The 230,686-nt window shown below is 52.6% G+C and carries 208 protein-coding genes, 10 pseudogenes and 1 riboswitch (2 of these 219 running past the window's edge); of the genes and pseudogenes, 138 read left to right on the top strand and 80 right to left on the bottom strand.

All coding sequences use genetic code 11. The features are described 5' to 3' along the window. Both ACS0RQ_RS16670 and ptrB read left to right on the top strand, forming a co-directional pair. Window positions 1-520, top strand: the 3' portion of a protein-coding gene (locus ACS0RQ_RS16670; protein WP_271850974.1) for a tellurite resistance TerB family protein. 140 nt of this gene lie to the left of the window's left edge; 520 of the gene's 660 nt are visible here — the last part of the coding sequence; its start codon lies beyond the left edge, outside the window; it ends in the stop codon at window positions 518-520. Window positions 521-598: 78 nt separating this feature from the next. After that, window positions 599-2,659 carry an oligopeptidase B gene (gene ptrB / locus ACS0RQ_RS16665; RefSeq protein ID WP_271850973.1) on the top strand — a complete coding sequence of 687 codons (2,061 nt, stop codon included), beginning with the start codon at window positions 599-601 and terminating at the stop codon, window positions 2,657-2,659. Here ptrB and exoX read toward each other — a convergent pair. Continuing rightward, window positions 2,656-3,333, bottom strand: a complete 678-nt coding sequence (gene exoX / locus ACS0RQ_RS16660) for an exodeoxyribonuclease X (protein WP_271850972.1) — start codon at window positions 3,331-3,333, stop codon at window positions 2,656-2,658. The two genes, ptrB and exoX, sit on opposite strands and share 4 nt — an antisense overlap. After that, window positions 3,330-3,560: a DNA polymerase III subunit theta gene (locus tag ACS0RQ_RS16655; RefSeq protein WP_271850971.1), complete on the bottom strand. Its 231-nt coding sequence runs from the start codon at window positions 3,558-3,560 to the stop codon at window positions 3,330-3,332. The genes exoX and ACS0RQ_RS16655 overlap by 4 nt, the downstream gene beginning before the upstream one ends. 137 nt (window positions 3,561-3,697) lie before the next feature. On the opposite strand from ACS0RQ_RS16655, the gene yobA reads away from it, so the two are divergent. From yobA to ACS0RQ_RS16635, 4 genes are all read left to right on the top strand, one after another. Next, window positions 3,698-4,072: a CopC domain-containing protein YobA gene (yobA, locus tag ACS0RQ_RS16650; RefSeq protein ID WP_271850970.1), complete on the top strand. Its 375-nt coding sequence runs from the start codon at window positions 3,698-3,700 to the stop codon at window positions 4,070-4,072. A 1-nt stretch (window position 4,073) separates the two neighbouring features. After that, window positions 4,074-4,943, top strand: coding sequence for a copper homeostasis membrane protein CopD (gene copD / locus ACS0RQ_RS16645; protein ID WP_271850969.1), 870 nt, complete (start codon window positions 4,074-4,076; stop codon window positions 4,941-4,943). Between the two features lie 13 nt (window positions 4,944-4,956). After that, window positions 4,957-5,298: a YebY family protein gene (locus ACS0RQ_RS16640; protein WP_271850968.1), complete on the top strand. Its 342-nt coding sequence runs from the start codon at window positions 4,957-4,959 to the stop codon at window positions 5,296-5,298. Window positions 5,299-6,651: 1,353 nt separating this feature from the next. Beyond that, window positions 6,652-6,870, top strand: coding sequence for a hypothetical protein (locus ACS0RQ_RS16635; RefSeq protein ID WP_039078747.1), 219 nt, complete (start codon window positions 6,652-6,654; stop codon window positions 6,868-6,870). A 604-nt stretch (window positions 6,871-7,474) separates the two neighbouring features. On the opposite strand, the gene ACS0RQ_RS16630 is transcribed toward ACS0RQ_RS16635, so the two are convergent. Further along, window positions 7,475-8,419: a VirK/YbjX family protein gene (locus ACS0RQ_RS16630; protein WP_071195201.1), complete on the bottom strand. Its 945-nt coding sequence runs from the start codon at window positions 8,417-8,419 to the stop codon at window positions 7,475-7,477. A gap of 171 nt (window positions 8,420-8,590) precedes the next feature. On the opposite strand from ACS0RQ_RS16630, the gene pphA reads away from it, so the two are divergent. Further along, window positions 8,591-9,235 (top strand): protein-serine/threonine phosphatase, encoded by a 645-nt coding sequence (pphA, locus tag ACS0RQ_RS16625; RefSeq protein ID WP_271850967.1) that lies wholly within the window; start codon window positions 8,591-8,593, stop codon window positions 9,233-9,235. On the opposite strand, the gene ACS0RQ_RS16620 is transcribed toward pphA, so the two are convergent. The 5 genes from ACS0RQ_RS16620 to yebS form a co-directional block, all read right to left on the bottom strand. Continuing rightward, on the bottom strand, window positions 9,236-9,427 hold the full coding sequence (locus tag ACS0RQ_RS16620; protein ID WP_271850966.1) for a YdfD/YebW family protein: 192 nt from the start codon (window positions 9,425-9,427) through the stop codon (window positions 9,236-9,238). Between the two features lie 104 nt (window positions 9,428-9,531). Then, window positions 9,532-9,771 (bottom strand): YebV family protein, encoded by a 240-nt coding sequence (locus tag ACS0RQ_RS16615; protein ID WP_039078750.1) that lies wholly within the window; start codon window positions 9,769-9,771, stop codon window positions 9,532-9,534. A 114-nt stretch (window positions 9,772-9,885) separates the two neighbouring features. Further along, window positions 9,886-11,325: a 16S rRNA (cytosine(1407)-C(5))-methyltransferase RsmF gene (gene rsmF, locus ACS0RQ_RS16610; protein WP_334634196.1), complete on the bottom strand. Its 1,440-nt coding sequence runs from the start codon at window positions 11,323-11,325 to the stop codon at window positions 9,886-9,888. 78 nt (window positions 11,326-11,403) lie between these two features. Next, window positions 11,404-14,037 (bottom strand): PqiB family protein, encoded by a 2,634-nt coding sequence (locus ACS0RQ_RS16605; protein ID WP_271850964.1) that lies wholly within the window; start codon window positions 14,035-14,037, stop codon window positions 11,404-11,406. Further along, window positions 14,006-15,289 carry a membrane integrity lipid transport subunit YebS gene (gene yebS / locus ACS0RQ_RS16600; RefSeq protein WP_271850986.1) on the bottom strand — a complete coding sequence of 428 codons (1,284 nt, stop codon included), beginning with the start codon at window positions 15,287-15,289 and terminating at the stop codon, window positions 14,006-14,008. The genes ACS0RQ_RS16605 and yebS overlap by 32 nt, the downstream gene beginning before the upstream one ends. 133 nt (window positions 15,290-15,422) lie before the next feature. Here yebS and ACS0RQ_RS16595 point away from each other — a divergent pair, with 133 nt between their 5' ends. From ACS0RQ_RS16595 to htpX, 4 genes are all read left to right on the top strand, one after another. Beyond that, complete coding sequence (locus tag ACS0RQ_RS16595; protein ID WP_039078753.1) at window positions 15,423-15,920, top strand: free L-methionine (R)-S-oxide reductase MsrC; 498 nt, start codon at window positions 15,423-15,425, stop codon at window positions 15,918-15,920. 97 nt (window positions 15,921-16,017) lie between these two features. Next, the gene (gene proQ, locus ACS0RQ_RS16590) at window positions 16,018-16,704 is read left to right on the top strand and encodes an RNA chaperone ProQ (RefSeq protein ID WP_039078754.1); all 687 of its coding nucleotides are present in this window, start codon (window positions 16,018-16,020) and stop codon (window positions 16,702-16,704) included. A 19-nt stretch (window positions 16,705-16,723) separates the two neighbouring features. Beyond that, a complete protein-coding gene (gene prc / locus ACS0RQ_RS16585) occupies window positions 16,724-18,772 on the top strand; it encodes a carboxy terminal-processing peptidase (RefSeq protein ID WP_039078755.1) in 2,049 nt (682 codons plus the stop codon). Between the two features lie 193 nt (window positions 18,773-18,965). Continuing rightward, a complete protein-coding gene (gene htpX, locus ACS0RQ_RS16580; protein ID WP_271850963.1) occupies window positions 18,966-19,847 on the top strand; it encodes a protease HtpX in 882 nt (293 codons plus the stop codon). 45 nt (window positions 19,848-19,892) lie between these two features. Here the strand turns inward: htpX and ACS0RQ_RS16575 are convergent, their stop codons facing one another. After that, window positions 19,893-21,263, bottom strand: coding sequence for an MFS transporter (locus ACS0RQ_RS16575; protein ID WP_271850962.1), 1,371 nt, complete (start codon window positions 21,261-21,263; stop codon window positions 19,893-19,895). Window positions 21,264-21,440: 177 nt separating this feature from the next. Here ACS0RQ_RS16575 and kdgR point away from each other — a divergent pair, with 177 nt between their 5' ends. After that, a complete protein-coding gene (gene kdgR, locus ACS0RQ_RS16570) occupies window positions 21,441-22,232 on the top strand; it encodes a DNA-binding transcriptional regulator KdgR (RefSeq protein ID WP_039079539.1) in 792 nt (263 codons plus the stop codon). Window positions 22,233-22,265: 33 nt separating this feature from the next. Here kdgR and ACS0RQ_RS16565 read toward each other — a convergent pair whose 3' ends face one another. Then, entirely contained in the window at window positions 22,266-22,505 is a 240-nt protein-coding gene (locus tag ACS0RQ_RS16565; protein ID WP_039079538.1) for a YobH family protein, read from the bottom strand. Window positions 22,506-22,663: 158 nt separating this feature from the next. Here ACS0RQ_RS16565 and mgrB point away from each other — a divergent pair, with 158 nt between their 5' ends. From mgrB to rlmA, 6 genes and pseudogenes are all read left to right on the top strand, one after another. Beyond that, on the top strand, window positions 22,664-22,807 hold the full coding sequence (gene mgrB / locus ACS0RQ_RS16560; RefSeq protein WP_072039749.1) for a PhoP/PhoQ regulatory lipoprotein MgrB: 144 nt from the start codon (window positions 22,664-22,666) through the stop codon (window positions 22,805-22,807). A gap of 74 nt (window positions 22,808-22,881) precedes the next feature. Continuing rightward, the gene (locus ACS0RQ_RS16555; RefSeq protein ID WP_271850961.1) at window positions 22,882-23,172 is read left to right on the top strand and encodes a YebO family protein; all 291 of its coding nucleotides are present in this window, start codon (window positions 22,882-22,884) and stop codon (window positions 23,170-23,172) included. A gap of 21 nt (window positions 23,173-23,193) precedes the next feature. After that, window positions 23,194-24,195, top strand: a complete 1,002-nt coding sequence (locus ACS0RQ_RS16550) for an MBL fold metallo-hydrolase (protein WP_271850960.1) — start codon at window positions 23,194-23,196, stop codon at window positions 24,193-24,195. 506 nt (window positions 24,196-24,701) lie between these two features. Continuing rightward, window positions 24,702-24,846: pseudogene (locus tag ACS0RQ_RS16545) on the top strand (DUF2627 domain-containing protein). A gap of 12 nt (window positions 24,847-24,858) precedes the next feature. Beyond that, a complete protein-coding gene (cspE, locus tag ACS0RQ_RS16540) occupies window positions 24,859-25,068 on the top strand; it encodes a transcription antiterminator/RNA stability regulator CspE (RefSeq protein ID WP_001062678.1) in 210 nt (69 codons plus the stop codon). A 152-nt stretch (window positions 25,069-25,220) separates the two neighbouring features. Beyond that, window positions 25,221-26,036: a 23S rRNA (guanine(745)-N(1))-methyltransferase gene (gene rlmA / locus ACS0RQ_RS16535; RefSeq protein ID WP_271850959.1), complete on the top strand. Its 816-nt coding sequence runs from the start codon at window positions 25,221-25,223 to the stop codon at window positions 26,034-26,036. Here rlmA and mntP read toward each other — a convergent pair. The 5 genes from mntP to manX form a co-directional block, all read right to left on the bottom strand. Continuing rightward, window positions 26,033-26,599 carry a manganese efflux pump MntP gene (mntP, locus tag ACS0RQ_RS16530; protein WP_193795762.1) on the bottom strand — a complete coding sequence of 189 codons (567 nt, stop codon included), beginning with the start codon at window positions 26,597-26,599 and terminating at the stop codon, window positions 26,033-26,035. The genes rlmA and mntP overlap by 4 nt on opposite strands. 6 nt (window positions 26,600-26,605) lie before the next feature. Beyond that, window positions 26,606-26,781, bottom strand: a riboswitch (yybP-ykoY riboswitch). A gap of 196 nt (window positions 26,782-26,977) precedes the next feature. Next, window positions 26,978-27,436 carry a DUF986 family protein gene (locus tag ACS0RQ_RS16525; protein WP_271850958.1) on the bottom strand — a complete coding sequence of 153 codons (459 nt, stop codon included), beginning with the start codon at window positions 27,434-27,436 and terminating at the stop codon, window positions 26,978-26,980. A 54-nt stretch (window positions 27,437-27,490) separates the two neighbouring features. Then, window positions 27,491-28,345: a PTS mannose transporter subunit IID gene (locus tag ACS0RQ_RS16520; protein WP_039079532.1), complete on the bottom strand. Its 855-nt coding sequence runs from the start codon at window positions 28,343-28,345 to the stop codon at window positions 27,491-27,493. Window positions 28,346-28,357: 12 nt separating this feature from the next. Continuing rightward, window positions 28,358-29,158, bottom strand: a complete 801-nt coding sequence (gene manY, locus ACS0RQ_RS16515) for a PTS mannose transporter subunit IIC (protein ID WP_039079531.1) — start codon at window positions 29,156-29,158, stop codon at window positions 28,358-28,360. Window positions 29,159-29,218: 60 nt separating this feature from the next. Then, a complete protein-coding gene (gene manX, locus ACS0RQ_RS16510) occupies window positions 29,219-30,178 on the bottom strand; it encodes a PTS mannose transporter subunit IIAB (RefSeq protein ID WP_039079530.1) in 960 nt (319 codons plus the stop codon). A gap of 441 nt (window positions 30,179-30,619) precedes the next feature. On the opposite strand from manX, the gene yoaE reads away from it, so the two are divergent. Beyond that, entirely contained in the window at window positions 30,620-32,179 is a 1,560-nt protein-coding gene (gene yoaE, locus ACS0RQ_RS16505; RefSeq protein WP_079496711.1) for a CNNM family cation transport protein YoaE, read from the top strand. Between the two features lie 5 nt (window positions 32,180-32,184). Here yoaE and pdeD read toward each other — a convergent pair whose 3' ends face one another. The 4 genes from pdeD to pabB form a co-directional block, all read right to left on the bottom strand. Beyond that, window positions 32,185-33,777 (bottom strand): cyclic di-3',5'-guanosine monophosphate phosphodiesterase PdeD, encoded by a 1,593-nt coding sequence (gene pdeD, locus ACS0RQ_RS16500; protein ID WP_271850957.1) that lies wholly within the window; start codon window positions 33,775-33,777, stop codon window positions 32,185-32,187. 133 nt (window positions 33,778-33,910) lie between these two features. Then, complete coding sequence (gene sdaA / locus ACS0RQ_RS16495) at window positions 33,911-35,275, bottom strand: L-serine ammonia-lyase (RefSeq protein ID WP_039079527.1); 1,365 nt, start codon at window positions 35,273-35,275, stop codon at window positions 33,911-33,913. 183 nt (window positions 35,276-35,458) lie between these two features. Beyond that, window positions 35,459-36,037, bottom strand: coding sequence for a CoA pyrophosphatase (locus tag ACS0RQ_RS16490; RefSeq protein ID WP_193795768.1), 579 nt, complete (start codon window positions 36,035-36,037; stop codon window positions 35,459-35,461). 3 nt (window positions 36,038-36,040) lie between these two features. After that, window positions 36,041-37,402, bottom strand: coding sequence for an aminodeoxychorismate synthase component 1 (gene pabB / locus ACS0RQ_RS16485; RefSeq protein ID WP_271850956.1), 1,362 nt, complete (start codon window positions 37,400-37,402; stop codon window positions 36,041-36,043). 83 nt (window positions 37,403-37,485) lie between these two features. On the opposite strand from pabB, the gene ACS0RQ_RS16480 reads away from it, so the two are divergent. Then, window positions 37,486-37,671 (top strand): YoaH family protein, encoded by a 186-nt coding sequence (locus ACS0RQ_RS16480; RefSeq protein ID WP_271850955.1) that lies wholly within the window; start codon window positions 37,486-37,488, stop codon window positions 37,669-37,671. A gap of 22 nt (window positions 37,672-37,693) precedes the next feature. After that, window positions 37,694-38,746, top strand: coding sequence for a hypothetical protein (locus tag ACS0RQ_RS16475; RefSeq protein WP_499079219.1), 1,053 nt, complete (start codon window positions 37,694-37,696; stop codon window positions 38,744-38,746). Between the two features lie 35 nt (window positions 38,747-38,781). Here the strand turns inward: ACS0RQ_RS16475 and ACS0RQ_RS16470 are convergent, their stop codons facing one another. Beyond that, entirely contained in the window at window positions 38,782-39,126 is a 345-nt protein-coding gene (locus tag ACS0RQ_RS16470) for a RidA family protein (protein WP_039079523.1), read from the bottom strand. Window positions 39,127-39,236: 110 nt separating this feature from the next. Between ACS0RQ_RS16470 and yoaA the strand changes: the two genes are divergently transcribed. The 5 genes from yoaA to rnd all read left to right on the top strand — a co-directional run bounded on the left by yoaA (window position 39,237) and on the right by rnd (window position 45,613). Then, on the top strand, window positions 39,237-41,147 hold the full coding sequence (yoaA, locus tag ACS0RQ_RS16465) for a DNA repair helicase YoaA (RefSeq protein WP_271850953.1): 1,911 nt from the start codon (window positions 39,237-39,239) through the stop codon (window positions 41,145-41,147). Window positions 41,148-41,206: 59 nt separating this feature from the next. Beyond that, the gene (gene tsaB / locus ACS0RQ_RS16460) at window positions 41,207-41,902 is read left to right on the top strand and encodes a tRNA (adenosine(37)-N6)-threonylcarbamoyltransferase complex dimerization subunit type 1 TsaB (RefSeq protein WP_071195216.1); all 696 of its coding nucleotides are present in this window, start codon (window positions 41,207-41,209) and stop codon (window positions 41,900-41,902) included. 38 nt (window positions 41,903-41,940) lie between these two features. Beyond that, entirely contained in the window at window positions 41,941-42,522 is a 582-nt protein-coding gene (locus ACS0RQ_RS16455) for a Slp family lipoprotein (RefSeq protein WP_107223342.1), read from the top strand. A 206-nt stretch (window positions 42,523-42,728) separates the two neighbouring features. Beyond that, window positions 42,729-44,414, top strand: a complete 1,686-nt coding sequence (gene fadD, locus ACS0RQ_RS16450) for a long-chain-fatty-acid--CoA ligase FadD (RefSeq protein WP_271850985.1) — start codon at window positions 42,729-42,731, stop codon at window positions 44,412-44,414. Window positions 44,415-44,485: 71 nt separating this feature from the next. Continuing rightward, window positions 44,486-45,613, top strand: coding sequence for a ribonuclease D (rnd, locus tag ACS0RQ_RS16445; RefSeq protein WP_271850952.1), 1,128 nt, complete (start codon window positions 44,486-44,488; stop codon window positions 45,611-45,613). A gap of 99 nt (window positions 45,614-45,712) precedes the next feature. Here rnd and minE read toward each other — a convergent pair whose 3' ends face one another. From minE to minC, 3 genes are read right to left on the bottom strand one after another with little or no spacing between them, the layout of a single operon-like run. Beyond that, window positions 45,713-45,979 (bottom strand): cell division topological specificity factor MinE, encoded by a 267-nt coding sequence (gene minE, locus ACS0RQ_RS16440; RefSeq protein ID WP_039079511.1) that lies wholly within the window; start codon window positions 45,977-45,979, stop codon window positions 45,713-45,715. A 3-nt stretch (window positions 45,980-45,982) separates the two neighbouring features. Then, window positions 45,983-46,795 (bottom strand): septum site-determining protein MinD, encoded by an 813-nt coding sequence (minD, locus tag ACS0RQ_RS16435; protein WP_039079510.1) that lies wholly within the window; start codon window positions 46,793-46,795, stop codon window positions 45,983-45,985. A 22-nt stretch (window positions 46,796-46,817) separates the two neighbouring features. Further along, window positions 46,818-47,513 (bottom strand): septum site-determining protein MinC, encoded by a 696-nt coding sequence (gene minC, locus ACS0RQ_RS16430; RefSeq protein WP_271850951.1) that lies wholly within the window; start codon window positions 47,511-47,513, stop codon window positions 46,818-46,820. Between the two features lie 121 nt (window positions 47,514-47,634). On the opposite strand from minC, the gene ACS0RQ_RS16425 reads away from it, so the two are divergent. From ACS0RQ_RS16425 to ACS0RQ_RS16410, 4 genes are all read left to right on the top strand, one after another. Continuing rightward, a complete protein-coding gene (locus ACS0RQ_RS16425) occupies window positions 47,635-47,904 on the top strand; it encodes a YcgL domain-containing protein (protein WP_039079508.1) in 270 nt (89 codons plus the stop codon). 152 nt (window positions 47,905-48,056) lie between these two features. Continuing rightward, window positions 48,057-48,716, top strand: a complete 660-nt coding sequence (locus tag ACS0RQ_RS16420; protein WP_271850950.1) for a fumarylacetoacetate hydrolase family protein — start codon at window positions 48,057-48,059, stop codon at window positions 48,714-48,716. A gap of 91 nt (window positions 48,717-48,807) precedes the next feature. Further along, window positions 48,808-49,254, top strand: coding sequence for a cysteine cluster protein YcgN (gene ycgN, locus ACS0RQ_RS16415; protein ID WP_039079506.1), 447 nt, complete (start codon window positions 48,808-48,810; stop codon window positions 49,252-49,254). Between the two features lie 109 nt (window positions 49,255-49,363). Then, window positions 49,364-49,753, top strand: coding sequence for an Exc2 family lipoprotein (locus ACS0RQ_RS16410; RefSeq protein WP_271850949.1), 390 nt, complete (start codon window positions 49,364-49,366; stop codon window positions 49,751-49,753). Between the two features lie 104 nt (window positions 49,754-49,857). Here the strand turns inward: ACS0RQ_RS16410 and dsbB are convergent, their stop codons facing one another. Continuing rightward, window positions 49,858-50,388 carry a disulfide bond formation protein DsbB gene (gene dsbB, locus ACS0RQ_RS16405; RefSeq protein ID WP_193795776.1) on the bottom strand — a complete coding sequence of 177 codons (531 nt, stop codon included), beginning with the start codon at window positions 50,386-50,388 and terminating at the stop codon, window positions 49,858-49,860. 353 nt (window positions 50,389-50,741) lie between these two features. Between dsbB and fadR the strand changes: the two genes are divergently transcribed. Continuing rightward, the gene (fadR, locus tag ACS0RQ_RS16400; RefSeq protein WP_071195219.1) at window positions 50,742-51,461 is read left to right on the top strand and encodes a fatty acid metabolism transcriptional regulator FadR; all 720 of its coding nucleotides are present in this window, start codon (window positions 50,742-50,744) and stop codon (window positions 51,459-51,461) included. A gap of 38 nt (window positions 51,462-51,499) precedes the next feature. Here the strand turns inward: fadR and ACS0RQ_RS16395 are convergent, their stop codons facing one another. After that, window positions 51,500-53,032, bottom strand: coding sequence for a SpoVR family protein (locus ACS0RQ_RS16395; protein ID WP_039079502.1), 1,533 nt, complete (start codon window positions 53,030-53,032; stop codon window positions 51,500-51,502). Window positions 53,033-53,350: 318 nt separating this feature from the next. Between ACS0RQ_RS16395 and ACS0RQ_RS16390 the strand changes: the two genes are divergently transcribed. The 3 genes and pseudogenes from ACS0RQ_RS16390 to ACS0RQ_RS16380 form a co-directional block, all read left to right on the top strand. Continuing rightward, on the top strand, window positions 53,351-54,649 hold the full coding sequence (locus ACS0RQ_RS16390; protein WP_193795777.1) for a D-amino acid dehydrogenase: 1,299 nt from the start codon (window positions 53,351-53,353) through the stop codon (window positions 54,647-54,649). Between the two features lie 28 nt (window positions 54,650-54,677). Next, on the top strand, window positions 54,678-55,748 hold the full coding sequence (dadX, locus tag ACS0RQ_RS16385; RefSeq protein ID WP_271851146.1) for a catabolic alanine racemase DadX: 1,071 nt from the start codon (window positions 54,678-54,680) through the stop codon (window positions 55,746-55,748). Next, window positions 55,709-55,825, top strand: a pseudogene (locus tag ACS0RQ_RS16380) (hypothetical protein); the annotation flags it as partial. The gene dadX and the pseudogene ACS0RQ_RS16380, both read left to right, overlap by 40 nt. A gap of 3 nt (window positions 55,826-55,828) precedes the next feature. Here ACS0RQ_RS16380 and ACS0RQ_RS16375 read toward each other — a convergent pair. Together ACS0RQ_RS16375 and ldcA are read right to left on the bottom strand one after the other, a co-directional pair. Beyond that, a pseudogene (locus ACS0RQ_RS16375) lies at window positions 55,829-57,463 on the bottom strand (potassium/proton antiporter); the annotation flags it as partial. Window positions 57,464-57,636: 173 nt separating this feature from the next. Then, window positions 57,637-58,548 (bottom strand): muramoyltetrapeptide carboxypeptidase, encoded by a 912-nt coding sequence (gene ldcA / locus ACS0RQ_RS16370; RefSeq protein ID WP_271851144.1) that lies wholly within the window; start codon window positions 58,546-58,548, stop codon window positions 57,637-57,639. 98 nt (window positions 58,549-58,646) lie between these two features. Between ldcA and emtA the strand changes: the two genes are divergently transcribed. After that, window positions 58,647-59,261 (top strand): membrane-bound lytic murein transglycosylase EmtA, encoded by a 615-nt coding sequence (emtA, locus tag ACS0RQ_RS16365; protein WP_039079519.1) that lies wholly within the window; start codon window positions 58,647-58,649, stop codon window positions 59,259-59,261. Between the two features lie 47 nt (window positions 59,262-59,308). Here emtA and ycgR read toward each other — a convergent pair whose 3' ends face one another. Continuing rightward, window positions 59,309-60,043: a flagellar brake protein YcgR gene (gene ycgR / locus ACS0RQ_RS16360; protein ID WP_250352696.1), complete on the bottom strand. Its 735-nt coding sequence runs from the start codon at window positions 60,041-60,043 to the stop codon at window positions 59,309-59,311. 210 nt (window positions 60,044-60,253) lie between these two features. Between ycgR and ACS0RQ_RS16355 the strand changes: the two genes are divergently transcribed. Continuing rightward, on the top strand, window positions 60,254-60,508 hold the full coding sequence (locus ACS0RQ_RS16355) for a GlsB/YeaQ/YmgE family stress response membrane protein (RefSeq protein ID WP_039079496.1): 255 nt from the start codon (window positions 60,254-60,256) through the stop codon (window positions 60,506-60,508). Window positions 60,509-60,577: 69 nt separating this feature from the next. Here the strand turns inward: ACS0RQ_RS16355 and ACS0RQ_RS16350 are convergent, their stop codons facing one another. Next, a complete protein-coding gene (locus tag ACS0RQ_RS16350; protein ID WP_271851143.1) occupies window positions 60,578-62,272 on the bottom strand; it encodes an alpha,alpha-trehalase in 1,695 nt (564 codons plus the stop codon). Between the two features lie 1,037 nt (window positions 62,273-63,309). Here ACS0RQ_RS16350 and ACS0RQ_RS16345 point away from each other — a divergent pair. From ACS0RQ_RS16345 to ACS0RQ_RS16300, 10 genes are all read left to right on the top strand, one after another. Continuing rightward, window positions 63,310-63,804: a hypothetical protein gene (locus ACS0RQ_RS16345; RefSeq protein ID WP_047370836.1), complete on the top strand. Its 495-nt coding sequence runs from the start codon at window positions 63,310-63,312 to the stop codon at window positions 63,802-63,804. 22 nt (window positions 63,805-63,826) lie between these two features. After that, the gene (gene tssJ, locus ACS0RQ_RS16340; protein WP_039079493.1) at window positions 63,827-64,333 is read left to right on the top strand and encodes a type VI secretion system lipoprotein TssJ; all 507 of its coding nucleotides are present in this window, start codon (window positions 63,827-63,829) and stop codon (window positions 64,331-64,333) included. 25 nt (window positions 64,334-64,358) lie between these two features. Next, window positions 64,359-65,702, top strand: coding sequence for a type VI secretion system baseplate subunit TssK (gene tssK, locus ACS0RQ_RS16335; RefSeq protein WP_132438858.1), 1,344 nt, complete (start codon window positions 64,359-64,361; stop codon window positions 65,700-65,702). A 15-nt stretch (window positions 65,703-65,717) separates the two neighbouring features. Further along, window positions 65,718-66,956: a DotU family type VI secretion system protein gene (locus tag ACS0RQ_RS16330; RefSeq protein ID WP_271851142.1), complete on the top strand. Its 1,239-nt coding sequence runs from the start codon at window positions 65,718-65,720 to the stop codon at window positions 66,954-66,956. A gap of 2 nt (window positions 66,957-66,958) precedes the next feature. Then, a complete protein-coding gene (gene tssM / locus ACS0RQ_RS16325; RefSeq protein WP_271851140.1) occupies window positions 66,959-70,573 on the top strand; it encodes a type VI secretion system membrane subunit TssM in 3,615 nt (1,204 codons plus the stop codon). Between the two features lie 16 nt (window positions 70,574-70,589). Next, complete coding sequence (gene tagF / locus ACS0RQ_RS16320) at window positions 70,590-71,297, top strand: type VI secretion system-associated protein TagF (RefSeq protein WP_271851139.1); 708 nt, start codon at window positions 70,590-70,592, stop codon at window positions 71,295-71,297. A 12-nt stretch (window positions 71,298-71,309) separates the two neighbouring features. Then, entirely contained in the window at window positions 71,310-72,320 is a 1,011-nt protein-coding gene (gene tssA / locus ACS0RQ_RS16315; RefSeq protein ID WP_271851138.1) for a type VI secretion system protein TssA, read from the top strand. 62 nt (window positions 72,321-72,382) lie between these two features. Beyond that, a complete protein-coding gene (gene tssB, locus ACS0RQ_RS16310) occupies window positions 72,383-72,907 on the top strand; it encodes a type VI secretion system contractile sheath small subunit (RefSeq protein ID WP_039079487.1) in 525 nt (174 codons plus the stop codon). 3 nt (window positions 72,908-72,910) lie between these two features. Then, window positions 72,911-74,410, top strand: a complete 1,500-nt coding sequence (tssC, locus tag ACS0RQ_RS16305) for a type VI secretion system contractile sheath large subunit (protein ID WP_271851137.1) — start codon at window positions 72,911-72,913, stop codon at window positions 74,408-74,410. Between the two features lie 94 nt (window positions 74,411-74,504). Beyond that, on the top strand, window positions 74,505-75,167 hold the full coding sequence (locus ACS0RQ_RS16300; protein WP_271851136.1) for an Ssp6 family T6SS pore-forming effector: 663 nt from the start codon (window positions 74,505-74,507) through the stop codon (window positions 75,165-75,167). 65 nt (window positions 75,168-75,232) lie between these two features. Here ACS0RQ_RS16300 and ACS0RQ_RS16295 read toward each other — a convergent pair whose 3' ends face one another. Then, window positions 75,233-75,454: a hypothetical protein gene (locus ACS0RQ_RS16295; RefSeq protein WP_271851135.1), complete on the bottom strand. Its 222-nt coding sequence runs from the start codon at window positions 75,452-75,454 to the stop codon at window positions 75,233-75,235. 296 nt (window positions 75,455-75,750) lie between these two features. Between ACS0RQ_RS16295 and ACS0RQ_RS16290 the strand changes: the two genes are divergently transcribed. The 45 genes and pseudogenes from ACS0RQ_RS16290 to ACS0RQ_RS16070 all read left to right on the top strand — a co-directional run bounded on the left by ACS0RQ_RS16290 (window position 75,751) and on the right by ACS0RQ_RS16070 (window position 122,158). Next, on the top strand, window positions 75,751-76,179 hold the full coding sequence (locus tag ACS0RQ_RS16290) for a Rap1a/Tai family immunity protein (RefSeq protein WP_271851134.1): 429 nt from the start codon (window positions 75,751-75,753) through the stop codon (window positions 76,177-76,179). A gap of 405 nt (window positions 76,180-76,584) precedes the next feature. Then, entirely contained in the window at window positions 76,585-77,067 is a 483-nt protein-coding gene (locus tag ACS0RQ_RS16285) for an Hcp family type VI secretion system effector (RefSeq protein ID WP_271851133.1), read from the top strand. A 52-nt stretch (window positions 77,068-77,119) separates the two neighbouring features. After that, complete coding sequence (locus tag ACS0RQ_RS16280; RefSeq protein ID WP_072039747.1) at window positions 77,120-77,566, top strand: DUF5675 family protein; 447 nt, start codon at window positions 77,120-77,122, stop codon at window positions 77,564-77,566. Window positions 77,567-77,579: 13 nt separating this feature from the next. Next, window positions 77,580-78,260 (top strand): hypothetical protein, encoded by a 681-nt coding sequence (locus tag ACS0RQ_RS16275; protein WP_271851132.1) that lies wholly within the window; start codon window positions 77,580-77,582, stop codon window positions 78,258-78,260. Window positions 78,261-78,355: 95 nt separating this feature from the next. After that, window positions 78,356-80,140: a type VI secretion system-associated FHA domain protein TagH gene (gene tagH, locus ACS0RQ_RS16270; RefSeq protein ID WP_271851131.1), complete on the top strand. Its 1,785-nt coding sequence runs from the start codon at window positions 78,356-78,358 to the stop codon at window positions 80,138-80,140. Beyond that, window positions 80,137-80,931, top strand: a complete 795-nt coding sequence (locus ACS0RQ_RS16265; RefSeq protein WP_039079479.1) for a PP2C family protein-serine/threonine phosphatase — start codon at window positions 80,137-80,139, stop codon at window positions 80,929-80,931. Before tagH ends, ACS0RQ_RS16265 begins: the two co-directional genes overlap by 4 nt. A 21-nt stretch (window positions 80,932-80,952) precedes the next feature. After that, a complete protein-coding gene (locus ACS0RQ_RS16260) occupies window positions 80,953-81,948 on the top strand; it encodes a hypothetical protein (RefSeq protein ID WP_125124900.1) in 996 nt (331 codons plus the stop codon). Window positions 81,949-82,114: 166 nt separating this feature from the next. Beyond that, window positions 82,115-82,927, top strand: a complete 813-nt coding sequence (locus ACS0RQ_RS16255) for a type VI secretion system accessory protein TagJ (RefSeq protein WP_079496699.1) — start codon at window positions 82,115-82,117, stop codon at window positions 82,925-82,927. Then, complete coding sequence (gene tssE / locus ACS0RQ_RS16250; RefSeq protein ID WP_071195232.1) at window positions 82,920-83,486, top strand: type VI secretion system baseplate subunit TssE; 567 nt, start codon at window positions 82,920-82,922, stop codon at window positions 83,484-83,486. Before ACS0RQ_RS16255 ends, tssE begins: the two co-directional genes overlap by 8 nt. Window positions 83,487-83,488: 2 nt before the next feature. Beyond that, window positions 83,489-85,360, top strand: coding sequence for a type VI secretion system baseplate subunit TssF (gene tssF, locus ACS0RQ_RS16245; RefSeq protein WP_271851130.1), 1,872 nt, complete (start codon window positions 83,489-83,491; stop codon window positions 85,358-85,360). After that, entirely contained in the window at window positions 85,357-86,400 is a 1,044-nt protein-coding gene (gene tssG / locus ACS0RQ_RS16240; RefSeq protein ID WP_039079474.1) for a type VI secretion system baseplate subunit TssG, read from the top strand. The genes tssF and tssG overlap by 4 nt, the downstream gene beginning before the upstream one ends. Window positions 86,401-86,448: 48 nt before the next feature. After that, window positions 86,449-89,061 (top strand): type VI secretion system ATPase TssH, encoded by a 2,613-nt coding sequence (gene tssH, locus ACS0RQ_RS16235; RefSeq protein ID WP_039079473.1) that lies wholly within the window; start codon window positions 86,449-86,451, stop codon window positions 89,059-89,061. Between the two features lie 26 nt (window positions 89,062-89,087). Continuing rightward, entirely contained in the window at window positions 89,088-90,599 is a 1,512-nt protein-coding gene (locus ACS0RQ_RS16230; RefSeq protein ID WP_271851128.1) for a serine/threonine protein kinase, read from the top strand. Window positions 90,600-90,692: 93 nt separating this feature from the next. Continuing rightward, entirely contained in the window at window positions 90,693-91,073 is a 381-nt protein-coding gene (locus ACS0RQ_RS16225) for a DcrB-related protein (RefSeq protein WP_039079471.1), read from the top strand. A gap of 95 nt (window positions 91,074-91,168) precedes the next feature. Beyond that, window positions 91,169-91,396, top strand: coding sequence for an Imm74 family immunity protein (locus ACS0RQ_RS16220; protein ID WP_271851127.1), 228 nt, complete (start codon window positions 91,169-91,171; stop codon window positions 91,394-91,396). A gap of 211 nt (window positions 91,397-91,607) precedes the next feature. Then, window positions 91,608-93,866 (top strand): type VI secretion system Vgr family protein, encoded by a 2,259-nt coding sequence (locus tag ACS0RQ_RS16215; RefSeq protein ID WP_271851126.1) that lies wholly within the window; start codon window positions 91,608-91,610, stop codon window positions 93,864-93,866. A gap of 13 nt (window positions 93,867-93,879) precedes the next feature. Further along, window positions 93,880-94,266: a hypothetical protein gene (locus tag ACS0RQ_RS16210; RefSeq protein ID WP_193795796.1), complete on the top strand. Its 387-nt coding sequence runs from the start codon at window positions 93,880-93,882 to the stop codon at window positions 94,264-94,266. Window positions 94,267-94,354: 88 nt separating this feature from the next. After that, window positions 94,355-94,738: a hypothetical protein gene (locus ACS0RQ_RS16205; protein WP_271851125.1), complete on the top strand. Its 384-nt coding sequence runs from the start codon at window positions 94,355-94,357 to the stop codon at window positions 94,736-94,738. A gap of 8 nt (window positions 94,739-94,746) precedes the next feature. Further along, window positions 94,747-95,121 (top strand): DUF3592 domain-containing protein, encoded by a 375-nt coding sequence (locus tag ACS0RQ_RS16200; protein WP_271851124.1) that lies wholly within the window; start codon window positions 94,747-94,749, stop codon window positions 95,119-95,121. 69 nt (window positions 95,122-95,190) lie between these two features. Beyond that, the gene (locus tag ACS0RQ_RS16195) at window positions 95,191-95,580 is read left to right on the top strand and encodes a hypothetical protein (RefSeq protein WP_271851123.1); all 390 of its coding nucleotides are present in this window, start codon (window positions 95,191-95,193) and stop codon (window positions 95,578-95,580) included. A 60-nt stretch (window positions 95,581-95,640) separates the two neighbouring features. Then, window positions 95,641-96,033, top strand: coding sequence for a DUF3592 domain-containing protein (locus ACS0RQ_RS16190; RefSeq protein WP_271851122.1), 393 nt, complete (start codon window positions 95,641-95,643; stop codon window positions 96,031-96,033). Window positions 96,034-96,043: 10 nt separating this feature from the next. Further along, the gene (locus tag ACS0RQ_RS16185) at window positions 96,044-98,575 is read left to right on the top strand and encodes a DUF2169 family type VI secretion system accessory protein (RefSeq protein ID WP_334634158.1); all 2,532 of its coding nucleotides are present in this window, start codon (window positions 96,044-96,046) and stop codon (window positions 98,573-98,575) included. Beyond that, window positions 98,572-99,642, top strand: coding sequence for a pentapeptide repeat-containing protein (locus ACS0RQ_RS16180; RefSeq protein WP_334634160.1), 1,071 nt, complete (start codon window positions 98,572-98,574; stop codon window positions 99,640-99,642). Before ACS0RQ_RS16185 ends, ACS0RQ_RS16180 begins: the two co-directional genes overlap by 4 nt. A 9-nt stretch (window positions 99,643-99,651) precedes the next feature. After that, window positions 99,652-100,257: a DUF3540 domain-containing protein gene (locus tag ACS0RQ_RS16175; protein WP_039079464.1), complete on the top strand. Its 606-nt coding sequence runs from the start codon at window positions 99,652-99,654 to the stop codon at window positions 100,255-100,257. 9 nt (window positions 100,258-100,266) lie between these two features. Next, window positions 100,267-100,659, top strand: coding sequence for a DUF4150 domain-containing protein (locus ACS0RQ_RS16170; protein WP_039079463.1), 393 nt, complete (start codon window positions 100,267-100,269; stop codon window positions 100,657-100,659). Between the two features lie 218 nt (window positions 100,660-100,877). Beyond that, a complete protein-coding gene (gene tri1 / locus ACS0RQ_RS16165; RefSeq protein WP_271851119.1) occupies window positions 100,878-101,984 on the top strand; it encodes an ADP-ribosylarginine hydrolase Tri1 in 1,107 nt (368 codons plus the stop codon). Between the two features lie 237 nt (window positions 101,985-102,221). Continuing rightward, complete coding sequence (locus ACS0RQ_RS16160) at window positions 102,222-104,777, top strand: type VI secretion system Vgr family protein (protein ID WP_334634163.1); 2,556 nt, start codon at window positions 102,222-102,224, stop codon at window positions 104,775-104,777. Then, window positions 104,752-105,264: a hypothetical protein gene (locus tag ACS0RQ_RS16155; protein WP_125124893.1), complete on the top strand. Its 513-nt coding sequence runs from the start codon at window positions 104,752-104,754 to the stop codon at window positions 105,262-105,264. Before ACS0RQ_RS16160 ends, ACS0RQ_RS16155 begins: the two co-directional genes overlap by 26 nt. A 156-nt stretch (window positions 105,265-105,420) precedes the next feature. Beyond that, a complete protein-coding gene (locus tag ACS0RQ_RS16150; RefSeq protein WP_271851149.1) occupies window positions 105,421-105,861 on the top strand; it encodes a DcrB-related protein in 441 nt (146 codons plus the stop codon). 3 nt (window positions 105,862-105,864) lie between these two features. After that, window positions 105,865-110,139 carry an RHS repeat-associated core domain-containing protein gene (locus ACS0RQ_RS16145; RefSeq protein ID WP_334634165.1) on the top strand — a complete coding sequence of 1,425 codons (4,275 nt, stop codon included), beginning with the start codon at window positions 105,865-105,867 and terminating at the stop codon, window positions 110,137-110,139. A 2-nt stretch (window positions 110,140-110,141) separates the two neighbouring features. Beyond that, complete coding sequence (locus tag ACS0RQ_RS16140; protein ID WP_110294805.1) at window positions 110,142-110,474, top strand: hypothetical protein; 333 nt, start codon at window positions 110,142-110,144, stop codon at window positions 110,472-110,474. 241 nt (window positions 110,475-110,715) lie between these two features. Continuing rightward, a pseudogene (locus tag ACS0RQ_RS16135) lies at window positions 110,716-111,273 on the top strand (DNA/RNA non-specific endonuclease); the annotation flags it as partial. Between the two features lie 2 nt (window positions 111,274-111,275). Then, complete coding sequence (locus tag ACS0RQ_RS16130; protein WP_271851117.1) at window positions 111,276-111,806, top strand: SMI1/KNR4 family protein; 531 nt, start codon at window positions 111,276-111,278, stop codon at window positions 111,804-111,806. A 272-nt stretch (window positions 111,807-112,078) separates the two neighbouring features. Beyond that, a pseudogene (locus tag ACS0RQ_RS16125) lies at window positions 112,079-112,189 on the top strand (RHS repeat-associated core domain-containing protein); the annotation flags it as partial. A 24-nt stretch (window positions 112,190-112,213) separates the two neighbouring features. Beyond that, window positions 112,214-112,594 carry a hypothetical protein gene (locus tag ACS0RQ_RS16120; RefSeq protein WP_271851116.1) on the top strand — a complete coding sequence of 127 codons (381 nt, stop codon included), beginning with the start codon at window positions 112,214-112,216 and terminating at the stop codon, window positions 112,592-112,594. Beyond that, window positions 112,594-113,592 carry a hypothetical protein gene (locus ACS0RQ_RS16115; protein WP_271851115.1) on the top strand — a complete coding sequence of 333 codons (999 nt, stop codon included), beginning with the start codon at window positions 112,594-112,596 and terminating at the stop codon, window positions 113,590-113,592. Before ACS0RQ_RS16120 ends, ACS0RQ_RS16115 begins: the two co-directional genes overlap by 1 nt. 272 nt (window positions 113,593-113,864) lie before the next feature. Beyond that, window positions 113,865-114,832, top strand: a pseudogene (locus tag ACS0RQ_RS16110) (RHS repeat-associated core domain-containing protein); the annotation flags it as partial. A 128-nt stretch (window positions 114,833-114,960) separates the two neighbouring features. Then, window positions 114,961-115,251, top strand: coding sequence for an Imm43 family immunity protein (locus tag ACS0RQ_RS16105; protein ID WP_271851114.1), 291 nt, complete (start codon window positions 114,961-114,963; stop codon window positions 115,249-115,251). Further along, window positions 115,238-115,621 (top strand): Imm43 family immunity protein, encoded by a 384-nt coding sequence (locus ACS0RQ_RS16100; protein WP_271851113.1) that lies wholly within the window; start codon window positions 115,238-115,240, stop codon window positions 115,619-115,621. Before ACS0RQ_RS16105 ends, ACS0RQ_RS16100 begins: the two co-directional genes overlap by 14 nt. Window positions 115,622-115,628: 7 nt before the next feature. Next, a pseudogene (locus tag ACS0RQ_RS16095) lies at window positions 115,629-116,579 on the top strand (RHS repeat domain-containing protein); the annotation flags it as partial. A 374-nt stretch (window positions 116,580-116,953) separates the two neighbouring features. Next, the gene (locus ACS0RQ_RS16090; protein ID WP_334634169.1) at window positions 116,954-117,307 is read left to right on the top strand and encodes a hypothetical protein; all 354 of its coding nucleotides are present in this window, start codon (window positions 116,954-116,956) and stop codon (window positions 117,305-117,307) included. Between the two features lie 17 nt (window positions 117,308-117,324). Beyond that, the gene (locus ACS0RQ_RS16085; RefSeq protein WP_023279773.1) at window positions 117,325-118,293 is read left to right on the top strand and encodes an IS5 family transposase; all 969 of its coding nucleotides are present in this window, start codon (window positions 117,325-117,327) and stop codon (window positions 118,291-118,293) included. Between the two features lie 1,077 nt (window positions 118,294-119,370). After that, the gene (locus ACS0RQ_RS16080) at window positions 119,371-119,730 is read left to right on the top strand and encodes a GtrA family protein (protein WP_103245679.1); all 360 of its coding nucleotides are present in this window, start codon (window positions 119,371-119,373) and stop codon (window positions 119,728-119,730) included. Continuing rightward, on the top strand, window positions 119,727-120,647 hold the full coding sequence (locus ACS0RQ_RS16075) for a glycosyltransferase family 2 protein (protein ID WP_271849387.1): 921 nt from the start codon (window positions 119,727-119,729) through the stop codon (window positions 120,645-120,647). The genes ACS0RQ_RS16080 and ACS0RQ_RS16075 overlap by 4 nt, the downstream gene beginning before the upstream one ends. Then, the gene (locus ACS0RQ_RS16070; protein ID WP_271849388.1) at window positions 120,647-122,158 is read left to right on the top strand and encodes a hypothetical protein; all 1,512 of its coding nucleotides are present in this window, start codon (window positions 120,647-120,649) and stop codon (window positions 122,156-122,158) included. Before ACS0RQ_RS16075 ends, ACS0RQ_RS16070 begins: the two co-directional genes overlap by 1 nt. A gap of 122 nt (window positions 122,159-122,280) precedes the next feature. On the opposite strand, the gene ACS0RQ_RS16065 is transcribed toward ACS0RQ_RS16070, so the two are convergent. Next, the gene (locus tag ACS0RQ_RS16065; protein ID WP_271849389.1) at window positions 122,281-124,053 is read right to left on the bottom strand and encodes a sigma-54-dependent Fis family transcriptional regulator; all 1,773 of its coding nucleotides are present in this window, start codon (window positions 124,051-124,053) and stop codon (window positions 122,281-122,283) included. A 274-nt stretch (window positions 124,054-124,327) separates the two neighbouring features. Here ACS0RQ_RS16065 and exaC point away from each other — a divergent pair, with 274 nt between their 5' ends. From exaC to ACS0RQ_RS16045, 4 genes are all read left to right on the top strand, one after another. Next, on the top strand, window positions 124,328-125,848 hold the full coding sequence (exaC, locus tag ACS0RQ_RS16060) for an acetaldehyde dehydrogenase ExaC (protein WP_271849390.1): 1,521 nt from the start codon (window positions 124,328-124,330) through the stop codon (window positions 125,846-125,848). Between the two features lie 377 nt (window positions 125,849-126,225). Further along, window positions 126,226-126,591 (top strand): response regulator, encoded by a 366-nt coding sequence (locus ACS0RQ_RS16055; protein ID WP_223878705.1) that lies wholly within the window; start codon window positions 126,226-126,228, stop codon window positions 126,589-126,591. Beyond that, window positions 126,591-127,229, top strand: coding sequence for a chemotaxis protein CheC (locus tag ACS0RQ_RS16050; RefSeq protein WP_039079419.1), 639 nt, complete (start codon window positions 126,591-126,593; stop codon window positions 127,227-127,229). Before ACS0RQ_RS16055 ends, ACS0RQ_RS16050 begins: the two co-directional genes overlap by 1 nt. 5 nt (window positions 127,230-127,234) lie before the next feature. Next, window positions 127,235-128,179: a diguanylate cyclase gene (locus ACS0RQ_RS16045; protein ID WP_271849391.1), complete on the top strand. Its 945-nt coding sequence runs from the start codon at window positions 127,235-127,237 to the stop codon at window positions 128,177-128,179. Between the two features lie 227 nt (window positions 128,180-128,406). On the opposite strand, the gene ACS0RQ_RS16040 is transcribed toward ACS0RQ_RS16045, so the two are convergent. From ACS0RQ_RS16040 to ACS0RQ_RS16025, 4 genes are all read right to left on the bottom strand, one after another. Continuing rightward, entirely contained in the window at window positions 128,407-129,669 is a 1,263-nt protein-coding gene (locus ACS0RQ_RS16040) for an aromatic amino acid transporter (RefSeq protein WP_271849392.1), read from the bottom strand. A gap of 160 nt (window positions 129,670-129,829) precedes the next feature. After that, window positions 129,830-131,200: a tyrosine phenol-lyase gene (locus ACS0RQ_RS16035; protein WP_107224555.1), complete on the bottom strand. Its 1,371-nt coding sequence runs from the start codon at window positions 131,198-131,200 to the stop codon at window positions 129,830-129,832. Window positions 131,201-131,798: 598 nt separating this feature from the next. Continuing rightward, window positions 131,799-132,482 (bottom strand): helix-turn-helix transcriptional regulator, encoded by a 684-nt coding sequence (locus tag ACS0RQ_RS16030; protein ID WP_271849393.1) that lies wholly within the window; start codon window positions 132,480-132,482, stop codon window positions 131,799-131,801. 298 nt (window positions 132,483-132,780) lie between these two features. Next, window positions 132,781-133,068, bottom strand: a complete 288-nt coding sequence (locus ACS0RQ_RS16025; protein WP_271849394.1) for an Rdx family protein — start codon at window positions 133,066-133,068, stop codon at window positions 132,781-132,783. Window positions 133,069-133,291: 223 nt separating this feature from the next. Here ACS0RQ_RS16025 and ACS0RQ_RS16020 point away from each other — a divergent pair, with 223 nt between their 5' ends. The 5 genes from ACS0RQ_RS16020 (at window position 133,292) to ACS0RQ_RS16000 (ending at window position 139,365) form a co-directional block, all read left to right on the top strand. Continuing rightward, window positions 133,292-135,664 carry a TonB-dependent receptor domain-containing protein gene (locus ACS0RQ_RS16020; protein WP_271849395.1) on the top strand — a complete coding sequence of 791 codons (2,373 nt, stop codon included), beginning with the start codon at window positions 133,292-133,294 and terminating at the stop codon, window positions 135,662-135,664. Window positions 135,665-135,733: 69 nt separating this feature from the next. Next, the gene (locus ACS0RQ_RS16015; protein ID WP_271849396.1) at window positions 135,734-136,786 is read left to right on the top strand and encodes a hemin-degrading factor; all 1,053 of its coding nucleotides are present in this window, start codon (window positions 135,734-135,736) and stop codon (window positions 136,784-136,786) included. Then, window positions 136,783-137,601 (top strand): heme/hemin ABC transporter substrate-binding protein, encoded by an 819-nt coding sequence (locus ACS0RQ_RS16010; RefSeq protein WP_271849397.1) that lies wholly within the window; start codon window positions 136,783-136,785, stop codon window positions 137,599-137,601. The genes ACS0RQ_RS16015 and ACS0RQ_RS16010 overlap by 4 nt, the downstream gene beginning before the upstream one ends. Next, a complete protein-coding gene (locus ACS0RQ_RS16005; RefSeq protein ID WP_271849398.1) occupies window positions 137,601-138,593 on the top strand; it encodes a FecCD family ABC transporter permease in 993 nt (330 codons plus the stop codon). Before ACS0RQ_RS16010 ends, ACS0RQ_RS16005 begins: the two co-directional genes overlap by 1 nt. Next, on the top strand, window positions 138,586-139,365 hold the full coding sequence (locus ACS0RQ_RS16000; protein WP_271849399.1) for a heme ABC transporter ATP-binding protein: 780 nt from the start codon (window positions 138,586-138,588) through the stop codon (window positions 139,363-139,365). Before ACS0RQ_RS16005 ends, ACS0RQ_RS16000 begins: the two co-directional genes overlap by 8 nt. A gap of 32 nt (window positions 139,366-139,397) precedes the next feature. Here the strand turns inward: ACS0RQ_RS16000 and katG are convergent, their stop codons facing one another. Continuing rightward, a complete protein-coding gene (gene katG / locus ACS0RQ_RS15995; RefSeq protein ID WP_271849400.1) occupies window positions 139,398-141,581 on the bottom strand; it encodes a catalase/peroxidase HPI in 2,184 nt (727 codons plus the stop codon). A gap of 319 nt (window positions 141,582-141,900) precedes the next feature. Here katG and ACS0RQ_RS15990 point away from each other — a divergent pair, with 319 nt between their 5' ends. After that, window positions 141,901-142,566, top strand: a complete 666-nt coding sequence (locus ACS0RQ_RS15990) for an HAD family hydrolase (protein WP_271849401.1) — start codon at window positions 141,901-141,903, stop codon at window positions 142,564-142,566. Window positions 142,567-142,570: 4 nt separating this feature from the next. Here ACS0RQ_RS15990 and phnE (ACS0RQ_RS15985) read toward each other — a convergent pair whose 3' ends face one another. The 4 genes from phnE (ACS0RQ_RS15985) to phnC all read right to left on the bottom strand — a co-directional run bounded on the left by phnE (ACS0RQ_RS15985) (window position 142,571) and on the right by phnC (window position 146,227). Beyond that, window positions 142,571-143,452, bottom strand: a complete 882-nt coding sequence (gene phnE / locus ACS0RQ_RS15985; RefSeq protein WP_271849402.1) for a phosphonate ABC transporter, permease protein PhnE — start codon at window positions 143,450-143,452, stop codon at window positions 142,571-142,573. Continuing rightward, the gene (gene phnE / locus ACS0RQ_RS15980; protein ID WP_271849403.1) at window positions 143,449-144,318 is read right to left on the bottom strand and encodes a phosphonate ABC transporter, permease protein PhnE; all 870 of its coding nucleotides are present in this window, start codon (window positions 144,316-144,318) and stop codon (window positions 143,449-143,451) included. Before phnE (ACS0RQ_RS15980) ends, phnE (ACS0RQ_RS15985) begins: the two co-directional genes overlap by 4 nt. An 89-nt stretch (window positions 144,319-144,407) precedes the next feature. Beyond that, window positions 144,408-145,349 carry a phosphonate ABC transporter substrate-binding protein gene (gene phnD, locus ACS0RQ_RS15975; RefSeq protein ID WP_107224548.1) on the bottom strand — a complete coding sequence of 314 codons (942 nt, stop codon included), beginning with the start codon at window positions 145,347-145,349 and terminating at the stop codon, window positions 144,408-144,410. A gap of 35 nt (window positions 145,350-145,384) precedes the next feature. Then, window positions 145,385-146,227: a phosphonate ABC transporter ATP-binding protein gene (gene phnC, locus ACS0RQ_RS15970; protein ID WP_271849404.1), complete on the bottom strand. Its 843-nt coding sequence runs from the start codon at window positions 146,225-146,227 to the stop codon at window positions 145,385-145,387. Window positions 146,228-146,659: 432 nt separating this feature from the next. On the opposite strand from phnC, the gene ACS0RQ_RS15965 reads away from it, so the two are divergent. The 8 genes from ACS0RQ_RS15965 (at window position 146,660) to ACS0RQ_RS15930 (ending at window position 153,486) form a co-directional block, all read left to right on the top strand. Then, window positions 146,660-147,040, top strand: coding sequence for a DUF8812 domain-containing protein (locus ACS0RQ_RS15965; protein WP_271849405.1), 381 nt, complete (start codon window positions 146,660-146,662; stop codon window positions 147,038-147,040). Continuing rightward, window positions 147,037-147,495, top strand: coding sequence for a DUF1311 domain-containing protein (locus ACS0RQ_RS15960; protein ID WP_271849406.1), 459 nt, complete (start codon window positions 147,037-147,039; stop codon window positions 147,493-147,495). The genes ACS0RQ_RS15965 and ACS0RQ_RS15960 overlap by 4 nt, the downstream gene beginning before the upstream one ends. A 95-nt stretch (window positions 147,496-147,590) precedes the next feature. Continuing rightward, window positions 147,591-147,791: a hypothetical protein gene (locus tag ACS0RQ_RS15955; protein ID WP_271849407.1), complete on the top strand. Its 201-nt coding sequence runs from the start codon at window positions 147,591-147,593 to the stop codon at window positions 147,789-147,791. A 121-nt stretch (window positions 147,792-147,912) separates the two neighbouring features. Continuing rightward, a complete protein-coding gene (locus ACS0RQ_RS15950) occupies window positions 147,913-148,368 on the top strand; it encodes a MarR family transcriptional regulator (protein WP_071196112.1) in 456 nt (151 codons plus the stop codon). A 27-nt stretch (window positions 148,369-148,395) separates the two neighbouring features. Then, window positions 148,396-149,586 (top strand): HlyD family secretion protein, encoded by a 1,191-nt coding sequence (locus ACS0RQ_RS15945; protein ID WP_039079400.1) that lies wholly within the window; start codon window positions 148,396-148,398, stop codon window positions 149,584-149,586. A gap of 10 nt (window positions 149,587-149,596) precedes the next feature. Then, the gene (locus ACS0RQ_RS15940; protein WP_039079399.1) at window positions 149,597-151,135 is read left to right on the top strand and encodes a DHA2 family efflux MFS transporter permease subunit; all 1,539 of its coding nucleotides are present in this window, start codon (window positions 149,597-149,599) and stop codon (window positions 151,133-151,135) included. Window positions 151,136-151,460: 325 nt separating this feature from the next. Continuing rightward, complete coding sequence (locus tag ACS0RQ_RS15935) at window positions 151,461-152,693, top strand: MFS transporter (protein WP_271849408.1); 1,233 nt, start codon at window positions 151,461-151,463, stop codon at window positions 152,691-152,693. A gap of 112 nt (window positions 152,694-152,805) precedes the next feature. Next, a complete protein-coding gene (locus ACS0RQ_RS15930; RefSeq protein ID WP_271849409.1) occupies window positions 152,806-153,486 on the top strand; it encodes a transporter substrate-binding domain-containing protein in 681 nt (226 codons plus the stop codon). A 20-nt stretch (window positions 153,487-153,506) separates the two neighbouring features. Here the strand turns inward: ACS0RQ_RS15930 and ACS0RQ_RS15925 are convergent, their stop codons facing one another. Further along, on the bottom strand, window positions 153,507-154,463 hold the full coding sequence (locus ACS0RQ_RS15925) for an AraC family transcriptional regulator (RefSeq protein WP_108701482.1): 957 nt from the start codon (window positions 154,461-154,463) through the stop codon (window positions 153,507-153,509). Window positions 154,464-154,576: 113 nt separating this feature from the next. Here ACS0RQ_RS15925 and ACS0RQ_RS15920 point away from each other — a divergent pair, with 113 nt between their 5' ends. Next, entirely contained in the window at window positions 154,577-155,770 is a 1,194-nt protein-coding gene (locus ACS0RQ_RS15920; RefSeq protein ID WP_271849410.1) for an MFS transporter, read from the top strand. A 97-nt stretch (window positions 155,771-155,867) separates the two neighbouring features. Here ACS0RQ_RS15920 and ACS0RQ_RS15915 read toward each other — a convergent pair whose 3' ends face one another. After that, on the bottom strand, window positions 155,868-156,881 hold the full coding sequence (locus ACS0RQ_RS15915; protein ID WP_271849411.1) for an aldo/keto reductase: 1,014 nt from the start codon (window positions 156,879-156,881) through the stop codon (window positions 155,868-155,870). Window positions 156,882-156,983: 102 nt separating this feature from the next. On the opposite strand from ACS0RQ_RS15915, the gene ACS0RQ_RS15910 reads away from it, so the two are divergent. From ACS0RQ_RS15910 to ACS0RQ_RS15900, 3 genes are read left to right on the top strand one after another with little or no spacing between them, the layout of a single operon-like run. Further along, window positions 156,984-157,865, top strand: a complete 882-nt coding sequence (locus tag ACS0RQ_RS15910; protein WP_271849412.1) for a LysR family transcriptional regulator — start codon at window positions 156,984-156,986, stop codon at window positions 157,863-157,865. Window positions 157,866-157,921: 56 nt separating this feature from the next. Beyond that, complete coding sequence (locus ACS0RQ_RS15905) at window positions 157,922-158,689, top strand: phosphotransferase (protein WP_334634391.1); 768 nt, start codon at window positions 157,922-157,924, stop codon at window positions 158,687-158,689. Between the two features lies 1 nt (window position 158,690). Beyond that, window positions 158,691-159,659 (top strand): IS5 family transposase, encoded by a 969-nt coding sequence (locus ACS0RQ_RS15900; RefSeq protein WP_023279773.1) that lies wholly within the window; start codon window positions 158,691-158,693, stop codon window positions 159,657-159,659. Window positions 159,660-159,826: 167 nt separating this feature from the next. Here the strand turns inward: ACS0RQ_RS15900 and ACS0RQ_RS15895 are convergent, their stop codons facing one another. After that, entirely contained in the window at window positions 159,827-160,333 is a 507-nt protein-coding gene (locus tag ACS0RQ_RS15895) for a P-loop nucleotide/nucleoside kinase family protein (protein WP_110294833.1), read from the bottom strand. Between the two features lie 290 nt (window positions 160,334-160,623). On the opposite strand from ACS0RQ_RS15895, the gene ACS0RQ_RS15890 reads away from it, so the two are divergent. Next, window positions 160,624-161,301, top strand: coding sequence for a DUF1963 domain-containing protein (locus tag ACS0RQ_RS15890; RefSeq protein ID WP_169039521.1), 678 nt, complete (start codon window positions 160,624-160,626; stop codon window positions 161,299-161,301). Between the two features lie 247 nt (window positions 161,302-161,548). Here ACS0RQ_RS15890 and ACS0RQ_RS15885 read toward each other — a convergent pair whose 3' ends face one another. The 6 genes from ACS0RQ_RS15885 to ACS0RQ_RS15860 form a co-directional block, all read right to left on the bottom strand. Further along, window positions 161,549-162,496 carry a PfkB family carbohydrate kinase gene (locus ACS0RQ_RS15885; protein ID WP_132438817.1) on the bottom strand — a complete coding sequence of 316 codons (948 nt, stop codon included), beginning with the start codon at window positions 162,494-162,496 and terminating at the stop codon, window positions 161,549-161,551. A 122-nt stretch (window positions 162,497-162,618) separates the two neighbouring features. Continuing rightward, window positions 162,619-163,632, bottom strand: a complete 1,014-nt coding sequence (locus ACS0RQ_RS15880) for an OmpG porin family protein (protein ID WP_271849414.1) — start codon at window positions 163,630-163,632, stop codon at window positions 162,619-162,621. Window positions 163,633-163,644: 12 nt separating this feature from the next. Then, window positions 163,645-165,138, bottom strand: coding sequence for a glycoside hydrolase family 32 protein (locus ACS0RQ_RS15875; RefSeq protein ID WP_271849415.1), 1,494 nt, complete (start codon window positions 165,136-165,138; stop codon window positions 163,645-163,647). A 15-nt stretch (window positions 165,139-165,153) separates the two neighbouring features. After that, complete coding sequence (locus ACS0RQ_RS15870) at window positions 165,154-166,437, bottom strand: OmpG porin family protein (protein WP_271849416.1); 1,284 nt, start codon at window positions 166,435-166,437, stop codon at window positions 165,154-165,156. 92 nt (window positions 166,438-166,529) lie between these two features. Continuing rightward, a complete protein-coding gene (locus ACS0RQ_RS15865) occupies window positions 166,530-167,966 on the bottom strand; it encodes a glycoside hydrolase family 32 protein (protein ID WP_271849417.1) in 1,437 nt (478 codons plus the stop codon). Window positions 167,967-167,985: 19 nt separating this feature from the next. Next, entirely contained in the window at window positions 167,986-169,224 is a 1,239-nt protein-coding gene (locus ACS0RQ_RS15860; RefSeq protein WP_132438982.1) for an MFS transporter, read from the bottom strand. A gap of 266 nt (window positions 169,225-169,490) precedes the next feature. On the opposite strand from ACS0RQ_RS15860, the gene ACS0RQ_RS15855 reads away from it, so the two are divergent. Together ACS0RQ_RS15855 and ACS0RQ_RS15850 are read left to right on the top strand one after the other, a co-directional pair. Further along, window positions 169,491-170,486 carry a LacI family DNA-binding transcriptional regulator gene (locus ACS0RQ_RS15855; RefSeq protein WP_132438812.1) on the top strand — a complete coding sequence of 332 codons (996 nt, stop codon included), beginning with the start codon at window positions 169,491-169,493 and terminating at the stop codon, window positions 170,484-170,486. 764 nt (window positions 170,487-171,250) lie between these two features. Beyond that, window positions 171,251-171,601: a hypothetical protein gene (locus tag ACS0RQ_RS15850; RefSeq protein ID WP_271849418.1), complete on the top strand. Its 351-nt coding sequence runs from the start codon at window positions 171,251-171,253 to the stop codon at window positions 171,599-171,601. Between the two features lie 137 nt (window positions 171,602-171,738). On the opposite strand, the gene ACS0RQ_RS15845 is transcribed toward ACS0RQ_RS15850, so the two are convergent. After that, window positions 171,739-172,140, bottom strand: a complete 402-nt coding sequence (locus ACS0RQ_RS15845; RefSeq protein WP_079496650.1) for a RidA family protein — start codon at window positions 172,138-172,140, stop codon at window positions 171,739-171,741. A gap of 142 nt (window positions 172,141-172,282) precedes the next feature. Between ACS0RQ_RS15845 and ACS0RQ_RS15840 the strand changes: the two genes are divergently transcribed. Further along, window positions 172,283-172,888, top strand: a complete 606-nt coding sequence (locus ACS0RQ_RS15840) for a TetR/AcrR family transcriptional regulator (protein ID WP_271849419.1) — start codon at window positions 172,283-172,285, stop codon at window positions 172,886-172,888. Here the strand turns inward: ACS0RQ_RS15840 and ACS0RQ_RS15835 are convergent. Then, window positions 172,885-173,175 (bottom strand): annotated as a pseudogene (locus tag ACS0RQ_RS15835) (MFS transporter); the annotation flags it as partial. The gene ACS0RQ_RS15840 and the pseudogene ACS0RQ_RS15835 overlap by 4 nt on opposite strands. Before the next feature lie 3 nt (window positions 173,176-173,178). Here ACS0RQ_RS15835 and ACS0RQ_RS15830 point away from each other — a divergent pair. Further along, window positions 173,179-173,334, top strand: a pseudogene (locus tag ACS0RQ_RS15830) (LysR family transcriptional regulator); the annotation flags it as partial. A 765-nt stretch (window positions 173,335-174,099) separates the two neighbouring features. On the opposite strand, the gene ACS0RQ_RS15825 reads toward ACS0RQ_RS15830, so the two are convergent. Beyond that, complete coding sequence (locus ACS0RQ_RS15825) at window positions 174,100-176,364, bottom strand: nSTAND3 domain-containing NTPase (protein ID WP_271849420.1); 2,265 nt, start codon at window positions 176,362-176,364, stop codon at window positions 174,100-174,102. A 327-nt stretch (window positions 176,365-176,691) separates the two neighbouring features. Here ACS0RQ_RS15825 and ACS0RQ_RS15820 point away from each other — a divergent pair. Together ACS0RQ_RS15820 and ACS0RQ_RS15815 are read left to right on the top strand one after the other, a co-directional pair. Beyond that, window positions 176,692-176,831, top strand: a pseudogene (locus ACS0RQ_RS15820) (arsenate reductase); the annotation flags it as partial. A 481-nt stretch (window positions 176,832-177,312) separates the two neighbouring features. After that, window positions 177,313-177,798, top strand: coding sequence for a GNAT family N-acetyltransferase (locus tag ACS0RQ_RS15815; protein ID WP_271849421.1), 486 nt, complete (start codon window positions 177,313-177,315; stop codon window positions 177,796-177,798). Window positions 177,799-177,861: 63 nt separating this feature from the next. Here ACS0RQ_RS15815 and ACS0RQ_RS15810 read toward each other — a convergent pair whose 3' ends face one another. Together ACS0RQ_RS15810 and catA are read right to left on the bottom strand one after the other, a co-directional pair. Then, on the bottom strand, window positions 177,862-178,068 hold the full coding sequence (locus tag ACS0RQ_RS15810; RefSeq protein ID WP_271849422.1) for a CPCC family cysteine-rich protein: 207 nt from the start codon (window positions 178,066-178,068) through the stop codon (window positions 177,862-177,864). Window positions 178,069-178,148: 80 nt separating this feature from the next. After that, a complete protein-coding gene (gene catA, locus ACS0RQ_RS15805; protein ID WP_271849423.1) occupies window positions 178,149-178,826 on the bottom strand; it encodes a type A chloramphenicol O-acetyltransferase in 678 nt (225 codons plus the stop codon). A gap of 234 nt (window positions 178,827-179,060) precedes the next feature. On the opposite strand from catA, the gene ACS0RQ_RS15800 reads away from it, so the two are divergent. Both ACS0RQ_RS15800 and oqxR read left to right on the top strand, forming a co-directional pair. Further along, the gene (locus tag ACS0RQ_RS15800) at window positions 179,061-179,579 is read left to right on the top strand and encodes a DUF2569 family protein (RefSeq protein WP_271849424.1); all 519 of its coding nucleotides are present in this window, start codon (window positions 179,061-179,063) and stop codon (window positions 179,577-179,579) included. A 316-nt stretch (window positions 179,580-179,895) separates the two neighbouring features. Then, a complete protein-coding gene (oqxR, locus tag ACS0RQ_RS15795; RefSeq protein ID WP_165158796.1) occupies window positions 179,896-180,375 on the top strand; it encodes an efflux pump transcriptional repressor OqxR in 480 nt (159 codons plus the stop codon). Between the two features lie 69 nt (window positions 180,376-180,444). Here the strand turns inward: oqxR and oqxB are convergent, their stop codons facing one another. Beyond that, the gene (gene oqxB, locus ACS0RQ_RS15790; protein WP_039079367.1) at window positions 180,445-183,597 is read right to left on the bottom strand and encodes a multidrug efflux RND transporter permease subunit OqxB; all 3,153 of its coding nucleotides are present in this window, start codon (window positions 183,595-183,597) and stop codon (window positions 180,445-180,447) included. Between the two features lie 23 nt (window positions 183,598-183,620). Next, on the bottom strand, window positions 183,621-184,796 hold the full coding sequence (gene oqxA / locus ACS0RQ_RS15785) for a multidrug efflux RND transporter periplasmic adaptor subunit OqxA (protein WP_271849425.1): 1,176 nt from the start codon (window positions 184,794-184,796) through the stop codon (window positions 183,621-183,623). Window positions 184,797-185,132: 336 nt separating this feature from the next. Between oqxA and ACS0RQ_RS15780 the strand changes: the two genes are divergently transcribed. Next, the gene (locus tag ACS0RQ_RS15780; protein ID WP_039079365.1) at window positions 185,133-185,483 is read left to right on the top strand and encodes a helix-turn-helix domain-containing protein; all 351 of its coding nucleotides are present in this window, start codon (window positions 185,133-185,135) and stop codon (window positions 185,481-185,483) included. A gap of 97 nt (window positions 185,484-185,580) precedes the next feature. Here the strand turns inward: ACS0RQ_RS15780 and pdxR are convergent, their stop codons facing one another. Beyond that, a complete protein-coding gene (gene pdxR, locus ACS0RQ_RS15775; RefSeq protein WP_271849426.1) occupies window positions 185,581-187,059 on the bottom strand; it encodes a MocR-like pyridoxine biosynthesis transcription factor PdxR in 1,479 nt (492 codons plus the stop codon). 301 nt (window positions 187,060-187,360) lie between these two features. Here pdxR and ACS0RQ_RS15770 point away from each other — a divergent pair, with 301 nt between their 5' ends. Next, window positions 187,361-187,816, top strand: a complete 456-nt coding sequence (locus ACS0RQ_RS15770) for a GNAT family N-acetyltransferase (protein ID WP_271849427.1) — start codon at window positions 187,361-187,363, stop codon at window positions 187,814-187,816. 119 nt (window positions 187,817-187,935) lie between these two features. On the opposite strand, the gene ACS0RQ_RS15765 is transcribed toward ACS0RQ_RS15770, so the two are convergent. Continuing rightward, complete coding sequence (locus ACS0RQ_RS15765) at window positions 187,936-188,859, bottom strand: AraC family transcriptional regulator (protein ID WP_271849428.1); 924 nt, start codon at window positions 188,857-188,859, stop codon at window positions 187,936-187,938. A 94-nt stretch (window positions 188,860-188,953) separates the two neighbouring features. Between ACS0RQ_RS15765 and ACS0RQ_RS15760 the strand changes: the two genes are divergently transcribed. The 3 genes from ACS0RQ_RS15760 to ACS0RQ_RS15750 all read left to right on the top strand — a co-directional run bounded on the left by ACS0RQ_RS15760 (window position 188,954) and on the right by ACS0RQ_RS15750 (window position 190,796). Then, window positions 188,954-189,724 (top strand): SDR family oxidoreductase, encoded by a 771-nt coding sequence (locus ACS0RQ_RS15760; protein WP_271849429.1) that lies wholly within the window; start codon window positions 188,954-188,956, stop codon window positions 189,722-189,724. Between the two features lie 140 nt (window positions 189,725-189,864). Then, window positions 189,865-190,311 carry an SMI1/KNR4 family protein gene (locus ACS0RQ_RS15755; RefSeq protein WP_271849430.1) on the top strand — a complete coding sequence of 149 codons (447 nt, stop codon included), beginning with the start codon at window positions 189,865-189,867 and terminating at the stop codon, window positions 190,309-190,311. A 98-nt stretch (window positions 190,312-190,409) separates the two neighbouring features. Continuing rightward, window positions 190,410-190,796, top strand: a complete 387-nt coding sequence (locus ACS0RQ_RS15750; RefSeq protein WP_271849432.1) for a hypothetical protein — start codon at window positions 190,410-190,412, stop codon at window positions 190,794-190,796. Window positions 190,797-191,408: 612 nt separating this feature from the next. Here ACS0RQ_RS15750 and ACS0RQ_RS15745 read toward each other — a convergent pair. The 4 genes from ACS0RQ_RS15745 to ACS0RQ_RS15730 form a co-directional block, all read right to left on the bottom strand. Then, window positions 191,409-192,365, bottom strand: a complete 957-nt coding sequence (locus ACS0RQ_RS15745) for a glutathione S-transferase family protein (protein ID WP_271849433.1) — start codon at window positions 192,363-192,365, stop codon at window positions 191,409-191,411. A gap of 10 nt (window positions 192,366-192,375) precedes the next feature. Then, on the bottom strand, window positions 192,376-192,783 hold the full coding sequence (locus tag ACS0RQ_RS15740) for a DoxX family protein (protein ID WP_039079357.1): 408 nt from the start codon (window positions 192,781-192,783) through the stop codon (window positions 192,376-192,378). A 108-nt stretch (window positions 192,784-192,891) separates the two neighbouring features. Then, window positions 192,892-193,785, bottom strand: coding sequence for a LysR family transcriptional regulator (locus tag ACS0RQ_RS15735; RefSeq protein ID WP_271849434.1), 894 nt, complete (start codon window positions 193,783-193,785; stop codon window positions 192,892-192,894). Between the two features lie 103 nt (window positions 193,786-193,888). Then, window positions 193,889-194,785 (bottom strand): LysR substrate-binding domain-containing protein, encoded by an 897-nt coding sequence (locus ACS0RQ_RS15730; protein WP_271849435.1) that lies wholly within the window; start codon window positions 194,783-194,785, stop codon window positions 193,889-193,891. 128 nt (window positions 194,786-194,913) lie between these two features. On the opposite strand from ACS0RQ_RS15730, the gene ACS0RQ_RS15725 reads away from it, so the two are divergent. Then, on the top strand, window positions 194,914-196,266 hold the full coding sequence (locus ACS0RQ_RS15725; protein ID WP_334632874.1) for an MFS transporter: 1,353 nt from the start codon (window positions 194,914-194,916) through the stop codon (window positions 196,264-196,266). A 50-nt stretch (window positions 196,267-196,316) separates the two neighbouring features. Here ACS0RQ_RS15725 and ACS0RQ_RS15720 read toward each other — a convergent pair whose 3' ends face one another. Further along, complete coding sequence (locus tag ACS0RQ_RS15720) at window positions 196,317-199,070, bottom strand: winged helix-turn-helix domain-containing protein (protein WP_271849437.1); 2,754 nt, start codon at window positions 199,068-199,070, stop codon at window positions 196,317-196,319. A 208-nt stretch (window positions 199,071-199,278) separates the two neighbouring features. On the opposite strand from ACS0RQ_RS15720, the gene ACS0RQ_RS15715 reads away from it, so the two are divergent. Next, window positions 199,279-200,058 (top strand): acetoin reductase, encoded by a 780-nt coding sequence (locus tag ACS0RQ_RS15715; RefSeq protein ID WP_271849438.1) that lies wholly within the window; start codon window positions 199,279-199,281, stop codon window positions 200,056-200,058. Between the two features lie 57 nt (window positions 200,059-200,115). Here ACS0RQ_RS15715 and ACS0RQ_RS15710 read toward each other — a convergent pair whose 3' ends face one another. Together ACS0RQ_RS15710 and ACS0RQ_RS15705 are read right to left on the bottom strand one after the other, a co-directional pair. Beyond that, a complete protein-coding gene (locus ACS0RQ_RS15710; RefSeq protein ID WP_071194842.1) occupies window positions 200,116-200,664 on the bottom strand; it encodes a flavodoxin family protein in 549 nt (182 codons plus the stop codon). Window positions 200,665-200,688: 24 nt separating this feature from the next. Beyond that, on the bottom strand, window positions 200,689-201,117 hold the full coding sequence (locus tag ACS0RQ_RS15705; protein WP_039079350.1) for a DoxX family protein: 429 nt from the start codon (window positions 201,115-201,117) through the stop codon (window positions 200,689-200,691). 249 nt (window positions 201,118-201,366) lie between these two features. On the opposite strand from ACS0RQ_RS15705, the gene ACS0RQ_RS15700 reads away from it, so the two are divergent. Continuing rightward, the gene (locus tag ACS0RQ_RS15700) at window positions 201,367-201,747 is read left to right on the top strand and encodes a winged helix-turn-helix transcriptional regulator (protein WP_125124839.1); all 381 of its coding nucleotides are present in this window, start codon (window positions 201,367-201,369) and stop codon (window positions 201,745-201,747) included. A 107-nt stretch (window positions 201,748-201,854) separates the two neighbouring features. Here the strand turns inward: ACS0RQ_RS15700 and dhaM are convergent, their stop codons facing one another. The 3 genes from dhaM to dhaK are packed head-to-tail and all read right to left on the bottom strand — an operon-like array spanning window position 201,855 to window position 204,999. Further along, complete coding sequence (gene dhaM / locus ACS0RQ_RS15695) at window positions 201,855-203,270, bottom strand: dihydroxyacetone kinase phosphoryl donor subunit DhaM (RefSeq protein ID WP_271849439.1); 1,416 nt, start codon at window positions 203,268-203,270, stop codon at window positions 201,855-201,857. 15 nt (window positions 203,271-203,285) lie between these two features. Next, window positions 203,286-203,918 (bottom strand): dihydroxyacetone kinase subunit DhaL, encoded by a 633-nt coding sequence (gene dhaL / locus ACS0RQ_RS15690; protein ID WP_108701458.1) that lies wholly within the window; start codon window positions 203,916-203,918, stop codon window positions 203,286-203,288. A gap of 10 nt (window positions 203,919-203,928) precedes the next feature. Continuing rightward, on the bottom strand, window positions 203,929-204,999 hold the full coding sequence (gene dhaK, locus ACS0RQ_RS15685; protein WP_039079346.1) for a dihydroxyacetone kinase subunit DhaK: 1,071 nt from the start codon (window positions 204,997-204,999) through the stop codon (window positions 203,929-203,931). A 460-nt stretch (window positions 205,000-205,459) separates the two neighbouring features. Here dhaK and dhaR point away from each other — a divergent pair, with 460 nt between their 5' ends. Continuing rightward, window positions 205,460-207,382, top strand: coding sequence for a dihydroxyacetone kinase operon transcriptional regulator DhaR (gene dhaR, locus ACS0RQ_RS15680; protein ID WP_271849440.1), 1,923 nt, complete (start codon window positions 205,460-205,462; stop codon window positions 207,380-207,382). 3 nt (window positions 207,383-207,385) lie between these two features. Here the strand turns inward: dhaR and ACS0RQ_RS15675 are convergent, their stop codons facing one another. The 5 genes from ACS0RQ_RS15675 to ACS0RQ_RS15655 form a co-directional block, all read right to left on the bottom strand. After that, window positions 207,386-208,138: an alpha/beta fold hydrolase gene (locus ACS0RQ_RS15675; protein ID WP_334632870.1), complete on the bottom strand. Its 753-nt coding sequence runs from the start codon at window positions 208,136-208,138 to the stop codon at window positions 207,386-207,388. Between the two features lie 174 nt (window positions 208,139-208,312). Next, complete coding sequence (locus tag ACS0RQ_RS15670; protein ID WP_169039503.1) at window positions 208,313-209,998, bottom strand: NAD-dependent malic enzyme; 1,686 nt, start codon at window positions 209,996-209,998, stop codon at window positions 208,313-208,315. 184 nt (window positions 209,999-210,182) lie between these two features. Beyond that, window positions 210,183-211,121 carry an AEC family transporter gene (locus ACS0RQ_RS15665; protein ID WP_039079342.1) on the bottom strand — a complete coding sequence of 313 codons (939 nt, stop codon included), beginning with the start codon at window positions 211,119-211,121 and terminating at the stop codon, window positions 210,183-210,185. Window positions 211,122-211,336: 215 nt separating this feature from the next. Further along, on the bottom strand, window positions 211,337-212,986 hold the full coding sequence (gene fumA, locus ACS0RQ_RS15660) for a class I fumarate hydratase FumA (protein WP_271849442.1): 1,650 nt from the start codon (window positions 212,984-212,986) through the stop codon (window positions 211,337-211,339). A 90-nt stretch (window positions 212,987-213,076) separates the two neighbouring features. Then, window positions 213,077-214,588 carry an anion permease gene (locus tag ACS0RQ_RS15655; protein ID WP_271849443.1) on the bottom strand — a complete coding sequence of 504 codons (1,512 nt, stop codon included), beginning with the start codon at window positions 214,586-214,588 and terminating at the stop codon, window positions 213,077-213,079. A 636-nt stretch (window positions 214,589-215,224) separates the two neighbouring features. Between ACS0RQ_RS15655 and ACS0RQ_RS15650 the strand changes: the two genes are divergently transcribed. Then, window positions 215,225-218,008, top strand: a complete 2,784-nt coding sequence (locus tag ACS0RQ_RS15650; RefSeq protein WP_271849444.1) for a flavocytochrome c — start codon at window positions 215,225-215,227, stop codon at window positions 218,006-218,008. A 44-nt stretch (window positions 218,009-218,052) separates the two neighbouring features. Next, entirely contained in the window at window positions 218,053-219,021 is a 969-nt protein-coding gene (locus ACS0RQ_RS15645; RefSeq protein ID WP_271849445.1) for an FAD:protein FMN transferase, read from the top strand. Here the strand turns inward: ACS0RQ_RS15645 and dcuR are convergent. Both dcuR and ACS0RQ_RS15635 read right to left on the bottom strand, forming a co-directional pair. Beyond that, the gene (dcuR, locus tag ACS0RQ_RS15640; RefSeq protein ID WP_039079337.1) at window positions 219,002-219,721 is read right to left on the bottom strand and encodes a two-component system response regulator DcuR; all 720 of its coding nucleotides are present in this window, start codon (window positions 219,719-219,721) and stop codon (window positions 219,002-219,004) included. The two genes, ACS0RQ_RS15645 and dcuR, sit on opposite strands and share 20 nt — an antisense overlap. After that, a complete protein-coding gene (locus ACS0RQ_RS15635) occupies window positions 219,718-221,295 on the bottom strand; it encodes a sensor histidine kinase (protein ID WP_271849446.1) in 1,578 nt (525 codons plus the stop codon). Before ACS0RQ_RS15635 ends, dcuR begins: the two co-directional genes overlap by 4 nt. Window positions 221,296-221,513: 218 nt before the next feature. On the opposite strand from ACS0RQ_RS15635, the gene ACS0RQ_RS15630 reads away from it, so the two are divergent. Continuing rightward, complete coding sequence (locus ACS0RQ_RS15630; RefSeq protein ID WP_271849546.1) at window positions 221,514-222,386, top strand: N-acetylmuramic acid 6-phosphate etherase; 873 nt, start codon at window positions 221,514-221,516, stop codon at window positions 222,384-222,386. Window positions 222,387-222,521: 135 nt separating this feature from the next. On the opposite strand, the gene ACS0RQ_RS15625 is transcribed toward ACS0RQ_RS15630, so the two are convergent. Both ACS0RQ_RS15625 and ACS0RQ_RS15620 read right to left on the bottom strand, forming a co-directional pair. Further along, window positions 222,522-223,004: an RES family NAD+ phosphorylase gene (locus ACS0RQ_RS15625; RefSeq protein WP_271849447.1), complete on the bottom strand. Its 483-nt coding sequence runs from the start codon at window positions 223,002-223,004 to the stop codon at window positions 222,522-222,524. Between the two features lie 127 nt (window positions 223,005-223,131). Beyond that, window positions 223,132-224,025, bottom strand: a complete 894-nt coding sequence (locus ACS0RQ_RS15620; RefSeq protein ID WP_271849448.1) for a LysR family transcriptional regulator — start codon at window positions 224,023-224,025, stop codon at window positions 223,132-223,134. A 251-nt stretch (window positions 224,026-224,276) separates the two neighbouring features. Here ACS0RQ_RS15620 and ACS0RQ_RS15615 point away from each other — a divergent pair, with 251 nt between their 5' ends. Beyond that, window positions 224,277-225,458, top strand: a complete 1,182-nt coding sequence (locus ACS0RQ_RS15615; RefSeq protein WP_271849449.1) for an MFS transporter — start codon at window positions 224,277-224,279, stop codon at window positions 225,456-225,458. Window positions 225,459-225,545: 87 nt separating this feature from the next. Here ACS0RQ_RS15615 and ACS0RQ_RS15610 read toward each other — a convergent pair whose 3' ends face one another. After that, window positions 225,546-226,076: a glyoxalase superfamily protein gene (locus tag ACS0RQ_RS15610; RefSeq protein WP_271849450.1), complete on the bottom strand. Its 531-nt coding sequence runs from the start codon at window positions 226,074-226,076 to the stop codon at window positions 225,546-225,548. A 384-nt stretch (window positions 226,077-226,460) separates the two neighbouring features. On the opposite strand from ACS0RQ_RS15610, the gene ACS0RQ_RS15605 reads away from it, so the two are divergent. Beyond that, window positions 226,461-226,976, top strand: coding sequence for a GNAT family N-acetyltransferase (locus ACS0RQ_RS15605; protein ID WP_271849451.1), 516 nt, complete (start codon window positions 226,461-226,463; stop codon window positions 226,974-226,976). Between the two features lie 99 nt (window positions 226,977-227,075). Here ACS0RQ_RS15605 and ACS0RQ_RS15600 read toward each other — a convergent pair whose 3' ends face one another. Then, window positions 227,076-227,969: a LysR family transcriptional regulator gene (locus ACS0RQ_RS15600; RefSeq protein WP_271849452.1), complete on the bottom strand. Its 894-nt coding sequence runs from the start codon at window positions 227,967-227,969 to the stop codon at window positions 227,076-227,078. A gap of 159 nt (window positions 227,970-228,128) precedes the next feature. Between ACS0RQ_RS15600 and attM the strand changes: the two genes are divergently transcribed. Next, window positions 228,129-228,923: an AttM family quorum-quenching N-acyl homoserine lactonase gene (gene attM / locus ACS0RQ_RS15595; protein ID WP_271849547.1), complete on the top strand. Its 795-nt coding sequence runs from the start codon at window positions 228,129-228,131 to the stop codon at window positions 228,921-228,923. Between the two features lie 282 nt (window positions 228,924-229,205). On the opposite strand, the gene ACS0RQ_RS15590 is transcribed toward attM, so the two are convergent. Further along, on the bottom strand, window positions 229,206-229,652 hold the full coding sequence (locus tag ACS0RQ_RS15590) for a hypothetical protein (protein ID WP_271849453.1): 447 nt from the start codon (window positions 229,650-229,652) through the stop codon (window positions 229,206-229,208). Between the two features lie 561 nt (window positions 229,653-230,213). Here ACS0RQ_RS15590 and ACS0RQ_RS15585 point away from each other — a divergent pair. After that, window positions 230,214-230,686 carry the 5' portion of a dienelactone hydrolase family protein gene (locus ACS0RQ_RS15585; protein ID WP_499079331.1) on the top strand. 478 nt of this gene lie beyond the right edge of the window, so 473 of the gene's 951 nt are visible here — the first part of the coding sequence; its start codon is at window positions 230,214-230,216; the stop codon falls past the right edge of the window.

Below are 230,686 nucleotides of genomic sequence, written 5' to 3'. Positions count from 1 at the left end.
ATCCTCTCGCAAATTACTGACCAAATACGGTACCAGTGCGCTGCTTGTTGGCGGCGGGGCCGTGGCGGGTACCGTGCTGTGGAATAAGTACAAAGATAAAGTGCGTACTGCCCATCAGGGGGAAGCACAGTTTGGTCAACAGAGTTCGTCTATTGATGCGCGCACGGAACGTCTGATTCTGGCCCTGGTGTTTGCCGCGAAGAGCGATGGACATATTGATGACAGAGAACGTGCCGCTATCGAACAACACCTGAGCGAGGCTGGTATTGAGGAACAGGGGAGAGCGCTGATTACGAGAGCGATCGAACAACCGCTGGATCCGCACCGGCTTGCATCAGGCATCAAAAATGAGGAAGAGGCGCTGGAAGTCTACTTCCTGAGCTGTGCTGCGATAGATATCGACCACTTTATGGAGCGCAGCTATCTGGGTGCTTTAGGTGATGCGCTTAAGATCCCCCAGGAGGTTCGGGACGGTATCGAAGAAGACCTTCGACAACAAAAAAAGAGGCTCATCGACTAACGCTACTTTCTCGTTTCGCTTGCATCACGCGCGGCTTTTGCCAACCTTATAGTGTGTTAAACAAATAAGAACAGAGCTATGCCGCCGAAAGCAAAACAAATTCCCCACGCTATGACAGTTCATGGCGATACACGACTGGACAACTATTACTGGCTGCGCGACGACACCCGTTCGCAGCCAGACGTACTTGAGTACCTGCAAGCTGAAAACGAGTACGGCCGCTGTATTATGGCTTCTCAGCAGGCGCTACAGGATAGTCTGCTGCAAGAGATCATTTCGCGTATTCCGCAGCGCGAGGTTTCAGCGCCCTACGTTAAGAATGGCTATCGCTATCGCCACATCTTTGAGCCGGGGTGTGAGTATCCCATTTACCAACGCCAGTCAGCGCTGTCTGCTGAATGGGATGAGTGGCAGGTGCTGCTGGACGCGAATCAGCGCGCTTCGCATAGCGAATTTTATACCCTCGGTGGGATTGCCATCTCGCCGGATAATACGCTTATGGCCATTTCCGAGGATTACCTGTCGCGCCGCCAGTATGGGGTACGCTTTCGTAACCTGGAAACCGGCAACTGGTATCCGGAGATGCTCGACAATGTCTCACCGGGGTGTGTCTGGGTTAACGATTCAGAGACCCTTTATTATGTGCGTAAGCATGCCACGACTTTGTTGCCTTACCAGGTCTGGCGTCACACCGTCGGAACGCCCTCAACGCAAGATGAACTGATTTACGAAGAGGCGGACGACACTTTTTACGTCAGCCTGAGCAAAACCAGCTCCCAACACTACATCATTATTCATCTTGCGAGTGCGACGACCAGTGAGGTATTGCTGCTGGATGCTGAATTGCCGGATGCACAGCCGCTCTGTTTTTTACCGCGTCGTAAGGATCACGATTACAGCCTCGATCATTTTCAGCACTCGTTCTATTTGCGTTCAAACCGCGATGGCAAAAATTTCGGCTTGTATCGCACCAAAGTGCGCGATGAAAGACGCTGGGAGGTACTGATTCCTGCCAGAGATAATGTCATGCTGGAAGGATTCACCCTGTTTACCGACTGGCTGGTGGTTGAGGAAAGACAGCGTGGTCTCACCAGTCTGCGGCAGATCAACCGCAAGACGCGAGAAGTCACCGGAATCGCGTTTGACGATCCGGCATATGTTACCTGGCTTGCTTATAACCCGGAGCCGGAGACCTCGCGGCTGCGCTATGGCTATTCCTCCATGACGACGCCCGATACCTTGTTTGAACTCGACATGGATACCGGCGAGCGCCGGGTGATCAAACAGACGGAAGTGGCCGGGTTTGATGCCAGTGACTACCGTAGCGAGCATTTGTGGATCCGCGCGCGGGATGGCGTGGAAGTGCCGGTATCGCTGGTCTACAACCACAAACACTTCCGCAAAGGGGAAAATCCGTTATTGGTCTATGGCTACGGATCCTACGGCGCCAGCATGGATGCCGATTTCAGCAGTAGCCGGTTAAGTTTGCTCGATCGTGGTTTTGTCTATGCCATTGCCCACATTCGTGGCGGCGGGGAACTGGGGCAGCAGTGGTATGAGGACGGTAAATTCCTGAACAAAAGAAATACTTTCAACGATTTTATCGATGTCACGGATGGGCTGTTAGCACTGGAGTACGGCTCTCCGCTTTTCTGCTACGCCATGGGCGGCAGTGCAGGGGGGTTGTTGATGGGGGCCGTCATCAATGAGCGTCCGTCACTGTTTCACGGCGTCATCGCTCAGGTACCGTTTGTGGATACGCTCACTACGATGCTGGATGAATCCATCCCTCTGACCACCGGTGAGTTTGAAGAGTGGGGGAACCCGCAGGATGAGACCTACTATCACTACATCAAACGCTATAGTCCGTACGATAATGTCGGTGCCCATGAGTATCCCCATATGCTGGTTACCACGGGGCTGCATGACTCTCAGGTGCAATACTGGGAACCTGCCAAATGGGTCGCGAAACTGCGAGAATTTAAAACGGACAATAATCTGCTGCTGCTTTGTACCGATATGGATTCCGGTCACGGCGGCAAATCAGGCCGTTTCAAATCCTACGAGGGCGTGGCGCTGGAGTTCGCTTTCCTGGTCGCGCTGGCGCAAGGCACGCTCCCGGGCAAAAAAGCGGATTAATGATCGTCGAGATAATGCTTTAACGTCAGCCGTAGTTCCGGACTCATTCGGTCCAGATTGTTGAACAACCAGCGCAGGTAACCGGGGTCGCGCTCTGCGACTTCGGCAACGGCTTTACCCCGATATTTACCGAAGGTGAAGGTTGTCAGCAGAGCGGGTCTGCCGGTAACCGTTGCCATTTGGTCCGGGGTCCAGCCTGATGTGTTGATAATGTCAATCAGCAAGGCCGCGGTGATATAGCAATCATAAAGCGCACGGTGATGATGCAATCCGGCAGGCGTCTGCACGCTAAGTTTGCGTGATTTATACAAAGCCATATTGCTGTATTTAATGCCGGGCCAGAGCCGACGCGCCAGCTTCATCGTACAAATCCATTCACCGGGCATTTCGGGTAAGACGCGCCTGTCGAAGCTGGCATTATGGGCGACATACCAGTGACTGCCGTAGTAGTGGGGAATAATCTCTTCTATCCACGGTTGATTTGCCACCATGGATTCCGTTATCCGATGGATAGCCATCGCCTGCGGACTGATAGGGCGATCCGGGCGCACGAGATGGCTCATTGGATTAATAATCTGCCCGTTCACCACATCCACGGACGCAATCTCGACAATCCCGCCCTGCAAATCGCAGGTTTCAGTATCGATGACGCGAAGTACGGTTTCGGCGGTCATTTGCTTTTCGGCTCGTAAGGCAGACGAGACAGATTGACGGACGCCAGGCGGTGAGCAATAAGCCGTTCACGAAACCAGTTGCGCAGGTGTTCTGGCTGATCGCGCTCTACCACCTCAGCGACAACTGGCATGTTATAGCGCTCTTTAAAAGCTACACCGGCCGCCGCCAAATCGACGTTGACTTTGTCCATCTCTTCCTGTGAAAGACGGGCCAGATTGGTATTCATGCGTTTCTCCTGGGTTTATGCCGCAAAAGTTACTAAGCCTGTTGCAGAAAGACAAGTCTGCCGATGATGATACTCGACGAGACCATTATACAGAGTTATTCTCGTCGCTTTAAACATAACAAAAAGGAATGCCAGACATGTTATTCACCGCATCCCACCTGACACGCGCGTTGGTTTTTGCCGCGACTCTCGCCACTACGCCTGCCGTTTTCGCACATGCTCATCTGAAAAACCAGTACCCGGCAGCAAATGCCGAGGTGACGGCCGCCCCGCAGGCGTTAACCCTAAATTTCTCAGAGGGTATTGAACCCAAATTTAGCGGTGTCACCCTGACGGGGGCGCAGCAACAGAGCATTAAGACAGGTGCGGTCAAACGTAACGAACAGGACAAGACACAAATGATCGTTCCGCTGGAGCAGGCGCTGCAACCGGGCAATTATACCGTTGACTGGCACGTCGTCTCGGTCGATGGCCACAAAACCCGCGGTACCTATACTTTTTCAGTGAAATAAGATGCTAACGGCGGGCTATATTGGGTTGCGCGGCATCCATTTTGCCGCCGTGATGCTGCTTTTCGGCTGCGCGCTCTTTATTAGTCGGCTGGCGCCTCGCCATCTGCAACCTGTTATGGTAACGCGTTTTACATTATTAACGCGTATCTGCCTTTGCATGAGCGTGTTGAGTGCCGTCTTCATGTTTACCCTGCAGGGCGGGATCATGGGTGATGGCTGGACAGATGTTTTCAGTCCGCAAACCTGGCTGCTGCTTACCGGCACACAGTTTGGCAGTATCTGGCTATGGCAGATTATCATTGCCGTTATGACGATGCTTGTCGGTTACCTGCATCCACAACAGCAGGGACGGTTGATGTTGCTGGCAGGCGCGCAACTGATCCTGATGGCAGGCGTTGGTCATGCCGCCATGCACGATGGCATGAGGGGCATATTACAACGTACAAACCACGCTTTTCATTTGCTGTGTGCCGCGGCCTGGTTTGGCGGATTATTGCCAGTGATATTTTGTATGCGATTAAGCCAGGCCCGCAGGCGAGAGCATGCCGTTATGGCGATGATGCGTTTTTCACGCTATGGGCATGTCGCTGTCGCAGGTGTGCTTGCCACAGGTATTATCAATACCCTGTTGATTCAGGGCAGCATTTGGTCCACGCAGACAAACTATGGCCGCATGCTCTTGATCAAATGTGCGCTGGTGGCGCTAATGGTGGCAATAGCGTTAGCGAACAGGTATGTTCTGGTGCCACGCTTAGGCCTGAAAAACTCACAGGTACGACATTTCCTGATTTGGATGACATGGACCGAAGTGGTCCTGGGCGCGCTAGTGCTGGCGGCGGTCAGCCTGTTCGCAACCTGGGAACCCTTCTGATTAACCGGGCGAAATGATGAAAAAAACCATACTGACGATGCTTTTACTGGCATGTTCCGCTGGCGCCTTTGCCGCGCCGTCGGTGATTACTGTAAGCCGCTTTGAAGTGGGTAAGGACAAATGGGCATTTAATCGCGAAGAGGTAATGCTCACCTGCCGACCCGACCATGCGCTTTATGCCATCAATCCCAGCACACTGGTGCAATACCCGCTGAATGACGAGGCGCAAAAGCAGGTGGCAAGCGGTAAAACAACCGCGCAGCCTGTCAGCGTTATCCAAATTGACGACCCGGCCAGACCCGGTGAAAAGATGAGTCTTGAGCCCTTTATTGCCCGAGCGGAAAAGCTCTGTTAATAAACGAAAGTATCTGACTGATTCTACATAAAAAACCGCAAGTCTGATTCTTCAGAACTTGCGGTTTTAACATTTTTAAGCGTGACGATAACCGAATTTTTCAGACCGGATTTGCCGCAAACTGGAAAACCTGGCGTCGTCATCTATTCTTAAAGTGCATGGCGACTTAGCCTGCATTAATGCCAACTTTTAGCGCACGGCTCTCTCCCAAGAGCCATTTCCCTGGACCGAATACAGGAATCGTATTCGGTCTTTTTTTGGCTCTTAGTTTCCCAAAGGAGCCAAATCAGGGCTTACAGTAAACAGACAAAATTTCCTGCATACGGTCTAAACCATAACATACTCTGCACCGCGAGCGTCCAGGTATTTTTAGGGGCATTTTTAAATTCTTGTAGCCAGGAGACGTTGCGAGAAATTCCCGTCTCGCTCCCTTACGATTGATCAGCAGCGCCATTCCTGTAGGTTGAGACGTTCTGCTATGGGGCTCGACTTAGCCGTCTGGCATGATAAGCGCGGCTTCAATGATGTGGTGATGATTCGAAATCTGGTAAGTCGTGCCGCAGGTGACCCTAAGGGGTGTGATTTTTTTAGGGAGGGATTTGCAAAAGATCCAAAAAATCAGCAGACGAAGTACTGATGACAGGATTTTGCGATAGTGAAATTGATTTTACAAAACCAGTATCATTCTCTGAGACGTCGAAACATGTATCCGATGGGCATTCTTATGTCTGTGATGTTATCTCAGGATAGACGAACCCTGGATGAAGCATAGACGTAAGATTCATTACTGCAGAAGCCTATCAGCTGGTTATTGGCTTCAAATACTCACGCCTACCCATTGCATATAGCGGTAACGATCCGTTCACGATTGATGAATATCATCGACAGATCGAGACCTTTAATAAGCTCAACAGCGAAATTTGTAAATAAAAATCCCTCAGGAGAGGGAAATCCGCTCTTCTCCTGAGGGAAGCAATTGCTTGAAAGCTAATAAATTCTTCGTTACGACCCTTAGTTTGCTAATTATAAAGAATATATGCTTTGAGAATCGTCCTGGTTTTCATTAAGCAACTATTAGCCAGCTATAGTCATTGCATCCATGCTTCATTATTATTCCCTGGTAAGCTTCATTCACCGCTCTGTCCGAGCGGTTTTTTTTTGCCTGAACAAGCGTTAGACAGCAGGCCTGGCTGGCAAAGTCTCGAAGTGAAATGGGTGAGCGGCGAGCGGGTTACCGTAATGGCGTCGCCGCTTTCTCCTTCAACCTTGTCATGACGCCTGAACATAACAAGAGACGATGACCGAAAGGCTGTGCTAATGTCGTATGCAATTTAAACAACTGAGGATAACGACATGAGCAAAGATGTTGTGGTAATACTCCCCGGTGGAAAGGTCGATCACATCTCGGTGGCGGACGACCTAAAGAAGGTCAGCTACAGAAATGATCAGCGCTCCTTCCTTGATATGCCGATCGAAACGTATGTGCTGGATGGCAAAGAGTTCCTGATAGCCAAGTTTTCTGAATTAGTCACTACGCGTGAAACTGAACAGGCCATTCGTCAGTTTTATTAACCTGCCACCAACAACTGGATTAAACCGTGGTCTGTGCGGGAAATGATTTTCCCGTGGTCTGCAGATGGCGCATAAATGATTTTGCACGTGTTACAAAGGCCTCACGTCGAGGCCTCGCATCAGGAGGCTTTTTTAGGCCATCTCCGTCTGACTGGAATACAGGCTTTTGCCGTGAGACGTGAGCCACACCCTGAACAAATTGCACCGTGAGGGTAATTTTTATCCGGGCAAAATTGCGTGAAAAAAAACGAGTTTCCTTTGCAGACAGGACAAACGAATTTTAAGGTTGGAATAGCCCCTCCGGGCCGTTAAATGGAAAAACCACAGTAGCATGAAAAAAAAGCCTTGAAAGATATATCGTTACGTTTTAGTCGTTTCATCTCTTTTTTTACTATACGGATGCGCTACATCAATTCGTGTGATCACCTGCTGCTCGGCAATATGTGCCAGAAAATAGCACGTTATTTGTTGAATGTTGGTGTGGGGATATTTAGTGAGTAATAGGAATAAAATAATAATTACTGGCAATGGAAATGAGAGTAAATAAGATATTGATACCAACAGTAATTAAAAAGAGCAGTGGTGATGCCACTGCCCTCAATATTTAGCGGAAAAAATCGGCCAGACTGCTATTCATATCGTCGAGTAACTGGAAGCGGCGGCGATATTCGGCACGTTTCTTACTTGGGATACTCTCAAGCGGTTTCCGTTCCAGCATTAATGGCAAACGCCAGCGCCAGGCATTATCTTTCTCACCATCAATAGATGCCCAGAACTCATCATAGCTGGCATGGAAATGGCGACCTTTGCTAAAGCGGTAACGCAACGCGCGAAAGACATGACCATCATCGCTAACGCCATAAACCGCGCTAATGCCGGTGTGCGCGCACATCTGCCACAGCACTTCAATCAGCAAACGTTTAGGGAAAATACCGTAGCAGGCACGTGTTGCCACTTTGATGACTTCATGGGAGATGTTTCTGCGGGGACCCTGCAGACCGCCAATCACTAAGGCACGCTGGCCTTTTTCCTCGATCACGCTGAATGTGGCGCTCGCCAGCAGGACATTGTTGCCGTCATACAGCCACAGGGTGCTTTCGCCTTCACGCTCTGCTTTATGGGCGCAGGAGGCAAAAACGTTAAATTCGGTATCATCTTTACCTTTGCATTGCAAGATGTGCTGATGGTTGACGGCGGTCATTGCATCGGCAGCCCTGGCTGACAGGCAACTGTCAACCCACTGATAGTGGCTAACAATCGCATCGGCACGCTTTGCCGCATTGAGCCCCAGCGTCAGATATTGACGATGCGATTTACTCGGCAGTGTCACCTGGGCATTCAGTAAACGCTCAAATCCCGGACGTTGCGATAATGCGCTCAGCATTTTTACCGTTGAAGACCAGAACAACAGCGAACGGAGCAGGAATTTAAGGCGATAATTTCGTTTAGTCCAGATAGGGCCAGGAACCAGACGTCCGGAGACCAGCTCGCGAATAATATGCTGATGGTGATTTTGCAGGTGTTTTTCTTGCAGACTGATATTAGACACGGTAGGACCCTCTGAATGTTCAATAGCTATTCTAGGGATTACGCCGTGGCAAATTAACCTGAACGCTGTGGTTTATTTCGGGTTCGTTTAACGAGGATTTAAGTTGCACCGAATGTGAACATGATTACGCAGAGTCAAGTCTCCTTTCTATACTAAAAATAAGGGGGAGTTATGTATCAACGTATCGATGGGAATACCTGGCGGCATATCTGGATCGTAGGTGATCTGCACGGCTGCCATCAGCGTCTGTTGTATGAACTGCGCGAGCGCCATTTTGATCCCTATAAGGATTTACTCATATGCGTTGGCGATTTAATTGATCGTGGGCCTGACAGTCTGCAGTGCCTGCAATTGCTTAAGCGGCCATGGTTTAAAACGGTCAGGGGAAACCATGAGCAGATGGCTATCGATGCGCTTAACGCGGGTGATATGACTCTCTGGTCATTCAATGGCGGCGCCTGGTTCAGTAACCTCAGCGAAAAGGAACAGCACAGGGCTTACGATACGCTACGGGAATGCGAGCAATTGCCTTACATTATTGAGCTCCACTGCGCCAGCGGGGTCAATATTATCGCCCATGCCGATTATCCGTCCGATCATTATGCGTGGCAAAAACCCGTAGACAAAGAATCGGTACTCTGGCGTCGTGAGCGTTTGAGTGAACATCTGGCGGGGAAGGGGAGAGCCATTGCCGGGGCAGACCACTTTTGGTTTGGCCATACGCCGCTTAAACATCGCGTAGATGCTACCAATCAGCATTACATTGATACCGGCGCTGTCTTCGGCGGTGAAATGACGTTAGTGCAGGTACAGTAGTTAAAAATCACTGTACTGCTGGGCAGGGCGCCAGAAGCCGTCAATAAAATCTTCTACCGGATAGCATCCGCCATAGCGCAGACGTTGTACTTCCATAGCGACAAGACACTGTTGTTCGGTATTAAAGACATCCACAACGATGTCCTCACACCCACCGTCCAGGTAGCAAACAAACAAGACCAGAGCGAACATTCCATCCTCGGTTCATTACAGCATGATGTAATTGTAGGGGATGATTGGAGGCAGGGGAAATGAGGCAGGTAAATAACCCGTCTCATGGACGGGTTCCCATTGAATCAGGCAAGACGCATGACCCAGGTATCAGATTTCTGATCGTAATGCTCGCGGTATAAAACTGAATGTTCGCCGTCAAGGATCGCCGGAATGCTGGTTTCCGCGTCCCAGGCGTCAAGCTGCATACATAAATCCGGGTCGGATTTACAAGGGATACGCAACGTTCGCTCACCCTGTTTTTCTCCTTGCAGCTCGGCATCATCGATTTCGAATGCGCCAATGCGCACGTTGGCTTTCGTCATAATGCTCTCCGTTGATGGTAGTCATGTGGTACGACCAGTGCAGCCGCCCAACATTCAGCCTGGTACAACACAGAGCAAGATGCCAGTCAGAAAATGCTGTTTTTTTGCTCGCCGTCACGTATTGCTGGCGAACAAACGGCCATCCCTTACCAGTTCGCGTGGATAGCTATTTTTAAGTCTGCTGCCCACTTTTTTCGCCAGACCCAGCGGTTGGCGCTGATAAGTCACGATAACATCGTCTTTTGCCGGAGGGGTTTCCGGATAAACATCGCGCCCGCGATACCACTCTTCCGCCTCCTGATGCGTGAGTTCAAAGGCGAGCGGGTTATCCACTCCCGCCAGGGCGATGACGGCCTCATGCTGCCAGCGATAACCTTTATTATGGCTTTCAGCGAGCTTGATACCAGGCCGTGAGAAGCGCACTTTGCCAATAAGCGGCTCGATGTGTGCCGGGAAGAGCCAAACCTCTTTATCCCGTTGCCACAGTACCAGGTCTTCGTGCCAGTGCAGGCCAACAGAGGCCGCTGCGTTAACCAATTGCGCCTCTTCCTTAGGCTTCATACGGGCAAACGGGAAGTTACCCACTTTGTAACCAGGGGAGGGCAGCGGTGCGATAGCCGCGGTTTTACGCAACCGTGCGACAAAGAACCCTTCGCAGTCATAAATTTGTGGGAAGACATGTAAAAAACCTTCCTCCGTCAGCGCTTGTTGCGCGCCCGCAAACAGCATATCAAGGGGCAAAAACTCCACTGCGTCAGGATATTGCGCTTTTAGCCAGTGACATATGGCTTCGTTCTCATCGCGATTTAGCGTACAGGTTGAATAGACCAGCGTGCCGCCCGGACGCAGAGCATGAAAAGCACTATCGATCAATTCGCGTTGGGTTGCGGCAATCTCAAGATTGCTGGCATGTGACCAGTTCTTTAATGCATCCGGATCCTTACGCACCACACCTTCGCCAGAACAGGGCGCATCAAGCAAAATGGCATCAAACATCTCTGGCAACGCGGGGCCGAAGACGCGGCCATCGAAATGGGTTAACGCGACATTAGATACACCGCAGCGGCTGATATTAGCGTGCAGTACTTTCACGCGGCTGGCGGAATACTCATTGGCGAGGATGGCGCCGCGATTGCCCATACGTGCGGCAATTTGGGTGGTTTTTGAACCTGGAGCCGCCGCAACATCCATGACTCGTTCGGGCATTTCGCCATCGGCAAACAGGGCGCTAACCGGCAGCATGGAACTGGCTTCCTGGATATAAAACAGGCCGCTTAAATGTTCTGCGGTGCTACCGAGCGGCAGCGCTTCTTCATCATCCCGCTCAATCCAGAACCCTTCGGCACACCACGGAATCGGCGTCAGTTGCCAGCCATAAGGTGCAATCAGCGTCAGAAAATCCTCAACGGCAATCTTGAGCGTATTAATTCTTATACTGCGTCGTAAAGGCCGCTGGCAGGCCGCGATAAATGCGTCGAAGGAGAGATGGGCTGGCAGTAAATCACGCATTTGTGCCAGAAATTCGTCAGGAAGATAAACAGCGTTTTGAGCCACAGGTTATACCAAGGAAAGCAGAGAGGGGCGCAGTGTAACATACTCGCTCCGGCGCGGGCACGCCGGAGCGGCAAGGCATTAGCGTGGCAGGGCGGTACCCCATTGACGCCACTCTTTAGGCTCGCTTTCCTGCAACAGGAAATGTTTGCCTGGTTGCGCCTGTGGTGCCAGTGGGATTCCCGGCGGCGTGGCAAAGGCCACTCCACCGCGAATAAACTGGTTAAAGGTACCGGTTTTCACCACGCCGCCGGTCAGGCCAAAGTCCAGCGAATAGCCGGAAGCCAGCCAGAAGACGGAATTATTTCGCACCAGGTGCTGATAACGTTTACTGATCCGCAACCCAACCATTACACGATCTGACAGGGAACCGAGCATCAGGCCTGTGACAGTACCCACTTCGATCCCACGGAACAGCACAGGCGTGCCAATATTCAGCGAACCGGCCTCCGGTGCTTCAACCACCACGTTCAAACCGTCCAGATAACGGGAGTCGGTGATGGTGGTCTCCTGAATTTCAAAATCGCGACGCGCCTCGCCGTGACCGGGTTCAACATTGATATAGGGTTGCAGGATCGTATCAAGATGCTCAACACCCGACGCAGAGATTTGCGGTGTGACAACAGAAAAACGGGTGCCGCCACGGGCAAAAGTCTGCACATATTCAGGGTAGAGTACCCCGGTTGCCTGGACTTCGCTTCTGTCAGCAATGAGCTGGAGATTCGAAATCTGTCCGATATCAATGCCCAGATAGCGAATCGGCATACCCGTAGCCAGTTTTCCGGCATCATAGGCGTGCAGGGTTATCTGACTTCCCACGGCGCGTGCGGCGGTCTCTGAGGCGTACAGAATACGTTTGTCGCCTTTACGGGCGCTGGCACTGGCGCCGCTGAGATTATCGAAACTGATGGCTCCTTTCAGAGCACGGGACAAGGGCGACGCCTGCACCGTCAGGCCGCTACCGTTCAACTGTACTTTCGCCCCGCCTTCGGCCCAAAAAACACTATTGCTGGTCAGCAGCGAACGATATTCCGGCTTGATATGTACCTCGATATCAAACGCATCGGCGCGGGGACGCACGGTAATGATCTCGCCGACTTCAAATTTACGGTAGAGCACCACCGAGCCTGCCTGCACATCCGGCAGAGTATCGGCGGTGAGCGTCAGGGTGGTTGTCGGCAGGTCGCTCAGGCTGTTTTCCAGGGCTTTATCGAGATTAGCGAACAAGGGATAGCTGGACTTCATCTCGCCTTTACTGCCGGGCAGAATGCGAATACCGCCGCTGAGCCATTCGTTGGCGCTGGCGGCGAGGAACTCCACGCCATCCAGCCCCATTTTGACGTCAATACGGCTGTTAACCACAAACTTGCTATCACCGTGCACCAGTTCGCGGTACTGCGGATCGATAGCCAGGGCAAACGAAACGCCTTTATTGGTTAAATTTCGCTCCAGCACCTGGCCGACTTGCACGCCATGTAAAATCAGCGGTTGTCCGGCGTCAATGCCATAGCTTTCCGGGGCGGTGAGCGTCAGGGTGATGACCCCGGGTTGCTGCAACAAATTTTTTGTCGCCGGAAGCACCACAAAGTGATTGCGGGGTTCACCTTCACCAGGTACCAGTTCCAGCGTAGTGCCTGTCAGCAGCGAACTGACATTGGGGTTATCAAGTGAAATTTTGGGGCTGCGCATTTCGATACGCGTATTGTCGCGCAGTAAATTAACGACGCCTGGATCCACCGTCATTTCACCGGTCACTGCGCCACCGGGGTTGAGATTGAGTTTGGTTAACTGACCCACCTGCAACCCCTGATACATCAGGGCAGTCGAGCCTGCTTTCAGCCCATCGCCGCCAGGGAGATCAAGCTTGATCAGAACGCCGCGTTGGCTATGGGCGAGATCTTCGTAAAGACCGTACTCATCATCCTGGGTCGCTGGCTGTGATGAGTCCGGAGAGTCGAATGCAATTGCGCCATTGACCAGCGCGGCGAGGCTTTCAAGCTCGACTTTTGCGCCACTCAGGCTAACATCCGCTTTGACACCGGAAATATTCCAGAAGCGGCTGCCTTTTTTCACCAGATTGGTAAACCGGCGCTCTATCAGCACATCAATAGTGACGCCTTGTTTGTTGTTATTGATGGAGTAATCGTAAACGCGCCCGACCGGAATTTTTCGAAAATAGACCAGCGACCCGCTGTTAAGCGAGCCCAGATCCGGGGCATGAAGATGAATCATCAGTTCGCCATTATTCAGGCGATATTTAGGCTGCGTGTCGAGGGCGGTGAAATGCTCTTGCGGCTCCCCTTTACCGGGCATCATGCCGATATAGTTACCCCCAACCAACGCATCCAGCCCGGAAACGCCCGCCAGCGAGGCTTTTGGCGTGACCAGCCAGAACTGCGTCTCACTGCGTAAGGCATCTTTCATATTGGCTTTGATGCTGGCGCGCACTTCGATTTTTTTCAGGTCTTCGCTCAGGCGTATATCCTGAACGGTGCCCACTTCAACACCCTGATAACGAATCGGCGTTCTGCCTGCGACGATACCGTCGGCAGACATAAAATCGATGGTGATGGTATTACCGCGATCTTTATAGCTTCCCCAAACCAGCCAGCCTGCAATGAGCAGCGCAATGACCGGCAGCAGCCAGAAAGGTGAAATGCGGCGTTTTGTTTTTATACGCGCCTCAGTCGGCGAAGCGGGGGTTTCCTGACTCATGTGCATCCCAAAGTAAGCGGCTGTCCAGCCATTCCACAGCAAGAATAGTCAATATTACGGCTGCGCCGAAATAAAACGCAGCCGGTCCCATGGTAAAAGCAAGTAACTGGTCGCGGTTAATCAGTGACATTGTCAGTGAGATGACAAACAGATCGAGCATGGACCAACGCCCAATCCAGGTCACAAAGCGCAGAAGCAGGATGCGTGTACGTAACCCCTGTTCAAATTTGAAGTGGATGCTAAGAAGCAGTGTAAACAGCACGATTACTTTGGTAAACGGCACCAGAATACTGGCGATAAACACGACGCCTGCAACGGCAACATTACTGTTTGCCAGTGACATAATGCCGGACAAAATCGTGTCTTCCTGTCGTGCCCCATTGACGTAAACCACCGAGATGGGAAGAAGATTAGCCGGAAACAGAAAAATTAACGACGCGATAAGCGCAGCCCAGCATTTTTGTACGCTCTGACGGCGGCGATAGCGCAGGGGGATATGGCAACGCGGGCAGCGACCACGCGCATCCGGAAAGCCGGTGAAGTGACATCCAAGGCAAATACGCAACTTTTCATCAGGACGATTTGCCGGTCGTTGCGGGTAGAAACGCTCCCAGAGCTGCTCCACGTTCAAGTGAATCAACGTCAGAATGCTTAAAATCACCAGAGCAACAAAAGCGATAAGGCCAACACCTGGTTGCAGAAAGGCATAGTCCTGCACTTTGATCGAGGCAACACCGATGCCCACCAGATAAATATCTAGCATGACCCATTCTTTTAGCCTTTCCAGCATTAGCAGAACCGGACGGAGGTTCATCCCCAGTATGTTACCGAACCATAAGTAGGCGATCGCGGCGACCAGCACCAGCGGCGCTCCCACGGTACAAAACAGCACCATCGCGGCCGTGAACGGATCGCCCTGCGCGGTCATCTGCCAGATCCCCTGGAGCAGATTAGCGTCGATGCGTATTCCCAGCAGGTAGAAGTGCAGCAACGGCTCGCTCCATGCGAATGGCATGAGCAGTATCATCGTCACGGCCATTGCGGCCAGGCGGGTTAATGACCAGTCGCGACCATCGCGAATTTTCGCATCACAACAGGGGCAGAATGCACTTTGGTGCGATTTCATGACCGGAAGGGCGAAAAGCGTATCGCATTGCGGACATCGCTGATAATGTGCGCGGGGCAAGGCGTCGCCGATGGCGTGGACGGCCATTTTTTTAGCAGGCGTTATCTGTCGGTTTTTCAGGGCCATTGCATGCATATGAATAAATCAGGAATAAATCTATCTTAACTCATGATGGGAACTTCTTGAGCATCAATGCATTTAATGCTTATTTTAATAGGCTACACTGCATGACCGAAGTAAGACATAAAGTGATTGGATAATGAACAAAATAGAATTTTACGCGGATTTAAACCGTGATTTTCAGGCGTTAATGGCAGGTGAAACCAGTTTCTTAGCGACACTCGCTAACACCAGCGCGCTGCTTTTTGAGCGACTGAGCGACGTGAACTGGGCCGGTTTCTATCTCCTTGAAGGGGATACGCTGGTATTGGGGCCGTTCCAGGGCAAGATTGCCTGCGTGCGTATTCCGGTTGGACGCGGCGTTTGCGGTACTGCTGTGGCACAAAATAGCGTGCAACGCGTGGAAGATGTTCATCAGTTCTCCGGGCATATTGCCTGTGATGCTGCCAGTAATGCCGAAATCGTACTGCCCATTACACTGAATAATCAGATTATTGGCGTACTTGATATCGATAGCGTCGCGTTCTCGCGCTTTACTGCAGAGGATGAACAAGGGTTGCGTGAGCTGGTTTCGCACCTGGAAAACACGCTTGTACAGACCGATTATAAAAAATTCTTTGCGAGCGTCGCAGGATAATCAACGGATAACGTAGCATTTACGGATAGCGTCATTATAATGACGCCTGTTCATGCCTGCGGCTTGTTGGCAACGTCCGTTGTAATCAGGAAATTTCATGGAAAATCAACCTAAGTTGAATAGCAGTAAAGAAGTTATCGCCTTTTTGTCCGAACGTTTTCCTCACTGTTTCAGTGCAGAAGGCGAAGCGCGTCCCCTGAAAATCGGTATTTTTCAGGATTTAGTAGCACGAGTTGAGGGCGAGATGAATCTCAGCAAAACTCAGCTTCGTTCCGCTTTACGTCTTTACACTTCAAGCTGGCGTTACCTGTACGGTATTAAAGCTGGTGCGACCCGTGTCGATCTCGACGGTAACCCGTGTGGCGTTCTGGATGAGCAACACGTTGAGCACGCCCGTAAACAGCTTGAAGAAGCCAAAGCTCGCGTTCAGGCGCAACGCGCTGAACAACAAGCGAAAAAACGCGAAGCCGCCATTGCAGCAGGTGAGACGGAAGAGGCTCCGCGTCGTGAGCGTAAACCTCGTCCGGCACCGCGCCGTAAGGAAAATAGCGAGCGTAAACCTCGTACTGACAAACCTGCCGCAAAACCCCAGCGTGCGCCACGAGAAGAACGTCATACGCCAGTTTCAGATTTATCTGCACTGACCGTAGGTCAAAACCTCAAGGTTAAAGCGGGTAATAATGCGATGGACGCCACCGTCCTGGAAATCACCAAAGATGGCGTTCGCGTACAGCTTACTTCGGGTATGTCGATGATTGTACGCGCAGAACATTTGATGTTCTGAAACGGAGGCCTGGCCTGGCATGAACACTTTGTTTAAGCGCACAGCGTTGGCTGGTCTGTTATTAGTAACAGGCCAGGTTTTCGCAGTGGAAGATATTACCCGTGCCGATCAAATTCCGGTGTTAAAGGAAGAGGCTCAGCACGCGACGGTGAGTGAACGTGTGACCTCGCGGTTTACCCGTTCTCACTACCGTCAATTCGATTTGGATCAAGCCTTTTCGGCAAAGATCTTCGATCGTTACCTCAATTTGCTGGACTACAGCCATAACGTGCTTCTGGCCAGCGATGTTGCACAATTCGCGCAGAAAAAAACGCAGTTAGGTGATGAACTCCGCACCGGCAAACTCGATGTTTTCTACGATCTCTACAATCTCGCGCAAAAACGCCGTTTCGAACGCTACCAGTACGCACTGAAAGTGCTGGAGCGCCCGATGGATTTCTCTGGCAACGACACTTTCAACCTTGACCGCAGCAAAGCGCCATGGCCGAAGGATGAGTCTGAGCTTAATGCTCTGTGGGACGGCAAGGTCAAATATGACGAGTTGAGTCTCAAACTCACTGGTAAAGATGATAAAGAGATCCGCGATACTCTGACGCGTCGTTATAAGTTTGCCATTCGCCGCCTGGTGCAAACCAACAGTGAAGATGTGTTCTCGCTGGCGATGACCTCGTTTGCCCGCGAAATTGATCCGCATACTAACTATCTGTCGCCACGCAATACGGAACAGTTCAACACTGAGATGAGCCTTTCTCTGGAAGGTATCGGTGCCGTTCTGCAAATGGATGACGACTACACGGTTATCAATTCGATGGTAGCGGGCGGTCCGGCGTCGAAGAGCAAAGCCATCAGCGTGGGCGATCGTATCGTTGGTGTTGGTCAGACGGGCCAGAATATGGTCGATGTCATTGGCTGGCGTCTCGATGACGTAGTTGCGCTGATCAAAGGTCCGAAAGGCAGCAAAGTTCGCCTCGAAATTCTGCCTGCGGGTAAAGGAACGAAGACGCGGATTGTAACGCTGACGCGTGAACGTATTCGTCTTGAAGACCGTGCAGTGAAAATGTCGGTGAAAACGGTCGGCAAAGAAAAAGTCGGCGTACTGGATATTCCTGGCTTCTATGTGGGTCTGACGGATGACGTCAAGGTTCAGTTGCAGAAGCTCGAAAAACAGAACGTTAGCAGCGTCGTGATTGATCTGCGCACCAACGGTGGCGGAGCATTAACGGAAGCGGTTTCCCTTTCCGGTCTGTTTATTCCGTCAGGTCCTGTGGTTCAGGTTCGCGACAATAATGGCAAAGTCCGTGAAGACAGCGATACCGATGGCGTGGTCTATTACAAAGGCCCGCTGGTGGTACTGGTCGACCGCTTCAGTGCCTCGGCATCTGAAATATTTGCTGCGGCGATGCAGGATTATGGTCGTGCGTTGATCGTGGGTGAGCCCACCTTCGGTAAAGGTACCGTTCAGCAGTATCGTTCGCTGAACCGTATTTACGACCAGATGTTGCGTCCGGAATGGCCTGCGCTGGGTTCAGTGCAGTACACGATCCAGAAATTCTATCGTGTCAATGGCGGCAGTACACAGCGTAAAGGCGTTACACCGGACATCATCATGCCGACGGGTACGCAAGTGACGGAAACGGGCGAGAAGTTTGAAGATAACGCCCTGCCGTGGGATAGTATCAATGCGGCTAACTTTACGAAGTATGGCGACATGAAGCCGTTTGGTCCGCAGCTGCTGCAGGAACATGATGAGCGTATCGCGAAAGACCCGGAATTCCAGTACATCATGAAGGACATTGCTCGCTTCAATGCCCTGAAAGATAAGAAGAATATCGTGTCACTGAACTATGCGCAGCGTGAAAAAGAGAACACCGAAGACGATGCTATTCGTCTCAGTCGCCTCAACGATCGCTTCAAACGTGAAGGCAAACCGCAGCTGAAGAAACTGGAAGATCTGCCGAAAGATTACCAGGAGCCGGATCCCTATCTTGATGAGACCGTCCATATCGCGCTGGACCTTGCCCATCTTGAAAAAGATTCCCCGGCGGCTGACCCCGCTCCCGCAAAATAACCCTCCAGCAGGCACAAGAAATTGTGCCTGTTTTTTTAACAAGCTCCACATGGCGTAAGCATTGTGCTACAAAATGTAAAGTTGTGTCTTTCTGGTCACTTACGGCTCTCTGATGCTTGAAAATAGCCGGATTAACCATACGATGTGGGTAATCGCATAGTGCGTTTTGTTAATTAGAGGTTAAAAGAAAATTATGATGCGTATCGCGCTCTTCCTGTTGACTAACCTTGCCGTCATGCTTGTCTTCGGCCTGGTGCTTAGCCTGACGGGCATTCAGTCGAGCAGCGTGCAGGGATTATTGATTATGGCGCTGCTGTTTGGTTTTGGCGGCTCTTTTGTTTCACTGCTGATGTCGAAATGGATGGCACTGAAGTCCGTAGGCGGTGAGGTTATTGAACAGCCGCGTAACGACATGGAACGCTGGCTGATGAATACCGTTGCTAATCAGGCTCGCCAGGCGGGTATCGCGATGCCGCAGGTGGCTATCTACCATGCGCCGGATATCAACGCATTTGCGACAGGTGCACGCCGTGACGCATCGCTGGTCGCTGTCAGTACCGGGCTTTTGCAGAATATGAGCCGTGATGAAGCCGAAGCGGTTATTGCCCACGAAATCAGCCATATTGCAAACGGCGACATGGTCACGATGACCCTGATTCAGGGGGTGGTGAACACCTTCGTTATCTTCATCTCGCGTATTCTAGCGCAGGTTGCATCAGGCTTTCTTAGCGGCAACCGCGATGAAGGCGAAGAGAGCAACGGTAACCCGTTGATCTACTTTGCGGTAGCGACTGTGCTGGAACTGGTTTTTGGTATTCTGGCCAGCATCATCACGATGTGGTTCTCGCGTCACCGTGAATTCCATGCCGATGCGGGTTCTGCAAAACTTGTTGGCCGTGAAAAAATGATTGCCGCTCTCCAGCGTCTGAAAACCAGCTACGAGCCGCAGGAAGCCAGCAGCATGATGGCATTTTGCATTAACGGTAAAGGCAAATCGTTAAGCGAGCTGTTTATGACTCACCCGCCGCTGGACAAGCGTATCGAAGCGCTGCGTAGCGGAGCTTATCTCAAATAAGGCGTACGCCTGAAATGAAAAAGCGCGTCATATGACGCGCTTTTTTTATGCCGTGCGCGGCTGCGTGATCCGCAAACCGCTGACAATAGCGGCGATGGTCGCCAGTATGCCTGCCAGCATGAGTGATGTATGCGTCCCGCTCTTATCAAACAGGTTGAAGAGTAACGCCACCAGTGCCGCCCCGGAACTCTGCCCTAACAGACGCGCGGTACCGAGCATGCCGCTGGCGCCACCGCTACGTTGACGCGGCGCGGAGCTGATAATCGTATGGTTATTGGGCGACTGGAACAGGCCAAATCCCGCCCCACAAAGGGCCATTCGCCAGATAATATCCGCATCGGCAGGGGTTGTGGGTAGCATCGCAAGCGCAAACAAGCCGCACGCCATCATGGCCAGCCCAAGCGCGCCCAATAATCCGGCATGGACACGTTCAATGAGATAACCCGCTAACGGTGCCATCACCATGGTCGCTAACGGCCACGGGGTTAACAGCAGACCGGTTTCCACTTCGCTGCGCCCAAGCACCGATTGCATAAAGAAGGGGAGGGAAACGAGGGCCAGCATTTGTGCGCAAAAAGAGCAGATTGACGTACAAATCGATAATGAGAACAGCGGGATACGCAACAGGTCGACGGGTAACAGAGGCACCGGCAAACGCAGTTGCCGACGTACAAAGAAGGTGCCAATCACCAGCATGGCGGCGATTTCAGTGAGCACCAGTGTGGTGGATTGCCCCTGGGCGAATCCACTCATCGCGGTTATCAGTAAACCAAACGTTAGCGCGTTCATCACTGCGCTTGGGAGATCGAATTTCGGCATCGCACTGCGTGAGCCATTGGCGGGCAAATAGCGCAGCGCCAGGACCAGCGAGAGTACTCCCAGTGGCACATTAATCAAAAACAGCCACTTCCAGGAGGCGACAGAGAGAATAGCTGCGGCAATCGTCGGGCCTGCTGCCGAGGAGACAGCAACCACGAATGAGTTGATTCCCATCCCGCGCCCCAGTTGACGCTGGGGGTAAATCAGGCGAATTAATGCAGTATTCACACTCATTAGCGCCGCGCCACCGAAACCTTGCGCGACACGAGCAAGCGTCAGCGTGAGTAACGAATCTGACAGCGCGCATAACAGGGACGTCAATGTAAAAAGCACCAGCCCGCACTGGTAGACGCGACGGTAGCCGAACATGTCGCCGAGGAACGATAACGTCAGCAGGGAGATGACAATCGCTATCTGATAGGCATTAACGACCCATATTGAGCTGGCCGCTGAGGCATGCAGATCCCGTGCAATAGTAGGCAGTGCAACGTTAGCAATAGCGCCGTCGAGTACGGCCATGGTAATGCCAATAACAATCGTTAAAATTGCCCCGTAGCGTTGTGGGACCGGTAAGCCGTCTGGTGTGGATTTATTCATGGGAAAAGCTGGGTTTTGCTTGTTCAATGATTTGTATAATGATTCTATCATCCGCATTTCGGTTTTATATCGCAGATTTGTAACGAAGTGACCAAACTCGGATTGCGACGGGCAGGCGAGAAATTTATAATAAAAAACTATTCTGATTTTTATAAAACACGGGCGATGAGGTGACTAATGGCTATTGCAGATTTGGATAAACAGCCAGACTCTGTGTCTTCTGTACTGAAGGTATTTGGCATTCTGCAGGCGCTTGGCGAAGAACGTGAGATCGGGATCACCGAACTTTCGCAGCGCGTCATGATGTCAAAAAGCACCGTATATCGCTTTTTGCAGACGATGAAATCACTGGGCTATGTTGCTCAGGAAGGGGAATCAGAGAAATACTCTCTCACCCTTAAACTGTTCGAACTCGGTGCACGGGCGCTGCAAAACGTAGACCTGATCCGCAGTGCTGATATTCAGATGCGTGAACTCTCTCGCCTGACCAAAGAGACTATCCACCTGGGCGCGCTGGATGAAGACAGCATTGTCTACATCCATAAAATCGACTCTATGTATAACCTGCGCATGTATTCACGCATTGGTCGCCGCAACCCGCTGTATAGCACCGCGATTGGTAAAGTATTGCTGGCGTGGCGTGACAAGGAAGAGGTTGTGCAGATCCTTGAAGGCGTAGAGTACAAACGCAGTACCGAGCGCACCATTACCAGTACCGAGGATTTATTACCGATGCTCGATATCGTCCGCCAGCAGGGTTATGGCGAAGATAATGAAGAGCAGGAAGAAGGGTTACGTTGCATCGGTGTGCCAGTCTTTGACCGTTTCGGCGTCGTCATTGCCGGGCTGAGTATCTCCTTCCCGACGCTGCGTTTCTCCGAGGAACGCCTGCATGAGTATGTCAGTATGCTTCACCATGCTGCGCGTAAGATTTCTGAACAGATGGGTTATAACGATTACCCGTTCTGAGTGTGAAAACGCCGCCTTGATGGCGGCGTTTGTTTATCCATTATCGACAACGGTTTCGCTTTTGCGCAGTACCGGACACTGTGTGAGTCCGATAATACCGCTGCTTGAGTGAACATATTGTGCCGTGCTGACGCCCCGAGCCGTCAGGTATTTACACTGCAATCCCAGACCTGCAGCATTTTCATGGCTGCCAATCAGCACGCCATATCCACTTAGCAAAATACCAACCCAGACCAGTGCCACGACAATAATTGCCCGAATAAGAGTGCGCATTTTCATTCCTTGCGTTTGGATACTGTTTTCAGGCTACCGTTTTGGCGGTATACCGCACACCCGAGCATTCCTAAAAACTCCGATTAGAGATACAGTTAGTCGCGGTTTAAGGAACTAATGCTAACCTGGTAACATAGAGTGGAGTATCGGAGAGTGGAGTGAAAAAGTTTAGATGGCTAATACTGATCGCCGTACTGGTGGTCTGCCTGTTGCTCTGGACTCAAATGCTAAATGTGATGTGCGACCAGGATGTTCAGTTTTTCAGCGGCATTTGCGTCATCAATAAATATATCCCCTGGTAGGGGCTTTTTTGTCGTTAATGATGTCCTTCCGTCTTGCCAGTGGTAAAATGTACCTCTTTGGTTGAGGTGGTAAAATGAACGAATTAATGAATTCAGGCGCGCTTAATATCGCGTCTTTTGTCGTTTCGGTGGTGGTGTTGCTGGTTGGGCTGGTGCTGTGGTTCTTTATCAATCGTGCAAGTTCGCGGACTAATGAGCAAATCGAATTGCTCGAAGCAGTGTTAGATCAGCAAAAACGTCAGACCGCATTGTTGCGTCGTCTGTGCGAATCGAACGAACCGGAAAAAGAGGTCGCTGCTCCGGCACAGGTTGTTGAGGAAGAAGGCAAAGACGACGAATTTATTCGTCTGGTAGCCGAGCGTTAATTTCGCAAGGTGAGGGGCTGTATGGCGCGTAAAAATCTCTGGTTTAATACCGTACTTCCTCACCATCGTCCCGACGGATTTACTAATCTCACGCCAGGTGGTCATGCGCCTGGCGATGTAAAGCGTTGGCGGCAGGAGCGCAAAGCCGCAGGACTACCCCGTCCACCCGCAGAGGGCTATGACAGTTTTACTGCGCAGTGGTGGCAGCATGCAGAAATTAAGGGCGACGATGACAGGGTCTGGTGGTTAGGCCACTCTTCAATTCTGTTGCGCCTGATGGGGCAGTATATTTTGACCGATCCGGTTTTCTCAGACCGGGCATCGCCACTACGTTTTGCCGGACCGCAGCGACGAACACCGCCTGCACTGACCATTTCCGAACTCCCTTCGCTCGACACTATCGTTATCTCGCACAATCACTACGATCACCTTGATGCCAGAACGATGCGCGCGCTTATCCAACGTTTTCCACACGTGACGATTTTTGTCCCCCTTGGGCTGGGAAACTGGTGCCGTCGTTTGGGGGCGAGCAATGTGACGGAACTGGACTGGTGGCAAAGCGTGGTATTCCAGGGGCTTGTGTATACGGCTGTGCCAGCTCAGCACTGGAGCATGCGCACCCCCTGGGATCGCAATAACGCCTTATGGTGTGGTTGGGTTGTGGAAAATAGTGCACATCGTTTCTGGTTTCCGGGAGACACGGGTTACTGCGAGGCGTTACTGACTATTCCACAACGGTTAGGGCCACTCAGCCTGGCAGCGCTCCCTATTGGTGCATACGCTCCTCGTTGGTTCATGGCCTACAACCATATGGATCCGCAACAGGCGGTAACGTTATGGCAGCAGTTGGGCAAACCGCTAACATTTCCTATTCACTGGGGTGTTTTTGAACTGGCGGATGAATCACTGGATGAGCCGCTGCGCGAGTTGCATAACGCATTAAGCGAAACGGCAGATGACATTACGAACTTCATGACGCTGAAAATTGGTCAGTCTTTTTCTTTGCAAAATACGGACGAGTAGCACTGGTACTAATTTATTATTTAGAAGAAGTTAAATATTTTTTATTTTTATCGAAACGTTTTTATTGCCTTTTAATGAGGCACTGTCATCAGACTTTCATTATTTTGGTGCACACTCCTGCTTAATTGCACAACAAATATTCGATGGTAAACCAACACATTTGATTAGTTACAAGAGGGGCGCATTTCAGACCTTCCTGATTAGCGAAAAATGGCATAGGTATGCGTTAATGCAGTTACTGATATAAGGTATGCCGTAATATTTTTATCCCCCCACGTGGACGAATGGAACTCATTGAGCTATGGTAAAAAAGATGGGTTATCAAACGGAGCCAGAACGCGGGCTGCCTGTCGTTATGAGGTTATCTTGTATGCATAAATGTGCATCGGTTGTATTGATAACCTTAGAATTTGTGCGACGGATCCAGGCCTTTTTAAAAATGGCTTGCCATAATTTACGTTGTGTGTGATAACACGTTTTGGGTCAAACGAGGTACAGTTCTGTTTATGTGTGGCATTTTCAGTAAAGAAGTCCTGAGTAAACACGTTATCGTTGAATACCGCTTCTCTGCCGAACCTTATATTAGTGCCTCAAGCAGTAATGTCTCAGTTTTATCTCAGTTAATGCCTACGGGCGAAGTATATACATTAAGGAATATTGCAAATGGCAAAGATTAAAGGTCAAGTTAAGTGGTTCAACGAGTCCAAAGGTTTTGGTTTCATTACTCCTGCTGATGGCAGCAAAGATGTGTTCGTACACTTCTCTGCAATCCAGGGTAACGGCTTCAAAACTCTGGCCGAAGGCCAGAACGTTGAGTTTGAAATTCAGGACGGCCAGAAAGGCCCGGCAGCTGTTAACGTAACTGCTATCTAATTTCAAAACCACTGGTACTTGAGACGCCACTGGCGTATCAATGTCAGCGAAAAGCCTCGCCATTGTGCGGGGCTTTTTAATTTCTGGCTTCGCATTCCCCGATGCGCCGAATGGCGGTAAACTTGCGTCCTTTAAAGAGTCCCGGAGTTGCCATGCCCTTCAGTTGCCCACTTTGTCACGCCCCCTTGACGCGTTCCGAACATAGCTTTTCCTGTCCACAACGCCATCAGTTCGACATCGCGAAAGAAGGGTACGTCAATTTACTGCCCGTGCAGCATAAGCGTTCGCGGGATCCGGGCGACAGTGCGGAAATGATGCAGGCGCGCCGTGCGTTTCTTGATGCCGGACACTACCAGCCGCTGCGCGATGCGATCGCTTTACAGCTACAGAAGCGCCTCCCTGCGCAGGCAGAGGTGATACTGGATATTGGCTGTGGGGAAGGGTACTACACTCAGTCCTTTGCTGAGGTCGCGCAGCGTAAAGAGGCACGGACGTTTGGCCTCGATGTGTCAAAAGCCGCCATTCGGGCAGCCGCGAAACGTTACCCGGAGGTGATGTTTTGCGTTGCCTCCAGCCATCGCCTGCCTTTCCAGAATGACAGCATTGACGCTGTCGTACGTATTTACGCGCCCTGCAAAGCAGAAGAACTGGTACGTGTGGTAAAACCGGGTGGATGGGTCATTACCGCAGCGCCTGGGCCACGCCACTTGATGGAGCTGAAAGGGTTAATTTACCGCGAAGTGCAGTTACATGCGCCTGATAATGGCGAGATAGAAGGGTTTCGCGTCGTAGAGCAGCAATCACTGAGTTATCAGATGGAATTAACCGGTGCCGAGGCCGTCGCGTTACTGCAAATGACGCCCTTTGCGTGGCGGGCAAAACCGGATGTCCGGGAGACACTGGCAGCGAAAGCGCGCTTTAGCTGTCAGACCGATTTTACCCTGCATTGTCTGCAGCGCGTCGATTAAGGCGCGAAGTGTGACCAGAGGATCTCAATACCGATCCCGATAAGAACGATACCGCCAAGAATTTCTGCCCGCTTGCCCAGCAGCGGGCCAATATACCGACCAATCATCATGCCGAGTGTGGACATCACCAGTGTGGCGCAACCAATCGCCAGCGCGGTCGTCAGAATATTCACCTGCAAGAATGCCAGACCCACCCCTACGGCCATCGCATCAAGACTGGTCGCAATCGCGGTAGTGACCAACAACCAGAAACCGTGGCGATGCGGCGCTTCCCCTGTGTCATCCGTCTCTGCGCGAAAACCTTCCAGCACCATTCTGCCGCCAAGGAACATCAGTAAGATGAAGGCAATCCAGTGATTCCACTCCAGCACAAACTGGCTGGCAAGCATCCCCAGACCCCAGCCAATAAGCGGCGTCAGCGTTTCAATGACGCCAAAAATCAGGCCAGTGCGGAGGGCTTCGGAGAATTTGGGTTTATGCAGGGTCGCCCCTTTACCGATTGATGCAGCGAAGGCATCCATCGACATGCCAAAGGCGAGAAGAATTGTGGCGGATAAATTCATGCGAGCGTCCTGACCGGGAGTTCCATATAACACACCACTGCCCCCAGTAAACAGCAGTTGATGTGTCAATGGTCTCGCCTGACTGGATAACTCTCAGTCCGTACGTGCCACGTTTTGCAACGAGTATGTTGACACGTACATTTCCAGTAAATGGAAATCGGCTACTCCCCAACGACGGGCGCAACATTAACATATTTTGAGAATATAAAACAACAACAGAGAATTATTAATCCATTTACCAGTTGATAACGATTAACATTTAGATTTATAGGTGAATATAACGTTAAAAAGATTAAGCACTTTCCCGATGGAAATATAGCAAAGGCTATAAGTGTGCTTATTTAATATACACTGGGGATGTGAGTGTTATCATTCAAGCTATTGAATTTTAATCATTAATTTATATATCTTTTCCAGGTCATCAATATTTTTCACCCGGATAAGTAAACGCCTTTGTTCTAATTGCATCACCAGCACGCCATCCTCAGATAAGTTCATCTCCTTAATTCGGTTATATTCTATCCATACGCTGGCAAAGAAAAATCCCCGCGATTTGAAGATGATCTTGGGTGTACGAATCCAAAAAAGATAAATGGCTAATAATGCCAGCGCGGATAATAACCATGTGGTTAATGGCGTACCGTTATTTGTGACATTGTTGTAAATAAGGATAACCAACAGGCCAACAAAAATAGCCGCATCAACACGGCTGCGACGCAGCAAGGGGAGGGCAAGCAGGGTATCGCCGTGACGGCGGGGCAGGATAAGTTCATCGTAAATGGCAAATGCCAGCAGGGCGGCGATAAACAACATCAGTATGCTGTCCGTGAGCGTCATGGTTCCTCCTGATGATAAAAAACCGGGGCAAGGCCCCGGTTATAACACAACGGATTACAGACCTAACAGGCCAACCGCATACCCTACGATCCCGATGACGAAGAAGCCAACGATGATCCACAGCGGGTTCACTTTCTTACGTAACAGCCACATACAGGCGAAAGTCAGCAGTAGCGGAACCAGGCCTGGCATCAACTGATCGAGGATGGTTTGCACTGTCGTGACGTTTTGTTTACCGGTCTGGTCGGTAATACGCGAGACCACCAGCGGAATGTTAACGTGTGTCCACTTATTAACCAGGGCCCCCATGACAAAGAGGCCGAGAATGGATGCCCCTTCGGTCAGTTTCTGCAGGAAACCGCCGCCCATATCCTGAACGATATCAATACCCTTACGATAACCATAGGCTACACCGTAATAGCGGGTTGCCAGGCGCACCAGGTTAAACAGGAAGAAGAACAACAGTGGCCCAAGCAGGCTGCCGCTCATGGCAATACCCGCACCGAGCGCTGCGAATACCGGACGTACGGTACCCCAGAAAATGGGGTCACCCACGCCCGCCAGCGGCCCCATCAGACCCACTTTGATACCGTTGATGGCACCATCGTCAATCTCTGCCCCGTTCGCACGCTGTTCTTCCATCGCCAGCGTTACACCCAGTACCGGCGCTGCAACATAAGGATGGGTATTAAAGAATTCCAGGTGACGCTTGATAGCTTGTTTACGCGCGTCGTTGTTCTCCGGATACAGGCGTCTGATAGCCGGTACCATCGAGAAGCAGAAACCCAGCGCCTGCATACGTTCGAAGTTCCATGAACCCTGAAACAGGTTAGAACGGATGAACACGCCACGAATATCACCCGGAGTGAGTTTTTTCTCAGTGGTAGTTTTAGTCGTCATATCAACCATTTCGCTCACCTGTTAGTCCAGTTCGTTATCGAGATCGTTATTACCAGCAGCCTGTGCAGGCCCGCCAGCAGAGCGGTTATATTTCGGGCTCAGTTGGATATAAAGGATGGCCATCACGGCACCAATCACACCCAGCGCAACGAGGTTGAAGTTAGTAAACGCCGCCGTCACGAAACCAAGGTAGAAGAACGGCATCAGGTAGCCTGCGCGCATCATATTGATAACCATCGCATAACCAACCACCACGATCATGCCGCCAGCGATGTTCAGACCACTGGTTACGACTTCCGGAATGGCGTTCAGCATACCCTGAACTTCACTGGTCCCGACGGAGATAGCAACGATAACGGCCGGGATAGCGATACGCATGGCCTGAAGGAACAGGGACGAGACATGGATCCAGGACAATGCCGTGAGGTTGCCGTTGTTTGCCGCCTTATCCGCCGCGTGCTGGAAGGCTACGGTGATGGTACGCACGATAATGGTCAGTACCTGGCCTGCTGCTGCCAGTGGGATAGCCAGCGCGATACCTGCGCCGATACTTTGATGACCCGCGATAACCAGGACGGTTGAGATAATAGAGGCGAGCGCGGCATCGGGCGCGACCGCCGCACCGATGTTCATCCAGCCCAGCGCAATCATCTCCAGGGTACCGCCGATGATAATACCGGTTTTCATATCCCCCAGGACGATACCCACCAGCGTACAGGCCACTAACGGACGGTGAAACTGAAATTCATCGAGTACCGATTCCATACCGGCAATACACGCGACGACGAACACCAGCACAATCTGAAGAGTGGTAATCTCCATTGTACTTCTCCTATGCTAAACAAACGTAAGTGTGAAACTGAGTCAACCAACCCGGCGCGGTTACTTCGCGACCTTATTGATCAAATCCATCATTTTCAGTTTCGGGTCGTTAGAAACTTTGCGAACTTCCAGCTCGATATTGCGTTCGTTGAGCTTTTTGAAGGCCGCAATGTCTTTTTCATCCACCGAAACCGCGTTGTTCACCTGAGTTTTCCCCTGCCGATAGGCCATACCGCCGATATTGACGGTGGTGATTTTCACACCCTCTTCAACAATGCGCAGTACGTCAGTTGGGTTGGTAAACAACAGCATCACCCGCTCACCCGCGTATTTCGGGTTGTTGTAAACACGGATCATCTTGGCTACGTCCACCACGTGCGCCGTCACCCCGGGAGGCGCAACCTGTGTGAGCAGCGTCTTACGTACGTTATCGGCTGCAACTTCATCACTGACGACGATAATGCGCGTCACGTTTGTTTCTTTGGTCCAGCGTGTTGCGACCTGACCATGGATCAAGCGGTCATCAATACGGGCAAGACCAATGACCATATAGTCATTCGGTCCCATCGGTTTTACTGGAGCCGCAGGTTTAGGGGGCGCAACGGGCGTCGGTTTTTCCACAGGTTTGGCTTTCAGCGCTTTCACGCCTTCGCGTCCTGTTTCCACCGCGACCGCCACCAGTTCATCAAAGGTTGGGTTGTCGTCTCGCGCCATCAGTGTTTCCACGAGCATAGGAATATTGACGCCAGCCACCACTTCATAATGCTCTTTATCGACGACAATGCGGCTGGCAGCATTGAACGGGCTACCACCCCATGTATCAACGAGAAATAGCACGCCCTGATGTGTATCGAGCTTTTCCAACTGCGCGTTGTATTTCTCGATTAACGTCTCGGCGTTTTCACCGGGAACGAAATCGATCCAACCGACGTTCTCTTGCTCGCCCAATAGCATTTCGGCGGTTTTGAGTAACTGTTCCGCAGCCCAACCATGTGTGCCTATCACAATAGCAATGGTCACTTGCTACCTCCTTCGTTTTTGTCGTTAACACATCATTAACTGATGCGTTCTGAATCTCTCTGACAGCCCGAATCGATTCAGACAGGGCTTAGAAAGAAAAAACTAAGACTTCCGGGAATTATTTTAGATAGTGAAAAAATAATTTATGTGATGAACATCCGTAATTTAGCTTTAGCGTACGGGAAATTTCGGAGCGAAAAATATCTCTCAAAATGCAAATTCAGGTAAATCTTTGCAAAACCCAAAGTCTCTCTGATATGTTTAACATCCGTTTAATTATCAGGAGTACAGGGCATCAGCCCGCTGTATGGACCGTCACCGACGCCAGTTCCCCCTTTGGCCTGTTTGCGCCAGCCATTCTTTAACCTTGAACCCCCTTGTTGTCATCATGCCTGCGCACACCTACGCGCGGACTTATCATGCCTTTAGCAGGAGCTTGCCATGGAATTCTTAATGGACCCCTCAATATGGGCGGGGTTGTTGACACTTGTCGTTCTGGAAATTGTTCTTGGTATTGATAACCTGGTTTTTATCGCCATCCTCGCCGATAAATTGCCGCCAAAGCAGCGAGATAAAGCGCGCCTGATTGGCCTCTCTCTGGCGCTGGTGATGCGTTTAGGCCTGTTGTCTCTGATCTCCTGGATGGTCACGCTGACAAAACCGCTCTTCTCCGTCATGGATTTCACCTTCTCTGGCCGTGATTTGATCATGCTGCTCGGGGGGATATTCCTGCTCTTTAAAGCGACGACCGAGCTACATGAAAGGCTGGAGAATCGTCAGCACGACGAAGGACAGGGTAAAGGATATGCCAGTTTCTGGGTGGTGGTGGTACAGATTGTTATTCTTGATGCCGTGTTCTCGCTTGATGCGGTGATCACAGCGGTCGGGATGGTGAACCATCTGCCGGTCATGATGGCAGCCGTGGTCATTGCCATGGCGGTGATGCTGCTGGCATCCAAACCGCTGACCCGCTTCGTCAACCAGCATCCCACGGTGGTGGTGCTCTGTCTGAGCTTCCTGCTGATGATTGGTCTGAGCCTGGTCGCGGAAGGTTTTGGTTTCCATATTCCGAAAGGCTACCTGTACGCGGCGATTGGTTTTTCAATCATTATCGAGCTGTTCAACCAGATTGCCCGTCGCAACTTTCTTCGTCATCAGTCAACGCTGCCGCTGCGTGCGCGTACCGCCGATGCGATTTTGCGGCTGATGGGCGGCAAACGTCAGGCCAGTCAGACGCAGGATACAGACAGTCAGTCGCCGGTATCGGTGCCGGAAGGCGCGTTTGCCGAAGAAGAACGTTACATGATCAATGGCGTGTTAACGCTGGCTTCCCGCTCGTTGCGTAGCATCATGACGCCGCGCGGTGAAATCAGTTGGGTCGACGCTAACCTGAGTGTGGAAGAGATCCGCCAGCAGCTTCTTTCCTCGCCGCACAGCCTGTTCCCGGTCTGTCGTGGTGAACTGGATGAGGTGCTGGGTATTGTTCGCGCCAAAGAGATGCTGGTGGCGCTGGAAGAGGGAACGGACGTTGCAGCCATGGCGTCGGCCTCGCCGGCGATCGTCGTGCCGGAAACGCTGGACCCGATAAAACTGCTGGCCGTATTGCGCCGTGCCCGTGGCAGCTTCGTTATCGTCACCAACGAATTTGGGGTGGTACAGGGACTGGTAACACCGCTGGATGTGCTGGAGGCGATTGCCGGTGAGTTCCCGGATGCTGACGAAACGCCGGAAATCGTCGCTGACGGCGATGGCTGGCTGGTTAAAGGCGCCACCGATTTGCATGCTCTGCAACATACTCTGGGCCTGGACACTTTGGTCAACGAAAACGAGGATATCGCCACCGTTGCGGGCCTGGTGATCGCCATTAATGGTCAGATCCCCCGTCCGGGCGACAAGCTGGAGCTTGCGCCGCTGCATATCAGCGTTATCGAAGCCAATGACTATCGTGTCGACCTGGTACGTGTTGTTAAAGAGCGACCGCTTCACGACGAAGAAGAGTAATTTCCCTATGGCATAAGCGGCATCATTAGCCCTTTACGCCGTGCTGGTGGGGAAGTCCAACCTGCCAGCCAACGCGGAAACTCTTTAATTGGCATGGGCTTCGCGTACAAAAATCCTTGCAATATATGCACCCCCCGTTGCCGCAGATGCTGCGCCTGACGGGGGTTTTCTACTCCTTCCGCCACCAGTTCAATATTCAGACGTTGCCCCAGGGCGATAATCATATCCGTCACCGTCGAGTTCACCGCATCCGTACCAATAGCCATGGTGAAGGACTTATCAATTTTTAATACATCCGGGCGCAGTCTCTCCAGCCATGACAGTGAACTGTTGCCCGTACCGAAATCGTCAATGGCGATTTTGGCCCCCCTGCGATGAAGCTCGCGCACCATACGGTAATCTACGTCATGCAGCGCATCACGCTCGGTAAGCTCTATGGTTAATTGTTGCACCGGGTTCGCGTGATACCACAGGCGATTAAGATCCTGGAGCAACATGCCATGGCGCAAGTGGCTCGGCGCGACATTGATACCAATCTGAAACGTACTGTCCGCCGGAAAAAGCCCAAGCTGGCGCTGGGTTTCCGCCATCACATAGCGTGTCAGTGGGGCGATTAAATTGTGCTGTTCGGCGATGGGAATAAAAACATCGGGAGGGATCCAGCCCTGACGAGGGTTGTTCCAGCGCAACAGTATTTCAACGCCGATGCAGGTGTTGTTGTTCGCCTCCAGGAGCGGCTGGCAAAATAGCTCAAATTCTCGTGCGGCAAGGCCCAGATTGATCTCGCCGGAAAAACTCATACGGCTGGCCGTGGCCAGCCAGGCAATATAACCAATCAGTAAACTCAGCAGCAGTCCCAGCGGTAATTGTGACGGCAAATGACGCCATGCCAGTGCGACTGCTCCCGGTCCGGTCACGCTGACGATAAAAGGAAAATGTTCTGATTCCTGTTGATAACGCTCTTCATTATTCAGCTCCGGCAGACGATTACTGACGCCGCTACCATAGGTCAGATGACGGTCATTCATGCTCAGGCTGGCGGAGGTAATCAAGGGCTCATCAGGTTCCAGCATTAAATTGGTCAGCAAATCGATATTAACAACCTCGATAATACCGCTCTGACCGTCGGTGGCGGCGGGATACCACATAATCATCACCGGGCTGTTTTTTAAAAGCGACTGATCGGTGGAAAGCATCATGACTGGTTTTGTCGACGGTAACGCGGGTTGCAGTTGCTTAATGGGCACATCCCGATAACCAAAAATGCTCGAGCAGTACAGAATCCCGTCTTTTATGAGCCCGATGTCACGCACGGTCTGCAAACTGGCGGCCTGAGTGCGCAATTGCAGGTGGGCATTGGCGCAAGATGTCCCAACGAGGGGCAGAATCACGTCACGTTTGTGTTCAAGGGGTAAGAGTAATTTATCGAATGATTCAACAGCATGTGCGGTGAAAGCGACAATTTTCTGCTGATTAACATTGCGCTCCGAAATAAAGAGAATAGCGAGAGTGGAAATGAGCGTCACAATTGCCAGGGCTACGCAAATTGCTAAGCGCTTGCGCAGATAGCTTTTAATAATTCTCTGTGCTGTTTGCATGCCGTGACCGCCTTAAAAGCCACTGGCCTGGAATTTCCGCCAGAACAAAGAAAGTGTAGTTGGGAAAGCGGGAATGCGATGAGAAAAGGCACAGAATTTAGCCCTTCCGTCGTAGAAGGGCTGGAAAAGAGTATTAGTCGCACTGAACCTTAATGGCGAGGCCGCCACGAGAGGTTTCGCGATACTTAGCGTTCATATCTTTGCCGGTCTCGTACATGGTTTCGATAACCTTATCCAGTGAGACTCGGGGGGCGCTGGTACGGCGCATGGCCATACGGGAGGCATTAATGGCTTTGACGGAGGCGATAGCATTACGCTCAATGCAGGGCACCTGTACCTGACCGGCTACCGGATCGCAGGTGAGGCCAAGGTTATGCTCCATGCCGATTTCCGCCGCTACGCACACCTGTTCCGGGCTGGCGCCCAGTAACTCCGCAAGGCCCGCCGCCGCCATTGAGCAGGCGACACCCACTTCACCCTGGCAACCCACTTCGGCACCGGAAATCGATGCGTTCATTTTGTACAGTGCGCCAATTGCGCCTGCGGCAAGGAAATAGCGGATATAAATGTCCGGGCTGACGGATTCGATAAAGTGGTCATAGTAAGCCAGCACTGCCGGGACAATACCACAGGCCCCGTTTGTTGGCGCTGTCACCACACGCCCACCGGCAGCGTTCTCTTCATTCACTGCCAGCGCGAACATATTGACCCAATCGATCACATTCATTGGATCACTGGATAATTTATCGCTGGCAACCAGCATACGGCGCAGCGCCGAGGCGCGACGCGGGACGCGCAATGGGCCAGGCAGCACGCCTTCTGTATTCATCCCGCGGTCGATACAGGCACGCATGGTCGCCCAGACATGACCAAAGTACGCTTCGATCTCCTGTCTGCTATGCAGCGCGAGTTCGTTTTGCATCACCATGCCAGAGAGTGACAGTCCGGTCTCTTTGCAATAATTCAGCATATCGCTGGCGGATTTGAACGGGTAGGGAACGGTCACTTCGTTGAGCACTTCTTTACCAAAATGCTCTTCATCGACAATAAAACCGCCACCGATGGAGTAATAGGTCTTGCTGTAGACTTCGCGCTCACCATTCCACGCGTGGATGCTCATGGCATTTTCGTGCAGCGGCAGGTTGTCGCTGTGAAAACGCATGCCGTTATCCTGCGGGAAATCGACTTCCCGGCGGCCCTGCGCCAGCAACAGGCGGCCCCGGTTTTCCACATCGCGAATAAACGCAGGGATGGAATCAATGTCTACCGTGGCTGGCTCATTGCCAGCCAGACCCATAATAATGGCGATATCGGTATGGTGGCCTTTACCTGTCAGCGACAGTGAGCCATAAACGTCCACCGCGACGCGGGTAACGCTTTCCAGTAATCCTTTTTCGACCAGGTCATCGACGAACTGTTTCCCGGCTTTCATCGGGCCAACAGTGTGGGAGGAAGAGGGACCAATACCCACCTTAAACATGTCGAATATACTAATCACATTAACACTCCTGACAGGGTTACCGGGGGTTCCAGTAACGATGTAATAACTGCGCATAGTGTAAGAGGGAAGCGTGCGGGCAGCTTAATTATTCACATGAATTAAACTAATGCCTAACCTCGATTTTACTAATAGCGCGCGGTCACATTCCGCTGTCTTAAAAATGCTTCATGTTAAGTATAGTCAAGGGCGAAGCCCCACCTGCAGCGCCAGCTCACGAATTATGCCCGCGGTCATGCCCCAGACAAAATAATGCTGATACCAGGAGAGCCAAACCCGGTGCGCATTGCCCTGACGATGAATGTCCAGTGGATGATAGCGCCCCAGGCGTAGCGCTTCGGCAAGCGGCATTTCAAACACCGAAGCCACCTCATCTTCGCTGGCATGGTAGTGCAGGTCAGGGGGAATGATCCCCACAACGGGCGTCACGCGAAATCCGGTGACGCTGTCAACCGGCGGTAGCACACCGATAACCTCGACGGAGTCGGGCGGGATGGCGACCTCTTCTTGCGCTTCGCGCAGGGCGGCGGCAATCAGCGAGGCATCGGTATCATCAACGGCACCACCGGGAAAGGCGACCTGACCGGCGTGTTTTCGTAATCGTGGCGAGCGCTGTGTTAACAGTAACCCTGGCTGCTCGCGCCGCACCACCGGCACCAGCACTGCCGCCTGCCGCGCATTTGCGGCGGTGGGGTGTAGCTGGGGGCGTAAAAGCTGAAAACGCGAGAGAAAATCATCCAGGGTTAAGTTTGGCTGCGCCACGGTTTAGCTCTCCAGTTGCTGCAAGATACGGTTAACTTTATCAAATGTTTCCTGATATTCAGCCTCTTCGTTGCTGTCCGCCACGATGCCGCCCCCCGCTGAGCAGAAGATTTGCCCCGCCCACGCCGTCAGGGTACGAATGGTGATGCTCGTATCCATGGCGCCGCAAAAACTGATGTACCCAATGCTGCCGCACCAGGCATTACGCCGTTGCGGTTCCAGTTCATCGATAATCGCCATGGCGCGAATTTTGGGCGCCCCGGTAATCGATCCACCCGGAAACGCGGCGCGTAGCACATCACTGGCATGCAATGTGGCAGGCAGCTTTGCTGTCACGGTACTGACCAGATGGTGAACCGCCGGAAAAGGCTCTACGGCAAACAGCGTCGGCACGCGCACGGAGCCAGGCACGGCAACCCGACCAATATCATTGCGCATCAGGTCGACAATCATCAGATTCTCGGCCCGGTCCTTCGTTGATGCGGCCAGTTTTTGCGCCTGTTGCGCATCGTCCCGGGCGTCAGGCAGGCGCGGGAGCGTGCCTTTAATGGGACGCGTCTCGATAACATCATCCCGAAGCTGAATAAACCGCTCCGGCGACAGGCTTAAAATCACACCCTCTTCCAGGCGCAAAAAAGCACTGAACGGAGCGCGGTTCGAGCGGTTCAGGTGGCAAAAAGCCTGCCATTCATCACCGACATAATGCGCCTGAAAGCGCTGTGCAAGATTCACCTGATAACAATCGCCGCTGTGCAGCCAGGCCTGTACCTGACGAAATTTCGCACCATATTCAGAGCGCGTCATATTTGCCTGCCAGGGGGAGGTCAGGCTAAACGGGACGACGGACGGCGGCGTTTGGGCGTTAAGCCAGGCCAGACGCATCTGCGGCTCCCGGTAGCTCAGCAGCGTGACATGCTGTTTATGGTGATCCACCACCACGGCCCAGTCATAAATTCCTATCGCCATATCCGGCAGCAAAATGTCTTTTTGCGCGAATGCGGGCAGTTTTTCAAAGCGACGCCCTAAATCGTAACCGAACAGTCCGAGTGCCCCGCCCTGAAACGGCAGAGCGCTGTTAGCCTGTGGGCGGATCCCAGCCTTGTCGATGGCCTGCTTCACCAGGCTAAACGGATCCTCTGTGGACCCGCGCGCGCCATCCGCGTCAGCGATGGTGGTCTGTTCACCCCGGGTGACAAGTGTTGAGAGAGGATCGGCGACCAGAATATCAAAACGGTTGCAGGCATGGTCCGCGTGACCAGAGTGCAGCATCATCGCCCACGGCAGATGATGTATCAGGGAAAAATAGTGCTCTGCGGCATCGGGATGCCACGGTAACGGTATGACAGTGGGGGAAAACGTCTTCATCAGTCCTGGCTCTTTACGCGATCGCTGGCGCATAGCCACGGCGCATGAAATAATTAGCGCGAATAATTTAGCAGGAGTTCACGATGTTTGCAGGTTTACCTTCCCTCAGCCACGAACAGCAGCAAAAAGCCGTCGAGCGTATTCAGGAATTAATGTCACAGGGCATTAGCAGCGGTCAGGCCATCTCGCAGGTGGCGGATGAATTACGCGCCACCCATAAGGGCGAACGTATTGTGGCGCGCTTTGAAGACGAAGATGAAGACGAGTAAACCCTGAGTGTGGAGGCGGTGAATGGAAAACGTGATGCCTGAGACAGTACCGGATGCGATCTTTGCGTTTATCACCGCGGCCGTTATCCCCGGCGACCTCACGCTTCCTTTCCACTACCCACAGCCAGAGCAATGGCACGCGTGGCATTGCGGTTTTCGCTGGCACGGCGTCACCGGGGAAAGCCTGGTGGCTGACACGCCCGGGATGTGGCAACCCGGCTGGTATTTGATAGCCCTTAATGGCCTGGACGATCCGTTCTTTATCGATTTGAACGAAGCGGCAGACGGCTACCCGGTCTATTACGCCGCACACGGCGCGGGCCGCTGGCAGGCAGAACGCATCTCGCCCGCTTTGCACGCCTTCCAGTCCCTTTTACGTCAGCTATGCCATGCCGATGAAGCGACCACGCTGGCGTTACTTGACGCGCATACCGAAGCGGACAGTCCATTCTGGCTTGAGCTTCGGGAAGCGCGCCAGGCAGACGATGGCGACGACGATAACGTCCCTGACGTATATCCGCAGGACTGGCAGGCGGGGCGTCTGCTCATTACCGATATTGGCCCGCAGAAACTCAAAGTGGTTCACGTCCTCAGAAAAGCGCTGAATTTACCGCTGGCTGATGCGCTGAGTTTTGTTGCCAGCCCGCCGATTTGTGTGGGTGAGGATTTTCGCCTGCGCTTGCGCCCACTGGAGCGCGAGTTACAGGCCACTGGCGCACGCGTTACCTTTGTGCCTGCGGGCCCGGTGCTGGAAACTCTGCGGTTAAATATGGCGCTTGGCATCGATGCGCTGATTGCCTGCGTGAAGGCCGGGCAGGGTAAATCGCTCTACTATGATGTGTATTCAACACACGACGGGGCTTTTCAGGCAGGCGATGCGCTTTATGTGGTTGCCAGCGATGACGCCGAAGCCGCGGCAGCGACGGGGCGATACCACCACTTTGCCTGTATGGGCGAGCATTTTCAGTCCGTCGTGGAACTGGCGATCCAGCAAAAGCCTGACGCCTGCGACAGTGAAATTATCCGCGCACTTAACCATTACCTGGAGTACGACGACTTTTTGGATATGGAATAAATTCCGGCGCGGGATGCGCGCCGGATTGCGTCCTGTCAGACGGCGGCAACAATTTTAATTTCGACTTTGTACTTCGGGTTCATCAACCCGGCCTGAACGGTGCAGCGTACAGGCGCATGACCGGCGACAACCCACGCGTCCCAGGCTTTGTTCATCGCCGCGAAATCACTTTTGTCCACCAGAAAGATTGTCGCATCCAGAATGCGCGTCTTATCGCTACCCTGTCTGGCCAGCACGGCGTCAATCTGCGCCAGGGTGTTGGCGGTTTGTTCAAATGCGTCGGCATCAAGGTTTTCCGGCACACCCGTGTAGTAGAGCGTCTGGTTATGGATAACCGCGTCTGACCAACGGGCGTCGGCATCAATGCGGGTAATGGTCATACTTTATTCCTCATGGTTTTCCTTATGATTGCGGGCAAGACTGCCACAGACTGGCGCAAAACCCAATGCCCTGACATAATCGCTGGCGATTTATCCAGTGTGGGGGCAGTGTGACGGACGATTTTGCAACAGACGGTCAATTGGCCAAAGCGATACCGGGTTTTAAACCCCGTGAACCACAACGTCAGATGGCCCATGCCGTCAGTGACGCAATTGCCCGCACACAGCCGCTGGTGGTAGAGGCGGGCACCGGGACCGGGAAAACCTATGCCTATCTGGCTCCGGCCTTGCGCGCTGGCAAAAAAGTGATCATCTCAACGGGATCCAAAGCCCTACAGGATCAGCTTTACAGCCGCGATTTACCCACGGTGGCAAACGCGCTCAAATTCACCGGCCATACCGCGTTGCTTAAAGGACGTTCAAACTACCTCTGTATTGAGCGACTGGAACAGCAGGCGCTGGCGGGGGGCGATCTGCCGGTGCAAACCCTCAGTGACGTCATTTTATTACGCTCCTGGTCAAATCAGACCAAAGATGGTGACATCAGCACCTGTGTCAGCGTGGCGGAAGACTCTGCCGTCTGGCCGCTGGTGACCAGCACCAATGACAACTGTCTGGGCAGCGACTGTCCGATGTACAAAGACTGCTTCGTGGTAAAAGCGCGCAAAAAAGCGATGGATGCCGATGTGGTGGTGGTCAACCATCACCTGTTCCTGGCAGACATGGTGGTGAAAGAGAGCGGTTTTGGCGAGCTTATCCCGCAAGCCGAAGTGATGATCTTCGATGAAGCGCATCAGCTTCCGGATATCGCCAGCCAGTATTTCGGCCAGTCTATCTCCAGCCGCCAGTTACTGGATTTAGCCAAAGATTTCACCATTGCCTACCGCACCGAGTTACGTGATACCCAGCAGTTGCAAAAATGCGCCGACAGGCTGGCGCAGAGCGCACAGGATTTCCGCCTGCAATTGGGTGAACCGGGATATCGCGGCAACCTGCGGGAACTGCTGGCCGATGCCCATATCCAGCGGGCGTTGCTGCTACTCGATGACGCGCTGGAACTCTGTTATGACGTGGCAAAACTGTCGCTTGGACGTTCGGCCCTCCTCGACGCGGCGTTTGAGCGCGCAACGTTGTACCGCGCACGGCTCAAACGGCTGAAAGAGATCAATCAGCCCGGTTTTAGTTACTGGTATGAGTGCACCTCGCGCCATTTTACCCTGGCGCTAACGCCACTCACCGTGGCGGACAAATTCAAAGAGGTGATGGCGCAGAAAAGCGGTAGCTGGATTTTTACCTCGGCGACGCTCTCGGTGAACGATGATTTGCACCACTTTACTGCACGGCTCGGCATCGAAGAAGCGCAAACGCTGCTGTTGCCAAGCCCGTTTGATTACGCCCGCCAGACACTGCTTTGTGTGCCACGAAACCTGCCGCAGGCAAATCAGCCAGGAGCGGCCCGTCAACTGGCGGCAATGCTCAAACCGATCATAGAAGCGAACAATGGTCGCTGCTTTATGCTCTGTACTTCCCACGCCATGATGCGTGATCTCGCTGAGCAGTTCCGCGCCACCATGACGTTGCCCGTTTTGCTCCAGGGAGAGACCAGCAAAGGGCAGTTGTTGCAGCAATTCATCACCGCGGGAAATGCCTTGCTGGTGGCGACCAGCAGTTTCTGGGAAGGGGTGGATGTGCGTGGCGACACGCTGTCGCTGGTCATTATCGACAAACTGCCGTTTACCTCGCCGGACGATCCGCTACTCAAAGCGCGGATGGAAGATTGCCGCCTGCGCGGTGGCGATCCGTTTGATGAAGTCCAGCTTCCGGATGCGGTGATTACCCTCAAACAGGGGGTTGGACGCCTGATTCGTGACGTTGATGACCGGGGCGTGCTGGTCATTTGCGATAACCGTCTGGTGATGCGCCCTTACGGCGCGGTGTTCCTCGCCAGCCTGCCGCCCGCACCGCGTACGCGGGATATTCGCCGCGCGGTTGCGTTTCTTGCGGCCTCGGTGGCGGAGTAATTTGGCGCAGACTGTGTTAATATGCGCGCCATTTTGTTTTACCGGGACTGCGATTACCCATGCGAATTCTGGCCATTGATACCGCCACAGAAGCCTGTTCCGTCGCGCTGAACAACGACGGAACCCTCTTTGCTCATTTCGAACTCTGCCCACGTGAACACACGCAACGTATTCTGCCGCTGGTGAAGGATGTTCTCACCGAGGGCGGCGTTGCGCTGTCTGAACTGGATGCGCTGGCCTTTGGCCGTGGTCCGGGGAGCTTTACCGGCGTGCGCATTGGTATTGGTATTGCGCAAGGGCTGGCGCTGGGCGCGGAGTTGCCGATGATTGGCGTCTCTACGCTTGCGACGATGGCAGAAGGCGCCTGGCGTAAATCGGGGGCCACCCGTGTGCTGGCCGCCATTGATGCCCGTATGGGCGAAGTCTACTGGGCGGAATATCAGCGTGACGCCGACGGCGTCTGGCACGGTGAAGAGACCGAAGCGGTCCTCAAACCGGACGCGGTGACCGCGCGCCTCAGCGCGCTCTCCGGCGAGTGGGCAACCGTCGGCACCGGCTGGCAAGCGTGGCCGGATATGGCAAAAGATACCGGCCTGACGCTGACAGACGGCGGCGTATCGTTGCCGGAAGCACAAGATATGCTGCCTATCGCGCACCATCAGCTTTCGCTGGGGCATACCGTTGCCGTTGAGCATGCCGAGCCGGTTTATTTGCGTAACGAAGTGGCCTGGAAGAAACTTCCGGGCCGGGAATGAATCTCAGTAATTACAAGGCTGAGTGAAGGAGTCGCATCATGGCGAGTCAAAAAAGAGGTATGCGCTGGTTACTGGTGGGTGTGGTCGCCGCAGCGTTAAGTGGGTGTGTTTCCGTGCCTGACGCGATCAAAGGAACCAGTCCGACGCCGCAGGATGATCTGGTGCGCGTGATGAATGCGCCAAATCTCTATATCGGTCAGGAAGCCCGTTTCGGCGGCAAAGTGGTGAAAATTGAGAATCAGCAAGGGAAAACCCGCCTTGAGATAGCCACCGTGCCGTTAGATGACGGGGCGAGACCGATCCTGGGCGCAACCTCTGTCGGGCGTATTATGGCCGACGTGAATGGCTTCCTCGACCCGGTAGACTTCCAGAACCAACTGGTGACCGTCGTCGGGCCGATTACCGGCATTTATGACGGTCAGGTGGGCGGCGCTGCCTATAAATTCGCGGTGATCCGTGCTGATGGCTATAAACGCTGGCATATCACAAAGCAGGTCGTACTGCCGCCGCAACCGATGGATCCGTGGATGATGGGGCCACACCCGTGGCATCGCGGGTACGGCGGTTGGGGCTGGTATAATCCCGGCCCCGCCTATGAACAGAGTGTTGTAACAGAGTAACGCTCTGTTCTGCATGAAAAACGAAACAGCGGCTGGTCCGCTGTTTCTTTATTTTGAAAAACCATAACAAAAATAATTAGTGATGCGCTTCGCAACCTTCAATTCGAACAATTAATAAACTGGTACGCTGAGTTAATATAATGTTAACGACTTGTTTATTAACAGGGGTTGTGATGACGAAAAATACACAGTTTAGAGGTGATGCATTGAAGAAGGTTTGGCTAAACCGTTATCCCGCCGATGTGCCTGCGGATATTAATCCCGATCGTTATCAATCCCTGGTTGAACTCTTTGAACACGCGACGGCGCGATATGCCGACCAACCTGCGTTCGTCAACATGGGGGAGGTTATGACCTTCCGTAAGCTGGAAGAGCGTAGCCGCGCTTTTGCCGCATACCTGCAACAGGGCTTAGGGTTGCAAAAGGGCGATCGTGTGGCACTGATGATGCCGAATCTTCTGCAATATCCGGTGGCGCTGTTCGGTATTCTGCGCGCGGGCATGATAGTCGTGAACGTCAACCCGCTGTACACGCCGCGCGAACTGGAACATCAGCTTAACGACAGCGGCGCATCCGCCATTGTGATCGTCTCTAACTTCGCCCACACGCTGGAAAAAGTGGTCGACAAGACGCAGGTTCGCCATGTGATCCTGACCCGCATGGGGGATCAGCTCTCTCCGGCGAAGGGCACGCTGGTTAACTTTGTCGTCAAATATGTGAAGCGCCTGGTGCCGAAATACCATCTTCCGGATGCCATCTCGTTTCGCCGTGCGCTGCAGGCGGGTTACCGTTTGCAGTATATCAAGCCGGAAGTCACGACCGACGACCTGGCGTTTCTGCAATATACCGGCGGGACGACGGGAGTAGCCAAAGGGGCGATGCTGACGCACCGCAATATGCTGGCCAACCTGGAACAGGTGAATGCAACCTACGGTCCGTTGCTGCATCGCGGTAAAGAGCTGGTGGTCACCGCGTTGCCGCTCTACCACATTTTCGCCCTGACCATGAACTGCCTGTTGTTTATCGAACTGGGCGGACAGAACCTGCTCATTACCAACCCGCGCGATATTCCGGGGCTGGTGAAAGAGCTGGCGAAATATCCTTTCACCGCCATGACCGGGGTAAACACCCTGTTTAATGCATTGCTCAACAACGACGATTTTCACAAACTCGATTTTTCCTCGCTGCACCTCTCTGCGGGAGGCGGTATGCCCGTACAGCAGGCCGTTGCCGAGCGCTGGGTGAAACTTACCGGCGAATACCTGCTGGAAGGCTACGGTCTGACAGAATGCTCGCCGTTGGTGAGCGTCAACCCGCATGATATTGACTACCACAGTGGCAGTATCGGCTTGCCGGTCCCGTCGACAGAAGTGAAGCTGGTGGACGATGCCGGCAATGAAGTTCCACCGGGTGAACCGGGTGAATTGTGCGTGAAAGGCCCGCAGGTCATGCTGGGTTACTGGCAGCGCCCGGCGGCGACCGATGAAATCATCAAAGATGGCTGGTTATACACCGGCGATATCGCGGTGATGGATGGCGAAGGCTTTATGCGTATTGTCGATCGCAAAAAAGACATGATCCTGGTCTCCGGCTTTAACGTCTATCCGAACGAAATTGAAGATGTCGTAATGCAGCATGAAGGCGTTAAGGAAGTGGCGGCCGTAGGCGTGCCTTCCGATGCCAGCGGCGAAGCGGTTAAAATTTTTGTAGTGAAAAAAGACGACTCGCTGAGCGAAGAAGCGCTTATCGCGTTTTGTCGCCGCCAGTTAACGGGTTACAAAGTGCCGAAACGGGTGGAGTTCCGCGCTGAGCTACCGAAATCCAACGTCGGTAAAATTTTACGACGAGAATTGCGTGACGAAGCGCGCGGCAAAGTAGACAATAAAGACTGAGCTATGCGTTAGTCGCCAGAACGCCGGTTAATCCGGCGTTTTTTGTGGGCGCAAACTAAAGAGAAGACGATTTGAATTACCAGATGATCACGACGAACGAGGCGTTGGCAGCGCTGTGTGAAGCTGCGGCTGGCACCGATGCTATTGCGCTTGATACTGAATTTGTCCGCACCCGTACCTATTATCCCCAGCTTGGTTTAATCCAGCTTTATGACGGGGAGAATGTGGCGTTAATCGACCCGTTAACCATCACTGACTGGGCACCGTTCCGCGATCTGATTACCAATACTCAGGTAACAAAATTCCTCCACGCCGGTAGTGAAGACCTCGAAGTCTTCCTCAACGCTTTCGGCGCCATGCCGCAGCCGATGATCGATACTCAAATTCTCGCGGCCTTCTCCGGGCGTGCGCTCTCCTGGGGCTTTGCGGCAATGGTGGAGCAGTACACCGGTGTGGCGCTGGATAAAAGCGAGTCGCGCACTGACTGGCTGGCGCGTCCGTTAACGACACGTCAGTGCGATTATGCGGCGGCCGATGTCTGGTATCTGCTGCCTATCGCGCGAAAATTGCTGGCTGAAACCGAAGAAGCAGGGTGGCTCAATGCTGCGCTGGACGAATGCCGCCTGATGATGCAACGTCGTGGCGAAATTCTGGCGCCAGAAGAGGCATGGCGTGACATCAGCAACGCCTGGCAGTTACGTACCCGCCAACTGGCATGCCTGCGTTTGCTGGCGGACTGGCGTCTGCGTAAAGCCCGCGAGCGTGACCTGGCGGTCAATTTCGTTGTTCGTGAAGAGAATCTGTGGGCCGTAGCGCGTTATATGCCGGGCAGCATGGGTGAGCTGGACAGCATTGGCCTTTCCGGTAGCGAAATTCGTTTTCACGGTAAAACGCTGCTGTCCCTGGTCGCACAGGCGCAGGCACTGCCGGAAGATGCGCTGCCGGAGCCGCTGTTGAACCTGGTGGATATGCCTGGCTATCGCAAAGCCTTTAAAGCTATCAAGGCACTGGTGCAGGACGTTAGCGAAAACAAAGGGCTGAGCGCAGAATTAATTGCTTCTCGTCGGCAAATTAATCAGTTACTTAACTGGCACTGGCAATTAAAACCGCAGACAAATTTACCGGAATTAATCAGTGGCTGGCGTGCGGAATTGATGGCTGAGCAGCTCAACGCATTATTAACGGAATATCCGCGTTAATCCCTGTATATAAAAACAGGGGTTAAGCGTTAATAAAAGAAAAAAGGCAGAGGGTTTCTGCCTTTTTTATTACTCCTGGCGCAGCGATCAACTGCCGGGTTATTTCGTCTCTTCTGGTTCTGGCAAGGTAACGTTGAGTTCCAGAATGGAAATATCGTCACCACGTTGTTCCAGTTGGACTGAAACCATTTCCGGATCGATTTGAACATATTTACAAATCACCTCCAGAATATCCCGCTTTAGCTGCGGTAAATAATGTGGTTCAGCGTCACTGCGACGGCGTTCCGCAACAATAATTTGCAGACGCTCTTTGGCGATGCTGGCGGTGTTCTTTTTTCTGGAGAGAAAAAAGTCGAGTAATGCCATAACTTATCCTCCGAACAGGCGTTTGAGGAAACCTTTCTTCTCTTCATCAATGAAGCGGAAAGGACGATCTTCTCCCAGTAGACGTTCAACGGTATCTGCGTACGCTTTGCCTGCATCGGCAGTGGTATCCAGAATAACCGGTTCCCCCTGGTTGGATGCGCGAAGGACTGACTGATCTTCGGGGATCACGCCAACCAGCTTAATGCGCAGGATCTCCAGCACGTCTTCCATGCTGAGCATATCACCTTTATTAACGCGCCCCGGGTTGTAGCGGGTCAACAACAGGTGTTCTTTAATCGGTTCCTGGCCGTTTTCGGCGCGGCGCGACTTGGACGCCAGGATGCCGAGGATACGGTCAGAGTCACGGACGGAAGAGACTTCCGGGTTAGTGGTGATGATTGCTTCATCCGCGAAATAGAGGGCCATCAGCGCGCCGGTTTCAATCCCCGCCGGTGAGTCGCAAATAACAAAGTCGAACTCCATTTTCTGCAGCTCATCAAGCACCTTCTCTACGCCTTCACGCGTTAGCGCGTCTTTGTCGCGCGTCTGCGAAGCCGGGAGAATATAAAGATTTTCCGTACGTTTATCTTTAATCAGCGCCTGATTCAGCGTCGCATCGCCCTGAATGACGTTCACGAAGTCGTACACGACGCGACGTTCACAGCCCATGATGAGGTCGAGGTTACGCAGGCCGATATCGAAATCAATAACGACGGTTTTCTTTCCCTTCTGGGCCAAACCGGTTGCGATGGCCGCGCTGGAGGTGGTCTTACCCACGCCCCCTTTACCCGAAGTAACAACAATAATGCGTGCCATAGGAGTTCCTTGTTAAAAGGGCTTAATCTAACGGTTGAATAGTCAAAGCGTTATTCGCTAAACGTAAGCGTGCCGCTTTGCCATAAAAATCGGCCGGGATTCGATCGCTCAGCCAGTATTCCCCTGCGATGGAAACCAGCTCCGCCGTGAGGTGAGTACAAAATATTTGCGCATCCTTGTCGCCGCTTGCGCCAGCCAGCGCGCGGCCACGCATCATGCCATAAACATGGATATTGCCGTCGGCAATCAACTCTGCGCCTGCGCTGACGTGACTGGTGACAATCAGATCACAGTTTGGCGCATAAACACGCTGCCCGGAACGAACAGGAAGATCAATCAAGCGTGTTTTTGTGACCGGAGTAACAATGGGGGCCTCGGGGACAGGAACAGCAACCTGACGTTGCGGCTTTTCTTTGCCTTCGGTCAGAAGCGGCAACCCGGCACGTTCGATGTCGGCTTTCAGCTCGCTGTCTTTACAGCCGCTGATACCGACAACCCGTAACCCCGTCGCCAGAATAGTCTGTTGAATCGGCGACCAGTTGACCGGGCCCACAAGGTCAGAAACATTAATAACAACAGGAGCATGTTTTAAAAAAGCGGGAGCCTGAGCGATTTTGTCTTCTAACGCCTGGCGAATAACCTCGGGTTTTGCATCATGCAAGTGAACCACAGATAAGGTAAAACTACTGCCTTTTAGCTCGATGGGCGTGTTTGACATCCTGACCTTACTCATTTTGCTATTATCACTCATGAGTGAGCGATATTCCGAAGACTATCAAGCATGTTATAGTCACTATTATATTCAGGCAAGTAACCACCCCTTAATTCAGAGCAAAAGTATGTTTTGTGTGATCTACCGAAGTTCCCGACGTGAACAGACTTATCTGTATGTCGAAAAAAAAGACGATTTTTCACGCGTGCCGGAAGAATTAATGAAAAGCTTTGGCCAGCCTCAGTTAGCCATGTTATTGCCCCTCGACGGACGTAAAAAACTGGCCAGTGCAGATCTGGAAAAAGTAAAAGAGGCATTACGTACGCAGGGATATTATTTACAGATTCCACCGCCGCCAGAAAATTTGCTGAAACAACATTTAGACAGCGAAAGATAGCCATCCCCGCCAGTCAAAGTGGCGGATCGATTCCGCCATTTGCTTTCCTCCTGTATACGCATTGAATGACAAAGTTTGCTATTTGACAAACCGCCATGTGGCGCGGATAGTCATTTTTCGCACTTGTTCAATGTGTTACTTAGGGGAAAGACATGTACCAACATCATAACTGGCAGGGCGCACTCCTGGATTACCCGGTGAGTAAAGTCGTGTGCGTTGGCAGTAACTATGCGAAACATATTAAAGAAATGGGCAGCGCCACGCCGGAAGAGCCGGTGCTGTTTATTAAACCGGAAACTGCACTGTGCGATATTCGCCAGCCGCTGGCGCTGCCACAGGATTTCGGTTCCGTGCATCACGAAGTTGAACTGGCCGTGCTCATTGGGGCAACGCTGCGTCAGGCGACCGAAGAGCATGTACGAAAAGCTATTGCCGGTTATGGTGTGGCGCTGGATCTCACGCTTCGTGATCTGCAGGCCAAAATGAAAAAGGCGGGTCAGCCGTGGGAAAAAGCGAAAGGCTTTGATAATTCCTGCCCGATCTCCGGTTTTATTCCGGCGGCAGAGTTTACCAGCGATCCGCAGAACACGACACTTGGGCTCAGCATCAATGGTGAAGTCCGCCAGCAGGGGACCACTGCCGATATGATCCATAAAATTGTGCCGCTGATTGCTTACATGAGCCGCTTCTTCACGCTCAAAGCCGGGGATGTCATTCTGACCGGTACGCCGGAAGGTGTTGGCCCGCTGCACGGCGGGGACGAACTGGAAGTGGGCTTCAACGGCCTCTCGTTGAAGACCCGCGTATTATAAGTCGATTTGCCGCCTGAACGGCGGCAAAACTTGCATCCCCATGCCAGACTGGTTATAAGGTGCTCCCTGGTTTTAAATGGCGAACTGATTTATGAGCGACACACCTTTCTGGCAAAGCAAAACTCTTGAACAAATGACGGACGCGGAGTGGGAATCGCTGTGTGACGGCTGCGGTCAGTGCTGCCTGCATAAGCTAATGGATGAAGATTCCGACGAGATCTATTTCACCAACGTGGCCTGCCGCCAGTTGAACATCAAAACCTGCCAGTGTCGTAACTACGAGCGTCGCTTTGAGTATGAGCCGGACTGCATCAAGCTGACGCGCGATAATTTACCCACCTTTGAATGGTTGCCGCCCACTTGTGCCTATCGTCTGCTGGCCGAAGGGAAGGCGCTGCCGGTGTGGCATCCGCTGCGTACCGGTTCGAAGGAGATGATGCACAAGCAGCGCATCACGGTTCGTCATATTGCGGTAAAAGAGTCCGAAGTCCGCGACTGGCAGGATCATATCCTCAACAAGCCAGATTGGGCGCAATAATCTCTTTTGTTATACCGCGACCTGCCTGAGATGATTAAAAAGTGATTTAAAACAAGACCCTAAAATGTTTGTATGTCTTAAATAAGCTAAAACATCAATGGGGTCTGTCATGAATAAATTCATTGTGCTGGTAGCGGCAGGTGTTCTGCTCGCAGGATGTACGGCGTCTAAACCCTCTCCACAACGGCACGCTATCGCCTTTACGGAAAATCACAGCTCAACGGACGGTGGCGTCCGGTTCTCGGCAAGTGGTACATATCGCAACATCATTCCCGCCTTTGAAGAAGCGTACGATAAAGGAAAATTGGACCGCATTGTGGGTCATGATGTGCATTACGCCATTAAGTATGCCGGGGTACTCAGAGAGCAGGCCAGCCGTCATCTCACCGAAACATATGACAGGTCTGGCGATAGGGTACAGGCGGATTCGAAAGATGCCGACTCGATAGGCAATGAATTATCGGCAACATATCTGGATGGCTATAATGGGGTGTATTAGACCAGTCTTATCAAGAGTGTATCGTGCCGCTCGGTGAAGTAACACCTACGGGAAGCGTATGCCATTTCGCGGCAATAAAAAAACGCTCCCGAAGGAGCGTTCTGTTAACGACCGAAGAGGTCGCGTTTTTTCGGTTTGAAGGGCTGGGCGATGAGCACCAGCGCCGCCACAACAAAGTAAGCGACAAAGATACCTAACAGCCATTGCGGCATTTCCAGCGACAGGAACTGCCACTGTTTTTCAGCACAATCGCCCGAAGCAACAAAGACCTGCGGAAGCCACTTATCCAGTGGCAGCCACGAAGGGAAACGCGCAGCAAAGTCGCAGGTCATAAAAGGAGAAGGGTGAAGCTGGATCATGGTGTGTTCATACGCCAGTTGGATACCGCGCCAGGCGCTGTACAACCAAATTAAGATGGCGACGTAGCGCAGCGGCGTCTTCGGCGCAATCGCACCGACAATACCCGCACCCATCACACCAAAAAGGGCAGAACGCTCATAAATACACAGGACACAGGGTTTCAGCAGCATGACGTGCTGGAACCACAACGCCACTAATTCAAGTGCCAGTGCGGTGAACGCCATTAATAGCCAGGCGCCGCGCCCGCGAGAGCACTTGTTTAAATATCGCAACATAATCATTTCCCTGGGACATGCGTAGACACAGCAGTGTAAACGAAATCACCTGGCAAGCCACTATTGCATAAGAAAATAATACGTAATCGGATGTTTATCATGCGAAAAGTCAAATCTTGCTGTCAGTAATGTAAGCAAAGCGCTAACAGGAAAAGCATTTATGATAAATGTGATAAATGACTTTCAGTAAAGAGGGAATAGTCGTGAATAAAATGGGGAGTAAACCGTACATCGGGTGAATCTTTCAAATTGGATCGGCGATCCCCTTTTTCTTCATTTCGCCTGCTATCTGCCCCCGAAGTGGTCTGGTATGATGAGTGATCTTTGCTTAGTTGTATAATGGAAATCTCACTATGGTTATAAAGGCGCAGAGCCCGGCGGGTTTCGCGGAAGAATACATCATTGAAAGTATCTGGAATAACCGTTTCCCTCCGGGGTCGATACTTCCAGCAGAGCGCGAACTCTCCGAACTGATTGGCGTCACTCGTACTACATTGCGTGAAGTGTTACAGCGTCTGGCCCGCGATGGCTGGCTCACTATTCAGCACGGTAAGCCCACAAAAGTAAACAACTTTTGGGAAACGTCCGGGCTCAATATTCTGGAAACACTGGCGCGTCTGGACCATGAGAGCGTTCCACAACTCATCGATAACCTTCTGTCGGTGCGTACCAATATCGCGACCATCTTCATCCGTACCGCATTCCGCCAGCATCCAGAAGACGCGTTAGCCGTGCTGGCCAGCGCGCGCGAAGTGGAAGATCACGGTGATGCGTTTGCTGAACTGGATTACAACATTTTCCGCGGACTGGCTTTTGCCTCCGGCAACCCGATTTACGGCCTGATCCTCAACGGTATGAAAGGGTTGTATACCCGCATTGGTCGCCATTACTTCGCAAGCCCGGAAGCACGCAGCCTGGCGCTCGGTTTTTATCACCGTCTGGCAGAAATCTGTGAGCAAGGTCTGCATGACCAGGTGTACGAAACCGTGCGTCGTTATGGGCATGACAGTGGTGAGATCTGGCAGCGGATGCATAAAACACTGCCTGGGGATTTGTCCATCAACGGGCGATAAGCAAAGCGAAGCCCCTCCGGCGGAGGGGCTTTTTGCTATCAGAGGGTATTGCTGCGGGCAGGGCAGCGGTCCAGCAGTTCTACACTGCCATCTTCGTTTTGCTGTTCCAGCAGTACATCAAACCCCCACAGCCGATGCACATGTTTGAGCACTTCCCGGCGGCCTTTGTCCAGCGGGGCGCGATTGTGCGGAATATAACGCAGCGTCAGAGAACGATCGCCGCGCAAATCCACATTCCACACCTGGATATTGGGCTCCAGGTTGCTCAGGTTATACTGGGATGACAATTTCGAGCGGATCTCACGATAGCCCTCTTCGTTATGAATCGCGGCAATTTCCAGATAATTATTGCGATCGTCATCCAGCACGGTAAAGAAGCGGAAATCACGCATGATTTTTGGCGACATAAACTGGCTGATAAAGCTTTCATCTTTAAAATCGCGCATGGCGAAGTGCAGTGTTTCCAGCCAGTCGGAACCGGCAATGTCCGGGAACCAGTATTTGTCTTCCTCCGTCGGTGACTGACAAATCCGTTTAATATCCTGGAACATCGCAAACCCAAGGGCATACGGGTTAATGCCGCTATACCACGGGCTGTTGTAAGGCGGCTGGAACACCACGTTAGTGTGGCTGTGCAGGAATTCCAGCATAAAGCGGTCTGTCACTTTCCCTTCGTCGTACAGATGATTGAGAATGGTGTAGTGCCAGAAAGTGGCCCAGCCTTCGTTCATCACCTGGGTCTGCTTCTGCGGATAAAAATACTGGCTGACTTTACGCACGATGCGCAAAATCTCACGCTGCCATGGCTCCAGCAGCGGGGCGTTTTTCTCCATAAAATAGAGCAGGTTTTCCTGCGGCTCAGAAGGGTAGCGGCGCGCTTCGACAACGGCTTTCTCTTCTTCACGTTTTGGCAGGGTGCGCCATAGCGTGTTGACCTGACTTTGCAGGTACTCCTCACGGCTTTTCTGGCGGGCTTTCTCCTCCTGCAGGGAGATCTTTTGCGGACGTTTATAACGGTCAACGCCGTAATTCATCAGCGCGTGGCAGGAATCGAGCAGTTTTTCCACCTCTTCCACACCGTAGCGCTCTTCACAATCGGTGATGTAGTTACGGGCGAAAATCAGGTAATCGACAATCGAGCTGGCATCCGTCCAGCTACGGAACAAATAGTTATTCTTAAAGAAAGAGTTATGCCCATAGCAGGCATGCGCCATGACCAACGCTTGCATGGTGATGGTGTTCTCTTCCATCAGATAGGCGATACAGGGATTGGAGTTAATGACAATCTCGTAGGCCAGACCTTGCTGTCCATGCTTGTAAAGTCGCTCGGTTTCAATAAATTTTTTACCGAATGACCAGTGGGGGTAGTTAATGGGCATCCCGACACTTGAGTAGGCGTCCATCATCTGTTCGGAGGTGATGACTTCGATTTGGTGCGGGTAGGTATCCAGGCGGTAAAGTTTCGCCACCCGGTCGATCTCTGCGAGATACACATCCAGTAGATCGAAGGTCCAGTCAGGTCCATCACTGAGACGTATGGTGTCCTTATTCATGGAATCAATCGTAGCCATTAGCGCGCCCTCGTTGTTAGCAACTCTCTCTGTATGGAGAGTCTCATTTCAAGCATAGAACACACAATAAAAACTGTACGTGACGTCGCTTTTTTTCTTCGCGATAACACCTTGCAAGAGAGGGGTAAAAAGCTTCCTGGGCAGAATTTTATTCTGCGGCGAAATGTCGCGCAGCAGGAGATTCTGAATATCCTGACGCCTTTATTTACGGAAAGGTGTGAGGGGTGTCACCATAAAAAAGCCATATGTTGAATAACATTTTCATCTGAGTTATCAATTTGTAATCAGATGATTGTGCTTTACACATGGGAGCAGGTTATGCGAGTCGTTGTACTGGGAAGTGGCGTGGTGGGGGTTACCAGTGCCTGGTATCTGAGTCAGGCGGGACATGAGGTGACGGTCATTGACAGGGAATCTGGCCCGGCGCTGGAGACCAGTGCGGCGAACGCAGGGCAAATCTCGCCTGGCTACGCAGCGCCCTGGGCGGCACCAGGCGTACCGTTGAAAGCGATTAAATGGATGTTCCAGCGCCATGCGCCGCTGGCAATTAGTCTCGATGGCACCTCCACTCAACTCAAATGGATGTGGCAGATGCTGCGTAACTGCGACACCCGCCATTATATGGAAAACAAAGGCCGCATGGTGCGGCTTGCAGAGTACAGCCGCGACTGTTTAAAGCTGTTGCGTGAAACCACCCAAATTCAGTACGAAGGGCGTCAGGGCGGGACGCTACAACTGTTCCGTACCCCAGAGCAGTACGAAAACGCCACCCGGGATATTGCCGTACTGGAAGACGCCGGGGTGCCTTATCAACTGCTGGAGTCGGCCCGGCTGGCAGAAGTGGAACCGGCACTGGCGCAGGTTGCGCACAAGCTCAGTGGTGGTCTGCGTTTGCCAAACGATGAAACCGGTGACTGTCAGCTCTTTACTCAGCAACTGGCGCAGATGGCGGCGCAGGCGGGCGTCACATTCCGCTTCAACACCCCGGTCGACAGGCTCCTGTACGAGGGCGAGCAAATCTACGGCGTCAAATGTGGCGATGAAGTGGTGAAAGCCGATGCTTACGTCATGGCGTTTGGTTCCTATTCCACGGCGATGCTAAAAGGAATTGTCGATATCCCGGTCTACCCCCTGAAAGGTTATTCGCTGACTATACCCATTGCGGAGGAGGCGGGCGCGCCGGTTTCGACTATCCTCGATGAAACCTACAAGATTGCGATTACCCGTTTTGATAACCGTATTCGTGTCGGTGGAATGGCGGAGATCGTCGGCTTTAATACCGAGCTCCTTAAACCACGCCGCGCCACGCTGGAGATGGTGGTCAAAGATCTCTTTCCTCGCGGCGGACATGTGGAGCAGGCAACCTTCTGGACCGGGCTGCGTCCGATGACGCCAGACGGTACGCCGGTAGTGGGGCGTGCTCCGTTTAAAAACTTATGGCTGAATACCGGGCATGGCACGCTGGGCTGGACGATGGCCTGTGGCTCAGGGCAACTGTTGAGCGATCTGATTTCCGGCCGCACTCCAGCCATTCCCTTTGAGGATTTGAGTGTGGCGCGCTACCAGCCGGGTTTTACCCCATCGCGGCCGCAACATTTGCACGGTGTTCACAACTAAACCGTCCACCTAAAAACAAGGAGAACGTATGTCTCGTCCTGTCCAGGCGACTGTCGACTTACACGCACTTCGGCAGAACCTGCAGGTAGTCAGGCGCGCCGCACCACACTGCCGCGTCTGGTCAGTGGTGAAGGCTAACGCCTACGGTCATGGAATCGATCGTATCTGGCGTGCGCTGGAAGGCACCGACGGTTTCGCGCTGCTTAATCTGGAGGAGGCGATCCTTCTGCGCGAGCGCGGCTGGAAAGGGCCGATTCTGATGCTGGAAGGCTTTTTCCACGCCGACGAACTGCCGCTGTTTGATAAATATCGCCTGACCACCAGCGTGCACAGCAACTGGCAGATTAAAGCCTTGCAGGATGCCCGGCTACACGCGCCGCTGGATGTTTATCTGAAAATGAACAGTGGCATGAACCGGCTGGGCTTTCAGCCTGAGCGTGTGCAAACCCTCTGGCGGCAACTGCGGGAGTTGAGCAATGTGGGTGATATCACTCTGATGGCCCATTTTGCCGATGCGGAAAAACCGGACGGGATTGCCGGGGCGATGATACGCATTAACCATGCGTCGGAGGGGCTTGATTGTCCGCGTTCGCTGTCCAACTCCGCCGCCACGCTTTGGCATCCGGAAGCCCACGGCGACTGGGTGCGCCCCGGCATCGTGCTGTATGGCGCGTCCCCGTCCGGGGAGTGGCAGGATGTGGCTGGCAGTGGCATCAAACCGGTCATGAGTCTGACAAGCCAGATTATTGCCGTGCAAACGTTGCGTGCGGGGGACTGTGTGGGCTATGGCAGCCGCTATCGTGCCTCGCAGGAGCAGCGTATTGGCATCGTAGCCTGCGGTTATGCGGACGGTTACCCGCGTCTCGCCCGAACCGGTACACCCGTGCTGGTGGACGGTATTCGCACCGGGACGGTAGGAGCCATTTCGATGGACATGCTGACGGTTGACCTGACGCCGTGCCCGCAAGCGGGCATCGGTACGCCAGTTGAACTTTGGGGTAACGAGATTAAAATCGATGAAGTGGCTGCTTGCGCAGGGACGGTTGGCTATGAATTAATGTGCGCACTCGCACCGCGCGTCCCCGTTGTGACAGTGTAACTCTGGTGAGGCGGTCACTCCGCCTCGTCATCCGCGACCCGGACACCGACCTTACGCACCGCGTCCTCTTCCTTCTCTGCAACCGTCCAGATCATGCCGGCAAACTCCACCTGATCGCCTACCACGGGTGCTGCCCCGAGCAGTTGCTGAACAATCTCACCGAGAGTTTGTTGTTTATCACGGTACTCCAGGCCATCTTCCAGACCATAAATCAGCGCCACATCGGCAAACTTCGCATCGGCTTCGAGAATAAAATCCCCGAAGAAACGCTGATCCAGCGAGACCGGAGGAGACTGACTAAACAACTTACCCAGCGCGGGCAGGTCGCGTTCACGACCAATCACGCACAGCACGTCACCTTCACGCAGCCGCGTACTGCCGGTAGGATGCAACAGCGAATTATCGCGAAACAGGGCGGCAATACGCGTTTCGGATGGCATGTGCAGGTCGCGAAGGGCGGCGCCCACGCACCATTTATCGGCGCTCAACTGGTAGACAAACTGCTCCCACGGATTTTCCGGGTGGATATCCAGCCCGACGCGGGAAACCGGCCAACCCACGGGCGGTACCACGACCCTGGCTTTTTTCGCCGCCCACGACAGCGATGTCCCCTGGAATAGCAGCGAAATCAGCACCACGAAGAAGGCGACATTAAAAAACAGCCGTGCATTGTCCAGACCGGCCATCATCGGGAAGACGGCAAGAATGATCGGCACCGCACCCCGCAGCCCCACCCAACTGATGAAAATGCGCTCGCGCAGGTTGAAACCGCGAAACGGCAGCAGCCCGGCGAATACTGACAGCGGACGGGCGAAAAAAATCATCCATGCCGAGAGGATCAGCGCCGGAATGGCAATTGGCAGCAAATCAGATGGCGTGACCAGCAGCCCCAGGACAAGGAACATGCCGATTTGCGCCAGCCAGGCCAGGCCATCGAAGTTTTGCTGAATGGCGTAACGATTGCGTATCGGGCGATTGCCCAGCACAAAACCACACAGATAGACCGCCAGTATCCCGCTGCCTTCAATGGCAGTGGTCACCGCGAACACCAGAATGCCGCCGCTCAGCGCCAGCAGAGGATAGAGCCCGGCGGGCAGTGAGATGCGATTGATCATCTGTTGCAGCAAATAGCCGCCCGCGAGACCTAACACGATACCCAGCCCAAACTGCTGAATAATGTGCACGACAAACATCCAGCTCAAGCCCGCATGATGCTGCTGAATCATCTCAATCAGTGTGATGGTCAAAAAGACCGCCATCGGATCGTTGCTGCCGGACTCAATTTCCAGCGTTGAACCGACACGCTCGTTCAGCCCTTTCCCGCCAAGCAGCGAGAACACCGCAGCCGCGTCCGTTGAGCCGACAATCGCGCCGATCAGCAACCCTTCCATAATGTTAAGGTGGAACAACCAGGCCGCCATCATCCCGGTCAGCCCGGAAGTGATAAGTACGCCCACCGTCGACAGGGAGAGGGCAGGCCACAGCGCCACGCGAAAGGAACTTGCCTGGGTTCGCATCCCGCCATCAAGCAAAATCACCGCCAGCGCGAGGTTACTGACCATATAGGCGAACGGATAATTGTCGAACGGAATGCCGCCAATACCGTCAATGCCTGCCAGCATGCCAATGGCGAGAAAGATAACGAGGATCGGGATACCGAGACGGGAGGAGAAAGAACTTAATAAAATACTGCAGGTTACAAGTACTGAACCCAAAATAAACAGACTAATTACCGCCGCTGCATCCAATGTCGTGCGTCTCCTCTTACCTGAAAAATAGTGAAACCCATAACCGCTCAGTGCCTGAATACGCTGAGCAGCTATGGTTTAAAAACCCGATATATATTAACGGCAGAAATACAGATTTAATCAGTCGGTTAAACGTTTTTTTATGCGCCCAATACGGGATGACCGGACATAGTCAGTCGTGAGCGCTCATCATGCTCTAATACCGCATGCGCGCCCAGAGGCAGCGTGACGGTCTCTTGCTCATGACCAAATGCAAGCCCCGTTATCACCGGGATCGAGAGCCTGCTTCGCAGGTATTCCACCATCGTATTAAGATTGTAGCCTGCATCGTATTCATTGGGATCGGCGCTGGTGAAACTGCCCAGTACGAGCGCCTTCTGACGCGCGAGAATGCCGCAATGCAGCAACTGCAGCAGCATACGTTCCACGCGGAAAGGATGCTCATTGATATCCTCAACCACCAGAATGCCATCCTCAATATCCGGCAGCCACGGCGTGCCGATAAGCGAAACCAGCATCGCCAGATTCCCCCCCCATAACGTGCCCTGGGTGTGACAACGTGGGCCTTCGCCGCGCCACTCGACGGTCAGTTCACGCTGGCGCAGCGCCTGCCAGAAATGACGCTCGGTAAATTCATTCAGTGTTGGTGCGCCGAAATTGCCAGCCAACATCGGGCCGCTAAAGGTGATCACGCCGCCACGGGCTAATAAGCCCATCTGCACCACCGTAAAATCGCTGTGTCCACAGATAAGCAACGGCTGGGATTGTTGTCGGCGAATAAGGCCTTGCCAGTCGATATATTCCAGCAGACGGCTGGCGCCATAGCCGCCGCGAACGGGGAGAACGATAATATCCGCACCTTCGAGCGCGACCAGGCTATTGAGATCATGGAGACGTTCGCTCTCCTGACCCGCAAAGCGTTGGTCGCGGCGGGTAATGACACCACGGTTATCCACCTGATGTCCCTGTAACTCCAGCCGTTGAACCCCAAGCGCTGCGGCCTGCTGATTAATGCAGTAACCGGAGGGCGCAATCAAATGAAACCTCGACATGGCAATTCCTTGCTGACATCTAATTGGAAACGGTTATCATGCCGCTAACCCTGTTTGTTGTCATCCATAGTGATGCGTTCACCAAAGAAGGATTGCGTGTGAAATTGAGATGGTTTGCTTTTTTAATTGTGCTTCTGGCGGGTTGTAGCTCGAAACGCACGGACTACCGTAACCCGGACTGGAACCCGGAAGTCCCGGTCAAACGGGCCATGCAGTGGATGCCAGTCAGTGAAAAAGCGGGGGCGGCGTGGGGCGTCAGTCCGCGTCTGATTACCGCGATGATTGCGGTTGAGTCAGGCGGCAACCCCAACCTTGTCAGTAAATCAAATGCCGTTGGGCTGATGCAGTTAAAAGCCTCCACCTCCGGGCGCGAAGTGTATCGCTATATGGGCTGGAGCGGTGAGCCTACAACCAGCGAGCTGAAAAACCCGGAGCGCAATATCTCCATGGGGGCTGCGTATTTGAGCATTATGGAGCACGGCGTACTGGCGGGAATAAAAGATCCGCAAGTGATGCAATATGCGCTGGTTGTCTCCTATGTGAACGGCGCAGGCGCGCTGCTGCGGACATTCTCATCCGACCGGAAAAAAGCGATCGACAAGATTAACGACCTGAGTGCTGACGGCTTTTTTGAACACGTGGTAGAAAACCACCCGGCACCACAGGCGCCGCGTTATATCTGGAAAGTACAGAAAGCGATGAACGCCATGTAAACGCCATATCAATGTGAAAAGACCCGCCTGGATGAGCGGGTCTTTTTTTAGCGTACGCGGCTGGCGCGTTCACGGGCCTCGCGCTCAAGCGCAAAAATAATACGCTGGAGTTCACGTTCAACACCGGGGCTGACGTTAAGAAAGCGAAAACTCAGCCGCGGCGTAGTAATGGTTTCGTTTTTGCCGTCTACCACTTTTCGCTCACCGATGGCGATAAGCTGTGCGTCAAAATAGAACTGTCCCCATGAGGCCATATCCAGCTCTATCTGGGAAAAGCGCATACCCGCCTGCAATCCTTCCGGAACGGTACCATCCAGTAACGCGCCCATACCGCCGAGTGAAAGGTCGAACAGGCGGAAACGCAGTTCCGTTTTTTTGTCCGGCATTTTGGCTTTACAGAAATAGGCGGGGTGCAGCGGGGCGTTGATGCGAAAGTATTCGCGACGCTGAATGAAATAGAGGCTTTCTGGCAGTTCAGAAATGAAAGCGGGCAAAGCCTGATAATCGCCGCTGTGCAGTGTGGGAAGGGTAAATTCGACTTTGGCACCCTGGGTTTCGGCGGTGATGGTCACTTTTGTGGCGCGTTGCACTGCTGTGTTATCAAACTCCTGACTACCAAAGTCCATGATCAGCTCATCGGGGTTCACTTCGAGGATCTTACTGATGAATTGCCCGCTCGACCATGCAATGCACACTGGTACCTGGCTCTTTTGCAAATCGCGCAAGACGCCGAGTACGGCTAATGGACTATTTTTCAGGAACTGCTCACTGTACTTACTCACGCCGAAAGGCTCCTTGATCACTGACAGACAGTCTTGATGCACTATCGGCAATTCCGGAGAATTCTTAATACAAATTCATAAAAATTTTCTGAGGAATTGCAATTAAGTCCGTGAGATGAAAATGCTTTTCACGCTATCGCCTATACTCTAGTCAACGTGCGGGAATTATGCACGATACATACATATGACGTTGTAGCAGGAGAAAAGTAAATGGGCATCATCGCGTGGATTGTTTTTGGTCTGATTGCAGGGGTTATCGCAAAATTAATCATGCCTGGCCGGGATGGCGGCGGATTCATTTTGACCTGTCTACTTGGGATCGTGGGGGCGGTAGTCGGTGGTTGGCTGGCGACCCGCTTTAATTTTGGCGGCGATGTAACGGGTTTTAACCTTCATAGCTTCCTGGTTGCGGTGGTGGGTGCCATCATTGTACTGGCCGTCTTTAGGCTGTTACGGCGGGGTTAATTCTTTCCTGAATGAACAAGGCCGGTGAGTGTGTTCACCGGCCTTTTCTTTTATTATGCTTTTATTGTGTTACTGTGCCGCCGCTTTTTGCGGTTCGGTTGCCGTCTGGGTAGCCGGCTCACTGGCAGGCAGACTGTCACAAGGCTGCTCTTTCGGACAAACCAGATCGAGCATTTTCAGCGTCACGCCGTTTGTCCAGCCGAAACCATCCTGCAACGGGTATTCGCCGCCGCCACCACCTGTCCCGGTGCTGCTGACATCATATTTTTCCACCAGCTTTTTCTCGCGGTCATAGGTATGTTGCACGTTTGACAGGAAGCGCCAGGTGACATCCATCGACAGTTTTTTCTGGTCGTAGTTTTGCAAACCGGCGACCGCCACCCATTGCAGGGGGGCCCAACCATTCGGTGCATCCCATTGTTGACCACTGTTGACGGTGGTTGTGGAGATCCCGCCGGGTTTCAACAGCCGCGACTGCGTGGCTGCCGCTACTTTCGTCGCGCGATCTTTTGCCGCCGCATTCACATACAGTGGGAAGAGGGCGGCCGCCGTCAACTGATTACGCACCTTTTTGGTTTTCAGGTCGTAATCGGCATACCAGCCCTCTTTATCATTCCACAGGTTGGCTTCTATGGCTTTCTGGCGGGCCGAGGCCAGCGCTTCATACTGGCTCGCTTTAGCGCTGTCGCCGGACGCCTGGCTGGCGCGGGCGATCATTTTTTCCAGTTTGAACATCAGCGCATTCAAATCCACCGGTACGATGCTGGTGGTGCGGATAGTCCCCAATTGTTCGGGGTTATCCATCCAGCGTGAGCTGAAATCCCAGCCCGATGCCGCAGCGGAGCGCAGATCCCGGTAGATTTCTGTTGCCGGACGATTGGGGTTATTCTTCGCGGTGGTGACATCATCCAGCCAGGATTCCGGGCGCGGGGTGTCTTTATCATCCCAGTAGCGGTTCAGCACCGAACCGTCATCAAGCTTAACGACCCGCTTGCTGGCCTGACCGTTTTGCAGCCCCTCCAGACCGTCCATCCAGTAGTGATACTCTTTTTCCATCTCAGGCAGGTAGGTCTTGAGTACGTCATCACCGTCATGGGATGCCAGTAATTCAACCATAAACGCAAAGAACGGCGGTTGGGAGCGGCTCAGATAGTAACTACGGTTGCCGTTGGGAATGTGGCCCCAGGTATCAATTTCATAGGCGAAGTTAGCCACCATATCTTCAATTTTGTCCCAGTGTCCGCTCTCCGCCAGGCCCAGCATGGTGAAATAACTGTCCCAGTAGTAGACCTCGCGAAAACGGCCTCCCGGCACCACATAAGGCTTCGGCAGAGGGATCAGAGAGTCCCACTTACCGGCTTTGTCCGTCGTGCGCGTCAGTACGGGCCACAGGCCATCAATGTGCTCACGCAGGTTTTGCCCTTCCGGGGGAACATACTTTTCCCCTTCTTTTGGCAGATCAAAGTTGACGTTTACGAAGTGGCGAAGATCAAAGCTGGTCTGGTTTCGCTGCATCCGGTAATCCGCAAGGATCATCAAGGGGTCGCCCTTGGGAACGGCATCGGCGAAGGTTTTTTGATCGGGAAAGAGTTTGGCGCTTTGCACATCGCTAAACAAAGGGCCGAGCAGGATGTCCGGTGACTGTGGGGTGTTGGGCGCATCCGCCGCCAGAGCCGACGGCATAAGTGACAGCAGGGCACCGCCCAGTGCGATGTGCATAGCAAGATACAAGGTGCGCTGACGGCGCAAATCTGGTCTTGTCATTAAATGTTCTCCTTAGCGGGTGAAAAGCGAGGCCGCAGTAGCCAACCTTGTGAAAACCTTAGTCGAATATCAGCCGAACGGCGTGCCCTGTGTGGCATTTTCCGCCCTTCCAGACAATTTACCTTGCCGGTCACTGATATAAGTAAAACTTATTGCTTAAAAGTCGATTGCACGCATTTTGATCATTTATTTAACCAAAATTGGGTAGAAAATAGTTATTTCTGCAAATAAATAAGATTTCCGTCAAATAAAATAACAGTGATTGATCAGTTTTTCTTATTGAAAACAAAATGTCATATTTGTTTTGCATCAAATAAGCTGAATTGATTCATTTACTGACCGTTTACGTTAAGTTAGCGGTGCTAAATAGTGTCGCACCGGAAATAATTTATTTAGCTGGGATAAAATATTTTCGCTGTTGATTATTTCGCTATGGTCAGAGCAGGTGAGTAATATTCACTTTGTTACAGCTTTTATATTTCACTTTATCGACCTGGCAGGGCTTGACTTATCAGGTGTCATTCAATATTCCGCACAGTAAATGTGGCTTTTGGGCTACTAATAATGAGGGGTTAAATATGCAAAATTACATTTTTAGGATTTATCTGATAACGAACCTTGCAGGATATGTTTTTGCCATAAATAATCGATAAAATCATTAAATACAGTGGGTTGATCTTCATTTGAAGGGGTTCTAAGCTCTGCCTGGCTATGATTTCTACTATCAGAAGACCTAAGTGAAATTATTTCTTGAGAATTATCTTAATTTAGATAAATTTTAAATATTCATTTTTCATTAAGGCTGAGATGATATTGAATTGTATCGTCTCGTCTGTAAAATTTAGACACGATTATCATTGATGAAGTCATATTTCGCTGCCTTGCTGGTGCAACGGCTCGTGCGGTAGCTATGCCTTTAATTCATTATTTGATCGGTTTGCAGGGTAAGGGAGAGACTTATTTTGAAAGAATGAAAAAGTTCTTTCCTAAACGTTCCAGTTCCACACAGTAATATATTTGCAATGGAAATCACCGTTATGAAAATGCGAAATGTATTAGCCCTTCTGTTTGTTTTTGCACTCTCCGCATGTAAAGCGCCACCGCCGGCGACGCCCACAGACGACACGATTGTGACCAGCGAGGTGAATGGCACCACGCTTACCCACCGCTATGCGGTAAAACCGCCGAAAGAGTTTCAACCCATTAAAGAGAACTACCGTGCACTCTATCCTGCGTCGCTGATGAGCACGCCGGATTACGGCGGCAAAATGATCCGTCAACTGCAAACCGGTAAAACCTACGTTGTACTGGGCCAGGTTGAGCACTTCTGGATGGCTCTGGCCGATGAAGGTCAGGAAGAGTTGATTGGTTATGTTCCGATGCGTGCTGTAGTGAAAAGCGAGCTGTACGACGAAACGGTACGCAAACAAACCCCGCGCCTGAGAGCCCGCCAGAAACAGACCTGTGTGTCGGTTGATGGTAGCAGCAAAGCGTGTAAAAACAGCAACTCAGGTACGTGGATTCTCAATTAATTCGCCATCATGAGCGATGGATATGAAAACTAACTTCGTGGTACGCCAGCTCATCCTGGCGTTTTTCCTTACGCTGACCACCCTGGTCAGCGGTTGTGGATCGACTTCACATAGCGTACCTGCCAGTTACACCCTTCAGTTCCAGGCGCACCCGCAGGTCAACGCATCCGCGCCGCTCAAAGTCAGGGTTTTGCTGTTGAAATCCGACGCGACATTTATGTCCGCCGATTTCTGGTCGCTACAAAACAATGCGGGAAACACCCTTGGGGGTAACCTGCTCAACAGCGATGAGTTCTTCTTACTGCCCGGTCAACTGACAAAAACACTCACCGGCCAGGCTACCCCGGAAGCACGCTATATCGGCGTGATGGCGGAGTATCAGGCGCTGGATGGCAAAAAATGGCGGATCTCCATTCCGCTTCCCGTGCAGGGTGAAAGTCGCTTTTATGAATTCTGGAAATGGTCGTCTGACTCACTTGAAGCCAGCGTTTTTCTCGACGTGAACGGGATCCGCGTCGTTTCCAGATAGCGCCCAGTCTTAACAGGAAAACAGCATGAACAAAGCAGAAAAGGTCGTCTGGACCGAGGGTATGTTTCTGCGTCCTCATCATTTTCAACGTGCGGAAAGCCACCTGCATAGCCACATTCGTGAATGGGGGGCGTTACAACGGCCCTGGCTATGGGGCTTTCTGGACCTTGAACTGGATGACGCAATGTTGCGCCAGGGCTGTATCGCGCTGAGTTATGCCAGCGGTCTGCTACCGGATGGCACCTTTTTTTCCTTTCACGATCCGCGTCATGCGCCCGCGCCATTAGCCATTGGGGATAACGTAACCAATGAGCGTGTCGTGCTGGCCTTACCTGCCCGCCGGGGTGGGCGTGAAGAGGTCATCTTCAGCGAAGATAAAGAGTCACTGGCGCGCTACGTGGCCTGGGAAGCCGAAGTGGATGATGACAACGCCATTTCCGTTGGCCCGGCGGCCGTGCAGTTTGGTCGTTTACGCCTGAAACTGATGCTGGAAAAAGATCTGACCGCCGAGTGGACGGCGATGGGTGTGGTTCAGATACTGGAAAAGCGAAACGATAATCACATTCGTCATGATTCGGCCTATATTCCGCCGATGCTCAACGCCACCAACAGCGCGCCGCTGTACGCGATGATCAACGACCTGCAAAGTCTGCTATCCCAGCGTAGCCAGCAGTTTGCCCAGCGTCTGCGCCAGCCTGGCCGCTTCAATACCACGGAAATGGTCGAATTTTCTCTGCTGGCGTTGATCAATCATCACGTCGGCTTGATTTCGCATCTGAAAACCTTGCCGCTGCTGCACCCGGAAGAGCTGTGGCGCGAATGGCTGGCCTTTGCCACCGAATTAACCACCTGGACATCCGCCCGTGCGCCGGATGAGGTACTACCGGTTTATGACCACGACAACCTCGCCGGCTGCTTTAGCCGTCTGGTGCTGATGTTACGTCAGGGGCTGTCGCTGGTGCTGGAAGAGCATGCCATTCAACTGCCGCTTACCGAACGCACCCATGGACTCAATGTCGCGACGCTGCCGTCCACCAGCATGGCGCGGGAGTTTGGTTTTGTCCTGGCGGTGAAAGCCAATGTGCCAGGCGAGATGCTGCAAACCCATTTCCCGGCGCAGATGAAAGTCGCCCCGGTCACCAAAATCCGAGATCTGGTGCAACTCCAGCTTCCCGGTATGAAGCTGCGGGCAATGCCCGTCGCGCCGCCGCAAATTCCCTGGCATGCGGGCTACAACTACTTCGAACTGGAAAAAGGGGGCGAGCTCTGGAGCGAAATGGAGAAATCCGGCGCCTTTGCGCTGCATCTGGCAGGTGAATTTCCAGGACTGGACATGGAATTTTGGGCCGTCCGTAGCCCAAAAGATTAATAGCGAGCGCAAGATATGCAGGAACAACACGCTAACGGCCGTGATGCCGAAGTTGCGGGCGCGGGGGGGAACAACCCTCTGGTGACCGCCGCTAACCCGCTGCTTAACGCGATACCGCAGATTCGCCACTCTGTTTCTCACGACGACCAGGCCGGCCTGCGCCAGCAATTGATTGATGAAATTCGCCGTTTTGAAGTGCGCTGCCAGCAATCGGGTCTTGCGTATGAAGTGATTGTCGGGGCGCGTTATTGCCTGTGTACCGCTCTGGATGAAGCGGCGGCGCTGACCCCCTGGGGAAGCCGTGGCGTCTGGTCCGGCAGCGGTCTGCTGGTGACCTTTCACAACGAAACCTGGGGTGGCGAGAAATTTTTCCAGTTGCTGGCGCGCCTGTCGCAAAATCCGCGTGAGCATATCGTCCTGCTGGAGCTGATTAATTTTTGCCTGTTGCTGGGCTTCGAAGGTCGCTATCGGGTCATGGACAATGGCCGAACCCAGCTTGAAACCATCAAGCAGCGTTTGTGGCAGATGATTCGCGGCGTACGGGGAAATTATCCGCCGCCGTTGTCGCCGCATCCGGAAGATCAGCCGGTGCTGCGCAAACTCTGGCGCCCAATGATCCCGCTGTGGGCCTGTGTGGCGCTGGCCGGGTTTCTTGCCTGCCTGTTTTATATCGTTCTTAACTGGCGACTTGGCGATAACACGAACCCGGTACTGGCAAAAATTTACCAGACCACATTGCCAGAAGCGTCCATTGCCCAACCGGCGCCATCGTTGCCGCCCGTGCTTAACCTGCGCGGCTTCCTGAAACCGGAAATCGACGCCGGGCTTGTCGCGGTGCGCGATGAAACGGATCGCAGCGTTGTCACCCTAAAAGGCGACGGGCTGTTTGCGTCGGGGTCAACGGTGGCACGTGAAAACTACGCACCGGTGATTGACCGCGTCGCGCAGGCCATGAACAACGTCAGCGGCAAAATTCTGGTGGTGGGCTACAGCGATAACGTACCGATCCGCAGCGCACGCTTTGCTTCCAACTATGAACTGTCCCTCGAACGCGCGCGCTCTGTACAGTCGCTGTTGCAAAAACATTTAAGTCAGCCGGATCGCGTGAAAGCGGAAGGGCGGGGTGAAATGAACCCCATCGCGCCGAACAATACGGCGGAAAACCGCGCCCGCAACCGCCGCGTGGAGATAACGTTACTGGTTTCGCCGGGTAATACGGCAGCCGAACTGAACGGATTGCCACAAGGAAACTAAGGATGAATAGTCTGCTTTCAATTCTGACGAACCGCATATTGTGGGGTTTTCTTGGGATGACAGCGCTGGCAGCGGTGATATGGATGATAGGTCCGCTGCTCTCTGTCGTTGATTCACGCCCGCTGGAGTCTGAACAAAACCGGATTATCACCATCGCGGTGATGTATTTCATCTGGGTGCAAAGCCACATTATTCCGCGTCTTTACAACGCGTGGCTGAACCGCAAACTGATGGACAACCTGAAAAGCGACAATGCGCCGAAAGAGACGGCGGATCACAAACGGTTGAACAGCGAAGAGCAAATCCTCGCTGACCGTTTTGAAGAAGCGTCTCAGGTGCTGAAAAAAGCGCATTTCAACCAGCCGGGTCAGCGTGGCGGGCAATGGACCCAGCGTTTCAGCACGCAGTACCTGTATCAGTTGCCCTGGTATGTCGTCATTGGTGCGCCGGGCGCCGGGAAAACCACCGCGCTGGTTAACTCCGGGCTGCAATTTCCGCTGGCCGACAAATTTGGCAAAACGGCGCTGCGTGGGATTGGTGGTACGCGCAACTGTGACTGGTGGTTTACCAATGAAGCAGTTCTGCTGGACACCGCCGGACGTTACAGCACCCAGGAGAGCGAGCAGGCGCAGGATGCCAGCGAATGGCTGAAATTCCTCGGCCTTCTGCAAAAATACCGTCGCCGTCAGCCCATCAACGGGGTGATTGTCACCGTGAGCGTCGCCGATCTGCTCACCCAGTCAGGCGATGCCTCACGCGAACAGGCGCTTAATCTACGCAAACGCCTGACCGAACTGCATGAACAACTGGGCATCCGTTTTCCGGTCTATGTACTGGTGACGAAAGCGGATCTCCTGAAAGGCTTTCGTGCCTATTTTGCCGGGTTCGATAAAGCCCAGCGTGACCAGATCTGGGGTTTTACCTTCCCCTGGCAGGAGGGCAAGCAGGCCGATTTTGACCTGATGGGGCGTTTTACCCAGGAGTACGCGTTACTGCAACAGCGCCTCGATGCGGCCTTACCGGATATTTTGCTGCACGAGAACGATCCGAAAGCGAGAGCCGAAAGCTACCTGTTCCCCCAGGAGTTTGCCGCGCTGCGTCCGCTACTGGCCGATTATCTGCAAACGCTGTTTGCCCGCTCGAACTTCGAAACCGAATTTTCACCGCGCGGTATCTATCTGGCGAGCGGTACCCAGGAAGGGTTGCCGTTTGACCGGGTGATGGGAGAACTGGGACGTTCGCTCTCACTTCCTCGCGGTAATACCGGTGACAGTTGGGATAGCGTCAGCAAAGAGGAGCCGGTACCCGGCGGTAAAGGACAAAGCTTCTTTATCAAAAACCTGCTGCAAAACGTTATTTTTCAGGAAGCCGGTATTGCCGGGCAGAATCGCTGGTGGGAAATGCGCAACCGGGCGGTCATGTGGGCCGGTTATGCCGCGCTGCTGGTTCTGCTGGTGGTGATTAGCGGTCTGTGGCTGACAAGTTACAGCAACAACAAAACCTATCTGCAGGAAGTCGAAGCCAAAGTGCCTGGTATCAGCCAGGAGATTAAAGCGCTGCGCGAGCGTCCGCAAGGCGATGTCTTTGCCTTACTGCCGCTGCTAAACAGCCTCGCGGCGCTGCCGCAAAGTGAGGACTTCGACGTTAACAGCCCGCCACTGACCCGCCGTATGGGGCTGTATCGAGGCTATGACGTTTCCGATGCATCACAGGCGTTGTACCAAAAAGCGTTGCAGGAGTTGCTGTTACCGGATGTGGCGTCACGCATCACCACCTGGCTGCGAAATGATAACGGCAGCGATGTGGAATACAGCTACGAAGCGTTAAAAGCGTATCAGATGCTCTACCAGCCGAAACATTATGACGGCAAGTTCCTGCATCAGTGGGTCATGCTCAACCTGGAGCGCAATCTGCCGCAGAACATGACGCAGGCCCAGCTTCGTCGTCTGGAATGGCATTTGACCCAACTGCTGGAGCCGCAAATTCAGTCGTCGCCGTTTGCCAAAGATGAAGCACTGATTGCCAGGGAACAGGCATTAATCAACCAGCAACCGCTCGCGGCGCGCGTCTACGGACGCCTGAAACGTCTGCTCGCGGCGGATGAAAACCTCAAGCCGGTTTCGCTGGCCTCGCTGGGTGGTCCGCAAAGCGAGCTGGTGTTCTCGCGCAAGAGCGGTAAGTCGCTCAATGACGGTATCCCCGGTTTATATACCCCGGACGGTTACTGGCAGCATTTCGATAAGCAGATTGGCACTGTGACCAACGCGCTGCATACCGATGATGCCTGGGTACTTGGCTCCACCGTCAAACAAGAAGATCAGCAGCAGACGGATAACGCGGTACGCCAGCTTTACGCGCGGGATTTTATCAGCCAGTGGGACAGCTTCCTTAGTGATATTGCGCTCAACAACAGTGCCAATCTTTCACAGCGTATTAATACAGCACGTCTGCTCTCGGGCAACAGTTCGCCGCTGCGCCAGTTGGTGGTCAACTTAAGCCAGGTATTGACGCTGACCCGTGACACTCCGGAAGAGGGCGAAAAAAAGCCGGAGGAGGGCAACAGCACCAGCCGCACACTCAACGTGTTGTTTGGCAATCGTGATAACGCGAACGCTGCGCCTGCCGCCGCTACGGCGCAGACGCCGGAACAGCGGGTAACGGAACACTACGCGCCGATTATCGAACTGGCTCAGCCGTTGGAAAAAGGCGGCAAAACCATCGTGTTTGATGATTTTTTAAAGCAGGTTGATGAACTTTATCGCTATCTGACAGCGGTACAGGATGCGGCCAACAGCGGCATGCCTGCCCCTGGCGGTGAAGCCATCAGTCGCCTGCAGGCCAGCGCAGGACGTCTGCCCGGCGGGTTGCAGTCTATGTTCAGCAATATGGCGGTGGGCGCCAGTAGCGATACGCAAAGCCGCGAGCTGGAAAATGTCCGCAAGCGCATCAGCGTCGAAGTGGGCGGTTTTTGCCGCCAGGCCATCGCCGGTCGTTACCCGTTGGTTCGGAACGCCAGCAGTGAAGTGACGCCAGACGATCTGGCGCGCATGTTTGCTCCGGGCACCGGCCTGATGGACAGTTTCTTTCGTGACAACCTGACCAGCAAAGTGGATACCACCCAGTCACCCTGGCGCTTTATGCCGGGCATTGATGGTAAGACCTTGCCAGGTAGCGAAGGATTACTGGCGCCGTTTCAACAGGCGCAATCTATTCGCGATGCGTTTTTTGCCGGGGGAAGTACGACGCCCTCTTATCGAGTGACGGTGCGTACCGTGAGCATGGACAACGCGATTTTGAACCTGACGCTGGATGTGGATGGGCAGATTCTCCGTTACAGCCACGGTCCACAGGCGGTGCAACTGGTGAACTGGCCAGGGCCGGGCGGAACTAACCAGGTACGGATGCAGCTTGGGCTGACGAACGGCACCACCTCGACGCTGGTGACCAATGGAGCATGGGCGCTGAACCGCTTTGTTGACAAGGCGCGTGTAACACCGGGCAGCAGCAGCCTGAGCCGCCAGGCAACCTATAATGTTGATGGACACCAGGTCACGCTTGAGTTCATCCCTGGCAGCATTCGCAACCCGTTTCAGCTTCCCCGTTTCGCATGCCCTTAACCGCAAGGAAAGTCGAATGACTACGACGAGTGCAATTAGCTGGTATGGAAAATTGCCCAGTGCCGGCGACTTCTTACAGCGACGTTTCCCGGACGCGCTCCAGCGTCAATGGTCCCACTGGTTTCAGGTGGGGCTAATGAACTGGCAAAAAGAGCAAGAGCGAGCGGCGGACAGGCAATTCGGCAATGCGCCGATATGGAATTTTGTCGTGCCGCCAATGTTAGGTGGTCAGCAGGTGCAGATGGGCTGTCTGTTACCCGGTCGCGACAGCGTCGGGCGGCAATATCCGTTGTGCGCGCTGCTGGCGATAAACCCGTTGGAGTGGTCCCCACGCCAACTGGCGCAGTCGGGGGACTGGTATGAGCAACTGGGGCGAACCCTGCTGCATGCGATCCGCAACAGTTACTCGGCAGAACAACTTGATCAGGCGCTGCTGTCGATTCCCACGCCGCAGCCCGTGGTGGAAGAAAACCGCTCGGAAATCCTCGATGTTATCGGTTACGAAGGCGACGCGGCGCCGACGTTGAGCTGGCGTCAGGCCGCAGAATGTTTTGACCCGCTGCGCCAGACCAGTTTCTGGTGGACCAACCGTAGCGATGGCTATCCACTCTATACGCATGTGCACAGCGGCAATTTTACCGGGCAGCTTTTTACCATGCTGTTCGATCCGGCAGGCGGTGCACGACCGGGGCGCCATGGTCTTTATCCTCCGATGTTTGATTAAGCGAATCTGTGTATGACTCTTGAAACCTTACTTGAACCCATCAGCCCGACGCAGCCCTGTGGTGAAAACCTGGAGTATGACGCTGAGTTTCAGGCGCTGGAACAGGCAAGCCAGGGCAAAGCGGAACAGCAATTTGGTGACACCATTATTCCCGCAGAGCCGGCAGACTGGACACGTGTTGAAAAGCTCGCCACCGCGCTGCTGTCACGCACCAAAGATCTGCGCGTCATGCTGGCGCTGACCCATGCCTGGACGCGTCGCCGTGGTCTGGAAGGGTATGCAGACGGGCTTTCACTTATCGGCCAGGCACTGGCCCTCTACTGGGATGATCTGTGGCCCGCGTTGACAGAAAACGGTGAAGAAGATCCGTTTTACCGTATTAACGCGCTGGCAGAACTCAGTGATAAATCCACACTCACCGCCACGCTGCGCCAGTCCATTTTACTGCGTAGCAATGGCGATGAGCTGACAGTCCGCGACGCACAGGCGCTACTGGACGGCAGCAAAACAGAGTGCCCCAATTTTCCGGGCGGACGCGTACGGTTGGTTGACGAACTGGCGCGCGCCGGAAAAGAGGCCACCAGCGTCATGATGCAAATCGAAGGACGGTTGCTCACCATCCGTAGCTGGCTGGTGGAACGTCTTGGGGAGAGTGGTGCGCCGGAAATGGAACAACTCATTAAGACCGCAACCTTGATTAACCGCGCAGGTCGCGCAGGCGACGAGGCGCAGCCCGACGAGACAGCGACAGCGCCAATTCCTCAGGCGTCGGCGACGACACCCGCCGCAGCGCCTGTCAATCATACGGACTGGCGGAGCGTACAGCTTAACAGCCGCGCCGATGCGCAACTGATGCTGGAAAAAGTGAAGCTCTATTTTGCTCAGCATGAGCCAAGCCATCCCGCGCCGCTGATGATTGACCGCGTACAGCGGCTGATCGAACTGGATTTTATGGCGATCGTTCGCGATCTGGCGCCGGATGGCGTGCAGCAACTGGAAAACATATTTGGGCGTCACCCATAACCTTTGACGACAGGGTGAAACAATCCCGATAGCGTCACCGCGCATCTTCGATGGAGAACATCATGGCAACGAGTAACAGTGGACAAAAATTTATCGCGCGTAACCGCGCGCCACGCGTTCAGATTGAATACGACGTGGAAGTGTATGGCGCGGAGCGCAAAATTCAGCTTCCGTTTGTGATGGGGGTGATGGCCGACCTGGTGGGTAAACCGGTTGAGAATCTGCCTTCTGTTGACGAACGTAAGTTCCTTGATATCGATATCGACAACTTCGATGAACGCATGAAAGCGCTGAAACCGCGCGTGGCTTTCCAGGTGGACAACACGCTGACCGGGGAAGGCAAATTGAACGTCGATCTGACCTTCGACAGCATGGAAGATTTCCTGCCGGATGCGGTGGCACGCAAAGTCGAGCCGCTGAATTCACTGCTCGAAGCCCGTACTCAGCTCTCCAACCTCCTGACCTATATGGACGGTAAAAACGGCGCGGAAGAGCTGATTGCTAAAATCCTGAAAGATCCGACACTGCTGAAATCGCTGAGTCAGATGCCGGACAACCGCGATAGCACGTCAGGTAAAGAGGAGTAAATCATGAGCAATGTAACCCAACAGCAAGACTTGCCGCAGGGCGAAACATTCAGCCAGGACGAGTTTAGCGCGCTGCTCAGCAAAGAGTTTCGCCCGAAAACGGAACAGGCGCGTTCAGCGGTCGAGTCTGCGGTACAGACGCTGGCCCAGCAGGCGCTGGCTAACACCGTCACTTTCTCCTCTGACACTTATCGCACGATTCAGAATCTGATTGCCGGGATTGATGAAAAACTCTCTCAACAGGTCAATGAGATCATTCACCACGAAGAGTTTCAGAAACTGGAAAGCGCCTGGCGTGGGCTGAGCTATCTGGTCAACAACACTGAAACCGACGAAATGCTGAAAATCCGCTTTATGAGCATTTCGAAGCCGGAACTGGGCCGCGTTCTGAAACGCTACAAAGGTGTCGGCTGGGACCAGAGCCCTATCTTCAAAAAAATCTACGAAGAAGAGTACGGTCAGTTCGGTGGCGAACCCTTTGGCTGCCTGGTTGGCGACTACTATTTCGATCACAGTCCGCAGGATGTGGAACTGCTGGGTGAGATGGCGCGTATCGGCGCGGCGGCGCACTGTCCGTTTATTACCGGTACCGCACCAAGTGTGATGCAGATGGAATCCTGGCAGGAGCTGGCGAACCCGCGCGACCTGACCAAAATTTTCCAGAACACCGAGTACGCCGCCTGGCGTTCGCTGCGTGAATCGGAAGACTCCCGTTATCTGGGGCTGGTGATGCCGCGCTTCCTGTCACGCCTGCCGTACGGTATTCGTACTAACCCGGTTGATAGCTTCGACTTTGAAGAAGAGACCGATGGCGCTAACCACAGCAACTACTCGTGGGCGAACGCGGCGTATGCGATGGCGACGAACATCAACCGCTCCTTCAAAGAGTATGGCTGGTGTACCTCGATTCGCGGTGTCGAATCCGGTGGGGCGGTGGAAAACCTGCCATGCCACACCTTCCCGAGCGATGACGGCGGCGTGGACATGAAGTGCCCGACTGAAATCGCCATCAGTGACCGTCGTGAAGCCGAGCTGGCGAAAAATGGCTTTATGCCGCTGATTCACCGCAAAAACTCTGACTTTGCCGCCTTTATCGGTGCCCAGTCGCTGCAAAAACCGATGGAATACCATGACGCCGATGCGACCGCCAACGCGCGTCTGGCCTCGCGTTTGCCGTACCTCTTCGCCTGCTGCCGTTTTGCGCACTATCTCAAGTGCATTGTGCGCGACAAAATCGGCTCTTTCCGCGAGCGTGATGAAATGGAGCGCTGGCTGAACGACTGGGTGATGAACTATGTCGATGGCGACCCGGCAAACTCCTCTCAGGAGACCAAAGCGCGCAAACCGCTGGCCGCCGCCGAAGTGCAGGTGCAGGAGATTGAAGATAACCCCGGTTACTACACCGCGAAATTCTTCCTGCGTCCGCATTATCAACTGGAAGGACTGACTGTCTCACTGCGTCTGGTATCAAAACTGCCGTCGCTGAAAACCAAAGAGGCATAAGAGCGGAGACGCCGCAGGCTGGCCGTGAACATGCCTGCGGCACCGTGCATCATACATACTGTTTAATCCATTGGTCAGCAAGGAGCACACCATTATGTCTGGTTCACCCGTTCAGATAGCGGAGGGGATGTTAAAGATTTTAAATCCCGAGAAGCAAAGCGCAGCGGATATCGTCTTGCAGGCGGCCATCGATAGCTTTGTCTCTTTACCACAGGATATGTGGACCCTGGCAAAGGACATGTTTGATACGGAGAACAGTGGCCTCAATGAGAGGGAGCGCATTCGCCTGGGAGAGCTAACGAAGCGTGGGGTGACGTCCAAAGACTTCTGGCAGCTTATCTATATTGTCATCAATCGCTATGTCCACGGCTTAACACACGAGCAGGTGGAAAAAATAATGCTAAAAGTGGCTGGCTCTCAGTTAGGTAAGTTGGCCTTTAAAACGGTTTTTGCCAGTGAACTGGCCTCCTGGTTCGGCACATACATCATCCCGCGCTTTTTACTTTCTGCCAAAATAACCGGTGTGCTGGGTGTCGGGGCAATGATTTCACGCTCCATTTATAGCTCAAGGGATCTGAAAGAGCTTAATGAATCTATTTACTATGCCTTGCGCGAGGCGGGCGATCTGGATTTGCTTTATTTTATGGTAGAGGACGTACTGGAACCGTGGATTGAGGCGATTAATTATCTCAGTACCAACAGAATGTTCACCGAACAGATCATTGACCATTTTGTTGCCAGGGCGCCAAAGGCGTGAAGAATACAGCAAACGGTATTTTCATCAGTAGTCCTCAGGCACCGCTGGAGCAGGTTGACTGGATCTTAACGATGAGCGATTTTATTCTTATAAATCCGACGAACAAGAAAAAACAATCCGCAGACAACCAGGAGAAACAGCACTTTCCCCGTTAATGCGCCGGTGGAGTAGGGGTTTAGCGATTCATATTTAAGAACCAACCAGAGTGATTGAATGATATCCACAAGGGTATACAATCCGGCAAGCAGTAAAATAAACATTGCAGTCAGCGCGAGGAATTTTTTCATTTTCAATCCTTAAATTTGAAAGGGCAGGGAGTGAAAGAATAATAGCATGTCATTCGCTGTAGTAAAAACCAGTGTATAATATGAAAATTGCTATTCGGACTGATGCAATGTTGCTGCCATCATATAAGTACTTTTCGAAAACAATAATCATCATTAACGAAAAATAGACAGTATGGTTATTGATATGTTTTTTTAAGGACGACGGTCATATTTCCCCCGGTGGCGCTACGCTTAGCGGGGCTACGTAAGGAACAGGTTCGGTGATGTTTACCGTATCCGGGAACAGGGAACAGGACATGAAAAAACGTTACATCACACTTAGCCTGCTGTGTTGTCTCGCGACGGGACTGGCAAACGCTGAGACCTACGAATACCCGCGAGCAGAGCCGCTACCCCAGGATGACACCGCGAATTTTCTGCGAGATACCGAATTGTTGACAGGGTTTGACGTCAATATGAGCAGTGAGCGTTTTGCGCAAGCCTGGTTCTCGAAAACCAACGAACGGGAGCGGATCAAGGCTGAAATGTATTTTCTTGGCGTGATGGATGCGACGGAAGGAAAAACCTGGTGCAGTTATCAACGGCTACTTCCCTCCTCAGCCCATGAACATCTCTCATCCCGTTTTGCGAATTTATCACCGCAGGAGCGTAAAACCCGGGCATCAACCCTTATTGTTGAATCACTGTCTGACGTTTTTCCCTGTAAAAAAGAGAAGAAAAAATGAGGTTGTTTTATAAAACGCTAAAACAGCTTCATGATTCTTTGGCGCGGCGTAAAGAACGTACGCGTAGTGATATATAGTGATATATCTGGAACTGCCCATCACAATAATGTTATGTAAATTAAACTCTTCCCAGACTACCCAGAAAACGGGTTCCGGGAACACAATATAATCTGGTTTTAGAATTATTTTATTAGACAATTCACAGCGTTAATCTTCGCGACCCTTGTTGTTCAGAGGGTGCAAAGCATATCCGCCAGGGTCATGATGGCGGATATGAGGGAGAGGTAAAATATGGACGGTTTTAGCTGGCCCCATATTTACCCATTAGTTCTATACCATCAGCGATGACTGGTATATACACGCTTTTTCGAAAGCAATAATCATCATTAACGAAGAGTAAATATTATGGCTATTGATATGTTTCTGAAGGTCGATGGCGTTACGGGTGAGTCGAAAGATTCTAACCACACCGGCTGGACTGATATTACTTCTTTTTCCTGGGGCGCTTCGCAGCCGGGGAATATGAGCGTCGGCGGCGGCGGCGGTGCCGGTAAAGTTAATTTCAATGACCTGCATGTAAACGCATTAATTGACAAATCCACAACGGCAGTCCTGAAACACTGCGCCAGCGGCAAGCACTTAACCAAAGTTGAGCTTTCTGTCTGCAAAGCGGGCGGTCAGCAGGTTGAATATGCGCGCATTACGCTGGAAGAAGTGTTAGTAACTTCCGTGCAGTACACCGGTGCGGATAATGGCGACACCGTTGGCGTAACTTACGCATTCCAGGCTGCGAAAGTGAAACAGCAGTACTGGGAGCAGTCTTCTTCTGGCGGTAAAGGCGCTGAAACCAGTGCCGGCTGGAATATCAAAGAAAACAAAGAAGCGTAAGGTCTTTTGCAGCGATCCCGAAAGGGATCGCTGAAAGCGTTAAGGGGAGTGTATGGCAAATTATCTCATCTCCATAAAGCGTCTCTGGCAAACTGACAGTTCAACGATCAGTACGTATGATATTTCCGGCAGTACGATAAGTGGTTATATTCTTGAACGCCCCGGACCTGATACGACGGAATCCGGGCTAAGAAAAAGGATTCCGGAAGGATCTTATAGATTGCAGTGGCATAATAGTAATATTCCCACTGTACAATCACACAATCCTGTTCCTTTGCTTTATAACTCATCCGTTCCAGTCTCACGTTATATCTTAATTCATAATGGGAATTACCCTGACAACACAGATGGCTGTCTGCTTATTGGTGCATCAAAAGGCGATAACTTTGTCGGCAACAGCGTAACGAAATTGAATGAGCTGAAAAATTTCCTGACGCAAGAAGGTATTGAGAATTTTACAGTAACGATTACATCATGTTATGTAAATTGCAGTAATTAGAAAGGGACGGGTCATGCTCAAGACATTTATTGTTATCAGCACGTTGTTTTTTGCTTCACTCTCCACAGCCGCAGAACAGACCCTGCACCAGGGTATTCTTCAGGTCTACTGGCTACCCGTATGGAGCGACGATGGTCAGCGAAATACGCCAGAACTGAAATACCGTTATTTCGTCACTAAAGATGGCGACAATGTTGAGAAAGTGATCAACCTTAATGTTGATAAAAAAGACGCTGAACCTGAGCAACTCAAGCGTTACTTTCCCCATATTCCATCTGAGTTTTTGACCTGGAAAGAGGGGCACATTGAGCGTGCTGGTGCTATTACGGTTGATAAACTTACCGGATCGACAGAGTGCGACCATCGTTACTTTACTGGCGAGTTGAAGCATTTCAAACCTGCGGATAGCAACGCTATTGATACCGATAAACTTGAAAAAAATGCGGGTTGTGAAGCCTTCCCCTGGATGATGACCTACACCCTAAAATCAGGGGTAGAGAATAAACACTTCAAGCAACAACCCGATGACGGGGCGAAAGATTTACAGCCTGTTACTTCCGGAACGCCACTGGTAAAAATAAAAACAATCAACGCTAACTGGATTCAGGTTGCGGTACGTGATGAAAATAAACCCGGTCTGCTGGGTGAGGCGCGGGGATATATTAAACTTAATGATTTACAACCCATTAATTAAGCCACTGAGGCTTCACTGGCATTTTTATTTTCCAGCACCAGCGTTATCAGAACTGACCCTTTTCGGAACGCTAATAACTCCAGCAGGAATACGCTATGCGATTCACAATAGTTACCAATAAACCCGGCCATCAACCTCCGCAAAGCCGCTGCGATTTTTATCCGCCGGGAGGCACCATTGGACGCGGAACGGACAATAACCTGGTGCTGCCGGACAATGAGCGCGCCATTTCGCGCCTGCAGGCGATCGTACATATCGCCGGGAACGGTGAATGCCGCATTACTAACCGTGGCAATGTGACCCGAGTCGTACTCAACGACATTCCGCTGGAGCGGGGCCGCCAGGTTGAACTGCAGGATGGCGATATCCTGGATATAGACGAATACCGCATTGAAGTGACCGATTTGATTCTGGATACCCAGCCGGTCAGCCGTATGGCGGCGAATGTACAGGCAGGACTTACGCCCGATCCGGCACCGGTGGAGAAAAAAGAGAACGCCACCACCGCCGTGCCAACAGAGATCTGGGACAGTCTGATGCAGGAGTTTTCCATCTCCGACAGCATCTCCAGTAACCGTGCGAAACCAGAGCCCCAGGCGCTCAATCCGTTTGCCGCGCCGAAAGAACCGGAACGCAACCCGGAAGACCCGCTGGCCTTATTGAGTAAAAACGAATCCGCTACCGCGCCGCGCGCCATCGACACGGACAAGCTGTTTAACGACGAACCGCTGTTCAAAAACGACAGCATTTTCGCCGATGTCACGCCCTCAACGCTGGTGCCGCCCGTAGAACCCACGGCTAAACAGGACGCACCCGCGCCGGATGAACTGGATCCGTTAGCGCTCTTTGGCGGTGCCGGGGCGAGCACGCAGCAGGCGCGAGATGACGACCCGCTGGGGCTGCTCAGTGGCGCCGTGCCGCTAAGTCATGTAGATGATATTGCTCCGTCTGAGCCGAAGAAAGCGGAACCGGCCTGGCAAGCGCCTGTCCCGCCGCAGCCGGAACCGGTCGTACCGCATGACGATATCGTGCCGCACACAGAGCCAGAGGATGTGCAGCCGCTGTTTGTTGCGCCGGAACCCGTGGTGCCGGAAGCCAACAGCGAGATACCGGAATATGTCGCCATCACGTTACCCACGCCGCAAACCGTACAGCGTGCCGCCGCCCAGACGCCAAAAGGCCGCTTGCGTATCGACCCGGTGCAGAGCGAAAACGCGCAATCCGCAACGACCAGCAGCGGTGAGAGCAGCGGTGATGTTCTTAAAGGCGAACTGCTGGATGCACTGCTGGAAGGGATGGGGCTCAGTGATATGCAGCCCACGCCGCAGTTTGATCGGGAAAACATGCGTCAGCTCGGACAGATGCTGAGCATGTTTTCTCAAGGGACAGTGGCGCTGTTGTCATCACGCTCCATCCTTAAACGTGGGGTAAAAGCGGACATGACGATGGTGCTCGATGACGCCAACAACCCGTTTAAATTGCTGCCTTCCGGCAAAACCGTGTTGATGCAGATGTTCGGTACCCGTATGCCTGGCTTTATGCCGCCGAAGAAGTCGGTGCGCGATGCATTGATCGACTTACAGGCCCACCAGTTAGGGATGATCTCCGGCATTCGCGCCATTATCGCCGCCATGCTGCAATCCTTTAACCCGGAACTGCTGGAAGAGGATGCTAAACGCGACGGCGCCACTGCGCGTCTGGGCATGCTCTCCAATCGCAAAGCGGCGCTGTGGGACTATTTTGTGCGTTCTTACGCTGAAACGGCCGGTGAAATCGATGACGACTTCCACACGCTGTTTGGCGAGGCTTTCCTGCATGCCTATGACATGGAAGTAAACCAGTACAAAGATTCACAAAGCGCATCGGAAGAACAACAATGAATATCAGCACCGCCTCAATGTCCCGACAGGGCGCGCGTGCGAGTAACCAGGATCAAACCGGTGAAAGCATTGGCGAGCGCGCCGCATGTTTCGTGGTATGCGACGGTATTGCCGGGCTTCCCGGCGGCGATGTGGCGGCCGAGCTCGCCCGCAATGCCATCATCACCCGCTTCGATGGCGACCAGCATCTGAATGCGCAATACATTCGCGAGTATATCAACGAAGCCAACAACGCCATTCGCACCGAACAAAAAGCGGCTGAGCAGTTTCAGCGTATGGGCACCACCATGGTGAGTCTGTTTATTGACCGAGATTACCATCTTGCCTACTGGGTACATGCGGGAGACAGCCGACTTTACCTGTTTCGCCGCGGGTGGCTGTACCACGTCACCACCGATCACAGCCTGGTACAGCAGATGAAAGACGCCGGACACCAGACCGAGGGTATCAACAGCAACTTGCTCTATTTCGCGTTAGGGCTGGGTGATGATGAGCGCGAAGCCAGCTACAGCGATGTGGTACCGATTGAAGATGGCGATGTGTTTTTGCTCTGCACCGACGGTTTCTGGCACGGGGTGAGCGAAGAGCAGATGAAACAGTCCCTGCATATGGTCAATACCCCCCATGAATGGCTGACATTAATGAATCAGATACTGCTGCGCACCAACGTGGAAAGTCATGATCAGCAGGACAATTACAGCGCCGTAGCGGTATGGGTTGGTGCTCCACAGGACACCACGCTTCTGCACTCGCTGGCGCAAGCGTCGCAGTTTTTCCCTCTTCGTGATTGATACAGGCTTACAAGGAATTTTATGAAACTTTGGCTTCCGGGGCTGGCGCTGTTCGCGGTCTGTTTTGGCGCTCAGGCTGAAAACTACCGTATCGTGCAGTCTCCTACACAAAAACTGGATATCTGGATCGACGACATCGCGGATAACTCGCCGAAAAGCTGGTGTGCGCGGGAATTACCGCTGCGTATCGTGGCGAATGGCGATAAAAAAGTCACCGTGCTCGACAGTTTTATGCCGCGTCTGGGCGCGCTGCTCGAAAACCAGTGCGGCACGCTGGCGCTGGTGCGCTGGAAATTGACCGATGCGCAAAACAACACGCTGGCCCAGGGGACCGCAAGCAAAGCGAAAGACTGGGCGCCGGTTGTCACTCCGGCGGCTGCGGCGACAAGTACGCCGCCTGCGACCAATACCGCCAGTGGCTTACAACTGCCGGAAGGACGCCCGGAAGATAACTCCCCGGCGGCGAACCGCACGCCGTGGCAGGAGTTTACTCTCCAGGATGGCTGCCATCTGCGGACATTCTGGCAGGGTGATAGCAGCAGCCCGGCGCTGTTTATCCCGGCCAAAGACGACGGTAAATGTGAGAAGGGCGGCTGGCTCAATGGTCGCAGTGATGTTAGCCAAATCACCAACGGCATTGAGCGTAAAACCACCATGACCTTTGTCCACGGTTTCCCGGTAAGCGGGTTGAGCGAGAGTGCGGACGCTGACCGTCTGTTGATAACCACAGTGAACAACGAGCGAATGGTGGCCAGCGAAGGCAGTCTCGGTCAGAGCTGGATGATCCTGCCTTATGTGCCTTCTCTGAGCGGCTGGCAGGCGAACGGCACCGTCGCCGTCGAAGTTTCGCGCGAGCTGGCCAACGATCAGGCCCGGCTGCAGGCACGGCTTGACGAGGTGCGTAAGGTCTGGACCCCGTGGTTCGCTCCTGGTACGACGCTCAACATTTTGCTGATTGACTCTCTGCGTCCGCAACTGCGCGACCCGGCGGTCGGTACGTATAAGGCTGTGCACTAGTTTTCCCCCTAATCCTCAAGAGGGGACCGGGCGAGCAGCTCACCGCGTAGCCCGGATAAGGCGCTTGCGCCGCCATCCGGGACGGCCCCCGGTGGCGCGATGCTTACCAGGGTTGCGGTGAGAGGAAAAACCCACAATTTCATTCGTTTTACACAGAGGAGCGGTGATGAACACACTAGAGCAACAACTCGCGGGAGAATCCCTCCGGGAGAGTCTGGGGCAACTGGAAAACCGCATTCGCACGCAACCCACCGATGCCGACCTGCGTGCGGCCTTTACGCAAATGCTCTGCCTTGAGGGCAACTGGCCACGCGCCCTGGCACAGCTCAAAAGCTGGCTGGCGCTGACGCCACAGGCGCAGCCGACCATCACCCTGCTTGAACAAACCATCAATGGTGAACGACAGCGCGCAGAAGTGATGGCCGGACGGGCGCGTCCGGCGATGCCGGACAAACAATGGCCGTGGCTGGCGGCAATGGTTGCCGCCCTCGATCTTTCCGCTACCGAAGCCTGCTCACATCGCATTGGGGCGCTGGAACAGGCCGAGGCCATTCCCGGCGAACTGACCTTACAGGATGGCACCACCCACAGCTTCGACTGGCTGATGGATGGCGACTGCCGCTTTGGCCCGGTCTGCGAGGCCATCGTCAACGGACGCTACTTCTGGCTGCCGTTCAGCGCGATTGAAGAGATGGAGTTTCAAGCCCCGGCGAGCGTCATCGACCTGGTCTGGCGACACACCCGGATCCGTCTGCATGACGGCAGCGAGCAGGTGTGCCAGATCCCGGCGCGCTATCCGCTGGACAATCAGGTTGAAGACCGCTTCTTGCTCTCACGCACCACCGAGTGGCAGCCGCTGCCGGGCGAGGAGCCCCATTACATGGGGCGCGGCCAAAAAGTGTGGCTTAACGATACGGCGGAATTTCCGCTGCTCGATTTAGCCAGCCTGCGTTTTGCCAAAGGCGATGCGCATGAGTAGTCAGCCTCAGGACGACCGCGATCTGCTGCGTAGCGGCTGGCGCGCCAGAACCGGCAAAGAGTCGCCGGGGGCGCGCGACAAAATGCAGCCGTCATTGCTGGACCGCCTGACCGATGACGCGCCGGACAAAAAGCAGGAGCCGCTTAACAGCAATCTGGTCTCGCACAATGCGCTGCGTCGCCACGTACTGCGTGACCTGCAGTGGCTGTTCAACACCATCAATAACGAGGCGCAAAACGATCTCTCAAAACTGAGTCACGTGCGCCGCTCGGTCGCCAATTTTGGCGTGGCGCCACTGGCCGGTCAGCGCATGTCCGACATTGAATGGCAGGATATCCAGCGCAAGCTTACCGACGCGATTTTGCATTTCGAACCGCGTATTTTGCCTCAGGGGCTGATGGTGCGCTGCATCTCCGATACAAAGTCGCTGGATCTGCACAACGTCTTATCGATTGAAATCAAAGGCCGCCTGTGGTGCGTGCCGTATCCGTTATCCTTTTTGTTTCGCACCGATGTCGACCTGGAAAATGGCCATTTCGAGTTAAAAGATGTGGGGTAAGCGTGGAGAGTAAATTACTCGAGTATTACAACCGCGAACTGGCCTGGCTGCGGGAAATGGGTCAGGAGTTTGCGGGCCGCTATCCGAAAGTGGCGGGGCGGCTGGGAATGCAGGGCATGGACGTCGCCGACCCGTATGTCGAGCGTCTGATGGAAGGGTTCGCCTTTCTGACCTCCCGCGTGCAGCTTAAGATGGACGCCGAGTTTCCACGGTTCTCTCAGCGTCTGCTGGAGATGATCGCGCCAAACTACCTTGCGCCCACCCCATCAATGGCGATTGCCGAACTGCAACCTGACCCGGCAAAAGGCGATTTAAGTAAAGGCTTTGTGGTGCCGCGCGGCACCATGATGGACAGCCAGACGCTCAAGAAAAATGGCGTCACCTGCAGTTACACCACCGCACATGATGTGACGTTACTGCCGCTGAGCATTAGCGCCGTCGAACTGGGCGGCGTACCTGCCGACCTGCCGCTGCTGCGTATCGGCCTCGGCCAGAGCGGGGCGGTCAGCGCACTGCGGATCCGGCTGCGCTGTGACGGTCCGGTGAAACTCTCACACCTTGATTTTGACCGCGTGGAGTTCTTTTTAAGCGGCCCGGATATGCAGGCGCTGCAACTGCTGGAGCTGCTGATGGCGCATCAGGTCGGGGCGCTGGCGCTGATTCCCGGTACTTCAACCGCGCCGCTGGTTCTGCCGGAAGACGCACTACATCAGGAAGGGTTCGAGTCCGATCAGGCGCTGTTGCCGGACGACTTGCGTAACTTTGACGGTTACCGTCTGCTACAAGAGTATTTTGCTTTTCCGTCGCGCTTCCTCTTTTTCAGCCTGAAAGGGCTGCGTCCACTGCTGGCGCAGAGCGGTGATGCCACCACCTTTGACATCATCATCCTGCTGGATAAAGCCGATGATCAGCTTGAGCGCGTGGTGGATAAAAACCATCTGGCGCTGCACTGCACCCCGGTAGTGAACCTGTTCGCCAAAGTGGCGGAACGGCAAAAACTGAGCGACAGCCAGCACGAATACCATCTGGTGGTCGATAACATTCGTCCGATGGATTACGAGATTTACGCCGTTACCCGTATTCATGCCAGCGTTGACGGGCAACGTGATGATCAAGAGTTTCGTCCGTTCTGGCGCAGCCAGAGCCAGGATAACGGCAACTACGGCGCCTACTTTTCACTGCGCCGCGAACAGCGCGGCCTGTCCGAACATGCCCAGCGCTACGGTACGCGTACCGGGTATATCGGTTCGGAGGTGTTTGCCTCGCTGGTGGATGAACAGCACGCGCCCTGGCGCGATGATCTGCGTTACATCACCGCCGAAGTGCTCTGTACCAGTCGCGACCTGCCGCTGATGCTCCAGCAGGAGATGGGCAAATTTGTGCTGCCGGACTCACTGCCGGTTAAAAATCCGCATCTGCGCAAAGGGCCAACGCCACCGCGTCCGGCGCTGGCGGAAGGGTTCAGTACCTGGCAACTGGTGAGCCAGCTACAGATGAATTACCTGAGCCTGATGGACGGCGAAGAAGGGCAAGGGGCGGCGGCGCTTCGCCAATTACTGGGCCTCTACACCCGGCTGGCGGAAGCCCCGGTCGCCAGACAGATTGACGGCGTGCGCAAATGCGTGTTGCAGCCGGTACACCGCCGGGTACCGGAGCCGGGGCCGATTGTCTTTGCCCGTGGCGTGAGTATCTCGCTGACGGTGGACGAACAGGCGTTTTCCGGTTTTAGCCCGTGGCTATTCGGTAGCGTACTGGAGCGTGTTTTTGCCCGGCTGGTGGCGATGAACAGCTTTACCGAGTTCACGCTCTACAGCCAGCAGCGCGGCGAGGTGGGCTACTGGCCACCACGGATGGGCAAAAGGGCGCTGATATGAGCGAAACGCTGACCCGTCTTTCACCCGTGACGCGGGCAACCGCCATGCCGCCGTCGTTCTGGCAGAACGTGATGGCGGCGCCCTGGCGTTACGATCTGTTCACCCTGTTGCGCCGTGTTGATGCCCAGGGCGGCGAGCGTTATCCGCTGGGCCGCGCGCCGCTGCCGCGCTTTGAACCTCTGCGTATTGGTCAGAAACCGTCGCTCGGTTTTGCCCCTTCGACCCTGGCAGAGGTGCGTCAGCGTGACCAGTCATCTCTGTATGATGTGTCGATTTTAAGTTTTGGTCTGTTCGGGCCGAACGGACCGCTGCCGCTGCACCTGACAGAGTATGCGCGCGAGCGGCTGGATCACCATCAGGATGAGAGCCTGACGGCGTTTGCCGACCTGTTTCATCACCGCCTGACGCTGTTGTTTTATCGCGCCTGGGCCGATGCGCAGCCGACGGTTTCACTGGATCGCCCGGACAACAAACGCTTCGAGCGGTATATCGCTTCGCTTATCGGCATGGGGCAGCCGGGGCAACTGGAAAAGGGGTCTCTTAGCCCGCATGCTCGTTTCGCCCTGGCCGGACATTTAACGCGTAATGGCCGTGACCCGGAAGGGCTGGAGAAGATCCTGCGTGCCTACTTCAACGTGCCGGTGAAGGTGGTGGCGAATGTTCCACAATGGATGCCTCTGGGTGAGCGAGAAAGAGCGCGGTTACAGGGCGGGCGTCGTGCGCCGCGTCTGGGGGAATCGGCCTTTCTGGGGGCGGCGGTACGCGATGTCGCCCATAATTTTCGCATCGAGCTGGGGCCGCTGGATGCTGAAACCTACCGCCATTTTTTGCCCGGAGAGGCCTGGGTAACCCGGCTTCGCGACTGGGTTCGTCAGTATCTCGGCATTGAGTATCAATGGTCCCTGCGCGTGTTGTTACAGAGTCAGGATGTGAACGGCGCGGCACTGGGCGGCTCAGGGCGCCTGGGCTACAGCGCCTGGCTGGGTATGCAGCCGCAGCCGCTTGCTCGCGGTGATTTGGTTTTCAGTCCGGAGCGGTGATCCCTCACCGTCTCCCAGGCGTTATCTCTTACATTCACGGAATCGATCATGTCAGAAATTAGCCGTGCCGTGCTCTTCGGCAAACTGGATACGCTGTTATTTTCCTCGCTGGAAAGCGCCACCGCCTTTTGCAAACTGCGCGGTAATCCGTATGTGGAACTGGTTCACTGGCTGCATGCGTTAATGCAACAAGACCAGGGCGATCTTCAGCAGGTGATTCGTCATTTTTCATTGAGCGAGGAAGCCTTAACGAAGGATATCGTCCACGCGCTGGATAGTCTGCCGCGCGGTGCAAGCTCCGTCTCCGATCTGTCTGAGCATATTGATAACGCGGTCGAACGCGCCTGGGTCTACGGTTCGCTGAAATTTGGCGTCAACCGCATTCGCGGCGGCCACCTGCTGATTGGCTTATTAAAAACCTGGAGCCTGGCAACGGTCTTAAAAGGTATCTCGTCGCAGTTTGAACGGGTGCGCGTTGACGCGTTGCTCGATGATTTTGACGCCATATTTGCCGACAGCAAAGAAGCCGCGCAGTCTGTTGCTGTGCCGGAAAACGCGGCTGCCGCACCCGCACGTCAGGGGAGCCTGGCGCAGTACGGGCAGGATCTCACCGCACGGGCGCGTGACGGCAAAATCGACCCGGTGGTCGGGCGTGATGAGGAGATCCGCCAGATGGTGGATATCCTGATGCGCCGCCGTCAGAACAACCCGCTGCTCACCGGTGAAGCCGGGGTTGGTAAAACGGCGGTGGTGGAAGGGCTGGCGCTGCGCATTGCCGCAGGCGATGTGCCGGAACCGCTGCGTGATGTGCAGTTGTGGTTGCTGGATATCGGCATGTTGCAGGCCGGCGCGAGCATGAAAGGGGAGTTTGAGGCCCGTCTGCAGGCGCTGATCAACGAAGTGCAGTCCAGCCCGGTGCCGATCATGCTGTTTATTGATGAGATCCACACCCTGATTGGCGCGGGTGGGCAGCAAGGAACGGGCGATGCCGCTAACCTGCTCAAACCGGCGCTGGCGCGCGGCCAGTTGCGTACCATTGGCGCAACGACCTGGGCTGAGTACAAAAAATACATCGAAAAAGACCCGGCACTGACCCGTCGCTTCCAGACGGTACAAGTGGCCGAGCCGGATGAAGAAAAAGCGGTACTGATGCTGCGCAGCACTGTCTCAGCGCTGGAAACACACCACCGGGTGCTGCTGTTAGATGAAGCGGTGGTCGCGGCGGTGAAGCTCTCCCATCGTTATATTCCGGCGCGCCAGTTGCCCGATAAAGCCGTGGCGCTGCTCGATACCGCCTGTGCGCGTGTCGCGGTGAGCCTCAGCGCGCCGCCGCCGCAACTGGAAGATTGCCTGCACCGCATTGCCGGGCTGGATGTGGAGATAGAGATCGCCGGGCGCGAGGCGCGAATGGCGGCCGGTGACGAAAGCCGCGTGGCAACGCTACAGGCCGAACGCGAGCGTCTTGGTGAGATGCGTGATGCCCTGACCCGGCGCTGGCAGCAGGAGCAGGGGCATGTGGATGAAATTATCCGCCTGCGTCGTGCGCTCAGCCAGGCGGCGGAGGAGGAACACCCGGCGCTGCGCAATGAACTGGAACAGCAGCAGCAGGCGCTGCGCGAGGTTCAGGGGGATGCGCCGCTGTTGTTTGCCGCTGTCGATGCCAATATCGTTGCGGCGGTGGTCTCCGACTGGACCGGCATCCCGCTGGGCCGGATGGTGAAAAATGAAATCGATGCGGTACTGAAACTGGCGGATACCCTCAATGAGCGGGTCATTGGTCAACGCCACGGTCTGGAGGCCATAGCCCGCCGGGTGCGCACCTCCCGCGCGCGGCTGGATGATCCGAATAAACCGGTTGGCGTGTTTATGTTGTGCGGTCCCTCTGGTGTCGGGAAAACCGAAACCGCTCTGGCGCTGGCGGAGTCGCTTTACGGTGGTGAACAGAATGTCATCACCATTAATATGAGTGAATTCCAGGAGGCGCATACCGTCTCCACCCTGAAAGGCGCGCCTCCGGGCTACGTGGGTTACGGTGAAGGGGGCGTGCTAACCGAAGCGGTGCGCCGTCGTCCGTATAGCGTGGTGCTGCTTGATGAAATCGAAAAAGCGCACCCGGATGTCCATGAAATCTTCTTCCAGGTATTTGATAAAGGCTGGATGGAAGATGGCGAAGGGCGACATATCGATTTCCGTAACACTATTATTATCCTGACGTCGAATGTGGGGACTGAACTGATCAGCGGTATGTGCGCCGACCCGGAACTGTTGCCGGATCCCGATGCGCTGCGTGATGCGCTGCGTCCTCCATTACTTAAAGTCTTTCCCCCTGCGCTATTGGGCCGTCTGCTGGTGGTGCCGTATTACCCCTTAAGCGAAGCGATGCTCGCGTTGATCGTGCGTCTGCAAATCAAGCGCATTCAGCGTCGTCTTGAGGAGAACCATGGCATTGTCTCTGAGGTGGATGAAAGCGTCATCACGCAAATCGTCCAGCGCTGTACGGAGGTGGAATCGGGCGGTCGCATGGTCGATGCGATTCTGACCAACACGCTGTTGCCACAAATGAGTCAGCTTTTGCTTGATGCCAGCGCGCGTGACGAGAAGTACCGACGTTTACACGTTACCTTTGCACAGGGCGAGTTTCACTGTCAGTTTGCGGCGTAATGCCATTATCAAGAGAGTTTTCCATTATGACGGATCACGAAAACAACCGGACTGTACCGAACGCACTGCCGACGGGATACCGCTTTAATGAGTTCGAAATCAAAGAGGTGATTGGCGGTGGCGGTTTCGGCATTGTCTACCGTGCCTGGGATCATCAACTCGAACGCACTATAGCCATTAAAGAGTTCATGCCCTCAACGCTTGCGGTACGCAATGACGACATGACGCTGGTGTTGCGTAGCGAGCGCTTTGGTAAGGCCTTTTCCGCCGGACTGAACAGCTTTATTCAGGAAGCGCGCCTGCTGGCGCGTTTTAATCACCCGAACCTGCTGCACGTGTTGCGTTTCTGGGTGCAAAACGACACCGCCTATATGGGGACGGTCTTTTACAGCGGCACCACGCTCTCCCGTTTGCGCGAAAAGAACCCGCAGATGATCAACGAAGCGTGGATCCGCCGCACGCTGCCGATGCTGCTTGGGGCAATTAAAACCATCCACGACGAAGGCTATCTGCACCGCGATATCTCGCTGGATAACATCCAGATTCAGGATAACGGCCTGCCCGTCCTGCTGGATTTCGGCTCTGCCCGCCGCAGTATTGGCTCGGTCTCCGATGAGACCGAAACCATGCTGCGCCCAGGCTATGCGCCGATTGAGCAATACACTGACGATAACGAAAGCGAGCAGGGACCGTGGACAGATATCTACGCTCTGGGTGCCGTACTCCATACGCTGATCGTGGGCTCACCGCCGCCTGTGAGTGTGGTGCGCAGCATTCAGGATGGTTATCAGCCGCTGGCCCATCGCCATCTACCCGGTTACTCCCCGTCCTTGCTGCAGGCGGTGGACAAGGCGCTGGCGCTGAAAATGGAAGACCGTCCGCAAACTATCGATGAATTTGCGGCGCTGATCGAAATGCCGGTCGCCGGACTCGACGATGTGCTGAACGTGAAAAAGCCGGGCACCATGCTGGTTCCCATTGAAGAGGTTGAAACCAAACCTGGTGTCCTGGACTGGCGGCGTTACAAAGTGCCAGGCCTGGTGGCGGCCGGGGTGCTGGTTGGCCTGATCGCCGGCGGCGTGCTGTTCCATCAGGGCAATACGCCGCAGGAGAATGCGAATCAGACGGCAAGCACCGGGCCTGCCGATACCCCCGTCGCGCCAGCCACACCGGCCGCCCCGCCTGCGCAAAACAGTGCGCCGGTTTCGACGCCGCCAGCAGCTACGTCCACCACCGCTGCGCCTGCGCAGGATACGGCGCCGACGGCCCCGGCACAAACCGCACCTGTGGCGGCGAATAAACCCGCTGCAACCACGCCGCCTGCGGCGATTGCACAGGTCTATGTGCGCATGAATGAGGGAGAAAAACTGACCCTCAACGGGGAATCGCAGTCGATAACACCGGCCAGCAATGGTTTCGCGACCCTGAAACTGCAGCCGGGCCAGTATGCGCTGGTGTTGCAGGGTAACGGTCAGACCCGTCACCAGACGTTAAATATCACCAGTGCCGGTACCTGGCTGGTAAATCCGCAACCGTAATCTCTTCGCTGCCGGTGCGCAATATCGCTCCGGCAGTCTATCGGTTGCATAAAAATAAATGTGGCAATGCCCTATACAGCCAAAGACCGAACTATGAATGCATTTACACACACTGTTGATGGTGGCAATGAATTTACGTTTGTCGTGTCTCGCGCCAGTGCAAATGCCGACGATAAAGTACATGCTGTCGCCGCCAGAACGCTTCGCGAACTAAAAGATACGCTGACCGATTTTTATCTTGAGTCGACGCAAATGTTGACGGTTGATGGCTACCCGGCCGTTGAGCTTTTCTATCAGTTCAAAAATGATAATCGCGTTATCTTCCAGCGTCAGACCATTATTTTACTGGACGCAGCGCCAGCCGGAAAAAAACTGGTGAGCTATGTGGCGACCTGTCCGGGGGAATTTAACGAACGTCATCAGCAGCAATATCAGGAAATTATTCAGAGTATTAAGTTTCATCGTGGGAAGTAGAACATGCTGCACTTTACCGTGCTTTTTTTGCGCTAAAGCAGGGGAACACGGGGTGTGGCTTAGCCAGAATATTTGAACGGCAAAGTAACCTGATAATGAAAATTACCGGCACGAGCGCTTCTATTATTTTGGATATTGATGGCTGGAAAATTAAAGCACAAGGGGAGAGGGTTATCTGCGGTTTTTACGCTGTGATGAAAAGCATGCAGCAGTTTGAACCGCCGCATGAAAAAACACCGCTCACTGATGAAATAAAACAGAAGTATATTGATGAGGCGATGGCAAAAACAGCAGGTTCACATAGGGTGATCCATTTCGTTTAATTGCTGTTTCGCTAAACTGCATATTGCCAGGAATTTTCTGAAAAGAAATGACTAGCCCCCTTTCTCGATATCAATGAATAGATAAAACGGACGCCATTGCCCGTTTTTGTAATATCCTCACTGACTGCTGGTTGATTATATTTGTCGTTCGGGCACGATAATTTAATGATTGCACCTGGTTCTTCATGATTTTTGTAACGGAATTAACCTTATGCTCAATCGTATTACCGTACAGCTCCCCGTAGACGGGCTATTGTTCTGGAAACTGTCAGGGCGTGAAGCGCTGTCAGAACCTTATGCACTTGGCCTGACGTTGCTGGGCACCGATGCGCGCATAGACCGCAGCCAGTTGCTGGGCAAATCCGTCACCGTGACTGTCCCGACGCAGGATATGACATCGCCGCGCTACTTTAACGGCAAAGTGACCCGTGTGGCGGTGAGCGCCGTGGAGTTGTCCGGCACTCGCTACGCGGTCTATCAGCTCAGTGTTGAATCCGACTTATGGCCAATGCAACGCGACCGTAACCTGCGTATTTTCCAGGGGCAGACGGTACCGCAAATCGTCAAAACGTTGCTCTCTGAAAGTAAGGTTAACGTTGAAGACAAACTGAGCGAGAGTTACCGCGTCTGGGATTACTGCGTACAGTATCAGGAGAGCAGCTTCGACTTTATCAGCCGCCTGATGGAACTGGAGGGCATCAGCTACTTCTTCCGCCACGAATCCGGGCGCCACGTCATGGTTCTGACCGATGCCGCCAGCCAGCATCAGCCGTTTGCCGGTTACGAAACCATTCCCTACCACGTCACACCGTCCGGCGGCAGTACCGACGAAGAGGGGATCAGCCAGTGGGCGTTAACGGACAGCGTGACGCCGGGGATCTACAGCCTGGACGATTACGATTTCCGTAAGCCGAATGCCTGGCTGTTTCAGGCGCGCCAGAATCCAAACTCGCCGGAGCCCGGCAGCATTAACGTTTATGACTGGCCGGGGCGCTTTGTTGATCATGGACACGGTGAATTCTATGCCCGCATTCATCAGGAACGCTGGCAGGTTGAGCACCAGCAGATACAGGGCAGCGCCACCGCGCTGGGCATCACCCCTGGGCATACTTTTACCCTCTATAACGCCCCCTTTTTCAGCGATAATGCGGAATACCTGACCACCGAAGCTAACTACTGGCTGGAAGAGAATGCCTACGCCAGCGGCGGGAGCTCGCAAACAATGCACCGCATTGATTTCACTGTCATTCCTTCTTCTGTCACGTACCGTCCGGCGCAAAAAACGGCCTGGCCGCGTACCTATGGGCCACAGACCGCAAAAGTCGTCGGTCCGCAGGGAGAGAGCATCTGGACCGATCGCTATGGCCGGGTGAAAGTGAAGTTTCACTGGGACAGGCAGGCAAAAGGCGACGATACCAGCTCCTGCTGGGTGCGTGTTTCCAGCGCCTGGGCAGGGCAAGGCTTTGGCGGCGTGCAGATTCCGCGTGTTGGTGATGAAGTGGTGGTCGACTTTATTAACGGTGACCCCGACAGGCCGATTATCACCGGGCGTGTTTATAACGAAGCCAGTATGCCGCCGTGGGACCTGCCTGGTGATGCCACCCGGATGGGCTTTATGACCCGCAGCAAGGATGGCAGCGTCGATAATGCCAGCTTCCTGTTTTTTGAAGACAGTCCGGGTAATGAATCGGTGCAGATGCATTCCGAGAAAGACATGATGGTGTCGGTCGAGAATGATCAGACGGTCAATATCGACGGTAACCGGACGACGACGATCAAAAAGACACAGACGGATGAAGTCCGGCAGGATGCAACTTTTTATTACAAAGCGAAGCGTACAACTACTGTGGATGATGTTGAAGCGAAAAGCTTTAATAACAGTGAAATCACGAGCATTAAGAATGGCCGCAAGCTTACGATTGAGAATGACGGTGATGAGAGTTCAATTACTGGCGACAGGAAACTTATACTCAATGGTAACAACAGCAGGGAAATCAGCGGAAATGATACAACTCATATAAAGGGAATGCATGATAAGACTATCGATTCCGGTGAGAGGATTACTATTACCTCGGGTGGACAAAATCAGACAATAAGCGATAACGTTAAAGTAGATATTAACGGAGAATGGTCGCAGACCGTTACTGGTCAGATTGTCATTAAATCGCCACAACAAATCACCATAAAGAGCGATACCAAAGTGTTTATCGACTCTCCAGTTTTTGAACGTAATGATGTCCAAAAAACAAGCTTCGCTCAGGATGCGATGGATTATCTGGTAAAGCAATTTACAATCTCTCTTGGTACGGTAGCGTTAAAAGCAGGTAGTTATGCTTTCACTGGTGTCGATGTGTCGCATAAAGGTTTTACATTTGGGCGGACGATAGTCAATGCTCAACGGGTTGAGGCCGCTCGTGTGGATAGTGGAAGCCTAAAAACAGCGCTGTTCGCTCTCTATATGGTTATGTAATAAAGGAAAATTTATGTCGCTTTTTAATATCGTTAATGTTGTGGTGACACTCTCATTGATGGCGTTCATATGGCATCTTGCCCATCGAGTAGTCCGCAATTCTCAACAGCGTGAAGAGATCGTTCTTGAACGAGGTCGCGATGTTAATGTCACCATCTTGTCCATGAAGCAGAATGGTTTGTTTATAAATAATAATCCTGTTATTGATATGTCTCTGAGAATTGAAGAGCCTGCAAATAAGAAAAGCTGGTTGGTTGAAAATCATCAGGAAACGGCTTATGTCATCGCTGTCGGTTCCTACCAGGTTGGCAATGTGTATCAGGGGAAATTTGATGACAAAACAAATAAGATCATTTTGGTTAAGGATGCCAGCGGTAAGCCTTTACTGGCTGCTCCTTAAACGCTATCTATGTAATTTTTCTAATAATATATACCAGATCTTAAAGATAATAATGACTGGCACTTAATATTTAATATTACCTAACATCATGAATTTTTTATCTGAACATTCAAACTCAATAGCGCTGGGTGTGATGCTGCTTTTTATTTTTATCTGCCTTAAGGGATTGAAGGGGCAAAAAGAAGATGTTACAGAAATAAGATACTGGTTATCGAGAGATAAATGGCAGGGCGAGGTGACGACGGCAACATTGCGCGAGTGGAAACAGACTTCCACTACGCATGATTTTGATTATTTCTTTATCGTTACCTTTGATGCAAATCTGGAGGGTGGGGTGAAACAATATAAAGCGGCTGCCGCGCTAAAAGTATCTGAAATCCCCCAGCTTAAAAAAGGGATGCCCATTGTGATTAAATATCAAGGTGTTCCGCCAAAGAAAATGGCAGTACTGAGCATGCAAGCTGAGCATTGATGATAAATATGAGATATGTTACAGATGTCATCGTATTCGCCGTCCTGGCTTTTTTTGCCTATGTTATTGTGTCTTTGCTCATCAGGGATGCCAAAAATAAGAAAGTCAAAGATGGAATAGCGGCGGCTGGCGTCAATACTACGGGGATTATCACTGATGTATCCAGTCGCTCTGGTGGGAACTCCGGGTTTATTAACATCACGGTAAGTTTTGACTATGAGATTGAGACGGGTAAAAAAATCAGTGGTAAAGCTGATGCGGTAATTGATGTAATGAATATCAATAAATACCAGCCCGGTGAAACCATTTCTTTAAGATACTCAAGAAAAGAACCCGAAAAAGTTATTGTGGATATTCCAAACCCTCTTCTCAAACGTCGCTGATTATCATAGTGGGAAAAGCCATGGTTAGCTACGTGGCTTACCCACAAATTAACTTTAAAAAGGGTTCATATGAACATTTTTATCAATGTCATGAGTGACCCTTTCTTTATCTCTGGATTGATTATCACCCTTGTGGGACTGTGGTCTGCCGTTGTTTTTTTTAAGCAGTATGGGGTACAAACGCGGTTATTGCGCGACTGGATATCACGCGAAGAATGGGCCGGGAAAACCATTCATGTTCCTCTGGAGTCCTGGCAGCGTACCGGTACGAAGCGTGGCGAATATTATCTTTACGAATGCTATTTCTTTGCGGATTTCGCTAAAAAGAGAAAGAAATACCGTGCCAGGGCCGCTGTTAAACCCAATGATATTCATAAACTGAAAAAAGGGTTAACCCTGACAGTAAAATACAGTGATGACAAACTGCCACGGATTGCAGTAATGAACGTGTTTGACTAAGCTTTTCTGGCTGCGTTTATTCTGGAAATAACTCTGCGTATACACGAAAGGTCCAAATTAATGGAATTTTTTGACACTTACTGGTATCTGCTGCCCATTGGGATATTTTCAGCCGTCTTTTATATTATCTACCTTAGCTTGCGCGATAACCTTATTATTTATATTAAAGATTCCTTTAGGCAAGCATCAGTGCTTAAAACCGGTATTGGTGCCAATGCGGATATTATTGTCGCCAGGCAAACGGGGATGTGGGATGCAGAAAACCCTGTCTATTTACTGACGGTGAACTTTAAAACCCGTGAGGGGCAGGAAGTACAGGCAAGCTTCTATACATCTATGAACTTTGAAGAGAGAGAACGCTTTAAAGCCGGTAATGGCACCACCATCAAATATGACCCCAAAGACCCGAAAAGAATTGCGTTATACGATCGGCCACTCATATTAGGCGAATAAGGTATTACGGATGAAGATTATTAAACCTTTGCGCCTGAGCGTGCTCCATCGCCCTTTCCGCTGGCAGGGTAAAAACCATCTTGGCGTGTCGGTGATGGCGCTGACCGATATGGGGGAGGCCCCAACACTGCGTCCGGAGATGGAGCTCTGGCAGCTTGCCGCCAGTGAACTGCAAACCAGCGGCGGCGTTATTGATATGGCGATGCCGAAAACCCGTGCAGAATTCCTGGCCACCGGCTATGCCTATACTCACCACCAGCAGGAAAAAACGGCGGTGATGGCGCGGGTGGATATCGACAATCTCAGTAAATCACTGGTGGTGTTTGGCGACCGTTTCTGGTCGGGCAGCAAAATGACCCCACCGCAGCCTTTTGGCGACATGCGTCTGGACTGGACGCGCGCCTGGGGTGGTGCAGGCTGTGAAGAAAACCCGCATGGGGTGGGGTTTTGCCCGGAAAATCATCAGGGACAAAACCTCCACCGACTGCCGAACATTGAGCCCCTCCACGGGCGTATGACCTCGCCAAAACAGAGGCCGGAGCCTGCGAGCTTTGGGCCGCTTGATCTCACCTGGCCGCGTCGCTTTCGCCGGATGGGCAAAAATTATGACGCCGGTTGGTTGCAGAACGATTTTCCCGGCTTTGCCCGCGACATCGACTGGACGGTGTTTAATGCCGCCAGCCCCGATCAGTGGTGGGACAGAGACACCCTGCCGGAACAGGCGTCGTGGCGTATCTGGAACATGCACCCGCAAAAACCTGTGCAGGAAGGCACATTGCCCCCCTGGCACGCGCGCTGCTTTATCAGCCGGTTGCGCCTGGAAGAGACCCTGTTTGAAGAGATAACCCTGCGCGCAACCACCGTCTGGTTTTTCCCGCATCTGGAGCAAATGGTGCTTATCTGGCAGGGGCATATCCGCATTAATGAAGACGACGCGGCGGATGTTTTGCACTTAATGCCCGCGCTCGAAAAAAACGGTGCCGGACGTTCGCTCAACCACTATCGCAAAGTCCTCAGCCAGCGCCTGGATAAAGAAAAAGGGGCGTTGTTCGCGTTTCGCGAAAAGGATCTGCTGCCGGAATCGCTTATCGGCCCGTGGCTTGACAGTGAGGTGCAGCAGACGCCGAGCCCGATGCGCGACAACATAAAGAATCGCGAAAAACTGCTGCGCGAACAGTACCGGGAAAGGCTGGAAGCAAACGGGCGCGACATTGGCGATCTGCTCGACAACATTGAAGAGCCTGAGATGCCTGCCCTCGATGAATTGCCTGAGTTTATGGAAAAAATGGAACGTCAGGCGCAGGAAATACAGGCCGATGCGGAACAGCGCAAAAGCGAAATGGAAGCGAAGTACCCGCACAGGGATGACACGTTACCGCGCGGGCCGGAATCACTGCATCGCATGCAGGAAATGCTCCACCGCAACAGTGACCTGATGAGTGAGAAAAAGCGCGAGCAGGCGAGCGAGGCGCTGCATCAGATGTATCTGGCGGCTGTGGCCCAACAGCCCCCCGCCGTACGCCTGACGGGTGACCTTGCACAGATCATCCGCCAGCGTGCCGGGCGTACATTCGCGCAAGGGGGCGATTTTAGCGGTATGGATCTCACCGGCGCTGACTTTTCCGGTATGGATCTCAGTGGTGCGAATTTCACAAAGGCGCTGCTGGAATGTGCTGATTTCCGCAACAGTAAGCTGGATGGCGCCTGTTTTGCCGGGGCGATGCTTGCTCGTACGCAATTTGAGCGCACCTCATTACAACGATGTGATTTTACCGGGGCAAGCCTGGCGCTTGCTCAGTGTCAGGAGAGTGATTTTAGCGGTGCACGCTTTAAAGAGACGCAGACACAAAATGCCTTGTTCGAGGCGTGCATCTTCGATAACGCCAGCCTGGATGGACTGCTGTTACGCGAAACCGGGCTGAGCCGCTGCCGTTTCCACCACGCCTCGCTGGACGGCTGCATCTTCATGGAACTCACCCTGGCAGAACCCGATTTTCACGGTGCGCGGCTGCATAAATGCGCGTTTATGCAATCGGTGCTGGTGGCCGCAGTGTTTAGCGACGCGCGGCTGGATAGCTGCTCCTTTGTCCAGACTCAGGCGGAACAGGCGAGTTTTGCCGGGGCCACTTTAATCGCTACCGCGATAGCGGCCGAAAGTACTTTAGCGGGCGCCGACTTCCGCCAGGCTTCGCTCGTGCAGTGCAACCTGCGTCAGACGCCGCTCGCCGGCGCGCAATTCACCCTGGCGAAGCTGGAGAATTGCGATCTCAGCGAAGCGGATTGCCGCGCCAGCCACTTTGGTCAGGCAAACCTGATGGGGAGCCTGTTTGTGCGCACCGATTTTCGCGATACCGATTTCACCGATGCCAACCTGATGGGGGCGTTGCTGCAAAAAAGTCAGCTTGGCGGGGCCAATTTTAGCGGGGCGAATCTTTTTCGCGCCGATCTCTCGCAGGCGTTCATCAGCGATACCACCCGCCTTGATGGGGCATGGACGAAACGCATCAAAACGCTGCCGAAGCGCGATGGAGAAGTGATATGACGATGCTCACCGCAGCACAATTGCAACAGCGGGTGAAAGGCGGCGAGCCGATCAGCGAAATCTCCCTCGACGGGCTGGATTTGCAGGGCTGCGATCTCTCCGGCGGTATTTTTCAGGAGGTCTCGCTGGAGGGCGTGAACCTGCAAGGGGCCAATTTGCAGGAAACGGCGTTCACCGAATGTGCGTTAAACGGAGTAAACCTGCGGGGAGCCCGGTTAACCCAGACGGTGTTTAATCAGTGCGAAATGGCAAACCTGCGGGTAGAGGAAACACCGCTTGATGGATGTATCTTCAACCACTGCACGCTGACGGGCAGCCTTTTTACGGGATGCTCGCTACAGACCGTACAATTTATGCACTGCGCGTTGGCAGACAGTCACTTTGATCGGGCAATACCTGAACGCAGCGTCTTTTTTGAATCACCGCTGGCTCATGCCCGCTTTGCCGGCTGCCGTTTTCTGCTGACCACCTTTTATGGCATTGATCTGCGTACAACGGTGCTTGAGGGCAGTCAGTTTGAACGGGTGGTTTTTTTCGACTGCGATCAGCGCGGGAAAGATTACGCCCGGCACGGCTTTACCGGCTGCCAGTTTACCGACAACCAGTTAGATGGCACGGATTTTAGCGGCGCGCAGCTTACCCAGTGCAATTTTAAAGGGGCGTCGTTACAGACCGCGCGGTTAAACCAGGTCAATGCAACCCAGGCGCTGTTTATGGAAGCGAATCTGCGTGGCGCGCAGTGTCGTGGCAGCCTCTTTGATCAGGCTATTTTTGTGGGCGCCACGCTTGAGCAGGCCGATTTCAGCGAGAGCCGCCTGTTTCAAAGTATCCTGCAGCAGGTGAATGCTGTCGGTGTGCGTTTTACCCTTTGTGACCTGACCTACAGCGATTTTACCGGTGCCGACCAGCGTCTGGCCGACCTGCGCGGCGCGACCTTTTCCCGCACCCGGATGCATCGGGCAAATCAGGAGAATGCCCAGTTCACCGGACGTCAGGGCATTCTCGAATATGACGAAGAATTATTGGCTGCTGAGGCCTGGAGCCTGCAGCGCCAGAGCCGCCGTTGAGGAGAGATAATGAGTAAAGTCAACCATCTGATGGCCCAACCCATACTACCGCCCGTACAGGCATCGGCGGTGGTGACCCACTGCTTTGCTGACGGCAGCCTGACGGTAGAAAGCGAAGGGCGTGGCTGGCATTGTCGCCGGGCTGCGAGTTGTGTTATCGCACCGCAGACCGGCGATACGGTGTTGATTGCCAGCGTAGAGCGCCAAATCTGGCTGCTGGCGGTACTGGAACGGGCCAACCCGCAGGTTGCGGAGCTCAGCGTGCCGGGCGATCTGCATATTCGTAGCGCAGGGGAGCTAAGCCTGAGTAGCGAGGCGCTCCGTGTCACCGCCGGGCAGGGTGACTGCCATATCGACGAAATGAAATACAGCGGCGAGAAACTCTCGGCGTGGGTCAGCCTGTCGCGCGTTGTCGGCAAGCGGGCAGAATCTGTCTGGCAGACCGTCACCCAAATCAGCCACAGCCTGTTTCGCACGACCAGACAGACCGAGCAGGTTCGCGCCGGGCAACTGGACATGAAGGCTGAGGATTATGCGCGCCTGCATGCCCACAACACGGTGATCACGTCCAAAGCGATCACCAAAGTCGATTCTGAACAGATTCATATGGGATAAGGAACCGCCATGTTTGCGAACTGCCAGCTTTTCGGGGTTGATTTGGCCTTTCCGGATGTCTGCCTGACGCCCATGCCAGCCCCCACGCCCATTCCCTATCCGGATATTGCGCTGGGGCCGACGGCAATCCCTAATGCGATGAATATCCTGTTTATGGGGATGCCAGCCCACAATATGGCGACCATCACGCCACTGACCAACGGCGATAACCCCGGCGTGGCAACAGGCGTGGCCTCTGGGACCGTGATGGGGCCATCCCGGCATTTAACCGGTGCGTTTACCGTGCTGTTAAAAGGCACTCCCGCCACGCGATTGACCAGTGTGAGCCTGCAAAACTCCACCAATGCGATTGGTATGCGTATCGTGCCGAGCCAGTTCAAAGTGCTGATGCTGGCGCCATGAAAACGTGACAGGATGGTATTAAGGGATGAATATCTCGACGTTTGAAATTGTGAATGTTGTTGCCACACTGGTGCTATCGCCGTTGCAGCTTATCAGGTGGGGAATGTTTATCAGGGTAAGCTGGGGCAAAATGATAAGAGCCTGGTCTTTGTAAAAGACGGTAGCGGCAAACCGCGGCCTGCGATACAGCAGTAAAGAAAGACAGGGAAGGGACAATCGTGATCGATTTACATTCTGATATTCGGGAAATAGAGCGTTATGCAAAACAGTATGAGCACTATATTCCGTTTACTAATGCGCGGACGCAGCACCGCATGCTGTATGACTACATTGCACATCCACTGGTAGAGAACCCGCAAGAAGCCGCGTCGACAAAATGGTATGACACGCCTGATCAGGTCAAGCCGCTGAATATCTGTCGCGACAGGGCCACAGGCGCGCTTGTCGGGCTCGCCGTGGGCGATGCCGTGGGCACCACGCTGGAATTTATGCCTCGTGACCATCGTACCGTGACGGATATGGTGGGTGGTGGGCCATTTCGCCTGAAACCCGGCGAGTGGACCGACGACACCTCTATGGCCCTGTGTCTGGCTGAAACAATGCTGGAGCGCAAATATGCCAGCAGGCAATGTTTCAGGGAAAAGCTGGTGAAGTGGTATCGCGAGGGCTATAACAGCGTTAACGGTGTCTGTTTTGATATTGGCAATGCGACCCGTTATGCCCTGGAACAATATGAGATTAACGGAGCGGACTGGTTTGGTAATACGGTCCCGGAAACAGCGGGAAATGCATCCATTATTCGATTAGCGCCTGTACCGATCTATTTTCGTCGCAATTTCGCTCAGACATTCTATAACGCGAAAATTCAAAGTCAGGCCACCCATTGCGCGACCGAGGCTGTAAGTTCCGCACATTATCTGAGCTGCTTACTGCTTCTGCTGATTAATGGGTACGACAAAGAACGTGTATTTTCCCCACAAATGATGCCGTTAGAGCCGCGCGTGCTGATCATCAACGCCGGTGAATATAAAGAAAAAAGCCGCGACCAGATCCGCTCCAGTGGCTATGTTATCGATACGCTGGAAGCGGCCATGTGGGCGGTATGGCACACCGACAATTTCCGTGATGCCATCTTGCTGGCGGCGAACCTTGCCGATGATGCCGACAGCGTGGCGGCGACGGCCGGACAACTTGCCGGTGCATTATATGGCTGGTCGGGGATTCCGCAGGAATGGAAAGAGAAGCTGGTGCAGCATGACCGCATTGCCTCAATGGCCGCGGCCTTATTTGACCAGGCGCCGGATGAGGAAACGCCGACGGAATAAATAGTGGCATGACTGAGGTTGATAATAACCTCGGCAGACAGCCAGGAACACGGTCTTATATTGTGCCCGATACAGAGCGATAAATATAACGGCCAGTACAGAGTGGCAAATACAATTTACCTCACCAGACATCAAATTTTAGTAAAAATACCGCAATCTTAGCGGGTGGATTTCTCTATCGAATGGCATTTGCGCTGACGATTTCAGCGCGTTGCTACTTTTAACGGAATGAACCTTATGCTCAACCGTATTACCGTGCAGCTTCCGGTCGAAGGGCTGCTGTTCTGGAAACTGTCAGGGCGTGAAGCGCTGTCAGAACCTTATGCACTTGGCCTGACGCTGCTGGGCACCGATGCGCGCATGGATCGCAGCCAGCTACTGGGAAAGGCCGTCACTGTGACTGTCCCGACGCAGGATATAACATCGCCACGCTACTTTAACGGCAAAGTGACCCGCGTTGCGGTGAGCGCCGTGGAGCTGTCCGGCACCCGCTACGCGGTCTATCAACTCAGCGTTGAATCCGACTTATGGCCAATGCAGCGTGACCGTAACCTGCGTATTTTCCAGGGGCAGACGGTACCGCAAATCGTCAAAACGCTGCTTTCTGAAAACCAGGTCAATGTCGAAGACAAGCTGACCGGCAGCTATCGCGTCTGGGACTACTGCGTACAGTATCAGGAGAGCAGCTTCGACTTTATCAGCCGCCTGATGGAACTGGAGGGCATCAGCTACTTCTTCCGCCACGAGGCGGAGCGGCATGTTCTGGTACTGACCGATGCGGCGACCCAGCATCAGCCGTTTGCCGGTTACGAAACCATTCCTTATCACGTGACACCGTCCGGTGGCAGTACGGATGAAGAGGGGATCAGCCAGTGGGCGCTGACCGACAGCGTGACACCGGGGATCTACAGCCTGGATGATTACGATTTCCGCAAGCCGAATGCCTGGCTGTTTCAGGCCCGGCAGAACCCGGTCTCACCACAACCGGGCAGTATTGATGTGTACGACTGGCCGGGGCGCTTTGTCGAACACGATCATGCGGATTTCTACGCCCGCATCCGCCAGGAGCGCTGGCAGGTGGAGCATCAACAGATTAATGGTAGCGCCACGGCACTCGGCATCGCGCCGGGTAACACATTTACCCTCTATAACGCCCCCTTTTTCAGCGATAACGCGGAATACCTGACCACCGAGGCCAACTACTGGCTGGAAGAGAACAATTATGCCAGCGGTAGTGGCTCGCAAACGATGCACCGCATTGATTTCACGGTGATCCCCTCCACCGTTACATACCGCCCGGCGCAAAAATCAGCCTGGCCGCGTACCTATGGGCCACAGACCGCAAGAGTCGTCGGCCCGCAGGGGGAAAGCATCTGGACCGATCGCTATGGGCGGGTGAAGGTGAAGTTCCACTGGGACAGACTGGCGAAGGGCGACGATACCAGCTCCTGCTGGGTGCGTGTCTCCAGCGCCTGGGCGGGGCAGGGTTTCGGTGGCGTACAGGTGCCACGCGTCGGTGATGAGGTAGTGGTCGATTTTATTAACGGTGACCCGGACAGACCGATCATCACCGGGCGTGTCTATAACGAAGCCAGCATGCCGCCGTGGGCGCTCCCCGCCGCCGCCACGCAGATGGGGTTCCTCAGCCGTTCGAAAGATGGTTCTTCTGACACCGCCAACGCCCTGCGTTTTGAAGATAAAGCGGGGGAGGAGCAGGTGTGGATCCAGGCCGAACGGAATATGGACACCAACGTTAAGAATGACGCCACGAGCACCATCAACGGCAATAACAGCCACTATGTCCGTAAAAACGAGCTATTGCGTGTGGAGACCAACCAGACACTGGTCACCAAAGGGAAGTCTCTGGTATTAACGGGCAAAGATAAGCTGGAAGCGGTATCTGAACAGTATGTGGTCAGTTCGGGTACACGGCTACTACTGGCATCCGGCGAAAGCGCTATCGAACTGCTGGCTAACGGTACGATCAACCTGATTGGTAATGACTTTAACTTTTTTGTAAAAGGCGACGGGCATATCACGACCAAAGGGAAGTTGTACCTGAATGCGGATGACGGCAAAGCCGGGGTCGACGCGCCGGGTGAACGCCTGAAAGGAGATATCGATAAGGCGGTTGAGGAGTATTTCACGCCAGGTAAGGAAAATAAAGCGGGAGGGGCGGTTCCCGGTGCGGCGGCTGGCGCCCCCAAAAACAGTGCTAAACCGGTCTCCAAACCCGCCGTAACGACGGGGTTCGGTGATGATGTTGACCAACTGGCATCAAAATCCCCGACGCTAACGAATGATCTGAAAAAACTGAAGGACGATGGCTGGACCCTAAAAGAGGGTAATGAGGGATGGGGGACGATGGCTAACCGTAAGACCCAAACGATCACGGTAGATAAGGGCGCGTTGAACGACCCGGCACGAACGGTACAACTGCTGTCGCATGAGAGCGGCCACGCAATGTATACGCCCAAAGATGATTTTTCTTCCCGTGATGCTTACCTCAACAGTAAATTAAGTGATGAGGGGGCGGCTACACTGAACAATATTAAAGTTCAGAGAGAAATCCTCGCCAACGGGGGGCCGGATATCGGCATTTCGGGCAATCCGGCCAACCAAAAAAGCTATAATTCGATTTACGATTCAGTTAAGAGCGGAAAGATGACAGAAACGGAAGCGCAGTCGAAAATCGGCCGAATCTTCGGACGAGGCGAACAGACATCGGTGACCGGCCAGGACTACGAAGATTATTATGGAGGATGGTATGACAAAAATTACCCGGCTAAATAAAGCCTGTGCCATCATATTCGCTAATTTACTCATGACAGGAGTTGTCGAGGCAAAAATGCAAAACGAAGATCTCTGGCAATTTATTTCTCATCTCAGCACATCTGTTAAAACCGTTAACGTGAATACCATTAACCGCTTCGCCTTGCCGGTTACTGAGGTGTCACAAAACGATAATTTTGTCTTCTATACCAGTGATGCAGTAAAACTGGCCAGCGGTGCAACGCTGTCGGCATTCGACCTGCGGGTGAATAAAAAACCAAACAGTAAAGTGTTGTTTGCGTTCGATTATGCAGGGCAATGTATCTCGCTGGGCGAGGTACGTCAGCACTATGCGAAAATGGACATTACCGATACGCCGCGTGGACATTCGGTCCATGAAGTCACCAGTCATACCGCTGCAATTGGCGACGGCCAGGAAGTCACCTTTAGTTTCGCCGAAACGAATCCGGACTGTTTAAGCAGTGTGGTGATTACCCGCGAGAAATAACGTGTGATTCAGGCTGACATCTGCGCAGCCTGAAATCTTTTCGTTGCTTATGCACGTTTAACATCCCTCTTTTTATCTGGATTGCTGTTTTTAAGTGAGTGCCCTTGCATTCATCGCAGCGATTGCAGGCGAATTATTTTCATTAAAAGGCAAATGATGAAATATCACCTCCAGGAAGGTTCCTTTCAGCTTTTCCCTGCCGCATGGCAGGACACCAGCATGACGCTTCTGCGCGATGACGAAAGCGGGTTATCGGTTGTTGTCAGCCGTGGCCCCATTCCCGAAGGCAGCGATGCCGAGAAAGAATTTCATCGCCAGTGGGATCAACTGCGCGCACAAATGGGCGAAGTGCAGCAGAGCGCGTTTACCCGCGTGCTTGTCGGCCCACAACAAAATATTCGTGCCGTTGAGGTTGAAACCGCCTTCTTCCGCGCTGACACCCGCATCTGGCAGAAGCAACTGGCGATGCAGGCGGTTGATAAACCGATGCTGCTTATTTTTACCTTCTCTGCATTGCGTCCCTTTACCGAACAGGATGCAGAACACTGGAATGCCCTCAAACAAAGTCTGACGCTGAATAACAATCGGAATGTATAAGCGATGAGTGACAAGCACGCAGCCCGTAAGGGTGACGATATCATCCATTCAAGTATCTTCGCTGATATCACCAGTATTGTGGCCGAAGGGGTCGCTTATGCTGCGATTGGGTCGGCGGTAGCCGGGATCGCGGCGGTTGCGGCACCCTTTGCCGGGGCGGGTCTGGCGGCGGCAGGGCTGGCTGCCGTCTGTTCCAGTTGCGTGCTTGGCGGCATTATCGGGGGGATTCTCACCAACGTGCTGGGTAAGGCGGATGATATCTCCAATGCGGCCAATAAACTGGGGGACTGGATTTTCCCTCCTTCTCCCGCCGGAAAAATTGACAACGGTTCGCACAACGTCCTGACCAATAAGCTGCCCGCTGCGCGCGCCGCCGGTATGCTCACGCCTGCCGGGACGCCACCGCCACCGGAACCGCAGCCACCGGAAAGTTTTGCCGATTATGGCGGCATGCTGCTGTCAATGGCCGCACAGTTTGGCAGCAACATGTGGCAACCGCCGGTTGCATCCGCTGCCGAAGGCACCACGGCGCTGGAAGAGGACAAGGTGAAGTGCGAGAAACACTCACCACAGCAGTATCTGGCGGAGGGGTCAAAAAGCGTCTTTATCAATAACCAACCCGCCGCACGCGCCAAAGACCGAACCACCTGTGAAGCCACCATCTCAGAAGAGGTCTCACCCAATGTCATCATTGGCGGTGAAACACTCACCGTCCGGGATATTAAAAGCGGCAAGTTTCCGGGCCTGGCGGTCATTATGGCGGCGACAGCCCTTTTCCGTGGACGTTTCGGTACCATCCTCAAATCCATGCCTTGTGCGCTGGCTTCCGCCGCCGGGGGCATGCTGACGGATATGGCGATAAACGCCGTCTTTGGGTCATCACATCCGGTCCATGCTGCAACCGGCGTGAAAGTCCTGAACGATGAGGCAGAACAGGACTTTAGCTTGCCCGGGCGCTTTCCACTGGTCTGGCAACGTAGTTACAACAGCCTTACCCGCCGCGAAGGCCTTTTTGGCCTGGGCTGGGCTACCGCTTTCGACGGCTACTTACAACGGGAAGGCGACAACGCCACCTGGTTTGACGACACCGGGCGTGAGCTCACCTTTACGCTGCCTGCCATTAACGAAGCGCTTTACAGCATCAGTGAAGGGTTAATCATCCGCCGTAACGAGCAGGGTGATGTTGCTATTGCCGATGACGATGGTGCTGTGTGGCGACTGTTCAAGCCAACACGCTCTGACCCATCAATATTGCGACTGGCATCGCTCAGCGATGAGTACGGCAACATGCTGGAAACCGGCTGGGATGAGCATGGGCGGCTGGTGCGTATTCATGATGCCCCCTGTGCCATTGATGTCTCGCTGTTTTATGGCGATGAACGTTTCCCGACCCGGGTTACCGAGGCCCGCCATTCGGATGGTCAGCAATCCTGGCTGCTGACACGCTGGCGCTATGACCATCGTGGTCAACTGGCTGCCGTCGAAGATGCGACGGGCGTGGTGACGCGTGAATTTCGTTATAACGATGACGGACTCATGGTCTGGCACCGTATGCCTGGCGGGCTGGAGAGTGAGTATCGCTGGCAGAAATTTGACCACTGGCGAGTCGTGGAAAACCGTACCAGTAGCGGAGATGGCTGCCGCTTCACCTACGATCTGGCCGCGGGATTAACCACCGTTGAACAGTATGACGGACACAAGCGTCAACACTACTGGAATGCGCAGGCTTTAATCACCGCATTTGTCGATGAACGTGGTGAACGCTGGGAATTCGAGTGGAATGACGACGAGCAACTGACCCGGCGCGTTGATCCCCTAGGCCATGCCACGACCTTTGTCTACGATGACATGGGCAACCGTATCCAGGAAATCGATCCGGACGGCAATATTCAGACGACCCAGTGGCTGGTGCAGCGCGCGCTGCCGACGGCTATCACCATGGCCGATGGCGCCACCACCCGTTTTTATTATGATGAGCACCACGGGCTGGCGCGCATCGTCGATCCATTGGGGCAGAGCACATTGCTCAAGCGCGACGCTTTTGGCCAGGTGGTGGAAGAGGTGGATGCGGCAGGCAATACGCGTCGCCAGGAGTATAACGAGGCCGGGCAGATTATCCGCGAGACGGACTGCTCGGGGCGTATCACCCGTTACCGCTTTTACCCGCTCGGTTGGTTGCAGTCGGTGAAAGCGCCGGACGGTGAAGAAACCCGCTATCACTATGATGCCGCAGGTCGCCCACTGCAACTGGAGCGGGCGGAGGGCTGGCAGGAGTCTATCGGCTGGAACTCACGTGGACTACCTGAATACCATATTACCCCAGACGGCAAGCGCCACGAGTTTAGCTGGGATGACGCAGGCCGGCTGGTGGCAACCCGTAACGCGCTAGGGGAAGAGGTGCGCCGTCGCTGGGACAGCCGCGACAGATTAACGGCATTGCAAAATGAAAACGGGGAAGCGTACCACTTTGAGTGGGGGGCGGATTCGCTGCTGCTTGCTGAAACAGGGCTGGACGGTGTCGCAACACAGTATGAATATGATGCCTGCCGACGCACTGTGCGTCGTACTTTCGCCGCCGGGCATTCACAGGCTTTAACGCATGCATTTCGCTGGGGCAAGGCGGGCCAACTGCTTGCCCGCAGCACGCCGGAAGGGCAGACCCGTTATCACTACTCTGCGAATGGGCAGGTTACGCGAGTGGCGTTACATCCCCCGCTGGGTGATGACGTATGGAGTCAGGAAGCTGAACAGGAGCTGATTTTTACTTATGATGCGTTGGGACGTGTTATCAGTGAAGAGGGTGAAAACGGCAGGCTGGGCTGGACTTATGATGCGCTGAACAACCGTACATCGGTGGAGTTACCCGACGGTCGTCATCTGAAATATTTCTATTACGGAAGCGGGCATCTGCTGAGCCTGGCTCTCGATAATCTGCCGATAAGCGACTTTACCCGCGATGAGTTACACCGGGAAGTTGGCCGTACGCAGGGCTTGCTGACAAGCCGCAATGAATACGATCGTCTCGGACGCATCCATCGCCGGGATGTGTTCACCGGCAATGCGCAGCGCCCGGCACCCGCACGCTGGTCACGCCGCTGGGATTACGACTACCGCAACAATCCGGTGCGCGAAGAGCGTGATGATGATCCGTTCAACTGGTGTAACTGGAAATATGACAGCGCCGGGCGTTTGCTGGAACAGGACGGCACGTCCCCCGGAAAAGAGCAATGGCGCTGGGATGCGGCAGGCAATCCGCTGGATAACAGCCTGCAGCAGTCTGTTCGTCATAACCGTCTCACCCGTTTAAATGGCATTCAGTGGAGCTATGACATTCATGGGCGGACCACCGAAAAAGACAACGGGCAGACACGCTGGCATTATCGTTACGACGGCGAGCACCGGTTAACCGATGTGGTGGCCGTCCCGAGGGATCGTAATAAACCACAAACGCAGGTCAGTTTCCGCTATGACCCGCTCGGCCGGCGTATCAGCAAAACACGCCAGCAGACGCTGGGGGGCAGGCCGGTAGGAAAGCAGGTGACGACACGTTTTCTGTGGGAAGGTTTTCGCCTGTTGCAGGAAATTCACGACGATGTGCCCCTGACTTATGTTTATAGCGACGCGGAAAGTTATGAACCGCTGGCGCGTATCGATGGCACGAAGGATCCGGATATCTTCTGGTTCCACTGTCAGCCAAACGGTACGCCGGAACGGATGACGGACCGTGAAGGACATATCCGCTGGGAAGGGCAGAACAGCGCGTGGGGGAAACTGCTGCACGAGTCGATACCGCAGGAGACGGGCTATGCGCAGAACCTGCGTATGCAGGGGCAATACCTGGATCGGGAGACCGGGTTGCACTACAATTTGTTCCGTTATTACGACCCGGATAGCGCCAGGTTCACCCGGCAGGACCCGATAGGGCTGGCGGGGGGGATAAACTTTTATGCGTATGCGCCGAATGCGTTGGGGTGGATCGATCCTCTTGGATTGAGAAAATGTTCATCATCACGTAAACCTGAAAAGGTAAAATCAAAATCGACAGGCAGAACGAGGCCCAGGAACAAAAATGAAGAATTTGCTTTAGATCATGTAATAAAACATCCTGAAAACGGTACGGTAATTATTAAAGCGGATCAAATTGGAGATCCTCACTTTAAAGGTAAAGGATGGTCTAAAGTGGAGCAAAAAATCAATGGCGTAATTGTTCATTATATGGCGAAATTTGATAAGCGTGGAAGAATGACTCATGTGACTGATTATAAGATTAAGGATTAAACATGAAATTTATCTATAAAGATAGTAATCAAAAAACTTATCACTGGAAGCAGTGCGAGAAATTGAATGCTCCTTTTATAGAGATTAGTCAAGTTGATCGGGAGTATGCGAATATATTTTATGATGTTACAAACTCCCAAGTTAATTTGGAAAAACTATCCGAGGATATTAGAGGTATATATATAAGTTATGCCAAATTCTTTATGTGCGAACATCAAATTATTGATGATTTATATGAACAATATTATTTTTTTAATTTGATAGTAAAGAGTGAGCATGCTGAATTTATTGCTGAAGCATTATATGATTATCTATTAGTAAAATTAAATCCTTAAGGAATATAGACAATTAGAAAACACTCACTCTAAATAACTGCGCGGAATAGGGCTACACTTTTTGCAAGCCCTTGCAGGACAAGGAATTGGGGCTTTTCTCTCCGCTAAGCGGAGCTACGCCGGGCTTGCTATGTTTTGCTCTTGCGTAGCTGCCACATGTTAATAAATGGCAAGTGTAGCGGTATTAGACGCAGCTATTTAGTATTTTCATGGGGGGTATCTTGACTGTGAAATGGAGTAACATTATAACCTGTTCAGGTCCTACGACCCGGACAGCGGACGGTTTACGCAGCATGATCCGATAGGGTTGGCGGGGGGGTAAACCTTTATCAGTTGCGCCTAACCTTCTTATTTGGATAGATCCGCTGGGGTTAATGAATTGTGGTATCAAATATGGTGAACTGGATAGCTTAGTCGGCCAACAGGTGTGAAGGCTCGATTAAATGCAAGCCATAAAAATACTGAAACGCACGCAAATACCAATATTCAACCTCCCGGATTTATTACCGGATCTGGTTGTAATCGGGCAAGAGGACACTTGCTTGGTCGTCAGTTAGGTGGCTCTGGTGATGATGTTCGCAATCTAATTACTATTCAACAACGACCTGCCAATACACCAGTGATGAGTGGAATAGAAGGTCGAATAAGGAAGGCCTTGGAACAAGGGGAAGTTGTTGATCTAAACATAACTCCTATTTATCATGGCCCTTCCAGAATACCAGTTGGTATTACAATAAAAGCAGAAGGATCAGGAGGATTCTTCGAACACGTTACAGTACTTAATCCACCGGGAATGTAAATATGCCAATAAATAATCTAATTTCGATACTAACACCACCAGTTTCCCCTTCAGAATCGGGCAAGGTGATGAAATGGCCTTTGATTGAGGATAATTTGTCTTTTCCGTCTGATTATGTTGATTTTATAAATACATATGGCTCGGGTCGTATTGCAGAATTTATTGTTATATTTAACCCATTTAGCCAAAATGAAGATGTGAATTTTTTTGAACAATATAAATTCATTTTAGAAGATCTTAATTATCTGATCGAGTCAGATAGCGATTATTATAAATATCAATTATATCCAAAAGATAATGGACTGATTCCAGTGGGGGTTACTGATAATGGTGATTATATTTTTTGGGTTGTAAATTCTAAAGTGAATAGTGATTTATGGGGGACCGCTATTATTCCATCAAGATCGCCTGAAGTTGAGTATTCTGACAATGGGCTGACTGCTTTTTTAGAAAGTTTATTAGCAAACAGGGTTAAATATAAATCATTTCCCGATAGCTTCCCTCCTGATGTTATCAAGTTCGAAACTATTTAAAACGAAAGCCGGGAAAGAAATAAATTCTTCCCGGCTTTTTTATTATCTAATACCCGTTCGGTACACTAAACCAGCACATCCTTAATCCCCCTCTTTAGCCTGATAAAGCTGCTCGCGCAGTTCTTGTATCTTGTTGTTATCCTCCAAGGGATAGTACGTTTCTCAGAAACTACTATGATGACGGTCCACCCGGTCTCAAGTCCTGCCGCTTTTGGCCAATTTATTTGAGAAGCTGGCTGTGGCTGAATGAATAACCGACGGGGACTCCGTTAGACCCGGATAGCGCCAGGTTTACCCAGCAGGATCCGATAGGGCTGGCGGGGGGGATAAATCTTTATCAGTATGGCGTAAATGGGCTCTCTAGAAGAGACCCCCTCGGATTAAAACAAGAAGAAGTTATACGTTATATGAGTAAAGACGAAGCTATTGCATCAGCCTCGGAACGCGGTGGTAAAGGTGGATTAGTTCCTAATAATCGTGGTGATAAAGCCATATGGGTTAACCATGATAGTCGACCTGGATTTAACCCCGGAAATGTAAAATATCGAGCAGTTATAACGGTTAATGACTCTGGAGTAGAACTTCTTAATCAGCATAGTGATATATCTAAAATTGATTATAAAGAAACAGGATTAAAAGACGGCGTTCTCTCGAAGAGAAATGAACCTGGAGCAAAGGGTATTGGTAAAAATATTCTTGCCAAATTTAATGATAAAATTACTTCATTCCAGATTGAAAGCAAAGATGCTAAAGGAAATTGGAAGAAATGCGGTAAGAGGATTATTTAATGAATTTTGAAATGTATTTGCATAAGATTGAACATTTTATCAATGCGAGAGCCGAGATGAAAAGCTTTGGCGAGTATGTTTATGTACAGGACGAGCCAAATTTGTTTCCTGTTTTTTTAAAAAAAGAAAATGGAAAACTCGCAGAATTGAGCCATTGGCAAACTTGTTTTCCCAAAGGAATGCCCCAGCGTGCGTTGAAGGGATTAGGTTTAAGTGAAGATGAAAGCTACGCGTTCGAAGTTTTCCTCTCGCGACTAGGTTATCTGTTTCAAATTGATAACCGACAGCGTATAGATAAAGATATTTTTATCTTTTTTTATATATACCAACTCGTTTCTTTAAAAAATAACAATGAAGATTACGCAATAAAAGCAAAAAATTTCTTTTTGAGATTTTTATGTTTTGAAATGGGGATGGATTATGATGCTTATGACAAACTATGCGTTACCAGTGACGGGTTCTGTATAAATACTACTCGCAATGATAATGTACCAGTATTGCCTTTGATAGAGCACTTTTATGAACTGGTTGCAAAAGAGAAAAACTACGGCGATATTAAATTAATAAAGAATTATCAAATATCGGTATTGAATTTCTTGTTCATTGAGGATGGTCGGGATAATTATCTACATTTCAATGATACAAATTGCTATCTTAGCGACCCTAATGGCTTTGTATATACTTATAAAAAATCTCAGAAAACCATATATAAAGCCATGGGGCAGTGCTTTGATAAATATCAGTCTACAGGGAATTTATTAATATCAAATTTCATACTGATGAACTACTCATATTACATCATTAGGAATAATCCGGCTGATCTTAAATTTTTAAGAAGAAATGTTCCTTCGGAAGTGTTCCAAAAAATTATTTCGGCTATAATATATAGAGGTTTTTTTGTTGATGAGGATGAAATATTTAAATTAATTGGTGAGGAATATAGGGTTATTCCTAAAAGAGATGAAGGGATGTTGTTTAATTTAATCTATTCGATTTAATATCCTCGCTTTAATACATTAATATTCGACAGCAATAGGGTGTGCCATCATTTCAATGTTGAAACAGATGAAGAGGCCTTGCTGTTCAAAGGGGAAGGCATGGTTAATAAAGAACTTTACGGTATTCAATATTGAAAAAAAGTCGCGGAAAACTCATGCAGAGCATGGATGGATGCCTGTATTAATCGTGCGGATCTTTCGCTTAACCAAAAGTGCCATGTGACCTTTCGTTGGTGCCCGGCGTTGGAGGTTATGCCAATAAACGCTTGGTGAACCGGAGCGGCATTCGCTGGCGTTACGACATTCACGACCGCACCGTGTAGAAGAATAATGGGCAGACGCGCTGGCACTATCGTTACGACGGCGAGCACCGGTTAACCGATGTGGTGGCCGTCCCGAGGGATCGCAACAAACCACAAACGCAGGTCAGTTTCCGCTATGACCCGCTCGGCCGGCGTATCAGCAAAACACGCCAGCAGACGCTGGGGGGCAGGCCGGTAGGAAAGCAGGTGACGACACGTTTCCTGTGGGAAGGTTTTCGCCTGTTGCAGGAAATTCACGACGATGTGCCCCTGACTTATGTCTATAGCGACGCGGAAAGTTACGAACCGCTGGCGCGTATCGATGGCACGGAGGATCCGGATATCTTCTGGTTCCACTGTCAGCCAAACGGTACGCCAGAACGGATGACGGACCGTGAAGGACATATCCGCTGGGAAGGGCAGAACAGTGCGTGGGGTAAACTGCTGCACGAGTCGATACCACAGGAGACGGGCTATGCGCAGAACCTGCGTATGCAGTGGCAATACCTGGATCGGGAGACTGGGTTGCACTGCAATTTGTTCCGTTATTACGACCCGGATAGCGGCAGGTTTACCCAGCAGGACCCGATAGGGCTGGCGGGGGGGTAAACCTTTATCAGTATGCGCCGAATGCGTTGAGTTGGGTGGATCCTTGGGGGTTATCTAATAGTGGTATATTAGATAAAGCTATGGCTGGTAAAGTTGGAGACCGACTATCTGCCCACCATGTCATACCCGTTGAGGTGTGGAAAGAGAACAAATCATTCTTCAATAATATTGGTATTGGAAAAGACATGAACTCTGCATTTAATGGTATTCATGTTCCAGGTAGCGCATCAGCGATGAAACAAGATGCAGGGAAAGGTATGGATGTTTTCCACAGCAGTAATCATCATAATTATAGTGACATTGTCCATCAGCGCATTGCTCGTGTTTAACAACAATATAATTCCGGGAGATTGGATGCCAAAGGGGCGAGAATAGCTATAAGGCGGATCCAGATTGACATGAAAAATAAAATTTGGATGGGGCATGTTCCCACAACAAAATGCAGGAGAATGAATTAATGTGCTATTATGTGATAATGAATGACTTTAAATCAACACTTATGCCAAGAAACTTACAAGGCATTGTTGATGAGAAATTAAAAATCGATGTAAATTGGGAAGTAGAAGGCTCTGATTTTTCGTTTCCTTATAGAATCAAAGATGATGCATGCCCAGAACATATTTTTTTGTTATGCAATAAAGATGTTGGGGCTTTAAAATTTGATTATTATAAAAAAGACTTTGGGCATTTGATTGACAAGTCTCTATTTTCAATTTTTGAAAACTATAATCACAATGTTTTTTTTTGATAGAGATATAACACCAGTATCGATTGGAAATGGCCAGATTCTTCGTGATGATTTAAAATATGTATATTTTCCGGGCGATAATGTTATAGATGAAGAAAAATCTATTCTTGAAGAAGATAAGTTCGGGGATATCATACCTTTTAAAATTGAATTTAAGGATGATGCACTGGCATATGATATCCTTTCGTTCAGCGACACACTACTAGGCGGCTTTATTATTATTAAGCAAGAGGTTAAGGAAGCAATTGAAAAAAAAAGGTTCCGGGGTTTGAAATTTGTGCGACTGGAAAATGCTTTAGACGTGTTCTGTGAGGATTATTTCTACGAGATAGATTCCAATCGTAAGAGAAAGCGTAATAAATTACCTTAATTGCTGGGATGTCTTCACCAGTAACGCTCAGCCCACTTCGCCCTGACGCTGGTCACGCCGCTGGGATTACGACTACCGCAACAACCCGGTGCGCGAAGAGCGTGATGATGATCCGTTCAACTGGTGTAACTGGAAATATGACAGCGCCGGGCGTCTGCTGGAACAGGACGGCACGTCCCCCGGAAAAGAGCAATGGCGCTGGGATGCGGCGGGTAACCCGCTGGATAACAGCCTGCAGCAGTCTGTTCGTCATAACCGTCTCACCCGCTTAAATGGCATTCAGTGGAGCTATGACATTCATGGGCGGACCACCGAAAAAGACAACGGGCAGACACGCTGGCATTATCGTTACGACGGCGAGCACCGGTTAACCGATGTGGTGGCCGTCCCGAGGGATCGCAACAAACCACAAACGCAGGTCAGTTTCCGCTATGACCCGCTCGGCCGGCGTATCAGCAAAACACGCCAGCAGACGCTGGGGGGCAGGCCGGTAGGAAAGCAGGTGACGACACGTTTCCTGTGGGAAGGTTTTCGCCTGTTGCAGGAAATTCACGACGATGTGCCTCTGACTTATGTTTATAGCGACGCGGAAAGTTATGAACCGCTGGCGCGTATCGATGGCACGGAGGATCCGGATATCTTCTGGTTCCACTGTCAGCCAAACGGTACGCCGGAACGGATGACGGACCGTGAAGGACATATCCGCTGGGAAGGGCAGAACAGTGCGTGGGGGAAACTGCTGCACGAGTCGATACCGCAGGAGACGGGCTATGCGCAGAACCTGCGTATGCAGGGGCAATACCTGGATCGGGAGACCGGGTTGCACTACAATTTGTTCCGTTATTACGACCCGGATAGCGCCAGGTTTACACAGCAGGACCCGATAGGGCTGGCGGGGGGGATAAACCTTTATCAGTATGCGCCGAATGCTCTGTCATGGATCGACCCGCTTGGTCTAAAATGTGGTTTAGCCAAACAAAGCGAAGATTTATATGTTGGCACATATGGTCAGGTACGAGGAGGCAACCTTAGATCTGGTCTTAATCCAACACATACTCCTCATCATGATCATGCAATTCAAAATGCTGCCAGCCCTACAACACATAGTAGAGGCATTACTATTAACTTACGGAAAGATCTTCATGAGTTAACATGGACTTTTAAAAAGCCTATGGTTCCTGGGTTAACTAACCGTGAGTATTTGGCAAGGGATATTGTGGATCTGCGAAAAATTCTTAGGAATGCAGGTTACGACAAAGATATAGTGAACAGACAATTGAATGAGTTAATTCGTCAGAATAAAGAGCTATGGAAAACGCTGGAGATGTAAATATGACTAAAGATGAAGCGTTACAATTTTTGCTAGAACATCAGCCGATGCCATCGGATCAACTCCTGACACAGGAGCTTATTAATAAATATGATGATGTTAGGAAATATTTTCTTGAAAATCCAGCTAAAGAGGCTATACCGCTATTTATGCAATCATATGGAGATGGGGATGGTTGGGGTGTATATCAATTAGTTGAGGATGTTTTTTATGAATATGATATTGACGATGTTGTAATATCTATTTCAAATATACTTGAAAACCCTCTTACAGCTAAAGGCGTCAGATATTGGGTAACTCAACTTGCAGCTTCATTTCCTGATAAAAGACTAATTAATGGAGGCTTTGTTGAATAAATCGAACTTTTGCTGAGTTGAAGGATCAGATCACGCATCTTCCCGACAACGCAGACCGTTCCGTGGCAAAGCAAAAGTTCAAAATCACCAACTGGCCCACCTACAATAAAGCCCTCATCAACCGTGGCTCCATAACTTTCTGGCTGGATGATGAAGCTATTCAGGCCTGGTATGAGTCAGCAACACCTTCTTCACGAGGCAGACCTCAGCGCTATTCTGACCTTGCCATCACGACTGTGCTGGTCATTAAACGCGTGTTCAGGTTGACCCTGCGGGCTGCACAGGGTTTTATTGATTCCATTTTTACACTGATGAATGTTCCGTTGCGCTGCCCGGATTACACCAGTGTCAGCAAGCGCGCAAAGTCGGTTAATGTCAGTTTCAAAACGTTCACCCGGGGTGAAATCGCGCATCTGGTGATTGATTCCACCGGGCTGAAGGTCTTTGGTGAAGGCGAATGGAAAGTCAAAAAACACGGCAAAGAACGCCGTCGTATATGGCGAAAGTTGCATCTAGCCGTTGACAGCAACACACATGAAATCATCTGTGCAGACCTGTCGCTGAACAATGTGACGGACTCAGAAGCCTTCCCGGGTCTTATCCGGCAGACTCACAGAAAAATCAGGGCAGCATCGGCAGACGGCGCTTACGACACCCGGCTCTGTCACGATGAACTGCGGCGTAAGAAAATCAGCGCGCTTATCCCTCCCCGAAAAGGTGCGGGTTACTGGCCCGGTGAATATGCAGACCGTAACCGTGCAGTGGCTAATCAGCGAATGACCGGGAGTAATGCGCGGTGGAAATGGACAACAGATTACAACCGTCGCTCGATAGCGGAAACGGCAATGTACCGGGTAAAACAGCTGTTCGGGGGGTCACTGACGCTGCGTGACTACGATGGTCAGGTTGCGGAGGCTATGGCCCTGGTACGAGCGCTGAACAAAATGACGAAAGCAGGTATGCCTGAAAGCGTGCGTATTGCCTGAAAACACAACCCGCTACGGGGGAGACTTACCCGAAATCTGATTTATTCAACAAAGCCCCCGTCGTCTTTGAGATACAGGCTGGAATGTTGTGAGTAGTATGTTGTCATGCAGGTTTTGCTGTTTATGTGGCTGGCTCTGATATAGCCGACTTTATAGCGACGACGGGTTTCAGAAATGGCGGGTTCTGCCTTAGAGTAGCCCGGTGCAGATAAAGGGACTATCAGGGGGCGGCGGGAGCTTGTCCGTATGATATGGTAAATCTGTTACTGAGGAGGTGCTTTGATCGATTTTTTGTTGAATAGCATTGCTACTGTATTAATTGCTGTATTTGATACCGAAATAATACCGCTAACCAGGCACATATAAATTAGTATATTTGCAATGTTGTGACTGTTACTGCATTGCAATCCATTATTAAGCTGATTATAAACAGTGTAACTCAACAGCAAAACCAGAATGATTTTTGCCAGATAAGTAAGCGAGTCAGTTAAATTAAAATTCATTTTGCTCATCACCTAAACGGCACACCTGAGCGTGAGCTGGAATGAGGATCGAAATCACAGGTCGCACCAATGTTTGATACAGCCGCATTGCTACCACCACTCACTTGAGCTATTTCAAAAAAATTTAATGCTCTGATGCTTAACATAAAATCCCTCTTGTTTGGCTTCAGCATATCGAGCCGCTGACTATTACACACACAAAAAATGTGTGAAAACGGTTTTGTGTAAATGTTTGTAAGTGTATAACTTATTAAAAAAAACGCTTTTTAAAAGAAATACCGGTTTAAGCCTGGATTTACATTTGTTTGAAAGATGTATGTAAGCGGCAAATCTGTGAGGAACTCTTGAAATTAATCCGGCGTATCTAAGCGCTGTTATGATCGACCATCGCGAATAACACAGTGCAGCATTTTGTTAACCTTCTATACCCCACAAAACCATCCATCCCCGACGAATTTCCTCGCCTCGTCATACTGCGTGCTACCTGATCTTGGCTTTCACTCTATAGCGGCAACTGCTAAAATCCCTGCCCAAACAGCGACCTGACCTGGCCCAGGGTAACCCTGCTATTCTTATGCTAAAACTGTTCGTCCGATACACCTCCGTGGGCGTGATCAATACGCTTCTCCACTGGCTGGTGTTCGCCATTCTGTTCTTTGCAGGCGCCAGCCAGACGATAGCCAATCTTGCTGCTTTTTGTGTCGCCGTGACGTTTTCATTTTTCGTCAACGCCCGCTGGACATTCAAAGCCCAGGCGACGACCGTTCGCTACGTGTTGTATGTCATTTTTATGGGGGCTATGGCGGCGGGCGTCGGTAAACTGGCCGATCGCGCGCATATTAACCCCGTGATTACACTCGTAGCGTTTTCTGCTATCAGTCTGGTTTTCGGTTTTATCTACTCCAGATTCATTGTCTTCAGGGTGAAAAAGTGAAGATTTCTTTGGTTGTTCCCGTCTTTAACGAAGAAGACGCCATTCCTGCTTTCTATCAGGCGGCGAAAGAGACGCTTTCTGAATACGATCTTGAAATTGTCTTTATTAATGATGGCAGTACAGATGCCACGGAGCAGATTATCAATGCGCTTGCGAAGGCAGATCCTGGCGTTAACGCGATTAACTTCATCCGCAACTTTGGTAAGGAACCCGCATTGCTGGCAGGGCTCGAATATGCCACGGGGGATGCGGTTATCCCAATTGATGTGGATCTTCAGGACCCGTTAGAGGTTATTCCTGAACTTATTAACAAATGGCAGGAAGGCTGGTCCGTGGTCCTTGCCAAGCGTAGCGACAGAAGCAGTGACAGCCATTTCAAACGTAAAACTGCTGGCTGGTTTTACCGGATCCACAACAAAATAAGTTCACCGAAGATTGAAGAGAACGTAGGGGATTTTCGTCTGTTGTCACGTGAAACGGTCGAAAATATCAAGCTGCTACAGGAACGCAATTTGTTCATGAAGGGCTTATTGAGTTGGGTTGAGGGCGAGGTAGCGGTGGTCGAGTATACCCGCTCAAAACGGGTTCGCGGCGAGTCGAAATTTAACGGCTGGAAATTATGGAACCTGGCGCTGGAAGGTTTTACCAGCTTTTCTACCTTACCGCTCAGGGTCTGGACTTATCTTGGCTTTTTGGTCGCCGCGCTCTCATTCCTTTATGGGACCTGGATGATTATCGATAAGCTGATATGGGGAAATGCGGTGGCTGGTTATCCGTCGTTACTTGTATCGATCCTGTTCCTGGGTGGTGTGCAACTCATTGGTATTGGGGTTTTGGGTGAGTATATTGGTCGGATTTATATCGAGACCAAAAAAAGGCCTCGCTATATTGTAAAAGGCGCGAAAAAGGATAAGTAATGTTTAAGTTTAGCCTGAAAGAAGTCGGATTCTTTCTGTTGTTGTTAATTATTGCCCTTGGTGGTTCTTACTTTTTGACAATGCGTTATTTTTCCCTGGACCCGGACTCTGCCAATAGTCCTCTGGTCTGGCGGGCGTTTCTTACCGAGGGGTTTTCCGCTTTTAAAGACTGGGCGCCCACGCCGGATAACTGGTATTTCACCACCTATCCCGTCAATTTCCTCTTTTTTGCGCTGATGGGGAGCGACGGCATTCACCCGCTGGTTCTGTCTACGTCAGCATTTGTGGGGTTAAGCGCTTTTATTCTGGCATCGGTCGTTTATACGATGTCGAAAGCCTGGCACGCACTGCTTGTGGCTATTTGCCTGATTCTGCTCCCGGCTTACGTTTACACCTTTGGTTTCGCTGCACATCCTTTTTCGCATTACTCTACCAATTTCTTTGGGGTGCTGGTTTTTGCGCTGGCGTTCTTCAATCTCCAGAAAAAATCCCAACCTGTACTCTGGCTGACGACCTTTATTGCGCTTTTTGCCTCTATTTCTGACCCGTGGTTTTTGGCCACGTATTTTCTCCCGTTACTGCTGACCTGTGGCTATTTTAGCTGGCGGCGCCTTCTTCCTAAGAAGTTCAGTATCGTATTGGGTGTGAGTTTTATTCTCAGCATGTCCCACGCTCTGCAAAGGCTGATGGGCTTGCCGATTCAGCGTTTTAAACTGATGCCAGTGGCGCAATGGCCGGATAATGCCGCGTGGGTCGTTCAGCTTTTAGGAAAGAGCCTGAACCTCTTTTTTGTTCACACGCCGCTGGCCTATATCGCCTCTTTTGTTATCTGGATGGCCCTGTTCCTGTGCGCCGTTATTATTTGTTTAAGGAAAGGCACTGAGACGATTTTTGTCTCACTGTTCAGCTTCTTTACCGTCTCCGGCATCATTTCCTCATTTATTATCAGCTATGATGTCCCCGCTGATATCAGCGCCCGTTTTTTTGTCAGCGCGGTCTGTTTTGCTATTGTGATGGTCGTTCTGGCCTTTTCCTTCACGAAGAAGGCCGTGATTGCGCTGGTATTCCCGCTTTATATTGCCTCTTCTCTCTATTCTTATCAGGTTACGACTAAGCCGTTGTACGACCAGGAAAACCAGACGTACGACTACATCTCCTTCCTGAAAAAGAATAATCTGACTTTCGGTTACGGCGATTACTGGAAATTATCTAACAACGTTAACTGGCTATCGTTTGGTGAAATCCATATTTCCCCGGTAATGTTTGATCAAACCGATTTCCATATTCAGTTTGACAAAACGCGCCCCCAGACGCTGAGATCGTGGTTAACCGATGCTTACGTGCAAACCTCGCCGGAGCGCCAGTTTGTGGCGATCCCCGCAGTCGAAACGGAAACGGCGCCCCATCCGCGCCTGGAGGCGGTGAGAGCGCAGTTGGGCAAACCTGACGAGACGCTGCTCTACGCCGACATGACGATTTTCGTTTATCACCACCGGATACCGCTACGCTAAGCACAACGGTGAGCCCTGAGGTATCACTTCACATCAGGGCTCACAGATTCATCCTCTCCAATAACCCGACAGGCAGGGAGAGCCAATCTCTGTTCTGAGCAAGGCCCCCCTGTAAGCGCAATTCAGACGCTGTCGACGCTCTGGCGTTTTTCCAGTCGCCGGTAAAGCGTACTGCGTGAAATTCCCAGTTTTTTTGCCGCCAGGCTCATATTGCCCTGGGCCTCACGGATGGCGATTTGCTCATCGGCAGGGGCAGACAGCATAACGGGCGCCGGGGCGGGAGTGGGATCGCCGGGCAGATCCGCCAGCCGGACCACCGAATGGTCATCCGCCAGCGCCAGTAATACCCGCAACTGGCTTAACAACTGTCGCACATTGCCCGGCCAGGGGCGGGCGGCAAGGGCGTGGATAGCCTCTTCGCTCAGGGTAATATCACGCGCGCTGGCGCCCAGCTCCTGCCACAATTTATGGATAAACTGGCGAGTGTCGGGCCATTCGCGCAGCGGCGGGATGCGCAGATGAAACTCCTGAATGCGGTACAGCAGGTCTTCACGAAATGCCCCTGAGGCCACCTGTGCGGTAAGATCCTGATGGGTGGCGCAGATCAGCGCAAAATTGACGCTACAGGCGGTATTTGAGCCGAGCGGCGTCACTTTTTTCTCCTGCAATACCCGAAGTAATCGGGTTTGCAGACCCGGTGGCATATCGCCGATTTCATCAAGAAACAGAACACCGCCATGGGCTTCGCGGAATTTCCCGCTATAGCCTTTCGGGTTGGCCCCGGTAAATGCGCCTGGGGCATAGCCAAACAGCTCCGATTCAATCAGATTCTCGGGCAGGGCCGCGCAGTTAATGGCGACAAAATTACCCTCCCGCCACTGGCTGCGGCTGTGTAACTCACGGGCGCAATGCTCTTTACCGCTTCCTGTCTCGCCGGTGATACACAGGGCAATCCCGGCATTGATAATCCGCAGCGCTTTCTCTTTTTCCGGGTCAACCGTAACCGGCGTGTGGGCGACGCCACGCCCCATATAGCGGCGGGTGGGTGTGGTCTGGCGGGCGTAATAACGCTGACGATTGCTGGCTTCCAGGGTGGTTTCACCCGCATTAAGAGTGATGCCGGGAAACAGTGTCTCGATCGCTGTCGCACCAAAGTGTCCCGGTGTGAGACAGAACTCGTCTATCGCCAGCTTGTTTGCTCCCAGCAACGTGTTCTGCTCAAAAATCAGCAGCAGCTCCTGAGCGCTTCCCAGCACGCTGGCGTCACTGTGCAGGCTCAGCAACCAGCGATCGGCACTGACGGTGCTGGCGGCCCACGCATGCTCAATCTGGCAGACTGCCCGGCGAATCAGGGCGGCCGCATCGTGTTTCGGCAGTTGCGCCGGGGTGGAGATGTCCAGTACGCCGGCCACGGTGCCGTCCGGGCGAAATACCGGTGAAGCGGAACAGAACAGCCCGGCATTGCGGTTAAGGTAGTGTTCACCGCCGGAGACCTCGCAGTGGCGCTGCATAGCCAGCGCGGTGCCAATGGCGTTGGTTCCCCGTGCATGTTCACCCCACAAATTGCCCGGCGCCAGCGCATAACGCTGCGCTTTATGCAGGAAATCGGCATTGCCGTGGGTTTCCAGTACCAGGCCGGTGGCATCCGACATCACCATAATAGACGGATGGCTGGACAATTCCGGTTGCAGCCTGGCAAGAAGCGGCGCAACTAACTGGCTTATCCAGGCATTTTCCGCCCGCGCGTCTTTCAGCATCGATCTGGCCACCCACGGCTGGGTGTCGTCGTCGCGGTGAAGCCCGTAATTGAGGCTACGCTGCCAGGAGTCTTCCAGTTGGCAGGGAAGCCCGGTGGTCTGCGGGGCGAGAGTAAAAGACGGTACGCGATGCGGCATGGCACACTCCGGAGAACTGAGATGTTACAATTGTGTAGCATAAAAGTGTCCCGCGTGTAGCGATGGACGACACAGTTCGCGAAGGGCGGTGCGATTTTTTTATCCTGCCAGACAGCAATGATAAAAATTTTAATTTGGTAACGTGTTGTTTTAGAAAAAGATAAAAGAATTTCTCTGTTCGGCACAGGTTTTGGCATAAGAGCTGCTTATGAAGAGATGTCCGCACAGGGCGCGACGCCTCACCTGTACCCATAAAAAAATAGAGGAACATCTTATGAAATACATTCACCCTGGCCAGACTGGCGCTAAAGTCTCCTTTAAAAAACGTTATGGCAACTACATTGGCGGTGAATTTGTCGATCCTGTAGAAGGGCGCTGGTTTACCAACACCACGCCGGTGACCGGGGAAGTGATTGCTGAGTTCCCGCGTTCAGGTGCCGCAGACATTGAAAAGGCGCTCGACGCCGCCCATGCCGCCGCAGACGCGTGGGGCAAAACCAGCGCGCAGGATCGTTCCAACGTGCTGCTGGCGATCGCCGATCGCATTGAGCAGAATCTGGAGCTGCTGGCGCTGACGGAAACCTGGGATAACGGTAAACCGATCCGCGAAACCCTGAATGCTGACTTGCCGCTGGCGGTGGATCACTTCCGCTACTTTGCGGGCTGTATCCGCGCACAGGAAGGGACCGCAGCAGAAATTGACAGCAATACCGTCGCCTACCACATTTATGAACCGCTGGGGGTGGTCGGTCAGATTATCCCGTGGAACTTTCCACTATTGATGGCCGCCTGGAAACTGGCGCCGGCGCTGGCGGCAGGTAACTGTATCGTACTGAAACCGGCAGAACAGACCCCGCTTGGCATTTGCGTGCTGATGGAGTTAATGGGTGATTTGCTGCCGAAAGGGGTGCTGAACGTGGTGCACGGCTACGGTACCGAAGCGGGTGAACCGCTGGCGCGCAGCAAGCGTATTGAAAAAATCGCCTTTACCGGATCAACGCCGATTGGCCGCCACATTCTCTCTTGCGCCGCAGACAACATCATTCCGAGCACCGTCGAACTGGGCGGTAAATCGCCAAATATCTACTTTGAAGATGTGCTCAATGGCGACGAAGAGTATATCGATAAAGCCATCGAAGGGGTGGTGCTGGGCTTCTTTAACCAGGGTGAAGTCTGTACCTGTCCGTCACGCGTGCTGGTACAAGAATCTATCTACCCGCAGTTTGTTGAAAAAGTCGTGGCGCGTATGGAAAACATCCGCAAAGGCGACCCCTTTGACACCGACACCATGATCGGTGCGCAGGCCTCCCGCGAGCAGTACGACAAGATCCTCTCTTATATCAATATCGCCAGAGAAGAAGGGGGCGAAATCATCACCGGCGGCGCGCACGTTGCGCACGATAACCATCTGCAAAACGGTTTCTATATTCAGCCGACATTGATCAAAGGCGAGAACCATATGCGCTGCTTCCAGGAGGAGATCTTCGGGCCGGTTATTGGGATCACCACCTTTAAAGATGAAGCGGAAGCGCTGCGTATCGCGAACGACACGGAATATGGACTGGGGGCCGGGCTGTGGACGCTGGATATTAATCGTGCATGGCGCATGGGGCGCAACATTAAAGCCGGTCGCGTGTGGACCAACTGCTACCATCTCTATCCGGCCCATGCGGCATTTGGTGGCTATAAAAACTCCGGCGTAGGGCGTGAGACCCATAAACTCGCGCTGAGCCACTATCAACAGATTAAAAACTTGTTGGTGAGCTACAGCGGTAAGGCGATGGGCTTCTACTAATACCACGTCTATTGCGTCAACATCGGGGAAAAGCGGGGCAGTCATGCTCCGCTTTTCTCTTTTTAACGGCGAGGTACCCTGCGTAATGTATTTCCGCCTTGCACATATGCCTCTTTTTTCTGCGCATTGCCCGCCTGTTTTCGCACTAGAATGGCGTTGTGGCGAATAAAACATCAATTAGCAGACTAAGCTGCACGCAATATGCAACTTCTTACAATCTGGCACTAATTAATTCGTCATTGTTGCCGATGAATAGTGTTACCTAACGGAAATATTGCGCAATCAGGGTGAGAATAAGCGGTACTGCGTGCAAAGACCGACACAGCTAGTCGGGTGATTTTTATGCCAGTTGAATAAATAAAAGAGAAAGTAAAATTATGTCCAGACATATTCTCATCGTGGATGACAGCCGGTTGTCACGCATGATCTCAAAGCAGTATGTGCTCAGCCAGCACCCTGAGTGGCAGATTGAAGAGGCGATGACGGGCGAGCAGGCTATTGAGATGGCGGCCATCAAAAAACCGTATCTGATCCTGTTGGATGTCAATATGCCAGGAATGGGCGGTCTTGCGGCGGCGGCTATCCTGCGTGAGACGCACCCGGATATGCACATCGTACTGCTGACGGCTAACGTGCAGAACTCCGTGCAGGCGCAGGCCGACCAGCTTGGTCTGGGCTTTTTATCCAAACCGATTAAAGAACCGCAAATTCGCGCCATGCTGCAAAACCTGGAGTCGAACTGATGATCGATTTGACGGATATGAGCGAAATCGAAGCAGACAGCCTGATGGAGATCTTCAATATCGGTGTGGGTCACGCGGCTGCCGCGATGAGTGACATCGTTAATGAAGAAGTCCGCATGTCTGTCCCGTCGGTGCGCATTACCACCCGTTCGGAAGCGGCCGATGAGCTCGGAGCCGGTCTCTCATTGTGTGGCATCAGCCAGCAATACAAAGGGGCTTACGCCACCGAAGCTATTCTGATGTTTCCGGAGACCGCCAGCTTTGAAATCGTCCGCATGATGGTAGGGGATCTCATCCCTGCCCATGAACTGGGTGAGATGGAACGCGAAGCGATGAGCGAAATCGGCAACATTGTGCTTAATGCCTGTGTGGGCACGCTGGCGAATATGTTTCAAAAAGAGTTACAGGGTTCATTGCCCGTGTTTCGTGTGGGGACCAGTGAGCAGATCCTGAACCCGTCGCACGACCCCAGCGACCCATCGGTGCTAATGTTGCGCATCGATTTTTCGCTGGAACGTCAGGAAATTGAAGGGTATCTGGCTTTTATCCTGGACATGTCGGCGTTGCGTGATTTGCGCGAACAAATCAGCCTCTATATTGAACGCGTTGAATCTGGTTTTGCTTCCGACGGGCTCTGATAACCATGAATGACAAGCTGCTACTGGATGCATTTTCCGCCCTGAGTCTGGGCGTGATTGTTGTTGATGCGAACTACAAGATTACGTTGTGGAACGCGTGGCTAGAAGCACATACAGGTCGTGCGGCAAGCGAAGCCAAAGGTCAGGATTTTTTCGCGGTTTTTCCGGATTTGCGTAACCATCGGGTTGGCGTAGCGATTAAACAAGCGATATGCCACAATTTACCGGCTCTGTTGTCGCAATCGCTGCATCGTTCGCCTTTCCCGCTGTTTGCGGAACCCGCACAGCCCGGTGAGCGTTTAAGCCAGGCGATCACTATCGTCCCGCTGGGCGATGTGGAGCGTTACTGCCTCATTCAGATTGTCGATGTCAGCATGGCCGTTCGCCGGGAGTCGCTGTTACGCGAACAGGCACATGTGCTGCTCTCACAATCGTTATCCGACGGACTGACGTCCGTGGGTAACCGTCGCTATTTCGATCTGTGCATTGAGAAAGAGTGGCGTGCCAGTAAGCGTAATAACAAACCACTGGCGCTGTTGTTGATTGATGTGGATTACTTCAAGCGCTACAACGATCGCTACGGTCACCAGCAGGGCGATCTGTGCCTGCAACAGATCGCGGCGGCCATGCGAGGTTCACTGTTGCGCCCCTATGACATGCTTTTCCGTTACGGCGGGGAAGAGTTTTGTGCGCTATTGCCGGAAACGCGCTCGGCTGATGCCGTCGTCGTGGCGGAAAGATTGCGTGCGAGTGTTCAGGCGCTGGGGCTGCCGCATTCTGGTTCGCCGGGCGACGTCGTGAGCGTCAGCGTAGGTGTTGCCAGCCTCAACCAACGTGTGCATACAGACTATGGCAGCTTGATTCAGGCGGCGGATGACGCACTCTACGAGGCTAAGCGTTCCGGGCGTAACATTGTTCGCGCCAGCACCGCAGCCAGGAGCCAGGCGTAATCCCCGCCAAACCGTCGAGCCGGGTTAAGCGGGGATTCGAGCACAGCAAAGCGTTTTACCACCGGGGCCTGTAATGCAGGCCCTGCTTACTGGCAGCGTGTTTTTCTACGTAGCCCCACGCTGCGTAAAAGTATTACCACAACACGCAGCAACGTAAACCGACAAAACAGCGGCTGCTGATACTGGAGCAGCGTCAGAAACATCGCCATCCTCCGTGTTACCGCCCGTCAGTGAAAAACGGGAAGCAGGCCAAAAACTTCCAGAATAACGGTTAAATAGACGATCCCGCCGCAGATGATAACGGTGTTGAGCACGGCATTATTGCAGGGCGCACGGTAAGCGGCTGTGGCGAAGCGCTGGCGGGCGCTTTTGACCAGGAAAGGTGGCAGGATCACGCTCCAGATGGTAAACGCCAGCCCGGCATAACCGATGGCGTGGACAAAGCCGTTGGGGAAGAACAGGCACACCGCCGCCGGGGGCAGGTAGGTCACAATGGCCGTTTTGCAGCGCCCGATACCGTTATTGGCAAAATGGAACAGGTCGGCGATGTAATCAAACAGACCGAGCGTGGCAGCCAGTAGCGAACTGGCAACGGCAAAGTTACCGAAGAAGGTCAAAATCAATTCCATATAGCGGCTGGTAAAAATCCCGCCAATCGCCTCAACAAACACATCAATATTGCCGCCTTTGGCGATGATCGGCGAGAAGTCGGCACGACTGATATTGCCCATGGTCACCGCCAGCCAGAAGATATAGAGAATCAGCGCAAATAACGTTCCGACGATGATGGAATTTTTAATGTGATGAATATTCTCTTTACCGTAGAGCTTCACCAGGCTTGGCACATTGCCATGAAAGCCGAAAGAGATAATACAAAACGGCAGTGTCATTAACACATAGGGCAAATAGCGGGTCTGCGGCAAGGCGACGCTGGCGGTATCGAACAGATTATCAACGTTAATCGTGCCGATCATGCCGGAAAAAGTGGCGAAAAAAGCGATAAATTTACCGAAGATCAGAACGGTGGTGATGCGGCCAACCAGCAGCGAGCTGTACCATGCAATCAGGCTGACAATCACGCTAACCAGAATAATCGACACAGGGGAAGGTAAGCGCATCCCGCTGTATTTGGCGATGGTGTTCGATAATACCGCCGACGAGCCGGAAATATAGGCGTAGGTCAGAATATATAAAACAAAACCGAAGGCGAGGCCGACCACGAAATTCCAGCGTTTGCCGAGCAGTTCCAGGGTAAAAGTATTAAAGCTGGCACCGACATCAAAATGCAGATTCACCTCAACCAGCATTAATCCGGTCATCAGCATCATCAGTGAAATAGCGATAAGGATCAGGGTGGCGCCCGGAAACCAGACGCCCGCCATCGCAATAGGCAGTGAAAACATACCGCCACCCACCACGGTGGCAATAACAAGCATGGCGCCGCTGGTCAGCCCGGCGTCACGAATCGGTTCAGATAAAGAGAGGGCCATAATAGATATTCCTGAATAAGTATCCTACCCGTCGTTATTCAGGTTGCACACGCGTTGGCAGCAACGCGAATAGTCAGGGTAGCGTTATATAAGTTTGAACATCATTTTTTATCGGCGAGAAACAAAACTGCCCCATCAGGTCATGGGGCAGGAAAACACATTAAATGTATTCAAAGCGTGCGGTAAAGAAACGCAACTGTTTAGGTTCGTAAGTGAACCGTAACCCGCGAATATCCTCTTTGTGTTTATATAACTGAATAATCCCATCGGCGACGACATCCATATGCGCATAGGTGTATACGCGGCGTGGAATGGTCAGGCGTACAGTTTCCAGTTTCGGTTTATGGTGCTCGCCCGTCTCTTTATTGCGCCCGGCGGAGATAATACCGCGCTCCATGCTGCGCACCCCGGTTTCCACGTAAATACTGGCCGCCAGGCTCTGCGCCGGGAACTGTTCCTGGCTCAGATGCGGGCAGAAACGGCGGGCATCCAGGAATACCGCGTGGCCGCCAACGGGTTCAACAATCGGCACGCCCGCCGCTTTCAGTTTGTCACCGAGATAGCGTACCTGCTTAATACGGTGCTCGATGTATTCAAACTGCATGGCTTCACGCAGGCCAATCGCCATGGCTTCCATGTCGCGCCCGGCCAGGCCGCCGTAAGAGGGCATCCCTTCGTAAACCACCACCAGCTCACGCGCCTGAGAGAACAGGTCGTCATCGTTCATGCACAGGAAGCCGCCGATATTCACCAGACAGTCTTTTTTACCGCTCATGGTGCAGCCATCGGCATAGCTGAACATCTCATGCACAATCTCTTTAATACTCTTATTCTCAAAGCCTTTTTCCTGTTCTTTGATGTAATAAGCATTCTCCACGCAGCGCGTTGCATCGTAATAAACCTTGATGCCATGTGCGCTGGTGAGCTCACGCACCGCACGCATGTTTTCCATCGAAACCGGCTGCCCACCTGCCAGGTTAACGGTCACCGCCAGGCAGATATAGGCAATGTTTTTGGCCCCTTTTTCATCGATCAATTTTTGCAGTTTATTCAGGTCGATATTGCCTTTAAAGGGAACGTTCAGCGTGGCGTCATGCGCTTCATCACGCACAATATCAACAAAGGAGGCGCCATTTTTTTCCTGATGATAACGGGTAGTGGTGAAGTACATATTGCCCGCCACATACTGTCCCGGTTTTATCGCCAGTTGTGATAACAGGTTTTCCGCGCCACGTCCCTGGTGGGTCGGCACAATATGTTTAAAGCCGAACAACTCACGTACGGTGGCTTCCAGGTGATAGAAGTTGACGCTGCCTGCGTAGGCTTCATCACCCATCATCATTCCCGCCCACTGTTTATCGCTCATGGCGTTGGTGCCGCTATCCGTCAGCAGATCGATATACACATCTTTGGAATTCAATAAGAAGGTATTCAGTCCTGCTTCTTCCATTTTTTTAAGACGCTCATCACGGGGAATCATTGAGACGGTTTCAACACTTTTAATACGGAATGGTTCTGCCGGATAGATCATTTTATATCTCCAGTGAGTTCTGTAATTTAAAAAGTTATAGCGAATCGAATTCCTCCAGTTAATTCTGGAGGCGTCTTATTGTCCTTTCCCTTTCCCGGGAATCATTTGGCAAACGCATCATGCGATAAACATATGGCAAAGGGAATAGTGGGGGGGTAATTCGATTTTGGCGCTTTTTTAAATAATGTAAAACGGGTGATAAAGTTCACAATAATAATAAAATATATTGTATTTTCAATTAATTGCGCAAGTGATAAGTCATGATGGCATAAAAAAGAGGACAATAAATCCCTTTATTCTGGAACATTCGGTGAACGACGTTTTTTGTCGCTGTTTTGAAATGTGAACCAGCGAAGTGAAATTGAGAAATAAATCCCGTTTTCGCTTTCATTCATTTCATAAAGACCACTTATTATCGTCAACATTACTTTACGGGTAGAGTGTGTTGTGATGTAAAAGCATTATTTTTCAGTCAATTAAATGAATCGTAAAGCGTGGGGCGCCTGGTTTTCCGTTCACAAAGTACACGGGTACTGGCAGCGGGAGTGAAGGGAAAAATGAACCGGGCGCAGCCATGATGGCCGCGCAAAGAAAGGCATTAAGCCTGGCGGGACTTACGTTCACGCAGATATTTGTAGATGGCGTAGCGGGTGATGCCAAGACGGGCGGCGACAATCTTCACAGCGTCTTTTAGCTCGAAAATGCCGTTATTATACAGTTGGTTAACCACCGCTTTGTTTTTGAATTTGCTGGTTATCATGACGTCTTTTTGTACGCTGGCGATGACGTTGTTTGCCGCTTCCATCACAACCTCATGCGGGCTGGCGCCGAAATGTTCGGTAAAAGGCATGGGTTCCTTACCGTCCGGGATCAGGGTTTCGAGCATCTGGTGAAAAGGAACAGAGAGATTGATATTGACGCAAAATAACCCAATCGCTTTGCCTTCTTCGCCAAAGAGCACCGACGTCGCTGATTTAAACAACTCGCCTTTTTTATTTCGCGTAAAATAGCTCAGCGTATTATTGATGCCGGTCTTGTTAAACAATTGCAGCGTTTTAAGTCCCATATCGGTAATGGGCGAGCCGATCGTTCTGCCGGTGTGGTGGCCATTAATAATTTTATTCACCGACGCGTTGTGATCCTCAAATGAATGCAGCACCACTTCGCAGTGTGGCCCTATCAGGCCTGCGATCATTTCTGCAAGGTGTGAAAATGATTTCATGCACTCGATATCTGCGGCGGTAAATAAGCTAATATCCTTGATTGATTCATCTTTATTCATTGTGATCTCCATTGGGTTTATTTTTCGCATCATATCGGGCATCGGAAACGGCTTAATGGAGAACGCTAAACAATATGAAGCGGATCACTTAAATAGAATAATGTATTTTGAATCAAGATGTTGCATTAAAGCCGGTAAATAAATATTTACTCTGTGCAGAATTATTGGCAGCGGTAGTTTTGGGAAGTGAAATAGCAATGATGATCAGGGATATTAAGGTGGCGGGGCGCTGTTTGTCTGACAATTATTCGATTATGCGCGAGCAACAAATATAAACTGCTCGCACATTTTATGTTGGCTAGTCGCTTTTCTTTTCCAGATGCCCGAGATCTTTTTCCGGGAAGCAGTAATCTCGCACGCGGCGTTTTAGCTCTGCGGCATCCGGAAAACCACCATCCACTTTACGGTCCCAGATAACCTTTCCGTCGATATCAATGACAAAAATACCGCCTGTACCCGGTACCAGGGTGACGCAAGCTAAGTCGGCGCTAAAGCTGTGGAGCAGTTCCTGAGCCATCCAACTGGCGCGCAGCATCCAGTTGCACTGGGAGCAGTACTGTAAGGTGATGGCGGGTTTGTTTTGCATAATCATGTTAACCAGCAAGTGTAAACGTTGGCTTAGTGTAGACAAAAGAATGCGCAAAGCGTGAAGAAATTGCGAAGTTGTTGCAACTGATAATAGTTATCATTATGATTCCGATCAAGATAAAGAGCGGTGCAGTGTGTCTTGTGCTGACAGTACTCGCTCAATAAAAAGACTGGAAGCAACGGTGGGCCTGATACTAATAAATTCTAAGGCTTGCAACATTATGGGTACATCGCAACTTTCCCGGACACCGTTTCGCAAGAGCGTCCTGGTGACTTCACTGCTCGCAGCACTGTATCAGACCTCCGCCGTGGCGGCTGATGCTCACGTAAAACAGACCACCGCAATTGATACCCGGCAGGACAATGCCGAGGAGATGGTTGTTACCGCACCAGCACCGGTACTGAAAGCGGGCAGCAGCCATACGGTGAGCGCAGAGGATCTGCAAAACAAAGGCGCCAACGACTTTGGCTCAATCATGCGCTACGAGCCGCTTATTAGCGCCACCGGCGCAAGCGGGGGTTCCGGCAATGGCAAAAGCGGCTTTGACCGTGGTGGCTATACCGGATACAACATTCGTGGCCTGGAAAGTAACCGTGTCGGTATCGACGTTGACGGTATTGCGCAACCCGATGCCACCGGGCGTAGTTATGTCAGCCGCTCCGGCCTGAATACCTTTGGTATTGGTCGCGATTATATCGACCCCTATATGTACGGTGGGATTGATATTCAGTCTGGCGCCACCTCCACCGAAACCGCCAATACCTCTATCGGTGGCAACGTCTCGTTCCAGCCGAAATCGGCAGACAATTACCTGCACGCGGGTAAGCAGACCTACTTTGGTTACCAGTCGGATTATGATTCAGCGGATCGTAGCTGGCACAACGGCCTGACGGCGGCGGGCGGCGATGAAACCCTGCGCGGCATCTTTGTTTACAGTCGTCGTGACGGTCAGCAGACCCGTAATAACAGCGGCACAATTGACGCCTATCCGGCCAACTGGCACTCCGATGCGATGCTGGCTTCCGGTATCTGGCAGCCGAACGATGTGCATAAATTTACCGGTACGCTGGATTACTACCACAAGACCAACCATACCCATTACGATGCGTGGAACAGCGCAGGCAGTTCCATTATCGGCAACGCCAACCAGACCAGCCAGACGCGTCGCTGGGGTGTCAGCCTGAAAGATGACTGGACGCCAGTGAATGCCTGGCTGGACAGTATGTCCACCAAAGTTTACTACCAGCATACGGAAGCTCACGACTGGACATACATGCCGGACAGCACCACGCTGTCGATGGAGACGGTAAATTCAAACTACGATACCGATACCTGGGGCATCACCAACGCGCTGACGAAAACCCTCGGGCGCCACGATTTAAGCGCCGGTTTCAACGCCAGCACCAGCAAAACACAGCGTCCGTTCAGCCAGTCGCCAATACCGAGTGTGTTTAGCGAAATTATGCAGCCGGAAGCCGATAGCCGTGGCTACACGCTGGGGGCGTTCGCCCAGGATCAGATTAATTTCGACCTTGCCGATCGTCACTTTGCGATTATCCCCGGCGTGCGCGTTGTGCATCAGTTAATGAAGCCGGACAACCTCGCCAGTCTGACCAGCAACAGCTCGGTGCTGGATGAGTCTGACGTGTCCACGTTATATGGCAAAAACTCAGACACCCAGTGGCTGCCGTCGCTCACCTTCCAGTACGATCTGACGCCGCGCCTGATGACCTACCTGCAATACAAACGCGGGGCGGAATTCCCCAACGCCAGCCAGTTGTACGGCTCCTGGAATTTGGGCTCAAACTATGCAGGGCGCGGGCAGTATGCGCTGGTGGGTAATACCGACCTTAAAACCGAAACCAGCGATAATCTCGAATGGGGGATGAAAGGCGAGGTGACGGAAGGCATTACCCTGCGCACCGCGCTGTTCTACAACAGCTATAAGAACTTTATCGCCTATACGCGTTACACCCGTACCGGCAACCCGGACAAGTTCACTCGCGTGCCGTCCAACATTTACACCATTTATCAGGCGGAAAACCGCGATAAAGCCTTTATCTATGGCGGCGAAATCAGCACTAAATTTAACTTCGGCACCTGGTTTGAAGAGGTTAATGGACTGAGCGCGACCCTGGCGTACGGCTATACGCAGGGCCAGTCGAAATCGAGCTATATGGGCGACAAATACATCGACCTTGATAGCGTCGCGCCGATGAAAGCCATTGCAGGCGTGGCCTGGGATGACCCGGCAAAACGGTATGGTACCGCGCTGACCGCCACCTTCGTCAAAGGCAAGCAGGCCACCGCGACCACGCGTGAATCCTACAGCAATAACGGCTCGTCCCTTGGCGAATCCAGCGCCGAATACATGCGCGTACCGGGCTACGGCCTGCTGGACTGGACCGCGTACTGGCAGGTGGCGAAGAACGTCAAACTGCACGGCGGCGTTTATAACATCACCGATCGTAAATACTGGGATTACCTGAACAGCCGTACCCAGGAGGAGACCACCAATCAGGATGCTTACGACAAAGCGCTGGCCGTCATGCCTGGCCGTACATGGCAACTGGGCGTGAACGTCGATTTCTGATTTTTGTTCCATTTAACCTGCCCTCCGGCCTGTGCGCCGGAGGTTTAATCTCATAAAGGAAGCACACCCATGACCCATTCATCGCAAGATTACGCCGCACTCTGGCAGCAGTACCAGGAGATCAAAACCGCGACGCCGGGCAAATACGCGCGCGACATTGCCAGCGAACTGGGGGTAAGCGAAGCGGAACTCACGCACGCCCGCACAGGACATGACGCCACCGCGCTGATCAATGACGCACGCGAGATCCTGAGCGCACTTGAGTTGGTAGGGGAAACGAAGTGCATTTGTCGCAATGACTATGCGGTTCATGAACATTTGGGCAGTTTTACCAACCTGCATATCAGTGAGCGTGCCGGTCTGGTACTGAACCCACGGGCGCTGGATTTGCGCCTGTTTATCAGCCAGTGGGCCAGTGCCTTTTTTGTGCGTGAAGCAAGTGCGCACGGTGAACGCCAGAGCATACAGTTCTTTGATCATCAGGGGGACGCGGTGCTCAAGGTGTACGCCACGGAACAGACCGATCGCGCTGCGTGGGATGAGGTGGTTGCCCGCTTTAGCGCCCCGCAAGCACAGCCGTTAACGCTGCAACCCGTCGACGCGCCTGACTACGCGCAGGATGCCGACGGTGCGGCGCTGGACAAAGCCTGGCGTGCAATGACCGATGTGCATCAGTTCTTTGGCCTGTTGAAACAACACAATATTTCCCGCCAGCAGGCCTTTCGGCTGGTCAGGGATGATCTCGCTATGCGGGTGGGTAACGATGCGCTGTCGCAACTGCTCGATACTGTGCTGCGGGAGGGCAACGAAATCATGATTTTCGTGGGCAACCGTGGCTGTGTGCAGATCTTTACCGGCGCGCTGGAAAAGGTGACACCGATGAAAGGCTGGCTCAATATCTTCAACCCGGCCTTCACCCTGCATCTGCGCGAGGAGACGATTGCCGAAAGTTGGATCACCCGCAAGCCGACCGCCGACGGGCATGTCACCAGTCTTGAGCTGTTTGCCGCCGATGGCACACAAATCGCCCAGTTGTACGGCCAGCGCAGCGAAGGCCAGCCGGAACAGGGCCAGTGGCGCTCGCAGATTGACGCGCTGGCAGAGAAAGGAAAAGCGGCATGAAAAAACTCGTCCTGCTGCTGGCGGCGCTGCCGCTGATGGCCAGCGCCGCCGCCGAACGGATTATCACGCTTGGCGGTGATGTCACCGAAATTGCCTGGGCGCTCGGGGCGGGGCCGCAGATGGTCGCGCGCGACAGCACCAGCACCTGGCCGGGTGAGGTGCAAAAGCTTCCCGATGTGGGCTATGTGCGCCAGTTGAATGCCGAGGGCATCCTCTCGCTGCGCCCGACCCTTGTACTGGCAAGCGCCCAGGCGCAGCCCTCGCTGGTGCTGAAAAAAGTGGAAGAGAACAACGTGAAGCTGGTCAACGTTCCGGGCGGTTATGACGTGGCGGCCATTGATAAGAAAGTGGACGTTGTCGCCGCCGCCATCGGGAAAACCGCACAAGGGGGCGAACTGCGCAAAAAACTGGATGCCGAAATCGCCGCGTTACCGACGCAACCGCTTAACAAACGCGTGCTGTTTATCCTCAGCCACGGCGGGATGGGGTCGATGGTCGCAGGGCAGGAGACCGCTGCCGACGGGGCGATTCGCGCCGCGGGTTTAACCAATGCGATGCAGGGCTTTAGCCACTATCGCAACCTCTCGCAAGAAGGGGTGATTGCCAGCAAACCGGATCTGGTGGTGATTTCCGCCGACGGCGTCAAAAGCATGGGCGGCGAAGAGAACCTGTGGAAACTGCCAGGTCTTGCACAAACACCTGCCGGGCGCAGTAAGCAACTGCTGATCGTGGACGATATCGCGCTGCTCGGTTTTGGTGTTCGCACCCCGCAGGCGCTGAAAGCGCTGCGTGATAAAGCGGAGCAACTGCCGTAATGCGTCCTGTGACCCGCTATCTCTGGGGGCTGATGGTGCTGCTGGCTGGGGTGACGTTGATAGCCAGTACGGTGGGGGCGATGCAGCTCCCGCTTGCCAGCCTCTGGCCCAACGGTGATGAAGCGTTGCGCCAGATTTGGCTGACTATCCGTCTGCCGCGCGTGCTGCTGGCGCTGGTTGTAGGCACATCGCTGGCGCTTTCCGGCTGCGTGATGCAGGGGCTGTTTCGTAATCCACTGGCGGACCCCGGCCTGCTGGGTGTCAGCAGTGGTGCGGCGCTGGCGGTAGCCTGCTGGCTGGTACTGCCATTGACGGTGCCTGCTCTGGTGGCCCTGTATGCCCCGATGCTGGCGGCGTTTCTCGGTAGCGTCGGGGTGATGATGGTGATTTTCATCCTCAGCAAAACCCGCGACAGTTCGCTCTCACGACTGTTACTGGTAGGGATTGCCATTAACGCCCTGTGCGGCGCGCTGGTGGGTGTGCTGTCGTGGATCAGTAACGATGCCCAGTTGCGCCAGCTCTCTTTGTGGGGGATGGGGGGGCTTGGGCAGGCGCAGTGGTCAACGCTTGCCGTCGCCGCTACGCTGATGGTGCCCTCTGCCGCCGTAGTCTGGCGCGTGGCCGGGCAGCTCAACCTGCTGCAACTGGGCGATGAAGAAGCGCATTACCTCGGTGTGAACGTGCCCATGCTGCAGCGGTTGTTGCTGCTGTGCAGCGCACTGCTGGTGGCCGCCAGCGTTGCCATCAGCGGCATTATCAGCTTTATTGGGCTGGTGGTGCCGCACCTGATGCGCCTGTGGCTGGGGGCGGACCATCGGGCTCTGGTGCCGGGGTCGGTGCTGGCCGGGGCGATACTGTTACTGATTGCCGACACGATTGCGCGCACCGTGGTGGCGCCTGCGGAAATGCCGGTGGGGCTGCTCACCAGCGTACTGGGCGCGCCGTGGTTCCTGTGGCTTATCTTCCGTCAGGGGAGGGCGACCCATGGTTAAGTGTCTAACGGCTGAGCACCTCAACCTCTGGGTGGGCGCGCGCCAGTTGATTAACGATGTCTCCGTCACCCTCGAAGCAGGGGAACTGGTGGCGCTGATTGGTCCTAATGGCGCGGGGAAATCGACACTGCTGCGCCTGCTGACCGGGTTTTTAAAGGCCAAAGAGGGGCTGTGTTGTCTGGATGGCCGCCCGCTACACGACTGGCCGCCCGAGGTGCTCTCCCGCCACCGGGCGGTGATGCTGCAACAAACCCGAATGCAATTTGACTGGCCGGTTGAGGGCATTATCGCCATGGGGCGCGCCCCCTGGGGACCGGGCAAAGAAAGTGAGATTGTGCGCAGCGTGATGGCGCTGACCGGTTGTTGCGAACTGGCGGGTCGCCGCTATAGCACGCTCTCCGGCGGCGAGCAGCAGCGCGTTCAACTGGCACGCAGTCTGGCGCAGCTCTGGCAGGATGATGGCCCGCAGGGTTGGCTGTTTCTTGATGAGCCTACCTCAGCGTTAGATCTCTACCATCAGCAGCAGCTACTGCGCCTGATGAAAAGCCTGACCCGGCGCGGAAAACTGCACGTTTGTACGGTGCTTCACGACCTGAACCTGGCGGCGCTATGGGCAGACCGGATTTTGCTCTTACATCAGGGAAAACTGGTGGCGCAGGGCACGCCGCAGACGGTTATGCAGAAATCGATCATCGAAAAATGGTATCAGGCGGATGTGCGGGTGGAACTGCACCCGCACAGTGAAAAACCGTATCTCTTTTTAAGCGAATAAACACCCGGCGAGAGGTCTCGCCGGGTTGTCAGTTATTGCAGATCGAAACGGTCGAGATTCATGACTTTCGTCCATGCGGCGACGAAGTCAGTGACAAACTTCTCTTTGGCATCGTCGCTGGCGTACACCTCGGCAAGCGCACGCAGAATCGAGTTAGAACCAAAGATCAGATCGGCACGGGTAGCGGTATATTTCACTTCGCCGCTGGCCCGGTCGCGGCCTTCAAACAGCTCTGCTTTCTCATCAACCGGTTTCCACGCGGTGCGCATATCCAGCAAATTCACGAAGAAATCGGTGCTGAGCACGCCAACGCGGTCGGTGAAGACGCCATGCCGGCTGCCGTCGTAGTTGGCACCCAGCGCACGCAGGCCACCGACCAGAGCGGTCATCTCCGGCGCGGTCAGCGTCAACTGCTGGGCTTTATCAATCAGCAGCGTTTCGGTCGGCATTTCATCTGCCACGCGGCGATAGTTGCGGAACCCATCGGCCAGCGGCTCCATCCATTGGAACGACTCAACGTCGGTCTGATCCTGACGGGCATCAACGCGGCCCGGTGTGAACGGCACGCTAATTTTCACGCCAGCATCGGCAGCCGCAAGCTCAATACCTACGCCGCCTGCCAGCACGATGATGTCGGCCAGCGAAGCTTTACCGGACGCCTGCTGAATCTCTTGCAGGACTGGCAGTACTTTGACCGCTGTCGCGTTCACTTCCCAGTCTTTTTGTGGCGCTAACGCCAGACGCGCGCCGTTGGCGCCACCGCGTTTATCACCGCCACGGAAGGTGGACGCAGACGCCCAGGCTACGGAAACCAGCTCGCTCACCGACAGACCCGATTCGGCAATCGCCGTTTTCAGGCTGGCAATGTCCAGATCGCTCGGTTGGTGGATGGCGGCAGGCAGCGGATCCTGCCAAATCAGATCTTCGCTCGGTACTTCCGGGCCAATGTAGCGGGATTTTGGCCCCATATCGCGGTGGGTCAGTTTGAACCAGGCGCGGGCGAAGGCCTCATTGAAGGCCTGCGGATCGTTCAGGAAGCGGCGGGAAATTTTCTCGAAATCCGGGTCGAAACGCAGCGTCAGGTCCGTCACCAGCATGGTCGGTTTGCGTTTTTTCTCCGGGTGGAACGGGTCAGGAATGATGTCCGGCGCATCTTTCGCTTCAAACTGAATCGCCCCGGCCGGGCTGCGGGTCTGTACCCACTCGTATTTGAAGAGGTTCTCGAAGAAGTAGTTGCTCCACTGGGTCGGGGTTTGTGTCCAGACCACTTCAAGGCCTGAGGTAATGGCGTCGGCACCCGCACCGCTGCCATAGCTGCTTTGCCAGCCTAAGCCCTGAGCTTCAATAGACGCCGCTTCCGGCTCGGCGCCAACATGGTCGGCTGAGGCCGCACCGTGGGTTTTCCCCAGCGTATGCCCACCGGCAATCAGGGCGACAATCTCTTCATCGTTCATACCCATGTTGCCAAAGGTCGCACGGATGGCCGCTCCGGCGGAGGTGGGTTCACCGCTGGCGTTCGGGCCTTCCGGGTTGACGTAAATTAACCCCATTTCGGTGGCGCCGATGGCCTGTTGGGCAAGGCTTTCTGGATGACGGTGCTCAAGCCAGTTTTTTTCATTCCCCCAGTTTACGTCGAGGTCCGGCTCCCAGACATCTTCACGACCAGCGCCGAAACCGAAGGTGCGGAAGCCTGAGTTTTCCAGCGCCACGTTACCGGCGAGGATGATCAAATCACCCCAGGAGATCTTCTGCCCATATTTTTGTTTCACTGGCCACAGCAGGCGGCGTGCTTTGTCGAGACTCACGTTATCCGGCCAGGAGTTGAGCGGAGCGAAACGCTGTTGCCCGCGGCCTGAACCGCCGCGTCCGTCGATAGTGCGATAGGTCCCGGCACTGTGCCAGGCCATACGAATGAACAGCCCGATATAGCTACCCCAGTCAGCAGGCCACCACTCCTGAGAGTCGGTCAGCACTTTTCTGATATCGGCTTTTAATGCGGAGTAGTCGAGTTTTTTAAACTCTTCACGATAATTGAAGCTTTCGCCTAAAGGATTGGAACGGTTGGAATGTTGATTAAGCAGGTCCACACGCAATTGCTCTGGCCACCAGTCACGGTTGGTGGTGACACTGCTTTTCTTCGCAGGTTTTGCGCCGCCTTCATGAAAAGGGCATTTGCCTGCGGAGGATTCCGGGGACGTATCTTCTGACATGCTCATATCTGGCTCCATTTGCACTAGTGAGTCTCGTTACGATATACACTGCTTCCAGTTAGAGGTATTTGAATGAATCTACAGATTTGATAGTCAATTCCTTTCTTATAAGCAACACGGTTTGTGTGGAATTAAAATAAAAACGGCTCTTATTGACTCATCATTGATCAAGACGGGTACAAAGCGGTATTGCCCCGATCACAAGCGTGTGCCTGTTTTTGTAAAATCGCCATTTTTCAATGCATAAAAAATGCGCCGCTCAACATCGTGATGTCATATATTTTTGTCAGTCTGTGCGTCCAAAACGGACAAAAAGGAAGCCACAATGTCGCAACCGCTTTACGTATTCGATCTGGACAATACACTGATAGATGGCGACAGCAGCACCATCTTTAGCCGTTTTCTGGTCCGCGAAGGGTATGTCAGCGACCCGGAATATTTGCTGCATGAAGAACGCCTGATGCTCGATTACGCACGGGGGGAGATGGATCTGCAGGAATACGTTGCGCTGATCCTCTCTCCGCTCATCGGACTCAGCCGCGATGACGTTGACCAACTGGTGGCGCGCTGTGTGCAAACCGACATCCGTCCGCGTATTTACCCGCAGGCGCTCGCGCTTATCCAGTCATTACAGGCGCAACATCAGCCGATGTTGATTATCTCGGCCTCCGTCAGCCTGCTGGTGAAGGCAATCGCGCCTGTGCTGGGCATCCAGCATGCCATTGGTATTGAGGTCAAAATGGATAACGACCGCTATACCGACATCATTGACGGCACCCCGAGCTATCAGGAGGGCAAAATCACCTGCCTTCACCACTGGCTCGACGCGCATCCGCAAGCCAATGGTCCGCTGACGTTTTACACCGATTCAATTAATGATCTGCCCCTGTGTCTGCGTGCCGACGAGGTTTTTCTGGTCAATCCCTGTTCACAGCTTGCCGCCCAGGGAGAACAGCACCGTTGGCCGGTGCTGAACTGGCGTCTGGACTAACCCGTTACGGCGCTTTATAAAGCGGAACCGGCTTTCCGGTGATATAGCGGCGTCGCAACCAGGCGGACGCCGCATCCATCGCCATCACGATCGCCACCAGAATCAGGGTGATGAACATCACCACATCCCAGTTCCACAGGCGCATGTTTTCGGCGTAAATCAGGCCGATCCCGCCCGCGCCGACAAAGCCCAGCACCGCCGCTGACCGGGTATTCGATTCAATCTGGTAGAGGCTGAGCGACAGAAACGTGGGGAAGGACTGGGTAAAAGTACTAAAGCGGTGTTTTTGCAGACCGCTGGCACCGACAGCCGTCAGCCCGCGTGCCGGTGAGCGGTCCACCGCCTCGTGGTTTTCCGCATACAGACGTCCCAGCAATCCGGTGTCCTGCATGATGATCGCCAGCACCCCGGCCAGTGGCCCAAGCCCCACGGCCCTGACAAAGATAAGCCCCCAGATAGCCATATCAACACCGCGCAACATATCGAACAGGCGACGCATCAAAAACGCCACCACGCCGGCGATACCGCCTTTCATAATATTACGTGCGGCAAAGAAGGAGAGCAGCAGCGCGATAAAGGTGGCGGTCAGGGTCCCGGCAAAGACGATGGCGAGCGTCATGGCAATTTGGGTGAAGTAGTAGCGAAACGGCCAGTGCATAAAGTCATGCCAGACAAACATACGCAGGATATAACGGCCAATTTGCGTGATGCCGTTGAAGGCCTGATCGGCGGGAATGCCGAACTGGGCAAAAAACCAGACGTAATAGAGCAACCCCGCCAGGGCAATCAGACCAAGACGGCGCAAATAACGCCCCTGCGCCTGAAACAATGTTTTATGCTGCTGACGGCTTAATGCCACATCGGGTGCGGCCTGCCAGTGACTCATTTTCCACCCTCCAGCACCCACTGGCGCAGACGGCCAGACAGGGTATCCAGCGCCGCAACGACGACAATAATCAGCAATAGCGTGATGCTGACCTGATCGTAGCGGTCAAGTTTGATATTGGTCATCAGCTCCTGGCCGATGCCGCCAGCGCCCACCAGCCCCAGAATGGTGGAGGAGCGGAAGTTGATCTCAAGGCGCATAAACCCATAGGAGAGAAAAAGGGGCTTCACCTGTGGCCACAGGGCGAAGCGGACGCGCTGAAAATGGCTCGCGCCACAGGCGGCCAGACCGCGCACGGGGCGGTCATTAGCGCTTTCAATCGCTTCGTAGAAGAGCTTGGTCAGACTACCAACGGTATGCAGCATAAGCGCCAGAAAACCGGGGATCGCGCCAATACCAAAGGCCATCACAAAGATAACCGCCCACGCCAGTTCCGGCATGGTACGTAAAAATGCCACCAGCGCACGGATACCAAAACGGACCAGCGGCGGCGACCAGGTGTTACCTGCCGCCAAAAAAGCGAATGCCGTTGCCAGGACAAACGATATTAGCGAGGCTGCCAGCGCCAGTTGCAGGGTTTCCCAGATAAGCGGCAACTGGATAGGCAGGCGATAGCCCCAGTAGGCCAGCGAGCCCTTTGTGTGGCTGTCGGCAAAGAGCGTGGATACATGCAGTGTCGGCATGGTCTCCCGCATGTAGTCGAAGAAATTCGGCAGTGAATGCCAGATGGTGTTCAGGTTAAATTCCGCTGCGTTTCCGGCAGTAAAATAGAGTACGAGTAAGACAAGCGACCAGGCGACCGTGTCACGTTTCTGGCGCATTCGGATGTTCTGGTAATACTGCTCAAACGACATATTCGTGTTCATGGCTAACCGGTCTCAGGCGGAGACAACATTCGAACAAAAGCCCCGGGCGTTGAGCCTGGGGCTATTTTTTTAACGCACGTGAGTGCGAATTAACGTGCGGTCACCAGCTCACGTTTCATATCGATAATCTGTTTGTAATCTTCCACGCTGCCAGGACCGATGTGCTGGGTGCCGCCCATCGCCTTGACAAAACAGGCATGGTCGTCGGTATCCAGTTTTTTGATGGCGGTGACCACTTTGGCTTTAAAATCAGCCGGCAGGCTATTGCTCACCAGAATAGGACCGTTCGGGATCAGCGGTGATTTCCAGATAATGCGGATCTGTTTCATCAGATCCGGATGATCCATACGAATCAGGCGGTTAAACGCGCCCACGCTGTAGCCGGAGTTATAGTCTCCGACCATGGAAGTCCAGGTTACTGCGCCCGCGAACTGATTGTTCAGTACACCCAGAATGTCCTGCTCGTGGCCGCCGGAGAAGGTGACGCTGGAGAAGAAGTTGTTGTATTTGTTGTCGGCAGTGCCGCCGAACTGCTGTTTGAACGTCTGGTTCGGGATCAGGAAGCCAGAGGTGGAATCCGGATCAGCGAAGCCGAACGGTTTGCCTTTCAGGTCTTCCAGTTTCTTATACGGGCTGTCTGCTTTGACGATAACCACAGAATAATAGCCGCGCGACTGGTCTTTATCGTCCACGGCGAGGCCCACAATATCCACCGCTTTCGGGTTGTTGATATAGACGGAGGCATACGATGCAGGCGACATGCTCAGCACCACGTCGACTTTGCCGCCCAATAAGCCCTGAATAACGCCAGAGTAGTCAGACGAGTTACGCAATTTGGTGTCGACGCTCAGTTCCTTGTCCAGAAAGTCTTTTACGCACTGGTTATCGCCAATTTGCTGGGTGGCGTTCTGCCCGCCGAGGATACCCAGATTTAATTCCTTCGGTTGTTCAGCCGCGTTCACCTGCCACGCCAGCAGAAGACCTGTCATCAATGCCGATAAACGTAATGCGCCTGAAATATGCTTTTTCATTGTCATTGCCTGTGTCGTCTCAATTGAAGGAAGAATTAATGCAGTTGACTTATTTCATCACCATAAAGCGTGTGCAAAACATCCTGTGTCAGCGCAGAAGGGGAGGCGTCAAAAACAATCCGTCCCTGTGCAACACCGATAACGCGCGTGCAGTATTCCTTTACCAGTTCCACGGAATGCAGGTTTACCATCACGCTGATGCCTTGCTCACTCACTTCTCGTAACACGCGCATAATGCGCTGCGTATTTTTGGGATCCAGCGAGGCGACGGGTTCATCCGCCAGTAAAATCGAGGGGTTTTGAATTAACGCCCGACAAATTGCCACGCGCTGCATCTGACCGCCGGAAAGGGTTTCCGCACGTTGCAGCGCGTGCGGCAGCATGTTGAGCCACTCCAGCAGCGCAATAGCTTTCGCGCGATCTTCGGCTGTAAAGACTTTGAACAACGACTTAAAGCTTGAGGTCTGGCTAAGCCTGCCCAGTAGCACGTTGGTCAGCACGTCGAGACGCGGCACCAGGCAAAAGTCCTGAAAAATCATCCCGCACTGGCTGCGCCACTGGCTCAGCTCGCGGCCTTTAAGGCGAGAAACATCGCGCGGTAGACCGACATCGGGGAAACTCAGGATCTCACCGGATGTCGCGCTGTGCGTTCCGTTGAGCACATGCAACAGGGTGGATTTACCGGCGCCGGAGCGGCCAATCACACCGACCATCTCACCGCTGTGCAGGTCAAAGCTGATGTCCTGTAACACGGTCTGATGGTTGTTGTAGGATTTGCTTAAGTTTTTGACGCTCAGCACTTTATGCAGCGGGGCGCTGTGCAAGTGGTGCGACGAGGGCGCCAGGGTTTCCGGGTGTTCTGCCAGTGCGCTGTTCATGTGTCATCCAGATTTTTCACGAGAATGCCCAACATTACGGGGATTGCGTGTGATCGTTTTATGATGAAACAGAGAACAAATAATGAACGGGGCGAAAACGTCCTGGGTGTAAAGCTATTGAAAAAGCATAAAACGATAAGGTCGTTATGGGCGAGGGGCGGACGCTGCCATCAACTTCAGCTATTTTGATTTACGAAGTTGTGCTTACGGTTTACTCCCGGTAGAAGCTGGCAAGAAACATCAGTTGTTTTTCTTATCGCATCATGCATGAGTGGACAGCAATTTCGACTAAAGGAGGAATCAGTGTCACATTCGTCATCAAGAAGAAAAGTTTTAGACATAGAAGGCCTTCTTGTGCACAGAGCGTCACACGCACGGAGTTGCGCTAGCCACGTAGCGAACAGATTGGGAATCACCCGCAGCGAACTATTGATGAAGGTTGAGAAAGAGACAGGCGCAAGTCTGATTTCGCCGCTTACAAAAGCTGAGTTAATGAAAGCGTTTAACTTTGGTAAGCTAAGCTATGTGCAGCAAATTGAATTATTCAAACGTTCTTATTTAGAGAAAAAGAATTACGCCAAACCTTTTTATGAAAAAACAGCAGCAAAAAAAACGAACGCACCCTCATGGGATCAACTCGACCAGAAAATAAAAGATGTCGTTGTCGATATTTTTTACCAGGGCATAAGACATCCAGCAAGCTTAATCGAGGCTGCAATTGCTGGCAGAACAGCGCTTATTAACTTCATCCGGGAAGATTTATCACTAATGCGTTATGAGCCTACAAGACACAGAATCAGGTATTTACAATGAAGAAAATAGTGTTAGCGATTATTTTGTTGGCTTTAGCTCCGTCAGCCTTCAGTGCTGAAAAAGCAGATGTTATCGCCGGGCCAGAAACTGATACTTGTTGGCATAATAATGCTGACCGTGGAAAAGCTTCTGAATGCTTACACGCTCTTAGTGACAAAAGCAATAAAAGCATGGATGAGTTAATTGCCAAAACAGTCGGGCAAATAAAGGCAAACAATACTGGGCCCGTATATAAAAGTCAGGATCCTCAACTGACCATTGGTGATGTCTTCAGTAAGCTTTTCCTGGAGTCGCAAAATTCATGGAAAGAGTATCGCAAGAACTTCTGTTTAGGCGTTGGGTCGCAAATCGGTGAGGATACCTATGATTACTGGCCCTATATTTATCAGTGCCAAATCAACCTTAATAAGCGGCATACTGAAGAGATAAAAATGCTGCATGCCGATGAAGAGTGAGGTTAGTAAGTGAGTGTAGTTGCCTGCTGACTGACTTTTTGTAGTTCAGCAGGCTTAATCCCGTTAATGGATTGATTTGATGACATGATGTTTTCATGCTGGTGGGCGGCGTGATGGTGATGAGCATTGCGTTCTTTGCCAAAGGCTTCGGCAAAATCGGGTGGTGCATCCTCACCAATATGTCACCGAATGAAATCCTGGGCGCTGTCTCCTGTCTGTTTATCACTGAAACGCTGAAACGTCTGCAAATCGACCCGCCGACCCACCGAAAACGGCGCAACAGTATCCGGCTATAAGCGCAGCGGCGCGAAACGCACCATTCAGAATGTATAGATTTGTGCTCTTTTGCTGACACCACGTTGACAAACATTTGCCTGGTCAGTAATTTCATTTGTAATTATTGACCAGGCAAATAACATGAAAGACGTTACAGATACCCCTAATCCTAAGCTCCATCTCGGCTTACTGATTCATCTGGCGAACCAGTTTAAAGACCAGCTTATCAGCCACTTTTTTGCCGACACGGATATCACCGCTGCGCAATTTAAAGTCCTGATCAGCATTTACAAAGGTTTCAACAGCCCGCTTGAAGTCAGCAAAAATTTGTTGATGGATGCCGGGGCCATGAGCCGGATGCTCGAGCGGATGGTGAAGCGCGAACTGATCCTGCGCACTCCCAATCCAGAAGACAAACGTCAGGTTATCCTGGCGCTGACTGAGAAAGGGCAGAAAATTTGCGATCGCTTTCAGAACGAAGCGCTGTCTTCCATTCTTGGCTCGCTGACTGCCCGTCTGACCCCAGAAGAATCCCGCCTGCTGGTACAGCTATTGATAAAAATGCTGCCAGACGAGGCCACCAAACCCCATCGTTAAGTTGTCCTGAATAAGGTTACGATAAAGATGCAAAATTCATCTGCACAGTCATCTGCACAACCAGAACGCGCACCCAGCAAACGTAAGCGCAACTTCGCCATACTGCTGGTGATCCTGGTGCTTATTGCCGCCGGGTGCCTGGCATGGTACTTCCTGTATGCCCGTTATTACGAAACCACTGACGATGCCTACGTTAATGCCAACCTCGTGACACTGACCCCGCAAATTGCCGGAACGGTCACCCAGGTCGCCGTTGATGAAGGGGATTACGTCACCAAAGGCCAGCCGCTGGTATTGCTCGACCCCAGCGACACGCAAATTGCCCTGCAACAGGCGGAAGCCAACCTGGCCAGCACCGTGCGTCAGGTCCGTGGTCTGTACAGCACCGCAGACAACTACCGCGCTCAGGTGGCGGCGAAAAAAGTGGCCCTGCAAACCGCGCAGAACGACTTCGCGCGTCGACAGAAGATTTTTGCCAGCGGGGCGATTGCGGCAGAAGATATGTCGCACTATCGCGATGCCGTGGCCACGGCGCAGAGTGATTTAGCGGCGGCGCAACAGGCGTTGAGTACCAACCTGGCGATGGTGGATGACACGGTCATCGACAGCCACCCGGAAATCAAAAGCGCGGTGGCAACCCTGCGCCAGCGCTATCTGGATAACGCCCGTAGCACCATTGTGGCGCCGGTCAGCGGTTTTGTGGCGAAACGCGCGGTCCAGTTGGGGATGCGTGTTGACTCCGGCACGACACTGATGTCGATCGTCCCGCTGGATCAGGTCTGGGTGGATGCCAACTTCAAAGAGAGCCAGATGAACACCATGCGTCTGGGGCAGAAGGTAGTCCTGACCGCCGATCTGTACGGCGATAAAGTGGAATATCAGGGCACCATTGAGAGCTTAGGTATTGGTACCGGCAGCGCGTTCTCGTTGCTGCCGGCCCAGAATGCCAGCGGCAACTGGATCAAAATCGTTCAGCGTCTGCCGGTGCGTATAACCCTCGACCCGCACGATATGGAGAAACATCCGCTGCGTGTCGGGCTGTCGATGTTTGCCAAAGTGGATATCCGCGACACCGAAGGCCATCTGCTGCCGCAAAAAACGGTCGCAGCACCGCGCTTTACCACCGATGTGTACCAGAACGCGCTGGATAAAGCCGATCAGATGGTGGCGAAAATCCTTCATGACAACAGTCAGTCCGTAGCGGCAAACAGCCGCTAAGAGGGGCGTTATGCAAGATAAGGCGGCCTTTACGCCACCCAGCCTGCTGCTCGCCACCATTGCGCTGTCGCTGGCGACTTTCATGCAGGTGCTGGATACCACCATCGCCAACGTGGCGTTGCCGACCATCGCCGGCAACCTTGGCGTGAGTTCGGACCAGGGGACCTGGGTTATCACCTCGTTTGCAGTCTGCAATGCCATCGCACTGCCGTTGACCGGGTGGTTTACCCGGCGCTTTGGGCAACTTAAGCTGTTTGTCGGATCGGTCACACTGTTTACTCTGACCTCGTTCCTGTGCGGCTTTGCCCATAGCATGACCGAGTTGATTATCTTCCGTGCGCTGCAGGGGTTTTTCGCCGGGCCCATGTTCCCGATGTGCCAGACGCTGCTGCTGGTTATCTTCCCGACCACCAAACGCAGCATGGCGCTGGCGCTGCTGTCGATGGTGACCGTGGTGGCGCCCATCGTCGGGCCGATTACCGGGGGCTGGATCACCGATAACTACTCCTGGCCGTGGATTTTCTATATCAACGTGCCGATCGGTATTTTTGCGGCCATCGTCGTGTGGACGCAGTTGCGCGAACGTGAGGAGACCACCACGCACGCCCCCATTGATTACATCGGCATTATGCTGCTGGTGCTGGGGGTGGGTCTGTTGCAGGTGGTGCTGGATAAAGGCAACGATCTCGACTGGTTCTCGTCGACCGAGATCATTGTTATGTCGGTGATCTCAGCGATTGCGCTGGTCTCCTTTGTGATTTGGGAGCTTGGCGAGCGCCATCCGATTGTGAACCTGCGGCTGTTTGCCGACCGCAACTTCGCCATCGGCACCACCACACTGATGCTCGGCTACGCGGCGTTTTTTGCCATCAACATTATTCTGCCGCAGTGGCTGCAAACCCAGATGGGCTACACCGCGATCTGGGCGGGGCTGGCGGCGGCGCCGATGGGCTTCCTGCCGCTGCTACTTACGCCTATCGTGGGGCGTTATGCCAACCGGGTCGATCTGCGGATTCTGGCGTCGCTGTCGTTCCTGACCATGGGAGTGTCGTGTCTGCTGCGTGCGCAGTTCAACACCAGCGTGGATTTTCGCACTATCGCCGAAGTGCAGATGTTTATGGGTATCGGTGTGGCGCTGTTCTTTATGCCGATCACCACGATCGTGCTGTCGAACCTGCACGGCAATGAAGTGGCGGAAGGCTCCGGTCTGGCGACGTTCTTCCGCGTGCTGGGAGGTTCTTTTGCCTCGTCGCTGACGACCTGGCTGTGGTCGCGGCGTGAGGTATTTCACCATGCGAATCTGACCGAGAGTGTCTCGGTGTATCACCCGCCTGCCATGGATTACCTCAATAAGATGGGTGGCGTCACGCAGCAGCACCTTGCCGCGGTGGATAAAACCATCGAACAGCAGGCCTATATGATGTCGACCATCGACTATTTCTGGCTGTTGGGGTGGGGGTTCATGGTGCTGGTGGTGATTATCTGGTTTGCGAAACCGCCGTTTATTCGCGCCGGTGCGCCGGGGGCAGCGCCAGCTGCGGGGCATTAATAAGAGTGAGAAGGGACGTTATATTAGCGAGAAGGAAAGGTTCCGTTCACGACACAGCCATTTTGGACGCAATGAAACTCGGGGCTAACAGCGATGGGGCCGCGGGGATGGTGCAGGGGGCCGCGGTGGCCCCCTTTACCCGTTCACGAGGGTGAGCGTGACGGAGTTCGCATGAGTTTTCGTGAACGGAACCTGGTCCACTTAACGGACATGTACTGAATAATGCTATGCGCATCCCGGGCGCTACAGCATTCACTAAACGGGAACCAGGAATCACCGCCGGGCAAACATCATGCCCTGGCTTACCACTTTTATAGGATTTTCTATGGCACCACTGTTGTCCGGCAACGATGGCCGTTTACTGCAACATCGCTCATTCGTCTCGTTCTGGCTGGCGCGCACCAGCTCAAGCTTCGGCTTTCAGATGTTGTCTATCATCGTTGGCTGGCAAATCTATTCGCAAACCCACAGTGCCTTTTGGCTGGGCATGATAGGCCTGGTGCAATTTTTCCCTTCCGTTATTCTCGCACTGCCCGCCGGGCACATTGCCGACCAGTTTGATCGCCGTCGGGTCGTGATGTTTGGCCAGATACTGGAATGGGCGGCCATTGCGCTCCTCGCCTGGCTGACCTGGAAAGGGGATGCCAGCGTTGGGGTGATCCTGTCGCTGATTTTTATTATCTCTTCGGCGAAAACCCTTGAATCACCGGCGATGATCTCAATGCTACCTGCACTGGTGCCCACCTCGATTTTGCCGCGTGCTACGGCCGCCAACGCGGTATCCGGCCAGGCGGCGCAGATTGTCGGGCCTGCGCTGGGCGGTTTCCTGTATGCGGCTGGTGCGGAGGTGGTTTATGCGGTGACGGCGGGGCTGTATCTGCTCTCGTTAATGCTGGTGCTGACGTTGCGCTATGCGCAGGCGCTGCCGCCGCGTACCCCGCCGACGCTTTCCTCACTGTTTGCCGGTGTCGATTTTATCCGTAAGCGCCCGGATGTCTTAGGGGTCATCTCCCTCGATCTCTTTGCCGTCCTGCTGGGCGGGGCAAAGGCGCTACTGCCGATTTTCGCTCACGATGTGCTGCACACCGGCCCCATTGGTCTGGGTGTGCTGCGTAGCGCCCCTGCCGTGGGGGCGTTGTTGATGGGCTTCTGGTTAAGTCATCGTGCGCTTAAGCGCAATGTCGGGATGATCATGTTTATGAGTGTGGCGGGGTTTGGTGTTGCCACGCTGGTTTTCGCACTGTCGAGCTGGATGTGGCTGTCGCTGCTGGCGCTTTTTGCGCTGGGCGGCTGTGATATGGTCAGCATGGTCATTCGTGGCTCGCTGGTACAACTCGACACGCCGGATGAGATGCGCGGGCGCGTCAACGCGGTGAACTCCATTTTTATCAATACCTCAAATCAATTGGGTGAGTTCGAGTCCGGGATGCTTGCCGCCTGGCTTGGTGCCGTGCCTGCTGCGGCCATTGGCGGTATCGGAACGCTGGTGGTGGTGGCGCTGTGGATGAAGTGGTTCCCTAATCTTCGTAAGCGCCAGCGGCTGGAAAGTGGGGCGTAGCAATAAGGCGCGGGCAATTCAATTGCAGATTGCCCGCGCATGACGAACGGCCTGTTGCTATCTTTTCCTGACGGGAGAACCGATCACACCGTGTTGCGCACAGGAGAAGCTCATGTCAGATGAAACGTTACCCACCCTGCGTTTTGCCATCAATTTAGGTAATGCTGTGTTGGCCTCGTTGACGCCTGATGGTCAGCCAGCAGGTATCACCGTTGAACTGGCAAAAGATATCGCCCGTCATCTGCATTACCGCCCGGAATTCATCACTTATCCTGCCGCCGGGAAGGTGGTTGAGGACGCCGGTCAGGACATCTGGGATATTGCCTTTTTGGCAATCGATCCCAAACGCGAGGATCGCCTGCGCTTTACGTCCCCGTATATCACCATTAAAGGGACCTTGCTGGTGCGCGAACAGAGTGACTGGCGAAGCGTTAGCGACATGGATAAGCCGGGTGTCGTCATCAATGTGGGTAAGAACGCGGCCTATGACCTCTGGCTATCACGCGAGTTACATCATGCAACGCTGAACCGCCTTGCATCCTCCCAGGCGGCGATTGATGCTTTTTTAGCGGGGGAAGGTGAGATGGCCGCCGGTATTCGCCAGCCGCTTGAGGCGGCGGCCCAAAACAATCCAGGCTTTCGCGTGTTGCCGGATGATTTCACCGAAATTCAACAGGCCATCTGCGTGGCAAAAGCCGATGATCGGTATTTTGATGCCATAACAGAACGGCTCGCCCGGTTGGGTGAAGAAAACACCTTGTCAGAAATGATTGCCGGACATATGCGCCAGTAGTCTTCAACCGGTGTAAACCCTCATAACTCCGGCTGTGACTGGGCGGCCTCGCGAAGGGCGCCCGGCGGGTGGCCGACAATGCGCTTAAAGGCCCGGCTGAATGCCGCGAGCGAACCATAGCCCAGTCGCAGCGCTACGGTTTCGATAGCCTGGTTTTCATGGCTAATGTACTGGATCGCCAGCCGCATACGTAGCTCGCTGAGATATTTTGCCGGGGTGCTACCGGTGGCAGAGAGGAAACGTTCGGCAAAGACCGAGCGGGATGTTCCTGCCTCTTTTGCCAGGTCCGCCACGCTCCAGTTAATCCCCGGCTGTTGATGCATGGCGTAAATCGCCCGGCTCAGCCGTGGGTCGCGCAGCACCTGCACCCAGCCGGTGGCTTTGCCGCAACCGGCTTCCACCCAACCGCGTACAATCAGCGCTGCGACCACATCCGCCAGCCGCGCCAGGATACCCGCAAACCCGACCTGACGGGTCATTGATTCGCGCTCCATGGCGGCAAGCAGGGGGTGAATTTCCGGCCAGGTTGACATCAGCTTACTGACCATCATGACTTCCGGCATCGCTTTAATCAGCGGCTGCATCCCGCCCAGTTCGAAATCCATACATCCGCTGAATATCACCACGTTTTCACTGCCTTTGCAGGGTTCGCAGGTGATTTGGCAGACCGAGCCGCAAATGGCTTCGCCGTGAAATGCGGAGACCGGCGTCGCCGTCGCGTTGTCATCCGAGAGCAGGGCATGAGCGTTGCCGTTGGGAATAAACAGCGCATCGCCGCTGTTGAGCGCAAAACGGGTACCGCTCTCCATCCGTAATACCGCCGGGCCACGGCTAACGAAATGAAACTGTGCTTTGCCGGGCGCGGCGTCGAAGGCGAAACCGAACGGCGCGCTGGCCTCAAAGCGGCGGTATTTCACGCCAGAAAGGCGCATACCGCGCAGTAACTCGCTGATGAGATCGGGTGTCTGAACCGCCATCGCTACAACTCCGGACGAATTATCAATAATTGGAGATTATATGTCATAGATCGTCCGTGGGGAACTTCCTATGCTTTGCGACACAGGTCACATTTTATGACGGGAGAGAACAAATGAATGCAGATGTTGCGGCGAGAGAGGTGACTGCGCCCGTAAAACCCGCCTGGCGAGCCGTCTATTCACTGGGGCTTGGGGTGTTTGGTTTGATTACCGCCGAGTTTTTACCCGCCAGTTTATTGACGCCCATGGCGGCGAGTCTGGGGGTAAGCGAAGGGATGGCCGGGCAGGCGGTGACCGCCACGGCACTGGTGGCACTGCTGAGTGGGCTGTTGATTGCCGCCGCCACGAAAAATATTGACCGTCGCTGGGTGCTGATTTTCTTTTCGATATTGCAAATCATCTCCAGTCTGCTGGTGGCCTTTGCCCCCTCGCTGCATGTATTGCTGCTTGGGCGTCTGCTGTTAGGCGTGGCGATTGGTGGCTTCTGGGCGATGTCGACCGCCACCGCGCTAAGGCTGGTACCCATCGCCCAGGTGCCAAAAGCGCTGGCGATTATCTTTTCCAGCGTGTCGGTTGCAACAGTCGTCGCCGCACCGCTCGGCAGCTATCTGGGCAGCATTATAGGCTGGCGTAATGTCTTTCTTCTTTCAACCGCACCGAGCGCGCTGGCGCTGCTGTGGCAATTATGGGTGCTGCCATCCATGAAACCGGAACACAGTAGCAGCCTGAGCGCACTGTTTCGCGTACTGCGTCGACCGGGCATGGTGGGCGGGATGCTGGCGAGTATTCTGATTTTCAGCGGCCATTTTGCTTTCTTCACCTATCTGCGACCTTTTCTGGAGACCGTCGGGCAGGTGAGTGTGGAGAGCATTTCGTTGATCCTGTTGGGATTTGGGCTGGCAAACTTTGTCGGCACCTCCCTCGCCGGGCATCTGCTATCGCGCAATTTACATCTGACCCTGGCGCTGGTGCCGTTTGGAATGGGGCTGATGGCGGTTGCGATGGTACTGTTTGGGCATCTGGCGTTGCTGGATGGCTTGCTGGTTACCCTGTGGGGATTCGCTTTTGGCATGGTGCCGGTAGGCTGGAGCACCTGGCTTGCGACGACCGTGCCGGATGAGGCGGAAAGCGCGGGCGGGCTGCTGGTGGCATCGGTGCAGCTTGCCATTGGCGCGGGCGCGGCAGGCGGTGGGGCAATATTCGACGTCAGCGGGGCAAGCGGTGTCTTCACCGGCAGCGGGTTACTGCTGCTGACGGCGATGTTCATTGTATTTATCGGCGTGCGGACAAAACCGCTCGCCGCATAAATATCCGGTAAAACAGCGCGCTTTGTGCCGGATGAACAGCCCAAAGCGCTGAGTGAGACAGTGGCAACCTTTTCTATTAAGGATAAAGGGAGGCTATTCAGGACGCCGTTTCTTCTGGCACGTTGGTGCCCATGCCTTCGGGCAGAAACGGCGCGATTTCGGCCAGTTCGTCCTCGCTCAGTCTGAACCCGGCAGCACCCAGCAGACCGTCGACCTGTGCCGGGCGGCGCGCGCCGACAATCGCACCGGATATAGCAGGCTGTCTCAACACCCAGGCAATCGCCACCGCAGCGGGTGTCAGCCCGTGGCGATCGCCTATCCGACGGAAGGTCTCCACCAACGCAAGGTTTTGGGTCAGCCGTGGCTCCCGAAAGTCCGGACTGCGGGTTTTGCGCCAGTCGTCATCGGGGAGGCGGGCGATGCGTTCACGCGTCATCGCGCCGCTCAGCAGACCTGATTGCAGGGTGGAATAGGCGATGACGCCGACACCCGTTTCCTCACAGAAGGGCAGGATGTCGGATTCGATCTCGCGCATGAGTGCTGAATAAGGCGGCTGGAGTGAGGCAATCTCCGTAACGGCCTGGGCGCGCTTGAGTTGTGTGACGTCAAAATTGGAGACACCGATGGCGCGGATTTTTCCTTGCTGACGAGCCCTGGCCAGCACCGAGAGCGCCTCCTCAATGCCGTCATCCGGGCCGTCTGCCGGGAAGGCAGGCCAGTGGATCTGATACAGATCGATAGTTTCTGTCCGAAGGCGGCGCAGGCTTTCGTCAATCTCCCGAAGCAACGAATCCGGCGCCAGGGAGTGCGAAATCTGCCGACTTATCGGATCCCAGACCAGGCTGCCTTTGGTGAAGACTAACGGGCGGCGCGAAGCCGGCACCCGGCGCAGCAGTCTTCCGACAATTTCCTCGGCATGACCCAGACCGTAAACGGCGGCGGTGTCGATCCAGTTCACGCCGCGTTCCACGGCGCATTCCAGCGCGGACAGGCTTTCTTCGTCATCCTGCGCTCCCCAGCCAAATTCCCAGCCCGCCCCCGCGATGGCCCAGGTTCCCAGCCCGATAGGTGAGATAGTGAAATCGGCATTCCCCAGTTTTCTGTGCTGCATGGTTTAACTCCTCAATCAAGTAGACGGCGCCAGTGTGTCACGGTAGATAGCAGGCGATAAGCCATGATATGTTTGATGAACTACTGAATAATTCTCATCAATATGACAATCGATCTGCATGAACTTGACGCCTTTGAAGCCGTGGCACGGCATCGCAGCTTCCGTAAAGCGGCCGCTGAGCGAGGTGTCTCTGCCTCGGCCCTGAGCCACGCCATGCGTGGACTTGAAGAGCGACTGGGCGTGCGTCTGCTCCACCGCACCACCCGCAGCGTTACACCCACCGAGGCAGGCCATCGCCTGTTGGCCCGGCTCGCTCCCGCTTTGCGTGATGTCGCCGATGCGCTCGCCGACGTGACGGCGTTACAGGCGGTACCCGCAGGGACGCTGCGTCTGAACGTACCGCGTCCGGCGGCCTGGCTGGTGTTGGCCCCGATACTGGCGGGATTTGTGGCGAAGTATCCGTGCGTAAAAGTTGACGTTGTGACTGACGACGGCCTGGCTGATATCGTGGACAGTGGCTTTGACGCGGGTATCCGTTTTGGCGAAAGCCTGGCCGGAGATATGGTGGCTGTTCCTGTCGGTCCGCCGCAGCGCTTCGTTTGTGTTGCGTCGCCGTCTTACCTGAAATTGCATGACGCGCCGAAAACGCCGGACGAACTGCTGGACCACGCCTGCATTTGCCGCCGTTTCCCAAGTGGCCGCCACTATCACTGGGAATTTCTGGTCTCAGGAAAATCGCTGACCGTTGCTGTTGCTGGCCCATTGGTGTTCGACGACGATATGTTAATGATTCAGGCTGCACGCGACGGTGCAGGCATTGCTTACGTTTACGAGGCGATGGTGAGAGAAGAGGTAGCCGCGGGTCGGTTGGTGTCTGTACTGAATAGCTTCAGCGCGACGCCGGGGCGATTTTTCCTCTACTACTCCGGTCGGCGGAATCTGCCGACTGCGTTGCGGGCCTTTGTCGATTTTATTCGCGTATAAGCGGCATCGCTTTAAACACCGGAGTACCAGAAAAATACCCACTGAGGGAGTAAGCTATGTCAGTTGAAAATCTATCCCGGATGGGGGTAGCCAGAGTGGCGCTTCTTGTGGATGAAGCGGGTTATCAGTTCATCGAGAAATGTCCTGTTGGTGAGGTGGAGTACCATTTTTATCAACAGGCTGCCAATGCGCTCACCCACGCAGGCGTTGCGGTACCAAAACTGTTATCTGCCGATCCTGACTTACGCAGGCTAAGACTGGAATATATCCCCTGTGAGGTTGACCAGGATGAGGTCTGTGGAGATGAAATACTCGCTACGCTGGGAAACTTACATCGATACGCCGGCAGTTCGCAATGGCTTTACCACAACCATGCATGGTCAGACTCCGCGCTTGAGCACGCTCTTCTGCTCCTGGCATTACCCGACAAAAGTGCGAGACAGCTTCGGCACTTCCGGCAGTGTAGTGATGTTTTGTTTGGTTATCAGAGTCTGATTTCTGGCGATAGCAATGCCGGTAATTGGGGAAGAAGAGCGAACGGTGATGTTGTGCTTTTCGACTGGGAAAGGTTTGGAAGAGGAAGTCCGGCCATCGATCTGGCTCCCCTTATAAAAGGAATGGGAACGAAACACGCATTTACTGATCTTGCCGAACGCTATTGCCAGTTATCGGGTCAGCGTAACTCCACAGCGCTGGCGAGGGAAATGGCTATTGCTAAAGCATGGATCGTCACCGAAGTGATTACGCTGCTTTATGAGCGGAAAAAATCAACCTTTCCTTTGTATCTTAACTGGGCTTTGTTGAATAAATCGAACTTTTGCTGAGTTGAAGGATCAGATCACGCATCTTCCCGACAACGCAGACCGTTCCGTGGCAAAGCAAAAGTTCAAAATCACCAACTGGCCCACCTACAATAAAGCCCTCATCAACCGTGGCTCCATAACTTTCTGGCTGGATGATGAAGCTATTCAGGCCTGGTATGAGTCAGCAACACCTTCTTCACGAGGCAGACCTCAGCGCTATTCTGACCTTGCCATCACGACTGTGCTGGTCATTAAACGCGTGTTCAGGTTGACCCTGCGGGCTGCACAGGGTTTTATTGATTCCATTTTTACACTGATGAATGTTCCGTTGCGCTGCCCGGATTACACCAGTGTCAGCAAGCGCGCAAAGTCGGTTAATGTCAGTTTCAAAACGTTCACCCGGGGTGAAATCGCGCATCTGGTGATTGATTCCACCGGGCTGAAGGTCTTTGGTGAAGGCGAATGGAAAGTCAAAAAACACGGCAAAGAACGCCGTCGTATATGGCGAAAGTTGCATCTAGCCGTTGACAGCAACACACATGAAATCATCTGTGCAGACCTGTCGCTGAACAATGTGACGGACTCAGAAGCCTTCCCGGGTCTTATCCGGCAGACTCACAGAAAAATCAGGGCAGCATCGGCAGACGGCGCTTACGACACCCGGCTCTGTCACGATGAACTGCGGCGTAAGAAAATCAGCGCGCTTATCCCTCCCCGAAAAGGTGCGGGTTACTGGCCCGGTGAATATGCAGACCGTAACCGTGCAGTGGCTAATCAGCGAATGACCGGGAGTAATGCGCGGTGGAAATGGACAACAGATTACAACCGTCGCTCGATAGCGGAAACGGCAATGTACCGGGTAAAACAGCTGTTCGGGGGGTCACTGACGCTGCGTGACTACGATGGTCAGGTTGCGGAGGCTATGGCCCTGGTACGAGCGCTGAACAAAATGACGAAAGCAGGTATGCCTGAAAGCGTGCGTATTGCCTGAAAACACAACCCGCTACGGGGGAGACTTACCCGAAATCTGATTTATTCAACAAAGCCTCTTAACTGGTACAAAGAACATCTTCCCGACTGGTTAGATAACATAGAGAAAATGCTTTGAATAAATACGGGCATTAAAAAGCCGTCTGCTGACGGCTCAGGCTCACTATTTTAGCTGTATTCAATAATAGCGAACCCTTCATCTGCAGTCGGCGCGGTGAAATAACGCGTTATCATTTCAAACTCTTCATCTGTTGCTGCAAAATCGTGCGCGCCTTCGGCGTTACGGGCGCGTAAACGGGCTTTGCATATATCGTCAGAGACGTTGAGATAATGCAGGCAATTATTAGCACCCGACGCCGTAATAATACTCATCATCCATTCACGATTCGCCCGTGTATTTGCCGGAAAATCCAGAACGACCGATACACCAGCGTTCAGTAAGGATATCAGGTGTGGCTTCATGGCATTTTTGAGCTTTGCTGCGCACTGCACATACGCCGCGACGGACTGTATTTCATCTTTATAGAGCGCAGCCAACCATGTGTCCTCACTGATAATGATCGTGCCGGGCGATGCCCCCAATCTTGCAGTTAACGTGGACTTACCCGAAGCGATTTTTCCACATAAAAGGTGAAGAGTTGGTTTTACTGCTTTGACAGGTGTATCCGTATTCATGCTTTGCCTCACTGGATGATTACCGGTAAGGCCCGCCTTACCGGCGGGAAAATGACGAGCGTTATCCCACCTGACAGGTGCAGGTGATAATAATTAACGCATAAGAAGACACTGAACAGATTTTTATCATCAAATGAAGCTAACAGGGGGCGGGTGAAAAGTCATCTGTTTTGAGAAAGGCTTACTGAGGTCTTCCTGGTCCGGACCTTTCTGGGAATCATTTTTATATATAATGAGCAGGTCTGAATCCCCGATATTAAGAGAATGTCCTCATACGCAAGGTATCGAAGATGAAATCCGAAAGTGCGTTAGTTTTAGAAGAGCTCAGGTCCAAATTGCGCCCCGCATCGGTGGCTCAGGTAGGCGGTTTTCGCCCCAGTGCAGATCCTCTTACCTCCTGGTTTTTAAAAGGAGTATCGCTTGCAGGCGAAGGGCTGCCTGTCTGGAGAGGGAAACCGATGTTTCCGCTTCTTCAGATTCGTATCGATGAGCTTCCTGTTATTCCTGAACAACTCGAGAATGTCGCTCTTCTGGTTCTCTTTCATAATATGGAAAGCCATCCTTTTGACCAACCCCATGGTGAAGGCTGGCTAATTCGTGAATATGCCACGCTTGAGGGGCTTGAGTTATTACCTGAACTGGCCACGCCGTATCGCGCGTTTCCTGTGCGATGGTTAAGTGTGAATGATGATGCGCCGGGCTGGGAGGATGCCTGGGATATTCTTGATCTTTCTGCCGTAAACGATGATGAACCAGCCAGTGACAGTTTCTTTGAGGACTTTAGCCGCTACGGGGGAACCAAAGTTGGCGGATACCCTGCGGAAATACAACATGGCGTCGGGCTTGAGGATTTCGTCTTTCAGGTGGGATCTGAAGAAAAAGTTAACTGGATGTGGGCGGACAACGGCATTGGCTATTTTCACAAATCACCAGACGGCGTCTGGCGATTTTCATGTCAGTTCTACTGATAAATTGAGCTGTTATCCGTTGTTAAGGGGCGTCGGCGTCATTAGTTTTTAATCACTTATGCAAACATGTACGCATTTCTGCTTTTTCTTATCGCTGCCGTCATGCCTCCCGCGGCCGATCGCGCCGCGCCATAAGCGGAGGTTACACTTAATATGTCGTTTCAAAATAGGGAGGAGGAAAGCAAAACGAGTCCCGGTGGCTTGCACCGGAACGCTTCAGGCCGGGTGTTGCTGGCTATCGTTGAGGCTACGCTTTTATTTCATAGTCCGGCAGAGGATATTGTCTGATAAATTCATTCAGCGTCTTACTATCCGGTAGGGCTGTCAGCGCGCCTTTCCGGGTTGTTGCCAGTGCGCCGCAGGCGCTGGCCTGCGTCATGGCGTCTTTGATTTGCTCAATGTCCTGCGGCATTCCAGCTTGAGCGATATAAGCAAGTAAACCCGCCAGGAACGCATCACCCGCTCCCGTTGTATCAACGCTGTTTACGGTGTAGCCATTAAAATGAATGATCATGTCGTTCTGCAGAATCATTGCGCCTTGCGCGCCATAGGTTACAACCTTCAGCCGTGCTGGTAGGTATTTAAGGAAATCCAGCGCTTGGTTAAAATCGTGCGTCTCTGCCAGCCAGTACCATTCTTCCTCAGATAATTTAAGTATGTCAGCCTGTAGGGCGAAATGGTGCACAGTGTCATGCATCTCCTGCCGATCGCTCCACATTTGCTCACGTAAATTCACATCAAAACTCAGCAAACCGTTACTCTGTTTTACTTTTTCGATAGCCGTAACTAACGTGTTGCGACAGGTTTTAGCGACGAGCGCCAGAGAGCAGAAATGCAATATTCCTGTACTTAAATCGGGGAGAGCGTCAGGTGTTAAAAACTGATCTGCCGAAGGATTGGTAAGAAACGTAAATCCACGTTCACCGTGATTATTAAGGGAAACCAGTACGGTACTGGTTCTGTGATGAGGATCCATCTGCATACTCTGGACAGAAACTCCCGATGAGCAGAGGGTTTCCTTTAAAAAAAGACCGAAATCGTCGTCACCGACCCGGCCGATAAATCCACTCTGACAATTCAGGCGAGCAGTTCCAACCGCCACATTGAAAGGGGCACCTCCGGCACAGGCCTGATACTGCATATCTGTTAGCGGTAAGAGATCAACTACCGCATCGCCAATAGTCCAAATGTTCATGACACTACCTCAAACATAATTAGTTATTTATACCCTGGAATTACCGGGGGTAAGGAAGCACATATACCGGCACGGCGATATATGTGCTTTCTTTGTTTCGCTGGAGTTATATAAAAATGACTTTAAAAATTGTAATCCAACATGATTTTATAATCGGTGGTGATGGCATCACCGTTAGTTACCCAACTCCCACTCTGATTAATTAATGAACCTGTTATCTCTCCGGAGAGTGTAAATCGAGATGTCAGCGGGTAATTAGCCGATACTTTTAGGAAGCGGTTTCTGGTATTCTGGAAGACTTCACCATCTTCGCGCTGGGCATTATTTTTCTTATAATGTCCATATCCCCCGCTGAATGTCGTTGATAATTTCCCCCAGTTGTGCCAAATACCCATTGAGGTCGTCCAGGTTTTATCATCGATATCACCCCACTGCGCTCTGTCTAACACAGAGGAGGCAAATTTCTGACGTAACCAAACACCGGTAGTGTTGTTGATAATATATTGAACCCCGGGCTCGGCCTGAAATGAACGGACGTCACGGTCATTTTGTGAACCTCCGCTACGACGATGATCAATCTGTTGGTAAAGATAATTGAAGACCGAAAAATTGTCTGTTACACGCAGATCGGTAAAGAATTTGACGCGTGCCTGCCAGCGATCTTCAATTGAGGCACTTCCTCCCATAACGTCCCAGCCATAGCGCAGACGTTTGTAGAAATATTCATGGCCGACAATGAGTTGTGTCCACTGGTTCTGGCTGAGATAGGTCTGGTTTTCCCATGTTCCATTATAATTTGTGGTTCTGCCTTCCGAAAATGCCAGATACCAACCGGGTAAAGCGTCATTACGCATAACTCCCTGAACGAAAGTGAGAGAATCATTCCCGCTGTGGAAATGGCTGTTTCGCCAGTTATTATCTTCGATTGCATATTTCATTTTAAGCTGACCATGAACGCGTCCGCCTGCAGGATTAGAGGAGCGTGTTGATGTCCACATGACGTCTTCATCAAGATAGGACCACGGATCAACGGCAATGACCTTGCCCGATAAATCCTTCATGATGCTCATGCTTGCATTTGCCAGCGTCGGGAGCATAAGTGAAAAAATAACAGTCAGGGCATGATGATATTTCATAATAATATCCCTTTAGATCATTTCTTTAAATTGCAATTGTGCGTGGAGACTATCGTGTTGAGGCACACTGATGCTCCATGGTTTGTCCGGCATGGCATACATCCGGGTGCTAAATGCCGCTTTGTCGTTAATATAAAAAACAGCAATTGAGTTCTGTATAAGCACGCGTAAATTAATTTTTTCACCGAGCGGAATATCAACCCAGGATTCAGCGTTACTCTGGTTAATCGATGCCAAAGGAGAATTAAAGAAATAGACTTTACCTTTACTTCTGTTGAACACAACATTCAGCGTCGCGTCACTCACGCGGTCATCTGTCAGCCCAAAGCTCATGGCCATTCCCGAAGAGGGAATATCCACCGTTGCGGACAACTCTCCACGCCTGGGTAAAGACGGATAAATAGATGATTGTAAGGGACCAAATTGTGTTGACGTCTTGAGCGTTTTAATCGGTTTTATCATCTGAACCGGCCCACGGTTATCTTTTATCGCCTTCTGAAGCTCTTGTGGAATTATGCTGTTGAGCTGGCCTTTTATACCTGCGGTCAATTCATGGACGACGAGGTTTCCTGCCCAGTCGATATTGCCACTATCGCTGTTTCCTGCCTTTGTCGGGATCCATCCAAACACAAATAAACGTCCGTCCTTAATTGCCAATTTACCTGCATAAAAGCCTGAGCCATCCACAACATAATTATCCATCTTATGCCATGGACCTTCTGGATTGTCCGCAACCCGGTATTGTGTTAGTCGTAGTGGCCACTGATCACTAAAGCTCAGATACCAACGCCCGTTAAAGAAGACAAGTGTCGGGCATTCAAGGTTTGAATTACTGGTGATGGTGTCGTTGTCAAAAAATACACCACGATCTCTCCAGGTTTTTAAATCCGTTGAGCTATAACGCGCGATAATGCCGCGACCCTTGCTGCGGGTCGTGATCAGCATCCAGTATTCTTTCTTTTCATCAACCCAGACAACATGCGGATCGCGGAAGTCATTGCCCCGATAGTTAGCGCCCGGCAGGATGGTATCCTGTGGATGTTTGACCCAGTGAAAACGATCTTTACTGGTGGCATGCATGATTGACTCAACCGGAAATACGTTTTCATTATGTGCGGTATACCATGCGTGCCAGGTATCGCCAACTTTGATAATGGAGCCAGTCCCTAAAAGCAGCTCTGGATCATTGACATCATTAACGTAAGGAATAACCTCTGAATGGTTCTGATAATTATATAAGTTGGCGCTGGAGAGCAGGTGAATCGCATGTACGCCTAAATCGCTGCCGCCGCGCACATCATTGAGATAAAAAATATTAAATACACCTTCGTTATAGACAGGCATCGGATCGCCAATAAATGACCCTTCAATGCGCGGAAAAAAGTCATTAACCTGATTGACGCTTTTGTTCTGTAATGTTTCTTTAGACATCTGTGAATACGCGGGGGTATTTCCGACAGAAAGCGCCAGCAGAGCGACGAACGTCGCCGTAATAAAAGTTCTCATGTTATACCCTGAGTATCAAAAGTTATAAGTCACACCAACGACAGTGAAAGGATTCCAGGAGTGACCTGTGTATGTCCAGAGTCCTGTTTCTTTCGTGAATGACGCTTTGAATTCACCATAAAGGCGAACTTCACCAAAGACGGGATAGCTGATAGTGCCGCCAATAAATTTGTAGCGGCCATCGTAAAAGAGTTCTTTGGCATTACTGGCGTTCTCAATTTTGTCCTGTCCGAAGCCTATATACATTGACGTTAACAATGGATACCAGTTTCGCCAGAATCCGGCAGTCACTTTCCACTCCTGCTCAACAATATCACCCCAGCTTTCACGCACCTGCCGATTATAGTAATAGTACGGGCGTAAATATAAACCGAGATCCGGATTCACTCGGTACTGGATTGCAGGTTCAGTCTCAAAAATATACTGCTCAAGGTCGCCATTGCCGGGTTGGTTACCCTGAGGTTGATATTCACCATAAGAATATCCGGCGATACTCCATTTATTCGATAAGCGCAAGTCCTGCCAGACTTTGAATCTGTTTTTCCAGCGCTTCGTTGCCGTCTCGGAACCAACCATCACTTCTGTGCCGATATTCCCGCGCCAGGTCTCGAAAATATGGCCGACAAAAAGCTCATTAATAGTGTTCGTTCCTTTGTAGTCCTGATTACTGAATTGTCCTTTATAGCTGTCTTCCCTGGCATTCCAGAAGCCAAAGTACCAGTTCGGTAATTCATCATGTCTCAAAAAAGCCTGAATGGTTGCAAGCTTGAATTTACCGCTGTTTTTATTTTTATTATTCCAGCGGACATCATCAATTTCTATCTGGCTGCCGATGTTTCCATGCAGACCGCCAGCTTCCATATTGCGTCCGATATTATTCCAGTGAACCGGCGGGGCTTCCTGCCTCAAGCGTAATAGACTTACATCGTCAGAATTGTTTGCTGCAACAGTCTGATTTTCTGTTAATGTCGTGCTGCTGGCCTCAGAAGGAAGTGCCGCAGGTACTGATGGAGACGGCTGTACCGTTGCTGTTCCTTCCTTTACTGGGGAGGAAGAGATGTGCGTTGCTGAATGTTGAGCATCGGTTTTTGTTGTTGAATGTCTGCGTTGAAGGCTGTCATCCTCATCGTGAAAATAGCTTTGATAGTTCCCGGTATAAGTATCCGATATCTCTGCATTGTTTTCGGCGAAGGCTGGAAAAGAAACAAAGGATAAAAATAGCGCCAGTGCTTTTTCCTTTGAAGATGGTTTTGTCCTGCTTTTAATTAGGGCTTTATGTTGTGCTAATTTCTCATCCATTTTTCTATCTCGTTATTTCAGACAATATAATGCCAGCCAGAGACTGGCACAAAAAATACACAATATGAAAAGTAATATGAGATCGAGCGTAATTATTTATCCAGTGACCAGTATCCTGCCTCTTTCAACACAGCGGTTCCGCTATTTGCAAATAATAATATATCGCGTTGCTCTGGCTGCGAATAAATTCGGCTGCTTAAACAGGCTTCGCCTTCATTGACAAAAAGTTCGACGGACGAACGGTCAATAAACATTCGCAGTGAAAGTATATTGCCCTCGGGCAGGGGAATGCTACGCGTTCCAGTCAGCGAGAAATCAGGATAATTGCGCTCTAACACCAGACGCTGAGCTTGGTTATCAACGTAAGCGCGTAATCCATCTCCCAGCGTAACACCATACTGTTCTGCGGCAGACTCGTTACAGCTCCATTGCAGGATTAATTCTACTGCTTCGGCATCTGCAGCGACAAATACCTGTTGATTATTCAGGCAATGGACTGGGACAGGAAAATAACTCCCTCGCATTGCTGACACTTCTTCGACGGGCTTCATAATCAGGCGATTATTATCACCTAAGGTTAATTCGCGCGGCAGGGAGAGCATACCCGCCCAGCCATCCTGCTGCTCCGGCATTGGTGATTCCCACATATCCAGCCACCCTATGACGATTCGACGTCCGTCGGGACTAAGGAAACTTTGCGGGGCATAAAAATCGTGACCGCTGTCTATCTCAATGAACTGTCCGTCATGTATAAACGGCTGACCTGGCTGCCATTCACCGAGCAAATATCCACTCTGGAAAAGGTTACGATTTTGATAACCTTTAGCCGCCATGCCCTGGGGAGAGAACATCAGCACACGCCTGCCGTTCAGGGTAAAGAAATCAGGGCATTCCCACATATAGCCCATACCTTGTTCAGCCTCGGCAAAAATGCCCTCGTCATACCATTTATGAAGATCGGCTGAACGGTAAAGGCGTACCTGGCCGGTATCTCCCACGCGTGAGCCCACAACCATGTACCAGAATTCCCCTTCACGCCATACCTTCGGATCACGGAAATGATGCAGTCCTGGAGGTGTATCAATGACCATTCCGTGACGTTCGAAATGGATACCGTCACCACTGGTTGCCAGACATTGCACCTGATAGAGGTTGTCATCCGTATCAGACGGGCCGTGGAATTTATGTCCGGTGTAAATCAATGCCAGCGTATCGCCAACCACTACAGCGGAGCCGGAAAAACAGCCGTCTTTATCTGCCGGACCTTCCGGAGCAAGGGCAACAGGCAGATGTTCCCAGTGAATTAAATCTTTACTGCGGGCATGCCCCCAGTGCATCGGTCCCCATTTTGTTGAATAGGGATGATGTTGATAGAATGCATGGTACCAACCGTCAAACCATACCAGCCCGTTAGGATCGTTCATCCAGCCAGCCCGTGCGGCGAGGTGATAGCGTGGATACCAGCGGGGGTTAATTCCAGCATGTGCTTTTTCAAGCGTCTCTTCGGCCTTTTTTAATAAGGATGTCATTGTCATTTCTCCCGATAAATTACACAGCGCCTGGCTGTAAAAAGGATTGCTCAGTTGAGGGCTTATTTGGACGCAAAAGGAAGATGGAAATAAATGTGGTGCAGAACACCATAATGCCCATGATCAGATAAGACTGGGCAAAGCCAAATTTTTCGTAGCTGAAGCCCGCCAGTGGTGATAACACGGTGCCAATAACGGAGCTCGTGCAGGCAAATCCCACCAGATAAATGGTGGAAGATAAACGCTTATCGAAATTCAGGCTGTTATATTTAAATATTGCAACCAACAATATCGGCAACTCAACGGCATGCAGCAGTTTTGTAATTGAAATGAGCAGCGGTCCTTCAACCAGGCCTGAGGCGATCATACGAAGCGCCATCACCATCCCAGCGAAAATAAGCCCATTTTTGGCGCCAATCCGATTAACCAGCCACGGTGCACAGAACATCCCTGCCGCTTCCAGAAAAACCTGAAATGAATTTAAATAACCAAACATGGCATTTCCTTCCTTCAGGGTAGGAAATTGCGAAGAAAAATAGACCGGGAATTGCTGATCGTAAACGCCGTAAATACAGGTTCCGACCACGAAGAAAATAAGTGCCCAGAAACGAGGTAACATAAGAAGGCGTAAGGCATCATCGAGGGAGACTTTTTTAGCCCCAATTTCCAGTTTCTCCATGCTCGCCGGAGCGGCAACTTTTAACCGGGCCAGCAGACAGAAGAAGACCATGCCAGAACATGACGCCACTATAAAGTTAAGGTCAGGGTTAATATTAAACAGCAGCCCGGCAAAAAATGTTGCGACGGCCCAACCCAGAGAGCCCCACATGCGAGCCCGTCCAAATTCAAAATGGCTTTGACGTGCAACACGCTCGGTATATGACTCCAGCACGCCGATACCGCCGTTAAATGTCATGCCAATAAACAGACCACCAAAAATGCTGCCCAGTAAGATATTAAGCTTGAGCAAATAGCTAAAACAGAGATAAGCGGGGGCGGAGAGGATCAGTAGGGCCGTAATAAACCACAGCAGGTTTTTGCGCAGGCCAAGACGGTCCTGAATAAAACCGTAGAACACCTGAGCGACCAGGGCTGAGACCGATAAGACGGAAAAAATAATACCTGTTTCAGAGGCTTTTAATCCCACTTCCTGATGAAGCCATATTGAAAGAAGCGAGCTGGATGACGACCAGGTGACGAAGAAAAAGAACAACAGGGCGCTGAGCAGCAAATAGTTGCGAGAAGACCGTTTTTTCATCTGAGAAATCTCATAGCGGATTATATGTGTTGATGGTAACGTTAACATGCGTTACCCACACCGCTTTTTGGGTCGATATACGATGTTAATCACAAAAGTTAACGTTAACATTGGTGTTTTGAGATCTGTGTCAAATTTTTGTTCCAAATTCCCAAAATCCCAGGCTCAATGCTTAGAATAATGAGTTCATTTTTATGGATAATCTTTATTGTGAAGCTTCGCTTACGCAACGAGGATTGAGGCGTGTTTATGCTAAACGGAAGGTTATGGCGTCTTTAAAAGATGTGGCCAAAATGGCTAATGTATCGTTAATGACCGTTTCTCGGGCACTGAATAACCCTGAACGCGTAAAGCCTGAGACGCTTGCGCGGGTACAGGAGGCGATTCTGCATCTGAACTACGTACCCGATCTGTCAGCAAAACAGATCCGTAGTGTCGGAACGAAAAATAAAACGATTGGCGTCCTCGCACTGGATACGGTAACCACACCCTTTTCGGTAGAAATTACACTGTCAATTGAGGAGACTGCCCGCGCACACGGCTGGAACAGCTTCGTGGTGAATATGTTCTCTGATGACAATCCTGACGATATTGTCGATCTTCTCCTCGCGCACCGACCCGGGGGTATCATTTTCACTACCATGGGGCTGCGCGAAGTGCGCGTCCCGCCCAAATTACTTACGCATCCCTGTGTGCTGGCAAACTGTCAGAATCAAGGGGAGCCTGTTGCCTGTTATATCCCTGACGATGAACAGGGGCAATATACTGCAGTACAAGCGTTGCTGGATGCAGGGTACCGTCGGCCAATTTGTTTGCATCTGCCCGCCAATCACCTGGCAACTTCCCGTCGCAGAAAAGGGCTGGAGCGAGCCTGTCGCGAGGCAGGAATTGATCCTGACACGCTGGATCATTGTTATATGCAATTTGGCGATGAACATTATCGTGATATTCCTGACATTCTGTTAGCGCATATTCATGAGGGGAAACCGCAGTTTGATTCGGTTATTTGCGGTAACGACCGTATTGCATTTATGGTGTATCAGACCCTTTTGGCGAGAGGGATACGTATCCCACAAGATATCGGCGTTATTGGCTACGATAACCTTGTAGGGATTGGCAACCTGTTTTTGCCTCCTTTATCAACGGTACAGTTACCGCACTATGAAATTGGTCGGCTGAGTACATTGCACATCATTAACGGTGATGAGAGCAACGAAAGGGTACTGGTTGATAGTCCCTGGTTAGTTCGCGAGTCCTTTTGAGAAGTAATGAACAGGAAGATTCCTCATTCCTCATAAGCTGCTTGTTCATCAGACAGGGCATTGTGAGGGAATGAATATCGTGAGTTGAAGAGGGCAAGGCAACGCTATCCTCAATCAAGGGTAACGCGGTGCCTTTTATTGAGTTGTAGTACGAATGTGTGCCTAAACCTCACTTACGGCTGTTTTTATATCTATTTATATTCACCGTAAATATTCGCTTATCTTAATATCCTTCATCCATCACCTGATGGATGAAGAAATATAAGTCATAAATACAAAGGCGCTATCGGAATTAGCGTTTCTACCTGCCAGTACATAATTGCAAAGCAGTATATCTCAGGTCAAATACGGATATCTTTCGATGTTAAGCCGTATTATCACTCACCCTGCATCTCTCTTTTGTCATTAGTGGTGTCCACCATCAGTTTTCCTGGGCGCACGGAATCTTTAATGGACACCGCTGAACATCAGTAAATTGACGGGATTATCAGGGAACTTCTGACGCTATAAGTCACATTAAGCAATGGTCGGCCTGCGGTACTTGATACGTTTGTCACTCGGCCAGTCAGTAATAAGTCTTTAGCGGTCGTGTTAATCACGAATGGAACGACAGGGACAGCCAAGTTTGGTCGCTGGACGCTGAACCCAAACCGATACGCCTTCGCAACCATCACATTTGCATACCACGAATATGCTGCTGTGGTTGTGCTGCGGCACGGATATGTCAGTCCAGTGGCACGGCAGAATATACAGGGTATTCGTGCATGAAACCTTTTCATCTGCGGGCCGGAAAACAGGACGTCCAAAATATGGTTGCGGCGCCTGGCGCTGTGCGTCGGGATTCATGGGCATCCTTCGATAACGCGATGCTGGTCGGTATGTCGGCGGGTGGTTTTGCGGTTATCGAAACTGGCGCAGAAAACCCACCCGCGACCGATACGCAGGGGAACTGGGGGGCGGCCTATTGGGCCAGCGACGAAGCGGCCGCAACAGCCCTTACGATCTGCTCAAGCCAACAAAGCAGCGGAGCACCGAAATGTACGCTCTACGCAATAAACAATCATTATGCTTCGAAGGCACCCCCCGAAAGAGGTGCGTACATGCGGTCGGGGTAGTATTGACGGACGATAATATCCGCTTCATATCGCCGTGAGATAGCAAGGAATAATCTGCGGGAAAGTCCAATGTAACGCACCTGCTCCCGCATATGGTTTCCCGGCGTCAGAAGCGGTCGTCGCCCTGTTTCCTCTGGTTATGACTGATGCGCAGGAATGCGGGCAATCACCTTAATTTCAAAATCGAATCCTGCAAGCCAGTTGACGCCAACAGCAGTCCAGTTTGGATAAGGTGGATGCGGAAAAACAGACTGCTTAACCTGCATAATGGCGGGAAATTGATTCTCGGGATCGGTATGAAAGGTCGTGACATCAATCAAATCATCAAAGGTACATCCAGCAGCATCAAGAACCGCTTTCAGGTTATCGAAGGCAAGTCGCACCTGAGCGGCAAAATCGGGTTCCGGCGTGCCATCTGGCCGGCTTCCGACCTGACCAGAAACAAACAGCAAGTCGCCAGAACGGATCGCGGCGGAATAACCGTGTTCATTATAGAGAGCATGGCGATGAGCAGGAAAAACAGGTTCACGTTGAATCACAGGGTTTCCTCTTTCAAATAGATAGCGCAGATGAAGCAATACAGGACGGAATGATTTAACATACGTGATGTATGTGTAATAATTATCACATACATCACGTATGTCAAGTGAGATACGCGATGTATGTCAAAAAGGAGAGGGTATGGCTGTTAACCGCCGAATCGAGGCGATGGAAGAAAATCGCGCAAAAATGATTTCAGCCGCGCGTAAGGCCTTTGCAGAAAAAGGCTTTGCTAATGCATCAATGGATGAATTAACCGCAAGTGTGGGTCTGACACGCGGCGCGCTTTATCACACCTTTGGTGATAAAAAGGGGTTACTTGCCGCGGTCGTCACTCAGATAGATAGCGAAATGGCTCAGCGCGCAAAAGCCGCTGCCGCAACAGCCAGCGATGACTGGGAGAAATTGCTGGCCGAAGGTATTGCCTACATTCAGATGGCGCTGGACCCCGAAGTGAGGCGCATTGTCCTGCTTGACGGCCCGGCTTTCCTGGGCGATCCCGCTCAATGGCCCAGCCAGAATAGCTGCCTTGAATCGACCCGACAAACCCTGACAAGCATGATTGAACGCAAGGTCGTCAAAGAGATGGATGCAACGGCCGCTGCGCATCTGTTGAACGGAGCGGCGCTCAATGCTGCACTGTTGATAGCCGCGAGCGACGCTCCACAAAAGAGACTGCCAGACGTTATTAAGGTGTTTACGCTGCTTGCCAGCGGGTTACGTCATCATTCAGGCGAATCGCACTAAGATCGCTGCGGGATGCGGCTGGCCGGGTCGGAGGGGAGACCAGAGGCGCGCCGGATAAGCCGGATACTTAATCCTGCGCCTGCCGCCAGACATACCGCCATCGCCAGAAGCGCTACGATAAAGGCATGCGTGATATTGGCTCCGCTTTTATCGGTGTCCAGCATGCTGTAAAAAATGCCGCCGATGACGGCGACGCTCAGCGTAGTGCTGATTTGTAATGTCGAGCTGGTCACTCCGGCAATCATTCCTGAAAATGCCGGGGCAACACGGACAGTCACCATCCACACCCCATACCCGGATTACAGTCGATTCATATGCCGGAGCCGCCGCCGTCCATAGATATATGGATGGGGTATCACTGTGACCTCCGGCATATGGATCGCCTGCGGGTAATGCTGGATATCGCCGATGCAATGCTTGCGGATCCCGCGACGACCGCAACGTGAGTCTGTTTGGGCTCTATGCTGCTGCCGGAATAGTGGTGGCTTGGTATTGCGAGTAAGGTTGCCACAATACTGGTTGAGCAGCCTGCAGAACCCCTGAAATATCTGGCCTCATTGCGATTATCGATCCTGCAAATCTGGCATCAAAAAAAGATCCTGACGAGAAGAGTTTTATTACACGTGAGTTCAGAGGCTTTGACGGTCTGCCCGGTGAAATTCGGCAACGGGCAGTGTAAAAACAGGCCTGCATATAACGCGAGATGTTCGCTCATAGCGGGCCTTTTGTTCAGTCGGTTTGTCCGCTCTGTGCCAGAAGCGGAAGTTGATAACGTGGAGAACTACTAAGCGGTAGGGGCAGGTCAGGTGGATGCGGCAATTAAAGGACAACTTACGATGGAGGCCAGAAAAGTTAAACCGGAAGCGCATGTGCAATTTGAAAGGAACGGTCCGATTCTAACAATGCTCTGAGATTGGGAATATAAGGGCCAAAAGCTGAGTTACAGCAGGGCAGAGTTGCGGCAGGACTTATGAAAGAGACACCGAAATCGTTGGGGCTGTTGCGGATTTTTGTGTGATCCCAATGGGACTTTTGGAAAAGGGATTTGATGATGCTGCGTCACAATGAAATCTTTTGAAAATCAATTTTGAACTATTAAGCTTTGCATTCTGATGTATCAACAACAAACCACCGGGTTGGCCTCCGGTGGTTTGCGCATTTATGCAATAATATTTTTCATGTGTAGCTAAAATAGTGGGTTATGAAATTAGCTAATGTTTTTGAAATAAATCGTTTATATAGCTTTCGCTATGTTCTCTTTCATCTCTGTGGCTATGGAAGCGATCTCTTTCATCCTCATCATAATCGTAAGAGTCATAGAGGTGTGCAGACGCATCGACTTTACTATACATATATTCTATTTCGTTGTCTTCAAAGGGCAAATCGTATTCATTAATTAAACCATGTAGCATGTCATATGCAATGTCATCTGCTCTAGATCTTTCCTCATAATCCAATGATTGAATTTTTCCTGTTCCAGATAAATGTTCGTCATAATTTTCATGCCAATATTCTTTGATATGTTCCATTAGTTCATGAGTAACTTCCTCTCCTTTTATTGCTGGTCGAAGATTGATTAAGTGTGCTAAGGGGAGGTAATCGTCATGGTTGAGATTATATTTCCAACTAGACCTCATGGCATAATTTATAAAGTCAGAAATGAATTGATCTGAAAATAGACTTGGAGCATTTTTTACAGCCCACAACATACACTCCCCAACTTCGTAATCGTAAGTGAGATATTCTTCTTTAATGTTTAAAAATAAGCTCGGATAGACCATTCTATTTTTATTGGTGGAGATTAAATTGGAATGTATGATCGAATGAAGAAGATGAATTGAGTAATCATTTAAGCATTTAAGATCAACAGCATTGAGTACTGATTCAAGCACTGAAATAAATACATCTGCATTGATTTTCCTATTGCTGTGCAAAGAGAATAAAGTGTTAATTGATTGATTTGTCTGAAGGGCTGAAAAGTAAAGTGCAAGAGAGGTTTCATCAGTAGCATAGCGATTGATGATATAGTCAGACACTGATGGGTTGAATGGTGTCAGTCTTATCATTACATTTTTATTTAGCTGCGTCAGACTTCTATTAAGTGTCGATTTTAGTGACTCTTTTATGTATTCATCTATTTTATTTACTTTGGAGTGAAAGTTATTTTTATATTTGATATTGAAAACGCGCTTTAATGCATTTTTACAATCCCGTTCTTCAATGTTATTAGCATTAAAAACAACCAAGCAAACTAGATCAAGGACTTCTTCACGTGTTTGATTATTGAAACAGTGCGACCAGATCATTTCTGGATTGTCTAATGAATTTTCGATATATGACCAAAAATTCGTACTATCGATTCCTGATACTCTATCGCTATCTGTAATTAACGATATAAGCCGTGGGTTAAAATTTGGATGATGTATTATTTTCCAATAATTACGATTATCATAAAAAGTATCAATGTACTCCTGTGGTAATGAACTATGCCAAACATGATTGTAAAGTATATCAGCCTTTTCTATATCAGTAAGATCTGATACATTTATCTCAAGTTCTTTTTTTTCAATTTTTTCTATATAAAATAGATCACTTAGATTTTTAGCTCTGTTTAATATGTTGGTTCTTGACGTCAAAATCATCTTTTTGTTTTTGTCGGTAATGATTTTTTTAATAAACTGAACAATTTTAGAATCAGAGTTTCTAGTGAAAATTTCCAAAAGAGTAGCACCAAGAAAATCATCAAAATAGAAAAATTGCTTTCTCTCTTTAAAATATATAGATTCTATTTCCGAAATAGATCCTTCAATGTGGTAAATTTCATAGTCGCGATTGCAATGCATAAGCATCACTTGTTTTGCAAGAATGGTTTTACCAACGCCAGGTAAACCAGTGATTATTACAACTTTGTTTTCATCTAAAATCTCTAAAGCTTTTTGTAATTGCTTGGTTTCGATGAATTTGTATGATTCTTTCCTGGCATCTTCAATCAGGAAGTTACTATTTTGAATTGCAGCATTATTTAGCAGGCTCATTAAAAAATTTGTACTGGAAAGCCAAAGTTTGTAATGGTTTCGTTCTATTTCGGGGTAAAGTGTTAAAAGATCATTGAGATGCTCAGGACCAATGATATCATTATTGCTTAGAATGTAAGGATTAAATAAATCGAAGATTTCTTTTTTATTAGCGGGGGATAAACCAACGCTTGTGATGAAAATGTATCGATTAGGTTTTAATTTTTCAACTTTTGCCACTTCTTCGCTTTTAAGTTTACTTAATAATCCACTATAACCAGTTTTAACATAGTGTTTAACTTGGATTATTACTTCGCCAGAGTGATAAAAACGACCATCAATTCCACCATCTTTTCCTGATTTAAAACGCTCAATAAGCAGATTTTCTTTCTTGCTTAAGAGGTCTGTAGCTAGTCTTTCAAACTCTTCATTGTTGAGTGCTCTAAAATCATAGTTTGTCATTGGAATTCTTAATAATTGGCTGAAAATGATAGCAATGTTACATGGTGGAAAAATCAAAAAAAAGTGGAATGACGAGCGATTGTTGTATCTATCAAGTTCATAAGGATTAAATTGTGATTTAGTGCATGATTTTGCGAAAATTGCACAATTTCTCAAGGTAACTAAAAGATGTGCCGCGTCGTATATGGAGCAGCTTTGCTGCCTTTCAGAAAGAGCACAAAAATGGGGTAATAATGTGCGTAGGCGAGGCGGGGAGCAAGTGCGCGCAAAGGTGGGCTGGTCACTGGTTTACTGCATTGAAGGACTCTGTACCTCCGCAGACCTGCATTAGTCGTTACACCGCTTGGCACTCGTCTTTGCTGCCCTCAGAAATAGTGCTGGATATTCTAACGGAAGGTCAGAAAGGAGCGTTTACCAAAGAGGATGGCGAGAAGGTCATTGACGAAACGGGGAAGTGGGTTATGTAATCTGCCCACTTCAGAATATCGGACGCCTGTTTACACTATGCGAACTTCCGCTCCTCGCTCTTAACAGACCTCCCACCCCCATACAGGCCTGTCTACTTAGTGCGGGTCCTGATATACCGATGAATAAACAGGGAGCAGGGCGTCGGAGGTTAGAAAAAGTTGGTTCAACGGTTTGACTGAAAAAATTCGCTTAAACATTCGTTACCTGAGCGACATCAGGGAGCTTTCGGTAAGAACCGTGCTGCGGGTGACGGATTTGAGCTCACCTTAAGCGAAGGGGCGGTAGAACAAAAATGGACATACTCATTTCGCCTGCCAGGGATAGCTGTTTCATGCCAGAAAAGAGCATATGTAAAAAACGGGTTTTGACCCCATCAATTTTAAAAGTGCATTCATATTGATACAATGCCAATACTGCTCTCCATGCAGATAAAGTAATGCGATATTTATTTTGGCTGCTAATGGTTTTATGAGGTAATAAATGGATTTGTTATTGAAAAAGTTTTCTGAAATACATTTTGTGGATTATTTAAAACTTGTCAGTAATATCGATGTTATGGCGATGATCACAGAACGTGCCGTTCCCTGTGATGAGGCCTCTCGTGATTTTAAACTCATACTCGACGAGAATGCCCGCCATTCAGATTTGGGCTATTACCGAATCATGGATGATAAGCAGGGTAATTTTATCGGCCTCGCCAAACTGGCATCTGTGGCTGACCAACCGAAGACCGCCGAACTGGGCTATATGCTGCTACCGGAATATTGGGGGCTTGGTATTGCGAGCAAAGTTGCCACAATACTGGTCGAGCAGGCCTGCAGAAACCCTGAAATATCTACACTCATTGCGATTATCGATCCTGCGAACCTGGCATCAAAAAAGATCCTGACGAACAAGAATTTTATCACGCGTGAATTCAGAGATTTTGACGGTCTGCCCGGTGAAATTCTGCAACGGGCAGTGTAAAAACAGGTCTGTGTATCATGCAATATCTCCGCTTCGAACCCGAAGCGGAAATGGCTATTCAGACTATGTTGGCTTATTACGTTGAACAGCCGCCCACGCCAGTCTGCACGCATGTAAACTTAACGAATTAGCCCCACCTGCAAAATCAGGATCTGCGAACTGCACGGGATCATCTTCCCATCCGCAGACGGCGCAAATTTCATAACTCCCTCTCTCTTCGAGCGTTCTCTTACCGCAGCATAAACAGGGAAGGCGTTTATTTTCTTTCATTTTTCCACTGTTCCTGGTTTTGGAGATTTACCCATCTGCTCTCCTTAATTGCCAGCGCCATACAAAAAATGTCGGGCGCATCAGCTATTGCGTGACTCTGAATAGTGCGACATGTCATCACTCATCTCTTGTAATTCGTTGATCAATCTTGCCACATGGAAACCATCGCAGACGGCATGATGTACCTGGACGGCGAGGGGTAACAAGACTTTGTCACCCTGTGTGTAGTATTTACCAAGGGTAAACATGGGGGCAAAAAAGTTCTGCATATGGGCAACATTGATATTAAAACCGGTAAAACTAACCCAGGGATTAGCCGATACAAAAAATATATTTTCCCGCGACTCTTCTTTAGGCAGATAGGAAAGGTTATTGCGATAGCGCGCCACGTCTTCTGAAAAAACGTTCTGGAAGTGGTGAATATTACCGTCGTAGTGACTCCATAATGACGAAAAGGTCTCCGTTTCATCATGGAAAATCGTATAAGCTGGATGGCTGTCATTCCATACGACAAGCTCGTTGTTCTTGATGGCCATACGAAATTCCGCATGCCTGTTCACTATTTTTGCAAGAAGGAAAATCATCGTGGGGTAAAATTTCCAGCCGACCTCCTTAATATGTTTTAGCAGCGCGGTAATATCGATTTGCACAGTTTGGCTAAATGTACACTGCGCGAAGCTCTGGAATGCGTCGAAATGTTCTTTCCTTGCCCAGCGCGATAAGTCGACAACGGTATATTTCGGGGTTATGTTTTTCATTTTTAACCTTTGATTATCCATTATATTTTAGGGGATAGCCTAAGATTTTTTCATAAACTAATCAAGCTTACGGGGCCATGGCCATTTCGCACGGGCAGGGCGTTTTTATACTCGTGTCACTCTTCACCCAACGGTAAAAACGCAATCACCCTAAAGAATCTTCACGGTTAGCCGTTAACTAATCCTGGAATGAAGCAAGTTCGTTAAGAACGAACACACTAAAAAGGATGAATAATGACGGAGACCCCTTTCAAATGGACCTGCTTAACCTGTGATAAGGAGATTGCGCAACATCTTGAATATTGTGCTGAATGTGAGGAAAAACGGTACAGAAGAATTGGTGGCCTGTTGTTCCTGCCACTCCTTAATATTTTGCTCATGGCCTACGATTATTTCACCTCTCTGATAGTGACATTAAAACTGGGTACGAACATGATCGGTCGTATTCCTGTGTACCAGACATCCTACCTTTTCTCTGCCGCAGGGATTAACCTGATTTTACTGCTCCTTGTTATCTATGTTACGTCTCTTTTTGTGCGTAAAAAGAGATCGTTACCTCTGGCGTTTAGCGTGCTACTGGCTGCCAGTATCACGATCATGATGATTGACCGGGCCATCAGTTCATACTTATTCGCGCCTCTTGCTCTGAATTTCGACATGATTATGCCTATTGTTAGATACATAATTTTCGCCTGCATATGGATACCGTACTTCCGTTTTTCGGTTCGGGTTAAAAAGACGTTCGTTTGGTAATATCATATGTATCCCCATTTCTGGCGCATATTGGTTGCGTGAAGTGATCGTTTCCATTTGCAAATAAATCAGGTCAGGCATAAAAAGGCTCTGGCCTGTATCGATCACGCCTGAGGATTTTTTTGATTCTTACCACATAATGTCGTCATCTGGCATTGAATGACATTTCTGTCATACGTGGAAACTCTTTTTTACGGGCCAGGTCACGCGTTGATTGCTTCAAAAAAAAGACTGTATTTGTTATATTATTGCTCATTGGTTATTCACCTCTGCGGTGCCAAAAAGAACAAGATTCACCGCGACCCAGGACAATAATATGTTAGATTACCGCTTCCCGACAGCTTTGCAGATGGTTCTCAGCGTAGCGATGGCGGAGCAATTGGGTGAACGCTCGACGAGTGCGATTCTGGCCTACGGCCTGGAAGCAAACCCGAGCTTTATCCGTAAATTGATGGTGCCTCTCACGCGTGATGGGATTATCGTCTCTACGCTTGGCCGCAATGGCTCTATTCATCTTGGTCGTCCGCCCGAAGAGATCACCCTGCGCGATATCTACCTTTCGGTCATCGAAGATAAAAAGCTGTGGGCGTCGCGCCCCGACATACCGGCCCGCTGCGTGGTCAGTGCCAACGCGTGCTGGTATTTCAAATCGATTGCCGATGAAGCGGAGCAGGCGTCGTTAGATGTACTCGCTCGCCATACCGTGGCAAGCGCGCTTGAAAAGGTCAAAAAAGCCGATACCAGCGGGTGCGATCTGCTGCCTGAACTGGATGACCGGTTTAAAAAAGCGCTTTAATACTTTTCATATTGCGAAAAAAAACCGCCTTCACAGTGAAGGCGGTTTTTTGTTATCGGCAACAGTCACTCAGGCTGGCAAAACCTCTCTTTCCACTTTACCGCGCGTGACGAATTTACGCAGTGTCACGTAAAACACCGGGGTCAGGAAAAGACCGAACAGCGTCACGCCCAGCATACCGGAGAACACCGTGATCCCGGTGACGCCGCGCACTTCCGCCCCCGCGCCGTGGCCGAGGATCAGCGGGATCGTCCCGGCAATAAAGGCGATAGAGGTCATCACAATCGGGCGTAAACGCAGGCGACAAGCTTCCAGCGCCGCTTCCATGATACCTTTGCCCTGGATTTCCAGCTCACGGGCAAACTCCACGATCAGAATGGCGTTTTTACAGGCAAGCCCCATGAGTACCACCAGACCGACCTGCACAAACACGTTGTTATCGCCACCGGTCAGCCAGACGCCGAAGAGTGCGGACAGCATCGTCATCGGCACGATAAGGATCACCGCCAGCGGCAGCGTCCAGCTTTCATACAGTGCCGCCAGAACCAGGAACGCCAGCAGAACCGCGACCGGGAAGACGATCAGCGCCGTATTACCCTGAGTGGCCTGCTGGTAGCTCAGGTCCGTCCATTCAATATTCATCCCATTGGGCAGGATCTGCTTAGACATTCCGTCCAGTTGCGTCATCGCCTGTGAGGAGGAGAGTACGCGAGGGTCGGCATCGCCAATGAGATCCGCCGCCGGATAGCCATTATAACGAATCACCGGGTCCGGCCCGTAAGTCGTACTGATATTGACCATACTGCCAATCGGCACCATTTCGCCCTGATTATTGCGGGTACGCAAATTGGCAATATCTTCCACGCTTTCGCGGTATGGCCCGTCGGCCTGCGCCATCACGCGCCAGGTACGACCGAACTGGTTGAAATCGTTGACATACGACGACCCCAGATAGGTTTGCAGCGTACCGAAAAGATCGGTCAGCGACACGCCCTGCGCTTTCGCCTTATCACGATCAACCTGCACATCCAGTTGCGGCACGTTAGCCTGGTAGGTGGAGATTGGGAAGTGCATTCCTGGCGTTTGCATAATCGCACCGGACATCGTGTTCACCGCGGTTTGCAGCGCGCCATAGCCAAGCCCGGCGCGGTCCTGAATATAAAGCGAATAGCCAGAACCCTGACCCAGCCCTAATATCGGCGGCGGCAAAATGGAGAAACCGAAGCCCTGCTGGATTTGCGCGATTTTCGCGTTGATCTCCGCGTTAATTTCCGCCGCAGAATGTTTACGCTGATCGAACGGTTTCAGGCCAAAAAAGACCGTCCCGGTATTTGGCGTATTGGTGAACTGCAATGCATTCAGCCCTGGAAAGGCGACCGCATAATCCACGCCTTCGGTATTCATCCCGATTTCGCTCATCTTACGGATCACCGCATCGGTGCGTTCCAGCGAAGAGCCTTCCGGCATTTTCACACCGCCAATTAAATAGAGCTTATCCTGTGTCGGAATAAACCCGCCGGGGACGGCTTTAAACATTACGCCCGCGGCGCAGAGCAGCAGTACATAGACAACAAATACCGCGCCACGGCGTCCGAGCGTTTTGCCCACCAGCCCCTGATAGCCGTCCGAGCTACGGTGGAAAAAGCGGTTAAACGGACGGAAAATCCAGCCGAACAGACGATCGATAAGGCGGGTAGGGTAGTCTTTCGGCGCACCGTGCGGTTTTAACAGCAGGGCAGCCAGCGCTGGTGAAAGCGTCAGCGAGTTGATGGCCGAGATCACCGTCGAAATCGCGATCGTCACCGCAAACTGTTTATAGAACTGACCGGTCACCCCGGAGAGGAACGCCATCGGCACGAACACCGCGCACAGCACCAGCGCAATCGCGATAATCGGCCCGGACACTTCACGCATTGCCTGATGCGCCGCCGCAAGTGGAGCCAGCCCCTCTTCGATATTTCGCTCAACGTTTTCCACCACCACGATGGCGTCATCCACGACGATACCGATAGCCAGCACCAGCCCGAACAGACTCAGGGTATTCAGCGAGAAGCCAAGCAGGTAGAGAATACTGAACGTGCCCACCACCGACACCGGCACCGCGATCAGCGGAATAATCGACGCGCGCCAGGTTTGCAGGAACAGAATCACCACCAGCACAACCAGCACCACCGCTTCCAGCAGCGTTTGCACGACTGCGCGAATGGAATCGCGAACAAACACCGTCGGATCGTAAGGGGCCGCCCACTTCATATCATCCGGGAAACGCTTCGACAGTTCGTCCATCTTGGCGCGCACCGCGTTAGACAGATCGATGGCGTTGGCCCCCGGCGACTGGAAGATACCAATCCCGACCGCGTCTTTGTTGTTAAGCTGGGAGCGCAGCGCATAGCTGCCGGAGCCCATTTCAATACGCGCCACGTCACGCAGGCGGACCAGCGAGCCGTCTTGCGCCGTTTTCAGAATAATATTGCCAAACTCTTCTTCCGTGTGCAGGCGACCCTGGGCGTTAATGGAGATCAGGAAATCGCTCTCTTTCGGCAGCGGCTCGGCGCCAAGCTGCCCGGCGGAAACCTGGACGTTTTGCTCCTGCATTGCCGTTACCACATCGGAGGCGGTCAACCCACGTGCCGCGACTTTATTGGGATCCAGCCAGATGCGCATCGCGTATTCACCGGAGCCAAAAATCTGGATTTGACCGACGCCCGGCAGACGGGCCAGTTCATCCTTCACTTTTAGCGTGGCGTAGTTACGCATATACAGGGAGTCGTACTTACCGTTGGGTGAAAACAGATGCACCACCAGCGTCAGCGTCGGCGACTGTTTCTGGGTGGTGATACCCAGACGCCGCACATCTTCCGGCAGACGCGCTTCGGCCTGTGATACGCGGTTTTGCACCTGAACCTGCGCCTGATCGGGGTCAGTACCCGGACGGAAGGTGACGGTGGTGACCAGCACGCCATCGGACCCGGCGACGGATTTCATGTACATCATGTTTTCAACGCCGTTGATCGCTTCTTCCAGCGGCGTCGCCACGGTCTCTGCAATCACTTTCGGGTTTGCGCCGGGATACTCCGCGCGTACCTGCACGCTGGGCGGTACGACATCAGGATATTCGCTGACCGGCAGCAGCGGGATAGCGATCAATCCTGTAATGAAAATCAGAATCGACAGCACCGCGGCGAAAATTGGCCTGTCGATAAAAAAGCGGGAAAAGTCCATGTGTCGGATTCTCAGGTAAGGGATCAGTTGAGGGCGGTGCTGGTAGTCATGGCAACGGTTTTCGCGTTAACCGGCATACCCGGCATAAACACTTTTTGTAAACCATCGACGATGACTTTATCGCCAGGGTTCAGCCCCTTCTGCACGATGCGTAAACCGGCAGCCAGACGCCCCGGCGTAATATCACGACGCTGCGCTTTACCTTCTTTATCAACGATATAAACATATTTGCGATCCTGGTCGGTCAGCACTGCTTTGTCGTCGATAAGCGTGGCTTTGAACTCAGCGCTGCCCGGCAGACGCACGCGGGCAAAGAGTCCTGGCGTGAACTGACGCTGTGCGTTATCCAGCAGCGCACGCATACGGATAGTGCCGGTGCTCGGCGTTAACTGATTATCCAAAAAGTCCACTTTGCCCTGATGGGGATAGCCATCCTCGCCAACCAGGCCAATCTCAACCGGTAGCGCCATGTGGTTACTGGACGCGCCTTGCCCGCTGCGGGCGAGGTTCTGGTAGTGGAGGTAGATCGACTCATCCACGTCAAAGTAGACGTAAACCGTCTTCTGCGATACCAGCGTGGTGAGCACGCTGGCGCTGTCACCCGCCGTGACCAGGTTACCGCTGGTGATCAGCGCACGACTGGCGCGGCCATCAATGGGGGCGGTCACTTTGGTGAAGTCCAGGTTAAGCTGTGCGGCATCAACTGCCGCCTGCGCTGCACGAATGTCGGCCTGCGCCTGGGCGGCGGCAGAACGACGCTGTTCCCACTCTTCACGGGAGACCAGATTGGTGTTGATTAATTTATCGGTACGGCTGGCCTCACTTTGCGCCAGGCTGGCCTGCGTTTTGGCTCTCGCCAGCGTCGCCTGCGCCTGTTCCAGCGCGGCACGATAGGTTCTGTCATCGATGGTGAACAGCACCTCGCCTTTTTTCACTTCCTGGCCGTCGGTGTAATTCACTTTATCAATGTAGCCAGAGACACGGGGGCGTAGCTGAACGCTTTCCACCGCTTCAATCCGACCGTTAAAGCTATCCCACTGGCTAATCGATTTCACGACCACGTCAGCGGCGCTCACGGCGGGCGCTTGTGGCACGGCATTTTGCGCGACACCCTCATCGCATCCGACGAGCATGACGGAGAGTAATACCGCTCCCAGCGCATTCAGACGAAAATTAACCCAATGTTTTTGCAGGCTCATTATTTTTATTCCGGTAATTGTAGCCGCCGGGCAAGACACAGCAGGGGACGCTGCGCCACTTCCTTTGTCCGGGCTGGCTTAAGGCCATTTGTGTCGTTCATCGCCACAAAACTGTAACAGTTGCGAATACACTATCGCGGCGATTGTAGGGAGGTGCTAAATTAAGTGCAAGAATAATTGTTGCACTTTATGTGCTGTTTGTGTCAGCGGTAAAAGACAGATTTCCGGCAGGGATTTAAATGCAATAATAAAACTTGCATTTACTGCAAAAGCAGGCCACCTTTAAATGCAACAGACAAAGATGCTTTTTTGGTAAGCCGCGCGGGAGGAAACAAAATGAACAATGGCGCATTTATTCACGATTTACTCGACTGGATCGACAACAACATTGAAAGCCGTCTCGATATCAATACCGTTTCCAGACGCGCCGGTTATTCGAAGTGGCACCTCCAGAGGATCTTCAAAGAGCATACGGGCTATCGTCTCGCCGAGTATATTCGTGCGCAAAAGCTGCAAAAATCGGTCGAGCGGTTAGCCCGCAGCGACGAACCGATTTTGAACGTGGCCATTGCGTTAGGATTTGACTCTCAGCAGTCCTTCAACCGCAGCTTTAAGCGTCACTACGGGCAGGCCCCTGGCGCATGGCGACGCAGTATTGGCCGCGCTGAAATGCAGCGATTAGGCTAGCAATCCACATAGCTCGCATCCGTTCAGGATGATATTGGCGGCCTGCCAGCGGCGGGCACATTGAGTGAGTCGGGTGTCGGGCTGACACGCCAAAGCCTCAGAGACGACGAAAAAGGGCGGCGATTTTTTCTACCGCCTCTTCTATTTCCTTCTCCGTGTAAGCCGCAAAACCCATCAAAAAACCGGTTGACGCCGGTTCGTTTGCATATAATTCGGCAAGCCCAAGCATATCAATACCTGCTCGTCGGGCGGCTGTGGCAACGGCTGCTTCGGAAATGCCCTTCCTGAGATGGCAGGGCATCTGCATTCCGCCCGTTGGCGTTATGCCAACGACAAAATCAGAAAGACGCTCTTCAATCAGGCTCGCCAGTTTGTCACGGCGAGCAACATAAACCTCCCGCATCATCCGGACATAGGAACCAAAATGACCACCCTCCAGAAATTTGGCGACGGTCAGTTGGGTGATGGAGGCGGTATGACCGTCCATTAACGTCCTTGCCATCGTCAGCGGTTCAACAAGTTCTGCAGGCACGATCATCCAGGCAATGCGTAGCCCCGGAAAAAGAGACTTGGTGAACGTCCCGATATAGATTGTCCGGTTAAAGGCATCCAGCCCCTGCACGCAGGCCATCGGCTTGCCTTCATAGTGAAACTCGCTGTCATAGTCATCTTCAATAATCCAGGCCTGGTGACGGTTTGCCCAGTCGATGACCGCCAGCCGTCGGTCAAGCGACAGGGTGACGCCGGTAGGATACTGATGGGAAGGGGTAAGATAGATAGCTTTTGCCGGCGCTGTCAGAGCATTAAGTGACTCGATACACAGCCCTTTCTCATCAAGCGGAACCGGAAGGCTGCTCAGCCCGGCAGCCTTAAACGCTTTTTGCGCCCCCTGATAGGTCGGATCTTCAATCACGATGGCATCGCCGCTGTCCATCAGGACATGAGAACAGAGGGCGAGCGCCTGCTGGGAACTTGTCAGAATAATGATACGTTCTGGCGTGGCATGCGCGCCGCGTTCCAGATTGACATACTCTGCGATGGCCCGGCGTAACCGCTCTGTCCCCTGAGGCGGGCTTTGCTCCAGCGCATGGTGGCGATACTCTTTTAGTACCTGTCGCTCAAGTCGCTCCCAGGTTTGTACCGGAAACAGACGTGTTTCGGGGATCCCCGGCGCCAGTGGGCGAGGCGATGAAAATTCACGTATCCCCCCACTTTTGTACATCACATTTCCCCGCGCACTGAGCGTGGGTTCACGTACCTCAGCGGCGGACTGGCGTTGCCGGGAATGTGATTTCAGAAATCGGGCGCTGGCAGAAACAAAGCTGCCTTTACCCGTGTGCCTTTCAATAAACCCCTCCGCATGCAGACGCGTATAGGCGGCTTCAATGGTGTCACGGGAAACATTGAGTGAGATGGCTAATGCACGCGAGGCGGGGAGGGCTTTGCCGTGAGATAAAATGCCTTCCAGGATAAGTGCCCGTATTGCTCTCTGGATCCGTTCATGAAGAGGCAGTGAGCCGTTTGCGGGATCCATCATCCAGGCCTTTACCGTTTCAAGCTGGGCATGCTTAAACATCCTTTTCTCCGTTATTACTTCCGTCATTATCCAGTCTATAACAGGATGGTCTGCAGCCAGAAGATAAATTGGTCTGCTACATTGTGAAAAATTGGTGGGGCTAAACCTGCCATTTTAACCTTATCATTATTCCCGAAGCGTCAATGACGGGCAGGGTGGAGCGGCGGCGATAAGGCGCGTCATATATCGGCATGTTGCCTGTGCTTTACGTGTTTGAAAAAAGACAATACCTACGCCTGCGTTTCTTAATTAATGATTCACCCCAACACAGAACAAGCCAGCAAATAAAGAGGTTATTATTATGAATACAGTGGTTATCACAATTGAAGCAGCCAGTGAAATGGATTATGAAAGCTGGTTGCCGCTGTGGGAAAATTATCAAATATTTTATAATGTTGATATTCCTGATGCGGTCACAACGCGCACCTGGGAGCGCTTTGCCAATCCAATCGAGCCGATATTCTGTGCTGTCGCGAAAAGTAATGGCGAGGTGGTGGGGTTCGCTCATTATCTTTTTCACCGTTCAACCTGGGCGGAAAGTGATTACTGTTATCTTGAAGATTTATATGTCAGCGAAAATACGCGCGGTAAACAGATTGGCAAACAGTTAATTGAATATGTTCAGAAAGAAGCCCGAAAACGTCATGCCAGCCATCTTTACTGGCACACCCATGAAGCAAATTATCGTGCGCAAAGATTATATGACTGGATTGCGAAAAAAAGCGGCATGATTGAATATCGGATGCAGGTAAGATAATCCGTGTTAACGACTCCCCCTTCAACAGATGCCGCAAAGCCTGTTTTATTTAGGGGGAAAGTGTGTAAAGACAAAGCCAGTGATAGCGTACAGAAAGAGTATTCAACACTGGCTTTTCATCAGTGATGCGACGCCACAGAGATAGCATGGGGTTTCTGGCGTCGAAATACCCCCGGCGGCATCCCTACATATTTCGTGAAGGCGACGTTGAAGGCGCTCGCTGACTGATATCCAATGCGAAATGCGATCTGTTCGATTTTATCCGTACTGCTCAACAGTGCTTTTCTGGCCAACGACATTCGCCAGAAGAGCAGATATTGCATGGGCGGCATACCGACTGTCTCGTTGAATATGGCGAAAAAAGAGGAACGCGACATCGCACAATGGCTGGCGAGCTGTGCTATTTGCCAGTCAATGTCGGGTTTTTCATGAATGAGATGCAGCGCGATGGCGATCTTTTCGTGTTGTAATCCCCGCAAAATACCTGCCGTTCCCGACAGACAATCATGGCTTCGCAACGACTCAACCAGTAATAACTGTAAAAGACGCATCAATACCACTTCACGTCCTGGCCGCCGGGCCTGGCTTTCATTAAGCAGAAGTTCAAGCAGAGTGACAAAACGCTGTTGTCCTTTCACCAGGATCTCGTTGGGCAGTAATGCGACGATAAGCTGTTTGTCCGGCGTGTCGAATTCGCAGTGCCCCACATTCATCAGAAATTCAGCCGGTCCCGTTGTTGCGCCAATTCTCACGTGCCCATCGCCAATAAGGGTCGGCGTCGTAATGTCCGTCGGCGCAGACGTGCCCGCATTGGTGTTTTCAAACGTGTAGGTTGCGGGTATCAGAATGAAATCGCCGGATACCAGCAATTTTGGCGCTTTGCCGTTAATGCTTATCAGACATTCGCCTTGTAACACTGCGCAGTAAAACGCCTCTCCGCAAGATTCCCGGACAATACGCCACTGACCCGCACCCTCAACGAGTTTAGTATGGGTGGGCCTGGGGTTGAGCAAGGTAACAATATCGGTTAACGGGTCTGACATTGGACGCTCTCTAAATTTTACTGGATTATTGATTATATATTGTCCAGACAGAGGCGGCTATGATCGTTGCTCTTGCCAACAGAGAGGATTAAACATGTCGACTGCACTGATTACCGGATGCTCATCGGGTTTTGGGCTTGCAACAGCAAAACTCTTTTTAGACAAAGGCTGGAAAGTGATTGCAACCATGAGAACGCCCGATCCGACGCTGTTACCTGAAAGCGACAACCTGACTCTTTTGCCGCTGGATATCACTTCCGCTGACAGCATTGATAATGTGGTGAAAAAGGCCGGGGCGATTGACCTGCTGGTGAATAATGCCGGTTTTGGCGCACCGGTCCCTGTTGAACTCACGCCCCTGGCAACCGCGCAGCAGTTAATGAACACCAATGTTCTTGGGACACTCGCATTAACTCAGGCGTTTCTGCCGCTAATGAGAGAGAAAAAATCAGGGGTTATCATCAATGTTTCATCGTCAGTGACAACCAAAGCAATGCCGCTGATTGGGCTTTATCGTGCAAGTAAAGCGGCGCTGAATGCCTGGAGCGAGTCATTAGCCATTGAGGTCAGGCCATTGGGTATTCGCGTTCATGTGGTGTTGCCGGGGCGCTCACCAGAGACGAAGTTTGGCGAGAATGCGCGGGCCTATTTTGGCGGACAAGACGATCCGGTGTATGGCGCGATGGTGGATGCGTTTATTCAGATGGCGCGCGATAACCACTCGCCAGTGACTCACGCCGGGGATGTCGCGAATGCCATTTTTGCCGTTGCGAACGATCAAAACGCGCCGCTGTATACCGCTGCCGGTGAAGATGCCACCCATTTTTTACAAGAGGCGCAGCAACATTCACCCTTTTCTTACTGATATTCGAGGGTGAAAAGGTAAATGAATCGACGAGGCGATCATGGTGGTGATGAGTATGAAGCAAGAGAAGCTGTTACTATTTCTCGGCATTAAGGACGGCTGAGAGGCCATATTGCTGCTTATTACCAACAGGTAACGACATGATGATTAAACTCGTAGATTCATCGCCCGCCGTCACGGCTGATGAGCTTGGCGATATTGAAGCATCGCTGGGCGTCTCTTTCCCTGATGTTTTAACGTCGCTATGGCTCATCAGTAACGGTGGTAAGCTTGAGGATGGGCGGCGCGTTTACCAGAGTGAAAAATATGAGAACGATATCAAATACTTTCTGTCGATTTTGCGTGCTAACAGTCCAGGTTTGTTGACCGCTGATGGCTACTACAGAACGCTGGTTGTCGATAAGAAGATTCTCCCGGCAAACTTTCTTCCCTTTGCCATTGACGGCGGTGGGTTTCCCTACTGTATGAATTTGGATGATGGGGCCGTCTATTTTGCCAATCTGGAAAGCCAGAAGAGTATTTTTCTTGAGCAGGATCTCGATAGTTTCATCAGCAAGGTGATAACCGAAGATGAAGCCTGGGGATGATAATTCCCTCGTTTTCTTGCAAGCATTGCCAGATATCAATTCGCTGAGGGCAGAGAAACCATCACTGCCCTGAGGTCCCGATAAAAGGAACCCGGAAGATGTCCGTAGAACTGGAAAACTATGCCGATGATGAAGGCGCCGCAGTTGATTTGCTTTTACCGACATTCGGTTCTGAACCTGTTCAGTGCATAAATCTGGAAGCGCATTCGCCTGATGACAAAATGAGGAACGATATTCAGTTTCTTATCGAGAAACAGAACGCTTTCTCGCAGAAAATCACAGCGGAAACTCAAGCGTACTGCAAACGGGTGTACGGCGCAGAGGCGACAGATCTTATTCTGGTGAAAATTTATCTGTCTCCTGATGCGAAAGATAATTTCGGATTTATGTTTGCAAGCGATATAGATCGTGAACACGGAATAGGGCTCAAATTTGTAGGGCTTGAGCTGAAAAGCGTGGGGAGCAGCGAAACCGCGTTTTTATAACACCCCACCTCCCAAGCCGCATATTCCCCTCATCCTGGCCCTCTCCCCAAAGAGGAGAGGGGACTATTTATTCGTGCGGCCTGAACGTTTTGTAGCCCGGATCAGGCGCTTGCGCCGCCATCCGGGGCGGGTTGGTCACTAACTGCGCCCTGCAAGGCACTCCCCGGTGGCGCTACCGCTTACCGGGGCTACTCGCTCACCTTCACGCCGGTTTAACCGTAGATGCGGTGAATATCTTCAACCTTTTTAGCCATGGCTGACTCGTTTTCCCGCATGACAACCACAGCGACATTTTTGTGTCCCTCTGGCGCAGAGCGTGCAGCGAGGGGGTTGAGTCCCCGCTTAACGCGTTGGCCCGAGGGGCGAGCCCCAGGGATGGGGCGAGTAACTCGAGTCAAACCGACCGCAGGCAGCGGGGCGGGAGACGAACGCAGTGCGAAGCACCGATTTCTTTGCGGGGCCGCTGGGATTGTAAAGGGGAACGCGGTGTTCCCCTTTACCCGTTCACGTGTCCGGAGGTTCCATTTCGCCATGAATATAAGGTGAACGGAACCCTCCTCCATAGCCGCCTGGCCTCCTCACCCTGCGATGATCTCGCTTTTTGCGACTGACTTATAAACCATACGCACTGAGATCCGGCCCCTGCGGAACAATCCCATTCGGATTGAGCGCCTTGATGGAATAGTAGCCCTGCTTGATGTGATCAATATTCACCGTTTCCCGGATGCCCGGAACCGCCAGCATTGTCCGCAGATAGCGGTCCAGATGCGGGTATTCCGCAAGCTTACGCCGATTACATTTGAACACCCCATGGTAGGCGGCATCAAACCGCACCAGAGTCACAAACAGACGGATATCGGCTTCGGTTAGCTGTCCACCGCAGAGAAATTCCCGCGTAGCAAGACGCGTTTCCAGCGTATCGAGCATGGAGAACACATCGCTGACTGCCTCCTCATAACTGACCTGGGTGGTGGCAAAACCGGCGCGGTACACACCGTTATTCAGCGTTGGATAAATCTCGGCGTTGAGCTGATCAATCTCTTCACGCAGGGCGGCGGGGTAGAGATCAATACTGCCACGCGCCAGTTCGCCAAAGCCGCTGTTGAGCATCCGTACGATATCAGCGGACTCGTTATTCACGATGGTATGGGTTTTCTTATCCCACAGCACCGGGACCGTCGCGCGGCCGGTAAAGGTTGGATCGGCTTTGGTATAAAGCTGATGCAGCCACTCGACGTTATTGATCGTGTCGCGGTCGGTGCCAGGGTAATCGCCGAAATGCCAGCCTTCCTCCAGCAGCCAGGGTTCAACCACCGAGACACTGATAACCTCTTCCAGCCCTTTTAGCTTCCGGGCAATCAGCGTACGCGAGGCCCACGGGCAAATCAGCGCGACATACAGATGGTAGCGTCCCGGTTCGGCGATAAAACCGCCTTCGCCCGTAATACCGGGCGCCCCGTCAGGCGTCACCCAGTGGCGAAAACTGGAAGTCTGGCGCACAAACCCGCCTTTTTCATCGGTGGCCTGCACCGGGTGCCAGTCCGCCGTCCATTTTCCGTCAATCAGCATGTGTACTCCTTTAGCCTTTAAAAGGGGTCGGTTTGAGCGCGTATTTTCCATCCCCGGTCAGCGCCAGAGCAAGCAGACCCACTATCCAGAATGCCGGGAATTCCCAGCCGCCGTTCGGGTTAGTGAAGAAAAAGCCAGCCGGGCCGTGAACGGTGAAGATAGCGCCCAACAGAATCGGAATCAGCACGATGGCAACGATACGGCTATAGATACCGAGGATCAGCGCAATCGCCCCCACCAGTTCAACCGCCATGGTGAGATAGGCCAGCCCGCCAGGCAGACCGAGGGAGGCAAAAAACTTCGCGGTACCCGCCGGGGTAAAAACAAAGAATTTCAGGCTAAAGTGCGCCAGAAACAGAATACCCAGCGCCAGGCGCAACAGCAGAGATGCATAGGGAGCAGTACGTGAATCAGTCATGGTTGTGTCCTCTCGAATAGGTTGATGAAAGGACTATAGAGTGTTTCCAGCCCAATGATTATTGGGTCAAAAAGAGGATATTTATTTCCATAATGGAAACAATCATGGCTACGCCAGCGAGGCGTACGTTGCCGCCAGAAAATCGATTAACACGCGGGCTTTCTGCGCCAGATAGCGGGCCGGGGGATAGACCGCATAGAGCGCCAGCGGCGGCGCCTCAAAAGGAGCCAGAACGGGCACCACACGCTGCGCATTCAATGCTTTTTCAGCGATAAACATCGGCACTCTGGCAATCCCTAACCCGGCGCAGGCGGCCTCCATACAGGCTTCCGCATTGGAGAATTTGATTCGCCCGCGAACCGGCTGCAAATGCATTTGCTGTTGGGTGTCGCGAAACGGCCAGTGCCAGGGATCGCGAAAATTGGTATCAACAATCAGGGCGTGCTGTTCCAGCTCTGACCAGTGTACCGGTTCGCCGTGGCGTTCAAGGTAGCTTTGGGCGGCGACGACCACACTGCGAATCGGGCATAAACGGCGGGCAATCAGGCTGCTGTCACTGAGGCTGCCGATACGCAGGGCCAGATCAAAGCCTTCATCCACCACGTTGACGAGCCTGTCGGAAAAGCTGACATCCAGTTCGATATCCGGGTAGCGACGGGCGAATTCCACCAGATGTGGTGCGAGCTGTGAGACGCCAAACGTGACAGGGGCCGAAATGCGCAGCAGCCCGGAAGGGGCGTTGGCGCTATTGCGAACGGCATCATTAAGCGCGTCATAATCGACCAGTAGCTGACGGATTCGTTCGTAGTAGGCCAGGCCCACCTCGGTGGGGGTCAGTGAGCGGGTGCTGCGGCGCAGCAGGTTGACGCCCAGTTCGCTCTCCAGCCGGGAGATCAATTTCGATGCCTGACCGTGGCTGGTACCACAGCGTTGCGCTGCCGCCGTAAAACTGCCTGTTTCTATCACCGCGACAAACATACGGTCGCAATCCAGCCGCTCCATTCGTTCTACCCGCTTCTCATCAGCAAAAAAATACCATAGCAAAACCCAGGGGGGACCGCTTACGTTTTCACCTGGTCATAGCGCGTGTTTCTCGCTTTTTTTGTTACAACGTCACGTACTCAAAGGCCTTGATAAGCCACTGTTTGAACTGTTGCACATCGCGGCGGCTGGCTTTATCCGTGCTGGTGACAAAATAGTAATTGCCGCCGGGAAGCGCCCCCGGCAGGGCAATATGCAGTAGCCCTTGTGCCAGCGGGTACTGGATTAGCAGTTCGCTTGCCAGTAACACGCCCTGTCCGGCAATCGCCGCCTGAATCGCGTGTGTCTCATCATCAAAACGGATCCCCGTCTGCACGGCTAAATCCGCCGGGCCAAACGTCTCTTTCCAGTGCTGCCAGTCCGGTTCCGGCGTTGGCACATGGCGGTTTTCGATGTGAAAAAGCGTGAGCCCGGCCAGATCCTGCGGGCTTTGCAGCTTTATAGCCGGGCTGGCGACCAGCACAAAACGATCCCGCCAGAGTAGCGTGCTTTCCAGCGACGCGTCCGCCTGCATGCTGTAGCGAATGGCGCAGTCGGCCATCGCGCCGCGCACATCCACCAGGCTGGTGCTGCTGTGAAAGCGCAGCTCCAGGTCCGGGAGTTGGCGGTGCAAAAGCGGCAGGCGCGGCACCAGCCAGTTGGTCAGGAAATTCGAGGTGGTGCTGAGCGTCAGCGCATCGGGCGGGGCACCGGCCTCAATAAGCATGACGGCCTCGCGCAGGGTGGTGAACATATTCTCCGAGGCGCGAAAAAGGATCTCGCCGCTGGCGGTGAGCGTTACCGCGCGGGGGGAACGGGTAAACAAGCGCTGGCCGAGGGTCTCTTCCAGTTGACGAATCTGGTGGCTGATAGCCGTGGAGGTGACGCCAATTTCCTCGGCGGCCAGTTTAAAACTGGCGTGGCGGGCAACAGCATCAAAAGCGCGGATCGCGCCAAGCGGTGGCAGACGACGTAATTTCATGGATGAATTTAACTCATCTTTTGCTGAAAACTATGACTTTGATTGCGTCAATCAATAAGGCGTAGCCTGTATGAAGAGCAAATAATCCATGAGGATTATTCATCATTATTCAACGAACAGGAAGCCTGATGACGCACATTAATCTGACGACAACGCCACAAACATCGCGTTCTCTTCCTCTGCTGGTACCGGGCATTGCCCAGGCGCTGATTGCGCTGGATTACGCCATTGTTTACGTGGCGCTGCCCACGCTGGCGCAGGATTTAGCGCTCACGGCTGGTGAAATGCAATGGGTTGTTTCCCTCTACGGGCTCATTTTTGCCGGGCTGCTGCTGCTGGGGGGAAGCCTCTGCGATCGTCTGGGTGCCCGGCGGATATTTACCATCGGGATGGGGCTGTTTTTATTCGCGTCCGTCCTCGGTGGGCTGGCGCAGAGCGCCGCGCTGCTGTTAACCGCTCGTGCGGGTCAGGGCGTTGCGGCGGCACTCCTGCAACCGGCGGTACTGGCGCTGATGGCGCAGCGTTTTCAGGGCGAAGCTCATCGCCGGGCGCTGGCTATCTGGAGTGCGATTGGCGCGCTCGGGTTGGTGGCAGGTGTAATGCTGGGTGGGCTGCTGGCCGAGTTAAACTGGCGGGCTATCTTTTTTATCAATCTGCCACCAGGGCTGCTGGCGCTCTGGCGGGTTAGCCGGGACTTCCCGCTGTTGAGAACCGAAGGAGAGAAACAGCCTGGAGGGTTTGGGGCGCTGGCAGGCTGTGCCACCGCCGGGGCGGTCGTCTGGGCGCTGATGCGCTACGCCGAAACCGGGCAGCCTGATTTTCTGGCAAACCGTCTGGCGCTGGGCATGCTGGTGCTATTTATCGTACATGAGCGCTTTGCCGCCAGGCCGCTGTTGTCGGAACGGCTTCGCACGTTACCGGGGCTGCAAAGCGGCTGGCTCAGTAGCGCCTGCTATATGGCAAGCGTCGGTAGCCAGTTCTATGACATGACGCTGTTCTGGCAGCAGACACTGGCGCTCGGGGCGGTGGTGACCGGGCTGTTGTTTACCCCGCTGGCAGTGTTGATTGTGGCTGGCAACGGTCTCTATACCCGTCTGAGCGTACGCTTTTCCAGCGCGGGGGTGTTAACCGTTGGGTTTGCTGCTGCGGGGCTGGGGCTGTGGCTGCTGTCGACGACGCTCACTGGGCCGTTTTCGCTTGCCTTTATGCTCGGCATTGCGCTGAGTGGCCTGGGACACGGGCTGATTTATCCGGCGATGTTTGCCATCGGGCTAACGGCCACACCTGTGGCGCTACAGGGGCGGGCCAGTGCGCTAATGGTCACCACTCAGTACACCGCCGGGGCGATGATGCTGGCAATTATCACCGTGCTGTTGGGGGCGCATCCGTCACTGGAGGCGTGGCGTCTGGTGTTCCAGTGGCTGAGTGGGGCCGCGCTGGTGGGAATGTGTGTGGCATTTTGCGCTCGTCGGTCGGCGTAATCGGTGGCTAATGTGTTCTTCGCCTGTCACACAAGGCAGGCGAAAACTCGCTAACCCATTAAACCCAATTTTCTCGCCCGGTTCACCGCCTGAATACGTCCGCTCACCGCCAGCTTTTCATACAACTGTTTAAGGTGCCACTTGACGGTCTCAACCGAGATGCCAAGCGTGCGGGCGATGCCTTTATTGGAGTGTCCTTCGGCGATGAGCTGTAAGATTTGCTGCTCGCGTTCGGTCAATCGTAGCCCCTGCGTCGCGGCTTCGTGTGTCGGCAGGGGGGGAATCCCCCCGGACATCAGCATCGCCCCGGCGCTGGCGGTGACGGCGGTTAATGCTGTATCGAACTGGGACTGTTCACGCAACCGGCTGAGCAGGGCCAGTAACGCCGACCCGCCATCGAGCAGCGTGCGCTGCATGTTTTGCGCGACGGCGCGCGGGAGTGCCGGAACGCACGCCGCTATAGCCTGTTTCTCGTCACCGGCTTGCCAGAAGGCCACGGCCTGGTGGATGCGCAAGCGCGTTGCCGCCAGCCATTCACCACAGCGCTCCTGCTCATTTATCACGGGAGTCAGCATCGCCGCCGCCGTCAGCGCATCGCCTTCGGCCAGTAACAGGCGGCTTTCGCAGATCCCCCTGTGCCAGCCGACAACCCTGTTTTCCACCGCCCTCGGCTCGCTCGCCAGTTGCTGGAGTAAGGCGAACTGCCTGCGGGCATTATCTTTCTTGCCGGTATTCAGGTGGAGGGTGATTTCTTCGGCAAGCAGCGCAATGCGCGCACGCCACCAGCCGCGATCTCTACACAGTTGCCCGGCATGGCGTAAGAGTGTCATGGCCTCATCAGGTTGCGCATTCAACTGCGCCTGACGCGCAAGCACCACGTAGCACAGGCTAAGACCATCCGACGGGCAAAAATCATCAATCATGCCCAGACGCAGGTTCAGCAAACTGTTGACCCGTTCGCTGTCGCCGCGCTCCCAGGCGATTTCGGCCAGCAGCGGGGCCAGCGTGGCGCCACTACTGGAATTTTGTCCGGTATGGTGCTCCGCATGGTGCAACGCCTGGATGGCCTGGCGTTCGGCTTCCTTCAGGTCCCCCTGACGCAACTGACCGAGTGCCAGCACAAAGACCCGGTAGACCTCAACAAACAGGTTGCGGTTGGTGGCCTGGTTGCCGGAAACGTGCTGCTGCACCTCCAGCGCTCGCTGCGGGTGGGCAAGGGCGAGATGGCAATAACTGAGGATGTTGCAGACCAGTCCATCCACCCAGATATCCCCGCAGGGCACCTCATTCAGCAACGGTTCAACCAGCGGCAGACTGCCGGAAATATTATCGGCGAAGGCCTCACAAATGGCGCGCACCACGCGCTGCTTTACCCACGTTGACCGTGGAAGATGCTCTGCGCGTGTCGCCACCATCGCCTCAATGGCATCAAGCAACTGGCGGGCGTCGGTAAAGCGGCAATGGTGCGCCAGCGCCCAGGCCAGATTGAGCTGTAGTTCAATACGCGAAGGATCGGGCGTGGCGGGCAGATGGTGGATCCAGCGCACCATGGTGTCGATATCGCCTTCTTCCGCCAGCGATTGTGCCCCGGCTTCTGCGTGTCGGGCGAGCGACTTCCCGGCCGCCAGCGCATGGCGTATCGCTTCTGCCCAGAGCTGCTGGGCGGCGAACCAGTTACCCGCTCGCTCGTGAAGCTGGCGAATGTCGATGGTGGCATCCTGTTGCAGGCGTTGGGAGAGGGCATCGCGCATCAGCGGGTGGTAGCGAAACCAGAATCCCGCCTCATCCAGGGCGCTAAGAAACAGATTGTGTTGCTCAATCCAGGCGAGCATCTCTTTGCCGTTATTTAACCCCGTCACCGCATCACACAACGCCGGATGCAGACGATTCAGCAGCGAGGTCAGCATCAGGAAGTGGAGCACGCTGGCGGGCAGCGGTGCGAAAATGACCTCTTCAAGATAGCGACTGATTGAGCGCGAACCGCCACTGAGTACTCCCCCAATGCCTGGCATTGCGTCATGCCTGCGCGGAGAGAGGGCGGCAATTTTCATCCCTGCGACCCAGCCTTCTGTCAGTGTCATCAGTTGCGGGATATCGCGCGTATTAACCGGTGGCGTTACCGACCGGGCGAAGTAGGCCTGGGCTTCGGCATCGTTAAAGCGCAATTCACTGTCTTCGATTTCCGTGTACTGCTCCCAAAGTCGCAGGCGGCTGAGCACCAGAGGCAGGCGGTTGCGACTGCCGATAACCAGATGTAACGACGCGGGGGCATGGTGGAGCAGCCAGGTCAACCCATCATGGATTTCACGGCTTCGGATGCTCTGGTAATCATCAAGAATCAGATAGAGCGGGTGGGAACAGTGGTGAAACTGATTGACCAGTTCTGCCAGAAACAGTGAAAAATCGCCAGGATGCGCCCCTTCCGGGTATTGCTGGAAGGTATCGCTCCAGCCCGGATAGAGCGGGCTCAGCGCCGCCAGCAGGTAGCGCATAAAGAGTAATGGCGTGCTGTCTTCTTCTTCCAGACTGATCCAGGCCAGAGCATCGCCCTGTGCCTGACGGTGTTGGTACCACTGGGAAAGCAGCGTGGTTTTGCCAAACCCGGCAGCCGCGCAGACCAGCGTCAGGCTACCGGAGGCGGCGTTGTCCAGCCGCGTTAGAAGGCGGTCGCGTTGCAGCACGACGCCTGGGGTACGCGGCGGCGTGAGTTTTGTGAGGATCAGCGGGAGGTTGCGTGTAAATCGAAAAGGTTCTTCGTCAACATTCTCTATGGGCAGGTGACCTGTGGGGGACAAAAATGCCATACAACCGCAACCTCGTTCTGTTCTCTTTCCCCCGAGTGTACTCAAGGAGGCAGGGCGGAACCAGCGTCACACCCGGGCGACACGTCACTTCGCGTGCTCACCCCCCCCATCAGAGGGGGTAGGCCACGCCTCGGGCGGGCGGTAGTGTAAGCCCGGTCTGCTGCCGTGGCTAAGGCAGTGTTTTTTGTCAGGATGAGGTGAAGAAAGTATGGCTATCGAAAATAAAGTCGCGCTGGTAACCGGTGCCGGTCAAGGGATTGGGCGAGGCATTGCGTTGCGTCTGGCCAAAGACGGTGCAGCAATCATGCTGGTGGATATGAAGGCAGAAGCGCTGGAAGCTGTCGCCGCTGAGGTCAGAGCCTTAGGGCGCAAAGCCGCGACACTCGTGGCCGATATCTCCGATCGTGAACAGGTCTATGCGGCTATTGCCCAGACGGAACGCGAACTGGGTGGTTTTGACATCATCGTTAACAACGCCGGTATCGCGCAGGTACAACCGCTCTCCGATGTCACCCCGGAAGAGGTGGATCGCATTATGCGGATTAACGTGCAGGGTACCCTGTGGGGGATTCAGGCCGCGGCGAAAAAATTCGAAGAGCGTAAGCAGAAAGGCAAAATTATTAACGCCTGTTCTATTGCCGGCCATGACGGTTTTGCGATGTTAGGCATTTACTCGGCGACCAAATTCGCCGTCCGTGCGCTGACGCAGGCGGCGGCAAAAGAGTATGCCAGCCGTGGTATTACGGTGAATGCTTACTGTCCGGGGATTGTGGGCACCGGAATGTGGACCGAAATCGACCAGCGTTTCGCGGCGATCACAGGCGCACCGGTGGGTGAAACGTATAAGAAATATGTCGAAGGGATTGCGCTGGGACGCGCGGAAACCCCGGATGATGTGGCAAGCCTGGTCTCTTACCTGGCAGGCCCGGATTCTGACTATGTCACCGGTCAGTCGATTCTGATTGATGGCGGTATTGTTTACCGTTAAGCCCGTTTTGATATGAAAAAAGGGCAGCAGGCTGCCCTTTTTTATACGTGCGCTAAATCAGTTAAAGCGCGCGGTAATCGCCGCAACGCGTTCGCCAAATTTAGTCGCTGTGGCAAGGTCGCCAGACGGGATTTTATCCGCGCCCGCATCGGACGGAGACTGCACCAGCAGGCCCACGGAACCGCCCAGGTTGTTCAGATCTTCACGCGACGCGGCCAGCGTATTCGCCGGCGGCAAGCCAAGGCTCACCCACACACCGCCGTGCTGAGACGCCAGGGTTTGCAGGTACTGCAACGTCACCTGTTTGTCACCGTTCAGGCTGGCGCTGTTGCTGAAACCCGCAAAAATTTTATCCTGCCAGCTACGGGTAAACCACGCTTTAGAGGTGGCATCAGCGAACTTTTTAAATTGCCACGGTACGCCGCCCATATACGTCGGCGCGCCAAAAATAATCGCCTTCGCGTCGTTTAACTTTTGCCAGTCGCTTTCTGTGATTTCGCCATTTTCATTAATAGCAATCAGCTCAGCACTGGCGCCGGCAGCAACATTTTCCGCAACCAGGGAGGTGTGGCCGTAGCCAGAAAAATAGACAACAACGATACTCATAGGTAGTCCCTCAATGGTGAATGATTATTCTTTATTACCAGACAGACTGTATTTCCCGGCGCCAAGAAACATAATGCACAGGCCGCCGAGGAAATAGAGTGCTTCACTTTCAAGTCCCCATGCCCCGACTTTGGTCAGGGTAAAGAATTTATCTGTACCCACCAGCAATGTTGCCACCACAATGTTAAAGGCATAAATAAAAGCGGCAGGGCGGGTTAACCAGCCAATAATGATCAGCACGGGCGCAACAATTTCCCCGATATAAACACCCTGGGCGATAAATCCGGGTAACCCCTTTGCTTCAAGCATCGCGGAAATCCAGTCTACGCCGTGGTTCACTTTGGCAACGCCATGAAAAAGCATTAAAATGCCGAACGTTAACCGAAGCAGTAATCGGCCAAAATCAGGATGCCTGGTGTACCGGGTAAACGCTTCATCAAATTTATTCAACACGATGTCATCTCTTATTTTGTTGCACCACGGATTGCCGCGTTATTGCGCGAAAGGTGGTCAAATATTCGCAGGTTTATTTTATCGACACAGTGGGTGAGCAAGGTATGTATAAATACTTTGTCATTCAGAGTGCCTTAGTATCCAATAGATACCTGAAGCGATTTATACACATTATCTTGTGGTCATGAAAGAAGGCACCTGAAGGCCACTAAGTTTCCCTGAGGAAACCTTGTAAGAGAAACTATCGTTATGAATAAACTGCAATTACCTTACGATGTTTACGACGATCGCTGCCCGACGCGTGATGTGCTCTCAAGGCTGGCCGATAAATGGGCGCTGCTGGTTCTGGGCTGTCTGGAAAAAGAGCCGCAGCGTTTTAACAGTTTGCGACGACATATTCGCGGGATTACGCAGAAAATGTTGACGCAGACGCTGCGAAAGCTGGAGCGTGACGGGCTTATCTCGCGGAAAATTTTCCCCACGGTGCCTGTCACGGTGGAATACAGTTTGTCGCCGTTAGGCAAAACGCTGACGCACACCATGTCGTTTCTGACACTGTGGGTAGAAGACAATATGGACGCCATGCTGGCGGCCCAGGCGGCCTTTGATAAGGCCAATCCCGCCAGCTAGCAGGACATCCACAGCCTGGACGTATTGCGTGAATAATGTGACACAGTGAACACACCTGTCAGACAGGCGTTAAAAAACGACACTCCTGCCTGAGGAGTGTCGTCAGTTTATTGGGGCCGGGCAGTGTCGAGGGTAAGGACGTCACCGCTGCGCACTTTAGCCAGTGCGCTGACTTGCTGATACAGCACGGGGATCCCGGCTTCCCTGGCGATAATCGCGCTATGAGAGTGCGGGCTACCCTGCAGCAGGGCAATCCCGGCGATGTTTTTCTTCTCCAGTTGCAGCATGACGGACGGGTAGAGATCGCTTGCGATAAGAATACTCGGGCGCAGCGGCGTCGGGATGTTTTCCAGCGCCTGTGCCAGATGAAGATGTGTGCGATGCAGTAAATCTTCTATATCGATATAGCGTGCCTGCAAATAGGGATCATCCAGATGGCGATACTGGCTGCTCAGTTCCATCAGCATCTTGTGCCACGCCCATTCCGCCGTGCATTTTCGCTGGCGCAGCATCTCCCAGGCGCTATCCATCAGTTCCTGATCGTCAAGCAGGGTCTGGTGACCGGCAAAAATGGCGGCGATCTCGGGTGAAAACTTCTCTTCCGCCAGGCGAATCAGGTCGCTCAGATCGTCCAGCGTGTCCTTAACGGCACAGCGCAGACGAGCCATTTCCTCTTCCGGTGTTCGCACGGTGGCCTGGGCCAGCGGCAGTTCGACAGGGGTATAGCGCAACGCCTGGCCTTTAATCTGGACTGGAATATCTGGCGTTACCGCAGGTTGCTGCGCCGTGAGCGTTTCCCCGAAGTTTTCCTGTGCCAGCCGTTCAAAGGCCGCCAGCGCCAGCGCTGCCTGCGGACCACGGGCAATCAGGCGCAGGGTGTCGTGGCAGCGTACCTGCAAGAGGGCGATTTGGTTGATGCTGTCCGGCTTGACGCATTTCCCTTCTTTTTCCAGCAACAGCCGGGCGTTAAAACCGGCCAGCGCAGCCACCAGGCGAGATGCCGGGCGAACGTGCAGGCCGTTAGGGTTGTTCACGGTCACTGCGACGGTGAGCGCCTCTTCGTGTGTCTCATCGTCTGTTTGTGGTTGTGGGGGCGCTTCCTGCCGGGCGTCGAGACCAAGCTGAACGCGTTTTGCCTCAAGGGCGTTTTGCGCATCGGCAATCACCTTGTCAATGTCAGACCCCGTGGCGGCGCTAACCGTGGCGGCCAGGGTACCTTCCACCAGAGGCGCGGCGCACAGACGCACTTTTGCGGCAATGTCCGGGTCAAGCAGTTCCAGGGCGGTTTCCGCGCTTAACAGGGCGCTACCGATATCCATCATCACCAGCACATGATCGGTGTCAGCCACCGACTCAATGGCCTCCATGACTTTAATCGGATCGGTGCCGATCGGATTATCAGGATCGTCAATTCCAGCGGCGATGGCTAACTTGCAGCCATCTCCCGTTAACATCTGCCGGGCCAGTTCCCCGACACCCTGGCCCAGTTGGGCACTATGAGAAACAATCACCAGGTTAACCATCGCCGTTTCCTTCTTTTACGCTTTCGCGGCTGCCGCCAGCATCTGCACCATAAACATCACCGAGGTTGCGCCAGGGTCCTGATGACCAATACTGCGTTCGCCCAGATAGCTGGCGCGGCCTTTACGGGCCTGCATGGTGATGGTCGACTGAACTGCCTTTTCCGCCACCTGGCTTGCGGCCTCCAGAGCTGCGGGAATGGACAGGTTTTGCGCGATGGCCTGCTCCAGCGATTCCGCGACGGGCAGCCAGACGTCACACATGGTTTTGTCGCCGGGCTCTGCTTTACCACGGCTGATTACCCCTTCGGCGCCTTCACGGATCATCTGATGCAGCTCAACAAGCGTCAGGCTTTGATGGGCCTGGGTCGCCTGCGCGGCGCGCAGAAAAAAGGTGCCAAACAATGGACCGCTGGCACCACCGACGTTAGAGAGCAGCACCATACCGGTGTTTTTGAGAATAAAGCCGATGTCTTTGTCTGCAATGGCGGGTAGTTTTTCCACCACTTTGCTAAAGCCGCGATGCATGTTCAGGCCGTGGTCCGCATCACCAATGGCCCTGTCCAGGCCGGTGAGAAAATCACTCTCTTTGGTGAAGACTTCGCCGCAGCGGTAGAGCCAGTCAACAATTTGGTTTCTGTTCAGCGACATAAAAAATTCCTTAGTTACCCCAGGTCATGGCCGGTGTGTGGACTGGCGCATCCCACAAAGCGAGGATCTCGTCGTCGGCTTTCAGCAAGGTAATGGAGAAGCCGCCCATGTCCAGTGATGTACACCAGCTACCGACCAGGTTGCGTTCGATGACAATACCGGCTTCCTGGCAGCGAGTTTCCAGCCGGTTGTAAACGCCGTACAGCTCAGACAGCGGCGTTGCGCCCAGGTTGTTGACCATCGCAATAACGCGATCGCCGCGCTGCAGGGCCTGTTTGCTCTGTTTGACTTCCTGCCAGCTTCCGCTGGTGTGATCCCATTCGCGCAGGGTGCGGCTGTAGTTGCCATTTTCCAGCAGCACGTTAAACATCTCGTCGACAGTGGTATCAAGCGAGCTAAACGGGCGGCGGTCGATCCCCGGTTCGCCGTGGATACCCACGCCAAATTCCATCTCGTTGTCCGCAAGGGTAAACGAAGGCTGACCGGCCGCAGGAACCGTACAGGCGCTTAAGGCGATACCAATGGAGTGCCCCTGATTGTTAAGCTTACGGCCCAACTGCGCGCAGGCATCCAGTGAATCTCCGCGTTCGGCGGCGGCGCCGACCAGTTTTTCAATTAAGACGGTATTTGCCACCCCACGGCGTCCGGCGGTATAGAGACTGTCTTTCACTGCGACGTCGTCATCCACCACCACGGTTGTGACCTTCACGCCGCTGTCGTGCAGCAGTTCAGCGGCGGTTTCGAAATTGAGGATATCGCCCGTGTAGTTTTTGATGATTAACAACACGCCTTCGCCACCATCAATGTTCATGGCGCATTCGAACATTTTATCCGGCGTTGGGGAGGTGAAAATCTCGCCAGGGCAGGCACCGCTTAACATACCTTTGCCGATATAGCCGCAGTGCATCGGCTCATGACCGCTGCCGCCGCCGGATAACAGCGCCACTTTCCCGGCGACCGGGGCATCGGCACGGGTCATATACACCGGGTCCTGGTGCAGCGTCAGCTCAGGGTGCGCTTTTGCCAGGCCTGCTAATTGTTCGCTTAATACATCTTCCACACGGTTAATCAGTTTTTTCATTATTCATACTCCGCAGGAGGTGAGCCAGGCCATCCGCAGCGCGCAGGCCTGATGTTGTAGGGCATCAGCGGCGGATACCCGTCGTGCGGGGTTCCCTGGCCGATGTGCTGATTCTCCTCTGGCGAGAGAAAAAGAAAATGCCAAAAAATTGGGTTTCATAGTGAAACACCCTTGCGGATAAATGTTTCATAACGGAACGCTTTTGCCGGAGAAAGGGGGAAAATGCGAGCAATGCCCGCCTTTTTTACCCCGGTTCCGATGCAGAATATATTTTGTGCAAAAAATCAGCGAACCTGGGCAGCGATCATTGCCAGCCACTCAGTGCCACGGCCAATGCGAGGCGGATCGCATTGTGGGTCAGCGTTATTGACGCAGGTTCCATAATGGAACGTTTACGTTGATTTCTTTTTTCGGCTGTAGCGACAATAACGCTCGTTACCCGACTCAGACGGAACCGCGCATGACACAGCATCAAACGACAGAACAGGATGTCGCCACTTTCATCGCCCACTCCTGGCAGCGTTGCGAAAAGATCATGCAGCGTGACACCTGGGGCACACCGCACCAGGCACAGGGGCTGACGTTTGAGACGATCAGCCGCCGTAAAACCGGGCTGCTGACGATTGGTCAGGCGGCGCTGGAGGATGCCCTGGAATATATGGAAGGGCGGCCCTGCGCGCTGTTTATCCTTGATGAGTCTGCCTGTATTTTAAGTCGCTGTGGCCATCCCGACACGCTTGACGCGCTGTCCCGGCTCGGTTTCCTGCCGGGCAGCTACTGTGCGGAAAGCATTATTGGCAGTTGTGCGCTGTCGCTGGCGGCGATGATGGGCCAGCCGGTAAAGACGCTGGGCTGCCAGCATTTCAAACAGGCGCTGTTCCCGTGGGCCTTTTGCTCAACGCCGGTATTCGACAACCATGGCCGGCTGTCCGGGTCTATTGCGCTGTGTTGCCGGGCGGAACATGCTTCCCCGGCGGATCTGTCGCTGACGTTGGCAACGGCCAGAGAAATTGGCAACTCGCTCCTGACGGACAATTTGCTGGCGGAATCTAACCGCCATCTGAATCAGATGTACGGCCTGCTGGAGAGTATGGATGACGGAGTGATGGCCTGGAATGAGCAGGGGGTGCTGCAATTTCTCAATGTGCAGGCGGCGCGCATGCTGTTTCTCGACGCCCAGGTCAGCCAGGGGAAAAACATTAGCGATCTGGTGACATTGCCCGCGCTGCTTCGCCGGGCGATTAAACATGCCCGGGCGCTCAATCACGCAGAGGTGACGTTCGAAAGCCAGCACCAGTTTATTGATGCGGTGGTGACCCTCAAACCCATTGTCGAAGAGCAGGGGAATAGCTTTATTTTGTTGCTACACCCGGTTGAGCAGATGCGTCAGTTAATGACCAGCCAGTTGGGCAAAGTCAGCCATACCTTCGAGCAGATGCCCGCCGACGATCCGCAAACCCGCCGACTGATTCAGGCCGGTCGGCAGGCGGCGCGCGGGGCGTTTCCTGTTCTGCTGTATGGGGAAGAGGGGGTGGGTAAGGAGATGATGTCGCAGGCCATTCACAATGAGAGCGAACGCGCCGGGGGGCCGTATATCGCCGTTAACTGTCAGTTGTATGCCGACAGTGCGCTGGGGCTGGATTTTATGGGCAGCGCGGCCACGGAAAATGAGAAAGGGCGCCTCAGCCGCCTGGAACTGGCCAATGGCGGTACGCTGTTTCTGGAAAAAATCGAGTATCTGGCCCCTGAGCTGCAATCCGCGCTATTGCAGGTCATCAAGCAAGGGGTACTTACCCGGCTTGAGGCCAGGCGTCTGGTGCCGGTGGATATCAAAGTCATTGCTGCCACCACGGTCGATTTGGGGAATCTGGTGGAGCAAAACCGCTTTAGCCGTCAGCTTTATTATGCCTTGCGCGCCTTTGAGGTCGTCATCCCGCCCCTGCGGGAACGTCGCGACAGTATTCCTGCCCTGGTACAAAGCCGTCTGCGCGGGCTGGAGCGACGATTTTCCTCGCGGCTTAGGGTAGATGACGATGCGCTGGCCCGGCTGGTGGCCTACTCCTGGCCGGGGAATGATTTCGAGCTCAACAGCATTATTGAAAATATCGCGATCAGCAGCGAACAGGGCCATATTCGCCTGAGCCATCTGCCGGAGTGGTTATTTAACGAAGGGAGTGCGCCGCAGGAACCGGGCGCCAGACTGGCTGCCAATCTGACGTTTTCCGCCGTTGAAAAAGAGGCCATTATCCAGGCTGCCAGAGTGACCAACGGGCGAATACAGGAGATGTCGCAATTGCTCAATATTGGTCGTACCACCCTGTGGCGCAAGATGAAGCAGTACGACATTGACGCCAGCCAGTTTAAGCGCGCACACCTGCGCTAAGGGCTATTCGTTGGCTGCGCAAAACGCGGCCAGCGCGGTGGCAAGGGCGGGTGGGTTCTCCCACGACATATTGTGCCCGCAGTCGGCCAGTTCCACCGTGGCGATCCCCATGGCGCTCAGTTGCGTAAAATCAGCATCCGGCAGGGATTCTGCGCCAAACAGCAGGCAGATGGGCTTATTGAGTTCAACAAACATTTCAAACCACTGATTGCCGGTAATCAGGCTGGATGCGCCACGCCAGACAGCCCAGGGGGCGGCGGCCGATAAACTTCCGGTCCAGGGGTTTTTATAGTTGTTCATCATGAGCGCATAGACATGGGTAATATAAGTCTCTTCATCGACCCGACAAATCTGGCGGCTAAAAAATCCCCCATCGGGGCGGAAGTTGGGCTCCGAGACTATCAGGCCACGTAAACCGCTAAGTTGGGTTGCGGCTTCAATGGCGATACTGCCCCCCATGCTATGTCCATACAGGAAGTAATCATCGAGCTGTAAATGGGCGATCAGTTCGCAGACAACAGCGGCTTGTTCACTGATGGAGTAGCGAAATTCTTTTGGTTTCTCGCTATAACCGTAACCTGGCAGGTCAATCAGGATGGCGCGTCGGCCCTGGAAGTTTTTATCGCAGACCACGCGGGGGTACTCGTAAGAGGAGGCGCAGCCAAGGCCGTGCACAAAGACCAGCGGCACACCGTCGCCGGGTAGATCTAACCAGCGGACAACACAACCGGCCTGGGTAGAGAAAAATGCGTTCATCGGTTTTTCCTTGTGATGACGTTTTTTGCGCGCGCCGACAGCATCCACGCAACAGCATGAGACCGCTATCATTGTCCTCCGTCTAGGGTATGTCAAAAATTATAAAACCCGCCATGTATACTCAAGGTCTACGGCCTGAAAGCAGGGGAGATCCTTTCCCCTGTCTGGTCGGGTTTAGAACGATGCGCGTTTATAGGGAGCGTATTGCGCTTCCCAGAAGGTTTTCTCAATTGCCGCATGCAGTTCGTCGTCGCTGGCCTGCGGGGCAACGCCATCCTGCTGAGCCGCACGTGCAGTGGCTAACGCAATGGCGCGCGAAATCTCACCAATATCTTCCACTGCCGGTAACAGACCGCCGCGCTCCAGGGTGGCCTGCGGTGAATGGGCGGCCAGCGCCTGGCTTGCGGCCATTAACATGTTTTCCGTTACCCGCTTTGCGTTACCGGCGAGGATCCCAAGCCCCAGCCCTGGGAAAATGTAGGCGTTGTTGCACTGGGCAATCTCGTAGACCGCGCCATCGTAATGCACCGGCGCAAACGGGCTGCCAGTGGCAATCAGCGCCGCGCCCTGGGTCCATTCAATCAGGTCACGCGGCTGCGCTTCCGCCCGGGAGGTCGGGTTGGAGAGCGGCATAATGATCGGGCGCGGACAGTGGCTGTACATCTCTTTGACGATCTCTTCGCTGAACAGGCCCGGCTGACCGGAAACACCGATCATGACCGTTGGGTGGGCGTTACGTACCACATCCAGCAGAGAGATATTGTTCTGCTCCACATCCCAGTGAGCGATAGCCTCGCGCGGGGTTACCAGTTTTTGTTGGAAATCGAGCAGATTCGGCATGTCGTCCGTTAGCAGACCAAAACGATCGACCATAAAGACACGGCCACGCGCCTGGGCTTCGCTTAAGCCTGTTGAGACCATATAAGCAATGATTTTTTCCGCAATGCCACAACCTGCGGAGCCACCGCCTAAAAAGACGATCCGTTGATCCTGCAAATTGACGCCTGCGGTACGCGAGGCGGCGATCAGGGTGCCCAGCGTAACGGCGGCGGTGCCCTGAATGTCATCATTGAAGCAGCACAGTTTATCCCGGTAGCGGTTGAGCAATTTCGTCGCGTTCTTCTGGGCGAAATCTTCGAACTGTAAAAGGACATCCGGCCAGCGGGCTTTGACCGCATCGATGAACATGTCCATAAATTCCATATACTGGTCATCGGTAATACGCGGGTGCCGCCAGCCCATATAGAGCGGGTCGTCCAGGCGTTGGGCATTGTTGGTGCCGACGTCAAGCATGATAGGCAGGGTAGTGGCCGGGTTGATGCCGCCGCAGGCGGTATAGAGGGAGAGTTTGCCAATGGGAATCCCCATTCCGCCCACGCCCTGGTCGCCGAGGCCCAGAATGCGCTCACCGTCTGTCACCACAATGACGCGGATATCGTTACGTGAAAATTGTTGCAGCATCTCATCAATCTGGTGGCGGTTCGGCCAGGAGATAAACAGGCCACGGGCCCGGCGATAGATATCGGAGAAATGCTCGCAGGCCTCGCCCACTGTCGGGGTATAAATGATCGGCAGCATTTCGCTTAAATGCGTGCGCACCAGGTTATAAAATAATGTCTCGTTGGTGTCCTGAATATTGCGCAAATAAACATGTTTTGAAATATCACGTTTGAAATCGCAAAACTGCGCCCATGCCCGGTCGGTCTGTTCTTTAATAGTTTCTACCGTGTCAGGGAGCAATCCATTTAAATTGAGTGCCTGGCGCTCTTCCTGGGTAAACGCCAGCCCTTTATTTAATAATGGGGTTTCCAGCAATACTGCGCCAGTATAGGGCGTGTACAGCATCTCTTTTTTTAACATGTTACGACTCCTGAATAAACACATACCTTGCCTGCAAAAACGGCAACGCATTGCCGCTATTAATGAGGTCGCCTGGTGTTGATGAAGTTACGCCATGCCATTCTAATCGCACATGGCGCTGACTTTGGGTTTGTTTAATTTATAAAAGCTTTAATTAGTTAAATAACATCTGTTGATACTTGATTTATGAAACCAAATATATCATGAACCCTTCGGTTATAACGCCCAGCGCCGTCCCTAATAATATGGACGATGACGCCGATTCGACATAAGTATCACTGCGCAGGGCAAACATCCCGGCGGCAATAGCCGAAGGGGTGGCACCAATAATCACGACTTGCTGCATCAGCGTATGATTCAGGCCGAACGCTAAGCCGGCAACGGCCATCATGATCGGCTGAATTAAATTTTTAATACCAATATTGGTACAGGTCTGAATGTTGAAAGAAGGGCGCTCGCCGTAAAACAGCAGACCGAGTGCGAAGAGCGATAAGCCACCGGCGATTTTGCCTACCATCTCAATCGGCGAGCTGAGCAGATGCGGCAACTTCACGCCCGCCAGGCTCAGCAGAATACCGGTTACCGGGATCCAGACGATAGGGTTACGCGCCGCTTTCCACAGATTTTGCAACACCATTTTCACCGGGTTCAGATCTTCGGTGTGGTTTTTATCGCCCATACGGATAAGGACAATGGTCAGCGGAATCATAAATACGCTGGTCACCACGTTGCCAATCAGCACACCTAAAAATCCTTCCGGGCCGATTAATACCGCCAGTACCGGCGCGCCAAAATAGGCCATATCCGGGAAAGCACAAACCAGTGATTGTATGGCACTGGTCTTAATATCGTGACGAAACACAAAACGGGATACAATCAGGGTAAATAAATAAGACCCCATCAAACCAATAACCAGTACTGCCATAAATGACAGATTCTGTATTTTCTCCGGGTCAGTATTTAATGCGCCAATAAAAAGATGAAAAGGCAGAGCGAAACGGATAACCACAGATGCCATGACATTGGCATCTTCACGTTTGGTATAGCCTAATTTACCGCTCAACCAACCTAATACCATGATGAAAACTAAAGGGAACAAAGATTGAAGTAAAATTGATTGCATAAATTATCCTGTGCCAATGTTTTATTATAAGGGTACTGACAGTGGATAATTTAGCGGTCTCTTCTGTAATAGTGAGTGACGGTAGTCACACTCACTCCGCTTTAAATAATTACAGAATGCTTACTTTAGTTTAATTAGTGAGGGGAGAGGGTGTGCTAATAATATTGCTTTTGCGGAAAATCGCAAGCCGGAAAATACCGGCCTGCGTAAGATAATTATTTCATTGCACAGTTAGCGCATTGTTTATTCTGGATCTGCTGGAAAAAGTCATTGCCTTTATCATCAACCAGAATGAAGGCCGGGAAGTCTTCTACCTCGATTTTCCAGATAGCTTCCATTCCGAGCTCCGGGTAGGCCATACACTCAAGACTTTTAATACTCTGCTGCGCCAGTACCGCCGCCGGGCCGCCAATGCTGCCGAGGTAAAAGCCGCCGTGTTTATGGCAGGCATCGGTCACCTGCTGGCTGCGGTTGCCTTTTGCCAGCATCACCATGCTTGCACCCTGCGCCTGCAACTGATCGACATAAGAGTCCATACGCCCGGCAGTGGTCGGGCCGAGGGAGCCGGAGGCATAGCCTTCCGGTGTTTTCGCCGGGCCTGCGTAATAAATCGGATGATCTTTCACATACTGCGGCAGTTCTTCGCCACGGTCGATGATCTCCTGCAATTTCGCATGGGCGATGTCGCGGGCGACGATGATCGTGCCGGAGAGGGACAGGCGGGTGGAGACCGGGTGCTGTGACAGTTGTTTAAGAATGTCAGCCATCGGTTGATTGAGGTCGACTTTTACCGCATCGCCTTCACCCGCTTCGCGCAGTGCCTGCGGAATGAATCTGCCCGGATTCGACTCCAGCTTTTCAATCCAGATACCGTCGCGGTTAATTTTGGCTTTGATATTGCGATCTGCAGAGCAGGAGACGCCCATGCCCACCGGGCAGGAGGCGCCGTGGCGCGGCAGGCGAATCACCCGGATATCATGAGCGAAGTATTTCCCGCCGAACTGCGCGCCGAGGCCAAGATTTTGCGCCTCGATCATCAATTCTGCTTCCAGTTGCGTATCGCGGAACGCCTGACCATGTTCATTGCCTTCGGTCGGCAGTTCGTCATAGTAATGGGTGGAGGCGAGTTTGACCGTTTTCAGGGTGGATTCCGCAGACGTTCCGCCAATCACGAAGGCGATATGGTACGGCGGACAGGCGGCAGTACCGAGAGTACGCATTTTTTCCACCAGGTATTTTTTCAGCTTCGCCGGGGTGATCAGCGCTTTGGTTTCCTGGTAAAGGTAGGTTTTGTTCGCCGAACCACCGCCTTTCGCCATACACAGGAACTTGTACTCGTCGCCATCGACGCTGTAGAGATCAATCTGTGCGGGCAGGTTGGTGCCAGTATTCACCTCTTTGTACATATCCAGCGCCGCATTTTGCGAGTAGCGCAGGTTATCTTCGGTGTAGGTGTTATAGACGCCGCGCGTTAGCGCTGCTTCATCACCACCGCCGGTCCACACGCGCTGGCCTTTTTTACCCATAATGATCGCCGTGCCGGTATCCTGGCAGGTCGGCAATACGCCTTTGGCGGCAATCTCAGAGTTACGCAGGAATTGCAGCGCCACGTACTTGTCGTTTTCGCTGGCATCCGGGTCGGTCAGAATAGTGGCTACCTGCTGCTGGTGCGCCTGACGCAGCATAAAGGCGGCGTCGTGGAAGGCCTGTTGTGCCAGCAGGGTGAGTGCCTGCGGCTCAACTTTCAGTATCTGCTGCCCCTCAAACTCGGCAACAGAAACATGCTCGCGGCTGAGGAGATAATATTCCGTATCGTCATGCGCCAGCGGGAAGGGATCCTGATAGTAAAACGGTTTCGTCGACATAGCTCTCTCGCTTTTTGTAAGGTTAGAGCCGCATACATCCATGCGGCAGCGACAAAAAAACGCCGCCGGAGCGTGTCCGGCGGCGAGGAATCAGAACATCATGGAAATCCACGGATAACCAATCAGCAGCAGGGCGGCCAGGAAGATGGCACCGAATATGGTCCCCAGACGCCAGTAGTCTTTGGTGGGCAGGTAGCCGCTACCGTAGTAAATCGGGCTCGGACCGGTACCGTAAGGGGTGATGATCCCCATCACGCCCAGCGAAGTAACCATCACCAGCACGAACACTTGCATGTTCATCCCCGGAATGGTTGACGCGATGGTCAACATGGCTGGCAGCAGGGCGGTGGTGTGCGCCGTGGTACTGGCGAACAGGTAATGCAGCAGATAAAACGCCAGCAGCAGAACAATGGTCGCCACACCCGGTGAGACATTGCCCATCAGCGAACCGCCTTCTTTACCCAGCCATGCGATAAACCCGGTGGAGGAGAGGCCATCTGCCAGCGCCACCAGAGTGGCAAACCAGACGAAGGTGTTCCATGCGGCTTTGTTGCTGGTGATGTCGTTCCACTCCAGCACGCCGGTCCATAACATCAGCACGATAATAAGCAGTGCGGCGAGGGCCGGTTCCAGCCAGTTGGCGGCAAAGATCCACATCCCCAACGCGGAGCAGACAAACACCAGCAGCAGGATTTCGTTGCGCGACAGTTTACCCAGTTTTTCCAGCTCACGACTGGCCCACAGCGGCACTTCATCGTTCACTTTTACTTCCGGTGGGTAGAACCAGTAGGCCAGCAGCGGCATGGTCAAAATCAGCAGAATACCCAGCGGCAGGAAGGCCAGGAACCAGGTCCCCCAGGAGATGTCGAGCCCGGTAATGCTTTTCACCAGTGCCAGTGAAAGCAGGTTTGGCGCCAGCGCGGACAGGAACATGGAGCTGGTAATACAGGCGGCGGTGATAGCCACCCACATCAGATAGGAGCCAATTTTACGTGCGCTCGGATCGTTGGGTTTTGAGCCGTACAGCGGCGGCAGGTTGGCGATAATCGGGAAGATGGTGCCGCCACTGCGCGCGGTGTTCGACGGTGTGAACGGTGCCAGCAACAGATCGGCGAAGGTAATGGCGTAGCCGAGAGTCAGGCTGCGACGGCCCAGATATTTCACCAGAATCAGCGCCAGGCGGCGGCCAAAGCGGGTCTTATCGTAACCGGCGGCAAACATAAAGGCGCCGAAGATAAGCCACACGGTGGAGTTACTGAAACCGCTGACCGCCCACTTAAAGGACTGTGCGGCGAGTTTGAATTTTGGATCCACCAGTTGTTCCGGGCTGAACAGCAGCCACTGGCTGCACAGCGCAATCACGACAACACCGGTCATACCGATAACCGCGCCCGGCAGGGGCTCAAAGATAAGCCCGACGATCACACCCACGAAGATGGCGAAATAGTGCCATGCGAACGGCGGCAGACCTTGCGGAACAGGTACGAACAGCAGGAGTACTGCGACAATAACCGGTAGCGCCAGCATCAATAGCTTGCTCTGGTTACCACTCTTTTTACTACTCACCTGTGACGGTGCTAAAGCGGATGATTTCTCGTTCATAATAGCGTTCTAAGGTTGATAAGGATTCAGTTTTCACGCCAGACAATCGGAATTTAATGACTTTAGTTACAAAACTTTTTTTACTTATTAAATTCAACTCTGGCACGTTAAATAAATGGGCATTCCGCGCAATAAGCTTTGCGAGGAATTAAAAATCGGGTCTTTTTCTATAATGCTGCTTTCGCTTTTTCGACAATTGATCGCGATCAAGAAAATTATCTAATGGTGTTATTGTATGCCGCCAATATAAAAAATAGCGGCGTTTTGTGGTTTTTGCTGAATCGATACACTTTTTGTCAAATCTTGTGGGTGTTAATTAAGATTTTTACCCGTCTAATGTTTGTAACATGTTGATTTAATTGTGTTTTATATGTTTAATTTCAGCCTGAAGTACTTACTTGTTAGTAACTTGTAAGTTATATTTGTTAGCGCAAATGTTAATTCTATTTTATTTAAATAATAACACCTTTGAGTTAGCGATGTTATTGAGTGTATTAAATGGTTTTTTAACTAAAGTAAGCAATTAAGAAACTAAGGAAATTATTATATTAAAGACATGTACTCGGCAAAAACGACAACGAAAATAATGTCCGATAAGAATTCTCAAATTTCACTTTTAAAGTTTGGAGTTTATTTATGAGCCATTACTCGCAAATTCTCACCCCCTTTACATTACCGAATGGTACCGAGCTAAAAAACCGTCTGCTGATGGCACCCATGACCACCTGCACAGGCTATTTTGACGGTACGGTCAGCAGCGAGCTTATCGAGTACTACCGTGAGCGTGCCGGGGCTATCGGGGCGGTGATTGTTGAATGCTGCTTTGTTGACAGCCTGGGCCTCGCATTCCCTGGCGCCATCGGGATTGATAACGATGCAAAAGTGGCGGGGCTGGCGAAAATTGCTGACGCCATTAAATCCAAAGGATCGAAAGCTATCCTGCAGATTTACCACGGCGGCCGTATGGTCGACCCGAAACTGATCGGTGGTCGCACACCGGTTGGCCCAAGCGCGCTGGCGGCACCGCGTGACGGCGCGGCTACCCCAGTCGCCCTGACGACTCAGGAAGTGGAAGAGATGGTCGCGAAGTTCGGTGACGCCGTACGCCGCGCCATTCTCGCGGGTTTTGATGGCGTCGAGTTACACGGCGCGAACACCTATCTCATTCAGCAGTTCTATTCGCCAAACTCCAACCAGCGTGATGACGAGTGGGGCGGTAGCCGCGACAACCGCGCGAAATTCCCGCTGGCGGTGCTGGAGATCACTCACAAAATGGTCCGCCAGTATGCGGATGACGCCTTTATCATCGGCTACCGCTTCTCGCCGGAAGAGATGGAAGTGCCAGGGATCCGCTTCGATGATACCATGTATCTGCTGGAAAAACTGGCCGCGCGTGGCCTGGATTATCTGCACTTCTCCGTTGGCGCAACGCTGCGTCCTTCCATTGTTGAGACCACCGATCCCACACCGCTGATTGAAAAATATGTCGCCCTGCGTTCCGAAACCCTGGCCCAGGTGCCGGTGATGGGAGTGGGCGGCGTGGTGAACGCGGCTGACGCACAGGACGCGGTTGACCACGGCTATGACCTGATTGCCGTGGGGCGCGCCTGCATTGCTTATCCGGACTGGACGGATCGCATCATGCGGGGTGAAACGCTGGAGCTGTTCATCGACAGCACCCAGCGCGAAGCGTTGACCATCCCGGAACCGCTGTGGCGCTTTTCGCTGGTGGAGGCGATGATCCGCGACATGAGCATGGCGGACAAAAAATTCAAACCGGGCGTGTACACCGAAACCGTACAGGATGATACCCGCGAGCTGGTGCTCAATATCAGCCTTGAAACCGACCGTATCGCGGATATCGAACTGCTGTCAGGTACGGGCGATGATGTGGATTTTGTCACCAGTTTTGATGAGATTCGTTCACGCATTCTGACCGCCAACAGCCCGCATGTGGATGCGATTTCCGGGGCAACCAGCCAGAGCGAATCGGTGAAAAAAGCCGTCTCCAAAGCGATGGTGAAATCGGGTAAAGCGCTGGCGCAGGAAGAGGGGGCGGACGACATCACGCCGAAAAATTATGATGTGGTGGTGGTCGGCAGCGGCGGTGCCGGACTGGCGGCTGCGATCCAGGCGCATGACGAAGGCGCACGCGTGCTGATTGTTGAGAAAATGCCAACCTTTGGCGGTAACACCATTAAAGCCTCTGCCGGGATGAATGCCGCAGAAACCCGCTTCCAGCGTGTGAAAGGCATTCAGGACAGCAAAGAGCTTTTCTATCAGGAGACGCTGAAAGGCGGCCAAAACCGCAACAACCCTGAGCTGCTGCGTTGCTTCGTGGAACACGCGCCGCAGGCCATCGAGTGGCTGGCGAATCGCGGCATTATGCTTAACGACATCACCACCACTGGCGGCATGAGTATTGACCGCACCCACCGTCCGAAAGACGGTTCAGCGGTCGGCGGTTATCTGATCAGCGGTCTGGTTCGTAATGTGACGAAGCGCGGTATCGACGTGATGCTCGACACCTCGGTTGAAGAGATCCTCTGCGAGCAGGGTAAAGTGAGTGCTGTACGTCTGATCAATGACGAAAACGAAACCCTGACCATCGCGGTGAAGAGTGTGATTGTCGCCACTGGCGGCTTTAGCGCCAATAGCGAGATGGTCGTGAAATATCGCCCGGATCTTGACGGTTTTGTCACCACCAACCACAAAGGGGCAACCGGTGCCGGTATTGCACTGCTTGAACATATCGGTGCAGGCACGGTGGACATGGGTGAAATTCAGATCCACCCGACGGTGGAACAGAACACCTCGTACCTGATTTCCGAATCGATTCGCGGCGGCGGGGCGATCCTCGTTAACCAGCAGGGCAACCGCTTCTTTAATGAAATGGAAACCCGTGACAGAGTCTCCGCGCAGATCATCGCCTTGCCGGAACATTACGCTTACATCGTGTTTGATGAACACGTACGGGCGAAAAACAAAGCGGCAGATGAGTATATCGCCCGCGGCTTTGTCACCAGCGCCAGCTCACCGCGTCAGTTAGCGGAGAAACTGGGGATGGATTATCATGCTTTCCTGGCAACGCTGGAGCGCTACAACGGCTTTGTTGAACAGCAACACGACAGCGATTTTGGTCGTAGCACCGCACTGCGTAACCCGATTAATGAAGGGCCGTTCCACGCGATCCGCATTGCGCCGGGGGTTCACCATACGATGGGCGGTGTAACCATTAATACTGAGACAGCGGTGCTGAATAAAGCGCAGCAGGTCATTCCGGGGGCGTTCGCCGCAGGCGAAGTGGCCGGAGGGATCCACGGTAGCAACCGCATCGGCGGTAATGCGGTGGCTGACATCATTATTTTTGGTTCACTGGCCGGGCACCATGCGGCAAACTGGGCGAAAGCGCAGGCCTGATGATAAGCCCCGGCAGAGACCGGGGCATTTTTTTAGGAGTGAATATGGAACAGCAAGAAGGTGTCTGGTCATACTCCGCCGTCCTGATGGGATCGCCGATCCTGCTCAAACTGTTCAGCCACAACCCCTCGCTTGCCGCCGACACCTTTCGCCTGATCAAACGCTATGAAGATCTGTTTACGGTCAACCGCACGCCTTCGCAGGTGATGGATATCAATCTGGCCGCCGGGCAGCATCCGGTGGCGGTTAGCCGTCCGGTCTTTGCATTAATTGCCTGCGCGAAGGCGGCAAGCCTGGTCAAGGGCGGCTGCTTTAATCTGGCGATTGGCCCGCTGGTCAAGCGCTGGCGGATTGGTTTTCGCCACGACAACGCCGTACCGCCCGCTGAGGAACTGGCTGCATTGCTGGCGCTGACCGACCCACAAAATGTGTTGCTGGACGAGGCTGCAGGCACGGTTTATCTCGTGCGTCCGGGGATGGAGATCGATCTGGGGGCGATTGCCAAGGGCTATATTGCTGACCGGGTACGCGATTTCCTGCGTCGCGAAGGGGTCACGCAGGCGTTGATTAATCTTGGCGGGAATGTGCATACGCTCGGCGCACCGCAGGGCGGGTGGGGCATCGGACTGAAAAAGCCGTTTTCGACGGCGGATGCGTTGGTGGGGGTTATCGATGTGCAAGATAAATCAGTGGTCACGTCGGGAACCTACGAGCGCTACTTTGAGGTAGACGGCAAACGTTATCATCACATCCTTAACCCGGCGACGGGATACCCGCTCGACAACGAACTTGACAGTGTGACGGTGATTTCAACCGACTCTCTCGATGGCGATATCTGGACCACGCTGCTCTATGGGATGGGGGTGGAACAAGGATGCCAGGCGCTGCGCAACAAGCCGGAGATCGAGGCAATCTTTGTCACAAAAGACCGGCGGGTGGTGGCCTCATCCACGCGTAATGTCCGTTTTACGCTAATGGATGATAGCTACACCTTTACTGACAGTACTGCTTAAGCAATCCGTACTGCTCTTCCAGCAGGCGATAACGATAGACCGGGCGACCCGTCACCCCATAGTGGATGGTGGTAAATAAAATGCCGATCTGCGCGAGCCACATCAAATACTTACGGCAGGAGACGCGGGAAATATTGACCGCGCTCGCCAGCTCATCGGTCGAAAACTCGATATCCGGGTGCGCATCAATCCACTGACAAATGGTCCGCAGCGTCTGCGGAGTAAGCCCTTTTGGTAAGCGTCGGGTATCGGCAACCTCCTGCGGCCCGCCGTGGAGCAGCCTGTCCACATCCGCCTGTTCGTAATACTGCTGCGCGCTCATCAGTTTCTTCTTTTCCTGCCAGTGGGTCAGGGCTTCTTCAAAACGCGGAAACTGGAACGGTTTGATTAAATAATCCACCACGCCGTAGTGCATCGATGTCTGAATGGTCGCGGCATCGGAGGCGGAGGAGATCATGATGACGTCGATTTTCCGTCCGCTGGCGCGAATGATCGGGAGCAGTGACAGACCATTATCCTGCTGCATATAGACATCAAGCAGGATCAAATCGATATCCAGCGCCGGGTCGTTAATCATATTTTCGGCCTGACGCAGGGTGGAGGCGACACCGCAGCAGGTAAAGCCAGATAGCCGCGTGGTATAGACGCGGTTCAGCTCCGCCACCATGGCGTCGTCATCGACAATTAATACATTAATCACACGCTCTTCCTCTCACTGTCCCAGGGGAGTTGTACAAAAAATTGAGTAAATACGCCAGGTTCCGACTCCACCGTAATGCTGCCACCGAGATTTTCGCACTGCTGGCGCGCGAGGAACAGCCCGACGCCCCGGTTTTCGCCTTTGGTTGAGTAACCTTTATGGAAAATAGCATCGATATGTTCCGGGGAGATACCGGGGCCATCGTCGCTGACCTCGGCGCTTAACCAGCCGTTTTGATAGTGCAGCAACAGGCCAATTTCGCCATCGGATTGATCGGTCATGGCGTCGAGGGCGTTTTCAATAAGATTACCCAGAATGGTTACCAGCGCCGTCACCTGTTGCTGGTTGGGGTTATCCGGCACCAGGGATTCATTCGCCAGGGTCAGGATAACCCCGGCCTCTCTGGCACGATTGATTTTACCCAGCAGAAAACCTGCTACGACGGGCGTCTGTATCTGATGTTGCAGGGTGCCGATGTCGTTCTGATAACCTTCTGCCGTCTGTAACACATACTCTTCGAGCGTGTCATAACGCTTCATGTTGAGCAGGCCGAGGATCACGTGCAGCTTGTTCATAAACTCATGGGAGTGGGCGCGGAGAGCATCCACATAATTGACCATCCCGTCGAGACGTTGCAGTAGCTGACTGATTTCGGTTTTATCCCTGAAGGTGCTGACCGCGCCAATAACCCCGTCCTGGCCGCGCACGGGCACACTGTTGCACAGCAGCAAATGCCCGTTGCAGCCGATCTCCTGATCGGACAGCGGCTGTCCGCTTTGCAACACGGTTTGCAGGTCGGCAAACAGCGGCGTGTGGCGAATATCGCGGGTGCCGTGGTTATTGGTGCTGAGCAACATCTGGCGCGCGGCCTGGTTGGCCAGGGTGATATTGCCCTCGCGATCAACGGCAATAACCCCCTCTTTGAGCGATTGCAGCATGGCCTGGCGCTGCTCAAAAAGGGTCGAGATTTCGTAAGGTTCCAGGCCAAAAAGAATACGCTTGAGCACCCGGACCAGCGCCCAGATACCAAGCGAGCCGACCATGGCGCTAAAGAGCATGGTGAGCAGCAATCCCCAGCGGCTGTGACTTATCTGTTTATCCACTTTACTGAGCGAGATACCGATGGCGACCACGCCGATTTGCTGGTGTCGGGCATCAAATACCGGTGTAAAAACGCGCAGCGCCTCGGCGAGGACGCCGTGGTTGACCGAGACATTCTCCCGGCCATGCAGGGCGGGGATCAGATCATCACCAATAAAGTGTTTGCCAACTTCACTGGCCTCGCGATGTGATAAACGGATGCCGTCCATATCGGTCACGACGACAAACAGCAGATCGTTTCTGCGTTGTACCGCCTGGGCAAGGTCCTGCACCGTTTGGCTCCCTACAGGCATCGAGAGCGCGCGTTTGATCTCCGGTTCATCGGCAAGGGTGCGTGCAACGGCCATTGCAGTGTCCTTCACCCCTTCCCGGGTGACATTGGAGATCTGGACAAAATAGAGCGCATAAACCACCAGTAACACCGAGCCAATAACGCTGCACAGCATCAGCGTAACCAGGGTACTGAGTTTCATGGTGCGTTTGCGCGAAGCAGGATGTGGATGCCTTCCGTTCACTGCGGCCTCAAAATCATTCACAGAAAGAGGGTAATTATCGCCGAAGGGGAGCATATCTCAAAGCGGCTAACGGCTTGTCACCTTTGAATTTATCCCCTCAGTTACGTGACACGTCTCGCAAGGCAATTATATGAATCGCTTTATAGTAGGGCAGGATAAATAAAAAGGAGGTAATGATGAGCACTTTGTTAACGGTAGCGGCGAAAGCGCGACGTAATGACCGGACAACGGAGATAGACAGACTCTCAACAGACGATGTCCTGCAACTCATTCATCAGGAAGATGTCGCTGCTCACGACGCGGTGGCGCACTGTTTGCCTGATGTAGCGAGAGTGGTTGAGCATGCCGTGGCGGCACTCAGTCGCGGCGGGCGAGTCGTGATTATCGGGGCCGGCGCCTCTGGCGAACTGGCGCAGCAGGCGATTAATGATTTTGCCCCGGACAGCCAGACACAGGTGCGTTGCATTGCGGTTAATGACACGCATGCCGACGACTACGACGGCGGGATTGGTGCCCTACAGGCGATAAATTTTAACCACAATGATGTGCTGTTGGCGCTCACGCTAAGCGGTAAAACGCCGTGGGTGTGGGGCGCGCTGCGCCAGGCCAACGAGACCGGCGCAATGGTGGCGGTACTTACTTCCGATCAACATAGCGAAGCCGCAAGCCTGGGGGATGTCGTGATTGCGCCGCCAACGGGCGCGGAAGTGGTTGCGGGTTACGGGAATCCCAAAGCACGGCGCGCGCAGCAAACTATTCTGACCATGTTAACGACCACGCTTGCCATCCGCAGCGGCCGGGTATACAGCAACCTGCGGGTGGATATTCCGGCGACGGAAAATAAATGGCAGGAGCGCCAGATAGCGATCGTGATGGCGGCCAGTGATTGTTCACGTAAAGAGGCAAAAGCGGCGCTGGCAAGCTGCAATCAGCAGTGCAAAACCGCCATTCTGATGCTGCTCAGCGGCATGGACGCGTGGGATGCGAGCGAAGCACTACAGCGCAATAACGGCCATCTGCGCCTGGCGCTGAAAGAGAAGAGAGCGTGAGTGTTCAGGCCACTCAGCGCAGGTCATGTAGCCTGCGTTGTGGAGTAAAACCGTGAAAAGATGAGGAGCGTGGGTAAATCCACGCGCCTCAGAAGCACAAGACCGTGCGATCAAGAAACGGCTGCACGCTTCAATTCATTCAAGAAGAGCCACCCGCGAATGCGTGTCATGATTCCAGCTAAAAAGCACCAGATGCCAGAGCCCCGGTGCTTTTCGGGAAGGGTCAATTAACCCCTTTATCCCAAGCGACGTCAGACGGTTACGCACATTCCACGACCGGGGAACACCACCTTCACACACGATTTCCTGCCAGGGCGCAATGGCATCATTCAGGTCAATACCTGCGGCGCACAGCGCCTCAGCATTTCTGAGATCAATAATTTTATCGCTGGTAACACTAACCCTGACGATTTCAAGGTTGTGACTTCTGTTACTGCTGTGCGACTGCATGGCCGCTTCTACCCCTTCTGGCGAGGAACTGAGGTACAGCGTGGGTTGATGGCTGTCTGAATACCTGCCCGGCGCTCTGGAACCCGATAACGCAAAATGCCGATATGCGGGATCAATGGCCCGGTAAAAAACCCCGTCGATAGCCGTTAAATAATTTGTCAGATCCATACGTTCTCTCACTTCGCTTCTGAGGAAAGCTCCTTCTGTGGGGCCCGTCACACTTCTGGTTTGCCTGCCAGCGCTGGGTATGCCTGTAAAGCACAAAAAACGGCAACGGTCGGTAAGTGCGAAATATTTATGGCATCGCCAGATGAGCTTTATGTGCATCAAATAATGCAATTAAGTGGTCGGCAACGACTCTGACCCGTCGTGACCCGGCTAAGTCTGAATGCATCACCAGCCATAACGGCTGATCCACACCAGGATCGGGATTAACGCAGTGCAGACCGTTTTTCCTTGCCATAAAGTGCGGCAAAACGCCTAAACCGAGACCCGCTAAAACGGCGGAAACCTGTGCCGCGAGCGTGTTTGCCTCCAGCCTGCATGGCCTGCCACGAAGCATTCGCGTTATCCAGCGCGCCGCAGGCAGGTGTTGGTGTGATTCCGGCCAGCCTATATAGTGCGCATTTTGTAACGAGACTCCCGCGGGCCCGCCAGACACTTTTTTTAGATATGCCTCAGCACCGTATACGCCAAATCCCACCGTTCCCAGACGTTTTAGCGTCAGATTTCCGCTGTCTGGCTTGACCATACGTATCGCTAAATCGGCATCTCTGCGATGCAGATTAACTGACTGCACGCCGCTGAGCACTTCCACCCGCAGTTCAGGATAGTTGTTCATCAGCCCTTCCAGCGAGGGCAGGATGAAATGCGTAGCCAGGTTGTCCGATGTTGCCAGCCGGACAAGCCCTGCGACATTACCCTGTAGTTTAGCTTTCTCACCAAAAGCGAGCCCCGCGTATTCCAGCGCTTCCGCCTGTTCCAGTAGCGCTTCACCATCATCCGTTAACCGGTATCCGCTCTGATGCCGGCTGAAAAGCGGCACGGACAGCGACTGCTCAAGCCTGTCCAGCCTTCTTGAAATCGTAGCGATGCCCATTTCCATTGCTTCTGCTGCGCCGCTCAACGTCCCCGCGCGGGCGATGGCCAGAAAAATCCGCGTATCGTCCCAGTTAAAATTGGCACTCATAGTTTTTCCGTTTATGGAAAACGGCTCTCCATTTTCAGGTCTGTTTTATCGATTTTAACAAGTTAATACTGTCGTTCCCATAAGGAGATAAACATGAAAAAACCAATATTAATACTATCGCTCAACCTGGCTGCCATCCCCATTGCCAGACCTCGATGCGCTGTTCAAGAAATGAAAGGCGTGGCTGCCTGAAATCACTAACCAAAAAACGCCTCAGTCACATTTCCACTTTTTTTAAGAGTATTTATTTTATGAATGAAACGGCTGTACACGTAAATTTCGTGCCGGTGCGCGCCTGGCTGGCAGTTACCGTACTTGGGATCAGTGCATTTTCAATCGTGACAAGCGAACTTGCGCCGATTGGTATGCTCAGTACCTTAGCAAAGGATTTGAATCAGACAGCATCCGGGGCGGGTCTTGTCGTAACCGCCTATGGCTGGGTTGGTGCGCTCGCCGCGCTGCTCTCTGGTGCGATACCCGCACGCATTTCCCGCAAGACTCTGCTTGTTGGCCTGATGCTTATTCTTGCTTTGTCCTGCATGGCAGCGACTTTTTCTTCTTCCATGAGCACATTTATGAGTGCGCGCATGGCCGGGGCACTTGCGCACGGTGCGTTCTGGGCAATGATTGGCATAGTGGGCGCGCAGCTTGTTCCGGCGCAAAAGCTTGGGCTTGCCACCTCAATCATTTTTGGCGGCGTCTCGGCAGCCAGTGTTCTGGGTGTCCCTTTGTCGAGTTTTATTGCAAGCATGGCCGGATGGCGTAATGCCTTTATGCTCATTTCGCTGCTGGCGCTGGCTGCCGCCTGCGCATTATTCTGGACGCTTCCCGCACTGGCGGCGCCTCAGCCACTAAGGCTGCGTCTTTACTGTGGGCTATTCAAAAACCCGGTGCTCATGTCCCTGTATTGTGCAACAGCCTGCATTATTTCGGCCCATTTCGCGGCCTTCACCTATCTGGAACCCCTGTTGATGAAGGTCCATGGCGTACCGGCGGCTTCCGTATCGGGTTTGCTGCTGGTGTTCGGACTTTCTGGCCTGGCAGGGAATGTCATTGCCGGTAAGCTGATTGACCGTCATCTTAAAACGCTTATTTTCACGTCACTTCTTTTGAGTGCCCTCGCACTCGGTATGCTTGGTATGAGTAGCGTCGCACCTCTTCCTTTCTGGTTAATGGGGATGCTGCTTGCCTTGTGGGGGGCGGGTATGTCGATAGTATTCGTCGGGTTGCAGACGTGGTTGCTTCATAGCGCCGGCGATGCCGCACAACCGGCGTCAGCCATTTACGTCGCAATTTTTAACGCAGCGATTGGAACCGGCGCGCTTGCGGGTGGCCAGGTGTTAGCCGTGACAGGCTTTCAGGGGCTGGCGTTACTGGCAGCAGGTATTATTGTGGGCAGTATGATGCTTGTACTGGTGTTGAAAAAACCGTGAAGACGCACCAGGGAAAATGCGACGACTGATAAAAACGCGGCGATGGCATAAGGGACGCAACAGACGATGCGCCCCTTGCGTAAATAATTAGCTTTGACAGAAACGGAGTCGGTTGCCAAAGGGATCATGGACTTCCATAACCTCTCCCCAATCCTGCTTAATGATTTCCGGGCGACCGTAACCATAACGTTTGTCGTGTAGTTCCTTTCTGAACAACGCAATATTGTTCATCGGGATAAATATCGTTGCGCCTGGGGTGGCGTCACCGTGATGTTCAGAAAGATGCAACTGCAAACCATCGCGGACGATGCCCATATACAGGGGTAAGTCGGGTGCAAAACGGTGTTCAAACTCAACGCTGAATGACAGAAATTCAAGGTAGAACTCCTGTGCTTTTCGGACATCAAAAATTCGCAGGATGGGTATCGATTTACTGAACTGAATTTGAGACTCGGGAACCTGCGGACGTAACGATGCCGCCGCCGTGTTCCAGTCTCTAAAGCCTAACTGATGCGAAACCATTTCGAGTGCGGTGGAGTAAGAGATCGTCTGCTCATGTAACGCAAGAGAGGCTTTTAACTTTGCAGCCATGTGTTTGGCTTGCTCGATAGAAAACATAATTGCTCCTGTCGTCAGGAAATGAGGGTGCTCGCATTACCACATCCCGACCATCAAGAGTGGTTGAATCAATGAAGTTGAGAACAAACATGCTTTCACCTTTTCCCATCGGGAAGCGAGCGGCAGGCAGCATGAGCCCTGAAAAAGAATACCCAGACCCTGGACATTCCTCAAGCTTTCGGGGGCGTATGAAGAGGGCGGCTACCAGTCCAGGTAGGTAGGCGTAATAGATATCAGATGCAATAAACACAGCGCCCGTGTCTTGCTCACCGCAGATCTGACGCCCACTGAGTGCAAGTAGATGATTTTGCTTTCATCGTGATAAGTTGATTCAGGATAAGTAGGTTACCGAAGCCAACACCTTTACGAAAAAAGGAATGTCAGATGGATTTAGAAACCGCACGTCTAACGCTTGAACCTTATAATGACTCACACTACGAAGGTTTAAGAAGGATGGATAGCGATACCCGTGTGATGCGTTATATCAACCAGGGTATTGCTAAAACACCCGAAGAGACCTGGGAAGGTATCAGACGTGTCCAGGCCCGTTGGGAGCAATACGGGTACTCGTGGTGGGTAATCAAAGAAAAAGCGTTCGGGGAGATCGTTGGGGCAGCCTGCCTTCAGCACCTGGCAAATGTGGATGGCGCACCGTTAGAGATAGGCTGGCGACTCGTCCCGGAACATCATGGCAAAGGTTATGCGACAGAAGCCGCTAAAGCGATTATTGCTTTCGCGGTAGAGCGGACAGGCACAACGTATCTGGTGGCTGTTGCCGATCCTGACAATATCCCCTCGCATCGCGTTATGCAGCGCTTAGGGATGACGTATAAGGCAATAGAACAGCATTATGATGTGCCCTGCGTCGTTTATGAACTTACGCTTCAACGTTCTGAGTAAGGGTTATTAATCATTCTGGGGAGGGGAATATCCTTTCGCTCCTCTTCATAGCAGACAAGGTTGCGCCGTCGACGGGCATGTGTGTGCCAGACGCAGATGCTATTGCTGGCACATCAACGCAAGCAGTGAATCTTTGAGATACCCCTCCAGCAGAGATGCGCAAATGCGTGTTTCATATGACATCATGCCCGCCGGTGGATGAAGCAGCCAGGCAGTAAAAGGCGGGACCGTGTAGTGGCTTAAAAGGGGGATTAGCGCCCCCTTTTCCATTTCGTTTTTGCAAACCGGAAATTGCAAAACACCGATGGCATGACCAGCTAATAACCAGGTGAGGACACTGCGCCAGTGGGTGGACTGAAATTTAACGTCAACGGGAACGTTAATGGGTTGGGCATCAGCATTGATCAATGGAATGCGATGGCTGGCAAATACGCCAGAAACAGCAGCAAATGGATAACCAGCCAGCGCATCCGGAGAGTCTGGATAACCCATTCTGGCCAGCAAAGCAGGGGAGGCGAGCAAGACTCTGCGCACGCTACCAAGTGGACGGGCGACAAAAAAACCTTCTGAGACCTCTCCCAGCCTCAGTGATAAATCCACCCCCTCCGTGACAGGATCGATAACGCGGTCGTTAAAAATGACATCGACCTGTAGCCCAGGATGTTCGTTCTGAAGCTGCAACAGTGCAGGCATCAGCAGGCTTTCCCCGGCAGAATAGGGCGCCGCAATACGGATTTTGCCTTGCAGCCCCCCATTTTCTTCATTCACGGAAAGCGCGTGCTCTGCCGCCTGAATGGCCGCTTTGCTTCGCTCATAAAACAGATTACCGCTATGTGTCAGAGACATGTTCCGCGTGTTGCGCCTTAGCAAACGCGTACCAAGGTGTGCTTCCAGTTTATCTATTCTTTCACTGACGGCGGGTTGGCCAATGCCAAGATCGCGGGCTGCAGCCGACATGCTGCCCCGCTCAACGACCCTGATGAATATGCGCATTGCTGAGAAGAGATCCATTTAGCAATTATATCGGTTTTACCGATAAATGTAATTCAACACAGGTATCTACTGTTCTTCTGCGAAATGATGAAAACTCAATGCTCAGGTAAGCGTTAAGCAAAACAGTACTCTATTTCATTGAGTTATTGGTGGAAGGAAATTATGTCAGATATCCGGCTTTTCATGTTCCAGTCAGGAACGCAGCAGTGTAAATATCAGCATATAAGGATGAATCAGGGCGTGGGAGAGAATTATGAAATTCCCGTCCCCTGGTTCCTGCTGACACATCCGGATGGTTTTACTCTGATTGACGGTGGTCTGGCTGTAGAAGGGTTGAAAGATCCCTTCGCTTATTGGGGAAGAGCGATAGAGCAGTTTAAACCGGTGATGTCAGAAAAGCAGGGCTGCCTGGAACAGCTTAAAAGGATTGGTATCGCCCCGGAGGATATCCGCTATGTGGTACTGTCCCATTTACACTCCGATCATACGGGGGCGATTGGCCGTTTCCCACATGCCACTCATGTGGTTCAGCGGCGAGAGTATGAATATGCCTTTGCACCTGACTGGTTTACATCTGGAGCCTACTGTCGACACGATTACGATCATCCTGAACTTGACTGGCTTTTTCTCGACGGCTTATCAGATGACAACTATGACCTTTACGGTGATGGCACGTTGCAGTGTATTTTCACGCCAGGGCATTCACCGGGACATCAATCTTTTCTCATCAGATTACCCAGCGGTACATATTTTACGCTGGCGATTGATGCGGCTTACACCTTAGATCATTACCATGAAAGGGCGCTCCCTGGCCTGATGACGTCCGCCACGGATGTCGCTCACTCTGTCCGTAAGCTGCGCCAGCTTAGCGAGCAATATAACGCGATATTAATACCCGGGCATGACCCTGAGGAATGGAAAAAAATCAGGCTTGCTCCCGCCTGGTACAGTTGAATCATTGCTCGCTCTGTAGTAGTGCATTGAATTTGGCCACCTGAACAGATGGGGTATGCCCACGTCGGAATAATACAGGTGCCCTGATGACAAAAAGGAATTTCAGTGCAGCGTTGAAACGTAAATTCGTTTAGCTAATTATTGTTCAGAACTACACCGTGGCTGAAACAGCCACTGCAACAATAACCCAGGGCGTCGGGCAATTACGGGGCGAGCGGTAGGGAAATTAATATAAAGGTGTTTAAGCGCCTTTTAATGTCCCAGAGCCAAACCATAACTGTTTCATGTTTGGCTTAACGATTTGATTATTTCAGAAGCGAACTGAGATATTAACTCATTGCTGTGTTCGGATAGTAACGAAAAGCGGGGAAGTTCGACGATAAGACGCTCTCTGGTTGGTTCGAAATAGTCGGGAGCATTCGGCCCTGTCTCTATGCCGCATTGAGCGAATCCCCATAAGATATCGAGTATTTCAACCGTAAGTAACTCATCGGCGCTATCAAGAATCTCTAATATAAATGGAAGGGCAATATATCCTGCTGGCGCCATAGAAACATGCTGATGACAGAGTCCGCACCAAAGCTTATGACTGGCGCTCATTGCTGCCTCGTGATCGTCAGATGCTAATTGTAATAATAGCTCAGGAACATCGTTTGCGGGTCCATATGCTGTACAGGATGAACTCCAGTTTACAGCATAGATTCTTTCCTCCAGCGATGCATTATTCATCGATAATTTCCTTTGTTCTTAATGAGTATAATTAACTGGTTTTTCCGCATTAACGATAATTTAACCAAAACGCGTGCTATTAAAATAAATAGCCTTAAGCGCACCACTGCTATTATAACCATTTGGCGGTTCTAAAGTCAGCATCTAACTTGATAGCTGTTTTAAGGAAAACCTCCATCCCACACATATTTACTTACGTTAATGTTCTTCATCTCACTTGGTGGATTAAGGATCTTAAGTCATTAATACAGGGACTGTCAGCGTTAGCGTTTTTACCTGCCAGTACGCAACTGCAAAGCGGTATATCTCCAGGCCAATTAAGGATATCTTCTGATGCTCAGCCGTTTTATAACCCACGCAGTATCTTTCTTTTTGCCATTGACAGGCTTCATCATAAGTTTACCGGGGCACGCAGAATCTTTAACGGACAGGGCCGGATACCAACAGATAAGCGGGCTTATCAGGGAACCCCTCACGCTGTCCGTCACGTTAAATAACGGCCAGCCCGCAATACTTGATGCTTTTGTCACACGTCCGGTTAGCAAGAAGCCTTTGCCGGTTGTGTTAATCACCAACGGAACTACCGGTAATGCTGAGTTTGACCGCTGGACGCTTAACCCAAACCGGTATTCCTCAACGGCAATCGCGTTTGCCCGCCATGGGTATGCTGCAGTGGTCGTTCTGCGGCAGGGATATGGCCAGTCCAGTGGCGCTGCGGAATATGCAGGACACTCGTGTACTCAGCCCTTTCATCTGCAGGCCGGAGAACAGGACATCCAAAATATGGTTGCGGCGCTTAACGCTGTGCGCCGGAATTCATGGGCATCCGTTGATAATGCGATGCTGGTTGGTATGTCCGCCGGTGGATTTGCCGTTATCGCAACGGGCGCCACAAATCCGCCAGGCGTAAAGGCCGTGATCAATTTTGATGGCGGCAGAGGGGCTATCGACGGGAAATCTCTCTGCGATAAGACGGGGCTGATGAAATCGTATGCGCAATACGGAAAAGCAGCGAAGATCCCTTCGCTGTGGCT

This window comes from Phytobacter diazotrophicus (assembly GCF_052061655.1).
GTDB lineage: Bacteria > Pseudomonadota > Gammaproteobacteria > Enterobacterales > Enterobacteriaceae > Phytobacter > Phytobacter diazotrophicus.
This window is presented reverse-complemented; position numbering and strand designations above follow the sequence as displayed.

What these genes read in the sequence shown, in the direction of transcription:
- ACS0RQ_RS16640 (WP_271850968.1), top strand. Translation starts at nt 4,957, where the DNA reads ATGATGAAAAAAACCATACTGACGATGCTTTTACTGGCATGTTCCGCT.
- ACS0RQ_RS16005 (WP_271849398.1), top strand. Translation starts at nt 137,601, where the DNA reads ATGCGTCCTGTGACCCGCTATCTCTGGGGGCTGATGGTGCTGCTGGCT.
- ACS0RQ_RS16420 (WP_271850950.1), top strand. Translation starts at nt 48,057, where the DNA reads ATGTACCAACATCATAACTGGCAGGGCGCACTCCTGGATTACCCGGTG.
- fadR (WP_071195219.1), top strand. Translation starts at nt 50,742, where the DNA reads ATGGTTATAAAGGCGCAGAGCCCGGCGGGTTTCGCGGAAGAATACATC.
- ACS0RQ_RS15635 (WP_271849446.1), bottom strand. Translation starts at nt 221,295, where the DNA reads ATGAAACTCAGTACCCTGGTTACGCTGATGCTGTGCAGCGTTATTGGC.
- ACS0RQ_RS16595 (WP_039078753.1), top strand. Translation starts at nt 15,423, where the DNA reads ATGAACAAAATAGAATTTTACGCGGATTTAAACCGTGATTTTCAGGCG.
- ACS0RQ_RS16205 (WP_271851125.1), top strand. Translation starts at nt 94,355, where the DNA reads ATGAATTTTTTATCTGAACATTCAAACTCAATAGCGCTGGGTGTGATG.
- ACS0RQ_RS15755 (WP_271849430.1), top strand. Translation starts at nt 189,865, where the DNA reads ATGATGATTAAACTCGTAGATTCATCGCCCGCCGTCACGGCTGATGAG.
- ACS0RQ_RS15950 (WP_071196112.1), top strand. Translation starts at nt 147,913, where the DNA reads ATGAAAGACGTTACAGATACCCCTAATCCTAAGCTCCATCTCGGCTTA.
- yobA (WP_271850970.1), top strand. Translation starts at nt 3,698, where the DNA reads ATGTTATTCACCGCATCCCACCTGACACGCGCGTTGGTTTTTGCCGCG.
- ACS0RQ_RS15745 (WP_271849433.1), bottom strand. Translation starts at nt 192,365, where the DNA reads ATGCTGATTGACGGAAAATGGACGGCGGACTGGCACCCGGTGCAGGCC.
- ACS0RQ_RS16260 (WP_125124900.1), top strand. Translation starts at nt 80,953, where the DNA reads ATGAAACTTTGGCTTCCGGGGCTGGCGCTGTTCGCGGTCTGTTTTGGC.
- manY (WP_039079531.1), bottom strand. Translation starts at nt 29,158, where the DNA reads ATGGAGATTACCACTCTTCAGATTGTGCTGGTGTTCGTCGTCGCGTGT.
- ACS0RQ_RS15730 (WP_271849435.1), bottom strand. Translation starts at nt 194,785, where the DNA reads ATGAAATTACGTCGTCTGCCACCGCTTGGCGCGATCCGCGCTTTTGAT.
- ACS0RQ_RS16620 (WP_271850966.1), bottom strand. Translation starts at nt 9,427, where the DNA reads ATGTTCGCTCTGGTCTTGTTTGTTTGCTACCTGGACGGTGGGTGTGAG.
- ACS0RQ_RS16130 (WP_271851117.1), top strand. Translation starts at nt 111,276, where the DNA reads ATGCCAATAAATAATCTAATTTCGATACTAACACCACCAGTTTCCCCT.
- ycgN (WP_039079506.1), top strand. Translation starts at nt 48,808, where the DNA reads ATGAGCGACACACCTTTCTGGCAAAGCAAAACTCTTGAACAAATGACG.
- ACS0RQ_RS15815 (WP_271849421.1), top strand. Translation starts at nt 177,313, where the DNA reads ATGGATTTGTTATTGAAAAAGTTTTCTGAAATACATTTTGTGGATTAT.
- ACS0RQ_RS16635 (WP_039078747.1), top strand. Translation starts at nt 6,652, where the DNA reads ATGAGCAAAGATGTTGTGGTAATACTCCCCGGTGGAAAGGTCGATCAC.
- ACS0RQ_RS15750 (WP_271849432.1), top strand. Translation starts at nt 190,410, where the DNA reads ATGTCCGTAGAACTGGAAAACTATGCCGATGATGAAGGCGCCGCAGTT.
- ACS0RQ_RS15725 (WP_334632874.1), top strand. Translation starts at nt 194,914, where the DNA reads ATGACGCACATTAATCTGACGACAACGCCACAAACATCGCGTTCTCTT.
- ACS0RQ_RS16105 (WP_271851114.1), top strand. Translation starts at nt 114,961, where the DNA reads ATGTGCTATTATGTGATAATGAATGACTTTAAATCAACACTTATGCCA.
- ACS0RQ_RS16255 (WP_079496699.1), top strand. Translation starts at nt 82,115, where the DNA reads ATGAACACACTAGAGCAACAACTCGCGGGAGAATCCCTCCGGGAGAGT.
- ACS0RQ_RS16480 (WP_271850955.1), top strand. Translation starts at nt 37,486, where the DNA reads ATGTTTGCAGGTTTACCTTCCCTCAGCCACGAACAGCAGCAAAAAGCC.
- ACS0RQ_RS16020 (WP_271849395.1), top strand. Translation starts at nt 133,292, where the DNA reads ATGGGTACATCGCAACTTTCCCGGACACCGTTTCGCAAGAGCGTCCTG.
- ACS0RQ_RS16070 (WP_271849388.1), top strand. Translation starts at nt 120,647, where the DNA reads ATGTTTAAGTTTAGCCTGAAAGAAGTCGGATTCTTTCTGTTGTTGTTA.
- ACS0RQ_RS16455 (WP_107223342.1), top strand. Translation starts at nt 41,941, where the DNA reads ATGGCGAGTCAAAAAAGAGGTATGCGCTGGTTACTGGTGGGTGTGGTC.
- tssB (WP_039079487.1), top strand. Translation starts at nt 72,383, where the DNA reads ATGGCAACGAGTAACAGTGGACAAAAATTTATCGCGCGTAACCGCGCG.
- ACS0RQ_RS16280 (WP_072039747.1), top strand. Translation starts at nt 77,120, where the DNA reads ATGGCAAATTATCTCATCTCCATAAAGCGTCTCTGGCAAACTGACAGT.
- ACS0RQ_RS16100 (WP_271851113.1), top strand. Translation starts at nt 115,238, where the DNA reads ATGTTTTTTTTTGATAGAGATATAACACCAGTATCGATTGGAAATGGC.
- katG (WP_271849400.1), bottom strand. Translation starts at nt 141,581, where the DNA reads ATGAGCATGTCAGAAGATACGTCCCCGGAATCCTCCGCAGGCAAATGC.
- ACS0RQ_RS15630 (WP_271849546.1), top strand. Translation starts at nt 221,514, where the DNA reads ATGAGCACTTTGTTAACGGTAGCGGCGAAAGCGCGACGTAATGACCGG.
- ACS0RQ_RS15600 (WP_271849452.1), bottom strand. Translation starts at nt 227,969, where the DNA reads ATGCGCATATTCATCAGGGTCGTTGAGCGGGGCAGCATGTCGGCTGCA.
- ACS0RQ_RS16040 (WP_271849392.1), bottom strand. Translation starts at nt 129,669, where the DNA reads ATGGCCCTCTCTTTATCTGAACCGATTCGTGACGCCGGGCTGACCAGC.
- ACS0RQ_RS16575 (WP_271850962.1), bottom strand. Translation starts at nt 21,263, where the DNA reads ATGAATAAATCCACACCAGACGGCTTACCGGTCCCACAACGCTACGGG.
- ACS0RQ_RS15715 (WP_271849438.1), top strand. Translation starts at nt 199,279, where the DNA reads ATGGCTATCGAAAATAAAGTCGCGCTGGTAACCGGTGCCGGTCAAGGG.
- ACS0RQ_RS15945 (WP_039079400.1), top strand. Translation starts at nt 148,396, where the DNA reads ATGCAAAATTCATCTGCACAGTCATCTGCACAACCAGAACGCGCACCC.
- ACS0RQ_RS16175 (WP_039079464.1), top strand. Translation starts at nt 99,652, where the DNA reads ATGAGTAAAGTCAACCATCTGATGGCCCAACCCATACTACCGCCCGTA.
- ACS0RQ_RS16350 (WP_271851143.1), bottom strand. Translation starts at nt 62,272, where the DNA reads ATGACAAGACCAGATTTGCGCCGTCAGCGCACCTTGTATCTTGCTATG.
- ACS0RQ_RS15810 (WP_271849422.1), bottom strand. Translation starts at nt 178,068, where the DNA reads ATGAAAGAAAATAAACGCCTTCCCTGTTTATGCTGCGGTAAGAGAACG.
- ACS0RQ_RS16055 (WP_223878705.1), top strand. Translation starts at nt 126,226, where the DNA reads ATGTCCAGACATATTCTCATCGTGGATGACAGCCGGTTGTCACGCATG.
- ACS0RQ_RS15960 (WP_271849406.1), top strand. Translation starts at nt 147,037, where the DNA reads ATGAAGAAAATAGTGTTAGCGATTATTTTGTTGGCTTTAGCTCCGTCA.
- ACS0RQ_RS16170 (WP_039079463.1), top strand. Translation starts at nt 100,267, where the DNA reads ATGTTTGCGAACTGCCAGCTTTTCGGGGTTGATTTGGCCTTTCCGGAT.
- ACS0RQ_RS15935 (WP_271849408.1), top strand. Translation starts at nt 151,461, where the DNA reads ATGGCACCACTGTTGTCCGGCAACGATGGCCGTTTACTGCAACATCGC.
- ACS0RQ_RS16145 (WP_334634165.1), top strand. Translation starts at nt 105,865, where the DNA reads ATGAGTGACAAGCACGCAGCCCGTAAGGGTGACGATATCATCCATTCA.
- minC (WP_271850951.1), bottom strand. Translation starts at nt 47,513, where the DNA reads ATGTCAAACACGCCCATCGAGCTAAAAGGCAGTAGTTTTACCTTATCT.
- ACS0RQ_RS15915 (WP_271849411.1), bottom strand. Translation starts at nt 156,881, where the DNA reads ATGCAGCACAGAAAACTGGGGAATGCCGATTTCACTATCTCACCTATC.
- dhaR (WP_271849440.1), top strand. Translation starts at nt 205,460, where the DNA reads ATGACACAGCATCAAACGACAGAACAGGATGTCGCCACTTTCATCGCC.
- ACS0RQ_RS15905 (WP_334634391.1), top strand. Translation starts at nt 157,922, where the DNA reads ATGTCAGTTGAAAATCTATCCCGGATGGGGGTAGCCAGAGTGGCGCTT.
- ACS0RQ_RS15920 (WP_271849410.1), top strand. Translation starts at nt 154,577, where the DNA reads ATGAATGCAGATGTTGCGGCGAGAGAGGTGACTGCGCCCGTAAAACCC.
- cspE (WP_001062678.1), top strand. Translation starts at nt 24,859, where the DNA reads ATGGCAAAGATTAAAGGTCAAGTTAAGTGGTTCAACGAGTCCAAAGGT.
- dhaK (WP_039079346.1), bottom strand. Translation starts at nt 204,999, where the DNA reads ATGAAAAAACTGATTAACCGTGTGGAAGATGTATTAAGCGAACAATTA.
- yebS (WP_271850986.1), bottom strand. Translation starts at nt 15,289, where the DNA reads ATGGCCCTGAAAAACCGACAGATAACGCCTGCTAAAAAAATGGCCGTC.
- ACS0RQ_RS15700 (WP_125124839.1), top strand. Translation starts at nt 201,367, where the DNA reads ATGAATAAACTGCAATTACCTTACGATGTTTACGACGATCGCTGCCCG.
- pdxR (WP_271849426.1), bottom strand. Translation starts at nt 187,059, where the DNA reads ATGTTTAAGCATGCCCAGCTTGAAACGGTAAAGGCCTGGATGATGGAT.
- prc (WP_039078755.1), top strand. Translation starts at nt 16,724, where the DNA reads ATGAACACTTTGTTTAAGCGCACAGCGTTGGCTGGTCTGTTATTAGTA.
- dadX (WP_271851146.1), top strand. Translation starts at nt 54,678, where the DNA reads ATGTCTCGTCCTGTCCAGGCGACTGTCGACTTACACGCACTTCGGCAG.
- ACS0RQ_RS15855 (WP_132438812.1), top strand. Translation starts at nt 169,491, where the DNA reads ATGGCGTCTTTAAAAGATGTGGCCAAAATGGCTAATGTATCGTTAATG.
- ACS0RQ_RS16355 (WP_039079496.1), top strand. Translation starts at nt 60,254, where the DNA reads ATGGGCATCATCGCGTGGATTGTTTTTGGTCTGATTGCAGGGGTTATC.
- ACS0RQ_RS15870 (WP_271849416.1), bottom strand. Translation starts at nt 166,437, where the DNA reads ATGGATGAGAAATTAGCACAACATAAAGCCCTAATTAAAAGCAGGACA.
- ACS0RQ_RS15865 (WP_271849417.1), bottom strand. Translation starts at nt 167,966, where the DNA reads ATGACATCCTTATTAAAAAAGGCCGAAGAGACGCTTGAAAAAGCACAT.
- ACS0RQ_RS15720 (WP_271849437.1), bottom strand. Translation starts at nt 199,070, where the DNA reads ATGGCATTTTTGTCCCCCACAGGTCACCTGCCCATAGAGAATGTTGAC.
- ACS0RQ_RS16140 (WP_110294805.1), top strand. Translation starts at nt 110,142, where the DNA reads ATGAAATTTATCTATAAAGATAGTAATCAAAAAACTTATCACTGGAAG.
- tagF (WP_271851139.1), top strand. Translation starts at nt 70,590, where the DNA reads ATGACTACGACGAGTGCAATTAGCTGGTATGGAAAATTGCCCAGTGCC.
- minD (WP_039079510.1), bottom strand. Translation starts at nt 46,795, where the DNA reads ATGGCACGCATTATTGTTGTTACTTCGGGTAAAGGGGGCGTGGGTAAG.
- proQ (WP_039078754.1), top strand. Translation starts at nt 16,018, where the DNA reads ATGGAAAATCAACCTAAGTTGAATAGCAGTAAAGAAGTTATCGCCTTT.
- ACS0RQ_RS16290 (WP_271851134.1), top strand. Translation starts at nt 75,751, where the DNA reads ATGAAAAAACGTTACATCACACTTAGCCTGCTGTGTTGTCTCGCGACG.
- oqxR (WP_165158796.1), top strand. Translation starts at nt 179,896, where the DNA reads ATGTTAGATTACCGCTTCCCGACAGCTTTGCAGATGGTTCTCAGCGTA.
- pdeD (WP_271850957.1), bottom strand. Translation starts at nt 33,777, where the DNA reads ATGCAAACAGCACAGAGAATTATTAAAAGCTATCTGCGCAAGCGCTTA.
- ACS0RQ_RS16295 (WP_271851135.1), bottom strand. Translation starts at nt 75,454, where the DNA reads ATGAAAAAATTCCTCGCGCTGACTGCAATGTTTATTTTACTGCTTGCC.
- ACS0RQ_RS15925 (WP_108701482.1), bottom strand. Translation starts at nt 154,463, where the DNA reads ATGGCGGTTCAGACACCCGATCTCATCAGCGAGTTACTGCGCGGTATG.
- ACS0RQ_RS16090 (WP_334634169.1), top strand. Translation starts at nt 116,954, where the DNA reads ATGACTAAAGATGAAGCGTTACAATTTTTGCTAGAACATCAGCCGATG.
- ACS0RQ_RS16155 (WP_125124893.1), top strand. Translation starts at nt 104,752, where the DNA reads ATGACAAAAATTACCCGGCTAAATAAAGCCTGTGCCATCATATTCGCT.
- rlmA (WP_271850959.1), top strand. Translation starts at nt 25,221, where the DNA reads ATGCCCTTCAGTTGCCCACTTTGTCACGCCCCCTTGACGCGTTCCGAA.
- ACS0RQ_RS15910 (WP_271849412.1), top strand. Translation starts at nt 156,984, where the DNA reads ATGACAATCGATCTGCATGAACTTGACGCCTTTGAAGCCGTGGCACGG.
- ACS0RQ_RS15655 (WP_271849443.1), bottom strand. Translation starts at nt 214,588, where the DNA reads ATGAACGAGAAATCATCCGCTTTAGCACCGTCACAGGTGAGTAGTAAA.
- ACS0RQ_RS15760 (WP_271849429.1), top strand. Translation starts at nt 188,954, where the DNA reads ATGTCGACTGCACTGATTACCGGATGCTCATCGGGTTTTGGGCTTGCA.
- dhaM (WP_271849439.1), bottom strand. Translation starts at nt 203,270, where the DNA reads ATGGTTAACCTGGTGATTGTTTCTCATAGTGCCCAACTGGGCCAGGGT.
- phnE (WP_271849403.1), bottom strand. Translation starts at nt 144,318, where the DNA reads ATGAACACGAATATGTCGTTTGAGCAGTATTACCAGAACATCCGAATG.
- oqxB (WP_039079367.1), bottom strand. Translation starts at nt 183,597, where the DNA reads ATGGACTTTTCCCGCTTTTTTATCGACAGGCCAATTTTCGCCGCGGTG.
- ACS0RQ_RS16550 (WP_271850960.1), top strand. Translation starts at nt 23,194, where the DNA reads ATGGCGCGTAAAAATCTCTGGTTTAATACCGTACTTCCTCACCATCGT.
- ACS0RQ_RS16225 (WP_039079471.1), top strand. Translation starts at nt 90,693, where the DNA reads ATGAATGCATTTACACACACTGTTGATGGTGGCAATGAATTTACGTTT.
- ACS0RQ_RS15735 (WP_271849434.1), bottom strand. Translation starts at nt 193,785, where the DNA reads ATGGAGCGGCTGGATTGCGACCGTATGTTTGTCGCGGTGATAGAAACA.
- ACS0RQ_RS16210 (WP_193795796.1), top strand. Translation starts at nt 93,880, where the DNA reads ATGTCGCTTTTTAATATCGTTAATGTTGTGGTGACACTCTCATTGATG.
- ACS0RQ_RS15880 (WP_271849414.1), bottom strand. Translation starts at nt 163,632, where the DNA reads ATGAAATATCATCATGCCCTGACTGTTATTTTTTCACTTATGCTCCCG.
- tssA (WP_271851138.1), top strand. Translation starts at nt 71,310, where the DNA reads ATGACTCTTGAAACCTTACTTGAACCCATCAGCCCGACGCAGCCCTGT.
- ACS0RQ_RS15875 (WP_271849415.1), bottom strand. Translation starts at nt 165,138, where the DNA reads ATGAGAACTTTTATTACGGCGACGTTCGTCGCTCTGCTGGCGCTTTCT.
- ACS0RQ_RS15930 (WP_271849409.1), top strand. Translation starts at nt 152,806, where the DNA reads ATGTCAGATGAAACGTTACCCACCCTGCGTTTTGCCATCAATTTAGGT.
- ACS0RQ_RS15825 (WP_271849420.1), bottom strand. Translation starts at nt 176,364, where the DNA reads ATGACAAACTATGATTTTAGAGCACTCAACAATGAAGAGTTTGAAAGA.
- ACS0RQ_RS16520 (WP_039079532.1), bottom strand. Translation starts at nt 28,345, where the DNA reads ATGGTTGATATGACGACTAAAACTACCACTGAGAAAAAACTCACTCCG.
- ACS0RQ_RS16345 (WP_047370836.1), top strand. Translation starts at nt 63,310, where the DNA reads ATGAAAATGCGAAATGTATTAGCCCTTCTGTTTGTTTTTGCACTCTCC.
- ACS0RQ_RS16425 (WP_039079508.1), top strand. Translation starts at nt 47,635, where the DNA reads ATGTTTTGTGTGATCTACCGAAGTTCCCGACGTGAACAGACTTATCTG.
- ptrB (WP_271850973.1), top strand. Translation starts at nt 599, where the DNA reads ATGCCGCCGAAAGCAAAACAAATTCCCCACGCTATGACAGTTCATGGC.
- exoX (WP_271850972.1), bottom strand. Translation starts at nt 3,333, where the DNA reads ATGACCGCCGAAACCGTACTTCGCGTCATCGATACTGAAACCTGCGAT.
- copD (WP_271850969.1), top strand. Translation starts at nt 4,074, where the DNA reads ATGCTAACGGCGGGCTATATTGGGTTGCGCGGCATCCATTTTGCCGCC.
- ACS0RQ_RS15840 (WP_271849419.1), top strand. Translation starts at nt 172,283, where the DNA reads ATGGCTGTTAACCGCCGAATCGAGGCGATGGAAGAAAATCGCGCAAAA.
- pabB (WP_271850956.1), bottom strand. Translation starts at nt 37,402, where the DNA reads ATGAAGACGTTTTCCCCCACTGTCATACCGTTACCGTGGCATCCCGAT.
- ACS0RQ_RS16525 (WP_271850958.1), bottom strand. Translation starts at nt 27,436, where the DNA reads ATGACGCTCACGGACAGCATACTGATGTTGTTTATCGCCGCCCTGCTG.
- ACS0RQ_RS16230 (WP_271851128.1), top strand. Translation starts at nt 89,088, where the DNA reads ATGACGGATCACGAAAACAACCGGACTGTACCGAACGCACTGCCGACG.
- ACS0RQ_RS15740 (WP_039079357.1), bottom strand. Translation starts at nt 192,783, where the DNA reads ATGACTGATTCACGTACTGCTCCCTATGCATCTCTGCTGTTGCGCCTG.
- ACS0RQ_RS15770 (WP_271849427.1), top strand. Translation starts at nt 187,361, where the DNA reads ATGAATACAGTGGTTATCACAATTGAAGCAGCCAGTGAAATGGATTAT.
- ldcA (WP_271851144.1), bottom strand. Translation starts at nt 58,548, where the DNA reads ATGTCGAGGTTTCATTTGATTGCGCCCTCCGGTTACTGCATTAATCAG.
- ACS0RQ_RS16190 (WP_271851122.1), top strand. Translation starts at nt 95,641, where the DNA reads ATGGAATTTTTTGACACTTACTGGTATCTGCTGCCCATTGGGATATTT.
- tssH (WP_039079473.1), top strand. Translation starts at nt 86,449, where the DNA reads ATGTCAGAAATTAGCCGTGCCGTGCTCTTCGGCAAACTGGATACGCTG.
- ACS0RQ_RS16030 (WP_271849393.1), bottom strand. Translation starts at nt 132,482, where the DNA reads ATGAATAAAGATGAATCAATCAAGGATATTAGCTTATTTACCGCCGCA.
- ACS0RQ_RS16605 (WP_271850964.1), bottom strand. Translation starts at nt 14,037, where the DNA reads ATGAGTCAGGAAACCCCCGCTTCGCCGACTGAGGCGCGTATAAAAACA.
- ACS0RQ_RS16655 (WP_271850971.1), bottom strand. Translation starts at nt 3,560, where the DNA reads ATGAATACCAATCTGGCCCGTCTTTCACAGGAAGAGATGGACAAAGTC.
- ACS0RQ_RS16115 (WP_271851115.1), top strand. Translation starts at nt 112,594, where the DNA reads ATGAATTTTGAAATGTATTTGCATAAGATTGAACATTTTATCAATGCG.
- ACS0RQ_RS16025 (WP_271849394.1), bottom strand. Translation starts at nt 133,068, where the DNA reads ATGCAAAACAAACCCGCCATCACCTTACAGTACTGCTCCCAGTGCAAC.
- ACS0RQ_RS16410 (WP_271850949.1), top strand. Translation starts at nt 49,364, where the DNA reads ATGAATAAATTCATTGTGCTGGTAGCGGCAGGTGTTCTGCTCGCAGGA.
- tssE (WP_071195232.1), top strand. Translation starts at nt 82,920, where the DNA reads ATGAGTAGTCAGCCTCAGGACGACCGCGATCTGCTGCGTAGCGGCTGG.
- ACS0RQ_RS15940 (WP_039079399.1), top strand. Translation starts at nt 149,597, where the DNA reads ATGCAAGATAAGGCGGCCTTTACGCCACCCAGCCTGCTGCTCGCCACC.
- dsbB (WP_193795776.1), bottom strand. Translation starts at nt 50,388, where the DNA reads ATGTTGCGATATTTAAACAAGTGCTCTCGCGGGCGCGGCGCCTGGCTA.
- ACS0RQ_RS15885 (WP_132438817.1), bottom strand. Translation starts at nt 162,496, where the DNA reads ATGAACATTTGGACTATTGGCGATGCGGTAGTTGATCTCTTACCGCTA.
- ACS0RQ_RS15990 (WP_271849401.1), top strand. Translation starts at nt 141,901, where the DNA reads ATGTCGCAACCGCTTTACGTATTCGATCTGGACAATACACTGATAGAT.
- ACS0RQ_RS15895 (WP_110294833.1), bottom strand. Translation starts at nt 160,333, where the DNA reads ATGAATACGGATACACCTGTCAAAGCAGTAAAACCAACTCTTCACCTT.
- ACS0RQ_RS15850 (WP_271849418.1), top strand. Translation starts at nt 171,251, where the DNA reads ATGAAACCTTTTCATCTGCGGGCCGGAAAACAGGACGTCCAAAATATG.
- ACS0RQ_RS16220 (WP_271851127.1), top strand. Translation starts at nt 91,169, where the DNA reads ATGAAAATTACCGGCACGAGCGCTTCTATTATTTTGGATATTGATGGC.
- ACS0RQ_RS16120 (WP_271851116.1), top strand. Translation starts at nt 112,214, where the DNA reads ATGAGTAAAGACGAAGCTATTGCATCAGCCTCGGAACGCGGTGGTAAA.
- ACS0RQ_RS15615 (WP_271849449.1), top strand. Translation starts at nt 224,277, where the DNA reads ATGAATGAAACGGCTGTACACGTAAATTTCGTGCCGGTGCGCGCCTGG.
- ACS0RQ_RS16275 (WP_271851132.1), top strand. Translation starts at nt 77,580, where the DNA reads ATGCTCAAGACATTTATTGTTATCAGCACGTTGTTTTTTGCTTCACTC.
- ACS0RQ_RS15780 (WP_039079365.1), top strand. Translation starts at nt 185,133, where the DNA reads ATGAACAATGGCGCATTTATTCACGATTTACTCGACTGGATCGACAAC.
- oqxA (WP_271849425.1), bottom strand. Translation starts at nt 184,796, where the DNA reads ATGAGCCTGCAAAAACATTGGGTTAATTTTCGTCTGAATGCGCTGGGA.
- ACS0RQ_RS15955 (WP_271849407.1), top strand. Translation starts at nt 147,591, where the DNA reads ATGCTGGTGGGCGGCGTGATGGTGATGAGCATTGCGTTCTTTGCCAAA.
- ACS0RQ_RS16395 (WP_039079502.1), bottom strand. Translation starts at nt 53,032, where the DNA reads ATGGCTACGATTGATTCCATGAATAAGGACACCATACGTCTCAGTGAT.
- ACS0RQ_RS16615 (WP_039078750.1), bottom strand. Translation starts at nt 9,771, where the DNA reads ATGACGAAAGCCAACGTGCGCATTGGCGCATTCGAAATCGATGATGCC.
- ACS0RQ_RS15645 (WP_271849445.1), top strand. Translation starts at nt 218,053, where the DNA reads ATGGAACAGCAAGAAGGTGTCTGGTCATACTCCGCCGTCCTGATGGGA.
- ACS0RQ_RS16180 (WP_334634160.1), top strand. Translation starts at nt 98,572, where the DNA reads ATGACGATGCTCACCGCAGCACAATTGCAACAGCGGGTGAAAGGCGGC.
- ACS0RQ_RS16300 (WP_271851136.1), top strand. Translation starts at nt 74,505, where the DNA reads ATGTCTGGTTCACCCGTTCAGATAGCGGAGGGGATGTTAAAGATTTTA.
- ACS0RQ_RS16080 (WP_103245679.1), top strand. Translation starts at nt 119,371, where the DNA reads ATGCTAAAACTGTTCGTCCGATACACCTCCGTGGGCGTGATCAATACG.
- tssC (WP_271851137.1), top strand. Translation starts at nt 72,911, where the DNA reads ATGAGCAATGTAACCCAACAGCAAGACTTGCCGCAGGGCGAAACATTC.
- htpX (WP_271850963.1), top strand. Translation starts at nt 18,966, where the DNA reads ATGATGCGTATCGCGCTCTTCCTGTTGACTAACCTTGCCGTCATGCTT.
- ACS0RQ_RS16390 (WP_193795777.1), top strand. Translation starts at nt 53,351, where the DNA reads ATGCGAGTCGTTGTACTGGGAAGTGGCGTGGTGGGGGTTACCAGTGCC.
- tssJ (WP_039079493.1), top strand. Translation starts at nt 63,827, where the DNA reads ATGAAAACTAACTTCGTGGTACGCCAGCTCATCCTGGCGTTTTTCCTT.
- ACS0RQ_RS15890 (WP_169039521.1), top strand. Translation starts at nt 160,624, where the DNA reads ATGAAATCCGAAAGTGCGTTAGTTTTAGAAGAGCTCAGGTCCAAATTG.
- tssM (WP_271851140.1), top strand. Translation starts at nt 66,959, where the DNA reads ATGAATAGTCTGCTTTCAATTCTGACGAACCGCATATTGTGGGGTTTT.
- ACS0RQ_RS16160 (WP_334634163.1), top strand. Translation starts at nt 102,222, where the DNA reads ATGCTCAACCGTATTACCGTGCAGCTTCCGGTCGAAGGGCTGCTGTTC.
- ACS0RQ_RS16050 (WP_039079419.1), top strand. Translation starts at nt 126,591, where the DNA reads ATGATCGATTTGACGGATATGAGCGAAATCGAAGCAGACAGCCTGATG.
- ACS0RQ_RS15650 (WP_271849444.1), top strand. Translation starts at nt 215,225, where the DNA reads ATGAGCCATTACTCGCAAATTCTCACCCCCTTTACATTACCGAATGGT.
- fumA (WP_271849442.1), bottom strand. Translation starts at nt 212,986, where the DNA reads ATGTCGACGAAACCGTTTTACTATCAGGATCCCTTCCCGCTGGCGCAT.
- catA (WP_271849423.1), bottom strand. Translation starts at nt 178,826, where the DNA reads ATGAAAAACATAACCCCGAAATATACCGTTGTCGACTTATCGCGCTGG.
- ACS0RQ_RS15670 (WP_169039503.1), bottom strand. Translation starts at nt 209,998, where the DNA reads ATGTTAAAAAAAGAGATGCTGTACACGCCCTATACTGGCGCAGTATTG.
- ACS0RQ_RS16035 (WP_107224555.1), bottom strand. Translation starts at nt 131,200, where the DNA reads ATGATCTATCCGGCAGAACCATTCCGTATTAAAAGTGTTGAAACCGTC.
- ACS0RQ_RS16475 (WP_499079219.1), top strand. Translation starts at nt 37,694, where the DNA reads ATGGAAAACGTGATGCCTGAGACAGTACCGGATGCGATCTTTGCGTTT.
- ACS0RQ_RS16000 (WP_271849399.1), top strand. Translation starts at nt 138,586, where the DNA reads ATGGTTAAGTGTCTAACGGCTGAGCACCTCAACCTCTGGGTGGGCGCG.
- phnC (WP_271849404.1), bottom strand. Translation starts at nt 146,227, where the DNA reads ATGAACAGCGCACTGGCAGAACACCCGGAAACCCTGGCGCCCTCGTCG.
- mntP (WP_193795762.1), bottom strand. Translation starts at nt 26,599, where the DNA reads ATGAATTTATCCGCCACAATTCTTCTCGCCTTTGGCATGTCGATGGAT.
- ACS0RQ_RS16185 (WP_334634158.1), top strand. Translation starts at nt 96,044, where the DNA reads ATGAAGATTATTAAACCTTTGCGCCTGAGCGTGCTCCATCGCCCTTTC.
- tssG (WP_039079474.1), top strand. Translation starts at nt 85,357, where the DNA reads ATGAGCGAAACGCTGACCCGTCTTTCACCCGTGACGCGGGCAACCGCC.
- ACS0RQ_RS16010 (WP_271849397.1), top strand. Translation starts at nt 136,783, where the DNA reads ATGAAAAAACTCGTCCTGCTGCTGGCGGCGCTGCCGCTGATGGCCAGC.
- minE (WP_039079511.1), bottom strand. Translation starts at nt 45,979, where the DNA reads ATGGCATTACTCGACTTTTTTCTCTCCAGAAAAAAGAACACCGCCAGC.
- ACS0RQ_RS15675 (WP_334632870.1), bottom strand. Translation starts at nt 208,138, where the DNA reads ATGAACGCATTTTTCTCTACCCAGGCCGGTTGTGTTGTCCGCTGGTTA.
- ACS0RQ_RS16330 (WP_271851142.1), top strand. Translation starts at nt 65,718, where the DNA reads ATGCAGGAACAACACGCTAACGGCCGTGATGCCGAAGTTGCGGGCGCG.
- ACS0RQ_RS15665 (WP_039079342.1), bottom strand. Translation starts at nt 211,121, where the DNA reads ATGCAATCAATTTTACTTCAATCTTTGTTCCCTTTAGTTTTCATCATG.
- tagH (WP_271851131.1), top strand. Translation starts at nt 78,356, where the DNA reads ATGCGATTCACAATAGTTACCAATAAACCCGGCCATCAACCTCCGCAA.
- ACS0RQ_RS16200 (WP_271851124.1), top strand. Translation starts at nt 94,747, where the DNA reads ATGAGATATGTTACAGATGTCATCGTATTCGCCGTCCTGGCTTTTTTT.
- ACS0RQ_RS16285 (WP_271851133.1), top strand. Translation starts at nt 76,585, where the DNA reads ATGGCTATTGATATGTTTCTGAAGGTCGATGGCGTTACGGGTGAGTCG.
- exaC (WP_271849390.1), top strand. Translation starts at nt 124,328, where the DNA reads ATGAAATACATTCACCCTGGCCAGACTGGCGCTAAAGTCTCCTTTAAA.
- ACS0RQ_RS16265 (WP_039079479.1), top strand. Translation starts at nt 80,137, where the DNA reads ATGAATATCAGCACCGCCTCAATGTCCCGACAGGGCGCGCGTGCGAGT.
- ACS0RQ_RS16065 (WP_271849389.1), bottom strand. Translation starts at nt 124,053, where the DNA reads ATGCCGCATCGCGTACCGTCTTTTACTCTCGCCCCGCAGACCACCGGG.
- ACS0RQ_RS16215 (WP_271851126.1), top strand. Translation starts at nt 91,608, where the DNA reads ATGCTCAATCGTATTACCGTACAGCTCCCCGTAGACGGGCTATTGTTC.
- ACS0RQ_RS16565 (WP_039079538.1), bottom strand. Translation starts at nt 22,505, where the DNA reads ATGCGCACTCTTATTCGGGCAATTATTGTCGTGGCACTGGTCTGGGTT.
- ACS0RQ_RS16470 (WP_039079523.1), bottom strand. Translation starts at nt 39,126, where the DNA reads ATGACCATTACCCGCATTGATGCCGACGCCCGTTGGTCAGACGCGGTT.
- ACS0RQ_RS15800 (WP_271849424.1), top strand. Translation starts at nt 179,061, where the DNA reads ATGACGGAGACCCCTTTCAAATGGACCTGCTTAACCTGTGATAAGGAG.
- dhaL (WP_108701458.1), bottom strand. Translation starts at nt 203,918, where the DNA reads ATGTCGCTGAACAGAAACCAAATTGTTGACTGGCTCTACCGCTGCGGC.
- ACS0RQ_RS16195 (WP_271851123.1), top strand. Translation starts at nt 95,191, where the DNA reads ATGAACATTTTTATCAATGTCATGAGTGACCCTTTCTTTATCTCTGGA.
- tssK (WP_132438858.1), top strand. Translation starts at nt 64,359, where the DNA reads ATGAACAAAGCAGAAAAGGTCGTCTGGACCGAGGGTATGTTTCTGCGT.
- ACS0RQ_RS15860 (WP_132438982.1), bottom strand. Translation starts at nt 169,224, where the DNA reads ATGAAAAAACGGTCTTCTCGCAACTATTTGCTGCTCAGCGCCCTGTTG.
- ACS0RQ_RS15610 (WP_271849450.1), bottom strand. Translation starts at nt 226,076, where the DNA reads ATGTTTTCTATCGAGCAAGCCAAACACATGGCTGCAAAGTTAAAAGCC.
- yoaE (WP_079496711.1), top strand. Translation starts at nt 30,620, where the DNA reads ATGGAATTCTTAATGGACCCCTCAATATGGGCGGGGTTGTTGACACTT.
- tsaB (WP_071195216.1), top strand. Translation starts at nt 41,207, where the DNA reads ATGCGAATTCTGGCCATTGATACCGCCACAGAAGCCTGTTCCGTCGCG.
- pphA (WP_271850967.1), top strand. Translation starts at nt 8,591, where the DNA reads ATGTATCAACGTATCGATGGGAATACCTGGCGGCATATCTGGATCGTA.
- ACS0RQ_RS16150 (WP_271851149.1), top strand. Translation starts at nt 105,421, where the DNA reads ATGAAATATCACCTCCAGGAAGGTTCCTTTCAGCTTTTCCCTGCCGCA.
- ACS0RQ_RS15620 (WP_271849448.1), bottom strand. Translation starts at nt 224,025, where the DNA reads ATGAGTGCCAATTTTAACTGGGACGATACGCGGATTTTTCTGGCCATC.
- ACS0RQ_RS16015 (WP_271849396.1), top strand. Translation starts at nt 135,734, where the DNA reads ATGACCCATTCATCGCAAGATTACGCCGCACTCTGGCAGCAGTACCAG.
- ACS0RQ_RS15965 (WP_271849405.1), top strand. Translation starts at nt 146,660, where the DNA reads ATGAAGGTTGAGAAAGAGACAGGCGCAAGTCTGATTTCGCCGCTTACA.
- ACS0RQ_RS15605 (WP_271849451.1), top strand. Translation starts at nt 226,461, where the DNA reads ATGGATTTAGAAACCGCACGTCTAACGCTTGAACCTTATAATGACTCA.
- phnD (WP_107224548.1), bottom strand. Translation starts at nt 145,349, where the DNA reads ATGAAAAAGCATATTTCAGGCGCATTACGTTTATCGGCATTGATGACA.
- phnE (WP_271849402.1), bottom strand. Translation starts at nt 143,452, where the DNA reads ATGAGTCACTGGCAGGCCGCACCCGATGTGGCATTAAGCCGTCAGCAG.
- ACS0RQ_RS15590 (WP_271849453.1), bottom strand. Translation starts at nt 229,652, where the DNA reads ATGAATAATGCATCGCTGGAGGAAAGAATCTATGCTGTAAACTGGAGT.
- ACS0RQ_RS15625 (WP_271849447.1), bottom strand. Translation starts at nt 223,004, where the DNA reads ATGGATCTGACAAATTATTTAACGGCTATCGACGGGGTTTTTTACCGG.
- ACS0RQ_RS15765 (WP_271849428.1), bottom strand. Translation starts at nt 188,859, where the DNA reads ATGTCAGACCCGTTAACCGATATTGTTACCTTGCTCAACCCCAGGCCC.
- ACS0RQ_RS16045 (WP_271849391.1), top strand. Translation starts at nt 127,235, where the DNA reads ATGAATGACAAGCTGCTACTGGATGCATTTTCCGCCCTGAGTCTGGGC.
- ACS0RQ_RS16555 (WP_271850961.1), top strand. Translation starts at nt 22,882, where the DNA reads ATGAACGAATTAATGAATTCAGGCGCGCTTAATATCGCGTCTTTTGTC.
- ACS0RQ_RS15710 (WP_071194842.1), bottom strand. Translation starts at nt 200,664, where the DNA reads ATGAGTATCGTTGTTGTCTATTTTTCTGGCTACGGCCACACCTCCCTG.
- kdgR (WP_039079539.1), top strand. Translation starts at nt 21,441, where the DNA reads ATGGCTATTGCAGATTTGGATAAACAGCCAGACTCTGTGTCTTCTGTA.